This is a genomic window from Acidovorax sp. M14, assembly GCF_049331375.1.
Taxonomy (GTDB): Bacteria; Pseudomonadota; Gammaproteobacteria; order Burkholderiales; family Burkholderiaceae_C; genus Acidovorax.
The window spans coordinates 2,025,893-2,253,476 of record NZ_CP186263.1 but is presented as its reverse complement, the minus strand read 5'-3'; the positions used below and the strand labels follow the sequence as shown (position 1 = coordinate 2,253,476).

At 65.7% G+C, this 227,584-nt stretch carries 199 protein-coding genes, 2 pseudogenes and 3 riboswitches (2 of these 204 cut by a window edge); of the genes and pseudogenes, 103 read left to right on the top strand and 98 right to left on the bottom strand.

Translation table 11 applies throughout. From position 1 onward, the window contains the following. From ACOYR4_RS10300 to sbcB, 3 genes are all read right to left on the bottom strand, one after another. Positions 1-359: the start of a protein kinase domain-containing protein gene (locus ACOYR4_RS10300; RefSeq protein WP_422849456.1), read on the bottom strand. 961 nt of this gene lie to the left of the window's left edge; the window shows 359 of its 1,320 coding nt (coding positions 1-359); its start codon is at positions 357-359; its stop codon lies beyond the left edge, outside the window. Between the two features lie 39 nt (positions 360-398). Then, a complete protein-coding gene (locus tag ACOYR4_RS10295) occupies positions 399-1,646 on the bottom strand; it encodes a cystathionine gamma-synthase family protein (protein WP_422849455.1) in 1,248 nt (415 codons plus the stop codon). Between the two features lie 143 nt (positions 1,647-1,789). Continuing rightward, complete coding sequence (sbcB, locus tag ACOYR4_RS10290) at positions 1,790-3,238, bottom strand: exodeoxyribonuclease I (RefSeq protein ID WP_422849454.1); 1,449 nt, start codon at positions 3,236-3,238, stop codon at positions 1,790-1,792. Positions 3,239-3,459: 221 nt separating this feature from the next. Here sbcB and ACOYR4_RS10285 point away from each other — a divergent pair, with 221 nt between their 5' ends. Both ACOYR4_RS10285 and ACOYR4_RS10280 read left to right on the top strand, forming a co-directional pair. Next, positions 3,460-4,842, top strand: coding sequence for a lytic murein transglycosylase (locus ACOYR4_RS10285; RefSeq protein WP_422849453.1), 1,383 nt, complete (start codon positions 3,460-3,462; stop codon positions 4,840-4,842). Positions 4,843-4,998: 156 nt separating this feature from the next. Beyond that, positions 4,999-5,568, top strand: a complete 570-nt coding sequence (locus ACOYR4_RS10280; RefSeq protein ID WP_422849452.1) for a YdeI/OmpD-associated family protein — start codon at positions 4,999-5,001, stop codon at positions 5,566-5,568. 72 nt (positions 5,569-5,640) lie between these two features. Here the strand turns inward: ACOYR4_RS10280 and ACOYR4_RS10275 are convergent, their stop codons facing one another. The 4 genes from ACOYR4_RS10275 to ACOYR4_RS10260 form a co-directional block, all read right to left on the bottom strand. Continuing rightward, positions 5,641-8,904: an error-prone DNA polymerase gene (locus tag ACOYR4_RS10275; RefSeq protein ID WP_422849451.1), complete on the bottom strand. Its 3,264-nt coding sequence runs from the start codon at positions 8,902-8,904 to the stop codon at positions 5,641-5,643. A 20-nt stretch (positions 8,905-8,924) separates the two neighbouring features. Continuing rightward, on the bottom strand, positions 8,925-10,499 hold the full coding sequence (locus ACOYR4_RS10270; protein ID WP_422849450.1) for a DNA polymerase Y family protein: 1,575 nt from the start codon (positions 10,497-10,499) through the stop codon (positions 8,925-8,927). Further along, positions 10,462-11,400: a translesion DNA synthesis-associated protein ImuA gene (gene imuA, locus ACOYR4_RS10265; RefSeq protein ID WP_343735819.1), complete on the bottom strand. Its 939-nt coding sequence runs from the start codon at positions 11,398-11,400 to the stop codon at positions 10,462-10,464. The genes ACOYR4_RS10270 and imuA overlap by 38 nt, the downstream gene beginning before the upstream one ends. A 233-nt stretch (positions 11,401-11,633) precedes the next feature. Beyond that, positions 11,634-12,944, bottom strand: coding sequence for an HD-GYP domain-containing protein (locus ACOYR4_RS10260; RefSeq protein ID WP_343735820.1), 1,311 nt, complete (start codon positions 12,942-12,944; stop codon positions 11,634-11,636). Positions 12,945-13,475: 531 nt separating this feature from the next. Between ACOYR4_RS10260 and ACOYR4_RS10255 the strand changes: the two genes are divergently transcribed. Both ACOYR4_RS10255 and ACOYR4_RS10250 read left to right on the top strand, forming a co-directional pair. Then, complete coding sequence (locus tag ACOYR4_RS10255) at positions 13,476-13,763, top strand: hypothetical protein (protein ID WP_015012218.1); 288 nt, start codon at positions 13,476-13,478, stop codon at positions 13,761-13,763. Positions 13,764-13,853: 90 nt separating this feature from the next. Next, a complete protein-coding gene (locus ACOYR4_RS10250; RefSeq protein ID WP_110958833.1) occupies positions 13,854-14,150 on the top strand; it encodes a DUF4148 domain-containing protein in 297 nt (98 codons plus the stop codon). A gap of 124 nt (positions 14,151-14,274) precedes the next feature. Here ACOYR4_RS10250 and ACOYR4_RS10245 read toward each other — a convergent pair whose 3' ends face one another. Continuing rightward, positions 14,275-14,913 (bottom strand): 3-oxoacid CoA-transferase subunit B, encoded by a 639-nt coding sequence (locus ACOYR4_RS10245; protein WP_015014314.1) that lies wholly within the window; start codon positions 14,911-14,913, stop codon positions 14,275-14,277. 2 nt (positions 14,914-14,915) lie between these two features. Beyond that, a complete protein-coding gene (locus tag ACOYR4_RS10240; RefSeq protein ID WP_309823868.1) occupies positions 14,916-15,623 on the bottom strand; it encodes a CoA transferase subunit A in 708 nt (235 codons plus the stop codon). Between the two features lie 75 nt (positions 15,624-15,698). On the opposite strand from ACOYR4_RS10240, the gene ACOYR4_RS10235 reads away from it, so the two are divergent. Continuing rightward, positions 15,699-16,244: a LuxR C-terminal-related transcriptional regulator gene (locus tag ACOYR4_RS10235; RefSeq protein WP_015014316.1), complete on the top strand. Its 546-nt coding sequence runs from the start codon at positions 15,699-15,701 to the stop codon at positions 16,242-16,244. Positions 16,245-16,286: 42 nt separating this feature from the next. Here the strand turns inward: ACOYR4_RS10235 and pcaC are convergent, their stop codons facing one another. From pcaC to ACOYR4_RS10205, 6 genes are all read right to left on the bottom strand, one after another. Further along, positions 16,287-16,682 carry a 4-carboxymuconolactone decarboxylase gene (pcaC, locus tag ACOYR4_RS10230; protein ID WP_422849449.1) on the bottom strand — a complete coding sequence of 132 codons (396 nt, stop codon included), beginning with the start codon at positions 16,680-16,682 and terminating at the stop codon, positions 16,287-16,289. Positions 16,683-16,865: 183 nt separating this feature from the next. After that, on the bottom strand, positions 16,866-19,067 hold the full coding sequence (gene katG, locus ACOYR4_RS10225) for a catalase/peroxidase HPI (RefSeq protein WP_422849448.1): 2,202 nt from the start codon (positions 19,065-19,067) through the stop codon (positions 16,866-16,868). A 175-nt stretch (positions 19,068-19,242) separates the two neighbouring features. Then, positions 19,243-20,160, bottom strand: a complete 918-nt coding sequence (locus tag ACOYR4_RS10220) for an SMP-30/gluconolactonase/LRE family protein (RefSeq protein WP_422849447.1) — start codon at positions 20,158-20,160, stop codon at positions 19,243-19,245. 20 nt (positions 20,161-20,180) lie between these two features. Continuing rightward, a complete protein-coding gene (locus tag ACOYR4_RS10215) occupies positions 20,181-21,089 on the bottom strand; it encodes an amidohydrolase family protein (RefSeq protein WP_422849446.1) in 909 nt (302 codons plus the stop codon). A 3-nt stretch (positions 21,090-21,092) separates the two neighbouring features. After that, on the bottom strand, positions 21,093-22,046 hold the full coding sequence (locus ACOYR4_RS10210; protein WP_422849644.1) for a tripartite tricarboxylate transporter substrate binding protein: 954 nt from the start codon (positions 22,044-22,046) through the stop codon (positions 21,093-21,095). A gap of 40 nt (positions 22,047-22,086) precedes the next feature. Continuing rightward, entirely contained in the window at positions 22,087-23,028 is a 942-nt protein-coding gene (locus ACOYR4_RS10205; RefSeq protein WP_422849445.1) for a Bug family tripartite tricarboxylate transporter substrate binding protein, read from the bottom strand. Between the two features lie 124 nt (positions 23,029-23,152). Here ACOYR4_RS10205 and ACOYR4_RS10200 point away from each other — a divergent pair, with 124 nt between their 5' ends. Next, positions 23,153-24,400, top strand: coding sequence for an ISL3 family transposase (locus ACOYR4_RS10200; protein WP_422847186.1), 1,248 nt, complete (start codon positions 23,153-23,155; stop codon positions 24,398-24,400). Positions 24,401-24,538: 138 nt separating this feature from the next. Here ACOYR4_RS10200 and ACOYR4_RS10195 read toward each other — a convergent pair whose 3' ends face one another. The 5 genes from ACOYR4_RS10195 to ACOYR4_RS10175 form a co-directional block, all read right to left on the bottom strand. Next, on the bottom strand, positions 24,539-25,489 hold the full coding sequence (locus ACOYR4_RS10195; protein WP_422849444.1) for an NAD(P)-dependent oxidoreductase: 951 nt from the start codon (positions 25,487-25,489) through the stop codon (positions 24,539-24,541). Beyond that, positions 25,486-26,172 carry an RraA family protein gene (locus ACOYR4_RS10190; protein ID WP_422849443.1) on the bottom strand — a complete coding sequence of 229 codons (687 nt, stop codon included), beginning with the start codon at positions 26,170-26,172 and terminating at the stop codon, positions 25,486-25,488. Before ACOYR4_RS10190 ends, ACOYR4_RS10195 begins: the two co-directional genes overlap by 4 nt. 168 nt (positions 26,173-26,340) lie before the next feature. Next, positions 26,341-27,348, bottom strand: a complete 1,008-nt coding sequence (locus ACOYR4_RS10185) for a Bug family tripartite tricarboxylate transporter substrate binding protein (RefSeq protein WP_422849442.1) — start codon at positions 27,346-27,348, stop codon at positions 26,341-26,343. A gap of 11 nt (positions 27,349-27,359) precedes the next feature. Further along, positions 27,360-28,280, bottom strand: a complete 921-nt coding sequence (locus ACOYR4_RS10180) for an amidohydrolase family protein (protein ID WP_422849441.1) — start codon at positions 28,278-28,280, stop codon at positions 27,360-27,362. A gap of 40 nt (positions 28,281-28,320) precedes the next feature. Next, positions 28,321-29,328 (bottom strand): Bug family tripartite tricarboxylate transporter substrate binding protein, encoded by a 1,008-nt coding sequence (locus ACOYR4_RS10175; protein WP_422849440.1) that lies wholly within the window; start codon positions 29,326-29,328, stop codon positions 28,321-28,323. A gap of 200 nt (positions 29,329-29,528) precedes the next feature. On the opposite strand from ACOYR4_RS10175, the gene ACOYR4_RS10170 reads away from it, so the two are divergent. The 3 genes from ACOYR4_RS10170 to ACOYR4_RS10160 are packed head-to-tail and all read left to right on the top strand — an operon-like array spanning position 29,529 to position 31,658. Continuing rightward, on the top strand, positions 29,529-30,308 hold the full coding sequence (locus ACOYR4_RS10170; RefSeq protein WP_422849643.1) for an IclR family transcriptional regulator: 780 nt from the start codon (positions 29,529-29,531) through the stop codon (positions 30,306-30,308). 46 nt (positions 30,309-30,354) lie between these two features. Beyond that, on the top strand, positions 30,355-30,936 hold the full coding sequence (locus ACOYR4_RS10165; RefSeq protein ID WP_422849439.1) for a peroxidase-related enzyme: 582 nt from the start codon (positions 30,355-30,357) through the stop codon (positions 30,934-30,936). A gap of 8 nt (positions 30,937-30,944) precedes the next feature. Further along, entirely contained in the window at positions 30,945-31,658 is a 714-nt protein-coding gene (locus ACOYR4_RS10160; protein WP_422849438.1) for a hypothetical protein, read from the top strand. A gap of 63 nt (positions 31,659-31,721) precedes the next feature. Here ACOYR4_RS10160 and ACOYR4_RS10155 read toward each other — a convergent pair whose 3' ends face one another. From ACOYR4_RS10155 to ACOYR4_RS10145, 3 genes are all read right to left on the bottom strand, one after another. Then, entirely contained in the window at positions 31,722-34,883 is a 3,162-nt protein-coding gene (locus ACOYR4_RS10155; protein WP_291444566.1) for an EAL domain-containing protein, read from the bottom strand. Positions 34,884-35,208: 325 nt separating this feature from the next. Continuing rightward, positions 35,209-35,634, bottom strand: a complete 426-nt coding sequence (locus ACOYR4_RS10150; RefSeq protein WP_291436952.1) for an acyl-CoA thioesterase — start codon at positions 35,632-35,634, stop codon at positions 35,209-35,211. 20 nt (positions 35,635-35,654) lie between these two features. Next, a complete protein-coding gene (locus ACOYR4_RS10145) occupies positions 35,655-36,437 on the bottom strand; it encodes an SDR family oxidoreductase (protein ID WP_291444562.1) in 783 nt (260 codons plus the stop codon). A gap of 139 nt (positions 36,438-36,576) precedes the next feature. Here ACOYR4_RS10145 and ACOYR4_RS10140 point away from each other — a divergent pair, with 139 nt between their 5' ends. Further along, entirely contained in the window at positions 36,577-38,277 is a 1,701-nt protein-coding gene (locus ACOYR4_RS10140) for an electron transfer flavoprotein-ubiquinone oxidoreductase (protein WP_422849437.1), read from the top strand. A 96-nt stretch (positions 38,278-38,373) separates the two neighbouring features. Here the strand turns inward: ACOYR4_RS10140 and ACOYR4_RS10135 are convergent, their stop codons facing one another. The 10 genes from ACOYR4_RS10135 to ACOYR4_RS10090 form a co-directional block, all read right to left on the bottom strand. Then, positions 38,374-40,047, bottom strand: coding sequence for a methyl-accepting chemotaxis protein (locus ACOYR4_RS10135; RefSeq protein ID WP_422849436.1), 1,674 nt, complete (start codon positions 40,045-40,047; stop codon positions 38,374-38,376). A 134-nt stretch (positions 40,048-40,181) separates the two neighbouring features. Continuing rightward, a complete protein-coding gene (locus ACOYR4_RS10130) occupies positions 40,182-43,835 on the bottom strand; it encodes a hydantoinase B/oxoprolinase family protein (protein WP_422849435.1) in 3,654 nt (1,217 codons plus the stop codon). A gap of 49 nt (positions 43,836-43,884) precedes the next feature. Then, entirely contained in the window at positions 43,885-44,433 is a 549-nt protein-coding gene (locus ACOYR4_RS10125) for a hypothetical protein (protein ID WP_422849434.1), read from the bottom strand. Between the two features lie 31 nt (positions 44,434-44,464). Next, positions 44,465-45,430, bottom strand: coding sequence for a TRAP transporter substrate-binding protein (locus tag ACOYR4_RS10120; protein ID WP_015014340.1), 966 nt, complete (start codon positions 45,428-45,430; stop codon positions 44,465-44,467). A gap of 42 nt (positions 45,431-45,472) precedes the next feature. Then, positions 45,473-46,771 (bottom strand): TRAP transporter large permease, encoded by a 1,299-nt coding sequence (locus ACOYR4_RS10115; RefSeq protein ID WP_200947593.1) that lies wholly within the window; start codon positions 46,769-46,771, stop codon positions 45,473-45,475. Between the two features lie 21 nt (positions 46,772-46,792). After that, positions 46,793-47,302 carry a TRAP transporter small permease gene (locus ACOYR4_RS10110; RefSeq protein WP_056640579.1) on the bottom strand — a complete coding sequence of 170 codons (510 nt, stop codon included), beginning with the start codon at positions 47,300-47,302 and terminating at the stop codon, positions 46,793-46,795. 111 nt (positions 47,303-47,413) lie between these two features. Beyond that, positions 47,414-48,379 carry a TRAP transporter substrate-binding protein gene (locus ACOYR4_RS10105; protein WP_422849433.1) on the bottom strand — a complete coding sequence of 322 codons (966 nt, stop codon included), beginning with the start codon at positions 48,377-48,379 and terminating at the stop codon, positions 47,414-47,416. A gap of 24 nt (positions 48,380-48,403) precedes the next feature. Next, positions 48,404-49,198: a putative hydro-lyase gene (locus ACOYR4_RS10100; protein ID WP_291444768.1), complete on the bottom strand. Its 795-nt coding sequence runs from the start codon at positions 49,196-49,198 to the stop codon at positions 48,404-48,406. A gap of 306 nt (positions 49,199-49,504) precedes the next feature. Further along, positions 49,505-50,416: a LysR family transcriptional regulator gene (locus ACOYR4_RS10095; RefSeq protein WP_422849432.1), complete on the bottom strand. Its 912-nt coding sequence runs from the start codon at positions 50,414-50,416 to the stop codon at positions 49,505-49,507. A 253-nt stretch (positions 50,417-50,669) separates the two neighbouring features. After that, on the bottom strand, positions 50,670-51,128 hold the full coding sequence (locus ACOYR4_RS10090; RefSeq protein WP_056067700.1) for an Lrp/AsnC family transcriptional regulator: 459 nt from the start codon (positions 51,126-51,128) through the stop codon (positions 50,670-50,672). Between the two features lie 455 nt (positions 51,129-51,583). Between ACOYR4_RS10090 and ACOYR4_RS10085 the strand changes: the two genes are divergently transcribed. The 10 genes from ACOYR4_RS10085 to ACOYR4_RS10040 all read left to right on the top strand — a co-directional run bounded on the left by ACOYR4_RS10085 (position 51,584) and on the right by ACOYR4_RS10040 (position 63,781). Then, the gene (locus ACOYR4_RS10085) at positions 51,584-52,555 is read left to right on the top strand and encodes a TRAP transporter substrate-binding protein (protein WP_291444544.1); all 972 of its coding nucleotides are present in this window, start codon (positions 51,584-51,586) and stop codon (positions 52,553-52,555) included. 125 nt (positions 52,556-52,680) lie between these two features. Beyond that, positions 52,681-53,175: a TRAP transporter small permease gene (locus ACOYR4_RS10080; protein ID WP_060986835.1), complete on the top strand. Its 495-nt coding sequence runs from the start codon at positions 52,681-52,683 to the stop codon at positions 53,173-53,175. Positions 53,176-53,260: 85 nt separating this feature from the next. Continuing rightward, positions 53,261-54,538: a TRAP transporter large permease gene (locus ACOYR4_RS10075; protein WP_060986834.1), complete on the top strand. Its 1,278-nt coding sequence runs from the start codon at positions 53,261-53,263 to the stop codon at positions 54,536-54,538. 5 nt (positions 54,539-54,543) lie between these two features. Next, a riboswitch (glycine riboswitch) is annotated at positions 54,544-54,649 on the top strand. A 13-nt stretch (positions 54,650-54,662) separates the two neighbouring features. After that, a riboswitch (glycine riboswitch) is annotated at positions 54,663-54,794 on the top strand. Between the two features lie 48 nt (positions 54,795-54,842). Beyond that, on the top strand, positions 54,843-55,985 hold the full coding sequence (gene gcvT / locus ACOYR4_RS10070; RefSeq protein ID WP_422849431.1) for a glycine cleavage system aminomethyltransferase GcvT: 1,143 nt from the start codon (positions 54,843-54,845) through the stop codon (positions 55,983-55,985). Positions 55,986-56,065: 80 nt separating this feature from the next. After that, positions 56,066-56,440 carry a glycine cleavage system protein GcvH gene (gcvH, locus tag ACOYR4_RS10065; RefSeq protein WP_291444538.1) on the top strand — a complete coding sequence of 125 codons (375 nt, stop codon included), beginning with the start codon at positions 56,066-56,068 and terminating at the stop codon, positions 56,438-56,440. Between the two features lie 114 nt (positions 56,441-56,554). Next, the gene (gene gcvP / locus ACOYR4_RS10060; protein ID WP_422849430.1) at positions 56,555-59,443 is read left to right on the top strand and encodes an aminomethyl-transferring glycine dehydrogenase; all 2,889 of its coding nucleotides are present in this window, start codon (positions 56,555-56,557) and stop codon (positions 59,441-59,443) included. 208 nt (positions 59,444-59,651) lie between these two features. Further along, on the top strand, positions 59,652-60,020 hold the full coding sequence (locus tag ACOYR4_RS10055; RefSeq protein ID WP_291444767.1) for an FKBP-type peptidyl-prolyl cis-trans isomerase: 369 nt from the start codon (positions 59,652-59,654) through the stop codon (positions 60,018-60,020). A gap of 4 nt (positions 60,021-60,024) precedes the next feature. Further along, entirely contained in the window at positions 60,025-61,095 is a 1,071-nt protein-coding gene (locus tag ACOYR4_RS10050) for a MerR family transcriptional regulator (RefSeq protein WP_422849429.1), read from the top strand. 45 nt (positions 61,096-61,140) lie between these two features. Beyond that, entirely contained in the window at positions 61,141-62,421 is a 1,281-nt protein-coding gene (locus ACOYR4_RS10045) for an acyltransferase family protein (RefSeq protein ID WP_422849428.1), read from the top strand. 97 nt (positions 62,422-62,518) lie between these two features. Continuing rightward, complete coding sequence (locus ACOYR4_RS10040; protein ID WP_422849642.1) at positions 62,519-63,781, top strand: MFS transporter; 1,263 nt, start codon at positions 62,519-62,521, stop codon at positions 63,779-63,781. A 66-nt stretch (positions 63,782-63,847) separates the two neighbouring features. On the opposite strand, the gene ACOYR4_RS10035 is transcribed toward ACOYR4_RS10040, so the two are convergent. Then, positions 63,848-64,504 (bottom strand): NAD(P)H-dependent oxidoreductase, encoded by a 657-nt coding sequence (locus tag ACOYR4_RS10035; RefSeq protein ID WP_056067837.1) that lies wholly within the window; start codon positions 64,502-64,504, stop codon positions 63,848-63,850. A gap of 249 nt (positions 64,505-64,753) precedes the next feature. On the opposite strand from ACOYR4_RS10035, the gene ACOYR4_RS10030 reads away from it, so the two are divergent. Together ACOYR4_RS10030 and ACOYR4_RS10025 are read left to right on the top strand one after the other, a co-directional pair. Next, complete coding sequence (locus tag ACOYR4_RS10030; protein WP_422849427.1) at positions 64,754-67,006, top strand: PAS domain-containing hybrid sensor histidine kinase/response regulator; 2,253 nt, start codon at positions 64,754-64,756, stop codon at positions 67,004-67,006. Further along, complete coding sequence (locus ACOYR4_RS10025) at positions 66,993-67,655, top strand: RluA family pseudouridine synthase (protein WP_422849426.1); 663 nt, start codon at positions 66,993-66,995, stop codon at positions 67,653-67,655. The genes ACOYR4_RS10030 and ACOYR4_RS10025 overlap by 14 nt, the downstream gene beginning before the upstream one ends. Positions 67,656-67,726: 71 nt before the next feature. Here the strand turns inward: ACOYR4_RS10025 and ACOYR4_RS10020 are convergent, their stop codons facing one another. Continuing rightward, on the bottom strand, positions 67,727-68,632 hold the full coding sequence (locus ACOYR4_RS10020; protein ID WP_422849425.1) for an EamA family transporter: 906 nt from the start codon (positions 68,630-68,632) through the stop codon (positions 67,727-67,729). A gap of 75 nt (positions 68,633-68,707) precedes the next feature. On the opposite strand from ACOYR4_RS10020, the gene ACOYR4_RS10015 reads away from it, so the two are divergent. From ACOYR4_RS10015 to ACOYR4_RS10000, 4 genes are all read left to right on the top strand, one after another. Beyond that, positions 68,708-69,223 carry a MarR family winged helix-turn-helix transcriptional regulator gene (locus ACOYR4_RS10015; RefSeq protein WP_422849424.1) on the top strand — a complete coding sequence of 172 codons (516 nt, stop codon included), beginning with the start codon at positions 68,708-68,710 and terminating at the stop codon, positions 69,221-69,223. Positions 69,224-69,262: 39 nt separating this feature from the next. Next, positions 69,263-70,024, top strand: coding sequence for an SDR family NAD(P)-dependent oxidoreductase (locus ACOYR4_RS10010; RefSeq protein ID WP_056640525.1), 762 nt, complete (start codon positions 69,263-69,265; stop codon positions 70,022-70,024). A gap of 91 nt (positions 70,025-70,115) precedes the next feature. Further along, positions 70,116-71,300 (top strand): beta-ketothiolase BktB, encoded by a 1,185-nt coding sequence (bktB, locus tag ACOYR4_RS10005; RefSeq protein WP_422849423.1) that lies wholly within the window; start codon positions 70,116-70,118, stop codon positions 71,298-71,300. Positions 71,301-71,498: 198 nt separating this feature from the next. After that, positions 71,499-72,482, top strand: a complete 984-nt coding sequence (locus ACOYR4_RS10000) for a tripartite tricarboxylate transporter substrate binding protein (protein ID WP_291444516.1) — start codon at positions 71,499-71,501, stop codon at positions 72,480-72,482. A gap of 68 nt (positions 72,483-72,550) precedes the next feature. On the opposite strand, the gene ACOYR4_RS09995 is transcribed toward ACOYR4_RS10000, so the two are convergent. The 4 genes from ACOYR4_RS09995 to ACOYR4_RS09980 all read right to left on the bottom strand — a co-directional run bounded on the left by ACOYR4_RS09995 (position 72,551) and on the right by ACOYR4_RS09980 (position 77,632). Beyond that, on the bottom strand, positions 72,551-72,988 hold the full coding sequence (locus ACOYR4_RS09995) for a universal stress protein (protein WP_056067661.1): 438 nt from the start codon (positions 72,986-72,988) through the stop codon (positions 72,551-72,553). Between the two features lie 120 nt (positions 72,989-73,108). Next, a complete protein-coding gene (locus tag ACOYR4_RS09990; protein WP_422849422.1) occupies positions 73,109-73,888 on the bottom strand; it encodes a 2OG-Fe dioxygenase family protein in 780 nt (259 codons plus the stop codon). A 73-nt stretch (positions 73,889-73,961) separates the two neighbouring features. Further along, positions 73,962-74,447, bottom strand: a complete 486-nt coding sequence (locus ACOYR4_RS09985) for a hypothetical protein (RefSeq protein WP_422849421.1) — start codon at positions 74,445-74,447, stop codon at positions 73,962-73,964. A 224-nt stretch (positions 74,448-74,671) separates the two neighbouring features. Beyond that, positions 74,672-77,632, bottom strand: a complete 2,961-nt coding sequence (locus ACOYR4_RS09980; protein WP_422849420.1) for an EAL domain-containing protein — start codon at positions 77,630-77,632, stop codon at positions 74,672-74,674. 124 nt (positions 77,633-77,756) lie between these two features. Between ACOYR4_RS09980 and ACOYR4_RS09975 the strand changes: the two genes are divergently transcribed. After that, positions 77,757-78,131, top strand: coding sequence for a PilZ domain-containing protein (locus ACOYR4_RS09975; RefSeq protein WP_209819826.1), 375 nt, complete (start codon positions 77,757-77,759; stop codon positions 78,129-78,131). 85 nt (positions 78,132-78,216) lie between these two features. Here ACOYR4_RS09975 and ACOYR4_RS09970 read toward each other — a convergent pair whose 3' ends face one another. Next, on the bottom strand, positions 78,217-79,902 hold the full coding sequence (locus tag ACOYR4_RS09970; RefSeq protein WP_060985628.1) for a long-chain fatty acid--CoA ligase: 1,686 nt from the start codon (positions 79,900-79,902) through the stop codon (positions 78,217-78,219). Positions 79,903-80,171: 269 nt separating this feature from the next. On the opposite strand from ACOYR4_RS09970, the gene ACOYR4_RS09965 reads away from it, so the two are divergent. Continuing rightward, on the top strand, positions 80,172-80,528 hold the full coding sequence (locus ACOYR4_RS09965; protein WP_422849419.1) for a hypothetical protein: 357 nt from the start codon (positions 80,172-80,174) through the stop codon (positions 80,526-80,528). Between the two features lie 94 nt (positions 80,529-80,622). On the opposite strand, the gene hrpA is transcribed toward ACOYR4_RS09965, so the two are convergent. Further along, positions 80,623-84,729 (bottom strand): ATP-dependent RNA helicase HrpA, encoded by a 4,107-nt coding sequence (gene hrpA / locus ACOYR4_RS09960; protein WP_422849418.1) that lies wholly within the window; start codon positions 84,727-84,729, stop codon positions 80,623-80,625. 359 nt (positions 84,730-85,088) lie between these two features. Between hrpA and ACOYR4_RS09955 the strand changes: the two genes are divergently transcribed. The 3 genes from ACOYR4_RS09955 to argA all read left to right on the top strand — a co-directional run bounded on the left by ACOYR4_RS09955 (position 85,089) and on the right by argA (position 89,101). After that, positions 85,089-85,334 carry a hypothetical protein gene (locus tag ACOYR4_RS09955; RefSeq protein WP_422849417.1) on the top strand — a complete coding sequence of 82 codons (246 nt, stop codon included), beginning with the start codon at positions 85,089-85,091 and terminating at the stop codon, positions 85,332-85,334. A 1-nt stretch (position 85,335) separates the two neighbouring features. Then, the gene (locus tag ACOYR4_RS09950; protein WP_422849416.1) at positions 85,336-87,429 is read left to right on the top strand and encodes an AAA family ATPase; all 2,094 of its coding nucleotides are present in this window, start codon (positions 85,336-85,338) and stop codon (positions 87,427-87,429) included. Between the two features lie 325 nt (positions 87,430-87,754). Continuing rightward, positions 87,755-89,101, top strand: a complete 1,347-nt coding sequence (gene argA / locus ACOYR4_RS09945) for an amino-acid N-acetyltransferase (RefSeq protein WP_015014347.1) — start codon at positions 87,755-87,757, stop codon at positions 89,099-89,101. On the opposite strand, the gene blaACA is transcribed toward argA, so the two are convergent. Beyond that, positions 89,098-90,012: an ACA family class A beta-lactamase gene (gene blaACA, locus ACOYR4_RS09940; protein WP_422849415.1), complete on the bottom strand. Its 915-nt coding sequence runs from the start codon at positions 90,010-90,012 to the stop codon at positions 89,098-89,100. The genes argA and blaACA overlap by 4 nt on opposite strands. Before the next feature lie 113 nt (positions 90,013-90,125). On the opposite strand from blaACA, the gene ACOYR4_RS09935 reads away from it, so the two are divergent. Further along, positions 90,126-91,034 (top strand): LysR substrate-binding domain-containing protein, encoded by a 909-nt coding sequence (locus ACOYR4_RS09935; RefSeq protein ID WP_422849414.1) that lies wholly within the window; start codon positions 90,126-90,128, stop codon positions 91,032-91,034. A gap of 115 nt (positions 91,035-91,149) precedes the next feature. Here the strand turns inward: ACOYR4_RS09935 and ACOYR4_RS09930 are convergent, their stop codons facing one another. Next, a complete protein-coding gene (locus tag ACOYR4_RS09930; protein ID WP_015014350.1) occupies positions 91,150-92,778 on the bottom strand; it encodes a GAF and HD-GYP domain-containing protein in 1,629 nt (542 codons plus the stop codon). 91 nt (positions 92,779-92,869) lie between these two features. On the opposite strand from ACOYR4_RS09930, the gene ACOYR4_RS09925 reads away from it, so the two are divergent. The 3 genes from ACOYR4_RS09925 to ACOYR4_RS09915 all read left to right on the top strand — a co-directional run bounded on the left by ACOYR4_RS09925 (position 92,870) and on the right by ACOYR4_RS09915 (position 94,939). Next, on the top strand, positions 92,870-93,871 hold the full coding sequence (locus ACOYR4_RS09925; RefSeq protein WP_422849413.1) for a rhodanese-related sulfurtransferase: 1,002 nt from the start codon (positions 92,870-92,872) through the stop codon (positions 93,869-93,871). Then, positions 93,868-94,536 carry a glutathione S-transferase gene (locus ACOYR4_RS09920; RefSeq protein WP_422849412.1) on the top strand — a complete coding sequence of 223 codons (669 nt, stop codon included), beginning with the start codon at positions 93,868-93,870 and terminating at the stop codon, positions 94,534-94,536. Before ACOYR4_RS09925 ends, ACOYR4_RS09920 begins: the two co-directional genes overlap by 4 nt. A gap of 184 nt (positions 94,537-94,720) precedes the next feature. Beyond that, on the top strand, positions 94,721-94,939 hold the full coding sequence (locus ACOYR4_RS09915) for a hypothetical protein (protein ID WP_209819834.1): 219 nt from the start codon (positions 94,721-94,723) through the stop codon (positions 94,937-94,939). Positions 94,940-95,057: 118 nt separating this feature from the next. Here ACOYR4_RS09915 and ACOYR4_RS09910 read toward each other — a convergent pair whose 3' ends face one another. The 6 genes from ACOYR4_RS09910 to ACOYR4_RS09885 all read right to left on the bottom strand — a co-directional run bounded on the left by ACOYR4_RS09910 (position 95,058) and on the right by ACOYR4_RS09885 (position 100,413). Beyond that, positions 95,058-95,594 carry a disulfide bond formation protein B gene (locus tag ACOYR4_RS09910; RefSeq protein WP_209819835.1) on the bottom strand — a complete coding sequence of 179 codons (537 nt, stop codon included), beginning with the start codon at positions 95,592-95,594 and terminating at the stop codon, positions 95,058-95,060. A gap of 56 nt (positions 95,595-95,650) precedes the next feature. Next, positions 95,651-96,775, bottom strand: coding sequence for a sulfate/molybdate ABC transporter ATP-binding protein (locus tag ACOYR4_RS09905; RefSeq protein WP_422849411.1), 1,125 nt, complete (start codon positions 96,773-96,775; stop codon positions 95,651-95,653). Positions 96,776-96,787: 12 nt separating this feature from the next. After that, positions 96,788-97,690 (bottom strand): sulfate ABC transporter permease subunit CysW, encoded by a 903-nt coding sequence (cysW, locus tag ACOYR4_RS09900; RefSeq protein WP_422849410.1) that lies wholly within the window; start codon positions 97,688-97,690, stop codon positions 96,788-96,790. Continuing rightward, complete coding sequence (gene cysT / locus ACOYR4_RS09895) at positions 97,687-98,556, bottom strand: sulfate ABC transporter permease subunit CysT (RefSeq protein WP_291444483.1); 870 nt, start codon at positions 98,554-98,556, stop codon at positions 97,687-97,689. The genes cysW and cysT overlap by 4 nt, the downstream gene beginning before the upstream one ends. A 36-nt stretch (positions 98,557-98,592) precedes the next feature. After that, positions 98,593-99,597, bottom strand: a complete 1,005-nt coding sequence (locus ACOYR4_RS09890; protein ID WP_422849409.1) for a sulfate ABC transporter substrate-binding protein — start codon at positions 99,595-99,597, stop codon at positions 98,593-98,595. A 231-nt stretch (positions 99,598-99,828) separates the two neighbouring features. After that, positions 99,829-100,413 carry an RBBP9/YdeN family alpha/beta hydrolase gene (locus tag ACOYR4_RS09885; protein WP_422849408.1) on the bottom strand — a complete coding sequence of 195 codons (585 nt, stop codon included), beginning with the start codon at positions 100,411-100,413 and terminating at the stop codon, positions 99,829-99,831. Positions 100,414-100,606: 193 nt separating this feature from the next. Between ACOYR4_RS09885 and ACOYR4_RS09880 the strand changes: the two genes are divergently transcribed. The 3 genes from ACOYR4_RS09880 to ACOYR4_RS09870 are packed head-to-tail and all read left to right on the top strand — an operon-like array spanning position 100,607 to position 103,249. Next, on the top strand, positions 100,607-101,518 hold the full coding sequence (locus ACOYR4_RS09880; protein ID WP_422849407.1) for a hypothetical protein: 912 nt from the start codon (positions 100,607-100,609) through the stop codon (positions 101,516-101,518). Between the two features lie 37 nt (positions 101,519-101,555). Continuing rightward, positions 101,556-102,161 (top strand): sigma-70 family RNA polymerase sigma factor, encoded by a 606-nt coding sequence (locus ACOYR4_RS09875; RefSeq protein WP_422849406.1) that lies wholly within the window; start codon positions 101,556-101,558, stop codon positions 102,159-102,161. Then, positions 102,158-103,249, top strand: a complete 1,092-nt coding sequence (locus ACOYR4_RS09870; protein WP_422849405.1) for an ankyrin repeat domain-containing protein — start codon at positions 102,158-102,160, stop codon at positions 103,247-103,249. Before ACOYR4_RS09875 ends, ACOYR4_RS09870 begins: the two co-directional genes overlap by 4 nt. 100 nt (positions 103,250-103,349) lie before the next feature. On the opposite strand, the gene ACOYR4_RS09865 is transcribed toward ACOYR4_RS09870, so the two are convergent. Both ACOYR4_RS09865 and ACOYR4_RS09860 read right to left on the bottom strand, forming a co-directional pair. Continuing rightward, positions 103,350-104,219 (bottom strand): HDOD domain-containing protein, encoded by an 870-nt coding sequence (locus tag ACOYR4_RS09865; protein WP_422849404.1) that lies wholly within the window; start codon positions 104,217-104,219, stop codon positions 103,350-103,352. 229 nt (positions 104,220-104,448) lie between these two features. Continuing rightward, on the bottom strand, positions 104,449-105,396 hold the full coding sequence (locus ACOYR4_RS09860; RefSeq protein WP_015014364.1) for a LysR family transcriptional regulator: 948 nt from the start codon (positions 105,394-105,396) through the stop codon (positions 104,449-104,451). A gap of 146 nt (positions 105,397-105,542) precedes the next feature. Between ACOYR4_RS09860 and ACOYR4_RS09855 the strand changes: the two genes are divergently transcribed. Then, positions 105,543-106,187, top strand: a complete 645-nt coding sequence (locus tag ACOYR4_RS09855; protein ID WP_422849403.1) for an FMN-dependent NADH-azoreductase — start codon at positions 105,543-105,545, stop codon at positions 106,185-106,187. A gap of 186 nt (positions 106,188-106,373) precedes the next feature. On the opposite strand, the gene ACOYR4_RS09850 is transcribed toward ACOYR4_RS09855, so the two are convergent. From ACOYR4_RS09850 to ACOYR4_RS09835, 4 genes are all read right to left on the bottom strand, one after another. Continuing rightward, entirely contained in the window at positions 106,374-108,680 is a 2,307-nt protein-coding gene (locus ACOYR4_RS09850) for a putative bifunctional diguanylate cyclase/phosphodiesterase (protein WP_422849402.1), read from the bottom strand. Positions 108,681-109,059: 379 nt separating this feature from the next. Then, the gene (locus tag ACOYR4_RS09845; protein ID WP_422849401.1) at positions 109,060-109,896 is read right to left on the bottom strand and encodes a MetQ/NlpA family ABC transporter substrate-binding protein; all 837 of its coding nucleotides are present in this window, start codon (positions 109,894-109,896) and stop codon (positions 109,060-109,062) included. Positions 109,897-109,982: 86 nt separating this feature from the next. Then, the gene (locus ACOYR4_RS09840; RefSeq protein WP_116749659.1) at positions 109,983-111,071 is read right to left on the bottom strand and encodes a DUF6817 domain-containing protein; all 1,089 of its coding nucleotides are present in this window, start codon (positions 111,069-111,071) and stop codon (positions 109,983-109,985) included. Positions 111,072-111,394: 323 nt separating this feature from the next. Next, on the bottom strand, positions 111,395-111,703 hold the full coding sequence (locus tag ACOYR4_RS09835; RefSeq protein WP_060985737.1) for a hypothetical protein: 309 nt from the start codon (positions 111,701-111,703) through the stop codon (positions 111,395-111,397). Between the two features lie 281 nt (positions 111,704-111,984). On the opposite strand from ACOYR4_RS09835, the gene ACOYR4_RS09830 reads away from it, so the two are divergent. Further along, on the top strand, positions 111,985-112,278 hold the full coding sequence (locus tag ACOYR4_RS09830) for a DUF4148 domain-containing protein (protein WP_422849400.1): 294 nt from the start codon (positions 111,985-111,987) through the stop codon (positions 112,276-112,278). Between the two features lie 214 nt (positions 112,279-112,492). Here ACOYR4_RS09830 and ACOYR4_RS09825 read toward each other — a convergent pair whose 3' ends face one another. Then, positions 112,493-113,632, bottom strand: a complete 1,140-nt coding sequence (locus ACOYR4_RS09825) for a zinc-binding dehydrogenase (protein ID WP_422849399.1) — start codon at positions 113,630-113,632, stop codon at positions 112,493-112,495. Positions 113,633-114,029: 397 nt separating this feature from the next. Here ACOYR4_RS09825 and ACOYR4_RS09820 point away from each other — a divergent pair, with 397 nt between their 5' ends. Next, positions 114,030-114,683 (top strand): MerR family transcriptional regulator, encoded by a 654-nt coding sequence (locus ACOYR4_RS09820; RefSeq protein WP_422849398.1) that lies wholly within the window; start codon positions 114,030-114,032, stop codon positions 114,681-114,683. Continuing rightward, positions 114,610-115,011 carry a carboxymuconolactone decarboxylase family protein gene (locus ACOYR4_RS09815; RefSeq protein ID WP_422849397.1) on the top strand — a complete coding sequence of 134 codons (402 nt, stop codon included), beginning with the start codon at positions 114,610-114,612 and terminating at the stop codon, positions 115,009-115,011. Before ACOYR4_RS09820 ends, ACOYR4_RS09815 begins: the two co-directional genes overlap by 74 nt. A 55-nt stretch (positions 115,012-115,066) precedes the next feature. Here ACOYR4_RS09815 and ACOYR4_RS09810 read toward each other — a convergent pair whose 3' ends face one another. Next, positions 115,067-115,654 carry a DUF1566 domain-containing protein gene (locus ACOYR4_RS09810; RefSeq protein ID WP_422849396.1) on the bottom strand — a complete coding sequence of 196 codons (588 nt, stop codon included), beginning with the start codon at positions 115,652-115,654 and terminating at the stop codon, positions 115,067-115,069. 128 nt (positions 115,655-115,782) lie between these two features. Then, positions 115,783-116,757 (bottom strand): LysR substrate-binding domain-containing protein, encoded by a 975-nt coding sequence (locus ACOYR4_RS09805; RefSeq protein WP_422849395.1) that lies wholly within the window; start codon positions 116,755-116,757, stop codon positions 115,783-115,785. 168 nt (positions 116,758-116,925) lie between these two features. On the opposite strand from ACOYR4_RS09805, the gene ACOYR4_RS09800 reads away from it, so the two are divergent. The 4 genes from ACOYR4_RS09800 to ACOYR4_RS09785 all read left to right on the top strand — a co-directional run bounded on the left by ACOYR4_RS09800 (position 116,926) and on the right by ACOYR4_RS09785 (position 121,325). Then, positions 116,926-118,014, top strand: a complete 1,089-nt coding sequence (locus ACOYR4_RS09800) for a tartrate dehydrogenase (RefSeq protein WP_422849394.1) — start codon at positions 116,926-116,928, stop codon at positions 118,012-118,014. A gap of 41 nt (positions 118,015-118,055) precedes the next feature. Then, a complete protein-coding gene (locus tag ACOYR4_RS09795) occupies positions 118,056-119,360 on the top strand; it encodes a glycerate kinase type-2 family protein (protein WP_422849393.1) in 1,305 nt (434 codons plus the stop codon). A 64-nt stretch (positions 119,361-119,424) separates the two neighbouring features. Next, entirely contained in the window at positions 119,425-120,459 is a 1,035-nt protein-coding gene (locus ACOYR4_RS09790) for a Bug family tripartite tricarboxylate transporter substrate binding protein (protein ID WP_422849392.1), read from the top strand. Positions 120,460-120,545: 86 nt separating this feature from the next. Continuing rightward, a complete protein-coding gene (locus ACOYR4_RS09785; RefSeq protein WP_422849391.1) occupies positions 120,546-121,325 on the top strand; it encodes a GNAT family N-acetyltransferase in 780 nt (259 codons plus the stop codon). A 158-nt stretch (positions 121,326-121,483) separates the two neighbouring features. Here the strand turns inward: ACOYR4_RS09785 and ACOYR4_RS09780 are convergent, their stop codons facing one another. From ACOYR4_RS09780 to ACOYR4_RS09770, 3 genes are all read right to left on the bottom strand, one after another. Beyond that, positions 121,484-122,149: a methionine ABC transporter permease gene (locus ACOYR4_RS09780; protein WP_056067588.1), complete on the bottom strand. Its 666-nt coding sequence runs from the start codon at positions 122,147-122,149 to the stop codon at positions 121,484-121,486. A gap of 15 nt (positions 122,150-122,164) precedes the next feature. Then, positions 122,165-123,211: a methionine ABC transporter ATP-binding protein gene (locus tag ACOYR4_RS09775; RefSeq protein WP_422849390.1), complete on the bottom strand. Its 1,047-nt coding sequence runs from the start codon at positions 123,209-123,211 to the stop codon at positions 122,165-122,167. 155 nt (positions 123,212-123,366) lie between these two features. Beyond that, the gene (locus tag ACOYR4_RS09770) at positions 123,367-124,575 is read right to left on the bottom strand and encodes an MFS transporter (protein WP_309823729.1); all 1,209 of its coding nucleotides are present in this window, start codon (positions 124,573-124,575) and stop codon (positions 123,367-123,369) included. A 183-nt stretch (positions 124,576-124,758) separates the two neighbouring features. On the opposite strand from ACOYR4_RS09770, the gene ACOYR4_RS09765 reads away from it, so the two are divergent. Next, positions 124,759-125,355 carry a hypothetical protein gene (locus ACOYR4_RS09765; RefSeq protein WP_056642407.1) on the top strand — a complete coding sequence of 199 codons (597 nt, stop codon included), beginning with the start codon at positions 124,759-124,761 and terminating at the stop codon, positions 125,353-125,355. Between the two features lie 147 nt (positions 125,356-125,502). On the opposite strand, the gene ACOYR4_RS09760 is transcribed toward ACOYR4_RS09765, so the two are convergent. Continuing rightward, positions 125,503-126,738, bottom strand: a complete 1,236-nt coding sequence (locus ACOYR4_RS09760; RefSeq protein WP_422849389.1) for an MFS transporter — start codon at positions 126,736-126,738, stop codon at positions 125,503-125,505. Between the two features lie 97 nt (positions 126,739-126,835). On the opposite strand from ACOYR4_RS09760, the gene ACOYR4_RS09755 reads away from it, so the two are divergent. Both ACOYR4_RS09755 and ACOYR4_RS09750 read left to right on the top strand, forming a co-directional pair. Beyond that, positions 126,836-127,780: a LysR family transcriptional regulator gene (locus tag ACOYR4_RS09755; protein ID WP_422849388.1), complete on the top strand. Its 945-nt coding sequence runs from the start codon at positions 126,836-126,838 to the stop codon at positions 127,778-127,780. Positions 127,781-128,045: 265 nt separating this feature from the next. After that, positions 128,046-129,443, top strand: coding sequence for a hypothetical protein (locus ACOYR4_RS09750; protein ID WP_422849387.1), 1,398 nt, complete (start codon positions 128,046-128,048; stop codon positions 129,441-129,443). Between the two features lie 120 nt (positions 129,444-129,563). Here ACOYR4_RS09750 and ACOYR4_RS09745 read toward each other — a convergent pair whose 3' ends face one another. Next, complete coding sequence (locus ACOYR4_RS09745; protein WP_422848398.1) at positions 129,564-130,919, bottom strand: IS5 family transposase; 1,356 nt, start codon at positions 130,917-130,919, stop codon at positions 129,564-129,566. A 123-nt stretch (positions 130,920-131,042) separates the two neighbouring features. After that, the gene (gene yjjJ / locus ACOYR4_RS09740) at positions 131,043-132,401 is read right to left on the bottom strand and encodes a type II toxin-antitoxin system HipA family toxin YjjJ (RefSeq protein WP_422849386.1); all 1,359 of its coding nucleotides are present in this window, start codon (positions 132,399-132,401) and stop codon (positions 131,043-131,045) included. A gap of 172 nt (positions 132,402-132,573) precedes the next feature. Between yjjJ and ACOYR4_RS09735 the strand changes: the two genes are divergently transcribed. Further along, a complete protein-coding gene (locus ACOYR4_RS09735) occupies positions 132,574-133,155 on the top strand; it encodes a type IV toxin-antitoxin system AbiEi family antitoxin domain-containing protein (protein ID WP_422849385.1) in 582 nt (193 codons plus the stop codon). After that, on the top strand, positions 133,152-134,000 hold the full coding sequence (locus ACOYR4_RS09730) for a nucleotidyl transferase AbiEii/AbiGii toxin family protein (RefSeq protein WP_422849384.1): 849 nt from the start codon (positions 133,152-133,154) through the stop codon (positions 133,998-134,000). Before ACOYR4_RS09735 ends, ACOYR4_RS09730 begins: the two co-directional genes overlap by 4 nt. 174 nt (positions 134,001-134,174) lie before the next feature. Here the strand turns inward: ACOYR4_RS09730 and ACOYR4_RS09725 are convergent, their stop codons facing one another. Continuing rightward, the gene (locus ACOYR4_RS09725) at positions 134,175-135,104 is read right to left on the bottom strand and encodes a LysR family transcriptional regulator (RefSeq protein ID WP_422849383.1); all 930 of its coding nucleotides are present in this window, start codon (positions 135,102-135,104) and stop codon (positions 134,175-134,177) included. Positions 135,105-135,187: 83 nt separating this feature from the next. Here ACOYR4_RS09725 and ACOYR4_RS09720 point away from each other — a divergent pair, with 83 nt between their 5' ends. The 4 genes from ACOYR4_RS09720 to ACOYR4_RS09705 all read left to right on the top strand — a co-directional run bounded on the left by ACOYR4_RS09720 (position 135,188) and on the right by ACOYR4_RS09705 (position 139,113). Beyond that, positions 135,188-136,204, top strand: coding sequence for a Bug family tripartite tricarboxylate transporter substrate binding protein (locus tag ACOYR4_RS09720; RefSeq protein WP_422849382.1), 1,017 nt, complete (start codon positions 135,188-135,190; stop codon positions 136,202-136,204). Between the two features lie 102 nt (positions 136,205-136,306). Beyond that, positions 136,307-137,947: an FAD-dependent monooxygenase gene (locus ACOYR4_RS09715; RefSeq protein ID WP_422849381.1), complete on the top strand. Its 1,641-nt coding sequence runs from the start codon at positions 136,307-136,309 to the stop codon at positions 137,945-137,947. 271 nt (positions 137,948-138,218) lie between these two features. Next, a complete protein-coding gene (locus tag ACOYR4_RS09710) occupies positions 138,219-138,680 on the top strand; it encodes a DUF1801 domain-containing protein (RefSeq protein WP_422849641.1) in 462 nt (153 codons plus the stop codon). A gap of 37 nt (positions 138,681-138,717) precedes the next feature. Further along, positions 138,718-139,113 (top strand): VOC family protein, encoded by a 396-nt coding sequence (locus ACOYR4_RS09705; RefSeq protein WP_422849380.1) that lies wholly within the window; start codon positions 138,718-138,720, stop codon positions 139,111-139,113. A gap of 22 nt (positions 139,114-139,135) precedes the next feature. Here the strand turns inward: ACOYR4_RS09705 and ACOYR4_RS09700 are convergent, their stop codons facing one another. Beyond that, positions 139,136-140,071 (bottom strand): aldose 1-epimerase, encoded by a 936-nt coding sequence (locus ACOYR4_RS09700; protein WP_422849379.1) that lies wholly within the window; start codon positions 140,069-140,071, stop codon positions 139,136-139,138. A 78-nt stretch (positions 140,072-140,149) separates the two neighbouring features. Then, the gene (locus tag ACOYR4_RS09695; RefSeq protein ID WP_422849378.1) at positions 140,150-141,103 is read right to left on the bottom strand and encodes an SMP-30/gluconolactonase/LRE family protein; all 954 of its coding nucleotides are present in this window, start codon (positions 141,101-141,103) and stop codon (positions 140,150-140,152) included. Between the two features lie 124 nt (positions 141,104-141,227). Here ACOYR4_RS09695 and ACOYR4_RS09690 point away from each other — a divergent pair, with 124 nt between their 5' ends. Continuing rightward, on the top strand, positions 141,228-142,049 hold the full coding sequence (locus tag ACOYR4_RS09690) for an SDR family NAD(P)-dependent oxidoreductase (RefSeq protein ID WP_055401789.1): 822 nt from the start codon (positions 141,228-141,230) through the stop codon (positions 142,047-142,049). 915 nt (positions 142,050-142,964) lie between these two features. On the opposite strand, the gene ACOYR4_RS09685 is transcribed toward ACOYR4_RS09690, so the two are convergent. Beyond that, positions 142,965-143,927, bottom strand: a complete 963-nt coding sequence (locus ACOYR4_RS09685) for a LysR substrate-binding domain-containing protein (RefSeq protein WP_056067548.1) — start codon at positions 143,925-143,927, stop codon at positions 142,965-142,967. 156 nt (positions 143,928-144,083) lie between these two features. Here ACOYR4_RS09685 and ACOYR4_RS09680 point away from each other — a divergent pair, with 156 nt between their 5' ends. From ACOYR4_RS09680 to ACOYR4_RS09610, 15 genes are all read left to right on the top strand, one after another. After that, positions 144,084-145,535 carry an aldehyde dehydrogenase family protein gene (locus tag ACOYR4_RS09680; RefSeq protein WP_309823712.1) on the top strand — a complete coding sequence of 484 codons (1,452 nt, stop codon included), beginning with the start codon at positions 144,084-144,086 and terminating at the stop codon, positions 145,533-145,535. 238 nt (positions 145,536-145,773) lie between these two features. Beyond that, a complete protein-coding gene (locus ACOYR4_RS09675) occupies positions 145,774-146,739 on the top strand; it encodes an ABC transporter substrate-binding protein (RefSeq protein ID WP_015013818.1) in 966 nt (321 codons plus the stop codon). A 190-nt stretch (positions 146,740-146,929) separates the two neighbouring features. After that, positions 146,930-148,000, top strand: coding sequence for a multiple monosaccharide ABC transporter substrate-binding protein (chvE, locus tag ACOYR4_RS09670; protein WP_015013817.1), 1,071 nt, complete (start codon positions 146,930-146,932; stop codon positions 147,998-148,000). 109 nt (positions 148,001-148,109) lie between these two features. Further along, on the top strand, positions 148,110-149,627 hold the full coding sequence (gene mmsA / locus ACOYR4_RS09665; protein ID WP_422849377.1) for a multiple monosaccharide ABC transporter ATP-binding protein: 1,518 nt from the start codon (positions 148,110-148,112) through the stop codon (positions 149,625-149,627). A gap of 1 nt (position 149,628) precedes the next feature. Then, complete coding sequence (mmsB, locus tag ACOYR4_RS09660) at positions 149,629-150,858, top strand: multiple monosaccharide ABC transporter permease (RefSeq protein WP_422849376.1); 1,230 nt, start codon at positions 149,629-149,631, stop codon at positions 150,856-150,858. Then, the gene (locus ACOYR4_RS09655; protein ID WP_422849375.1) at positions 150,855-152,408 is read left to right on the top strand and encodes a sugar ABC transporter ATP-binding protein; all 1,554 of its coding nucleotides are present in this window, start codon (positions 150,855-150,857) and stop codon (positions 152,406-152,408) included. Before mmsB ends, ACOYR4_RS09655 begins: the two co-directional genes overlap by 4 nt. Next, complete coding sequence (locus ACOYR4_RS09650; RefSeq protein ID WP_422849374.1) at positions 152,401-153,447, top strand: ABC transporter permease; 1,047 nt, start codon at positions 152,401-152,403, stop codon at positions 153,445-153,447. The genes ACOYR4_RS09655 and ACOYR4_RS09650 overlap by 8 nt, the downstream gene beginning before the upstream one ends. Beyond that, a complete protein-coding gene (gene yjfF / locus ACOYR4_RS09645; RefSeq protein ID WP_422849373.1) occupies positions 153,444-154,481 on the top strand; it encodes a galactofuranose ABC transporter, permease protein YjfF in 1,038 nt (345 codons plus the stop codon). The genes ACOYR4_RS09650 and yjfF overlap by 4 nt, the downstream gene beginning before the upstream one ends. 34 nt (positions 154,482-154,515) lie before the next feature. Beyond that, a complete protein-coding gene (locus ACOYR4_RS09640) occupies positions 154,516-156,249 on the top strand; it encodes an IlvD/Edd family dehydratase (protein ID WP_094290549.1) in 1,734 nt (577 codons plus the stop codon). Between the two features lie 112 nt (positions 156,250-156,361). Then, entirely contained in the window at positions 156,362-157,300 is a 939-nt protein-coding gene (locus tag ACOYR4_RS09635) for a dihydrodipicolinate synthase family protein (protein WP_422849372.1), read from the top strand. 11 nt (positions 157,301-157,311) lie between these two features. After that, positions 157,312-158,361 carry a 2-dehydro-3-deoxygalactonokinase gene (locus tag ACOYR4_RS09630; RefSeq protein ID WP_422849371.1) on the top strand — a complete coding sequence of 350 codons (1,050 nt, stop codon included), beginning with the start codon at positions 157,312-157,314 and terminating at the stop codon, positions 158,359-158,361. Continuing rightward, positions 158,358-159,017, top strand: coding sequence for a 2-dehydro-3-deoxy-6-phosphogalactonate aldolase (locus ACOYR4_RS09625; RefSeq protein ID WP_422849370.1), 660 nt, complete (start codon positions 158,358-158,360; stop codon positions 159,015-159,017). The genes ACOYR4_RS09630 and ACOYR4_RS09625 overlap by 4 nt, the downstream gene beginning before the upstream one ends. Positions 159,018-159,075: 58 nt before the next feature. Next, on the top strand, positions 159,076-160,224 hold the full coding sequence (gene dgoD, locus ACOYR4_RS09620; protein WP_422849369.1) for a galactonate dehydratase: 1,149 nt from the start codon (positions 159,076-159,078) through the stop codon (positions 160,222-160,224). A gap of 2,380 nt (positions 160,225-162,604) precedes the next feature. Then, positions 162,605-163,498, top strand: a complete 894-nt coding sequence (locus ACOYR4_RS09615; protein WP_422849368.1) for a hypothetical protein — start codon at positions 162,605-162,607, stop codon at positions 163,496-163,498. After that, entirely contained in the window at positions 163,495-165,801 is a 2,307-nt protein-coding gene (locus ACOYR4_RS09610; protein ID WP_422849367.1) for an ATP-dependent DNA helicase, read from the top strand. Before ACOYR4_RS09615 ends, ACOYR4_RS09610 begins: the two co-directional genes overlap by 4 nt. Before the next feature lie 245 nt (positions 165,802-166,046). Here the strand turns inward: ACOYR4_RS09610 and ACOYR4_RS09605 are convergent, their stop codons facing one another. Continuing rightward, positions 166,047-167,561: a tripartite tricarboxylate transporter permease gene (locus tag ACOYR4_RS09605; RefSeq protein ID WP_015013800.1), complete on the bottom strand. Its 1,515-nt coding sequence runs from the start codon at positions 167,559-167,561 to the stop codon at positions 166,047-166,049. A 10-nt stretch (positions 167,562-167,571) separates the two neighbouring features. After that, positions 167,572-167,994, bottom strand: coding sequence for a tripartite tricarboxylate transporter TctB family protein (locus ACOYR4_RS09600; RefSeq protein WP_015013799.1), 423 nt, complete (start codon positions 167,992-167,994; stop codon positions 167,572-167,574). A 152-nt stretch (positions 167,995-168,146) separates the two neighbouring features. Between ACOYR4_RS09600 and ACOYR4_RS09595 the strand changes: the two genes are divergently transcribed. From ACOYR4_RS09595 to ACOYR4_RS09580, 4 genes are all read left to right on the top strand, one after another. Continuing rightward, positions 168,147-168,845, top strand: a complete 699-nt coding sequence (locus ACOYR4_RS09595; protein WP_110958940.1) for a response regulator transcription factor — start codon at positions 168,147-168,149, stop codon at positions 168,843-168,845. Continuing rightward, positions 168,826-170,316 (top strand): sensor histidine kinase, encoded by a 1,491-nt coding sequence (locus tag ACOYR4_RS09590; RefSeq protein WP_422849366.1) that lies wholly within the window; start codon positions 168,826-168,828, stop codon positions 170,314-170,316. The genes ACOYR4_RS09595 and ACOYR4_RS09590 overlap by 20 nt, the downstream gene beginning before the upstream one ends. Further along, entirely contained in the window at positions 170,313-171,086 is a 774-nt protein-coding gene (locus ACOYR4_RS09585) for a YkgJ family cysteine cluster protein (RefSeq protein ID WP_422849365.1), read from the top strand. The genes ACOYR4_RS09590 and ACOYR4_RS09585 overlap by 4 nt, the downstream gene beginning before the upstream one ends. A 119-nt stretch (positions 171,087-171,205) precedes the next feature. After that, entirely contained in the window at positions 171,206-171,742 is a 537-nt protein-coding gene (locus ACOYR4_RS09580) for a hypothetical protein (protein WP_295940773.1), read from the top strand. Positions 171,743-171,919: 177 nt separating this feature from the next. Here ACOYR4_RS09580 and ACOYR4_RS09575 read toward each other — a convergent pair whose 3' ends face one another. Beyond that, a complete protein-coding gene (locus tag ACOYR4_RS09575; protein WP_295940770.1) occupies positions 171,920-172,351 on the bottom strand; it encodes a nuclear transport factor 2 family protein in 432 nt (143 codons plus the stop codon). Next, positions 172,348-173,358, bottom strand: a complete 1,011-nt coding sequence (locus ACOYR4_RS09570; protein ID WP_422849364.1) for a zinc-dependent alcohol dehydrogenase family protein — start codon at positions 173,356-173,358, stop codon at positions 172,348-172,350. Before ACOYR4_RS09570 ends, ACOYR4_RS09575 begins: the two co-directional genes overlap by 4 nt. 109 nt (positions 173,359-173,467) lie before the next feature. Between ACOYR4_RS09570 and ACOYR4_RS09565 the strand changes: the two genes are divergently transcribed. Then, entirely contained in the window at positions 173,468-174,343 is an 876-nt protein-coding gene (locus ACOYR4_RS09565; protein ID WP_209819412.1) for a LysR family transcriptional regulator, read from the top strand. Between the two features lie 42 nt (positions 174,344-174,385). Here ACOYR4_RS09565 and ACOYR4_RS09560 read toward each other — a convergent pair whose 3' ends face one another. Beyond that, complete coding sequence (locus tag ACOYR4_RS09560; protein WP_295940766.1) at positions 174,386-175,342, bottom strand: LysR family transcriptional regulator; 957 nt, start codon at positions 175,340-175,342, stop codon at positions 174,386-174,388. A 175-nt stretch (positions 175,343-175,517) separates the two neighbouring features. On the opposite strand from ACOYR4_RS09560, the gene ACOYR4_RS09555 reads away from it, so the two are divergent. Beyond that, positions 175,518-177,158 (top strand): argininosuccinate lyase, encoded by a 1,641-nt coding sequence (locus ACOYR4_RS09555; RefSeq protein WP_295940764.1) that lies wholly within the window; start codon positions 175,518-175,520, stop codon positions 177,156-177,158. A gap of 30 nt (positions 177,159-177,188) precedes the next feature. Here the strand turns inward: ACOYR4_RS09555 and ACOYR4_RS09550 are convergent, their stop codons facing one another. Beyond that, positions 177,189-177,599, bottom strand: coding sequence for a hypothetical protein (locus ACOYR4_RS09550; protein WP_422849363.1), 411 nt, complete (start codon positions 177,597-177,599; stop codon positions 177,189-177,191). Positions 177,600-177,715: 116 nt separating this feature from the next. Here ACOYR4_RS09550 and ACOYR4_RS09545 point away from each other — a divergent pair, with 116 nt between their 5' ends. Further along, positions 177,716-178,597: a LysR substrate-binding domain-containing protein gene (locus ACOYR4_RS09545; protein ID WP_422849362.1), complete on the top strand. Its 882-nt coding sequence runs from the start codon at positions 177,716-177,718 to the stop codon at positions 178,595-178,597. 82 nt (positions 178,598-178,679) lie between these two features. Here the strand turns inward: ACOYR4_RS09545 and ACOYR4_RS09540 are convergent, their stop codons facing one another. After that, positions 178,680-179,018: a hypothetical protein gene (locus tag ACOYR4_RS09540; protein WP_422849361.1), complete on the bottom strand. Its 339-nt coding sequence runs from the start codon at positions 179,016-179,018 to the stop codon at positions 178,680-178,682. A 73-nt stretch (positions 179,019-179,091) separates the two neighbouring features. On the opposite strand from ACOYR4_RS09540, the gene ACOYR4_RS09535 reads away from it, so the two are divergent. After that, positions 179,092-179,463, top strand: coding sequence for an HPF/RaiA family ribosome-associated protein (locus ACOYR4_RS09535; protein WP_422849360.1), 372 nt, complete (start codon positions 179,092-179,094; stop codon positions 179,461-179,463). Between the two features lie 98 nt (positions 179,464-179,561). On the opposite strand, the gene ACOYR4_RS09530 is transcribed toward ACOYR4_RS09535, so the two are convergent. The 7 genes from ACOYR4_RS09530 to ACOYR4_RS09500 all read right to left on the bottom strand — a co-directional run bounded on the left by ACOYR4_RS09530 (position 179,562) and on the right by ACOYR4_RS09500 (position 187,274). Beyond that, entirely contained in the window at positions 179,562-180,515 is a 954-nt protein-coding gene (locus tag ACOYR4_RS09530; RefSeq protein ID WP_422849359.1) for a CysB family HTH-type transcriptional regulator, read from the bottom strand. Positions 180,516-180,709: 194 nt separating this feature from the next. Beyond that, positions 180,710-182,068, bottom strand: coding sequence for a sulfatase family protein (locus ACOYR4_RS09525; protein ID WP_422849358.1), 1,359 nt, complete (start codon positions 182,066-182,068; stop codon positions 180,710-180,712). After that, positions 182,065-183,159 carry an ABC transporter substrate-binding protein gene (locus ACOYR4_RS09520; protein WP_422849357.1) on the bottom strand — a complete coding sequence of 365 codons (1,095 nt, stop codon included), beginning with the start codon at positions 183,157-183,159 and terminating at the stop codon, positions 182,065-182,067. The genes ACOYR4_RS09525 and ACOYR4_RS09520 overlap by 4 nt, the downstream gene beginning before the upstream one ends. A gap of 36 nt (positions 183,160-183,195) precedes the next feature. Continuing rightward, positions 183,196-184,029 (bottom strand): ABC transporter ATP-binding protein, encoded by an 834-nt coding sequence (locus ACOYR4_RS09515; RefSeq protein ID WP_116749602.1) that lies wholly within the window; start codon positions 184,027-184,029, stop codon positions 183,196-183,198. A gap of 142 nt (positions 184,030-184,171) precedes the next feature. After that, complete coding sequence (locus ACOYR4_RS09510; RefSeq protein ID WP_422849356.1) at positions 184,172-184,987, bottom strand: ABC transporter permease; 816 nt, start codon at positions 184,985-184,987, stop codon at positions 184,172-184,174. A gap of 13 nt (positions 184,988-185,000) precedes the next feature. Further along, positions 185,001-185,873, bottom strand: a complete 873-nt coding sequence (locus ACOYR4_RS09505; RefSeq protein WP_422849355.1) for an ABC transporter permease — start codon at positions 185,871-185,873, stop codon at positions 185,001-185,003. A 294-nt stretch (positions 185,874-186,167) separates the two neighbouring features. Next, a complete protein-coding gene (locus ACOYR4_RS09500; RefSeq protein WP_422849354.1) occupies positions 186,168-187,274 on the bottom strand; it encodes an ABC transporter substrate-binding protein in 1,107 nt (368 codons plus the stop codon). 268 nt (positions 187,275-187,542) lie between these two features. Here ACOYR4_RS09500 and ACOYR4_RS09495 point away from each other — a divergent pair, with 268 nt between their 5' ends. Together ACOYR4_RS09495 and ACOYR4_RS09490 are read left to right on the top strand one after the other, a co-directional pair. Then, complete coding sequence (locus ACOYR4_RS09495) at positions 187,543-188,400, top strand: TauD/TfdA dioxygenase family protein (RefSeq protein WP_422849353.1); 858 nt, start codon at positions 187,543-187,545, stop codon at positions 188,398-188,400. Positions 188,401-188,704: 304 nt separating this feature from the next. Then, complete coding sequence (locus ACOYR4_RS09490; RefSeq protein ID WP_422849352.1) at positions 188,705-190,069, top strand: LLM class flavin-dependent oxidoreductase; 1,365 nt, start codon at positions 188,705-188,707, stop codon at positions 190,067-190,069. 18 nt (positions 190,070-190,087) lie between these two features. Here ACOYR4_RS09490 and ACOYR4_RS09485 read toward each other — a convergent pair whose 3' ends face one another. The 3 genes from ACOYR4_RS09485 to ACOYR4_RS09475 all read right to left on the bottom strand — a co-directional run bounded on the left by ACOYR4_RS09485 (position 190,088) and on the right by ACOYR4_RS09475 (position 192,225). Further along, complete coding sequence (locus ACOYR4_RS09485) at positions 190,088-191,044, bottom strand: universal stress protein (protein ID WP_422849351.1); 957 nt, start codon at positions 191,042-191,044, stop codon at positions 190,088-190,090. Between the two features lie 123 nt (positions 191,045-191,167). Further along, complete coding sequence (locus ACOYR4_RS09480) at positions 191,168-191,572, bottom strand: GreA/GreB family elongation factor (RefSeq protein WP_422849350.1); 405 nt, start codon at positions 191,570-191,572, stop codon at positions 191,168-191,170. A 437-nt stretch (positions 191,573-192,009) separates the two neighbouring features. Continuing rightward, positions 192,010-192,225 (bottom strand): TOBE domain-containing protein, encoded by a 216-nt coding sequence (locus ACOYR4_RS09475; RefSeq protein ID WP_015013774.1) that lies wholly within the window; start codon positions 192,223-192,225, stop codon positions 192,010-192,012. A gap of 86 nt (positions 192,226-192,311) precedes the next feature. Here ACOYR4_RS09475 and ACOYR4_RS09470 point away from each other — a divergent pair. Further along, positions 192,312-192,632, top strand: a pseudogene (locus ACOYR4_RS09470) (hypothetical protein); the annotation flags it as partial. Here ACOYR4_RS09470 and ACOYR4_RS09465 read toward each other — a convergent pair. From ACOYR4_RS09465 to ACOYR4_RS09430, 8 genes and pseudogenes are all read right to left on the bottom strand, one after another. Further along, a pseudogene (locus tag ACOYR4_RS09465) lies at positions 192,627-193,019 on the bottom strand (ABC transporter ATP-binding protein); the annotation flags it as partial. The pseudogenes ACOYR4_RS09470 and ACOYR4_RS09465 sit on opposite strands and share 6 nt — an antisense overlap. A gap of 149 nt (positions 193,020-193,168) precedes the next feature. Beyond that, on the bottom strand, positions 193,169-194,053 hold the full coding sequence (gene ssuC, locus ACOYR4_RS09460; RefSeq protein ID WP_422849349.1) for an aliphatic sulfonate ABC transporter permease SsuC: 885 nt from the start codon (positions 194,051-194,053) through the stop codon (positions 193,169-193,171). Next, positions 194,050-194,427, bottom strand: coding sequence for a VOC family protein (locus tag ACOYR4_RS09455; RefSeq protein ID WP_422849348.1), 378 nt, complete (start codon positions 194,425-194,427; stop codon positions 194,050-194,052). Before ACOYR4_RS09455 ends, ssuC begins: the two co-directional genes overlap by 4 nt. A 26-nt stretch (positions 194,428-194,453) precedes the next feature. Continuing rightward, a complete protein-coding gene (ssuD, locus tag ACOYR4_RS09450; RefSeq protein ID WP_422849347.1) occupies positions 194,454-195,617 on the bottom strand; it encodes an FMNH2-dependent alkanesulfonate monooxygenase in 1,164 nt (387 codons plus the stop codon). Between the two features lie 46 nt (positions 195,618-195,663). Beyond that, positions 195,664-195,804, bottom strand: coding sequence for a hypothetical protein (locus tag ACOYR4_RS09445; RefSeq protein WP_209819368.1), 141 nt, complete (start codon positions 195,802-195,804; stop codon positions 195,664-195,666). A gap of 41 nt (positions 195,805-195,845) precedes the next feature. After that, the gene (locus ACOYR4_RS09440; protein WP_422849346.1) at positions 195,846-196,823 is read right to left on the bottom strand and encodes a sulfonate ABC transporter substrate-binding protein; all 978 of its coding nucleotides are present in this window, start codon (positions 196,821-196,823) and stop codon (positions 195,846-195,848) included. 173 nt (positions 196,824-196,996) lie between these two features. Then, a complete protein-coding gene (ssuE, locus tag ACOYR4_RS09435; protein ID WP_060984826.1) occupies positions 196,997-197,587 on the bottom strand; it encodes an NADPH-dependent FMN reductase in 591 nt (196 codons plus the stop codon). Between the two features lie 184 nt (positions 197,588-197,771). Continuing rightward, complete coding sequence (locus ACOYR4_RS09430) at positions 197,772-198,794, bottom strand: sulfate ABC transporter substrate-binding protein (RefSeq protein WP_343734876.1); 1,023 nt, start codon at positions 198,792-198,794, stop codon at positions 197,772-197,774. A 161-nt stretch (positions 198,795-198,955) separates the two neighbouring features. Here ACOYR4_RS09430 and ACOYR4_RS09425 point away from each other — a divergent pair, with 161 nt between their 5' ends. From ACOYR4_RS09425 to ACOYR4_RS09375, 11 genes are all read left to right on the top strand, one after another. Beyond that, positions 198,956-199,228 carry an oxidative damage protection protein gene (locus ACOYR4_RS09425; protein ID WP_015013765.1) on the top strand — a complete coding sequence of 91 codons (273 nt, stop codon included), beginning with the start codon at positions 198,956-198,958 and terminating at the stop codon, positions 199,226-199,228. Between the two features lie 286 nt (positions 199,229-199,514). Further along, the gene (gene mnmC, locus ACOYR4_RS09420) at positions 199,515-201,476 is read left to right on the top strand and encodes an FAD-dependent 5-carboxymethylaminomethyl-2-thiouridine(34) oxidoreductase MnmC (protein WP_422849345.1); all 1,962 of its coding nucleotides are present in this window, start codon (positions 199,515-199,517) and stop codon (positions 201,474-201,476) included. Between the two features lie 130 nt (positions 201,477-201,606). Next, the gene (locus ACOYR4_RS09415; RefSeq protein WP_409794937.1) at positions 201,607-202,410 is read left to right on the top strand and encodes a sulfite exporter TauE/SafE family protein; all 804 of its coding nucleotides are present in this window, start codon (positions 201,607-201,609) and stop codon (positions 202,408-202,410) included. Between the two features lie 10 nt (positions 202,411-202,420). Further along, entirely contained in the window at positions 202,421-204,259 is a 1,839-nt protein-coding gene (locus ACOYR4_RS09410) for a nitrite/sulfite reductase (RefSeq protein ID WP_422849344.1), read from the top strand. A gap of 12 nt (positions 204,260-204,271) precedes the next feature. Further along, entirely contained in the window at positions 204,272-204,652 is a 381-nt protein-coding gene (locus ACOYR4_RS09405; RefSeq protein ID WP_066787154.1) for a DUF934 domain-containing protein, read from the top strand. Between the two features lie 2 nt (positions 204,653-204,654). Then, positions 204,655-205,278 carry a phosphoadenosine phosphosulfate reductase family protein gene (locus ACOYR4_RS09400; protein WP_422849640.1) on the top strand — a complete coding sequence of 208 codons (624 nt, stop codon included), beginning with the start codon at positions 204,655-204,657 and terminating at the stop codon, positions 205,276-205,278. 15 nt (positions 205,279-205,293) lie between these two features. Continuing rightward, positions 205,294-206,247 (top strand): sulfate adenylyltransferase subunit CysD, encoded by a 954-nt coding sequence (gene cysD, locus ACOYR4_RS09395; RefSeq protein WP_338819878.1) that lies wholly within the window; start codon positions 205,294-205,296, stop codon positions 206,245-206,247. Next, positions 206,247-207,620, top strand: a complete 1,374-nt coding sequence (locus ACOYR4_RS09390) for a sulfate adenylyltransferase subunit 1 (RefSeq protein ID WP_422849343.1) — start codon at positions 206,247-206,249, stop codon at positions 207,618-207,620. The genes cysD and ACOYR4_RS09390 overlap by 1 nt, the downstream gene beginning before the upstream one ends. 126 nt (positions 207,621-207,746) lie before the next feature. Continuing rightward, complete coding sequence (gene fdxA / locus ACOYR4_RS09385; RefSeq protein WP_008904181.1) at positions 207,747-208,076, top strand: ferredoxin FdxA; 330 nt, start codon at positions 207,747-207,749, stop codon at positions 208,074-208,076. Positions 208,077-208,122: 46 nt separating this feature from the next. Next, complete coding sequence (locus ACOYR4_RS09380; RefSeq protein ID WP_422849639.1) at positions 208,123-209,163, top strand: NAD(P)/FAD-dependent oxidoreductase; 1,041 nt, start codon at positions 208,123-208,125, stop codon at positions 209,161-209,163. A 55-nt stretch (positions 209,164-209,218) separates the two neighbouring features. Continuing rightward, a riboswitch (TPP riboswitch) is annotated at positions 209,219-209,323 on the top strand. Between the two features lie 69 nt (positions 209,324-209,392). Next, positions 209,393-210,673: a purine-cytosine permease family protein gene (locus ACOYR4_RS09375; protein ID WP_209819351.1), complete on the top strand. Its 1,281-nt coding sequence runs from the start codon at positions 209,393-209,395 to the stop codon at positions 210,671-210,673. 84 nt (positions 210,674-210,757) lie between these two features. Here the strand turns inward: ACOYR4_RS09375 and thiD are convergent, their stop codons facing one another. Next, positions 210,758-211,621: a bifunctional hydroxymethylpyrimidine kinase/phosphomethylpyrimidine kinase gene (gene thiD / locus ACOYR4_RS09370; protein WP_422849342.1), complete on the bottom strand. Its 864-nt coding sequence runs from the start codon at positions 211,619-211,621 to the stop codon at positions 210,758-210,760. A gap of 279 nt (positions 211,622-211,900) precedes the next feature. On the opposite strand from thiD, the gene thiO reads away from it, so the two are divergent. The 4 genes from thiO to ACOYR4_RS09350 all read left to right on the top strand — a co-directional run bounded on the left by thiO (position 211,901) and on the right by ACOYR4_RS09350 (position 215,005). Then, entirely contained in the window at positions 211,901-213,034 is a 1,134-nt protein-coding gene (gene thiO, locus ACOYR4_RS09365; RefSeq protein WP_422849341.1) for a glycine oxidase ThiO, read from the top strand. Continuing rightward, entirely contained in the window at positions 213,031-213,228 is a 198-nt protein-coding gene (gene thiS, locus ACOYR4_RS09360; RefSeq protein ID WP_060985190.1) for a sulfur carrier protein ThiS, read from the top strand. The genes thiO and thiS overlap by 4 nt, the downstream gene beginning before the upstream one ends. A 78-nt stretch (positions 213,229-213,306) precedes the next feature. After that, positions 213,307-214,116: a thiazole synthase gene (locus ACOYR4_RS09355; protein WP_422849340.1), complete on the top strand. Its 810-nt coding sequence runs from the start codon at positions 213,307-213,309 to the stop codon at positions 214,114-214,116. Continuing rightward, a complete protein-coding gene (locus tag ACOYR4_RS09350) occupies positions 214,109-215,005 on the top strand; it encodes a thiamine phosphate synthase (protein ID WP_422849339.1) in 897 nt (298 codons plus the stop codon). The genes ACOYR4_RS09355 and ACOYR4_RS09350 overlap by 8 nt, the downstream gene beginning before the upstream one ends. Positions 215,006-215,107: 102 nt before the next feature. Here ACOYR4_RS09350 and ACOYR4_RS09345 read toward each other — a convergent pair whose 3' ends face one another. Further along, positions 215,108-217,330, bottom strand: a complete 2,223-nt coding sequence (locus ACOYR4_RS09345; protein ID WP_422849338.1) for a hypothetical protein — start codon at positions 217,328-217,330, stop codon at positions 215,108-215,110. Positions 217,331-217,403: 73 nt separating this feature from the next. Between ACOYR4_RS09345 and ACOYR4_RS09340 the strand changes: the two genes are divergently transcribed. From ACOYR4_RS09340 to ACOYR4_RS09320, 5 genes are all read left to right on the top strand, one after another. Next, positions 217,404-218,927 carry a 3-hydroxyacyl-CoA dehydrogenase gene (locus ACOYR4_RS09340; protein ID WP_422849337.1) on the top strand — a complete coding sequence of 508 codons (1,524 nt, stop codon included), beginning with the start codon at positions 217,404-217,406 and terminating at the stop codon, positions 218,925-218,927. Positions 218,928-218,963: 36 nt separating this feature from the next. After that, entirely contained in the window at positions 218,964-219,743 is a 780-nt protein-coding gene (locus ACOYR4_RS09335) for an oxepin-CoA hydrolase, alternative type (protein ID WP_422849336.1), read from the top strand. Between the two features lie 226 nt (positions 219,744-219,969). After that, positions 219,970-220,689 (top strand): Crp/Fnr family transcriptional regulator, encoded by a 720-nt coding sequence (locus ACOYR4_RS09330; protein WP_015013747.1) that lies wholly within the window; start codon positions 219,970-219,972, stop codon positions 220,687-220,689. Positions 220,690-220,733: 44 nt separating this feature from the next. Continuing rightward, complete coding sequence (locus tag ACOYR4_RS09325; RefSeq protein ID WP_422849335.1) at positions 220,734-221,819, top strand: phosphotransferase; 1,086 nt, start codon at positions 220,734-220,736, stop codon at positions 221,817-221,819. A 53-nt stretch (positions 221,820-221,872) separates the two neighbouring features. After that, positions 221,873-223,147, top strand: coding sequence for an acyl-CoA dehydrogenase family protein (locus ACOYR4_RS09320; RefSeq protein WP_209819334.1), 1,275 nt, complete (start codon positions 221,873-221,875; stop codon positions 223,145-223,147). Between the two features lie 36 nt (positions 223,148-223,183). Here the strand turns inward: ACOYR4_RS09320 and ACOYR4_RS09315 are convergent, their stop codons facing one another. After that, positions 223,184-223,912, bottom strand: a complete 729-nt coding sequence (locus ACOYR4_RS09315; protein WP_015013744.1) for a hypothetical protein — start codon at positions 223,910-223,912, stop codon at positions 223,184-223,186. 202 nt (positions 223,913-224,114) lie between these two features. On the opposite strand from ACOYR4_RS09315, the gene ACOYR4_RS09310 reads away from it, so the two are divergent. After that, a complete protein-coding gene (locus tag ACOYR4_RS09310; protein ID WP_422849334.1) occupies positions 224,115-224,732 on the top strand; it encodes a hypothetical protein in 618 nt (205 codons plus the stop codon). Positions 224,733-224,829: 97 nt separating this feature from the next. On the opposite strand, the gene ACOYR4_RS09305 is transcribed toward ACOYR4_RS09310, so the two are convergent. Together ACOYR4_RS09305 and ACOYR4_RS09300 are read right to left on the bottom strand one after the other, a co-directional pair. Continuing rightward, entirely contained in the window at positions 224,830-225,843 is a 1,014-nt protein-coding gene (locus ACOYR4_RS09305; RefSeq protein ID WP_422849333.1) for an asparaginase, read from the bottom strand. Positions 225,844-225,860: 17 nt separating this feature from the next. After that, positions 225,861-227,584: the 3' portion of a penicillin acylase family protein gene (locus ACOYR4_RS09300; RefSeq protein WP_422849332.1), read on the bottom strand. Its footprint extends 829 nt past the window's final position; the window shows 1,724 of its 2,553 coding nt (coding positions 830-2,553); its start codon lies beyond the right edge, outside the window — the gene reads right to left on this strand; it ends in the stop codon at positions 225,861-225,863.

Below are 227,584 nucleotides of genomic sequence, written 5' to 3'. Positions count from 1 at the left end.
AGCACCTGGGGCACGGGCAGCAGGGTGTCCGGCGTCGCAAAGTCGGACAGCGGCTGGCCGTCCACGTATTCGAGCACCAGATACGGCGGCAGCGCTTCTTCGTCCGCATCCAGCAGGCGCACGATGTTGGGGTGGCGCAGGCGGCCCGACAGCGCGGCCTCGTTGCGCAGCAGCTTGCGGTAGCGCTCGGCTTGCTCTGGCACCTTCAGCAGGTGCGCGTGGGTCTGCTTGATCGCCACCTTGCGGCCCCGGAAGCCGTCCAGCCCCAGGTACACGATGCCACTGGCGCCCCGCCCCAGTTCACGCTCGATGCGGTACTTGCCGATGTTGGCGGGCGGTGCAGAGGTGGCAGTGGCCATGGCGGGGCTCCCGTGTCAGGGTGGGCAAGTCAGGTGGGGTCAGGCTCCGGCCAGCGCCTGCTCAAAGTCGGCCAGCAGGTCTTCCACCTCTTCCAGGCCCACCGACAGGCGGATCATGCTGTCGGCAATGCCCATGGTGGCCCGCACGGCGGGGCCGGCCTCCCAGAAGATGGTATGCGCCACCGGGATGATCAGCGTGCGCGTGTCGGCCAGCCCCGTGGCCTTGATGGGCAACTGCAGGCGGTTGCACACGGCGAGGCACTGGTCAGGGTTGCGCAGCTCGAACGACAGCAGCCACGAGCCCGCCTTGAGGTGCTTGCGCGCAAAGGCGTGCTGCGGGTGCGAGGGCAGCATGGGGTACAGCACACGCGAGACGGCCGGGTGCGCTTCCAGCCACTGGGCCAGCGCCAGGGCGGTGGCGCTGGTGCGGTCCATGCGCAGCGACAGGGTCTCCGCGCCCAGGGCCAGCTGGTGGGCTGCGTGGGACGACAGCGTGCCGCCCATGTCGCGCAGGCCCTTTTTGCGCAGTTGCTGCAGGCCCCAGCCCTTGGCGTCGCCCTTGCGGTAGGCCGCAAAGATGTTGGGATAGCCCGACCAGTCGTACAGGCCCGTGTCGGTGATGGCGCCGCCCAGTGCATCGCCCTGCCCGCCAATGCTCTTGGTGAGCGAGTTGACCACCAGGCCAGCACCCACCGTAGCAGCGCGGAACAGGTAGGGCGAGGCTACGGTGTTGTCCACCACGTACAGCACGCCGCGCTGCTGGCACAGCGCGCCAATACCTTCCAGGTCGGGGATCTGCGTGCCGGGGTTGGCAATGGTTTCGACAAACACCATGCGGGTGTTGGGGCGCAGCGCGGCAGCCACATTGGCCGCGTCGGTCACGTCCACCGTGGTCACTTCAATGCCCAGGTCGGCCAGCGTGCCGAACACGCTGTTGGTGTTGCCAAACACGAACTGGCTGGCCACCAGGTGGTCGCCCGCCTTGAGCAGCGTGAGGAACAGCGCGCAGATGCCCGCCATGCCGGTGGAGAACACGATGGAGCCGTGCCCGCGCTCCATCTGCGTGATCTTGGCCTCCAGCGCCGCCGTGGTGGGCGTGCCCTGGCGAGCGTAGTTGAAGCCGCCCTTGGCCGTGCCCTGGAAGACGGCGATCAGGTCCTCGACCTTCTCGTAGCCGTACTGCACCGAGGTGTGGATGGGCTTGTGGATGGCCCCGTGCTCGGCGCCGCCCAGGCGGTCGGCGTGCACGATCTGGGTGGTGAAACTGTGGTTCTGCGGTGTCGTCATAAAAATCTGCGGCAATTTCTTTTCGTCTGCACAAAAGGCCTGGCGTTACTGGGCACCAGAGGCCAACGCAGCCATGGAACTGGCTTTGCCTGGCCACCGGTGCGTCCCCCTCCAGGGGAAGGTGCGCACCGCCTCAGGGAGAGTCATCGCTCCGGTGCGATGTGTTCAGCGTAATCGTACAAGGCGCCCAAAATATCCTGCGTGCGCTCGTCGTCGGCGGTCTCTGAGAGTTCGTCGATTTCAGTGAACAGTTGCTCCACCGTGCGCGCACCGCCCTGCCCGTCAAACAGGCAGGCAGCGCGGTGGGCCTCCCATCGTTCCTGCTCCTCGGGTGACAGCGTCTGCGGAAAGTTGCGCGCCCGGTAGCGCCACAGCAGCTCGGCCAGGCGCGGGTCGTCAAAGTTCGCACGCGCCTTGGCCAGCTTGTCGCCGCTGAGGGTGCGCAGGTCGTTCAGGAGGCGCCGGTCGTTGTTGCCCACAAACCCGCCATACAAGTCCTGGTCCACATCGGGCGCGGGCTCTTGCGGGCGGGCAAACACCGCCGGCCAGATGCCGCTCATGTCGGGCAGCGCGCGCGCCACCTCGGCGTGCTGCGCGGCCTGGGCCAGATCGATGCCCCAGCGCTGGGCCAACGCGAGCGTGAGCGTGTTCACGTTGCCTACCACCATGGGCGACTTGTTCAGGTGGATGGTCTTGATGGGCAGGCGCGTGACGCCCTCGGGCAGTGCATCGGCCTTGCTGAACATGCGCAGGCGGATGTCCTCCACATTCAGCGTGGCCAGCTCGCGCGGGTCATGGGCCAGGTCCCAGGCGATCAGCTCGTTCTTGTTGGTGGGGTGGCTGGCCAGCGGCCACATCACCGCCAGGCAGCCGCGTTCGGTGGGGAACATGCCCGACACATGCAAAAACGCCCGCGCCGTGGCCGTGGTGGCGGGCAGCCGCAGCTCGGCGGCCACACGGTCTTTTTTGTGAAGGCTGAGGGCAAAGTCGAACAGCTTGGTGTTGTGCTGGCGAATCAGCCGCGCCAGCGCAATGGTGGCGCGCACGTCCGACAGCGCATCGTGCGCGGCATCGTGCTGCAGGCCGTTGGCCTTGGACAGGTGCTCCAGCTTGAAGCTGGGCGTCACGCCGTCCTCCTTCTTGGGCCATGTAATGCCATCGGGGCGCAGCGCATAGGTCATGCGCACCACATCCAGCAGGTCCCAGCGGCCGCACTGGTTTTGCCACTCGCGCGCATAGGGGTCGATGAGGTTGCGCCAGAACATGAAGCGCGTGATCTCGTCGTCAAACCGGATGGTGTTGTAGCCCACGCCAATCGTGCCGGGCTGCGCAAACTCGGACTCGATGCGCGCGGCAAACTGGTGCTCGGGCACGCCCTGCTCCAGGCACTGCTGGGGCGTGATGCCGGTGATGAGGCACGACACCGGGTCGGGCAGATAGTCGTTGGCGGGCTGGCAATACAGCATCAGCGGCTCGCCGATTTCGTTCAGCTCGGCATCGGTGCGGATGGCCGCGAACTGCGCGGGCCGGTCGCGGCGCGTGTTGGCGCCAAAGGTTTCGTAGTCGTGCCAGAGAAAGGTGTGGGGCGCCATGGTCGGTAGGCTAACAGGGGGCTGCAGGCGGCGGCTTGCGCACGGCGGGCGGGGCGCAAGGCGATCAAGCCGCCACTGTAACCGTATTTTTCAGTGTTTTTGGCCGCAAGCGCTAGTGGAACATGCGCAAGCAGCTATCAAAAACATAGTAAGCATATTCACCGTACGGACTGATGCACATTCGCCCCCGGCGGGCAGGTCGCTACGCGGGACAATGGCGCATGCCCAGTTTCATTGCTTCCCCTTGCCCCGTAGGGCACGCCTCTGCCCTGCCCCTCACCGCCCCACGCGCCCACGCCCCCGCAGGCGTTGCCGGAGTGGCTCTGGCAGCCGCCCTCGCCCTGGCGGGCTGCGCGTCAACCCCCCGCGCCACCCCCACACCCGCAGCCAAACCTGTGGCGGCGGCCCCTGCGGCCCCAGCTCAGACAGCTTCGCCCATACCAGCCGCCACACAGCCGCAAGCCAGCCCCGATGCTGACCACACCGCCGGCTTTGCCCAATGGCTCAGCACCTTTTCGGCCCAAGCGCTGGAGGCAGGCATTCGCCCCACCACCGTGCGCGACGTGCTCGGCAAGGCACAGTGGCTGCCCCGCGTGGTCGAGCTGGACCGCGCCCAGCCCGAGTTCACCCGCACCCCGTGGGCGTACCTGGACAGCGCCGTCTCCCCCCAGCGCATCGCCCAGGGACAGGCCCAGTTAGCGGCGCACAGCGCAGCACTGCAGGCCGCAGCCGCCCGCTACGGTGTGCCGGCCAGCATCGTCACCGCCATCTGGGGCATGGAGAGCAACTACGGCAGCAACTTTGGCACCTTCCGCACGGTGGACGCACTGGCCACCCTGGCGTACGAAGGGCGCCGCCGCGCCTGGGCGCAGACCGAGCTGCTGGCAGCGCTGCGCATCATTGACCAGGGCGACATCGCCGCCGACCGCATGATCGGATCGTGGGCCGGGGCCATGGGGCACACGCAGTTCCTGCCATCGGTGTTTCTGGCCTACGCGGTAGATGCCGACGGCGACGGGCATCGCGACATCTGGGGCAGCGTGCCCGATGTGACGGCGTCCACCGCGCATTTCCTCGCCCGGTCCGGCTGGAAGTCTGGCGAGCCCTGGGGGGCCGAAGTGCAGTTGCCCCCCACCTTCGACCACGCCCGCGCTGACCCCGCCGTGCGCCAGACCACGGCCCAGTGGGAGACCGAAGGGGTGCGGTCCATCGACGGGGCGCCGCTGCCCGACCTGGCCGGGGCCTCCATCGTCACCCCTGCGGGCGCACGGGGCCCGGCGTTTCTGGTGGGCAACAACTTCCGCACCATCCTGCGCTACAACAACTCGGTTAACTACGCGCTGGGCGTGGCGCTGCTGGCGCGGCAGATCGACGGCGGGGGCCCAGTGGCCGCCCCATGGCCCCGCGACATCGAGCCGCTGTCGCGCGCACAACTGAAAGCCCTGCAAGAGGCCCTGAACCGCCAAGGCTTTGCCGCCGGCACCCCCGATGGCGTGATGGGCCCCGCCACCCGCGCAGGCCTGCGCGGCTACCAGCGCAGCCTGGGCGTGGTGGCTGACGGGTATCCGACGCTGGAGCTGCTGCAAAAGCTGCAGGCGCCCTGAGCGGTGGTGGCACGGAATACAGATGCAACTCCCAGTTCACAAAGCCAGTGTGCTGGTGGGAATCGCCCTGACCAGCGTAGCCCCAGGGTGCCATGCGCTGCAGCCCCTGGGTATGGTGAAATGCTTTTCGTTCGTTAGGATTTTTGTCAGCGCACCATGACCGATCCCACGCTGACCTTCACGACACAATTGGAGTGGGAGGCCTGGCTTGAGGGCCATGGTAGTACCTCATCCGGCGTATGGCTGCGCGTGGCCAAGAAATCTGCCGAGCAGCGCACTGTCACCTATGGACAGGCCCTGGAGAGTGCTCTTTGCCACGGGTGGATTGATGGTCAGAAGCGGTCGGATGACCAGCACTATTGGCTGCAGCGCTTTACGCCCAGAACTGCCAAGAGCCTCTGGTCAAAGATCAACAGGGAAAAAGCCGAGGCGCTCATCAATGCCCACAAAATGCGACCAGCCGGCCTCGCCGCCATCGAACGAGCCAAGCAGGACGGACGATGGGATGCGGCCTACGCGTCAGCACGCACATCCACAGTCCCCGACGACTTGCAACAGGCCCTGGACGCCAACCCCCAAGCCCGGGCGTTTTTTGCCACGCTCAATAGCAAAAACAGGTTTGCTATTTTGTTTCGCATCCAAAACGTCAAAAAGGCCGAGACACGCGCAAGAAAAATCACTGAATTTATTCAGATGTTGAGCAATGGCGAAAAGCTACACCCCTAGGAGCCGTTAAGCATCTCGCAGGAATGGCAAAAAGACGCCCGGAGAAACGGGCAGGAGCTCATCTGCACGCACTCAATGAAAATCCCGGCTCCCCTGCAGCGCCTGCCCCATGCGCCCCAGTAGCGGTGTCAGGTCCTTGAAGCGCTGGGCCACCAGGTGGCGCACCACGGCCGTGCTGCCGGGTGCGCCAGCGCTGCATTGCCACACCCCCTCCACCGCCAGCAGCTGTGACCGCAGCAGCGCATTGCGCCACACATCGACCATGGCGGGCCAGACGATGACGTTAACGGGGCCGGTTTCGTCCTCCAGCGTGACGAACATGGTGCCCTTGGCGGTGCCGGGGCGCTGGCGCACGGTGACGATGCCGCAGGCGCGCACCTTGCGGCCGTGGGCGATGCTGTGCAGTTGCAGAGCGGTTTGCAGGCGCCAGCGGGCCAGGCGGGGGCGCAGCAGGGCCAGGGGGTGGCGGCGCAGCGTCAGGCCGGTGGCGGCGTAGTCGAACAGGATTTCTTCGCCCTCGGGCGCCTCGGGCAGTTGCAGCGGGGCCTCGTGCACGGGCACGTCGCGCCACAGGGGCGGCGCGGCGTGCTGGGCAGCGGCGTCCCACATCTGCTGGCGTCGATGGCCGGACAGACTGGCCAGGGCATCGGCGGCAGCCAGGGCCTGCAGGTCTTGCTGGCTCAGTTGGGCACGCAGGGCCAGGTCTTCAGTGCTGGCAAAGGCGGGGCCTGTGGCGCGGGCTTGCAGCAGGCGCTTGGCAGCGTCTGCGTGCAGGCTGCTGACCATCCGCAGGCCCAGGCGCACAGCGGGCTGAGGCAGCGGCGGCGCGCCCAGGCCGCGTGCGGGGCGCAGCGGCTCGGGGTTGCCCTCCAGCGTGCAGTCGATGTCGCTCACGGTCACATCGATGGGCAGCACGCGCACGCCGTGGCGGCGGGCGTCCTGCACCAGTTGCGAGGCGCTGTAAAAGCCCATGGGCAACGAGTTGAGCAGCGCCGCCAAAAAGCACGCGGGCTCGTGGCACTTGAGCCAGCTGCTGGCATAGGCCAGCAGCGCAAAGCTGTGGGCGTGGCTTTCAGGAAAGCCGTATTCGCCAAAGCCCAGCATCTGCTGGAAGATGCGGTCGGCAAATTCGGCGGGGTAGTCCCTGTCTTTCATGCCTTGTTTGAGAGGCTCTTCAAAGCGATGCACGCCCCCCTTGCGCTTCCAGGCGGCCATGGAGCGGCGCAGGTCGTCGGCCATGCCCGCAGAGAACCCGGCAGCCACCATGGCGATCTGCATGACCTGTTCCTGAAAGATGGGTACACCCAGCGTGCGCGCCAGGGCGGCCTCCAGCTCGGGCTTTTCCAGCTCCAGCGGCTCGCCCCTGCGCCGGCGCTCGCGCGCCTGCAGGTAGGGGTGCACCATCCCTCCCTGGATGGGGCCGGGCCGCACGATGGCGACCTCGACCACCAGATCGTAGAACTCGCGCGGCTGCAGGCGGGGCAGCATGCTCATCTGGGCGCGACTTTCGATCTGGAACACGCCCACGGTGTCGGCGGCGCAGATCATGTCGTAGGTGGCGGGGTCTTCGTGCGGGATGTCTTTGAGGCCCCAGTGCTCGCCGCGCAGGGCGGCGCGCAGGTTGAGGCAGCGGCGCAGCGCGCTGAGCATGCCCAGGGCCAGCACATCGACCTTGAGCAGGCCCATGTCATCGAGGTCGTCCTTGTCCCACTGGATGACGGAGCGGTCCTTCATGCTGGCTGGCTCCACCGGCACCAGCCGTGTGAGCTTGCCCTGGGTCAGCACAAAGCCGCCCACATGCTGGCTCAGGTGACGCGGAAAGTCCTTCAGGTCGGCAGCCAGCTCCAGCCACAGCCGGGCGGTGTGCGGGTGCAGCGACACGCCCACCGCCTGGGCCAGCTCCTGCAAGCGGTCGGTGGCAAAGGTCTCGTCAAACCAGTGGTGGTCTTTGGCGAACGCATCGACCAGCGCGGGAGCTACGCCCAGGGCCTTGCCCACATCCCGCAGGGCGCTGCGCGTGCGGTAGCAGGTGACCACGGCGGCAATGGCGGCGCGGTCGCGGCCGTATTTGTCGTAGATGTACTGGATGACTTCTTCGCGCCGGTCGTGCTCGAAGTCCACGTCGATGTCGGGCGGCTCGCTGCGCTCCTTGCTGATGAAGCGCTCGAACAGCAGGTGGGACTGCTCGGGGGCCACCGCCGTGATACCCAGCACGTAGCAGACCACCGAGTTCGCCGCCGAGCCCCGGCCCTGGCACAGGATGCCCACGCTGCGCGCAAACCGCACGATGTCGTGCACGGTCAGGAAATACATCTCATACCCGCAGTGCGCGATCAGGTCGAGCTCTTTGCGGATCTGCGCCTGCACGCCCTCGGGCGCGCCCAGCGGGTAATGGCTTCGCACCCCCAGCTCTACCAGCCAGGCCAGTGCCTGGGCAGGTGTCATGCCCTCGGGCACGGTCTCCAGCGGGTAGCGGTACTGGATCTCACTCAGGCTGAAAGTGCAGCGCCCGGCCACGACAAGTGTGGCCGCCAGCAACTCGGGCGGGTAGATGCCTGCCAGCCGCACGCGCTGGCGCAGGTGGCGCTCGGCGTTGGGCTGCAACGCAAAGCCGCACTCGGCCACGGTGCAGCCGCGCTTCACGGCGGTGATCACATCCTGCAGCGGCTTGCGCGAGCGGGCGTGCATGTGCACGTCGCCCGCCGCCACCAGCGGCAGCTGCAGTGCAGCGCCCACGCGCTGCAGCGTGGCCAGCCACAGGCTGTCGTCGGCGGCCTGGTGCAATTCGACCGCCAGCCACACATGCGGAGCCTTTTGAGAGCCCAATTGGCTGGTAGCGCTAGTGATACATGCGCTGATTGCTACAAAATCAGAAGCATCAAAGCGCTGGCGACAAGGTGCCAGCAGCAGCTCGCACCCCTGCAGCAAGTGCCAGGGGCTGCCTGCTGCCACACGGTATTGCCCCTTGGGCGCGGCGGCCCGGGCGGCGGTGATGAACTCGCACAGGTTGCCCCAGCCCTCGGCATCGCGTGCCAGTGCCACCAACCGCAGGTCACCCCACAAGAACTCGCTGCCCACGATGAGGTGCAGGCCACAGGCCTTGGCCGCACCCCAGGCGCGCACCACCCCGGCCACCGAGCATTCGTCGGTCAACGCCAGCGCCTGGTAGCCGAGTTGGGCTGCACGCGTGACCAGCTCTTGCGGGTGCGATGCGCCGCGCTGAAAGCTGAAGTTGGACAGGCAATGCAGCTCGGCATAGCCCGGCAGCTCGCCCGCGCCCGCTGCGGGGCCTGGCACCGCAGTGGCCTGTGAAGGATGTCGGTGCGTCAAACCCATGCACAACCCCCCCTGCCCGCTCACCCAAAGATTCCGTGCAAGAACCAGCGGTGTGGGCGAGCCACCGCTGGCGTGCCATCCAGCGCAGGAACCAGGCGCTCGCGAAACACCCACACCAGTCCCGCCACGTCGTTGTGGGCCACAAAGTAGTCGCGCAGGGCCAGGCCTGCGCTGGGGTGTGCTGGGTTCACACCGTCGTCCATGGCAGACCACCAGCCCGCCTCCAACCGGTGGGGCCCGGCCAGCAGGCGCAGCAGGCCGTGATGGCAAGGACGGTTGCCTTGCACGGCCAGCTGCCGGGGCGGGTTCAGCAGCCAGGTAGGCAGCAGGGGGGCATCCGGCGCAATGCCCTGCGAAGCCCCGCCAGCAGCATGAGGGCCTGCAGAACGGGCGGGGGTGCCCAGCCATTCCGCCGCCGGGCGCCACTGCTGCATGCGTTCGGGCCGGTGATCGGCCAGTAGCACCGGGGCCACCACGTGGTCGGCCCCCAGGCGGGCCGACAGGCGCTCCAGCAGCTGGTGCAGGGCCTCGCCGGGGGTACCGGCCGGGTCGGTGCTGCCATGGCTTGTGGGGTCACGCCCGCCCACCTCCCCCGGGGGCAGCAGGCTGGCACTGCGGTGCGGCAGCGGGGCCGATTCGAGCAGGCGCAGCGTGATCTGGTGGACCGGGGCGGCCAGCTTGGTGTGCGCCAGGTTTTCGGCCAGCAGGCGCCGCAGGTGCGCCAGGTCGTGGGTGGCCTGGGCGGTGCGCACCTGTAGCGCCTGGGTGGGGGGCAGCACCACACCATCGATGCGCCGCAGGTCGTGGCGCCAGGACAGCTCCAACGCCAGCACGCCCTGCTGGCGCACCTGCAGCCAGGCCTGGAGGACCGTGAGGCTGCGGCTGGCGCTCCAGAGCAGTGCGTCGGCCGACGCGGCCAGGGCGGGCAGCTCGGTGGTCAACACAAACTGCTCAGGCAGTTGCAGCCAGGCATGGGCCTCTGGGGCATCGCCCAGGGCCTGGTCCAGCACCTGCAGCACGCCCGCGCCCAGGCGCCGCGCAACGCCCGCACGCGGCAAGGCCCGCAGCGCGCCCCAGGTGCGGCAGCCCATACGCTCCAGGCTGGCCACATGGGGGCGCAGTGCTGTCAGCGTGTGCAAGGGCAGGCTCTCTACCCAGCTCTGCGGTGGGCAGGGGCGCCCTGCCAGTGCCATGCGCAGCCTGGCATGGGCCACCAGGGCGGTGGGGCCTGTGCCCCACACCGTCGGCGCATGAAGCGGCAAAGCCGGGGTCTGTCCACAGGAAGGGGCAAGCCCTTCCGCGCTGCGGACGCGTGGAGGCGCAGCGCCCTCCCCTTCGCACCGGGCAGCAGCCTCGGCCCAGGCTTGCAGCACCAGGGTCTGCAGCGCCTCGCGCCCGCCCCACAGGCGTTCGGTGGTGGACACCTCCAGCAACACCGCCTCGCCATCGGCCAGTGCCACACGTGGCGTGAAACGCAAGGCCCACCAGCCAGCGGCGGCCTGGAGTGCGCCAGCACTTTTGTCCGTGCCCATACCCGTACCTGGCAAGGCGGCAGGCTCATCGGACCAGGGCAATGGCAGAGCGATCCAGTGCATGCCTGCTCCCTTCTGGTCGGCCTCCGGGTCGGCCCCCTGGCTGCTCTCCGGGCTGGCCTGGGGGCTGGGCTGGGGGCGCGTGGCGCGCGAGCGCCCCCGCCAAGGCCCCGACTACACGGACGGACGCAGGCTGGCGCCCTGCCAGCAGAGCCCTGGCGGCTTCTTGCGCCGCACGGCGCCGCTCAGCCTGCGCCACCAGCACCTGCGCCAACTGCGGATGACAGCCCGGCAGGTGGAGTGCCTGCGCCAGCGGAGGCCCCCGGCGCTTGAGGATCTGCACCTGCATGCCAGGGGCAGCGGCGGCATCCCCTGGCAGGGCCAGCCCCTGCACTTGCAGCCGCAACGGGGCGGGCGACGCATGCGGCACTTGCTGCGCCTGCAACGAGGCGGCCACCGAACGAAACACCCACAACAATTGCTGCTGCTGGGCCGCCGCCAGTTGCAACCGCCGCAGTGCCGCAGGTTGCGCCTGGGGCAACCAGGCCATGACGGCCAGCACGCCCTGGCAGCGCAGCGCCTGCTCAGCCGCCCACAAGGCGGCCACGGGGGAGTCGGCGCGCACCACACACACCCGCTCTGCGCGCAAGCCCTGCGATTGCAAGGCCGGGCCAAAAGGCTCACAGGGCGGCGCCACCAGCACGATGGCCCCACTTTGTTTTGCCGTGGCCTGCACCAGCGCAGGCAGCACCAGTTGCCATTCATGCAAGCCCGCCAGGGGCTGCAGCACCTCGCTCAGGGCTCCCACAGGCCAGCCACCGCCCGGCAGCTCGGCATCCAGCGCGGCATACCCCGTGGGCAGCACACGCGGCGTGCCGGCCCCCAACGCGTCGGCATGCCACACCCCAGGAATGGAGGCGGGCAAAGGGGACGCAAGCCGCAAGGAAGGGCGTGGCGCAGGCATGGTCGTAGGGGGATTCAGGCAACAAGAATACTGTAAATATAACCAGTATTTTGCTGCTTGGGTGGGTCTAAAGGCGAAGACTCACCCAGGACGTTGGTATGCGAACGCCGACGCAGGCCGGCCCACCGCCCACGCGTTCAGGGCGGCGCTGAAGGGCGCTAGTAAGCGCCACCAAACAGTGATGCCCTTTTAAAGAAGAGCCCCGGTTTGGTGGTGTAGACCCAAGAGTCGGTTTACAGCGTACGCATCGCCCAGTCGCACCAGTCCGCCACTGCCGCATCGGCAGGTGTAGCCCGGTCCGAGAGCTGGGGCCAGCGGCGGTGGCTGGCGTTTAGGATGCTTTGCAGCTGCCACAAGGCCTCGCGCCCCACCAGAGCGACCTCGGCCATGCCAATGGCGTCACCTTGCAGCTGCGCCAGCAATTCGCCTTGATGTTGGGGATGTGATCCAGCTTCGATCAAGGCTTTTTGCAATGCCAGGAGACGAGAGTCGGCAAAACGGAAAGCACAACCCGCCGGTGCCTTGGCAGCCGCATCTGGGGGCAGCGCAGCCTTGAGTTCATCCCAGTAGGCAAAGGCTTCTGCCAGCAACTCGATCTGGCGCGGGGCGTCGTTACCCAGGGGCATTAAGGCCGATTCTCGGGCCACCTCCTCCTGCAGCAGTGGCAGGATGAACGCCACCAATGCCGAAGGAAACTTGCGGTGATTGAGCCGCAGCACCAGCGACAGCCGCTGTGCGGGCATGTCGTCGTATTTTTCGTAGAAGGCGGCCACCACCTCGGCCAGCAGCAGGATGCGGCCCATGGGCGTGATGTCGGCCCCCAGCAAGGCGCGCGGATAACCGCTGCCGTCCATACGCTCGTGGTGCTCCAGCACAGCGACCTCGGCGGCACGTGGGTAGGCTTGCGTGTCGCGGATCATGAGCATGGCCGAGATGGGATGGGCCACCAGGTGCTTGCGCCCTACCCCCACCACCTTGTGGTCCGGGTCGTCCCAGGCCGGGTCCATGTGCAGCACCCCCAGGTCATGCAGCAGCGCAGCGGCCGCCACCGTGCTGCAGTCGCGCTCACTCAGCCCGCTTTTGAGCGCCAGAAACACCGCCACGGTGGTCATCACCAGACTGTGCTGGAACAGCGTGGGCCGCTGGTCCCGCATCACCGTGAGCTTGCAGGCCATGGCAGAAGGCAATGGCAGGGAACGCAGGGGTGCCAGCAACCGGGCGCCTGAGCCCAATGCCTCGGCCAGCATGGCGGGCAGGGTTTCCTGCTCGATGAGCGTCTGGCCCAGGGCCAGCAGGGCCGGTACGTCCACCGGGTTTTCGATGGACAGATGGCGATCAATGGGTTCACGCAGCTTGTGCTGTACCAGGCGGTCGTACAGACGGCTGTCGATGCGTGCCCCCTTCTCTACCAGCTTGATGCCGTTGTCGGTGTAGATGGCAGCACCTGCGACCACCGTACGCCGGTCGGCCATGTCGGTCAGCGCACGCAAGTAATGGGGACTGTCAGCGTCCTCGGCATCCGCTGAAAGAAGAATATCGGTCATGCAAGCAACACAAATCGTTACTTCGCACTATATGGGGTTCTCTTGCAAGGCACTGACTCGCATGGCGCGATACAGACACGCAATCTTGATGCACATCAAGTGGCAGGCCCTGCTGCCTGCACTTGTTTTGGCCGCATAGAACGCATTGCACGCCCATATTCCCCTGTGCAAGACCCGATTCCGCCCGGGCTTTCAGGGGTAGAAAAGCCCCTTGTCACCCCAATGTCATTGTCCCAAATGGAAATCAGGGTTTCCATGAGGCAATGTCGCCGAAAGCCCATTTTTTGGCGCCCTCAGTCAGTCAGTCTTGGGTAAACCCTGAAAAGTTCCGCGCGGATTGTTCACAATACTGGAACAGTTAGTTCGCGACTCGGTGGTTTTTCTCTGCCCCCCACCGGCGTACAGTTCACCCCATCGATGAGCCGAACCCGCAAGGCGACTCACCGAACCCGGTCCCAGGCAGCTTTCTTTGTTTTTGGCGCTTTGTTCCGGTTTTTTTGAGCCGCTTCTTTAACTTCAAGGATTTCCATCATGAACAACACCGCACGTTTCCTCTCCATCGCCGCTGTCGCTGCTTTCGCTTCTTTTGGTGCCCAGGCTGACGAAGCCGATGCTTCGCAATTCGCCACCAAGTTCGAAACCAACCGCACCCGCGCTGAAGTGCAAGCCGAAGCCGCTACCGTGGCCCAGACCCGCAGCATCGAACCCGCTGGTTCGCGTGTGGTGACTTACAAGTCCACGGCTGACCGTGCTGCCGTGCGTGCCCAGGCTGCTGAAGCCGTGCGTACCGGCCAGATTTCTTCGGGTGAGCGCGGCTGATTGACCAGGGGCGGCTGAATCTGCCGCTCTGGTTGCGCCGTATCTCTCAGTACCCAAGTCCCTCTTTTTCAAATTTTCCGGAGTTTCACCATGAACAAGGCTGTCCGTTTCCTGTCCGTTGCTGCTGTTGCCGCTTTCGCCGCTTTTGGCGCCCACGCTGATGAAGCCGATGCTTCGCAGTTCGCCACCAAGTTCGAAACCAACCGCACCCGTGCTGAAGTGGCTGCTGAAGCCGCTACCGTGGCACAAACCCGCAGCCAAGAGCCTGCTGGTTCGCGTGTGGTGACTTACAAGTCCACCGCTGACCGCGCTGCTGTGCGTGCCCAGGCTGCTGAAGCCCTGCGCACCGGCCAGATCTCTTCGGGCGAAATCGGCAACGCGATGTAATTGCCGCAGGCCCCGTGCGTACGGCATGGGGGCTTTGTGAAAGAACCGTGCAAATGCAAAAGGCCGGGGCCCTGTGAGGGGCCCCGGCCTTTTTTGTGGCGCCACTACGATAGTGGCCCAACGCTCAGGGGATCAACGTGACGCCGGTCTTGGCCTGCAGAGCCTCAAAGGTCACGCCGGGAGCCAGCTCCACCACCTTCAGGCCCTGAGGCGTCACGTCCAGGACAGCCAGGTCGGTGATGATGCGGTCCACCACGCCCACGCCCGTGAGGGGCAAGGTGCACTGGGGCAGGATCTTCAGGTCCTCGGTGCCATCCTTCTTCTTGGCGACATGCTCCATGAGCACGATCACGCGCTTGACGCCCGCCACCAGGTCCATGGCGCCGCCCATGCCCTTGACCATCTTGCCGGGAATCATCCAGTTGGCCAGGTCACCCTTTTCGCTGACCTGCATGGCGCCCAGGATGGACAGGTTGATCTTGCCGCCACGGATCATGGCAAACGACTGGTCGCTGCCGAAGATGGACGAGCCCTTGATGGTCGTCACCGTCTGCTTGCCGGCGTTGATCAGGTCCGGGTTCACCTGGTCTTCGGTCGGGAAGGGACCGATGCCCAGCATGCCGTTCTCGGACTGCAGCCACACTTCCTTGTCACCGGTGAAGTTGGCCACCAGCGTGGGAATGCCGATGCCCAGGTTCACATAAAAGCCGTCTTCGAGTTCTTGGGCCGCACGGGCGGCCATCTGGTCTTGGGTCCACGGCATGGTCAGGCTCCTGCTTTCTCGGTGATCGTTCGTTTTTCGATGCGCTTTTCGGGGTTGGCATTGAGCACGATGCGGTGCACGTAGATGCCAGGCAGGTGGATGTCGTCGGGGGCCAGTTCGCCCACTTCCACGATCTTTTCCACTTCGACGATGCAGACCTTGCCTGCAGTGGCGGCGGCGGGGTTGAAGTTGCGCGCGGTAAGGTTGAAGCGCAGGTTGCCCGACTTGTCGGCCACGTCGGCCTTGACCAGCGAGACTTCGGGCACCAGGGAGCGCTCCATCACATAGGTTTCGCCATCGAACTCGCGCAGCTCCTTGCCGTCGGCCACGATGGTGCCCACGCCGGTCTTGGTGAAGAAGGCCGGAATGCCCGCGCCGCCTGCGCGCAGCTTTTCGGCCAGCGTGCCCTGGGGGGTGAATTCCAGCTCCAGTTCGCCCGCCAGGTACTGGCGCTCGAACTCCTTGTTCTCGCCCACGTACGACGAGATCATCTTCTTGATCTGGCGGGTTTCGAGCAGCTTGCCCAGACCAAAGCCGTCCACGCCCGCGTTGTTGGAGATCACGGTGAGGTTCTTGACGGCCGAATCGCGCAGCGCGTCGATCAAGGCTTCAGGAATGCCACACAGCCCGAAACCGCCTACAGCCATGAGTTGGCCGTCTGCAACCACGCCCTTCAGGGCTTCGGCTGCGGAGGGGAATATCTTGTTCACCACGATCTCCTTATGAATGGGATGCGCTACGATACTACGTACTTAAATAAGTAGTTTTCCGTAAAGATTAGCACTATGGAAGTGGATTACCGGCTCGCTTTTGACATGGCTCCCGTGGGGCTGGTGCTGTCGCGCAACCGCACCATGGTCGACTGCAACCGCCATGTGTGCGAGATGTTCGGTGCCTCACGCGAGGTGCTGATCGGCCAGTCGTTCCAGATACTTTATCCGAGCGCTGACGAGTACGAGCGCCTGGGCGCACACATGGAGCCCATCCTGAACGCCAAGGGCCACTATGCGGACAACCGCATCATGAAGCGCGCCAATGGCGAGGTCTTCTGGTGCCACGTGTCGGGCCGCGCACTCAACCGCAATGCCCCACATGAATCCGGCATCTGGAGCTTTGAAGACCTCAGTTCGCAGCGCACCGTGAAAGCAGAACTCACGGGCCGTGAGCGCGAAGTGGCAGCCCGCCTGCTGGAAGGCCTGACCTCCAAGGAGATTGGCCGGGCGCTGGAAATCAGCCACCGCACCGTAGAGATCTACCGCGCGCGCCTCATGCGCAAGTACAACGCATCCACCGCAGCCGACCTGGTGCAAAAACTGCTGGCAGGCGGCTGAAGCGGGGCGACCTGTGCGTCGCACCCACCAGTCGTGGGCCTGCTACTTGGCAGGTCCGACAGGTCCGTCAATGACTTCGGCGGCAGTGCGAAACGCTTCTACCGCCGTCGGCAGGCCGCAATAGACGCTGGCGTGCAGTAGCACCTCCTGCAGTTCCTCTGCGGTGGCGCCATTGTTCAGCGCGCCACGCACATGGCCTTTGAGTTCGTGCTGCTTGCCCAGCGCGATCAGCATGGAAACCGTGATCAGACTGCGAGTCTTGCGGTCCAGCCCAGGGCGCTGCCAGACATCGCCCCACGCATTGCGCGTGATGTATTCCTGAATGGGCTGCGTGAAGGATGTGGCGTTGCCCAGCGCACGGTCCACAAAATCATCACCCATGACCTCGCGGCGGGTGGCCAGGCCTTTTTCGTAGTCTTTGGACGGGTTTGCTGTCACGCGCGCTCTCCTTGAAAGGTTGAAACATCAAGGCCCGATGGTAGCGAGCACGCGCAACGCCCCCGTCATGAAAACCACAGAACAAAAAGCCCAGCGCGTGCACTGCACACACCGGGCTCGATCAAGGCATGCTCAGCCCACCCGATGCCGCCTTTCAACGGCATGGAGCAGAAGCCCTTAGGGTCAGGCGCTGGCGCCGCCTGCGACCAGGTCAAACCGGTCGAGGTTCATCACCTTGGTCCAAGCCTTGACGAAGTCCTGCACAAACACCGCCTGCGCATCGCTGCTGGCATAGACCTCGGCCAGCGCGCGCAGCACGGAGTTGGAGCCAAACACCAGGTCGGCCACCGTGCCGGTCCATTTTTTGGCACCGGTGCTGCGGTCCACACCGTCCAGCACACCTGCTGCGCCCGCCGACTTCTGCCATTGGGTGCGCATGTCGAGCAGGTTCACAAAGAAGTCATTGCTCAAAGTGCCGATGCGCTGTGTGAAGACACCATGGGCCGCCTGATCCACATTGGCACCCAGCACGCGCAAGCCGCCCACCAGCACCGTCATTTCGGGCGCTGTCAGCGTGAGCTGATTGGCGCGGTCCACCAGCAGCTCGGCCACGGCGCCTTCCAGGCCAGGACGCACATAGTTGCGGAAGCCATCGGCCACAGGCTCCATGACCTCGAAAGAAGGCACATCAGTCTGCTCCTGCGAGGCATCGGTGCGGCCGGGGGTGAAAGGCACGGTCACCTCCTGCCCGGCATTCTTCGCTGCAGCCTCGACGGCGGCGCCACCGGCCAGCACGATCAGGTCAGCGAGCGAGATCTTCTTGCCGCCCGTCTGCGCGGCATTGAAGTCGCGCTGGATGGCTTCGAGTTGACCCAGCACCTTGGCCAGCTGCGCAGGCTGGTTCACGGCCCAGTCCTTCTGCGGCGCCAAACGGATGCGCGCGCCGTTGGCACCGCCGCGCTTGTCGCCGCCCCGGAAGGTGGAGGCTGAGGCCCAGGCCGTAGACACCAATTCTGGAATGGACAGGCCCGATGACAGCACCTTGGCCTTGAGCGCGGCGATGTCCTGTGCGTTGACCAGAGCGTGATCCACGGCGGGAACCGGGTCTTGCCAGATCAGCACCTCGGCGGGGACTTCCGGGCCCAGGTAGCGGGCACGCGGCCCCATGTCGCGGTGCGTGAGCTTGAACCAGGCGCGCGCAAAAGCATCGGCAAACTGCTCAGGGTGGGCCAAAAAGCGGCGCGAGATCTTTTCGTAGGCCGGGTCAAAGCGCAGCGACAGGTCGGTGGTGAGCATGGTGGGCACCAGCTTTTTCGACGGATCGTGGGCGTGCGGGATCGTCGCTGCTGCCGCCTTGGCCGTCCACTGGTGGGCGCCTGCAGGGCTCTTGGTCAGCTCCCACTCGTAGCCAAACAGGTTCTCAAAATAGTTGTTGCTCCACTGCGTAGGCGTGGTGGTCCAGGTCACTTCCAGGCCGCTGGTGATCGTGTCGCCGCCCTTGCCCGTGCCGTGGCTGCTCTTCCAGCCCAGGCCCTGTTCTTCGATGCCTGCGCCTTCTGGCTCTTTGCCCACCAGCGCAGCATCGCCCGCGCCGTGGGTCTTGCCAAAGGTGTGGCCGCCAGCGATGAGCGCCACGGTTTCTTCATCGTCCATGGCCATGCGCGCAAAGGTGTCACGGATGTCGCGCGCGGCAGCGAGGGGGTCGGGGTTGCCGTTCGGGCCTTCGGGGTTCACATAAATCAGGCCCATCTGCACGGCGGCCAGCGGGTTGGCCAGATCGCGCTCGCCGCTGTAGCGCTTGTCGCTGCCCAGCCAGGTCGATTCAGCGCCCCAGTACACGTTCTCATCGGGTTCCCACACGTCGGGGCGGCCGCCCGCAAAACCGAAGGTCTTGAAGCCCATGGATTCGAGCGCCACGTTACCCGCCAGAATCATCAAATCGGCCCACGAAATCTTGCGGCCATATTTCTGCTTGACCGGCCAGAGCAGGCGGCGCGCCTTGTCCAGATTGGCGTTGTCGGGCCAGCTGTTGAGCGGCGCAAAGCGCTGCTGCCCTGCCCCGGCGCCACCCCGGCCGTCGGCCAGGCGGTAGGTGCCCGCGCTGTGCCAGGCCATGCGCACAAACAGCGGCCCATAGTGGCCAAAGTCTGCAGGCCACCAATCCTGTGAGTCGGTCATCAGCGCCCTCAGGTCGGCCTTCACGGCGGCCAGGTCCAGGCTCTTGAATTCCTCGGCGTAGTTGAAGCCGTCACCCATCGGGTCGGTGAGCGGCGAGTTCTGGTTCAGGGGGCGGAGATTGAGCTGGTTGGGCCACCAGTCGGCATTGCGGGGGCCCGTGGGCGCGGCCTTGGTGTGGTCAAAGGGGCACTTGGCTTCTGTCGTCATGGGTCATCTCCTGTGAAAGCGCGTCGGCAAAACGTATCGACAGGACAGATGGTAGGAAGCAAACCATGACAGGTAAATTGAATCGATTGAATCTCATCAATAGTCAATTTCAATAAAACACCTTCACTCCATTGATTTCACTGCGCCCCATGGAGCCACGAAACAGGAGGCCACTTCAACGCAAGCGAGCCAGCGGCAGCCCAGGAGCCCCCATGTCAGCCCGCAGGATGCGACCAAGGGTCGAGTCGGTGACATACACCGTAGTGCGCCCTGCCCCGCCAAACGCCAGATTGGTGGTGGAGCTGCCCGGCGCGCCGCGCAGCACCTGCACCGGCTCGGCCCCGTGGTTCAGCACCCACACATAGCCCAGGCCGGGGTTAGCCACCAGCAGTTGGCCTTCGGCATCCACAGCCAGACCATCCGGGCCGCTCGGGCCATACGAGGTAAAGAACTGGCTGACCTTGGCCACGCTGCCGTCGGGCAGCAGCGGCACGCGCCACACGCAGTTGCCGCGCGTCACGGCCAAGTACAGCACACGGCCATCGGGCGACAGGGCCACGCCGTTGGGGCTGGGCACGTTGTGCAGCAGCAAGTCGAGCTGGCCGTTGGGTCGCAGGCGGTACAGGCGGCCACTCGGGTCGTGCAGACCACTCTGGCCTTGGTCGGTGAAGTAGAGGTTGCCTTCGGCGTCAAAGATCAGGTCGTTCACGCCCTTGAAGCGCTCGCTGTTGCGGCGCTGCAGGTACGGTGTGACCGCACCCGTGGCCACGTCCAGCTGCATCAGGCCGTTTTTGTAGTCGGTGATGAGCAGCGTGCCGGGCTTCAAAAACTTCAGTCCGTTGGGCTCGCCGTCGTACTCGGCCACCAGCGCCCATTCGCCTTGCGGATTGATGCGAAAGACGCGACCCCAGGGGATGTCGCTGACGTAGAGGTTACCTGCATCATCGAAAACTGGGCCTTCCAGAAACGAATCGGTGATAGTGCCGCCCCGGTTGGCGTCGGCCCAGTCGCTGCGCTCGCGGCGGCGAAAGTGCTCGGGCATGGTGGTGAAGACATCGAGGTCTCGGACCTCAGGGGCTTGCAGTAAAAACATGGCGGGTCTTTCCAATTCGTTCAGGCGGGGGCGGCGGTATCGAAACCATACAGCCGTGCCGGGTTGTCGACCAGGATGCGGTCCATGGCGGCCTCGCTGCCAGCCCAGGCCTGCAGCAGGTCCACCAGATCGGCGTCGTTCACGGTGCCGGGCGTCTCGGTGGTGTGCGGCCAGTCGCTGCCCCACACCAGGCGGTCGGGCGCAGCCTGCACCAGGGCCTGGCCCAACGGCAGCATGTCGGCGTAGCTGGGGCCATACACGGTCGATCGCATGTAGGCACCCGAGAGCTTGACCCAGGTGTTGCCCCCATCGAGCAGGCCGCGCACCACGCCATAGGCCTGCGCAGCGGGGCCTTCAGCCGGGTCGATGCGGCCCAGATGGTCGATGACCAGAGGCACAGGCAGGGTGCGCAGTTGGGGCGCAAGCGCGATGAGTTGCTCTGGCTGCGCAAAGATCTGGACATGCCAGCCTGCGCAGGCCGGGTGCTCGGCCAGCTTGCGCGCCAGCGTGGTCAGCATGTCAGGGGTGGTGGTGCCCCACGATTGAGGCGAGACAAAGTTGACCCGCAGCCCGCGCACACGGCGTGCGGCCAGATGGGCCAGTTCATCGGTACTCACGCCCTCGCTCACCACGGCCACGCCGCGTGCATCGTTGCCCAACTGGTCCAGCGCATCCAGCGTGCAGGCGTTGTCGGTGCCGTAGGTAGATGGCGTAACCACCACCGTGCGCGTGGTGCCCAGGCGCGACTGCAGCTGCCGGTACGCCGCCACGGGCGCCACCAGCGGCGTGCGCGGCCAGTGGGCTGACGGCGCAAAGCGCGGGTCAAAGATGTGCATGTGGCTGTCGCACGCGCCGGGTGGCAACGGGCGGTGTGGGCGGTTCAGGCCCACCGAGTACGGCACGGGCGTGGTCAGCGCTGGCAGGGTCATGGGTCAGTCGAGCTTGATATTGCCCTTCTTCACCACCTCGCCCCACTTCGCGTCTTCCTTCTTGAGGAAGGCGGCAAATTCTGCAGGCGTGGAGCCCACGGGCTGTGCGCCCAGGTCGGCCAGGCGCTGCTTCACTTCGTCTTCCTTCAGCACGTCTTGCAGGGCCTGCTGCAGCTTGGTGGCGATGGGGGCGGGCACGCCTGCGGGCAGGAACACGCCGTTCCACTCATAGGCCTCGTAGCCGGGGATGGCAGCTTCGGCCACGGTGGGCACATCAGGCAAGCGCTTGGATCGTTCAGGCGCCGACACAGCCAGTGCGCGCAGTTTGCCGCCTGCCACATGCGGGTAGGTGGCGGCCACGGTGCCGAACATGAAGTCCACCTGGCCTGCCATCACATCGGTGATGGCGGGGCCGCCGCTCTTGTAGGGCACATGCACCATATCGAGGCCCAGCTTCTGCGCCATCAGCTCTGCCGCTAGGCGCTGCACCGTGCCGCTGCCGCCCGAGGCAAAGTTGATCTTGCCCGGCTGTGCCTTGGCCTTGGCAATCAGCTCGCCCACGTTCTTGTAGGGCGCATCGGCCTTCACGATGAGCACGTTGGGCGCCAGCAGCACCAGCGACAGCGGCTGCAGTGCGTTGGCGGCGTACGGCATCTTGGGGAACAGGTGCGGGTTGATGGAGTACGGCGTGGCGTCGTACAGCATGGTGTAGCCATCTGCCGGGGCCTTGGCCACAAAGCTGGCGCCAATGGTGCCGCTGGCACCGGCCTTGTTGTCCACGATCACACTGCCGCCCAGCTTGGCCCCCAGGCGGGTAGCCACCACACGGGCCACGGCATCGGCCGCACCGCCGGGGGCGTAGGGCACGACGATGGTGATGGGCCGGTCAGGAAAGGCGTGGGCCACGCCAGCAGCCAGGGCGCAGGCGGCGATCAGGGGTTTGAGGAAGCGAAGCAGCGGTGTCTCCAATCAGTTCTGGGTTCTACAACAGGGCCGCTCAATCTGCTTTGAGGTCGAGCGCTTTTGCAATCTGGCTATAGGTGGTCACTTCGCGGGCCACGCGGGTGGCAAAGGCGTTGCCGCAGACCGATTCAGCCTCCATGCCCATACCGCGCAGCTTCTCGGCAGCCGACGGACTCTTGGCAAAGTCGGCCGCCGTGCGCTCCAGCGCCTGAGCGATGGACTCGGGCAGTCCCGCCGGGGCCAGCACGCCGTACCACACGTCAGCCGCGTAGTTGCCACCGCCCGCCTCGGCAAACGTGGGCACATCGGGCACCAGGGCCGAGCGCTGGGGCGCGCCCACGGCCAAGGCGCGCAGCTTGCCACTCTGGATCTGCGGCAGCACCGAGCCCACGGTGGCGAACGAGCTGTCGAGCTGGCCGCCCATCAGGTCCGTCACCACCGGCGCGGCGCCCTTGTAGGGCACGTGGTTGAGCTGCAGGCCCTGAGCGCGTGCAAACACCTCGGTGGCGAAGTGGCCTGAGCTGCCCACCCCCGCCGTGCCTGCCGTCACGCGTCCGGGCTCTGCACGGGCCTTGGCCTGGTAGTCGGCCAGCGTCTTCACCGGCAGGCCGGGCGCCACCACTAGCACCGTGGGGCTGCCCGCCACAGTGCACAGCGGGCGGAAGGACTTCACTGCATCAAACTTGACGCGGCCCTGGTACAGCGCCGGAATCATGGTGTGGTTGGTGGCACCAAACAGCAGCGTATAGCCATCGGCCGGGGCGCTGGCCACGGCCTGCGCGGCAATGACGGTGCCCGCACCGGGCTTGTTGTCGATGATGAAGGGCTGGCCCAGCGCCTTGCTCGCGTGGTCGGCAAATGCGCGCGCCACCACATCGGTAGGGCCACCGGCGGCAAAGCCCACCACCAGCTTCACAGGCTTGGTCGGATAGGCTGCTGCGCCCGTTTGCGCGCTGGCGGAGCCAGACGCTACCAAAACAATAGCTGCCAGCGCATGATTGACTAGCGCAAGAGGCCTATTTTTCGGCTCTCTTCCATTTCGGGTGGAACACTACAGTTCAAATAAATCCATTGACACCCCCTGAACAGGAGCCCTCCCGATGCAAGAAGCGTTGTTCTGCCAAGCGTTGGGGCTGGCCGCGCCCTGGGCTGTGGAGCGTGTTGCACTGGACGTCGAGCGCAGCCGCATCGACCTGTACGTGGTCTGGCAATCCGGCAGTGCAGCCTGTCCCGTTTGCGCCGCAGCTGACCAGAGACTGCATGACCACCGCCAGCGTAGCTGGCGGCATCTGGATTTCTTTCAGTTTGAAGCCTACGTGCACTGCGCTCTGCCTCGGGTGTCGTGCAGCGCCTGCGGCTCTACGAGCCAGCTGAGTGTTCCCTGGGCGCGAGAGGGCAGCCGCTTCACGCTCATGTTCGAGGCGCTGGCTCTGACGCTGGCCCGTGAGATGCCGGTGGCCGCGTGTGCGCGCATCCTGCGCTGCGCGGACAACGCCTTGTGGCGCCAGATCGATGCCCATGTTGGCTTGGCGCGCGCCAAGGAGAGCTACGCGGGTGTGGCGGTCATTGGTATCGATGAGACCAGTTGCGCCAAAGGCCATAGCTATATCACCCTGGTGCACGATCTAGAGCGAGCGCGACTGATCTACGCCACATCCGGCAAGGATGCCAGCACGGTTCAGAGATTTACCGAGGACTTCAAGAGCCACCAAGGCAAGGCCGAAGCCATCCAAGTGGTGTGCATGGACATGTCCAAGGCCTTCATCGCAGGAGCTGGCCAGCACTTGCCCCAAGCGGCCATTGCCTTTGATGGATTCCATGTGGTGCAACTGGCCAACCGGGCCGTGGACGCAGTGCGGCGGGATGAGGCCCGGGGCGAGCGCTGGCTCAAGAAGACGCGTTGGTGCTGGCTCAAGGACAAAGCCAAGTGGACGGACAAAGAGCAGGCAAAGATGGATTGGCTGCCCCGCACCCGATTGAAGACCGCCAGGGCGTGGCGGATGAAGGAGGCGCTGCGGGACATCTACCGCAGTGCGCTCGCTCAGACTCAGGCTGCACAAAGCGAGCTGGCAATCAAAAAGTGGCTGCGATGGGCACAGCGCAGCCGCTTGCGGCCCTTCACTGATCTGGCCAAGACCATCCAGCAGCACTGGGCGGGAATACTCCAGGCGTTTGATGCCTCTCACCTGCACACCGGCTATGTGGAGGCGGTGAACTCACTGCTGCAAGCAGCCAAGGCCAAGGCGCGTGGTTATGGCACCACCGATCACTTCATCGCCATGGCGTTCCTGATCGCGGGAAAGCTCACTCACCTGCCGGGCTGTCCTTTGCAAAAAGCAAGGGCCTGACCATGGCTCTGGTGGGGAATGTGGCTTTCCACCCGAAATGGAAGAGAGCCTATTTTTCTTGAAATTGCGTGCCATGGTCTGTTGTCTCCTGTGGGGCCGGGCACCCTGCCCGGCCATGTTTTGGGGGCAAGCCTGCGCTCAGGCGACGGCTACTGCGTGCGGCGCACGGGCCAGCACAGCCAGCAGGTTCTTGGCTGCGCCCACACCCATGTTCACGTAGGCGTCGCTCGTCACGCCCCCGATGTGGGGGCTGAGGATGAAGTGCTTCTCGCCCTGGAAGGGATGGCCCGCCGTCATGGGCTCCACCGCAAAGCTGTCGAGCCCGGCAGCCATCACCTGGCCCGAGCGCACGGCGGCCAGCAGCGCGGCCTCGTCGATCAGGCCACCGCGTGCCGTGTTCACCACGATCACGCCGCGCTTGCATTGCGCCAGCGTGGCGGCGTTCAGCATGCCCCGGTTGTCGTCGGTCAGCGGGCAGTGCAGCGAAATGGCATCCGATTCGCGCCAAATGGTTTCCAGGTCGACCGCCTGCACATAGGCGGGCAGGTTTTTGGCAAATGGATCGAAGCCGATCACGCGCATGCCCAGGGCGTCGGCCATCTTGGCAAAGCGCAGGCCAATGGCACCCAGGCCCACCAGGCCCACGGTGCGGCCACCGAGTTCCAGGCTCTTGTGCGTGGCCTTGTCCCAGTGGCCAGCGTGCATGCGCGCATCCAGTGCCACCACCGATTTGGCGCAGGCCAGCAGCAGGGCCAGGGCCTGCTCGGCCACGGCAGCGGCATTGGCACCGGCAGCGGCCACCACTTCAATGCCACGGGCTTTGGCGGCCACCTTGTCGATGGTGTCGGTGCCACTGCCGTGCTTGGAGATGACCTTGAGCGCAGGGGCTGCGTCCATCACCGCAGCGCCCACCTTGCCGTAGCGCACGATGATGGCCACGGGGTTGTGCGCGCGGCACAGGGCCACCATGTCGTCCTCGGTAGGCGTCTTGCCTGCGTAGACGACTTCGTAGCCTGCGAGCAGATCGAGGGCTTGTTGCGCCAGGTCGGCGCCGGTCACGATGATGACGGGTTGGGTAGCGTTGCTCACAGCGATTCCCCATCTTTGAGCACGCCCGCAGCGCGCAGGGCGGCAGGCAGCCATTTCGACGCGGTGTCGCCACGGGCAATGGCTTCGATGCGGGCGGCTTCGTCGGCCACCTTCTTGTCGGCCAGGGCCAGCATGCCGGGGGCCTTCTCGCGCTCGATGACGACCACGCCATCGGCATCGCCCACCACCAGGTCACCGGGGTTCACAGTGGCGCCACCGGCGCTGATGGGGTGGTTGATGCGGCCAGGCACAAATTTGGTAGGGCCTGCGGGGTTGAAGCCCGCGCTGAACACGGGAAAGTCCAGCTCCAGAATTTCCAGCTTGTCGCGGATGGACGCATCCACGATCACACCTGCCAGGCCGCGCTTCTTGCAGGCGCTGAGCATCAGCGTGCCCATCAGCGCGGCCGTCTGGTCGCCCTTGCCGTCGATCACCAGCACGTCGCCTGGCTGGGCCAAGGCGATGGCGGCGTGGATCATGAGGTTGTCGCCGGGGCGCACTTCCACGGTGAAGGCGGGGCCCGCCACCTTCATGTTCTGGTGCACAGGCGCCACGCGGCCATGCATGGTGCCGCGGCGGCCCGCCACGTCGGCCAGGATGGCGGCTTGGTAGGTAGAGGCTTTGGCCACGACGTCGGCGCTGACGCGGTCGATGGCGCGGATGATTTCAGGGAGTTGGCTCATGGGATCGGTCCGGTTGAGGTAATGAAAACGAAGAAGCAGCGGTTTGTTTTTGGACAGGTGCTTGGGCGATTCACCCGGCGTCTCTGGCTAGGCGCCGCGTCGCAGGCAGTACCAGCGGTACGACAAGGCGCGGCAACAACGCCAGAGGCGGTGGGTGGATCGCGGGTATCAGTCGGCCTTGATGTTTCCGTCTTTGATGACCTTGGCCCACTTGGCGGAGTCGGCCTTTTGCAGGTCGCCCAGCTGCTGGGGCGTGCCGCCCACCAGCGTCACGCCCAGCTTGTCGGCAAGGGCGACGAGGGCGGGGTCTTTCAGCGCGGCGGCAATCTCGCGGTTCAGGCGCTGCACGATGGCGGCGGGTGTCTTGGCGGGGGCAAACACGGCCTGCCACTGCTCCACGACAAAGTCCTTGATCCCCGCCTCGCCCATGGTGGGCACGGCAGGCAGGGCCTTGAGACGCTGGGCCGATGTGACGGCCAGGGCGCGCAACTTGCCCGACTGCACATGCGGCAGGGCGGCGGCTGCGGGGGCAAACATGAACTGCACCTGCTCGGCCAGCGTGTCTTGCAACGCGGGGGTGTCGCCCTTGTAGGGCACATGGATGAAGCGCGCGCCGGTTTGCTGCTGCAGCAGCTCGCCCTGCATTTGCAAAATCGTGCCGTTGCCGCCGGAGGCAAACGCCAGCTTGCCGGGCTGGGCCTTGGCAGCGGCCAGCAGGTCGGCCACCGTCTTGAACGGCTGGTTCGCGCCCACCACCAGGATGTGCGGGATGGTGCCCACGGTGATCACGGGCTCAAACGCCGTGATGTGGTCGTAGGGCAGCTTGGCCATCAGGTGCGGCGCAATGGCCTGCGGGCCGATGGACGTGCCCAGCAGCGTGAGCCCGTCGGGCGCCGCCTTGGCCACATAGGCCGCGCCAATGGTGCCCGTGGCCCCGGCTTTGTTGTCCACGATGACGTTGGTGGACAGGGCCGCGCCCAGCTTGAGGGCGATGTTGCGGCCCAGCACGTCGGTGCTGCCCCCGGCAGGGTATGGCACGACCCAGGTGATGAGCTTGCCCGCAGGCCAGTCGCTCTGCGCCCACGCTGGCAGGCCAGTACCGGCCCAGGCCAAGGTGGCTAACAAGTGACGGCGCTGCACGCCGTGTGTGGAAAGATGGGATGCCAAAGAGGTCATGGTGCAAGCCCTCAGACAAGGTTGGAGGTTGAAGAAGTCGATACCGGCGCAAAGCCGTAGAGCGCGGCCGGGTTGGTGACCAGCACGCGTCGCAGAGCGCCCGCGTCCACCACAGCGCACCAGCGCGCCAGGGTGTCGATTTGCAATGCGTCGTCCGGCAAGGTGTGCATGCCCGCGCTGGCGGTGGCGTGGGGCCAGTCGCTGCCCCACAGCACGCGCTCTGGTGCGGCACGCAGGTAGCTGGCGGCCAGCGCGTCGAGTGCCGGGTCGTCCACCGCATGGGTGGCACTGACGATGTAGCCGCCCGAGAGCTTGACCCAGGCCCTGCCCTCGCCCATCAGCTGCAGCAGCAGCGCGTGGGCAGGGTGCTTTCCAGCTTGCTCGGGTGCGATGCGGCCCAGGTGGTCAAACACGAGGGGCACGGGCGCACTGCGCAGCACGTCGCCCAAGCTAGCCAGCACATCGGGCGCCATCAACAGCTGCAGGTGCCAGCCCCAGGGCGCAATGCGCCGGGCCAGCGGCAGGATGGAGTCCACCGAGCCGGTGACGCCCAGCGACAGGTTCAGCCGCACGCCGCGCACGCCCGCGTCGTGCAGGGCCTGCAGCTGGGCATCGCTCTCGCTGCCATCGATCACGGCCACGCCTCGGGCCTGCGTACCCAACGCGGCCAGGCCCTGCAGCATGCAGCGGTTGTCCGCACCGTAGGTAGATGGCGTGACCAGCACGGTGCGCTGGGTGCCGATGCGCCGCTGTAGCGCACGGTAGTCGCTGGCCGATGCATCGGGTGGCAACAGCTTCGCGCCGGGCGCTGCGGGATAGCGCTGGTCGTACACATGCACATGGCAGTCGCACGCCCCCGCAGGCAGCGCGGTACGGGGCGGCGCCGTTCCCAGCGAGAACGGTACGGGCGCGGCAAGGCAATCGCGGGTCATGGCGATGGACTGTCAGCGGGGGATGGATGTGGCGGCGCTATCAGTCCAGGCTGGCGCCCGAGTCCTTCACGATCTTGGCCCAGCGGGGCACTTCGGTACGCAGCAGCGCTGCAAACTGCTCGGACGTGCCCCCGAGGATGTCGCCGCCTTCAGAGCGCAGCTTGTCGGCCACGTCCGGCTGCTTGAGGGCCTGGTTGATGGCCTTGTTGAGCTGCGCCACGATGGCTGCAGGGGTGTTGGCCGGAGCCAGTACACCGAACCAGGTCACGGCCTCAAAGCCCTTGAACCCGGACTCTGCCAGGGTGGGCACATCGGGCAACTGCGCCGAGCGCTGGGCTGAGGTGATGGCAATGACCTTGAGCTTGCCATTGCGCACATGGCCCAGCAGCGTGGGAACGGACGACATGTACAGATCAATCTGCCCGCCCATCAGGTCCGTCATAGCCTGGGCCGCGCCCTTGTAGGGAATGTGGCGCAGCTGGATGCCTGCAGCGTTCTCGGCCAGTTCACCGGCCAGATGGGCGACGGTACCGTTGCCCGAGTAGCCCAGCGTCAGCGCCTCGGGCTTGCCCTTGGAGGCAGCCACCACATCGGCAAAGGTCTTGAAGCGCGAGTTGACGGGCACGGCCATCACGATGGGCGAGGACGACACCAGCGCCACCGGAGCCAAGTCCTTGAGCGGGTCGTAGGGCAGCTTCTTGTACAGCGTGGGGTTGATGGCGAGGTTGCTGGTCTGCCCCATCACCAGCGTGTAGCCGTCCGGGTCGGCCTTGGCCACAGCGTCCACCCCCAGGTTGCCACCGGCACCGGGGCGGTTGTCCACGATCACGCTCCACTTGTTCTGGTCGGCCATCTTTTGCGCCACGGCGCGGGCGATCATGTCGGTGCCACCGCCGGGGGGGAACGGAACAATCAGGCGGATGGGCTTGGCGGGATAGGCCGTCTGCGCCAACGCTCCGCCATGGGGCAAGGCCACGGCAGCAAGGCCCAGGAAAGCGGCACACAGGCGCGCACTCAAAGAACGTGAAAGCGAAAAAAAAGCGGTCATGGATTTGTCTCCGTTATGGTGGTTCGTCACACCGGACTGCTAAGGCCGGTTCGGGTTGGGCGCCGTGGTGTGCGAATGTACGCATGCGTTTCAACCCATACAATGCGGTTGCATACAATGAAACGAATTGCGCCATGAGCAACCAGTCTTCTTCGCCAGCGCGCCCTGCCCCGCGCAAGGCCGTCAAGCCGAATACCACCATGGCTGTGACCGATGAAAGCGCAGACGCGCCGACGGATGCCGCGCCCAAGGACACCGGTGGCGTGATCGCCGTGACGCGTGCCCTGCAGGTGCTGGAGGCCTTTGCGCTGGGCGAGTCCAGCCTGTCCCTGGCAGAGCTGAGCCGCCGCTGCAGCCTTCACAAGACCACCGTACTGCGCCTGGCCCGCACGCTGGGGCAGTCAGGGTTCATGGTGCAGCGCGAAGACGGCGACTGGCGCCTGGGCCCGGCCGCCGGCTGGCTGGGTGCGCGCTACCAGGCGGGCTTTGACGTGCAGAACGTGCTGGAGCCTGCGCTGCGTGAGCTGACCCTTGCCACGGGCGAAAGCGCTGCGTTCTACGTGCGTGAAGGCAATGTGCGCACCTGCCTCGTGCGCGTGGAAGGCCCGCAGGCGCTGCGCCACCACGCCCGCATGGGCGAAGGCCTGCCGCTGGACAAGGGCTCGCCGGGCCGCGTGATCCTGGCGTTTTCAGGCGAGCCGGGCAAGGCCTATGAAGAGATCCGCAAGAAGGGCTACCACTGGTCGATTGGCGAGCGCGAACAGGGCGTGGCCACCGTGTCGGCGCCGGTGTTTGGCATGCACTGGCGGCTCATGGGCTCGGTGTGCATCTCAGGCCCGGCCTCGCGTTTGCCCGCTGAAAAGCTCGAAGCGCTGGCGCACACCGTGATCGCTGCGGCAACGCAGTTGTCCTATGCGCTGGCCGGCAGCTCGGCCGCGCCGGCCCATGCCCCCGTGCGGGCGACCCAGTGGCATCCCTGATACTTGCGTTCGTTATCCACCCCCTACAAAAACCCAGGAGACCACCGTGAGCCGCTACCCCTTCCCCGACCTGAACACCCTGCCCGAGGACATCCGCGCGCGGATTCTTGAAGTGCAGGAGAAGGCAGGGTTCATCCCCAACGTGTTCCTCGCGTTTGCCCGCCGCCCGGCGGAATGGCGCGCCTTCTTTGCGTACCACGATGCGCTCATGCTCAAGGAAGAAGGCAGCCTGACCAAGGGCGAGCGCGAGATGATCGTCACCACCACCAGCGCCGCCAATCAGTGCCTGTATTGCGTGGTGGCGCATGGCGCAATCCTGCGCATCTACGAAAAAAAGCCGCTCATCGCCGACCAGGTGGCCGTGAACCACCGCAAGGCAGACATCAGCCCCCGGGAGCGGGCCATGCTCGACTTCGCCATGAAGGTGTGCCAGAACGCCCACGAGATCGACGACACCGATTTCGAGGCCCTGCACCCGCATGGGTTCGATGACGAGGACATTTGGGACATCGCGGCCATCACGGCGTTCTTTGGCCTGTCCAACCGCATGGCCAGCTTTGCCGGTATGCAGCCCAACCCCGAGTTCTATCTGATGGGCCGTGTGCCCAAGGCCAAGCCTGCGACCTGATACCCACCATGCGCGCCGCAGCAACGATCTGGCTCTGTGTGCTGGCCGCCCCCGCGGTGCAGGCTGCAGGGTTTGGGCCGCCGGAGGGCACGCTGCCCATTCACCCCTTGTCGGTGGCTGTGCCTGCGGGCGCCCTGTCGCCACTGCGGTCCTCCGCCCTCTTCCGCGAAGAGCCCAACACCGGGGCGGCGCCCACGTACTACCTGGGTGCCGGCGTGGTCGGCTCGCGCCTGCAAATCCCGGACTCGCCCGGCGCCACGGCGTGGCAGGTGGTGCCCACAGCGGCTTGCGCGCGCCTGGAGCCCGTGCCCCCTGCACTGCTGCGAACACCCGCAGTCCAGGCCGTCGTGGTGCAGCAAAACCCCCTACCCATGGAATGCGCTGCAGCCTTTGAAGGGAGCTGCACCAGCCGCGACGGAAAGCTGCGCATCACCACGGCCTTCGAGGGCCGTCGCCGCGCCGCGCGCGTGGGTGGCGGTTTTTTCGGCACTGAAGGCACCATCGACACCACCTTCTACACCGGCGTGCGCACGCTCAGCATCGAACACCTGCCCAGCCGTCTGGCGCTGCGCATGCAGGAGCGCCTGAACAACAGCAACGGCTACAGCGCCCCGCAGACGGCCATCCGCTATCTGCCAGAGCTGCAACGCGTGCTCTTGCTGGGTGTCTCCGAGGCGCAGGGCATGCCCATGGCGCACTGCGTAGCCCTGCCGCCCGGTTGATGGTGTCCATCGCCTTCTGGTCGCCACGGGGTGGCGCCCACCTCACTACCCGTCCTCTAAACATCAGGCAGGCAAGCCCACGTCTTCCTGGGGTACCCAGGGCTGCTGCGCCCGCCACTGGTCCAGCCAGCCCGGCACCTGCTGCGCAGGCATGGGCCGCGCAATGCCATACCCCTGGCCCAGCACGCAGCCCATGGCCAGCAGCTTGCGGCCGTGGGCCACGGTCTCTACGCCCTCGGCAATCACCTTGCGGTTGAAGGCCTTGGACAGGCCGACCACACCCTGGACGATGGCAAGGTCATCCCGGTCATCGAGCATGTCGCGCACAAAACTCTGGTCGATCTTGAGCAGCTCTGCGGGCAGCTTTTTCAGGTAGGTCAGCGACGAGTAGCCCGTCCCGAAATCGTCCAGCGCAAAACGCACGCCCAACTCGGCACATGCGTGCATCAGGCCTGACACCTGGGCCATGTCCTGCAGCGCGCTGGTCTCCACGATCTCCAGCTCCAGCGCCGACGAAGGCACCGTGGGGTGAGCGGCCAGTGCCTGGCGCAACTTGTGCACAAAGTCATCCTGCTGCAACTGCCGGGAGAACACATTGACGCTGACCGGCATGTGCAGCCCCGCCGCCAGCCACTGCGCCATCTGCGACAAGGCCAGGTCCAGCACCCGCTCGCCAATCGCAATGGCCAGGTCATGGTCTTCAATCACCGGCAGGAACTGGCCCGGCGCCAACAGGCCCCGTTCGGGATGCAACCAGCGGACCAGCGCCTCCATGCCCACCACCTCGCCCGTCTGCATGTTGACCTGGGGCTGGTAGTACAGCACCAGCTGGTGCTGCGCAATGGCAGCGGCAATCTGGTCCAGGCTTTCGCGCTTGATGCGGATGGCGGCATCGCTGGCCACATCGAACAGGTGGAACCGGTTTTTGCCCGCCTGCTTGGCCAGGTACATGGCCTGGTCCGCATGCCGGATGAGCTGCTCCGAGCTGGAGCCGTCTTGCGGGTAGATGGTGACGCCGATACTGGCGGAGACTTGCAAGGAGTTGCCGCCCACCTGCAACGGCTCTGCGGCCACCTGCAGCAGCCGCAGCAGCAGAGGTTCGCAGTCGTGCTCGGTCGACAGGTCGGACATGACGGCCACAAACTCGTCCCCGCCTATGCGCGCCAGCGTGTCGCCATCGCGCAGTGCCAACCGCAGGCGCTTGGCAATCGCCACCAGAAACTCGTCCCCCGCCGCGTGGCCATAGCGGTCGTTGATGTCCTTGAAGCCGTCCAGGTCCAGAAAGGCCACCGCCAGCGACTTTTGGCGCCGCACGCAGTGCGCCATGGCCTGCTGCAGCCGGTCGGCCAGCAGCACGCGGTTGGGCAGGTGCGTCAGCATGTCAAAGTGCGCCACCTCGGCCAGTTGTTCGTTGATGCGGCGCATCTGCGCGTTGGCGGCCTCCAGCTCGGCCTGGCTGCGCAGGCGCTCCGTCATGTCGCGAACGATCATGCTGCTGTATTGGCGGCCCTCGCTGTCTCCGTAGATGCTGGAGCTGATCTCGGCCGTGAACCGGCTGCCATCGCCCCGGACCATGGTCAGCAGGCCGGCCGCCTGCCCTATCTGCTCACGCCGCCCGAGCAGCTCGTGCAGCCGGGGGTCGGAGGGGTCGGCCAGCCCCGCGCGCCCCCGGGCAATGATTTGCGCCTCGCTCAAGCCAAACAGGCGGCACGCCGCCTGGTTCACGGCCAGCACAGTGCCATCGGGCGAGGTCAGCAGCACGGCGTCCATGCTGTTGTCAAACAGCGCCTGGAACTTGAGTTCGCGGTCCTGCAGCTGCGACGTCAGCTTGCGCCGCATGGTGATGTCGACAAAGGTCACCACGATCTTGTCGAGCTGTCCATCGGCGGTGAACCACGGGTCGGCCCGGCTGAGCACCCAGCAGATGTCTGCATCCTTGCCACTGACGATGCCTCCCACTATCCCGTTGACGGGTTCACGGGTCGCAAGCACCCGCGAGGCGGGGTAGTCGGAAACCGGCATGACGGTCCCCTGCTCGTTCACGAAGGACCAGGCCGGGTCAATCAGCTGCTTGCCGGTCATCTGCTCAAAACTCAGCCCCAGCAGGTTGCTGGCCTCGGCGTTGCACCGCACCACGGCGCCCGTCGCATCGTGGATGACCAGGCCCGTCATCAGGTTGTCGATGAGGGACCGCTGCTCGGTCTCGCTCTCACGCAGCACCCGCTCCACCGCCAGCCGCTGCTGCTCGGCTTCGTGCTCACGGCGGGCGAGGCGCCGCGACACGAGCTTGATGAACACCAGCAACAGGGCCGTCAACGCCAGCGGCGTGTCGATGCTGCGGGCCCAGACCTGAAAGAACCGGATCTCGGGCTGCCCGACAAAGACGGTCGCAGGGAGCTTGTCGAGCCGGTGGAACAGGTTGATGAAGTTCTGCCCGTTCAACAGCGCATTGCCCCCCTCGACCCGCCCTTGCACGGGGAACTGGTGCTGCGTGAGATACCGTATCAGCGCCCCGTCCCGGCGTGTGCCGTATACCTCGTCCTTGGTGACCGTGGCAGGCACGGGATAGCGGGACATCAGGTAACCGTCATCGCGCAGCACACCCACGGTGATTTGCTGCACCAGCGGCGCGTCCTGCCAGAGCGACTCCAGAAAATCGACCGGAAACACATCCGTCAGCACCGCCAGTGGCTGGCCTTGCGCGTCCCGCAGCACATGACGCAGCGTGAACACCCAATCCTGGCCCTGGACGTCACGCTGGGGTCGTCCCAGGTAGATGTCGTGCAGGTCCTTCGCGTCCCGCGCAAAGTCCTGAAAGCCGGATTGATCCGCCACGTCAAGCTGGACGGTCCTGTCCGCCGCGTGGGACGAGGCCAGTACCTTGCCGCTCATGTCGCTCAGGGAGATCTGGCGGACCTCGGGGCGGTGCTTGCGGTAGTCCGCCAGCAACTGCTGCGCCAGCGCCAGGTTGTCGATGCCACCGGGGGAGACGGCCATCGTTTCTGCCAGGCTGAACATGCCGGCGCGTTTGGAGAGAAAGAAGGTGTCCAGCGTTCGCGTCAGCAGCATCAGGTTGGACTGCATGTGCTGCTCTTCCCGCTCCTTGACCTGGCCCCATTCGTCAAAGGCGTACAGACCCACCATCAAAAGAACCGACGCGATGACCAGATTGGTCACCTTGTGGATGCTGCTGGCAGCTGCGCTTGCTTGGATGGATGGATTCATTCAGAAAGCACAAAACGGCACGTCGGTGCAGGGTGGGGAGTCTCCTTCCCCGGCTCTATTCGTTTTCTTCGGTCGTCCTTCAGGCCATCCTAACAGGTAACAAATTGAACGAGGTTACCCGGCAAGCGCCACTGCAGGCCGCCGGGCCTTAGCGTGCGCACGGTCCAGATGGCAAGGGTTGCACATCGACCGCACACGAAGCCCCGCCAGCGCGAATACTATGTTTTTAGTAGCGCCTCAGGCATGTGATACCTGCGCTACCGGCCAAAATGATCCCCAAACAGGCGCTGGGCACCTCCATCGAGGCAGGGGCCCGGCCAGCGGATCAACTCGCCGTCACCAGCGCCCGCATCCAGTCCGGCAGCGGTGCCGCCTTCTGCTGCGGAAAGTCCACCCAGATCGTTGTGGCGCCGCCCGCCGCACAAATCACGCCCGGCTGGTCCACGCGTTCCATCGTGCCCCAGGTCTCGAACGTGGTGCGGCCCGGGTCGCTCACGTAGAGCTTCAGCAGGACGTCCGCCGGGTATTCGAGCTGCTTGTAGAAGTTGCAGAACGCATTGACGATGACCGGCCCCTGCCCGCGCGGATCGGGGTTGCAGCCCACCGACACCATCCACTCGATGCGCGCGGTTTCGAGGTAGCGGAAGTACACGGTGTTGTTGACATGGCCCATTGCATCCATGTCGCCCCAGCGCACCGGGAACCGCATTTCAAAGACCAGCTTCTTGACCTCGGGGATTTCTATCTTCATGGTCGCCGACGTCCCGGGGATCAGACCGCGAAGCCGTCGTCGGCAGCGATCACCGCGCCGTTCACAAAATGGCTCTGGTCGCTGGCCAGCATCACCAGCAGCGCGTCCAGGTCCTGCGGCTGGCCCACGCGCTTGCGCGGCAGCATGTCCATGAGCTTCTTGCCCTGCTCGGTCTGCCAGTGGTGGTGGTTGATCTCGGTATCGATGTAGCCAGGGCAGATCGCATTCACGTTGATGCCGAACCGGCCCCACTCCAGGGCCATCGCCCGGGTCATCTGCACCACGGCGGCCTTGCTCATGCAATACGCGCCAATTTGCGGCAGCACCTTCAGGCCCGCCATCGACGCGATGTTGATGATGCGCCCGCCGGTAAAGCTGCCCGGCGCTGCGCCGCGCGAGCGGGCCAGCATGCGTTTGCCCACCTCCTGCGCCACAAAGAAGGCACCCTTCACGTTGGTGTCGAAAATGAAGTCGTAGTCCTCGGGCCTCACGTCCTGGATGCGCTGCGTAGTGCTCACGCCCGAGTTGTTGACCAGAATGTCAATCGACCCCATTTCGGTCTCGGCATGGGCCACGGCGGACTTGATGGAGTCGTGGTCGGTCACGTCCAACTCGATCACATGGGCGTCACCGCCCTCGCCTTCGATGCGCGCGCGCAGCTCCTTGAGTTTTTCCACCCGGCGGCTGGCCAACACGACGCCTGCGCCCGCGCGGGCCAGCGTGCGGGCAAACTGCGCGCCCAGGCCGCTGGATGCGCCCGTGATGAAGGCCACGCGGCCGGACAAGTCGATGCTGTATGCCATTTAGAGTCTCCCTACTGATCAAAATAGAACGGTCGTTCGATTGTCCATATTCCGTGAATACAATCAGTCGCCAGACAGACAGGGCGCGGTCGGCGCTCTGTAGAAAATAATCCATTATCAAACGCCCGACGAGAAGCCCATGACCAACGAAGAAATCCTCGCCCAATACGGCCCCCGCGAATCCATGGAATACGACGTGGTGGTCGTTGGCGGCGGCCCTGGCGGCCTTGCCACTGCGATCCGCCTGAAGCAACTGGCGGTCGAAAAAGGCCAGGACGTCTCGGTGGTGGTGCTGGAAAAAGGCTCCGAGCCCGGTGCGCACATCCTGTCGGGCGCCATCATGGACCCCAAGGCCCTGACCGAGCTGATCCCCGACTGGAAAAAACGCGGCGCTCCGCTGAACCAGCCCGTCACCGACGATGCCTATATCTTCCTGAGCGAAAAGTCGGGCTTCCGTGTGCCCAACATGTTTCTGCCGCCGTTTGCGCAGAACCATGGCAACTACATCATCAGCTTGGGCAACCTGACCAAGTGGCTGGGCGAACAGGCCGAAGCCCTGGGCGTGGAAATCTTCCCCGGCTTCACGGCCGCTGAAGTGCTCTACAACGACAACGGCTCCGTCAAGGGCGTGGCCACCGGCAACATGGGCATCGGCAAAGATGGCGAGCCCACCGAGAACTTCCAGCTGGGCATGGAACTGCTGGGCAAGTACACCGTGTTTGCCGAAGGCGCGCGCGGCCATCTGGGCAAGCAGCTGATCGCCAAGTTCCACCTCGACAAGGACCGCGACCCGCAGAGCTTCGGCATCGGCGTGAAGGAACTGTGGGAGATCGACCCCAAGAAGCACCAGCCCGGCTTTGTGATGCACACCGCCGGTTGGCCCATGGAGAACGACACCTACGGCGGCGCCTTCCTGTACCACCTGGAGGGCAACAAGGTGGCCCTGGGCTTCGTCACCGGCCTGGGTTATGCCAACCCCTACCTGAGCCCGTTCGAGGAATTCCAGCGCTGGAAGACACACCCTAACGTCCGCTACTACTTCGAAAACGAAAAGGGTGAGATCACGGCCAAGCGCCTGTCGTACGGCGCACGTGCCATCAACGCCAGCGGCATCAACGCCCTGCCCAAGACGGTGTTCCCGGGCGGCGCACTGGTGGGCTGCAACGCGGGCTACCTGAACGTGGGCCGCATCAAGGGCAGCCACGCCGCCATCAAGACCGGAATGCTGGCCGCCGAAGCCGCTTATGACGCCGTGGTGGCAGGCCGCCAGCACGACGAGCTGACCGCCTACCCCGAAGCCTTCGAAAAGAGCTGGCTGCACACCGAGCTGAACAAGGATCGCAACTTCAAGAACTGGTTCAAGTACGGCCTGACCACCGCCACGTTGATGAACGGCTTTGAGCAGTTCGTGCTGCGCGGCCACATCCCCTGGACACTGCACCGCGACAAGCCCGACCACGCGTACCTGAAGCCTGCCGCCGAGTGCAAGCCCATCGTCTACCCCAAGCCCGATGGCAAGCTCACGTTTGACCGACTCTCCAGTGTATTCATCAGCAACACCAACCACGAAGAGAACCAGCCCGCCCACCTCACGCTCAAGGACCCGAGCGTGCCGGTCAACATCAACCTGGCCAAGTACGCCGGCCCCGAGGCGCGCTACTGCCCGGCGGGTGTGTACGAGTTTGTGCCCGACACGACCAAGGGCGGCGATGCCCAGCGCCTGCAGATCAACGCGCAAAACTGCGTGCACTGTAAGACCTGCGACATCAAGGACCCTACGCAGAACATCGTGTGGGTCACACCGGAAGGCGGCGGTGGCCCGAACTACGCGGGCATGTAAGCACCGTCAAAATTCATAGCACCTTGCGCTTGAAGGGCCTGCACTGCAGGCCCTTTTTCATGAAAATCAATCCGATCTGCAGCGCAATACCCCTCCTCATGCGGCTGCGCGCGTGAGCTGAAACTGCCCCATCGCACCCGCCAGCCGGTTGGCTTGGTCCTTGAGGCTCTGGGCCGCTGCGGCGCCCTGCTCCACCAGCGCGGCGTTCTGTTGGGTCATGTGGTCGAGCTGGTCCACCGCCTGGCTCACCTGGCCGATCTGCGTGCTCTGCTCGCTGCTGGCCTCGTTGATCTCGGACATCAGCGTGGTCACACGCTCCACGCTTTGCACGATATCGCCCATCGTGGAACCTGCGGTGACCACCAGCCGGGCGCCGTCACTCACCTTGTCCACGCTGGTGGAGATCAGCGCCTTGATCTCGCGCGCCGCATTGGCGCTGCGCCCGGCCAGGCCCCGCACCTCGCTGGCCACCACGGCAAAGCCGCGCCCCTGCTCGCCCGCACGCGCCGCCTCCACGGCCGCGTTGAGCGCGAGGATGTTGGTCTGGAAAGCAATGCCGTCGATGATGCCCACGATGTCGGCAATCTTCTTGCTGCTGGCATTGATCTCCTCCATGGTCTTTACCACCTGGTTGACCACTTCGCCCCCCTTGCTGGCCACCTCGGTGGCATTGAGCGCCAGCGCATTGGCCTGGCGCGTGCTGTCGGCATTGGCGGCCACCATCTGCGCCAGCTGGGCAATGCTGGCCGCCGTCTGCTGCAGGTTGCTGGCGGCGTGTTCGGTGCGCATGCTCAGGTCGGTGTTGCCTGCGGCCACTTCGGAGCTGGCCACATGGATAGATTCGCCCGAGTCACGCACCTCGGTCACCACGTAGTGCAGTGATTCGACCATCTTGTCCAGCGCCGTGAGCAGCTGGCCGATCTCGTCGGTGCGCTGGGTTGGCATGCGCACCGTGAGGTCGCCCCGCGCCACCACAGCGGCCGCCTCGGACGCCTGGCGCAATGGCAACACGATGGAGCGCCGCAGCAGCCAGCCAAACAGCGCCGACAGCGCCACCACCACCAGCACCGCCACGGCGCTGATCCATTGCGCACGGGACGCGTCGGCAATCATGCTGTCGCCCGCGTTCAGGGAGGACTGCTCCGACGCTGCGAGCAACTGGTCGATGGACCGCAGGTATTGGGCCAACGCGGCGGCGTGCTCCTGCAGCTCCTTCTGGCTGATGATCTTGGCTTCCAGGGCGTTTTGCACCAGCGCGTCCCGCAGCACGGCGTATTTCTGGCGCTCGGCCTGGGCCTGTGCCCACAGGGGCCTCGCGCTCTCACTGGAAGACGCCTTGGTCAGCGCTTCATCAATGCGCTTGCGCATCGCGTCTTCGGCAGCGATTTGGTTGCGCATTTCGGCCACCAAGGGGAACACATCGGACGACAACGTGGCGCGCAACGCAATCTGGCCGATATAGACCGACTGGGTTTTCCAGTCACGCACGGTGCGCTCGATGGGCAGTTGCTCCGTGGTCAGCAACGTGGCCTGGCGGCTCGTGTCCTGCCCTGTGAGCCAGGTGGTGGCACCCAGCAGCGCCACCGCAAAGCCCAGGATGCCAAAGCTGGCCGCCAGCTTCTGGCCCACGCTCAGAGTCCGGCGGCGGCGGGCAGGTGCTGGGCTCTGGGCGGCAGCGTCTGGCACGGCACGGCTGAACTCCGCGCCTGCTGGTGCGGCGGAGAAGGCGGCGCCGCCAGGCGCCCCGGATGTGGCGGGCAAATAGTTCATGAGCGTTCTCCTGTTTCATATCCCGCACCGTGCAGGGGTGGAAGCCGGTGGTGGCCAGCGCCGTGCACCGTGGGTCCTCGCTGACTCGCAGCACACAGCACCGGCCCCACCGGGTGGGTCAGCAATCCATCACGTCAGGACGTGACACATTCGCCAAAGCCGCCACCGCCGGGGGTGGCGATCTCGAACACATCGCCCGGCTCCATCAGCGCCGCGCCAATGTGGCCCAGTTCCTCCACCTGGCCGTTGGCACGCAGCACGCGGTTGGCACCGGGCTTGCCGGGCTGGCCGCCCGCCATGCCAAAGGCGGGGTTCAGTCGCCCGTTGGACAGGATGCTGGCCGTCATCGCCTCCAGGAAACGCACGCGCCGCACGCCACCGTCCCCGCCCGCCCAGCGGCCTGCACCGCCCGAGCCGCGCTGGATCTCGTAGCTGTCGAGCACCACCGGGAAGCGGAACTCCAGCACCTCGGGGTCGGTCAGGCGCGAGTTCGTCATGTGGGTCTGGACCACGCTGGTGCCGTCAAAGCCACGCACCGCACGGCCCGAGGCGTCCAGCACCGCACCCGCACCGCTGCCACCGGCAATGGTTTCGTAGTACTGGTACTGCGCATTGCCGAAGGTGAAGTTGTTCATGGTGGGCTGGCTGCCCGCCATCACGCCCAGGGCGCCAAACAGCGCGTTGGTGATGCAGGTGGAGGTCTCCACGTTGCCCGCCACCACCGAGGCCGGCGGGTTGGGGTTGAGCATGGAGCCTTGGGGAATGATCACCTGCAGGGGCTTGAGGCAACCGGCGTTGAGCGGGATGTCGTCGTCCACCAACGTGCGGAACACATACAGCACGGCCGCCATGCACACGGCACGCGGGGCGTTGAAGTTGTTCATCTGCTGCGGGCTGGTGCCTGCAAAGTCGATGACCGCGCTACGCTCGGCCACATTGACCTTGACCGACACGCTGATCTGCGCGCCGTTGTCCAGCGGCAGGGTGAAACTGCCGTCCTTGAGCTGCGTGATCACACGGCGCACGGACTCTTCGGCGTTGTCCTGCACATGGCGCATGTAGGCCTGCACAACATCCAGACCAAACTGGTCCACCATCTTCGACAGCTCTTGCACGCCCTTTTCGTTCGCCGCGATCTGTGCACGCAGGTCGGCCAGGTTCTGCTGCGGGTTCCGGCTGGGGTATGGCGTGGTGCCGCCGCCCGTGGCCAGCAGGGTGCGCACTTCCTCTTCCAGAAAGATGCCCCGGTCCACCAGCTTCACGTTGTTGATCTGCACGCCTTCCTCGTCGATGCGCGTGGAGAACGGGGGCATGGAACCTGGCGTGGTGCCGCCAATGTCCGCGTGGTGGCCCCGGCTGCCCACATAAAACGTGGGCTCGTTGCCCTCGGCCACGTACACCGGGGTGATCACCGTCACATCCGGCAGGTGGGTGCCGCCGTGGTACGGGTCGTTGAGCATGTACACGTCGCCCGGGTGCATCTTGCCCGCGTTCTCGCGGATCACGGTCTTGATGCTCTCGCCCATGGACCCAAGGTGCACCGGCATGTGGGGCGCGTTGGCGATCAGGTTGCCGGCCGCGTCGAACAGCGCACAGCTGAAGTCCAGACGCTCCTTGATGTTGACCGAGTAGGCCGTGTTCTGCAGCTGTAGCCCCATCTGCTCGGCAATGTTCATGAACAGGTTGTTGAACACCTCCAGCAGCACCGGGTCCACCGTGGTGCCTGCGGCGTACTGCACCTTGCGGGCGGTCACGCGGTCCAGCACCAGGTGGTCCAGGTCGGTCAGGCGCGCAGACCAGCCGGGCTCCACCACGGTGGTGGTGTTCTTCTCGGCAATGATGGCCGGGCCGGGGATCACGTCGCCGGGGTGCAGGTCCTCGCGCACCACCAGGGCCGCATCGTGCCAGGCACCGCCCGAGTACATCTGGACCACCTCGCGCTGCGGGTGCTTGCGGTGCGGGTGCACGGGCAGGCGCGGCTCGGCGGGTGCGTCACCGGCAATCATGGCTTCGACCGACACCGCCTCCACCACCAGGCCCTTGCCCACCATGAGGAAGGCAAAACGCTGGCGGTAGGCGGCCTCAAAGGCTGCCTGGATGCTGGCCATGTCGCCAAACGGCACGACCAGGGCCGAATCCGTGCCCTCGTAGCGCACATGCACGTTGTGGCGCACCTGCACGGGGTTGGTGCTGACCTGCTGGCACTCCAGCTCGGCCTGCGCGGCAGCGCCCAGCGTATCCAGGCGCTCGGCGATCAAGGGCAGAGATTCAGCCGCCAGCGGCATCTCCACTGCCTGCTCGCGGATCACTGTTTGGTCAGCCAGGCCCATGCCGTAGGCGCTGAGCACACCAGCCAAGGGGTGCACGAACACGCGCGACATGCCCAGGGCATCGGCCACCAGGCAAGCGTGCTGGCCGCCTGCACCACCAAAGCACTGCAGGGTGTAGCGCGTCACGTCATAGCCGCGCGCCACGCTGATCTTCTTGATGGCGTTGGCCATCTGCTGCACGGCAATCTGGATGAAACCTTCGGCCACTTCTTCGGGCTTGCGCTGGGTCTGCGTCGCAATCTCTTCAAAGCGGGCGCGCACAGCGTCAGCGTCCAGCGTTTCGTTGGCTGCGGGGCCGAACACGCTGGGGAAATAACGGGGCTGCACCTTGCCCACCATCACGTTCGCATCGGTCACAGCCAGCGGGCCGCCCCGGCGGTAGCTCACGGGGCCGGGGTTGGCGCCCGCGCTCTCGGGGCCCACGCGAAAACGGGCGCCGTCATACGCCAGCACCGAGCCACCGCCCGCCGCCACCGTGTGGATGCTCATCATCGGGGCGCGCATGCGCACACCGGCCACGTGGGTCTCGAACTCGCGCTCGAAGGCCCCGGCGTAGTGGCTCACATCGGTGGACGTGCCGCCCATGTCAAAGCCGATGACCTTTTCGTGCCCGGCCAGGCCCGCTGTGCGCGCCATGCCGACGATGCCTCCTGCAGGGCCGGACAGGATCGCGTCCTTGCCCTGAAACGTGCCCGCATCGGTGAGGCCGCCGGACGACTGCATGAAGAACAGCTTGACGCCCGGCATCTCGCTGGCCACCTGCTCCACGTAGCGGCGCAGAATGGGCGACAGATACGCATCCACCACCGTGGTGTCGCCCCGACTCACAAACTTCATCATGGGGCTGGTTTCGTGCGAGGTGCTGATCTGCGTGAAGCCCACTTCCTGGGCGATGCGCTTGGCCGCCTGCTCGTGCTGGGTATAGCGGTAGCCGTGCATGAACACAATGGCCACGCTGCGCAGGCCGCGACCATAGGCGGCCAGCAAGTCACCGCGCAAGGTGGCTTCGTCCAGGTTCTGCAGCACGCCACCATGGGCGCCCATACGTTCGCGGGCCTCGATGACTTCGGTGTAGAGCAGCTCGGGCAGCTGGATGTGGCGGTCAAACAGGCGCGGGCGGTTCTGGTAAGCGATGCGCAGTGCATCGCGAAAGCCGCGTGTGGTGACCAGCAGCGTGGGCTCGCCCTTGCGCTCCAGCAGTGCGTTGGTGGCCACCGTGGTGCCCATCTTCACGCACTCCACCAGCTCAGGCGTGACAGGCTCGCCGGGCTTCAGGCCGAGCAGGTGGCGGATGCCCGCCACGGCGGCATCCTTGTACTGCTCGGGGTTCTCGGACAACAACTTGTGGGTGGTCAGGGAGCCATCGGGCCGCTTGGCCACGATGTCGGTGAAAGTGCCGCCCCGGTCGATCCAGAACTGCCAGCGTGGGGTGTGCGTTTGGGGTGTCATGGTGGTCATGTGTAGTGGCTCCGAGATAAAAAAATGGAAAGAGGTGGTGGCTGTGTGGCTAGGCGATGGCAAGGTGGGCGGGGGCCAGCCTTTGCATGACCTGCCACACGGCAGGAATGGGGGGTGCGATGGCCAGAGCCCGCTCCACAGGGCACCAGGGGCTTGCCAGCGAAGCGGCCCAGGCCATCACGGGCAGGATGTCGGCGGGCGGCAGGGTCTGCATGGTGTCGATCACGATGCGAAGCTCCTGCGCCAGGCGGTTTCCGGGGGCAAATCGCCAGTGGTATTGGCCACCCGCCACACACACGGCGCGGTTTTCCTTGGCCGTCATGGCCGACAGCCACAGGCAGTGAAAGTCGGCGCAGGCCGGGGCTGGAGGCTCGGTCAGGCAGAAGGTGTAGGCGTTTTCATATGCGCGGCCAAAGTTGCGCACCAGGGTCTCGGCAATGGCCTCGCGGCCCAGGGTGCATGCTGGGGCCTGCTCGTCGCCCTGGCGCATTTCCATCTGCAGCAGCGCACCACCGGCAAAGGCTTGCGCAATGAGGTGCGGGCGATTGAGATCCTTGGCGCGCAGGTACATCTCGATGGTGTCCGAGGGTGTGTGCATGGTGCTTCTCCTGAAAGACGTGCACGAAAGGTCAGCGCTGCGTGTAGTACGGGATGAAGATCTGGTTGGCCTCGCTGCCCACCGAGCGCACCCACTCGCGCGAGAACCGTTCGCCCAGGCGCTTGAGTTCGGCATCAAAATCTGCTGGCGCACGATCCACCTTGATGCCCTTGCGCTGCAGCTCGGCCACCGACTCTTCGGCCACCGCAGCGCTCATGGCCCAGCCGCGCGTCTCGGCCTCGGCGGCGGCTTTCGTCACCGCCTGGCGTGTGGGTGCAGGCAGTGCGTCAAAAGCCTGCTGGTTCACAAAAACGATGTTCTTGGGAAACCAGGCGTTGATGCCGTAGTACTGCTTGATCTGGCCCCAGACCTGGTTCTCGACCCCCGTGAGGGCCGAAGTGATCATGGAGTCGAGCTTGCCAGCCGACAGGGCCTGGTTCACCTCCACCATGGGCACATCCACGGGCGTGGCGCCCAGCAGCTCGGCAATGCGCACAGTGCCGGGGTTGTAGGTGCGCATGCGCGTGCCCTTGAAGTCGGCGGACGAGCGCACGGGGTTGATCGAGAACAGCCCCTGCGGCGGCCAGGGCACTGCGTACAGCGCCTTGAGCCCCTTGCTGGCCATGTGCGACTCGATCAGCGGCCGCTGCACGTCCCACATGCGCCGCGCGTCGGCATAGCTGCGCACCACAAAGGGCACGGCGTCCGCCCCGGCGATGGGGATGTCTCGCACCAGGTTGGTCATGATGGTCTCTCCCGCCTGGGCCTTGCCCTCCTGCACGGCCTGGGGAATCTCGTTCAGCTTGAACAAGGCGTTGTTGGCATGGACCTCGATGCGCAGCGCGCCTGCCGAGGCACGCTCCACGTCTTGCGCAAACTGCACGAGATTGCGGGTATGAAACGACTCCGCGCGGTAGCCCGTGGCCAGCTTCCACTGGGTCTGGGCGTGCAGCACCGGGGCCACAGCGAACGCGGCCAACAACACCAAGGTCTTCATGGGGAACTCCTGTGCGGACGTTTCAGGCGTGGGTGCGGGGGGTCAGCCCTGCATCTGGCGGGGCAGCCAGAGCACGACATCGGGCACGAAGTACGTCATCACGACGGCCACGATCATCAGAGCGAACAGAGGCAAGGCCGTGCGTGCAATCCAGGTTACTTCGCGCCGCGTCATGCCCTGCAACACGAAGAGGTTGAAGCCCACGGGCGGCGTGATCTGCGCCATCTCGACCACCAGCACGATGAAGATGCCGAACCACACCAGGTCAAAGCCTGCAGCCTCCACCGTGGGCAGCAGCACCGCGATGGTCAGCACCACCATGGAGATGCCGTCCAGGAAGCAGCCCAGCACAATGAAGAACACGATGAGCAGCAGCATCAGCGCAAAGGGCGACAGGTGCAGCGCCCCGATGAACTCGGCCAAGTGCCGTGGCAGGCCGATGAAACCCATGGCCAGCGTGAGGAACGCGGCACCGGCCAGGATGAGGCCGATCATGCAGTACACGCGGCAGGCGGCGACCAGCCCTTCCTTGAAGCGCTCCCAGTTCAGCGAGCCCTCGATCTTGGCCAGGATCAACGACCCGGCCACACCCAGCGCCGCAGCTTCGGTAGCGGTGGCAATGCCGCTGTAGATGGCGCCCAGCACCACGACGATGAGAGACACGACGGGAATCAGGTGGCGGGAGGCATACAGCTTTTGCACAAAGCTGAGGCGGGCGTCAGGCGCAGGCACCTTGTCCTTGTTGAACAAGGCCCACACCACGATGTAGCCCATGAACAGCGCAGCCAGCATCAACCCCGGAATCACTCCTGCAAGGAATAGCTTGGAGATCGACACGTTTGCTGCCACGCCGTAGACGATCATGATGATCGATGGCGGAATCAGCAGCCCGAGCGTGCCCGCACCGGCCAATGTGCCCACGGAGATGTCTTCGGGATAGCCGCGCTGCTTGAGTTCAGGCAGCGTGATCTTGCCGATGGTGGCGCAGGTGGCGGCCGATGAGCCCGAGATGGCCGCGAAGATGGTGCAGCCCACCACGTTGACGTGCAGCAGGCGGCCGGGCAAGCGCTCCAGCCAGGGCGCCAGGCCCTTGAACATGCTGCTCGACAGCTTGCTGCGGAACAGGATCTCGCCCATCCACAAAAACAGCGGCAAAGCCGTCAGCGTCCAGCTGGAGGTCGACCCCCAGATGGTCAGCATCATGCTGTCGCCCACGGGGCGGTTGGTAAAAAACTCCATGCCGACCAGAGCCACTGCCAGCAGTGAGAGGCCGATCCACAGGCCCGATCCGAGCACTGCGAACAGCACCACGATCAGACCCAAAGCGATGATGACGTCCATGATGAGGTCTCCTGGATCGGGTTATTCGGAACGTGCGGCTTCGGACACCGCCATGAAGGCCGTCCCCTGGAAGCGCAACACCAGCGCGTGGGCAAACGCCAGCGCAAAACCAATGCAGCCCATGGCCATGCTGATCTGGGGAATCCACAGCGGCGACGCGTCGGCCGCGGGCGATATGTCGTGGGTGATGTAGGAGATCCACACCGAACGCACGGCATAGCAGGCGATGTACACGGACAGCACCAGCGCACTGACCAGGCAGAACCACTCGAAGGCACTGCGCCAGCGGGCGGGCAGCCTGTCCAGGATGAGCGTCACGCGGATGTGATCGCCGTTTTGCAGCGTGCTGGGCAGCGCAAAGAACAAGGCGGCTGCAATGGCGTAACCCGCGTAGGCGTCGAGTCCGTCGATGTTGAGGTGGATGACTTCGCGGGCAAAAACGCCCAGCGTGACTGCGCCGAACGCGGCCAGCATCGACAGGCCGGACAGCAGCATCAGCAGCCTGTAGAAATTTCGGACGAGCTTGTCCATGGCGTACTCCTGTAACGCTTGAGAAAGAGGGGGAGCGGTAATGAAATTGCGGGGGTAGCGCGCGGTGCGCTACCCGGCCCCGTGGGGGCCTTCAGACATGTTCAGACGTGACTACTTCTTGCGGTAGGCGTCGATGATGGCCTGCCCCTCGGCACCGGCCGATTTCACCCAGTCAGCGGTCATGGATTCGCCGATGCTCGCCAGCTCCTTCTTGATGCTGTCGCTGGGCTCGGCCACTGTCATGCCCTTGGCCGACAGTTCCTTGATGAACTCCTTGTCCACACGCTCGCTGGTGGCCCAACCGCGTTCTTCGGCGGCGGCTGCGGCTTTGAGCACGGCATCCTGCAGGGGCTTGTCGAGGGCGTCAAAGGCCTTCTGGTTCACCACCGTGGCATTGCGCGGCAGCCACGCGCTGACGGGGTAGAAGTACTTGACCTGCTCATACAGCTTGGACTCCACGCCGCTGGCGCTCGACGTCAGAAAGTTCTGCACCGTGTTGGTCGCCAGGGCCTGGCCCAGCTCGGACAGCTGGATCGTCACGGGCTGTGCCTTGAGCAGCTGGGCAATGCGCGTGGTGGCAGGGTTGTAGGCGCGCATCTTGGTGCCCGCAAAGTCTGCGGGCGTGCTCACCGGCTTGAGCGAATACAGCGACTGGCCAGGCCATGGCACCGAGAACAGTACCTTCACGCCCTGGGCGGCGAGCAGCTTCTCTTGTGCGGGCTTGGCGGCCAGGTACAGGCGCTTGGACTCTGCATAGGTGGTCGCCAGGAAGGGGATGGAGTCCACGCCAAAGAGCGGGTTCTCGTTGGTGGCGCCCGACAGGATGAACTCGGCCGAAGGCACCTGCCCGGTCTGCACCGCGCGCTTGATTTCGTTGGCCTTGTACAGCGAACCACCCGGGTGCAGGGTGATCTTGAGCTTGCCGCCGGTGAGCTTGTCCACGTCATCGGCAAACTGCTGCACGTTCTGCGTCTGGAAGCTGTTGGCACCGTAGCCGGTGGGCAGGTCCCACTTGACCTGGGCCTGGGCCGCACACACGCTGAGGGCAGCCGTCATACACAGTGCAAATTTTTTCATGGGGAGACTCCTGGGGTAAGCCGCTTAGAAGCTGGCGAGTTGGTGGTTGAGAAGGTCGGTGATCAGCATGCAACCCGGGGCATGGGTGATGCAGAAGGCCGGTTGGGCGTTGAGGATGGCCGATTGCGGCGTCACGCCGCAGGCCCAGAAAACAGGGATCTCACCGGGCATCAGCGCTACGGCATCGCCATAGTCGGGCTGGGACAGATCGGTGATGCCGATGAGAGCCGGGTCACCAATGTGCACGGGTGCGCCGTGCACGTTGGGAAACCGCGAGGTGACCTGCACCGCCCGAATCACATCTGCTGCAGGCATGGGGCGCATGGTCACCACCATGGGGCCACCGAAGGGGCCCGCCGGCTCGGTTTGCACATTGGTGCGGAACATGGCGACGTTCTTGCCTTCCTCGACGTGGCGCAGGCGGATGCCTGCCTCGATCAATGCGGACTCGAACGAGAACGAGCAACCGAGAACGAAGGTGACCAAGTCAGAGCGCCAGAGGCTGGCGATGTCCACCACCTCTTCGGACATTTCTCCGTGACGCCAGATGCGGTAGAGCGGCACATCGCTGCGAATGTCGATACCCTTGCCGAGTGAAGGCAAGGTGAACTGTCCGGGCTCACTGACCGCCAGCACAGGGCAAGGCTTGGGGTTGCGTTGACAGAACCGCAGGAAGTCACTGGCAAGCACCTCGGGCAGGATGACGACGTTGCCCTGAACATGGCCATCTGCAAGGCCACTGGTGTGCGATGTCCACAGGCCCTTGCGGATCGTGTCACGGACATGGATCGGGTTGCTGGCACCTTCAGGACCAAACACCACGAGCGAATTTTCTTGAACGAAGTCCACCGTTTTTCCTTGCATTGAGAAATGTCAATTGCATGACGTTGGGCAGATTGTGTTGGGGTGTGAACGACCCTGGCAAATTCAAAAAATTTCTATCACGTCATCGATTTTTTCCATGCACTCCATTGGGGATAGGCGAACCATCTTGGCGCCAAGGGAAAACCCTTAGAGAAAATTTACGGGTAAACACTGACGCCAGCGAATCATTGGAATGCCGGAGAAAAAAGGCGTATGCCGAGCACACCCGGCAGGGTGCCTCAAGGTGTTTTGACAGAAGGCTCAGCCCTTGCGAGGGCGGCGGGCCGGCGCGGGCTGTTGCTGCTCGATGAAGTCCAGCGCCGAACGCACCACGGCCTCCATGGCGGGCGATGAAGGGTCTTCGCGGTAGCTCACGTGGATGGGCAGCGGCCGCAATGTCGTGTCGCACGCCAGGGCTCGCAAGTCAGGGAACGCCAGCAGGCGCTGCACTGCCAGACGCGGCAGCGTGGCCACGCCAAAGCCACCTTGCACCAACTGCACCATGGCAGAAATCGACGAGATGGTGTGCACGCAACGCGGCTCAACCTGGGCCTGGCGCAGCGTGTCGAGCAGGGACACGTGCGGCTGCGAGCCACGCTGGAAAGTCAGGATGTCAGCGCCTGCAAAATCTTCCAGCGCATAGCGGCGCTTGCGGTGCGTTTTGCTGTTGCCCACAAACACCATCTCCATGGGCGTCACCGCTTGACTGCGGATGCCGTCCGCGGCCGCAGGCAGGGCCGCGAAAACGGCATCCAGCGTGCCGCGGCGGATCTGGTCGAGCAACACCGGGGTGGTCTCCACCGTCAGCTCCAGCTCCAGCAAAGGGTTGTCCTTGCGCAGCTGTTCCACCCACGGAATGAGCCATGAGTGCAAGACCGATTCGATGGCCCCCAGGCGGATCGACACCTCCAGCGGACCACCCGATCCCATCTCGGATTTGAGCTGGCGCTGCAGCTCCAGCATGCGCTTGGCATACACCAGGAACCGGGCACCTGCCACCGTGAGTTTGAAATGCTTGTCGCGCCGGTCCAGCAATAGCACGCCCAGCTCTTCTTCGAGCGCGGAGATGCGGCTGGACATGGCGGACTGGGTCAGAAAGAGCTTCTCGGCAGCGCGTGTCACGCTCTTGAGAGAGGCCACCCAGTAGAAGGCTTCGACAAAACGCAGGTTCATGGTGTTCTTCGGAAGGGCTGGGTGTACTTTTACTCAAACGGCTCTGCGCACTGCCCAGACGGGCGCACTGCGATGGTGCGCGGTGTGGGAATCCACCCGCCTTTTTCCGGCAGACACTGCGCTGCAAAAGCCATTGTGCCGTCGCATTTCAAGGTCACAACGCAGAACTGCTCGCAGTTGGGGCGCTGACCAAAAGTGCGTTGCCAGTTTTCTGCAAGGAATCTGCGGCGCCTTGCCACGCCACACCACCGGCCTACCCGGTGAACAAGGGCAGGTCTGCCTTCTTCAAGGTCCGCAGCACAAAGCTGGAGCGGCTGTGCCGTATGCCTTTGATCTTGTAGAGCTTCTCGCGCAGCAGGCGCTCGTAATCGCGGGTGTCCTTGACGACGATGCGCAGCAGGTAGTCGTAGTCACCGGAGACCAAGTGCGCCTCGATCACTTCGGGAATGCTGGCCAGTGTCTCGCCAAACTTTTCGAGCGTGTTGTCCGAATGGCTGTCGAGGGTGACCTGCACCAGTACCGTGTCGGCCAGGTCAAGGGACTGAGGATTGATGCGCACCGTGTAGCCCTGGATGACACCCGCCTCTTCCATCTTTTTGATGCGCCCCCAGCAGGGTGACGGGCTCAGGCCCACGGCCTGCCCTATTTCTTGCAGGCTGGCGCGAGCGTTGGCCTGCAAGACAGCGAGAATTTTTCTATCCAGTCGATCCATCGGCCTGATTATTCAGCAAATCATTTGGATGCAGAAAATTATTCTGCATATCCAACAGAATGCGCCAAATTCAGCAAATTCATCTGCAGCACCCGGCGCATACTTCTTCCATCAAGGCGCTCTTACCGGAGCGCACAAATTGACAAGGCCCCGGCTGGTTACCGCCAGCACGGGGCCCTTGGCATTCCAGATGCCTCCACACACTGAATAGTGAAGAGCCGCTTGCATCCGTCGGTGGCGTGCGGACGACGTACAGGCCTCAACCGCTCCGCTCCAAGGAGGTGTCGCCAATGCAACTGCAAACACGGGGTTGACCAGTTGATAAGCACGCTTACCAGCACAAACCCGGATGCCTGCGGCCATGCTGCACCGCCATAATTTGACTAAGGCCAGGGGCGGCTCTGCCAGGAGCCCAAGTGCCCCAATCCCCTGCCCCAACATCAACAGGAGACACCATGCAATTGACCAAACTCGTCGTTGGACTGAGCCTCGCGCTCGGCTTTGTGGCCACCGCTGCTGCGCAGACCACCATGCGCATCAGCATCTCGACGGCCCAGAACTCCCACCAGGGTGTAGCCATCGACACGTTTGCCAAAGAGGTCGAAAAACGCACGGGGGGCCGCTACAAGATCCAGACGTTCTACAACGGCGCCTTGGGCGGCGAGCGCGAATCGATCGAAGCCGTGCAACTGGGCACCCAGGAACTGGCCTTCAGCTCCACAGGCCCTGTGCCCAACTTTGTGCCCGAGACCAAGATCCTGGATGTCCCCTTCCTGTTCCGCGACAAGGCCCATGCACGCGCGGTGCTGGACGGTCCTATCGGCCAGGACTTGCTGTCCAAATTCGACGCCAAGGGTTTCAAGGCACTGGCTTGGGCCGAGAACGGCTTCCGCCACATGACCAACAGCAAGCGCGACGTGAAGGAGCCCGGTGACCTGAAGGGCCTGAAGATGCGCACGATGGAGAACCCCGTGCACATTGCCGCGTACAAGGGCTTTGGCATCATCACCACGCCCATGGCCTTCCCTGAAGTGTTCACGGCGCTACAACAAGGCACTGTGGACGGCCAGGAGAACCCGCTGTCCGTCATCATCTCGGCCAAGTTCGACCAGGTGCAAAAGCACCTCTCCCTCACCGGCCATGTGTATTCGCCCTGCATCTTCGTGATGAACAAGGCAGCTTTCGACAAGCTCTCGGCAGCCGACAAGCAGGCCTTCATTGACGCAGCCAAGGAAGGCACCAAGGCCAACCGTGCACGTGTGGACGAAGACGACGCCAAGGGCGTTGCTGACCTGCGCGCCAAGGGCATGACCGTGATCGACAACGTGGACAAGGCCAAGTTTGTGGCGGCTCTGGCCCCTGTGAACGCCGAGTTTGAAAAGCAGTTCGGCAAGGCTGCTATCGACAAGATCCGCGACGTCAAGTAATTTGGGTCTTTGCTATCACCTTTGTAGCCAATAACGCCCGTAGCCATTGCGCTATCGGGCGTTTTTATTCTTGAACCATTGCTGGTTCTGATCACCTCCTACCTGCCCATGGTCGGCATCGCCCCATGAAAAACGCTTTTCTTACCTTTGAGCGATGGACCACCTTCATCGCCATGCTCGGCGCTTGCGCCATGTTGACCCTGGCCTCGGCCCTGGGCATGTTCCAGATCGTGACGCGCTTTGTGCTGGAGCAGCCCGCCGAATGGACCGAAGTGCTCATCCGCTTCAGCCTGATCTGGATGGTGTTCCTGGCCATCCCGGCCGCGTTTCGCCAGGGCGCGATGGTGAGCGTGGACGTGCTCTACCGCTGGAGCCCGCCACGCATCAAGCGGGTGCTGGACTGGGTGGTGGCACTGGCGGCCCTGGCCCTCATCGGCATCATCATCTGGTACGGCTGGGACTACGCGCAACGTGGGGGGGTGCAGAGCATGGCCGGGCTGGAGTCCGTCTCCATGTTCTGGGCCTACCTCGCCATGCCGGTGGGCGGACTTTTTTGCATCGTCGGCATCATTGGCAACCTCATTGATCCCCTGCGCATGGAACTGGAGACTGCCCAATGAACGCCGCGCCGAGCCGCCTCAAGCCAGTGAACGGCCTCCTCGGGGGGCAGCGAGGACCTGCAATGCCGAGCGTGGGAGTCCAACTATGAGTTTGGTCATGATTTCAACGATGGTGCTGTGCTTTGCACTCACCGTCTCGGTGGCCGTATCCATCGGTTTGGCGTCCATCCTGGGCATCCAGGCCTCCAACGCGAACATGCTCATCTCCGTCAAGGAGATGTTCGGGGCCATCAACAAGTTTCCGCTCGCAGCCATCCCCTTCTTCATCCTCGCGGGCAACCTGATGGAGACCGGAGGCATCTCGCGCCGTCTGGTGGAGTTTGCCAAGAGCATCGTCGGCGGCGTGCAGGGTGGCCTGCCCATGACCTGTGTGCTGACCTGCATGATCTTTGCCGCCGTATCGGGTTCGTCGGTCGCCACCACGTTTGCGATTGGCGCCATCCTGATTCCCGCACTCATCAAGCATGGCTACCCCACCAGCTACGCTGCCGCGCTGCAGGCTACCAGTGCCGAGCTGGGCGTGATCATCCCGCCCTCCATCCCGATGATCCTGTACGGCGTGAGCGCCGAGGTGTCGATTGGTGAGCTGTTCATCGCCGGCTTCGGCCCGGGGCTGCTGATCAGCGCCGCCCTGATGCTGTTTGTCTGGCTGTACTGCAAGTACAAGGGCTGGGGCAAAAACGACGGCGATGGGCGCATGCCCTTTGGCAAGGCCACGCTGCAGGCGGGCTGGGCGCTGCTGATGCCGGTGATCATCCTGGGCGGCATCTATGGCGGCGTGTTCACCCCCACCGAGGCATCGGCCGTCGCCGTGTTCTACGCGTTGGTGGTCGGCATCGTCATCTACCGCGAGATCAAGCTCAAGGACCTGTTCGCCATCCTGCGCAAATCGGCCATCTCGTCGGCGGTGATCATGTTCATCATTGCCAACGCCGGCTTGTTTGCATTCCTCATCACACGCGCGGGCGTGCCCGATGCCATCGGCCGCTGGCTGGAGGCGGTGCTGCAGTCTCCCGCCCTGTTCCTGCTGGGCGTGAACGCGGCACTGTTCGTGATCGGCATGTTCATCGAGACCAGTGCGGCGATCATCGTGCTGGCCCCCATCCTCGCGCCTGTGGCCATGCACTTCGGCATCGACCCTGTGCATTTCGGACTCATCATGGTGGTGAACCTGGCCCTGGGCATGATCACGCCCCCGTTCGGGGTGAACCTGTTTGCTGCCTGCACGGTGGCAAGAATCTCGCTGGACCGGATCATCAAGCACCTGCTTCCGTTTGTCGGCGTGATTCTGGTGTGCCTGATGATCATCACCTATGTGCCATCGATCTCGTTGGCACTTCGGGATCTGGTCTACGCAAAGTAGTTAGAATCGACCGGTCAGGAGAGAGTGCTCCGTCTTGTCCCCAGGACGCGCAGCACCGCCGAAGGCGCAGGCAGCAGCCGAACGCTCAGGCAAAAGGACTGGCAACCGCCCGCAGCGATGCGGGCGTTCCCTTGCTGGAGAGAGGTGGCCCCACAGAAAAGACACTGTGTGCAGGCCATCCACCGAAGGAGCAAACCGCACGGCCAGCCAGGGCGCTGCGGTGAATCTCTCAGGTAAAGCGGACAGCAGGGCAAATCCCGTAGCCACCCTGTGGCTGCGGCCCCCATTTGCCCCGGAGTCCGCCATGTCAGCCACCGCCCCACTGCTCACCACGCCTCTGAACGACCTGCACATCGAGCTGGGCGCCCGCATGGTGCCTTTTGCAGGCTATTCCATGCCCGTGCAATACCCCGCTGGCCTGATGGCCGAGCATGTGCACACCCGCACCGCCGCCGGCCTGTTTGACGTGTCACACATGGGCCAGCTCAAGCTGATCGGCGCCGATGCTGCCGCAGCGTTTGAAACCCTGATGCCCGTGGATGTGATCGACCTGCCCGTGGGCAAGCAGCGCTACGGTCTGCTGCTGACCGACGAAGGCACGATCATTGACGATCTGATGTTCTTCAACCAGGGCATCGTGGATGGCGAGCCCACCTTGTTCGTCATTGTCAACGGCGCCTGCAAGGTGGGCGACATTGCCCATATCCAGGCCCACATCGGCCAGCGCTGTAAGGTGGTGCCCATGCCCGACCACGCCCTGCTCGCTCTGCAGGGCCCACAGGCCGTCACCGCCCTCGCCCGCCTGGCGCCCGGTGTCGAAAAGCTGGTGTTCATGACCGGTGGCGCGTTCAGCATCGCGGGCTGCGACTGCTTTGTGACCCGCAGCGGCTACACCGGCGAAGACGGCTTTGAAATCTCCGTACCCGCCGCGCAGGCCGATACCCTGGCCCGCGCTCTGCTGGCCCAGCCTGAAGTCAAGCCCATCGGCCTGGGCGCGCGCAACTCGCTGCGCCTCGAAGCAGGCCTGTGCCTGTATGGCAACGACATCGACACCACCACCACGCCCCCCGAAGCCGCGCTCAACTGGGCCATCCAGAAGGTGCGCCGCACCGGTGGCGCGCGTGCAGGCGGCTTCCCAGGTGCCGACAAGGTGCTCGCACAGATCGACAACCCTGCCAGCCTGCCCCGCAAGCGTGTGGGTCTGGTCGCGCTGGAACGCGTGCCGGTGCGCGAGCACACCGAACTGCAGAGCACGGACGGCCAGAAGATCGGCGAAGTCACCAGTGGCCTGCTGGGCCCCACGGTGAATGAACCCGTGGCCATGGGCTACGTCACGCCCGCTTTTGCCGCCATCGGCACCCGTGTCAACGCCATCGTGCGCGGCAAGGTGGTGCCCATGGAAGTGCGCGCCATGCCGTTTGTGCCAGCCAATTACTACCGCGGCTGATTTCATCAGCGAAGCGCAGAAGCTTCGGCCGCTTACATTGCAGATTCCTTTACTTTTTTCCTTTGCTTGAGGAGCTTCCCATGACGATCAAATTCTCCAAAGACCACGAGTGGATCAACGCCGCTGATGCCAACGCTTCGGTGGTGGGCATCACCGTGCACGCGCAGGACGCGCTGGGCGACGTGGTGTTTGTAGACCTGCCCGAAGTGGGCAAAAGCTTTGCCCAGGGCGAAGTGGCAGGTGTGGTCGAGTCCGTGAAGGCCGCCGCCGATGTGTACATGCCCGTCTCTGGCGAAGTGGTCGAAGTGAACGAAGCCTTGCGTGCCGACCCGTCGCTGGCCAACAGCGACCCGCTGGGCGCTGGCTGGTTCTTCAAGGTCAAGCTGGCCGACGTGAGCCAGCTCGACGCCCTGCTGGACGAAGCCACGTACACCGAGTTCGCCAAGAACGCCTGATCCTCGCTGACTCAGAGGGCATGGCGCCGGGCCATGCCCGGCCCGCCGCCCTGTCGCGTGCGTGCTCTTTTCCCGGCACCGCCCCCAACCCGCTGCGACCTACGAGACTGCCCCATGCTGATGCAATCCGCCACCCCCCTTGGCGCGCTTGAAAACGCCACCGAATTCCTGCCCCGCCACATCGGCATCGACGCGGCCGACGAAGCGCACATGCTGTCGGTGATCGGCGAGGCCTCGCGCCGTGCGCTCATCGAATCCATCGTGCCGCGCTCCATCGCACGCAGCCGGGGCATGGACCTGCCAGCGCCGCTCACCGAAGCAGCGGCACTGGCAGAACTCAAGGCCATCGCGGGCAAGAATCAGCTGCTCAAGAGCTTCATCGGCCAGGGCTACTACGGCACGCACACGCCCGGCGTCATCCTGCGCAACATCCTGGAGAACCCCGCCTGGTACACCGCCTACACGCCCTACCAGGCTGAGATTTCGCAAGGCCGCATGGAAGCCCTGGTCAACTTCCAGACCATGGTGTGCGACCTCACCGGCATGCCGATTGCCAATGCGTCCATGCTGGACGAAGCCACCGCCGCCGCCGAGGCCATGACGCTGGCCAAGCGCTCGGTCAAGAACAAGAGCAACGTGTTTGTGGTGGCGGGCGATGCCCACCCACAGACCATCGAGGTCATCCAGACCCGCGCCAAGCCCCTGGGCCTGGAAGTGCGCCTGGCCAATTCGGCCGAAGAATGGAGCACCCTGCTGGACGGTGACTACTTTGCCGTGCTGGCCCAGTACCCCGCCACCAGCGGCCGCATTGACGACCTGCGCGCCGACGTGGAAAAGGCCCATGCCAAACAAGCGGCCTTCATCGTGGCGGCCGACCTGCTGGCGCTCACCCTCATCACGCCACCCGGCGAACAAGGTGCCGACATTGTGGTGGGCACCACCCAGCGTTTTGGCATGCCCATGGGCGCCGGGGGCCCCCACGCTGCCTACATGGCCTGCCGCGACGAATTCAAGCGTAGCATGCCTGGCCGCCTGGTGGGCGTGAGCGTGGACGTGCATGGCAAGCCCGCCTACCGCCTGGCCCTGCAAACGCGCGAACAGCACATCCGCCGCGAAAAGGCCACCTCCAACATCTGCACGGCCCAGGTACTGCCCGCCGTGATCGCCAGCATGTACGCCGTGTACCACGGCCCCGAAGGCCTCAAGCGCATTGCACAGCGCGTGGCTGCCTATACCGCCGTCCTGGCCCAGGGCCTGAAGCAGCTGGGCGCCCCAGTGCGTGAGCAGGCGACCTTCGACACGCTGAGTCTGCACACCGGCGCCGCTACCAAATCCATAGCTGCTCGCGCAGTGCAGATGGGCGCCAACCTGCGAATTTACTTTGAAGAGTACCTGTGCATCTCGCTGGACGAGACCACCACACGCGCCGACATCGAGCTGCTCTGGAAGATCTTCGCCAAGGACGGCCAGGCGCTGCCCACCTTCGATGCGTTTGAAAAGGGCGTGGAGCCGCTGATCCCCACCGAGCTGCGCCGCGCAAGCAGCTACCTGACGCACCCGGTGTTCAACACCCACCACAGCGAGACGGGCATGCTGCGCTACATCCGCCAGCTGTCCGACAAGGACCTTGCACTGGACCGCAGCATGATCCCGCTGGGCTCGTGCACCATGAAGCTCAACGCCACCAGCGAGATGATCCCCATCACCTGGCCCGGGTTCGCCAACGTGCACCCGTTCGCCCCCGCGGACCAGCTGGTGGGCTACAAGGAGCTGGACGAGCAGCTGCGCGCCTGGCTGTGCCAGGCCACGGGCTACGCGGGCATCAGCCTGCAGCCCAACGCTGGCTCGCAGGGCGAATACGCGGGCCTGCTGGCCATCAAGGGCTACCACGAGTCGCGTGGCGAAGGCCACCGCAACATCTGCCTGATCCCCAGCAGCGCACACGGCACCAACCCCGCCAGCGCCCAGATGGTGGGCATGCAGGTGGTGGTGACGGCCTGCGATGCCAATGGCAACGTGGACCTGGTGGACCTGAAAGCCAAGTGCGAACAACACAGCGCCAACCTGGCCGCCGTGATGATCACCTACCCCAGCACGCACGGCGTGTTCGAGACCAGCGTGAAAGAGCTGTGCGCCCTGGTGCACAGCCACGGCGGCCGCGTGTACGTGGACGGCGCCAACATGAACGCACTGGTCGGTGTGGCCGCCCCCGGCGAGTTTGGCGGCGACGTGAGCCACCTGAACCTGCACAAGACCTTCTGCATCCCCCACGGCGGTGGCGGCCCCGGCGTCGGCCCCGTCTGCGTGGTGGAAGACCTTGTGCCCTTCCTGCCCGGCCATGCCACAGCGGGCGTGGCAGGCGGCGTGGGCGCCGTCAGCGCTGCCCCGCTGGGCAACGCTGCCGTGCTGCCCATAAGCTGGATGTACATCCGCATGATGGGCGCCGAAGGCCTGCAGGCGGCCACCGAGACCGCCATCCTGAGCGCCAACTACATCAGCGCACGCCTCAAGGACCACTACCCCACGCTGTACGCGAGCGAAAACGGCCATGTGGCCCACGAGTGCATTCTGGACCTGCGCCAGCTCAAGGACACCAGCGGTGTGATGGCCGAAGACGTGGCCAAGCGCCTGATCGACTACGGCTTCCACGCGCCCACGCTGAGCTTCCCGGTGCCCAACACGTTGATGGTGGAGCCCACCGAGAGCGAAACCCTGTTTGAGCTGGACCGCTTCATCGACGCGATGATCGCCATCCGCGACGAGATCCGCCAGATCGAAGCAGGCAAGCTGCCGCAGGACAACAACCCGCTCAAGAACGCCCCGCACACCGCAGAAAGCCTGCTGAGCGGCGAGTGGAACCGCCCCTACACCCGCGAAGCGGCTGCCTACCCCGTGGCTGCACTGCGCAGCAACAAATACTGGTCGCCCGTGGGCCGCGTGGACAACGTGTGGGGCGACCGCAACCTGAGCTGCAGTTGCATCCCGGTGAGCGACTACGCCTGACCCTGCCATAGCGACCCCGGCGGCGCGTCCGCTGCCGTGGCTCTTGGCCTTCCAAGCCCTGGCGCTCGCGTGCCCAGGGCTTTTTTCGTGGTGCCGCTCCCACAGGCCGTGGCACGAACGCGCATAAGATCGCGGGCTGCGTTGTGATTCACTCTTTCAGGAGCCCCCTTTGCGAAACCTCTTGTGCCTCTTGCTCGCCACCGTTGTGATGGCCCCCGCCGCCATGGCCCAGACCTCCAAGCCCGTCACAACGGCCAGCGGCTTGATTTATGAATCACTCAAAGACGGCACGGGCGAATCGCCCAAGGCCACCGACACGGTCAAGGTGCACTACAAGGGCACGTTCCTCGACGGCAAGGAGTTCGACAGCTCCTACAAGCGCGGCGAACCCACCTCGTTCCCGCTCAATCGCGTGATCCCTTGCTGGACCGAAGGCGTGCAGCGCATGAAGCCCGGTGGCAAGGCCAAGCTGACCTGCCCACCTGCCATCGCCTATGGTGCAGCCGGTGCGGGCGGCGTGATTCCCCCCAACGCCACGCTGAACTTTGAGATCGAGCTGATCTCCGTCGGCCGCTGATCCCATGCTGCTGAAGGTCGGCGACCTCGCGCGGCGCACCGGGCTCACGGTGCGCACGCTGCACCACTATGACGAGGTCGGACTGCTCAAGCCCTCGGGCCGGTCGGACGCAGGGTACCGCCTGTACAGCCAGGCTGACGTGCAGCGGCTGCATGGCATCCAAACCATGCGCCAGATGGGCCTGGCGCTCAGCGACATTGCCGAGCTGCTGGCGGGCGACGGGGTAGCACCCGAGCGCATCATCGGCCAGCAGATCCGCGCGCTGGACCAGCAGATCACCCAGGCCACAGAGCTGCGCGGGCGCCTGACCATGCTGCGCGATGGTCTCATGGCGGGTGCCGAGCCTGACATGGGCAACTGGCTCGAAGCCCTGGCGCTGATGACGACCTATGGCAAGTACTTCAGCACCACAGAACTCAAGCAGATCTTCACCAACTGGAGCCTGATCGAGGCCGACTGGCTCGTGGTCAAAGACCTGGTGCGCAGCGCCATGGACCGCCAGCTGCCACCCGATTCGCCCGAAGTGCAGGCATTGGCTTACCGGTGGATGGCACTGATGCTGCACTGGATGGGGGGCGACCTCGATCTGCTGGACCGCTGGGGCCACATGTTTCGCACCGAGCCCAGTGCCCAGGGGCGCAACCATGCGCCGCCCGGTGACATGATTGCCTATGTGGAGGCCGCCATCGAGCTGCGCCTGGCGTTGCTGATGAAATACCTGACCCGCGACGACCTGCGCACGCTGGGCCATGTTCCGCACACCGCATGGGCGGCGTTGGAACGTGACGTGCAACAGTTGCTGGACCGCCAGATCCCCACCCACCACGCCGACGCAGCGGCTGCGGCTTTGCGCTGGAACACGCTGTTCAACCAACTGACCCGCAACGATGCGCAATTGCGCCACAAGCTGCTCACGGCGTCGGCCAACGAGCCGCTGTTGCAGGCTGGCTCGCCGCTGAGCGCGCCTGTGCGTGCCTACCTGCAGGCAGCGCTGGCACAGGCGATGCCAACGCCTACTTGGACCGCTGCAGCTGCCGCCCCTGAGGCGGCCACACCGTCGCCAAAAAGCCACTGAAAGTGCTTGACCCTCACGCAACGTGAGGCCTCACAGTCGGTCCCCATGAACGGATCGACACCTTCCTCCAGCCCCTCTGCCCCCACCCGGCGGTTGCACGCGCTGGACAACCTGCGCGCCACCATGATGTGGCTGGGCATCGTGCTGCATGTCTCGGTGCTCTACATGAGCCGGCCGTCGCCCCTGCCCTGGCACGACGACCGGTCCAGCCCCCTGGCAGACCTGCTGGTGGCGGTGATCCATGCCTTTCGCATGCCCTTGTTTTTCATCCTCTCCGGGTTCTTTGTAGCGGCGCTGGTCCAACGCCAGGGGCTGGCTGGCATGGTGCGCAACCGCCTGCGCCGTCTCGGTCTGCCTTTTGCGCTGTTCTGGCCGCCGCTGTTCGTGGCCTGTGCGCTGCTCGGGCTGATGTTTCTGCACCGCATGGCCTATGGCACCTGGGGTGTAGACCGCAGCCTGCTGCCCCGAGGCCCCAACGTGCCCCAGGGCCCAGCCACCATGCACCTGTGGTTCTTGTGGATGCTGCTGTGGCTGGCGCTGCTGATGCCCGTGGCATGGAGGGCGGTACGCGCATTGCCCGCAGGGCTGCAGCAGGCCCTGCGACGCGGTGCCCTCTGGCTCGGCGGCACACCTGCGGGCCTGCTGATGCTCACGCTGCCCCTGGCGTGGATTGGCGCGGGCTACGACCACGGCATCGTCACGCCCAGCGGGTCCTTCCTGCCACCGCTGGCGGAATGGATACACAACGGGCTGTTCTACGGCTTTGGCCTGAGCCTGCACGTGCACCGCAAGGCGCTCATGACGCGCTACGAACGGCACTGGCCTGCGCTGGCCGGCTTGGGGCTGGTGGGCTTTCTGGTCACTGCACTGCTTTCGGAAGTGCTGGCTCAGCCCGAAGCATCGGCCTTTGTGCTGGTGCTGGTCACCGGGGCGTTTACCGATCTGCTGGCCGCGCCCGTATCGGCCACGCGCCACCTGCAGTTCTGGATGGCCCTGGCCTACAACAGCGCGTCGTGGCTCTGGAGCTTTGCGCTGATCGGGCTGTTTCTGCGCCATGTCGGCCAGCCCCGCGCCTGGCTGGCCTACCTGGCCGACAGCTCGTACTGGGTGTACCTGGTGCACCTGCCACTCACGATCGGCCTGGGTGCGCTGCTGTACGGCCTGCCCGTTCCAGCCCTGGCCAAGATGCTGATCAACGTGCTGGCCACGACCGCCCTGTGCCTGGCCAGTTACCACCTTTGCGTGCGTTTTACTGCTGTGGGCCGCTTGCTCACGGGGCGCACGCACACCCGTCATTCTTTGGGAGACCTCGTTCATGCGACCTGACACCTCACCCCGTCCTGCCCACCCACCCGGCGCAGGCCCTGCAATCCCACCCGCAGACCCGCGCGCCGCACTGCTGCAGGACCCCAACTTCCGCTGGATGATTGGCGGCTCGGCCCTGTCCATGCTGGGCGACCAGTTCACGCTGATCGCACTGCCCTGGCTGGTGCTGCAGATGACCGGCGACACGCTGGTGCTGGGCACCGTGCTGGCCCTCATCAGCGTGCCGCGCGCCTTGTTCATCCTGATCGGCGGCGCGCTGGTAGACCGCCATTCGCCCAAGCAGGTGCTGATGATCACCAAATACGTCAACCTGGTGCTGCTGGCCGCGCTGGCGGGGCTGGTGTTTGCGGGCACGCTGTCGTTGTGGATGGTGTACGCGCTGTCGCTGGGCATTGGGCTCGCCACGGCCTTCAGCATTCCGGCGGGCACGGCCATGATGCCGTCGGTGGTGGCACGCCCCCAGCTGCAGGCCGCCAACGGCATCAGCCTGGGCCTGCGGCAGCTGACGATGTTCCTGGGGCCCTTGCTCGCGGGGCTGTTGATTGCACTGTTTGGCGCCGGTGGCGCGGCCCACACCGCTGCGGATGCGCCAGCACACGCCAACGCCACTGGCATCGGCATCGCCTTCGCGCTGGATGCGCTGAGCTTCGCCGTGTCGGCCTGGACGCTGTCCAAGGTGCAGACGCGTGCGGGCCTTGCGGACCTTTCCGCCCCCACGGCCGCGCCACAGGCGGTGCTCGCTTCGGTGGCGCAGGGCCTCGGTCACTTCTGGCGTGACAGCGAGCTGCGCACCTGCTTTTTGTACTGGAGCGCCATTGCCCTGTTCATCATGGGCCCCATCCACATCGCCATTCCGGTATTGGCCAGCAGCAGCCCGCAGCTGGGTGCTGCAGCCTTCGGCATCATCGTAGGCGCCCATGGTGCGGGCACGTTACTGGGCATGGTGGTATCGGGCACGGTGCCCCGGCTGCGGTTTGGCAGCCTGGGCATGACCATCCTGGCGTTCGACGCCATCATTGGCGCGCTGTTCATGCCGATGGGCCTGATCACCGCCGTGTGGCAAGGCGCGGTGCTGATGCTGGTCATCGGCCTGCTCGGCGGATTCATGCAGGTGAGCGTGTTCACCTGGATCCAGCACCGGGTCCCCCCCGCCCTGCTGGGCCGCGCGATGAGCCTGTTCATGTTCATCTTCATGGGCCTGGCACCCATCTCCGCCGCCGTCACCGGCTGGGTGATGAAGAGCATCACGCTCACACAGCTGTTTGCCGCCAGCGGAGGGACGCTGGTGGTGCTGGCCGCACTGGCCTTTGGGCTGACACCCATGCGCCGCGTGACGGATGCAGCGCCCGCCACACGCTGAGGCTACCCACGCAAAAAAAAAGGCTGGACCACTGTCCAGCCTTTTTTGTGCCTGAGGAGGAGATCCTCAGACTTCGGTCACGAACTGCTCGCGGGGGCGGCGCACCTTCTTCAGGTTCACCAGCCAGTCGCCTTCGTCGGCGCGGTAGCCCAGCGGCAAGATGGCGACGCTGCGCAGGCCGCGCGCACGCAGGCCCAGGATTTCATCCAGCGCGTTGGGGTCGAAGCCTTCCATGGGTGTCGAGTCCACTTCTTCAAAGGCCGCAGCGATCAGGGCTGCGCTCATGCCGATGTAGGCCTGGCGGGCTGCGTGCTGGAAGTTCACTTCGGCGTCGCGCTGGGGGTAGCTGCTAAGCAGCATCTGGCGGTAGTTTTCCCAGCCTTCGTTCTTGAAGCCACGCTGGTCATTGGTCAGGTCGAACATCATGTTGATGCGGTCGGCCGTGTAGTTGTCCCATGCCGCAAACACCAGCAGGTGCGAGCCGTCGGTGATCTGGGCCTGGTTCCAGGCGATGGGCTGGATCTTGGCGCGCACAGCGGGGTCGGTCACCACGATGATCTCGAACGGCTGCAGGCCGCTGGAGGTGGGCGCCAGGCGGGCGGCTTCCAAAATGCGCTCCACCTTCTCTTGCGGCACCTTCTTGGCGGGGTTCATCTTCTTGGCGGCGTAGCGCCATTGCAGCTTGTTCAGCAGGGGTTGGGCGAGAGTGGTGTCTGTGGTCATGGCAGCGTCCTGAAAGAAGTTGTGGATCAAGGGATGTATCGATGGTGGAACTGTAGGCACCCCACGGTGGTTCGGTAAGCCCTGCCAAAGAAACGGATTGTTCGCAATTCATCAACAATCGACCCACAAGCGCTTTGCAACCGCGCTCTGTTGGTGCATCCGCCATCGCGTGATGCCGGATGGGCGGGCGTACACTTGAGAAAGCCTGGGCGAGCGCCCGGGCACGCACCCGGCTGACCGCGCCCCTTCATGAGTGAACCCGACCTGTCTTTTCTGGACCCTGCAGGCCGCCAGCCCGCAGCCGCAGAGCACATGCCTCGCCCGCCTGTCCCCCACTCCCGCACGCCCGGCGCTTCGGCGGAGGGCCTGGTGGCCGAGCTGCGCGCCTACCAGGCCGAACTGGAAAACCAGAACAAGGTGCTGCGCTACAGCCAGGCCGTGGCCGAGAGCGCGTACGAACGCTTCGAAACCCTGTTTGCCAGCGTGCCGCTGGCCCTCATGGTGGTGGACGACCACGACATGGTGGTGCAGGCCAACTCCATGGCGCACCGCTCTTTCCAGCCCACCGAGCGCGACCGGCCACTGACCGCGCTGATGCCTTTTGTGTGCCCGCAAGACGCCGCCCGCGTGCGCGAGGCCTTTACCCAGGCGCAAGACCTGGGGCACAGCGAGGTCAAGGAGGTCGTGTTCCTCATCAGCGACGCAGCGCGCATCACCGGCGACCTGCACATCGCCCACATCGAGGCACCGCAAACCAGCGGCCCGCCGCTGTCGCAGTTTTTGTGCGCCGTGATCGACCAGGGCCCGCTGCTGGCCGAGCGCCAGGCGCTGCAGCACAGCGCCGAGACCCTGCAGCAGCGCAACGAGCAGATCCGCGCCAGCGAAAAGCGGCTGGAGGCTGTCATCAACTCCGCGCTGGACGCCATCATCTGCGTGGACCAGCACCAGCGCATCACCGTGTTCAACCCCACCGCCGCCGCGCTGTTCCAGTGCAGCGCCAGCGATGCGCTGGGCAGCACGCTCGACCGCTTTCTGCCCGATGCAGCGCAGGCCCTGGCGTTTGCGCAGCTCACCACACAGGCCCTGCTGGGCGAAATGACGGCCCTGACCGCCAGCGGCAAGGAGCTGGCGGTGGAGGTGAGCGTGTCGTTCGAGCGCCATGCGGAAAGCGTGGGCGGCGGCGAGACCACGACCGTGTTCGCGCGCGACCTGACCGGGCGCAAGAAGGCCGAGGCGCACCGCAACGAACTGGAAGCCCAGTTGCGCGAGTCGCACAAGATGCAGGCCGTGGGCACCATGGCCGGGGGCATCGCGCACGACTTCAACAACATCCTGGGCGCCATTCTGGGCAATGTGGAGCTGGCCAAGGCCGACTGCGCCACCCACGCGCCCGGCTCGCCCGTGCTGGAGAGCCTGCTGGAGATCGACAAGGCCGGCCGCCGCGCGCGCGACCTGGTGCGCCAGATCCTCACCTTCAGCCGCAACGAGCCCCCGCAGCGCTCGGCCGTGTCGCTGGCCGAGGTGGTGCACGACACCGAACGCCTGCTGCGTGTGACCCTGCCCCCGGCCATAGAGCTGCACATGCAGCTGCAAGCGGGCCTGCCGCCCGTACTGGCCGACGCCACGCAGGTCGAACAGGCCCTGCTCAACCTGTGCACCAACGCTGTCCATGCGATTGGTACCGAGCGCGGCAGCATCCATGTGGAGGCCGCCACGGTGCAACCCGACCAGCGCCTGACCGAGCGCCTGGGCCTCGCGCCCATCGACTACGTGGCCCTGACGGTGCGCGACACCGGCCCCGGCATGGACGCCGCCACGCTGGAGCGCATCTTTGAGCCCTTCTTCACCACCAAGCCCGTGGGCCAGGGCACAGGCCTGGGCCTGGCGGTGGTGCATGGCGTGATGCGCACACACGAAGGCGGTGTGGACGTGCAAAGCACACCCGGCCAGGGCAGCCGGTTCACGCTGTACTTTCCGGTAGCGACTGACGCCACGGCCGGCACCCCAAGCAGCGCGGCGGCCGATGTGCCCACCGACCCGGCCCCGCAGGCACTCCCCTCAGCTACAGAGGTCACAGCGTCTGCGCCAGTCCCCTCAGCACCGCCCAGCCCCGCACCTGCCAAGAAGCACCATGTGATGTACGTGGACGACGACCAGGCCCTGGTCTTTTTGGTCCAGCGCCTGCTGCGCCGCCGGGGCTACGAGGTGAGCGGCTATACCGACCCCCACGAGGCCACGGCCGCGTTGCGGGCCGCCCCACAGGCCTATGACCTGCTGGTCACCGACTACAACATGCCCGGCTTTTGTGGTGTGGATCTGGTGCGCGAGGCCCGCCTCATCCGCCCCGACCTGCCCGTGGCCCTGGCCTCGGGCTACGTCACGGCCGAGATCGAACAGGCCGCGCTGGCCGAAGGCGCGCAGGCCCTGATCCACAAACCCAACGACGTGGAGGAACTCTGCGCCACCGTGCAGCGGCTGATCGTGGGCCATGACCCTGCCTGAGCCCGTGGCAGATGGCGTACAGGCGCTGTACAAAGACGATGACCTGCTGGTGCTGTGCAAGCCCTCCGGCCTGCTGTGTGTGCCCGGCCGGGGCCCCGACAAGCAAGACTGCCTGAGCGCCCGCGCACAGCTGCGCTGGCCCGGTGCGCTCGTCGTGCACCGGCTGGACCAGGCCACCTCGGGCCTGGTTCTCATGGCACGCCACATCGACGCGCAGCGCCGCCTGGGCCACGCGTTTGCCGAGCGCCTGGTGCACAAACGCTACCAGGCGGTGGTGCAAGGCCTGCTGGGCACCGTGGGTGGCGACTGGAGCGAAATCGACCTGCCCATTGCCGCCGACTGGGAGCGGCGCCCGCTGCGCGTCATCGACCACGCTGTGGGCAAACCCAGCCTGACCCGATGGCGCGCGCTGGCGCACGACGCGGCGGCACAGACCGCCCGCGTTGAGCTGGAGCCCCTCACCGGCCGCACCCACCAATTGCGCGTGCACCTGGCCGCCCTCGGCCACCCCATCCTGGGCGACGCGCTGTATGCCGATGCCGCCACCCAGGCACAGGCGCCACGCCTGCTGCTGCACGCCAGCCACCTGGCCTTTGCGCACCCCGGCACGGGGGAGCCGGTAGCACTGGAGTGGGCGGCCGATTTCTAGCCAAATTACCCGCTAGCGCTAGTGAAACATGCGCAGACCGCTATCCATTCGATAGCAAAAGTATGTGCTGGTCACCGACCTCCCGGCGGCACGGGGCGCGACATGGCCCACTGCACGGCCAGGATGCTTGCCAGCACCACCAGCATGCCCACCAGCGACACCCCCGTCATGGCCTGCCCCAGCAGCCCCCAGCCCAGCAGCACCGCCGTGACGGGGCTCAGCAGCCCCAGTGACGACACTGCCACTGACGGCAGCCGCGCAATGCCACGGAACCACAGCGCATAGGCCACCAGCGCGCCTGCCAGGCTGAGGTACAGATAACCTGCGATATTGGTGAGGGTGAGTGCAGGCAAAGGCGGGTCCACCGCCCACGCAACCGGCGCCAGCATGAGGCCGCCCGCCAGCAACTGCCAGCCGGTAAACGCCAGCACCGGCAAGTCAGACCGCCAGCGCCGCGACCAGAACGTGCCCGCCGCCATGCACAGCGTGCCCACCAGCGCGGCCGCCACGCCCACCATGTCCCAGCGCGCACCGGGCGACAACAGCAGCGCCGCCATGCCCAGCACACCGAAAGCCCCCGCAGCCAGCGCCAGTGCGGGCGGGCGCCGGTGGTCCAGCGCCCAGGTCAGGCCCATCACCACCAGCGGCCCCACAGCGCCCACCACGGCCGCCACGCCGCCGGGCAACCGGTAGGCCGCCACAAACAGCAGCGCCTGAAACACGCCAATGTTCAGCGCCGCCAGCACCAGCAGGCGCCGCCACCCCACCCAGTCGCCCCAGGCCGGCCAGCGGCGGCACCACAGCACCAGCAGCAAGCCTGCGGGCAAGGTGCGCAGCAGCGCGGCGGTAAAGGGCCGGTCGGGCGGCAGCAGCTCGGTGGTGACGATGTAGGTCGAGCCCCAGATGACGGGCCCGAGCGCCGTGGCAAGCGCATCCAGCCATACCGAAGAGCTTGCTGTGGGTTGTGCAGAGGTCATGTATTTATCTTCAATTCAAGACAAAAACTCTACCATACAATCTCGAATTCAAGACAATTTAACCACCACCAACCCATGGCCACCCCACGCCCACCCGACGCCGTCGATGCCATCCTGGCCCAGTGGAAGCGCGAGCGCCCCGACCTGGACGCCAGCCCCATGGGCCCCATCGGGCGCATCAAGCGCTGCGCCGTGCTGCTGGAGCGGCGGCTGGATGAAACCTTTGTCGAGTTCGGCCTGAGCCGCTGGGAGTTCGACATGCTGGCCGCGCTGCGCCGCAGCGGCGCGCCCTACTGCCTGGCGCCGACCACGCTGTTCTCCACGCTCATGGTCACCTCCGGCACCATGACGCACCGCATGGCCAAGCTCGAAGCCCAAGGCTGGATCGAGCGCCTGCCCAACCCGGCCGACGCCCGCAGCTCGCTGGTGCAGCTCACGCCACAGGGGCTGGAACTGATCGACCGCGCAGTGGAGGCCCACGTGGCCAACGAACACCGCATCCTTTCGGCCCTCAAGGCGGCTGATATAGCGGCGCTGGACGCGCGGCTGGCCTTGCTGCTGGCCTCGCTGGAGTCACGCAGAGGGCAGTGACGGCTCCCGCCCCTGTGTACTGCGCAGTAACATGGCGGGATGCCTCAAAACCACCTCTACATCCTCACCGGCGCATCGCGCGGCATGGGCCTGGCCATGGCCCAGCAGCTTTTGCGCAGCGGCAACACCCTGATCTGCATTGCCCGCAGTGCCAACGACGACCTGGCCGCCGAGGCCCGGGCCGCAGGCGTCACCATTGAACAGTGGCAGCAAGACCTGTCGCAGGGCGAGCAGGCGGCCCATAAGCTGCAAGCCTGGCTGCAGGCCCAGGGCCCGCAGGCGTTTGCCAGCGCCACCCTCATCAACAACGCGGGCATGATCCCGCGCATTGCGCCGCTATCGGCCAGTGACGTGGACGACCTGGCCACCGCCCTGCGTGTGGGGCTGGAAGCGCCCATGCAGCTCACCGCCGCCTTCCTGGGCGCGACGGACACCTGGACGGTGCCGCGCAAGGTGCTCAACATCTCCTCGGGCCTGGGCCGCCGGGCCATGGCCTCGCAGGCCGCGTACTGCGCCGCCAAGGCGGGCATGGACCATTTCACGCGCTGTGTGGCGCTGGATGAGGCCCTCAAGCCCCATGGGGCCAAGGTATGCTCGCTGGCTCCCGGTGTGATCGACACCGACATGCAGGTCCAGCTGCGCGGCGCCGACCCGGCCGCCTTCCCGGACCGCCAGAATTTCGCCAACCTCAAGACGGGTGGCCAGCTCACATCGCCTGCCGACGCCGCCACCCGCGTGCTCGCCTGGCTGGAGCGCGCAGACTTCGGCACCAACCCGGTGGCCGACGTGCGCGAGGCGTGAGCCCGATTACTCCTATTTTGATAGCTGCTACCGCGTGATTCACTAGCGCTTGCAGCCGTTTTGACCTGAATTTCTCTGAAAGGACCTCCCCATGACCCGTGAAGTCGTCGTCGTCAGCGCAGTGCGCACCGCCATTGGCACCTTTGGCGGCAGCCTCAAGGACGTGACCCCCACAGAACTGGGTGCAATCGTCGTGCGCGAATCGCTCGCCCGCGCCAACGTGGAAGGCAAGGACGTGGGCCACGTGGTGTTCGGCCACGTGGTGAACACTGAGCCCAAGGACATGTACCTGTCGCGCGTGGCGGCCATCAACGGCGGCTGCGCCGAGGGCACGCCCGCGTTCAACGTCAACCGCCTGTGCGGCTCGGGCCTGCAAGCTATCGTCAGCGCCAGCCAGTCCATCCTGCTGGGCGACACCGACGTGGCCATTGGCGCCGGTGCCGAGAACATGAGCCGCGTGCCTTTTGCCAGCCTGAACATGCGCTGGGGCGCCCGCATGGGCGACACCAAGATGGTGGACATGATGATCGGCGCGCTGCACGACCCCTTCCACAACATCCACATGGGTGTGACGGCCGAGAACATCGCCGCCAAGTGGGGCATCAGCCGTGAAGACCAGGACAAGCTGGCGGTCGAGAGCCACAACCGCGCCGAACGCGCCACGCAAAACGGGCTGTTCAAGGACCAGATCGTGCCCGTCACCCTGAAGAGCAAGAAGGGCGACGTGCAGTACGCCACCGACGAGCACTTCCGCCCCGGCGCCACGATGGACGACCTGGCCAAGCTCAAGCCCGTGTTCCTCAAGGAGAACGGCACAGTGACCGCTGGCAATGCCTCGGGCATCAACGACGCCGCTGCCGCCGTGGTGCTGATGGAAGCTGGTGCCGCCAAGGCCCGTGGCGCCAAGCCCCTGGCCCGCCTGGTGGCCTACGCCCACGCGGGCGTGGACCCGAAGTACATGGGCATCGGCCCTGTGCCCGCCACGCAGCTTGCGCTGAAGAAGGCGGGCCTTACCGTCAACGACCTGGACGTGATCGAAGCCAACGAGGCCTTCGCCGCCCAGGCCTGCGCCGTGACCAAAGACCTGGGCCTGGACCCCGCCAAGGTCAACCCCAACGGCTCGGGCATCTCGCTGGGCCACCCCATTGGCGCCACCGGTGCGCTCATCACCGTCAAGGCCATTCACGAGCTGCAACGTATCCAGGGCCGCTACGCGCTGGTGACGATGTGCATTGGCGGCGGCCAGGGCATTGCGGCGATTTTTGAACGCCTCTGACCCGCACTGACCTGCACGCGGGTGCGCACACTGCCATCGCCACCCGCGATGCTGCCACCCGCTATTGGCAATGCGAGCGCCACGGTCGATAAGCGATCATTGGCGCCCGCTGCCCCAGATCAGCCGGGCCACCGCAGCCGCACCCAGCGGCCTAGCGGCCGCCCGCACACCACTGAACCGATGGAGACACCCCTCACCATGATGCGCACCCTGCTTTCATTCACCGCCCTCGCCTTCGCGCTGGGCACCACAGCCCACGCCCAGGCGCCAGCCCCTGCGGCGGCCTACCCGGCCAAGCCCATCCGCCTGATCGTGCCCTTCCCGCCCGGCGGCGGCACCGACATCCTGTCGCGCCTGGTGGCCACCAAGCTCACCGAGAGCGCCAAGTGGACCGTGGTCGCCGACAACCGCGCCGGCGCGGGCGGCACCATCGGCATTGGCGAGGCCGTCAAGGCCGCGCCCACGGGCTATGACCTGGTCATGGGCCAGAAGGACAACCTGGTGATCGGCCCCTGGCTGTACAAGAACCTGCCCTGGGACCCCACCAAGGACCTGACCGCCGTGGCCCATGTGGCCTACACGCCCGTGGTCATTGCCACCAGTGCCAACTCCAAGTTCAAGACGCTGGCCGACGTGGTAGCTGCCGCCAAGGCTGCTCCCGGCACCATCACCTACGGGTCGCCCGGCAACGGCACCTCCATCCACCTGGCGGGTGACCTGTTCGAGAAGGCTGCGGGCATCAAGCTCAGCCACATCCCGTACAAGGGCTCCAACCCTGCGCTGATGGATGCGCTGTCGGGCAACGTGGACTTGCTCATGTCCTCGGTGCCGTCGGCCATGGCCCAGATCAAGTCGGGCAAGCTGCGCCCGCTGGCTGTGACCTCGGCCAAGCGCAGTTCGTCCATGCCCGAGGTGCCCACCGTGTCCGAGTCGGGCTTCAAGGACTTTGATGTGAGCACCTGGTACGGCGTGTTTGCGCCCGCCGGTACACCAGCCACCGTGGTGAACGTCGTCAACGCAGAAATCAACAAGCTGCTGGCCACCCCTGAAATGAAGGCCGCCATCCACGCCCAGGGCGCCGAGCCAGAGGCCATGTCGGCCGCTCAGTTCAACACCCTGCTCAAGACCGACTACGCCAAGTGGAAGGGCATTGTGGAAGCCTCGGGCGCAAAGATCGAGTGACCGCCTGCAGCGCTTGCTGCAATAAAAAACGGCTCCGAAAGGAGCCGTTTTGCATGGGGCAAAAACAATCAGTCCCGCACCACCAGCACAGGGATGTGCACCACACCCAGCACACGCTGCGTGACGCTGCCCAGCACCAGCTTTTCCAGGCCACGCCGGCCATGCGAGCCCATCACGATGAGGTCGGCGCCCGTGCTCTCCAGCGCGCGCAGGATGCCATCGTGCACCGCGTGGCCCTCGCCCACCACGGTGGTGACCTGCACACCCGCATCGGCCATGGCCTGCTTGGTGGCATCCAACGCTGCGTTGGCCTCGGCCGTGGCGGCACTGATGTATTGGGCCTGTCCGTAGGCAAAGTCGGCACCCACGCCGGTGAAGGGATACGGGTCGATCACATACACCGCAGTGACGGCGCTGCCAAAGGTCTTGGCCAGGCCTGCGGCCTTGGAGACGGCCAGCATGGAGGTCTTGGAACCGTCGACAGGAACCAGAATGTGCTTGAACATGGTGCTACTCCTTGGGTTGAATGGTGTGACGGGCTTGTGGCCTCACAGTGACCAGTGTGAACCGCCACCATACCCCGCATCTTGATTCGCATCAAATCGGATGCACTTCTACCGCAGTGTTCAAGCCCCTGACGGCGCCTGCCCCACCACGTCCGCACCCTGGAAGTTGCCCCGCCGGCAGGTCACCACCAGGGTGTCGCGGTAGCCCCCGTCCTTCAGCGGCTGAATGGGCGTGGACTCGTGGATCATGCGCGCATCGTCCAGCAACAGCAGGGACCAGGGCTCGGTCAGCGTAAAGCGTTGTCCGGCAGGGCCATTGGCCTCGAACACCCGCGTCTCACCGCCCTTGACGCCCTCGCGCCCCACCAGAAATACCGCAACCAGATCCACGCCATCGCGGTGAGCACCTTCGGGTGTGGGGCGGCCGATGCCGTCTGTGGTGTCGATGCGGAACTGGTGCGCCTCGACAAACCAGGGCACCGGCGCCTGCGGCCCGGCAAACACAGCGTCTGACATGCCCGCCAGAGCGGCGAGCAACTGCTGCCACACGGGCTGCGCCACGGTCGCGGGCTCCATGGGAGCAAACCAGCGCTCCATGCCGCCGTGCAGGGCGTTGTATTCCACTGGCTGCCAGTGGGCACGGTGCGGCACCTGCTGCATCTGGCCCTGTTGCAGCACAAAACAGGCATGGCGTCGGCGACGGTAGCGGCCACCATCCTTCAGAAATTCATCGGGGGGAAGAGCTGCCCAATCGGTATTGAGCGCCATGAGCGCCGACAGATCACAGCCGACCCACTCGGCCACCGCGGCCGGGCTGAGCACCGCAAAACCGCTGTGGCGCAACTGGCTGGCAACATCAGCCGGTTGGGTGAAGGGGGGAGAAAAGGAGACTTGGGCCATAGGGGCCCGAGCTTAACCGCTGGTGCGGCCCCCTCCTCTGCGCTGGCGCAAACCCTGCGAAATGCAGGGGGGCTCAGTCCCGATGTCCATGGCCCTTGCCACGGCCTTCTCCGCGCCCGGGTCCGCGATCGTGGTCATGGCGGTCATCGTGGCGATGGTCATGGTCCCAGCGGCGGTCGTCCCGGCCATGGGGCCCGCGGTGCGGGTTGCCGCGGCGGGGAGGTGGCTCCTGCACAAAATACACCGGCTGGCTGCAGGCGTTATAGCGTGCGCAGTGCTTGCTCCAGTTCTTGGCATGGCCGGGCGGCACGTACATGTAGATGGGCGCACGGGGCACCACCACCGCAGGGCGCTGGATGATGACGGGCTCTGCGTAAAGCAGCGGTGGTGGTGGCGCGTTGCCAATATTGATGCGGCCATACACACCGGGAGCCAGTTCGCCCCCCACGGTGGCGTTGACATAGGCCTGCGCATGGGCGCCGCCGCCCAGGCCCAGCAGCGCCGCGGCAGCCGCGCCAGAAACAAGAAGGCGGATCGTGGGAAATAGATTGTTTTTCATGGAAAGCTCCTGAGGGCTACCCCACCCTGCATACGAACACAGATGCGGGGTGAAGGAGGCCGTGTGTCAGTCATACGGTTGGCCGTACGGCGGGTCACACGGCGTGCCGTACCTTACACCGTTCACAGGCTACCCAATGTCAGCCAATGGCGACAATTGTGGGCAACCCATGGGCAGCCCATGGGTAACGCCCAGCGGAGGGTACCCTGCCGACAAAAAAGGCGTCACCAAGTCGTCGCGCTGGCCACCGACTGCACCAGCGCATCGGCAGGCCCGGGGCGCCCGAACAGGTAGCCCTGCCATGTGTGGCACCCCAGACTGGCCAGCATGTCGCGTTGCTCCTGGGTTTCAACCCCCTCGGCAATCACCCCCAGGTCCAGGCTGTGGGCCAGGGTGACGATGGTGCGGGCGATGCTGGCATCGTTGGCATCGGTGAGCAAATCGCGCACAAAGCTCTGGTCAATCTTGAGCTGGTCCAGGGGCAGGCGTTTGAGATAGCTCAGGCTCGAGTAGCCCGTACCAAAGTCATCCAGCGAAAAGCCCAGGCCCGACGCGCGCAACGTGTCCATGCGCAGGATGGTGTCCTCCACATCGTCCAGCAGCAGGGTCTCGGTCAACTCCAGCTTCAGCCGGTGCGGGTTCGCGCCGGTTTCTTCCAGCACGCCCAGCACTTCATCCACAAAGTGGCTGTGGCGGAACTGCCGGGCGCTCACGTTCACGGCCAGGGTCCAGTGGGCTGTCTGCGGGTCGCGGGCCCACTCCACCAGTTGCAGGCAGGCCGTGCGCAGAATCCACACGCCCAGCGGCACGATGAGGCCCGAAGCCTCGGCCACCGGGATGAACTCGGCCGGCGACACCAGCCCGCGCTGCGGGTGCTGCCAGCGCACCAGGGCCTCGGCGCCCACAATGCCGCGCTGCTGGTGAATCTGCGCTTGGTAATGCAGCAAGAACTGCCCTTCGCGCAGGCCGTCGCGCAAGCCCGCCTCCAGCAGCGTGCGCGCGGTCACGTTGGCCTGGGTGCGCGGATCAAAGAACCGCAAGGTGTTGCGGCCAGCGCCCTTGGCCTGGTACATGGCCATGTCGCCGTGCTTGAGCAATTCGTCCACCGAACCACGTGCATCCGCATACAGCGCGATGCCGATGCTGCAGGAGCTGTGGTGCGCGTGGCCGTCGAGCTGGTAGCTCTGGCTGAGCGCCTGCAACACCGTGCGGCCCACCGTTTCGGCCTGGGCAGCGGCCTCGTGCACCTGGGGACTGAGCCCCTCCAGCAGCACCACAAATTCGTCACCTCCCAGGCGTGCCACGGTGTCCCCCATTCGCACACAGCCCCCCAGGCGCGCAGCCACCTGGCGCAGCAGCTGGTCGCCCAGCTCGTGCCCTTGGGTGTCGTTCAGGTCCTTGAAGTTGTCCAGATCCACAAACAGCAGCGCGCCACCCGCCCCCGAGCGCGCGCATGCAGCCAGGCTGTGCTGCAGGCGGTCGTTCATCAGCCGGCGGTTGGGCAGGCCGGTGAGCGGGTCGTAGAAGGCCAGCAGGCGGATTTCCTCCTCGGCCGCCTTGCGGCTGGAGATGTCTGTCTGCGTGCCCACGTAATGGGTGATCTCGCCGCGCGGCGAACGCACAGTGGTGATGGTGATCCAGGCCGGGTATTCGGTGCCGTCCTTGCGCCGGTTCCACACCTCGCCCTGCCACATGCCGCTGGAGTGCAACGTGTTCTGCATGGCCGCGTAAAAAGAAGCGTCCTGCCGGCCCGAGTGCAACAGGCGCGGCGTCTGGCCCACCAGTTCCTCCACCGAGTAGCCGGTCAGCCGTGCGTACGCCTGGTTAGCCTTGAGGATGCGCTGGTCTGGCCCTGTCACAATCATGCCCTCGAACGACTCGAACACCGTTGCAGCAATCTGCAGCGACTCTTCGGCCTTGCGGCGCTCGGTGATGTCGGTGGAGATGCCGCACAGCGCATAAATGCTGCCGTCCGCATGGCGCAGCGGTATCTTGATGGACAGGAACGCGCGTGTCTCCCCCGTGGCGGCGGGGGTGTTGACTTCTTCAGCCTCCAGCGTCTCGCCGTCCTCCAGCACCCGCCGGTCGTTGGCCCTCAGCCGTTGCGCCGTGGCTGCGTCGAAAAACGCCGCATCGTCATGGCCCAAGACCTCGTGCGCGGGTCTGCCAAAGTAATGCAGCGTCTGGTGGTTAACGTACTGGTAGCGGAAGTCCTTGCCCTTGATGTAGATAAGCGCGCCCACGCTGTCCAGAATGGTGGCGAGCTTTTGCTCGCTCTCCCGCAGGTGGCGCGTACGCTCTTGCACCTGCCGGCGCAAGATGGCGACCATCAACGCAGCCAGTAAGCTGAACGCCACCAAGCCCGCCAATCCTCGCCATACCCAGGGCGAAATCTGCACCCCGGGGTCTTGCCCGCCCCAGTGGCGCATCACCTGGGCATACGCGGGGTCCGCGCCACTGCGCCATGCCTCGACCGACCGGTCGATGGCCGCCAGCACCTCAGCGTTGCGCCCGGGGCCGGTTGCAAAGAAGAGCGCAGCGGGCTGGAACACGATGCCCGTATCAACCACTCCATAGCGGGCCGAATGAAAGTTGCCGAACAGGTGGTTGGAGATGACCGCATCGGCCTCGCCCCGCTGCACCATCGCAAACGCTTCGATCAGACCGGGGGCGTCCACCAGAGACACCTGGATGCCAAAGCTGTCCACCATGTTCAGGAAGGTGGACCGCTGCACGGAGCCCTTGAGCACCGCCACCCGCTTGCCCTGCAGGTCAAAGAGTGAATAGATGGGCGCGCCCGAGGTCCGGTAGATCTGCGACCAGCTGTGCAGCACCGGCAGGCGGTGAAAGTCGTACAGGATCTCGCGCTCAGGCGACCGGGCCACATCGGGCATAAGGTCCAGTTGCCCCTCTCGCAGCGCATCCAGGCAGTCCTGCCAGCTGCAAGGCACATATTTCAGGGTCCACTGCTCACGGGCCGCCACCAGTTGCAGCAGGTCCACAAAAATGCCTGCAGCCTTGCCATCGGCATCCACAAACACCTTGGGCTCGTTGGAATACACCCCCACACGCAGCTCGCGCGGGGCGGCGGCAATGCTGGCGCTGGCCGTCAATACGGCCACCCACACAATGCCTTTGAGCCACGCGGCGCAGCGCCGCACCAGCCAGTTCACGCCAGGTTTCACACCGGCCCCCTTGGTGATGGAGAACCCATAGTAACGAATGCTTGCAAAAACCTCCAAAAATTAACTGCCGTGCGCCGGTTGGGTTAGCATCTGCTCCACCCCCCGCCCCGCCCAGGAGACAGCGATGCCCCATGAACGCCGCCACTTCGTCCGCGTTGGTTTTGATGCGCCGGCCCTGCTGACCACGGCCACCGCTGCGTTCAGCGTGCATGTGCTGGACCTGTCCCTCAAGGGCGCGCTGATCATGGTGCCGGCACAGGCGGCATTGGGGCAAGGCACGTTGTGCCAACTGACCATTCCCCTGGCCGACACGGGCAACCACATCGCCATGTCCACCGAGGTGGCCCACGTGCAGGGCCTGCACACCGGGCTGCTGTGCAAGGGCATCGATCTGGACAGCGTCACCCACCTGCGCCGCCTGATCGAGCTGCAACTGGGCGACCCCGCCCTGCTGGAGCGGGACCTGGGCGAGCTGACGATGGCGGGCGCGGCGCACTGACGGCTGCCGCAGGCGCGAGCGCCGCTGCTGCAGCGGCGCCTCTTGTTCTCTTTGCGCGCTGGTCAGACCAGCCGGTACCGCCCGATCACTGCGCTTCCTGCTCCTGCAGTGCGCGCCACATCACCTTGCCGCTGCCGCTCTTGGGTAACGCAGGCACAAACTGCACGATGCGCGGCACCTTGTATACCGCCATGTTCTCGCGGCACCAGTCGATGATCTGCTGCTCGGTGGTGTCCTTGTGCGTGGCGCGCAGCACCACCACCGCCTTCACCGTCTCGCCCCGGTAGCTGTCCTTGGCGGCGATGATGCAGGCCTCCTGGATGGCAGGGTGGCGGAACATCAGCGCTTCGACCTCGGCAGGCCACACCTTGAAGCCGCTGGCATTGATCATGCGCTTGAGCCGGTCGGTCAGGAAGAAGTACCCGTCCTCGTCCATGCGCCCCAGGTCGCCCGATCGGAAGAACCGCTTGCCCTCGAACTCGATGAAGGCCGATGCCGTGGCATCGGGCCGCTTCCAGTAACCCTCGAACACCTCGGGGCCATGGATGATGATCTCGCCCTGCTCGCCCACGGGCAGTTCCTGCAACGTGTCGGGGTCGATCACCCGCGCATCGGTGCTCATGAACGGAATGCCCAGGCACTGCTGCTTGGGATGGTCGGGCGGGTTGGCGTGCGACGGAGCAGCCGTTTCGGTCAGGCCATAGCCTTCCGCGTAGCGCAGGCCATATTGCTCCAGCAGGCGCTGCGCCACGGCCTGCGGCATGGCCGCGCCGCCACCGCCGATATAGGCCAGGCTGGACAGGTCATAGCTGGCAAAGTTCGGGCTGCCCAGCAGGTCGATGACCATGGTGGGAATGTTGGTCCAGGTGGTGACCTGGTAACGCGATATCAGGCGCCCTGCCAGGTCGCGGTCCCAGCGGGGCATGATGACCAGCGTGGCGCCGCAGTAAATGGACGTGTGCATCACGCTCACCATGCCGGTGATGTGGAACATGGGCACCACCGCCAGCGTCACATTGTCGGCAGACCCATTGCCCCACAGGCTGCTGGCCACCGCGTTGTGCATGACGCTTTTGTGCAGGTGCATGCAGCCCTTGGGCAGCCCCGTGGTACCACTGGTGTAGGGCAACAACGCCAGGTCGGCCGGGCCCACCAACAAGACGGGGGGCGCGTCGGTGCAAGCCAGAGCGTCCACCCACGCGTGGGCCTGCCCGCCCTCCAGCGCAGGCAAAGGGTGGCGTGTGCCCAGCCAGTCCATCCAGGCCTCGGGCGGCGCATCCATGCCGGTCACGCCCACGTCAAACGCATCCGAGAACTGCGTGACCACCAGATGCGCCAGCCGCTCGCCAGCGGCCAACGCGTTACTTGCCTTGGCCATCTCCGGGGCCAGATCGCCGGTGGTGATTGCCACCTTGGTGTCGGGGTCGGTGATGTAGTGCTTGAGCTCCTCGGCCCGGTTCATGGGGTTGACCGGCACCACCACCGCATTGGCGCGCAGGATGGCAAAGTGCGCCATCACCAGCTGCGGGCAGTTTTGCATGCACAGCACCACCCGGTCGCCACGTTGCACCCCCAGTTGCGCCAGCCGCGCAGCCAGGCGCTCAGCGCCTTCCATCAGTTGCCGGTAGCTGACCGTGGTGCCGAAAAACACCAATGCCGCCTTGTCGGGGTAGCGACGTGCATTGGTCGCCAGGTTGTCCCACAGCGAGGTGGCAGGCAGCGTGATGGCATGGGGAAGACGGCGGGGCCAGAACTTGTAGTGAGGTCGCATGGGGCTGGATTTCCTTAGAAGCCACCAGCCTAGGTCGCATGGAGCCCGAGGACATTGGGGATGCCACTGATGCATGGTCGCGCAGGTGACCGTTGCCCCATGGCGCGCAGACGAAACACGCTGTCGGTGCAAACAAGTGGTTACCAAATGCCTTGCCGCTAAGATCGCCGGATAGCAGCAGTGCTGAGTCCAAGCGTTCATTCAGCCAGTTGCCGCACGAAGGCCGACGCCGTCCCGCCCTCAACCTACCGAGTCACACTCTGCAAAGCATGCTCACAGCCCTGTACTACGCATTGATGCTGCTCGTCGGATACGTCTGGTACCGCTATGGGCAAAAGCTGCTGCGCCAGGGCCCACGGGACGACAGCGGCAATTACACCAAAGCACCACTGGGACCTTTCAGCTTTCTGGTCGTGGCGGGGATCGGGTGCTATCTGCTCTATGAAGCGTTGCGCGCGATGGTTCTGCGCCAGATTCCGTGCGTTGGCAAGGGCTGCGCAGGGCAGATCTACACGCTGGCCGAGCATGCCGACAAATATTGGGCGAACCTGTTTTTCGTGGTGTGGATGGTGGTCGCGCTGGCGTATGCCATGTACGTGACCTTCAAGCTCTGGACACGACCCTGACGTCCGCAGGCCCCTGTCGGATTCGTGCTGCCCGGGGGGCCAACTCACATCGCATATCGCTGCCGGGCGCGGTACCCGCGGACCGGCAGCGCGTTCAACTTTGAATCTGCGCCCACAGCTTGTCCAGCCGCTTGACGCTCACCGGCTGCGGCGTGCGCAGCTCTTGCGCGAAGAAGCTCACACGCAGTTCCTCCAGCAGCCAGCGCAGCTCTTGCATGCGGGCATCCACCGCGCCCTTGCGCTCGGCGACCAGGCGCCAGTAGCGCTGCTCTTGCGGGCGCAGTTCGGCCAGTTTGGCAGCGTCGCGGGCAGGGTCGGCGCGGTATTTGTCCAGCCGCAGGGTGATCGCCTTGAGGTAGCGGGCGTAGTGGGCCAGTTGCGCCCAGGGGGCCACGGCGATGAAGTTCTTGGGCACCAGGCGTTGCAGCTGTTGCTGCGCGTCGGCCGTCGCATCCGGGGCGTTCTTGGTGTCCTTGATCTTGCGGGCAGCGGCGGCGTATTCGGTGAGGATGGTGGCGGCCAGGCGGGCCACCTCGTTGGCGATCAGCGTGAGGCGGCCCCGGCCCTCTTCCACGCGGCGCTTGAAGGCATGTTCGTCGGTGGGCAGCGGGTCGAGCAGGAAGGCGCGGTCCAGCGCCACGTCGATGATCTGGGTGCGCAGCTCTTCCTGCGTGCCCAAGGGCATGTAGGCCACGGCCATTTTCTGCAGGTCGGGGATGTTCTTTTCCAGGTACTTGAGCGCGTCCTTGATCTGCAGCGCAAACAGGCGGCGCAGGCCGGCGCGGTGCTTGGCAGCGGCCACCTCGGGCTCGTCGAAGACCTCGATAGTCACAGCGTCGCCGCCATCGATGAGGGCCGGAAAGCCGATCAGCGTCTGGCCAGCCTTCTTGATCTCCATGAGTTCGGGCAGCTCGCCAAACGTCCAGGTGGTGTAGCGCTGGCCAGCGGGTGCCGATGGGGGCGCGCTGGCAGGCTTGACGGCGGCAGGGGGCGCACCCTTTACTCCTGATTTGATAGCGCCTTGTGCATGATTCTCTAGCACTTGCGGCGATTTTTGCTTCAAATCCGCTGTATCGGCGGCTGTACTGCCCAATTTGAGCCCCGCCAGCGCCTGGAAGGCCCCCCGCGCCTTAGCACCCCACTCCGCCTTGAGCGCGCCCAGGTTGCGGCCATGGTCCAGCTGACGGCCGTGTTCGTCCACCACGCGGAAGTTCATGAACAGGTGCGGGCTGAGCATGTCGAGCTTGAAGTCGGCGCGCTTCACGTCGAGAGAGGTTTCGTCGCGCACCTGCTTGAGCAGCGCGTCTGTCAGGCTGCCTGTGCCAAAACGCTCAGGCGCGGTGAACAGCTCAGCCAGCCGCGTGGCCGACTCGGGCAGCGGCACAAAGCGGCTGCGCGGGCGCTGCGGAAGGCTTTTGAGCAGGGCCTGGATCTTGTCCTTGAGCATGCCGGGCACCAGCCATTCGCAGCGCTCTTCGCTCACCTGGTTGAGCACAAAGAGCGGGATGGTCACCGTGATGCCGTCGCGCGCATCGCCGGGTTCGTGCAGGTAGCTGGCGGTGCAGTCCACACCGCCCAGCCGCACCGTCTTGGGAAACGCGTTGGTGGTGATGCCTGCGGCCTCGTGGCGCATCAGCTCCTCGCGGGTGAGCTTGAGCAGGTCGGGTTGCTTTTTGCTTTCCTCGCGGTACCAGGCCTCAAAACTATGGCCGCTGCACACCTCGGGCGGCAGCTGCTGGTCGTAGAAGGCGTAGATGAGTTCGTCGTCCACCAGCACGTCCTGCCGGCGGGACTTGTGCTCCAGCTCTTCGACCTTGGCGATCATCTTCTGGTTGGCAGCCAAAAACGGCAGGCGCGTCTCCCAGTTACCGCCCACCAGGGCTTCGCGGATGAACACCTCGCGCGCGGCGTGCGGGTCTACCTTGCCGAAGTTCACGCGGCGATTGTTGTAGACCACGATGCCGTAGAGCGTGGCGCGCTCCAGCGCCACCACCTCGGCAGATTTTTTCTCCCAGTGCGGGTCCAGCAGTTGCTTCTTCAGCAAGTGGCCGCCGATCTGCTCCAGCCACTGCGGCTCAATCGCAGCGATGCCCCGGCCGAACAGGCGCGTGGTCTCGACCAGTTCCGACGCGATGATCCAGCGGCCGGGCTTCTTGTTGAGGTGCGCGCCCGGGTGCTTGTAGAACTTGATGCCACGCGCGCCCAGGTACCAGTCCTCCTCGTCGCTTTTGCAGCCGACGTTACCCAGCAGCCCGGCCAGCATGGACAGGTGCAGTTGCTCGTAGCTGGCGGGCTGGGTGTTGATCTGCCACTTGTGCTCGGTCACCACTGTGAGCAGCTGGGTGTGGATGTCGCGCCACTCGCGCAGGCGGCGGATGCTGATGAAGTTCTGGCGCAGCAACTGCTCGTACTGGCGGTTGCTGAGTTTGTGGGTGGCGGCTGGGGCGGCGGGTATTGCTGCTGCAGCAGCCGCTGCAGGCGCGCCGCCGCGCCGCTCCACGGGCAGGTACGCCTGCGACGGCGCCTTCTGCGCGGCCATGGCTTTTTGGGCACGGGCCGACGGCAAGCTGGGCGCCCCGCCCCGGGCCTCGTTGATCCACTTCCACAGCTTCAGATACCCGCTGAACTCGCTCTTGTCGTCGTCGAACTTGGCGTGCGCCTGGTCGGCCTGCTGCTGCGCTTCCATAGGACGGTCGCGCACGTCCTGCACGCTCAGGGCGCTGGCAATGATGAGCACCTCGTCCAGCGCCTTGCGGTCGCGCGCCTCGATGATCATGCGGCCCACGCGCGGGTCCAGCGGCAAGCGCGACAGCTCCACGCCCACGGACGTGAGTTCGTTGGCGTCGTCCACCGCGCCCAGCTCGGCCAGCAGCTGGTAGCCGTCGGCAATCGCGCGGCCCGAGGGGGCCTCGATGAACGGAAACTGAGTGACGTCGCCCAGGTGCAGCGACTTCATGCGCAGGATGACGCCGGCCAGCGAGCTACGCAAAATTTCGGGGTCGGTAAAGCGCGGGCGGCTGTTGAAGTCTGCCTCGTCATACAGGCGGATGCAGATGCCGTTGGCCACCCGGCCGCACCGGCCCGCGCGCTGGTTGGCGGCGGCCTGGCTGATGGGCTCGACCAGCAGCTGCTCCACCTTGCTACGGAAAGAATAGCGCTTGACGCGCGCTGTGCCTGCGTCAATGACGTATCGGATGCCCGGCACCGTGAGCGAGGTCTCGGCCACGTTAGTCGCCAGCACGATGCGGCGGCCCGTGTGGCCGTCAAAGATGCGATCCTGCTCGGCTTGCGACAGGCGCGCGAACAGCGGCAACACCTCGGCATTGCGCATCACTGGCTGGTGCGACAGGTGCTTGCGCAAATGGTCTGCCGCCTCGCGGATCTCGCGCTCGCCGGGCAAAAAGACCAGGATGTCGCCCGCCGCGTTGCCCTGCCACAGCTCATCCACGCCATCGGCAATGGCCTCGTTCAGACCGTAGTCGCGGCTTTCTTCAAACGGGCGGTAGCGTTGCTCGACCGGGAAGGTGCGGCCCGACACCATGATGACCGGCGCTGGACCTTTAGCGGATTCGAAGTGCTTGGCAAACCGGTCGGCATCAATGGTGGCCGAGGTGACGATGACCTTCAGATCCGGCCTGCGGGGCAGAATCTGGCGGATGTAGCCCAGCAAGAAGTCGATGTTGAGGCTGCGTTCGTGCGCCTCGTCGATGATGATGGTGTCGTAGGCCTTGAGCAGCGGGTCGGTCTGCGTCTCGGCCAGCAAGATGCCGTCGGTCATCAGCTTGACGGACGCATCGCGGCTCAAGCGGTCCTGGAACCGCACCTTGAAGCCCACCACGTCGCCCAGCGGCGTGTTCAGCTCTTCGGCAATGCGCTTGGCCACGCTGCTGGCCGCAATGCGGCGTGGCTGGGTGTGGCCAATCAGCTGCCCTTTCTGTCCCGGCTTGGCATTGCACTTGCCACGGCCCAGCGCCAGCGCAATCTTGGGCAGCTGGGTGGTCTTGCCCGACCCCGTTTCACCGCAGACGATGATCACCTGGTGCTTGGTGATGGCCTCCATGATCTCGTCGCGCTTGCCCGACACCGGCAACGACTCGGGGAACGTGATGCGCAGCGGCGCTGGCGGCGCGGCGGGTGCAGATACGGGTGCTGGAGCAGGAACGCGGGACAACGCAGGCAAACGCGGATCAGAAGAGGACATAGGCCCGCATTATCGATAGCAGCACCCTGCCCCCTGCGCTGCATCTGTGCTTTTGGCACGACATTTCGCCGCGTTTTCAGCGCTTTTCGTTGCCAAAGCCCGCCAGCGCCGCCAAAATCGCGCCCATTCTTCGCAAGCCCCTGTTCAGCGCCACCCTCGGCGCACGGCCCGAACGAACTCCTGGAGGTCCCCGACATGTCTGCCCTTTACGCCGCACCCGTCTGACCACAGTCCACCGCCCCGGCTGGACTGTGCACACACAGTTCAGCCATGGCAAATGCACCCGCGCACTCTTTCACGCGCTCCGCAAGCCCTGGCTCCATCGCCGGGGTTTTTTGTTTGTGGAGTACGTGCACACCATGAGTGCCAAAAAACTGTCTCGGGCCTTCGCCCAGGGTGAAATCAAGAAGCTGCGTCGCATGAAGCAGCCCCTGTTGCTGAAGCTCGAAGCCTCGGGCCCGCCCCGAAACCCTGTGGCCGCAGCGCTGGCCCAACGCAGCCTGTCCAGCGCGGCAGGCAAGCACATCCGAACCCGTGGGGCCCAGCGCCGTGCGGACAACGTCGCCCTGCGCAAGGCGATCCAGAACCCTTTCTTGAACGATTGACATGAATCCCTTCAACAACCCACTGCCGCCACACCAGCGGCATCCCACGCCGCATCCGGCGCTGGCCGGTGTGCCAACGCACGTGGTGCACCCCGCACCCGTGCGTGCCCAAGCGGTCGGGCCTTCCAGGGTGCTTGCCAGCAGCGCAGAACTGGCCCAGCGCCAGCAGGCCTTGGCCCACGCGGCGTTGCAACTGAAAGCCGAGCTGTTCGGCATCGACGACGTGATCGACCGTGTGATCAATGCCATCCGCGCCTGGTATGTGCTGCCACAGCTCATCACCCGGCCGGTCATCGTCTGCCTGTGGGGCCTGACCGGCACGGGCAAGACGCAGCTCACGCGGCGGCTGGCCCAGCTGCTGGGCTTTTACGACCGGTTTGTGGAAGTGCAGATGGACGGCTTCAGCCACGGCGCGAGCTACCGCAGCTCGTCCATCTCGGGCATGCTGGGCGACTCGGGCATCCACGAGGGCATGCCGGGCATCCTGGTACTGGACGAGTTCCAGCGGTTTCGCACAGTGGACACCAAGGGCGCCGACGTGAAGGTGGAGCGCTACCAGGACGTGTGGACGCTGCTGTCCGATGGGCGCCTGCCACCCGCGTTGAGCGCGCTGTCCAACATCGAGCGCAAGCTGGCCGATGCGCACTACGAGGCTGAGCGCGCCGAAGATGGCGATGACGACCGCGCAGGCAAGAAGCCCTACCGCTTTCAGCTGGACGCCTGGGATGCGCAAGAACTCAAGCGCATGCTGAAGCTGCAGGAGCCGCTGTCCGCCATCATGCAGTGGCCGCCCGCCAAGGTGCAGGCGCTGTTTGCCAGCTTTCAGCAGTCCAGCCATGCGTGGGAGACCGACTACAGCAAGCTGCTGGTGTTTGTATGTGGCAACCTCGACGAGATGTACCACGAGACCGCACAGCGTGTAGAAGACTGCGACACCGATGCCGACATCTTTCACCGCCTAACCCGCAAGCTCTCGCTCATCGATGTGAAGAAGGCGCTGGGCGAGCGCTTCAAGCCCGAGCAGATCGCACGGCTGGGCAATGAACATGTGGTCTACCCGTCGTTCAGCAAGGCGACGTATGAGCGCCTCATCCATAACCTGTGCACACGCTATGTGGACGATATTGCCGCGCAGTGTGGCGTGCGGTTTGCCATTGGGCAGGATGTGCTGAGCGAGCTGTGTGCCAATGCGGTGTTCCCTGCGCAGGGCACGCGGCCATTGTTCTCCTCAGTGCACGCGATCCTGAGCGCCAACCTGGTCAACGCCGCGTTGTGGGTGGTGCAAGAGCAGCTTTCGCTGGAGCAAGAGTTCGCCATTCACCTGGCGCCCGACAAGCGCCACCTGCTGGTGTCGGGCCAGGGGCCTTCGGGCCCAGTGCAGGCCGCGTTTGCGGTGACGCTGGAGCTGAACCGGCTCAAACAGCGGGCCAACGCAGACTTTCGGGCCTTGCTGGCCGTGCATGAGGCGGGCCACGGGTTGGCCTATTGCGTGTTGTTCGGGCACGCTCCGCAAGAGGTGAAGATCAACATCGCCTCGTTCGAGGGCGGGTACAACAGCTTCTCTAGCCTCAAGGCCACCACGCGCCAGAACGCGCTCGACATGATGTGCGTAGGCCTGGCAGGCCGCGTGGCGGAGGAACTGGTGTTTGGCGAAATGGCCTGCACCACCGGGGCCGAGCAGGATTTCAAGCAGGTGACGGCCGAAGCGGCGCGCTACATCCGCCACCATGGCTTTGGCGCGCGGCTGGCCCGCACCGATGTCACCGTGGAGATGGACAACCACATCAACACCGACATCGACCCCAGCAACGAAGCCATCGAGGCGCTGATGCAGCAGCAATACCAGCGCGCCCAGGCCCTGCTGACCACGCACCATGAGGCGCTGGGGCGCACGGTGGACGCGTTGCTGGCACACGGCACCATCGCCCCCGCGGAGATGGTGGCGCTGCTGCAAGGCTGCGGCATTGCACTGGCGCCCCCGTCGGACGCTGCAGGCACCTTGCCCGAAGAAGGTCTGGTGCTGGAGCCGTTTGGTGCCAAACTCAGCGCGTTTCGCGCACGCGGGGCGGCGTCCGCTGCACCCCAGCTGGCGTGACACCCAGCACGAGAGACGAAAGATCGACATGGCCAGCGGGTTTTCCGAGTCCGGCGACGGGCTGCACTACGCCGAGCACATCTCGGTGCCGATGCGCCTCGGAAGACGCTCCCCACCATGTGCTGCGCCTGACAGTGCGTGGCGAGCCCCCCATGCAGCTGGGTGGGTTTGACCGGCCGGAAGATGCCGAACGCTGGCGCCGCCGCGTCGCGGCGCTGTTCTAGGCTCACCCTGGCTGCGCGTGCAAATCCCGGCACCCGGTCCCTAAGGACACTTATCATTCGCACCTCGCGCATTACCACCACCGTCCCAACCGCCCTCCTCCATGTCCGCCGTCTTCAATTTCACCTTCGTCCCCTGGTTCCGCTCGGTGGCGCCGTACATCCACAAGTTCCGCAACCAGACGTTTGTGATCGGGCTGACGGGTGAGGCGATTGCGGCCGGCAAGCTGCACAGCATTGCGCAAGACCTGGCACTGATCCAGGCCATGGGCGTAAAGATCGTGCTGGTGCACGGCTTTCGCCCGCAAGTGAACGAGCAGCTGGCGGCCAAGGGGCATGCGGCCAAGTATTCACATGGCATCCGCATCACTGACTCTGTGGCGCTGGACTGCGCGCAGGAGGCCGCCGGACAGCTGCGCTATGAAATCGAGGCCGCCTTCAGCCAGGGCCTGCCCAACACCCCCATGGCGGGCGCCACGGTGCGGGTGATTTCGGGCAACTTCCTCACGGCGCGGCCCGTGGGCATTGTGGATGGCGTGGACTTCCAGCACTCAGGCCTGGTGCGCAAGGTGGATGTGGCCGGCATCCAGCGCACGCTGGACATGGGCGCGCTGGTGCTGCTGTCGCCGTTTGGCTTCTCGCCCACGGGTGAGGCCTTCAACCTGAGCATGGAAGAAGTGGCCACCAGCGTCGCCATTGAGTTGCGGGCCGACAAGCTGATCTTTTTGACCGAGGTGCAGGGCATCCGCATGTCGCCCACCGAGCCCGAGAGCGACGACAACCCCATCGACACCGAGCTGCCGCTGGCCGCCGCGCAGGCCCTGCTGGCACAGTTGCCGCCCGCCCAGCAGCCCACCGACACGGGCTTTTACCTGCAGCACTGCGTGAAGGCCTGCAAGGCCGGTGTGGAGCGCAGCCACATCCTGCCGTTTGCGGTGGATGGCTCGCTGCTGCTGGAGGTGTATGTGCACGACGGCATCGGCACCATGGTCATCGACGAAAAGCTCGAAGAGCTGCGCGAGGCCACGATCGACGATGTGGGCGGCATCCTGCAGCTGATCGAACCCTTCGAGAAGGATGGCACGCTGGTCAAGCGCGACCGCACCGAGATCGAGCGGGACATCGCCACCTACACCATCATCGAACACGACGGCGTGATCTTTGGCTGCGCCGCGCTCTACCCCTACCCCGAGGCCAAGACGGCGGAGATGGCCGCCGTGACGGTATCGCCACAAAGCCAGGGCACGGGCGACGGCGAAAAGCTGCTCAAGCGCATCGAGCAGCGTGCACGCTTGCTGGGGCTGGACAGCATTTTTGTGCTGACCACCCGCACCATGCACTGGTTCATCAAGCGCGGCTTCTCGCCCGTAGACCCGGACTGGCTGCCCGACGCCCGCAAGCGCAAGTACAACTGGGACCGCAAGAGCCAGGTACTGGTCAAGAAGCTCTAAGCACGGGTGAAAGTCTCGCGTGCGGTCGCCACGGCGCGCGCCACCTGGGCAATCGCCGCATCCCGCTGCTCGCCGGACGCTGTGGAGCGCGTGAGGTAACAGGTCACCAGCACCGGCGCGCCGCCGCCCTGCGGCCACAGCACGCCGATGTCGTTGGCCGTGCCGCTGTCGCCCGCCGTGCCCGTCTTGTCGCCCACCTTCCAGCCAGGCACACCGGCGCGCAGCCGTTTGTCGCCCGTGCTGGTCTCCACCAGCCAGCGCTGCAGCCAGGCCCGGGACGTGGGGCTGAGCGCGTTGCCCAGCACCAGTTTCTGCAGGGTCTGCAGCATGGCAAGCGGCGTGGTGGTGTCACGCGGGTCGCCCACGGCAGCCTCATTCAGCGTGGGCTCGGTGCGGTCCAGCCGCGTGATCGGGTCACCCAGCGAACGTACGAATCCGCTGAATCCGGCCGGGCCGCCATGGCGGGCCAGCAGCACATTGGCGGCGGTGTTGTCGCTCAGGCTCACGGTGGCAGCGCACAGCTCGCCCACCGTCAGGCCACCACCGTCGCCCGCACGCGCGCCGCTGACGGGCGAGTACGCCACCACGTCGGCCGCTGCGTAGTGCACACGCGCATCCAGCCGCTCCTTGCCCTGGTCCACCAAGGCCAACATCCAGCCGGCGAGCACCAGCTTGAAGGTGCTGGCCATGGCAAAACGCTCGTCTTGCCGCCAGCCCAGCGCCAGGCCCGACCCGGTATCGAGCATGGCCACACCCAGGCGGCCCTGCGCAGTGCGTTCGATGCTGGCGAGGGCTTCGCTCCACGCGCGGGTGGTCTGGTCGCGCCGGTCGGGGTTGCGGACGGCTGCGCAACCCCACAAAGGCAGGGCCGTGGCGGCCATCAAACCCAAGGAAAACTGTCTTCTTTGCATATCGATTGGAAGCGTAGTGGGGAACAAGGCCCGAACGATACGGAGGTTCAGCCCCCAGCACCATCGACAATAATTGCCAAAAGCCCCAAGAAAAACTTTGATCTTTTGGCGCCATGCACTTGCCGCTCAACGCCCTGCGTGCCTTCGAGGCCTCGGCCCGCCACCTGAACCTCACGCGCGCCGCCCAGGAGCTGCACGTGACCCAGACCGCCGTGAGCCAGCACATCCGCAAGCTGGAAGACCGGCTGGGCAAACCGCTGTTCCGGCGCCTGCCGCGCGGACTGGCGCTGACGGACGAAGGCCAGGCACTGCTGCCCGTGGTGGTGGAGTCGTTCGGCAACCTGCAGCGCGCCCTGGAGAAGCTGGGCGACACCCGCCCGCGCGAGGTGCTGACCGTGGGGGCCGTGGGCACCTTTGCCGTGGGTTGGCTGCTGCCCCGGCTGCGCGACTTTCAGCAGGCCTGCCCCTTTGTGGACCTGCGCCTGCTCACGCACAACAACCGGGTGGACATGGCGGGCGAAGGGCTGGACTACGCCATCCGCTTTGGCGACGGCGCCTGGCACGGTACGCAGGCCGACCGCATCATGGATGCGCCCATGTCCGTGATGTGCTCGCCCGCCCTGGCCCACGGCCTGCGCACGGCGGCCGACCTGGCGCGCCAGCCTTTGCTGCGCAGCTACCGCACCGACGAATGGACGGCCTGGTTTGAAGCCGCGGGGGCGCCCTGCCCCGTGGTGCGCGGCGCGGTGTTCGACTCGTCCCTCACCCTGGCCGAAGCAGCGGCGCAGGGAGCGGGCATGGCGTTGTTGCCGGTGAAGATGTTCGCGCGCGAACTGCAGCAGGGCCGTCTGGCGCAGCCCTTTGCACAAGAGCTGCACCGGGGCGCCTACTGGCTGACAAGGCTGCAGTCCCGCCCTGCCACGGGGGCCATGACGGCGTTTCGGGACTGGCTGCTGGCGCAGGCCAGCGCCGGCACGGGGGGCAGCACTGGTACCAGCACCAGCGCAGAGAAATTGGAGTGATTTTGGCCGGTAGAGCTAGCGCATCATGCGCCAATAGCTATCAATAAAATAGCAAATTGTCCGAAGGTATCGGCACCCACTGGGGGACGATGCGCCACCCGGGCGCCCGGCGGAATCAAAAACCCATCGCCGTCACATCCACCGCGTCCACCTGCCCCGCCTCCAGAAACTGTTCGCCATACCGCAGGTACACCCGCTCCCGCACAAACACCTCGAACAGGTCGGGGTCGATGTGCCCGTTGTCGCGCATCTTGCACATGATGGCGATCGCCTGCGACAAGGTCATGCCGCTCTTGTAGGGCCTGTCTGCGGCCGTCAGCGCCTCGAAGATGTCGGCAATGCCCATCATGCGGGCCTGCAGCGACATCTGCTCGCGCGTGAGGCCGCGCGGGTAGCCCTTGCCATCCATGCGCTCGTGGTGGCCGCCCGCGTATTCGGGCACGTTTTGGAGGTGGCGCGGCCAGGGCAGCGTCTCCAGCATCTTGATGGTGGCGACGATGTGATAGTTGATGGTGTCGCGCTCGGCCTGGTTCAGCGTGCCGGAGCGGATGGTGAGGTTCTCCACCTCTTCGGCCGTCAGAAAGCTCGTCTGCACCCCTTGCGGGTTGCGCCAGTGGCGCATGGCGGCGATGTCGCGCACGCGCTGCTGGTCCTCGGGGCGCATGGCCTCGGTGCCGGTGTTGCAGCGGCGCAGAAACTCGCGGTCTTCCTCCAGCGCATGGATGTCGTGCTGCAGGGCCTGCAGCTCCTGCCCCTCGGCGCGCGCGTCCACCACCGGGCGCAGCGCCAGCTGGCGGCGCAGCGCAGCCAGCTCGGCGTCGCGCTTGAGCACTTCAAACCGCGTGTCCACCAGGCCGATGCGGTCGTAGATGGTCTGCAGCTTGGTGGCCTTGTCCACCACATGCACGGGGGTGGTGATCTTGCCGCAGTCATGCAGCAGGCCTGCCATCTTGAGCTCGTAGCGGTCGCGGTCGCTCATCTTGAACGCGGCCAGCGGCCCCTCGCGGGTGGCATCCACGGCTTCGGCCAGCATCATGGTGAGAGCGGGTACGCGCTGGCAGTGGCCGCCGGTGTAGGGCGATTTTTCGTCGATGGCCAGGTTGATCAGGTTCACGAACGACTCGAACAGGCGCTCCAACTGCGTGATGAGCAGCCGGTTGGTGAGCGCAATGGCCGCCTGCGAGGCCAGCGACTCGGCCAGGCTCTGGTCGGCCTGCGAGAAGGTGATGACCTCGCCCGTGTCCGGGTCGCGCGCATTGATGAGCTGCAGCACGCCGATGAGTTCAAGGTCATGGTTCTTCATCGGCACCGTGAGGAACGACTGCGACCGGTAGCCCGTGCGCTGGTCAAACGCGCGTGTGCCCGAAAAATCAAACCCTGCGGCGCTGTAGGCGTCGGCAATGTTCACCGTGCGGTCGTGGATGGCCGCGTGCGCCGCCACCAGCGAATCATTGGGCCCGCCGTCGGCCGTACGCAGGGGCAGCAGCGGCAGGTCGATGGGCTTGCCGGTGGTGCCTCCCAGGCTGATGCCGAGGGAGTCGGTGCGCAGGATCTCGAACTTGAGCGCCGACTGGTCATCCGTCACGCTGTAGAGCGTGCCGCCGTCGGCACCCGTGATGGTCTTGGCGGCCTCCAGGATGTTCTCCAGCAGCCGGTCGATGTCCCGCTCGCGCGAAAGTGCGGCGCCGATGCCGTTGAGCTGCTCCAGCCGACGGAACAGATTGAGAGTGGATTCCTTGCTCATGCGACCACCTTGCAAGCAGCGTTGGTAACCCCGCATCGTAACGAAAGGTGACAGCTATCATCACCCTTCCTGTTTCAAAAACGCCTTTTTCGTGGACTCGGTCACACCCCGCTTTCTCACCGCCGCGCTTTACCAGTTTGTGGACCTGCCAGACTTTGCGGCGCTGCGCGAGCCTCTGCAGACCCTGTGCGACGCCCATGGCGTGCGCGGCATGCTGCTGCTGGCGCCCGAGGGCATCAACGGCACCATTGCGGGCGAACCGCAGGGTGTGCACGCCGTGCTGGCGTGGCTGCGCAGCGACGCGCGCTTTGCCGCCCTACAGCACAAGGAGGCGCTGGCCGAGCGCATGCCCTTCTACCGCATGCGCGTGCGCCTCAAGCGCGAGATCGTCACCCTGGGCGTGCCGGGCCTGAACCCTGCGCGCAACGCAGGCACCTATGTGAAGCCCGAACACTGGAACGCCCTCATCGACGACCCTGGCGTGGTGGTGGTAGACACACGCAACGACTACGAGGTGGGCATCGGCACGTTTGAGCGCGCCATCAACCCCCACACGCAGACCTTTGCAGAGTTTCCAGCCTGGGTCGAAAAAGAGAAACGACCCGGCGGCGTGCTGGCAGGCAAGCCCAAAGTCGCCATGTTCTGCACCGGCGGCATCCGCTGCGAAAAGTCCACCGCCTTCCTCAAATCGCAAGGCTTTGACGAGGTCTACCACCTGGAAGGCGGCATCCTCAAATACCTGGAAACCGTGCCTGAAGAAGATAGCCGCTGGCACGGCGACTGTTTTGTGTTTGACGAACGCGTGTCCGTGGGCCATGGCCTGGCGCCGGGCCACCACCAGCTGTGCCGCTCCTGCCGCATGCCGCTGGGCAAGGCCGAACTGCAGTCGCCGCACTATGTGCCCGGCGTAAGCTGCCCCTATTGCCGCGGCACCCGCACGCCCGAGCAGGAACGTGCTCTGGCCGAGCGCGAGCGGCAGATGCAGCTGGCCCGGGAGCGCGGGCAAGAACACATCGGCGCGCAGCAACCCGGCCGCCCCACGCGCACTGCGGCCAAGGACGCCGGTGACGACGGCATGAATGGCACAACGTGAACGCCCTGCCCGTCCTGTACTCCTTTCGCCGCTGCCCCTACGCCATGCGTGCGCGTCTGGCCTTGGCCGTGAGTGGCCAAGTGTGCGAACTGCGCGAGGTGGTGCTGAGGAACAAGCCCCACGGCCTGCTGCAAGCATCCCCCAAGGGCACGGTACCCGTGCTGGTGCTCCCTGGCGGCCAGGTGCTGGAGCAGAGCCTGGACATCATGCTGTGGGCGCTGGCGCAGCACGACCCGGAAGGCTGGCTCACCCCCAGCGACGGCACTATGGTGGACATGCTGGCGCTGATTGCCGAATGCGACGGCCCGTTCAAGCAGGCGCTGGACAGGTGCAAATACCCCAGCCGCTACCCCGACGCCGACCGCGCCCTGGCCCGCACCCAGGCGGTGGATTGGCTGCAAACGCTGGAAACAAGACTGACCCACCATACCTGTCTGTATGGCAACCGGGCAGCCCTTGCCGACATGGCCATTGCGCCCTTTGTGCGACAGTTTGCCGGCATTGATGACGGCTGGTGGAGTGCCCAACCGTGGCCGCAGTTGCAGGCCTGGCTGGCCCACTGGCAGGCAAGACCGCTGTTTGAGCAGGTGATGGCCAAACTGCCCGCCTGGGTGGACGGAACGCAAGGCGTACCATTCCCGCACAGCAACGGGATGCCCGGCTGACGCCACCGTCCCGAACCTGCTTGAGATCGGTGCCTTGGGCACCACCTGTTCCACAGCACATCACGCTCCGTGGCGCCAAGGTCACCACGTAGCAACCCTTCTCCACCTCATGCACCGCGCAGCCTCCCCAGGGCTTCACTGCGCAGAGCCCTCCCCAAGCCCCCACTCGACCCATTACCCCTGCATGAAAATCATTGACGAAATGTTGAACCTGGACCTGCTCACCCACGAGCAGCACCTGCAAATCAGCGCCTGGATCGCGCGCTCCACCTCGCCGGAAGAGATACTGCAAATGCCAGCGCCACTGTGGCAGGCCGTGGAACGCGCCAGCCAGACCATGGGCATCAACGAGGACCTGCTGCGCCCGCCGTCGCTGGATGCTGGGGGAGTGGTGCTGGGCTAGTTGCAAGCGAATGCCGGCAAGGGCGTCTCTCACCGCAAAGGACCCGGTGTTTGAAAAAATTCCAGCATGAAAAAAGCGCTCCGTAGAGCGCTTTTTGGGGGCAGAGCCAGGGCTGCCGTCAAGCCACTGAGTAGCCAGAGCCCCGCTGGGTGCCGCCCTTCAAGGCACGCACCAGCAGTGCCAGCAGCACCAGGCCGAAGCCCACAAAGCAGATGAACGACCAGTTGGCAATCGAGCCCCCCAGGAAGGTCCAATCGATCGCAGTGCAATCACCCGAGCCCCGGAAGATCATTGGGATCGCGCGGCTGATGGGGTAGTTTTCGATCATGCCGTAGAAGTCGCGGCCACAGGTTGCGATCTCGGGCGGGTACCACTGCAGCCAGCTCTGGCGGGCTGCTACAAAGGCACCAAACCCGGCGGTGACCAGGGCCAGCACCCCAAAAGTCATCCACCAGCCCCGATTGCCTCGCGCGCTCGCCAGGGCCGTGAATACCGCCACACCTATGAGCGCATAGCGCTGCACGATGCACATGGGGCAAGGCTCCAGGCCCACCACATGCTGCAAATACATGCCAAAGGCCAGCATCGCCACGCAGGCCACGCTGATCAGTGCCAGCACACGGCGCGGGGCCTGATCGATCCAGTTCAACAACATCTTTGTTATCCCTCTAAGCCGCGCAGTGCCTGGCGCGGCATCCCCAGGGAAGCTGCTCAGATACCAGCGGCGTGATCCAAGAACACTCGGGCGCGGCGTGGTGTGACCACCAGCGTTTCGCCCTCTTTGAAACCCATTTCCTTGAACTGCTGCGCGGGAATCTGCGCTTCGATCAGGGACTCTGGGGACGCATTGTCCGCTGGTTTGTGGTCGTCGGTCGGAATAAGTTCCAGGCGCGCAATCGGCCCCACCACAATGGCACGGCTCAGCTGGGCCACGATGCCACGGGGACGGCCTTCGGCGTCCAGGCCTGCGCCGGGGGAGTAGCGCTCCACGTCCAGGTCGTGCGGACGCACATAGGCAAAGGCCTTGGCGTTCTGCGCCGCCTGGTGCTCGGGGGAGTCGATCTGCATGCCCTCTAGGTGCACCAGGCCTTCATGGGCGCGGCCGTGGAACAGGTTCACATCGCCCAGAAAGCCGTACACGAAGGGGCTGGCGGGCTGGTCCCACACCTGCTGGGGCGAGCCGCTTTGCTCGATCTTGCCCTGGTTGATCACCACCACGCGGTCGGCCACTTCCAACGCCTCTTCCTGGTCGTGGGTCACGAAGATGCTGGTGACATGCAGTTCGTCGTGCAGGCGGCGCAGCCAGCGGCGCAGTTCCTTGCGCACTTTGGCATCCAGCGCGCCGAAGGGTTCGTCCAGCAGCAGCACCTTGGGCTCCACTGCCAGGGCGCGGGCCAGCGCAATGCGCTGGCGCTGGCCGCCCGACAGCTGCGAAGGGTAGCGCTCGGCCAGCCAGTCGAGCTGCACCAGTTGGAGCAGGTCCATGACCTTCTTCTTGATCTGCGCCTCACTCGGACGCTCGCTGCGGGGCTTGACGCGCAGGCCAAAGGCGACGTTCTCAAACACCGTCATGTGGCGGAACAGCGCGTAGTGCTGGAACACGAAGCCCACGTTCCGCTCGCGCACATGCACGTCGGTGGTGTCTTCACCGCTGAAGTGGATGGTGCCCACATCGGCAGTCTCCAGGCCCGCGATGATGCGCAGCAATGTGGTCTTGCCGCAGCCCGAGGGGCCCAGCAGCGCAATGAGTTCGCCCGAGGCAATGTCCAGGCTCACATCGCGCAGGGCCTGAAAGTCGCCAAACTGCTTGCTGACGTTACGGATTTCGATGCTCATGTTCTGTTTCCTTCACACGCCAGCGGGCGCGGGGCGCTCGGGCGGCAATTCGGCGGCGGCCTTCAGGGCCTGCTCGTTGCGGTGTTCGGCAATCGTCTTGATGACCAGCGTGACCAAGGCCAGCAAGGCCAGCAGCGAGGCAGCGGCAAACGCGGCCACCGACTGGTATTCGTTGTAGAGAATCTCGACGTGCAGCGGGATGGTGTTGGTCTGGCCCCGGATGTGGCCCGACACCACAGACACCGCGCCAAACTCGCCCATGGCCCGCGCGTTGCACAGAATCACGCCATACAGCAGGCCCCACTTGATGTTGGGCAAGGTCACATACCAGAAGGTCTGCCAGCCGCTGGCGCCCAGCACGATGGCCGCCTGCTCCTCGTCGTTGCCCTGGGCCTGCATCAGCGGGATCAATTCGCGGGCGATGAACGGGAAGGTCACGAACACGGTTGCCAGCACGATGCCGGGCACGGCAAAGATGATCTTGATGTCATGCGCCGCCAGCCACGGGCCAAACCAGCCCTGCGCGCCAAACATCAGCACATAGATCAAACCCGCCACCACGGGCGACACCGAAAACGGCAGGTCCACCAGCGTGGTCAAGAACGCCTTGCCCTTGAACTCGTACTTGGCAATGCACCAGGCCGCCGCTACGCCAAACACCAGGTTCAGCGGCACCGCGATCAGCGCGGTGATCAGCGTGAGCTTGATCGCCGACCACGCATCGGGCTCGCGCAAGCCTTCCAGATACGCACCAAAGCCCTTGCGCAGTGCCTCGGCAAACACGGCGGCCAGCGGCAACACCAGGAACAGCAGCATGAAGGCCAGTGTCAGCGCGATGAGCGTGTAGCGCACCCAGGGCGCCTCGGTGGTGCCGGCCTGGGCGCGGCGAACAGTTCGAGAGTTGGCACCGCTCATGCTGGAGCCCCCGCGTGGCGGCGCTGCCAGGCTTGCAGCGCGTTGATGATGAGCAGCAGGATGAAGGAGATGACCAGCATCACCACGGCCACGGCGGTGGCGCCTGCGTAGTCGTACTGCTCCAGCTTGCCGATGATGATCAGCGGTGTGATCTCCGACACCATGGGCATGTTGCCCGCGATAAAGATCACCGAGCCGTATTCACCCACCGCCCGCGCAAACGCCATGGCAAAGCCGGTGAGCAGTGCGGGCGTGATGGAGGGCAGGATGACCTTGGTGAAGGTCTGCAGGCGTGTGGCGCCCAGGCAGGTAGCGGCCTCTTCCAGTTCCTTCTCGGCGTCCTCCAGCACCGGTTGCACCGTACGCACCACAAACGGCAGGCCGATGAAGATGAGCGCAATCACAATGCCTGCGGGCTTGAACGCAAGCTGGATGCCCATGGGCTCCAGAATGCTGCCCACCCAGCCATTGCCCGCTAGCAGGGCTGTGAGCGAGATGCCCGCCACGGCGGTGGGCAACGCAAACGGCAGGTCCACCAGAGCGTCCACGATTTTTTTGCCCGGAAACTTGTAGCGCACCAGCACCCACGCGATCAGCAGGCCAAACACCAGGTTGACCAGCGCTGCGATGAACGATGCGCCAAACGTCAGCCGGTAAGAAGCCAGCACCCGCGGCGCGCTGATGGCCGCCCAGAACTGGTCCCAGGTGAGGGTGAAGGTTTTGAAGATCAGTGCCGACAGCGGGATCAGCACGATGATGCTCAAGTAGAAAAGGGTGTAGCCCAGTGACAGCCCAAAGCCGGGCAGCACGCGCTTGGGCGCGCGCCGTCCGGCCGGGGCGGCGGCCACGGCAGTCGCAGCGGTCATAGATGCAGTAGAGAGTCGGGAAAAGCGCCGGCCTACTTACTTGGCACCGGGCGTGTACAGCTTGTCGAACTGGCCGCCGTCATTGAAGTGCACCTTTTGCGCCTCGGTCAGCGAGCCGAAATACTTGGCCACGGTGAACTGCTTGAGCGGCTTGAACGTGGCTTCGTACTTCTTGAGCACCTTTTCCGAGCGTGGGCGGATGGCGTGCTTGGCGGCGATCTCCTGCGCTTCGTCCGAATACAGATAGTCCAGGTAGGCCTTGGCCAACTGGGCCGTACCCTTTTTGGCCACAGTGCGCTCGACCACAGCCACGGGGTTCTCGGCCACCACGCTCACCGAGGGGTAGATCGCATCGACCTTGCCCGCGCCAAATTCGCGGTCGATGGAGACCACTTCGGATTCAAAGGTGATCAGCACATCGCCCTGGTTGCGCTGCAGGAAGGTGGCGGTGGCATCGCGCCCACCCTTGGCCAGCACGGGCACGTTCTTGTAGAGCTTGCTCACGAACTCGGCGGCCTGTGCGTCGGTGCCGCCCTTTTCACGCACGGCGCCCCAGGCGGCCAGGTAGGCATACCGACCGTTGCCGCCGGTCTTGGGATTGACCACGATCACCTGCACGCCGGGCTTGATGAGGTCGTCCCAATCCTTGATGTTCTTGGGATTGCCATTGCGCACCAGGAACAGCATGGTGGACGTGGTGGGCGATGCGTCGTTGGGAAATTTCTTGGCCCAATCCTTCGCGACCACGCCGTTGTCAGCCAGGAACTGCACGTCGGTGGTCGTATTCATGGTCACCACGTCGGCAGCCAAGCCGTCGTTCACGGCGCGCGCCTGGGCGCTAGAGCCAGCATGCGACTGGTCGATCTTCACTTCCTGGCCGGTGGTCTTCTTGTAGTGGGCGGCAAAGGCCGTGTTGTAGTCCTTGTAGAACTCGCGAGCCACGTCGTACGACACGTTGAGCAGCGAATTTTGAGCGGCAGCCATGCCGCTCGCGGCCAGGGCCAGGGAGGCCAAGAGGGTCTTGAGTTTCAGAGAAGTCATGGTGAGGTCGCCCAAAAAATGCTGGAGATTCCGCATTGTGCGGATCCCCTCTTAAAACTCAAAAGAATATATTTTTGTTAATTAATCGAAAATCGGCATATAAGCGTTATCAGGGGTGCACTGACGTCAAGCCATCCAGGCCCGCTACTGCTGCCCAGGCGAGAGTTTTTTGGTCCCATAGATCCCAAGCGCCAGTGCAACATGCCCAGCAAGCTATCAATAAGATAGCAATCAGGCAGCAGCAGAGGACACCTGTGCGTAGCCACCCATGGGTCGGTTACTAGTGTTGTCGCCCTCCAGCGACTGCAACAACGCCCAGCCCAGCGGCCATTCGCCATGGCCCGAGTCAATGTTGATGTGCCCTGCGTTCTGCATGCGCACAAACTCGCTGCCCCAGGCCCGCGCATAGGCCCCCGCCAAGCGGATGGGACAAAACGGGTCATTGCTGCTGGCCACCACGATGCTGCGGTACGGCAGTGCGGCATAGGGCACGGGGGCAAAGTCGCTCAGGATGGCCCGGCGCTCAGGGTCGGCAGGAGCCACCAGCAGCGCGCCGCAGACCTTGGCGGCGGCCTCCGGCCCCATGTGGGTGGTGGCAATACAGCCCAGGCTGTGTGCAACGATCACTACAGGGTGCGTTGCGGCCAGTACGGTCTTTTCCAGCTGACTCACCCAGGCTGAACGCGTGGGCGTGATCCAGTCGTCCTGCACCACGCGGCGCGCGTGGGGCAGGCGCTCGGCCCACAGGCTCTGCCAGTGGCCGGGGCCCGAATCGCGCCAGCCGGGGACGATGATGATGGAGGTCGTGGTAGTCACAGGCTGGGATTCTGCGAGCCAGCCTTTAAAACCCAAACGAATTAATTCTTGTTATTTAATCGCCAAATCATCTAAAAACACCACCCTTTCTGCGGCGTCAGCGCCCAGGGATCTTTTTTGCGCCGCGTTTAACCCCATTCGCCCGCCCCGTTCGTTTCACCCAGCACCACCACTTTTATTTGATGGAGCTGCCATGAAACCCCGCCTTCTCACCCTGCCCGCCCTCGCAACACTGGCCGCGTTGCTGGGCCTGAGCCACCTGCCTGTCCATGCCATTGGCCGCCTGGCCGATGTCACCATCGTGGACCGCGACACTGGGGCCACGTTGCCGGTGCACTACGCCCAAGGCGAGTACTGGGTGGCCGGCCGCCCGGGCGCGCGGTATGCCATCACCGTGCGCAACCGGCTGGACGAGCGGGTACTGGCCGTGCCTTCGGTGGACGGGGTCAACGTGCTCAGCGGCGAAACCGCTGCGTGGGACCAGGGCGGGTATGTGTTCTCGCCCTATGAGCGTTACCAGATCACCGGCTGGCGCAAGAGCAACAGCGAAGTCGCTGCGTTCGAGTTCTCGCACATTGCCAACTCGTATGCCGCCCGCACGGGCCGCCCCGCTCACGTGGGCGTGATTGGCGTGGCGCTGTTCCGCGAACAGCCACCGGTGCCCTCGCCCGCCGTCGTCCCCGAGCCATACAGCCAGCGCCGTGATGGCAGCCACGGGAGTGCCAACAGCCTGGGGCGCTTGCGCGAAGAGCCTGCCCCTGCGCTGCCCTCGGCACAGTCGGCACCCGCACCAGCCGCCGCACCGTCGCCAGCATCAGAGGCCGAGTCCTCGGCGCGCTCGATGTCTGCCGACAGTGCGGCCAAGGCGGCGCCGATGCCGTCGGCCAAGCTGGGAACGGCGCACGGCCAGCGCGAGACATCCGTTGTGTCGCACACCACTTTCACCCGGTTGCAACTCCGCCCCAACGAAATCATCAGCATCCGCTACGACAGCCGCGAAAACCTGATAGCTGCGGGCGTGATCCGCGAGCCCATCGCGCGGCCCCCTGTGCCCAGCGCGTTTCCACAGTCCGACAACCTGTCGTACGTTCCCGACCCGAGGTAGGCCTTGCGAGCATCTACCGGTACGCTCCCGCTGGTGCATGCGGGCCTCGCATAATCCGCGGGTGCCATCCGCCCCGCCCCACGACGATGCCGACGAGACGCTGATGCTGCGTTACGCCAGCGGCGACCTGGGTGCGTTCGACCGGCTCTACGCCCGGCACGAGCTGGCCGTGTGGCGGTTTGTGTTTCGCAGCGTGAAGGTGCAGGCGGTGGCCGACGACCTGCTGCAGGACGTGTGGTTTGCGGTGGCGCGCAATGCCACCCGTTACGAGGTGAAGGCCAGGTTCCGCACCTGGCTGTTCACCCTGGCGCATAACCGCCTGGTGGACCACCTGCGCACCGCCAAACACCACACCAGCCTGGATGCGAGCGACGACGATGCGCGCACGCTGGCCGACACGCTGGTGGCCGACTCGGGCTTTGGGCCCGTGCGGCAACTGCAGTCGCGCGAGCAGGCGGCTGCGCTGATTGCGGCGGTGGAGCAGCTGCCACTGGAGCAGCGCGAGGCCTTTTTGCTGCAAGCCGAAGGCGACCTGAGCGTGCAGGAGATTGCCGAGGCCACCGGCGTGAACTTTGAAACCGCCAAAAGCCGCCTGCGCTACGCGCGGGCCAGCCTGCGCCAGCACCTCAAGGAGTTTGTATGACCCGGCAGGATGACGAACTGGTCCGGCGTTACCACGAGGCCAGCGAACAGGAAGGCGCCCGCCCCGGCGTGCATGTGCGCGATGCCGTGCGTGCGCATGCACAGATGGTGGCAGCGGCTGCGGCATCAGCCACCCCGGTAGCAGCCCCTGCCGCCAACCAGGCCCGCTGGAAGATTTCGGCCCTGGCCACCTTGGCCGTGGTGGGGCTGACTGGCTTGCTGATGCTGCAGTTTGAGCGCGGCACGCCCGAAGAGCGGGACACCGCTTTCAGCCAACGCCGAACCGAGTCGCCTGCGCAGGCTCCTACGGCCCCTGCGCCTGCCCCTGCGGCCACACCGACGCTCCCGTCACCGGCAGAGCCCCCATCGGTCACTCCGCCTGCACCGGAAAGCGCGCAGAAAAGTACGCGGAACAGCGCCGGCCCGTCGGCCGACGCCATGCTCCCCAAGCCTGCCACGGTAGCCCCCCCCGCGCCTGCGCAGACACCAGCACCCGCCCAGCCCGTAGCCAAGCCGGCTCCTTTGTCGCCTTCCACTGAGCAGGAAGCCCTGTCAGCACCTCGCTCAGCCGGGGCCCTCTCCGGTTTCCCAGCGTCGCCCCCCGCGCCCTCGACCGCAGCCTCCCCTGCCGAATCTGGTGGTGAAAGGCGCGAGCGCACAGCAGCCCCCGCGGCACCGGCGCTTCAGGAGACCACCCCGGCTGCCCCCGCTCCGGCCGCCGCACCAGCCGCCCGCGCCCCGCTGGCGGACTCTGCAGCGCGCGACCACCAGACGGCTGCTGCAGCCCCTGCCATGTCAAAAAATCTGGGCGCGGCCTTGCCCGTCACCATCTGGGAGGCCGCGCGCACAGGCCAGACCCAACAGGTCGAAGCCCTCGTGCAACAGGGCTTACCGGTGGATGCCCGCGACCCCGAAGGAAAAACCGCCCTGATGCTGGCCGCGATGAACGGCGACACCGCCACCGTGCAGCGGCTGCTGGCCCTGCGCGCCAACCCGACGCTGGTGGACCGCGATGGTCTGAACGCGGCGCAGCTGGCGGCACAGCGGGGGCACACGCGCCTGGCAGAGCTGCTGGAAGCGGCGCGCTGAAAATCGCACAGCCAGGCCACGCTGGGCTGTGTCACGACCGCATGGGGCGAGCGTGACGGCCCCGTCGTGGCAGCGGCGAATCAGCCGCTCGTCGGGATCATCAGAACCGCACCGCCTCAAACGCCGGATGCAGTGCGTCGATCCAGTGATCCAGCTCATCCTGCGTCACGTGCAGATGATCCATGCAGGCCTGGCCGTGCTGGGTCCACTCGCGCGTGGGGGCCAGGCTGTCGTGCTGGTTGACCAGAAACTCGGCCAGCAGGCCCAACGCCACCAGGTGGCGCACCGTGGGGTCAAACCGCTCGTCGTTCAGGCACGCAAAGTCGTGGTGCAGCCAGATGGCCTGGGCCACGTCGCCCGGCAGGTGCCAGGTGCGGGCCACGATGGCGCCCATCACCGCGTGGTCGGTGCGGTGGCTGGCGTTCTCGGTCTGGGTGAAAGTGCGGTCCTTGCGCGCCAGCGCCTCGGTCACGGTGCCTGCATAGCCCCGCACGGCCTTCACCAGCACCGGCATGCCCACATGGCAGAACAGCCCAAAGCTGTAGCCCAGCCCTGGGTCCAGGCTGTAGAGTTGGTGGCCGATGTGCTCGCACGCGATGGCGCGGCGCTGCGAGCTTTCCCAAAAGTGGTCGAGCAGCGGCGAGCGCACCTGCAGCGCATTGCGTGTGATGAACGCGGACAGCAGCTCCACCGCCGGCTGCAACCCCAGCACCGTCAGCGCCATGCCCACGGTCTGCACCGGCTGGGCCAGGCCGTACAGCGGGCTGTTGGCCAGCCGCATCACGGCAGCGGCCAGGGCCACGTCGGAAGAAGCCAGTTGCTCCAGCGCGGTCGAGTCCAGCTCGGGCGCCGCCACGATCTGCTGCAGGCGCAGCAGCGATTCGGGGCACGGCGGGATCACGATGGCACGCACGGCAGGGTGTACGCGGGCCTGCCGGATGTCTTGGTCGATGGGGTGTGGAGCGGTCACAAAAAGTCCCCGGGCCGCCGCGTGTGCCGACCACACGGACGGGCGTAGCCCGCACAGTTGCAATTCGTTGCATTGTGGCGCCAAAAAGCGTTCTGCCCACCGAACCCGTGCACAGGCGCAGGCTTTGCGCCCAGTGCGTCAAGACCTGGCCTTAGAACCTGGCCTTAGAACCTGGCCTTAGAACCTGGCCTTAGAACCTGGCCTTAGAACCTGGCCTTAGAACCTGGCCTCAGATATTGGCGCCGTCGAGCCCTTGCAGGGCCTGCCGTGTGCTCAGGCTGCTGCGGCCGGGCATGGCCTCGCCCAGGTAGTCCAGAAAGCGCCGCACGGCGGGCGACAGCCCCCGGCGCGACGGAAACACGGCGTGCACGATGGCGGGCGCGGGCGCCCAGTCGGGCAGCACCCGCACCAGCTTGCGCTCGCGCATTTCTTCCTGGCACATGTAGTCAGGCATCCAGCACACCCCCGTGCCGGCCACCGCCGCGTATTTGAGCGTGAGCAGGTCGTCGGCCACATAGCGCGGCGTGTGCTGCACCTGCTGGTGCACGCCGCCGGGGCCGATCAGGTTCCAGGTGGAGCGCCCGTCGGGCGCCGACATGGCGATGCTGTCGAGCTTGGCCAGGTCGTCCAGCGTTTGGGGGGTGCCCTGGCGAATCAGCAGCTCGGGGCTGGCCACCAGGATCTGTGTGGTGTGGTCCAGTCGCTTGACGACCATGCTGCCGCTGTCGTCCACCGAGGGGCGCACGCGCAGCGCCACGTCAATGCCCTCCTCCACCAGGTTCACCGCACGGTTGCTCACCAGCATGTCGATGCGCACCTCGGGGTACTGGGCCAGAAACCGGGGCATCAGCTCGGCCACCACGGTCTGCGCCAGTGTCACCGGGCAGCTCACGCGGATGGTGCCGCGCGGCGTGGTCTGCACCTGGGCCACCGTGTCGGCCGCCGCCTGGGCCGACTCGCGCATGGCCTGGCAGTGGCGCAAATAGGCTTCGCCCACTTCGGTCAGCGAGAGCTTGCGGGTGGTGCGTTGCAGCAGGCGCACGCCCAACTGCGTCTCCAGGTCCGACACCCGGCGCGACAGGCGCGACTTGGGGATGCCAAGCGCGCGGCCCGCAGCGGCAAAGCCACCGCGCTCCACCACTTCGGCGAAATACAGCATGTCGTTGAGGTCTTGCATGGACAGGTCCGTAACACTTCAATCGTTCTATGGATAGAACAATCTATCGCAAGTTCACTACCTTATCAACAAATCGATCCATCTCCACAATTCATTCCATGGCCACACGCTGTGGCTCCGATCCACAGAACCCAAGGAGTTCCCCCATGCAACTGCTTCACGTTGACTCTGCCATCACCGGTGATCAATCCGTGTCCCGCCAATTGACCGCCCGCACCGTGGCTGCCTGGCAAGCCGCCCACCCTGGCACCACCGTGCAATACCTGGACCTGGCACAGCAAGCGCCTTCGCACCTGTCGGCCCAGTCGCTGGGTTTCCGCACTGGCCAGGCCGCTGCGACCGAGGTGGAACGCAATGAAAACGCCCTGTCCGAGGCGCTGGTGAGCCAGTTCCTGGCCTCCGACGTGATCGTGATTGGCGCGCCGCTGTACAACTTCTCCATCCCCAGCCAGCTCAAGGCCTGGATCGACCGCCTGGCGCAAGCCGGCCGCACCTTCAAGTACACCGAGAAGGGCCCAGTGGGCCTGGCCGGTGGCAAGACGGTGATCGTGGCGTCCACCCGTGGCGGCGTGTACTCCACAAGCGAAGGTGGCCAGGCCATGGAGCACCAGGAGAGCTACCTGAAGGTGGTGTTCGGCTTCTTCGGCATCACCGACGTGCGTTTTGTACGTGCCGAAGGCGTGGCCATGGGCCCAGACGCCAAGGCGGCCGCACTGGCATCGGCCAACGTGGAAATTTCCACGCACACCAGCGTGGCCGCCAACCAAGGCCGCGTGTCGCAGGCCGCCTAAGCGCATCAGCGACCACGGAGTGCAGGGCGCAAGCCCTACAACCCCCTAGAACCCGGCCGCGTGCCGGGTTTTGGCTTTTATCCAGCCAAAACGGCTGGATGCGCTAGTGCCACATGCCTGACCAGCTATCATTTTTGATATGCCGCGCACGGGCAATGCGGCGCCCAGCCCCGGCCGTGCCTGCAGTCACTGCGCCGCGTGTGGCGCCTGCCGCTGCAACCATTGCTCAGCCAGCTGCTGGGGCGGCAGGGCCGGGGCAAACAGCCAGCCCTGAAAGCGCTCGCAGCCCATGCGGATCAACAGCTGCAGCTGCTCCTCGGTTTCCACACCTTCGGCCACCACCTCCAGCCCCAGCGTGCGGGCCAGCGCGTTGACGGTGGCACAGATCTCGCGGTCGTTCACGTCCACCACGATGTCGCGCACAAACACCTTGTCGATCTTCAGCTCGCTCACCGGCAGGCGCTTGAGCTTGATGAGCGACGAGTGGCCGGTGCCAAAGTCGTCAATCGACAGCGCAAACCCCGCGTTCTTGAGCTCCAGCGCGATGGCGTACAGCGACTCGTCCAGCAGCTGCGACTCCGTGATCTCCAGCACCAGGCTGGCGGGCGTGACCCCGGCACGCTGAGTCACACCCAGCAGGGTCTGGGTGAAGCCCGGCTCGCGCAGCTGGATGGTGGAGACGTTGACCGACACCACGGGCACCTGCCAGCCCTCGGCACGCCACTGCGCCATCTGGTGGCAGGCGGTCTCGAACACCCACAGCCCGATGGGCACGATGAGCCCGCTCTCCTCGGCCAGCGGGATGAACTCGTCGGGCGGCACCGCCTTGTCGTCCACCGACCAGCGCAGCAGCGCCTCGGCGCCCACGGTCTGGCGCTGCTGGTTAAGCTGGGGCTGGTAGACCAGCGCGAACTCGCCCGCCTGCAGCGCGTTGTGCAGGCGCCGGCGCAGCTCCAGCCGTCCGCGCGTGATCTGCGTGAACTCCTCGATGTAGAAGCGGTACGAGCCGCGCCCCGCACTTTTGGTGGCATGCAGCGCCGAATGCGCGTGGCGCACCAGCTCCACGCTGTTGGCGGAGTCGTCCGGGTACAGGCTGATGCCCAGGCTGGCGCCCATGTACTGCGCGCCCACCTCCGACAGCTCCCACGGCTGCGCCAGGCCTTCCACCAGCGAGGCCGCCAGCTGCGCCAGCTCGGTGCGCGACGCGGGGCGCAGCAGCATCACCGTGAACTGGTCATTGGCCAGCCGCGACACCAGGCCCTGCCCCGCCAGCAGCTGGGTGATGCGCTGAGCCACCTCGCTGAGCAACGCATCGCCCACGCGGTGGCCGTAGGTTTCGTTCACGCTCTTGAAGTGGTCCAGGTCGATCAGCAGCAGCGCCACGCGGCGGTTGGTGCTGTGCGTGTCGCGTGCCGCCTCGGCCACGGCGCGCTCCAGCGCGTCTTCAAAGTAGCGGCGGTTGGGCAGGCCGGTGAGCGCGTCAAAGTGCGCCACGCGGTACAGCTGCTCCTCGTTGCGCAGCACGGCGGCCTCGGCCGTGCGCAAGCGGTTGAGCAGGCTCACCACAATGGTCTGCCGCAGCGCGGCCAGCAGCAGCACCAGCAGGCAGCACACCAGGATCAGTGCCTGCATGCCCGCCCGTCCATCGGGCGCCACAAACAGCAGCACCAGGGTGATGGCCGCCAGCGTCATGGACAGCAGCGGAACGTAGTTCATGGCCTGGTCGCACTGGCGGCGGTAGGCCGCATCTGCCGACATGGCAAACCGCAGCCAGCGCGCGCCCCAACCCAGCACCAGCGCCGACACGCTGAAGCTGGCGTTGAACCAGATGCCCGGCTGCACCGTGCCGCTGATGACCATGAGGTTCCACTGCATCCAGCTCAGGCCATAGCCCAACAGGCCAAGCAGCACCAGCATGTGAGAACGCTCGATGCGCACCCCCACCGTAGGAATGGCCAGCGCCGTGACGCCCGCTGCTGCCAGAAACCCGGCCGGATACAGCACCAGCACGGTGCCCACGGCCAGCGAGTCCACCCCGCCCGAGGGTAAATAGATCACCAGCGTGAACGCCAGCAGCGCCAGCACCGTGCCGCCAAAGTCCAGCGCCGCCGGGTAGGCCCGGTCGCGCGACAGGCGTGCAAACGTGGCGCGGATGACAGTGGCCGCCCACAGCGGCCCACCCGCCAGAAACAGCAGGTCGGCGGGCGCAGGGAAAGGGTTCCAGTCCAGCGCCACCTGCACGTTCCACACCATCTGCCCCAACGCCACCAGCACAGCAAAGCTCAGCAGGCCGGTGTGCAGCGCGCGGTCGGTGGGCGGCGCCTGCCGCCAGCCGCGCCAGGCCCAGAAGGCAGACAGCCAGAACGCCAGCGTCCAGGAGGTGTTGTCCAGAAACAGCCGCGCGCCCGGAGAAGGCACCCACAACGAAGCCAGGAACGACAGCGTGGTTGCACTCAACCAGACCGCTGTGAGGATTCGTTCCGCGAAGGACATGGGTCAGTGCTGTGGTGGAGAGGGAGTGCTGGGCGCAGTTGCTACAGAACGTTACCCCTCCCATTGTGGCCGCAAGTGCGGCCCACCTTTTCCCCCTGCGATTTGCCGGGGCACTGACACAAAATGAAGCTACCAAAGAAATAGCACCCAGCGCCCATGGGATGGGCGCTGGGTGCCAAACGGCTTGAATTTTTTTGTTGAGCCCCCGACGCTGCGGCGCCACAACACCGCCGCCTGATCGAGAGCGTCGGAGGGCTGCTGCCCATGGTCGGGGCGCACCTGCTCGTCCCGCTACTGCCCCGCTCGCCCAAGGAGAGAGAACCGCCACCGCTCCGGGCCGCTGCCGGCCCGTCGCCATGGAGCGCGTTCCCTCGGGGTTTTAGAACCCTGGCAGCACCGAACCCTTGAACTCGGTCTGGATGAACTTCTTGATTTCTTCCGAGTGGTAGGCCTTCACCAGCTTGGCCACCCAGGGCTTGTCCTTATCGGCTTCGCGCACGGCTATCAGGTTGACGTAGGGGCTCTTGGCGTTTTCTTGCGCAATCGCGTCCTTGCCGGGGTTCAGGCCTGCCGACAGCGCAAAGTTGGTGTTGATGGCCGAGGCGTCCAGGTCGTCCAGCGAACGGGGCAACTGGGCCGCGTCGAGTTCGACGAACTTGAGCTTCTTGGGGTTGCTCACCACGTCCAGCGGCGTGGCCTTGAGGCCCGCGCCATCACGCAGCTTGATCAGACCCTTGTCCTGCAGCACCAGCAGCACGCGGCCGCCGTTGGTGGGGTCGTTGGGGATGCCGAACTTGGCGCCTTCCTTCAGGTCTTCGAGCTTCTTGACCTTCTTGGAATACAGGCCGATGGGGAAGTTGACGGTGTAGCCCACCGACACCAGCTTGTAGCCACGGTCGGCCACTTGCGCATCGAGGTAGGGCTTGTGCTGGTAGCTGTTGGCGTCCAGGTCGCCAGCGGCCAGCGCAGCGTTGGGCTGAACGTAGTCGCTGAACTCGACGATCTGGATCTTGAGGCCGTCCTTCTCGGCAACCTTTTTCACCTGCTCAAAAATCTGCGCGTGGGGGCCGCCGGTCACGCCCACCTTGATGGGCTTGTCCTGGGCCATGGCGCCTGACGAGAAAGTGGCTGCGGCAGCCAAGGCCAGGACGGATTGCAGGAGAAGGCGCTTGTTGTTGTTCACAGGAAAAACCTTTCGTTGAGAGATGACTCGCATCCTAGGGTTTCCCCGATAAAACTGGAACAACTAAGTTTTTATTTCGTTACAACCCAACTGCATAACAAGCGCTCGACGCCGTTTCCTCACCCGCGCAGCGCCACGTTGTTCAGCTTGTCCAGCCGCTCGGGCCAGGTGCCTTCCACCGTCGCGCCCTGCAGCAGGATGCGCGTCCAGGCCACCCAGGCGTCCCACTGCACGCGCTTGTCCCACGCATTGCCCCAGGCGCTGAACAGGTGCAGCGCGCTCTCGGCGGCGGCCTTGGCGTCGTCTTTGCGGCCCGCGGACAGATACAGCTGCGCCAACACCATCTGCGGCTCACCCACCCAGGGGTTGTGGCGCACCGCGCTTTCCAGCACGCCGGTGGCCACGTCCAGGTCCACCAGCGGCTGGTCTTGCTGGATGACCGACCAGTACAGCGACGTGGCCGCCGCCTCGTTGGCGGCCGACAGGTGCTGCGAGCAATGTGCAAACACGGGCGGCATGGGCAGCACGTCCTTCAGCCCCGGGTGCTGCAGCGCTTTGGCCAGCCCGTTGATCTGGTGCACCATGCGCCCCGACGGCCGCATGGGCCCGGGCCAGAGCGATGCGGCCCAATGCGCCTTCTGGTTGCGGTGTTGCACGTCCGGAAAGCGCGAAAAGATGTCGTCTTGCCAGCTGAACCACTGCTCGATGGTGTCGGCCATGCTCACGATGATGAAGGCCGCCACCTCGTAGGGCGTCAGCACGTGGTCCTGCCCGTCCTTTTGCAGCACCAGGCTGCCGTCAGCCTCCAATGCATGGGCCAGCACCTTCTGCACGAACTGCGTGCGCGACTGGGTGCAGAACAGGTAGACCAGGTGCTCGGCCGACTCGCCCGCAATCTCGCGCACCCGGGCGCGTTCTTTGGCGGGGTCAAACTTCACCAGATCCACAAACGCATTGCCGTACACGCTGTGCAGCAGGCCCAGCAGGCGCACATCGCGCGGCTGCTGCCACACCGTCAGCGTGCGCGTCACGCCCACCAGGTGATGGCGAAACGTACCTGCTTTGTGCCAGTCCTGCCCCACATTGCGCGCCAGCACCGTGGGCAGCACAGGCGCCAGCTCGGGGTCGCGGGTCAGCCACTCGTCGTCCAGCAGCGGCAGCGCGCGGGCAAATAGGTCAGGGTCCAGGGGGTGAAGCGGCAGGGTCATGGGGTAGTGTCTCCGGCGTTGAGGGTGCAGGGAATGCAATGCACACACAGTATCTGCCCCCACGGCGGTTGCGCAAGCACGGGGGCGACCCGGCACTCACACCCCGCACGCGCCTGCACGGCGGTTCGGTCAGCGCCATGGCCTGCTGCGGGCCTTCAGGCTCAGAGGCTGAGAGTTTTTTAGCCGGGCCCGAAAGGCGCGCCCACACGCCTCGGATCTAGGCGCAAAGCACAGCCATAGCTCAGGCTATGGCGAGCATTGGTAACGACGAACCGGGGCGTATGGGCGTGCCAAGCGGGCGTGGACAAAGGACTCTCAGCCTCTCAGACCAGCCGCACCTCAAAGTAAGCACCCTCACCCTCCCCCAAGTCCCGGAACCCGGCCTGCCGGGCCGCCACGCTGGCCTTGCCCCATGCCTTGAGCAGGGTGAGATCGCCCGGGGACACCACCTCGGGCGGCGACTCCTCCAGGCTCTGCATGGTGTCCAGCGCGGCCGCCACCTGTTCGGGGCCGCCCAACTGCTTTTCCAGGGCCCTGGCGTACCGGGTTTCGGCGGCTATGCGCTCCTTGGCCGGAAGCTCCTCGGGGTAGTCGCGGAGGTTGACGACGTAAGTGGATTCGATGACTTGCATGGCGCTGCTTTTCCTGTGGTTTGATACTGTATGAATATACAGTTTTCTCCAACAAAAATCGAGCGCTGAAAGATTCCCCCCGGATCACGGGAGCGTGGAAAGATTGTTCTCAATACTGGAACAGTTAGTTTGCGACTGGGTGGTTTTTCTCTGAACACCATCGGCGTACAGTTCATCCCATCGATGAGCCGAACCCGCAAGGCGACTCACCGAACCCGGTTCAGGAATGGTTTTTGACCCGGTTTTTTTGAGACGCTTTTTAACTTTCAAGGATTTTCATCATGAACAAGACCGCTCGTTTCCTCTCCGTCGCTGCTGTTGCCGCTTTCGCCGCCTTTGGCGCCCATGCTGACGAAGCCGATGGCTCGCAATTTGCCCTGAAGTTCGATACGAACCGCACCCGCGCTGAAGTGGCTGCTGAAGCCATCACCGAAGCCCGCACACACAGCATGGAACCCGCAGGTTCGCGCGTGGTGACCTACAAGAGCACCGCTGACCGCGCTGCCGTGCGTGCCCAGGCTGCCGAAGCTGTGCGCACCGGCCAGATCCCTTCGGGTGAATTCAGCGCCATGTAATTTGGCAGACCAACTGCTGAGATTGGTTGAAAGCAGTTGCGGGACTTCCCATGGTGGTGGCACTTCGCGCGGTGCGGGTGCTGCTGCCATGGGGAGTGTTAACTGAACCGCAGGGGCGGGCAGGCAAAAAGGGCTCCTTTTGGGAGCCCTTTTTGTTGGTGCCTGCGGTGTAGGCCCGCCCCCCAGGGCGTCAGGGGCGCCCCTGCAACGTAGCTTACAGCGAAGGGTCGATCAACACCTTGGCTCCTGTGTTGCGCGGGCCGTAGAAGGCGATGGACTCTGCACTCAGTGCGCCCGCCAGCGACACGGTGCGCGCGTAGTGGCTGGCGAACGTGGTCTTCAGCTCGGCCGCCACACGCTGGCGCAGCGCCTGGGTCGCCTCGTCGCCAATCTTCTGCAGAAACGGAAACAGCAACCACCCGCCCATGCCCCAGGCCATGCCAAAGGTGCGGTGCACCTCGGTCGGGCGCGTGTCCAGGTGGCCGTACAGGTACACCTGCTTGTGCACTGCCGAGCCGTAACGGCTGTATTCCTTGGCCTTGCGGTTGATGGCGGCCTCCATGCACTGCAGGATCTGCCCGGCCAGCGTGCCGCCGCCCGTGGCATCAAACGCGATGGTGGCGCCCGTGGCGGCCAGCGCATCGGTCAGCTCGGCCATGAAGGTGGGCGCGCTGCTGTCGCACACATACTGGGCGCCCAGCCCGCGCAGCAGCGCCGCCTGCTCGGGCTTGCGCACGATGTTGACAAGACCAATGCCGTCCTTCTGGCAAATCTTGAGCAGCATCTGGCCCAGGTTGCTGGCTGCTGCGGTGTGCACCAGCGCGGTGTGGCCTTCGCGCTTCATGGTCTCCACCATGCTCAGCGCCGTCAGCGGGTTGACGAAGCACGATGCGCCTTCGGCCGCCGTGGTTCCGGGCGGCAGCGGCAGGCACTGCGCCGCCGGCATAGCGCGGTATTGCGAATACATGGCGCCACCAATCACCGCCACCGTGCGGCCCAGCAGCGCCTGCGCGGCGGGTGATGCACCTGCAGCCACCACCAGGCCCGCGCCTTCGTTGCCCACCGGCATGCTCTGACCCAGGCGTGCCGCCATGCCGGGCATGGCGCGCTCCGGGATGCGCGCCGTGGCCACTGACCGCTCGGCCGTGCCCGTGACCTGCACGGTCGACAAATCGGCCGGGCCCAGCAGCAGGCCGATGTCCGACGGGTTGATGGGCGTGGCCTGCACCTGGATCAGCACTTCGTCCGGCCCCGGCGTGGGCACGGGTGTCGGCTCCAGGCTGATCTGCAAGGTGCCATCGGCTTGCACAAGCGAGCGCAACTGCAGCGCGGTGGTGGGGATGGAGGGGTTCATGGAGGACTCGCAGGTAGAAGATGGGACAAAGGGCCTGCACGCTGGACCGCGCAGTGTGGTGAAAGGGTGCCGCTTTTTTGACGGCGCCGCACCACCACCAGCCCGCATTCTTGACCAAGCTGCGCCACCGCGCTGTCCCCTCGGTGAATGGCTGCCCACCCATGCGCAGCCCCCATGCACCGGGACGAACGATGCACGCAGGGCGCTGCAGCTACGGGCCAGAAACGCTTGCACACACTCAGTCCAAAGTCGTGCACGTGCCGCTTGACTTAGAGTGCGCTCCAACTTTCAGAATCGTTCCCATGGCATCCCTCCTCACCATTGCCGAAGTCGCCCAACGCACAGGCCGTAGAGCCTGTTTACGATCTCGCAGGGGTCGCGCAGCGGTCTTTGCGGGATGGGATGCAAGGCGCGGTGCGCAGTGGATAGCCCCGCTATCCACAAGCGCCGCAACGCCGCAGACCGCCCGCAAAGACCACTGCCCGAAGGGTTGGAGCGAAATCAGGTGATTGGACGCCCCAGCCGCTTGCATGGGCATGAGCCCATGCGGCGCATCCGAAGCATCCACTCATCCCGATTGCGCTCCAACGCGATACCCTGCGAGATCGTAAACAGGCTCTTGGCACACACCCTGCGCTACTACGAGCGCGCCGGGCTGATTGCGCCAGTGGCGCGTGCATCCGGCGGCCAGCGCCGTTATGCGGCGTCGGACATGGAGTGGATCGGATTCCTGCTGCGCCTCCGCGAGACCCAGATGCCCATCGGGCAGATGCAGGCCTTTGCGCGGCTGCGCAGCGAAGGGAACGCCACCGCCCCTGAGCGGCGCCGGTTGCTGGAGCAGCATCTGGCGCAAGTGCTGGCAACGATCACCGCCATGCAGCAAGCCGCACAGGCGCTGCAAGCCAAGATCGCGCATTACCAGGGCCTGGAAGCTTCCCTTCGACCCACCCCGTCGTCCACCCACCAAGGAAGCTCTCATGTCCCTCGAAACCCAACCCCGCTATCTCCAGGGCCTCGCCAAGCTGCGCGAAATCGACGGCCACGCGGGTGAGCGTGTCGTCGCCAGCCTGGCCGACATTGCCCCCGACTTTGCGCGCTACCTCATCGAGTTTCCGTTTGGCGACATCTACTCGCGCCCCGGGCTGGACCTGCGCAGCCGCGAGATTGCCGTCGTCGCTGCGCTGACCGCGCTGGGCAATGCCACACCCCAACTCAAGGTGCATTTGCAGGCCGCGCTGAACGTGGGCGTCACCCGCGAAGAGATCGTGGAGGTGCTGATGCAGATGGCGGTGTACGCGGGCTTTCCCGCTGCACTCAACGGGCTGACTGCCGCGCGCGAGGTGTTCGCAGCGGCCGACGAGCAGCCCATGACTGCATAAAACGCCCAACCCTGCGTGGCCCACCTGCCCAATACGCCGGTCTGCAGGCGAAAGGCTATTTGCCCGAGCCCACCGGCATCGGCCGCACTAACCGCACGGGCAGCTTGCTGGCCCGCGCCGCATCGCCGCGCGCCTCGCCGGTGGACAGGTTCACCGCCCAGCCATTGATCATGGCGGCCTGTCGTGCGCCATCGCCCGCGCGGCCCTGGGCGATGTTGCCGTAGGTGTACTGGTTGACGCTGGGCGCGCTCACGTTAGCGGTGGACGACCAGTGCCACTGTCCCGGCGCCGCTGGGAACAGGATGGGGTTGAGGCCCGGGGGCGACAGCGACTTGTCCACCAGCCGCTGCAACTCGGCCGCGCGCGGAATGCGCCAGCCCACGCCCTCGGCCTTCCAGCGTTCAGAAGCCAGGGCCGTGGCCTCGGCGCGGTCCAGCAGCAGGGGCTGGCCGGTGCAAGTCTTGCCGTTCCACTGCATGCCCTCCACACAGCGCGGCCAGGCCAGGCCGGCGCGCTGGTCCAGCACATACGCGCCATCGGCGGACAGGGACCAGTCGGCTACCACCTGCGAATCGGCGGCCTGCGCGGGCCCGGCCAACAGGGCAACCAACAGCGGGGGGATGAGCGGCAACAAGGTTTTCATGGACAAAACAGGGACGATCAAAGCAAGGGAAAATCCGGCGGGCTGAAGAGCACCAGAGAGACCACAGGAATCAAAACCCGCCTCGCCAACACCCTAACCCGGCAACGGCACCTGCGCCACCCACCAGATCAAGAAACACGCACGGCGCGCCGCTTGTCCGTGCGGCCACCCACGCCCACACCTGCCAGCGTGCCTGACGCGGCCAACGCCTCGGCCAGGAACCCCACAAACGCCTGCACCCGCGTCGAAAACTGGTGCCGCTGCGGGTACACCGCATAGATGTCGGCCGCAGGCGTGTGGTACTGCGGTAGCACGGGCTCCAGCAGGCCCTGGGCCAGGTGGCGGTTCACGTCCCACTCGGCGCGCATCACGATGCCGTGGCCCTGCAGCGCCCACAACACGGCAATCTCGCCGTCGTTGGTGGTGAGGTTGCCGGTGATCTTGATCGACTCGGTATGCGCCTTGCTGCCACGCCCAGTAGTCAGGCGCCACAGGCCGTAGGCCTCATCGCCCTGGCGGATGCCGATGCACTGGTGCTCCATCAGGTCGCGCGGCACGCGGGGCCTGCCGTGCTGCGCCAGGTAGGCGGGTGCGGCGCACAACACGCGCCGGTTGGGGGCCATGCGGCGGGCAATCACGCGGCCGTCCGGCGGCTCGCCAAAACGCACGCACACGTCGTAAGCATCGTCGGTGATCGGCGGCGGGTGCACCGACAGCTGCAGTTGCACATCCACTTCGGGGTACTGGCGCACAAAGTCCGAGATCACGGGGGCAATGTGCATGCGGCCAAAGCCCAGCGTGGCATTCACGCGCAGCAGGCCCTTGGGGCTGGCCTTGGACTGCACGATGAGTTCGTCCAGCGCGTCGATCTCGCGCAGGATGCGACGCGCGTGCTCCAGCAGCAACTCCCCCTCGGGCGTGAGACTCATGCGCCGGGTGGTGCGGTTGATGAGCACCACACCCAGGCGCTTTTCCATCTGCGCCAGGTGTTTGCTCACGGCGGCGGTGGTGACGCCCATTTCACGCCCAGCGGCGCTCAGGCTGGGGCTGGCAGCCAGAGCCGAAAAGAAGCCCAGTTCTGCGGGCTGGATGGTGGAGCTCATCGCCGCATTATCAACTGCAGGTTAACGGTGGATTCACTTGGCCGCCGTTTTTACAACGAGCGGATGCCTACAGTCGCTCTCATCGTTTTTGTTCCACCCGCTTTTTCGCGGCACGACATCCCCACAGGCCTTCCCCGACGCTTTCAAACACCAAGACCAGAGACCTTCATGAAAACCTACCAAATCGCCACCATCCCCGGAGACGGCATCGGCAAGGAAGTGATTCCCGCCGGCCAGCGAGTGCTCGAAGCCCTGGCCGCCCGCCACACGGGCCTGCAGTTCCAGTTTGAGAACTTCGGCTGGGGCGGAGACTGGTACCGCGCCCATGGCGTGATGATGCCGGCCGATGGGCTCAATGCCCTGCGCGGCAAGGATGCCATCCTATTCGGCTCGGCGGGCGACCCAGACATCCCCGACCACATCACGCTGTGGGGGCTGCGCCTCAAGATCTGCCAAGGCTTCGATCAGTACGCCAACGTACGGCCCACACGCATCCTGCCGGGCATTGACGCGCCCCTGAAGCGCTGCACCCCCAAGGACCTGGACTGGGTCATCGTGCGCGAAAACTCTGAGGGCGAATACTCCGGCGTGGGCGGCCGCGTGCACCAGGGCCACCCCATCGAGGCAGCGACCGATGTGTCCATCATGACCCGCGTGGGGGTGGAACGCATCCTACGTTTTGCCTTCCGCCTGGCGCAGTCGCGCCCCCGCAAGCTGCTCACCGTCATCACCAAGAGCAACGCGCAGCGCCACGCCATGGTGATGTGGGATGAGATTGCCGCACAGGTGGCCACCGAGTTCCCCGACGTGAAGTGGGACAAGGAGCTGGTGGACGCCGCCACGGCCCGCATGGTCAACCGCCCCGCCACCCTCGACACCATCGTCGCCACCAACCTGCATGCCGACATCCTCAGCGACCTAGCCGCCGCGTTGGCGGGCAGCCTGGGCATTGCGCCCACCGGCAACATCGACCCCGAGCGCCGCTACCCCAGCATGTTCGAGCCCATCCACGGCTCGGCGTTCGACATCATGGGCAAGGGCCTGGCCAACCCCATCGGCACCTTCTGGTCAGTGGTGATGCTGCTGGAGCACCTGGGCGAGGTGGATGCTGCCCGCGCTGTGATGCAGGCCATCGAACAGGTCACCGCCAACCCCGCCCTGCACACCCGCGACCTGGGCGGCACGGCCACCACGGCGCAGGTAACCGACGCCGTGTGCGCGCTGATCAGCGGTACGCCGCTGCAAAAGGCCGCCTGAGCCACGTGGCTCCCACGCACTGCGCCCTGCCCCGCCACCCGATGACCCCACACATCGACACCCAGGCCCGCCACTGGCTGCGCAGCATGTTCGATGCCGCCGTCGCCTCGGCCCAGCCCGCCGTATGCCTGCCGCCGCATCTGCCTGCCCCGCCCCGGGGCCGCACGGTGGTGATCGGCGCGGGCAAGGCATCGGCGCAGATGGCGCAGGTGCTGGAAACCCACTGGCCCACGCCGCTGTCTGGCGTGGTGGTCACTCGCTACGGGCATGCTGCCGCCTGCCAGCACATCCGCGTGCTGGAGGCGGCCCACCCCGTGCCGGATGCGGCAGGCCTGGCCGCCGCCAAGCACATGCTGGCTGCAGTGGACGGGCTCAGTGCGCACGACCTGGTGATTGGCCTGTGGTCGGGCGGAGGCTCGGCACTGCTGCCCTTGCCTCTGCCAAGCATCACGCTGGCCGACAAGCAGGCGCTCAACCAGGCCCTGCTGCGCAGTGGCGCCAGTATTGGCGAGATGAACTGCGTGCGGCGCCACCTCTCGGCCATCAAGGGCGGGCGGCTGGCCCTGGCCTGCAGCCCCGCCCGCGTGGTCAACCTGGTGATGTCCGACGTGCCGGGCGACGACCCGCTGGACGTGGCGTCCGGCCCCACCGTGGCCGACCCGACCACCCGCGCACAGGCGCTGGCCATCTTGCAGCGCTACCGCATTGCGCTGCCACCCGCCGTGCTGGCCGCACTGGACACGGCCGTCAGCGAAAGCATCAAGCCCGGCGACACCCGGCTGGGCCCCATCACCACCCACGTCATTGCGACACCCGACCTGGCCCTGCTGGCAGCCGCCCAGGTGGCGCGCCAGGCGGGCATCGAGCCCACGCTGCTCGGCGACGCGCTGGAGGGCGAAGCCCGCGACATGGGCACCTTGCTGGCCGGTGTCGCCTGCTACGCCGCCAAGACCCCGTCACCACGGCACCGGGTGCTGCTGAGTGGCGGCGAAAGCACTGTCACCCTGCGCGCACCCGCCCCCCGGCAACCCATGCCAACCCCAGGGCGCGGCGGGCGCAATGTGGAATGCCTGCTGTCTATGGCCCTGTCGCTCAAGGGCTTGCCCGGCGTGTACGCCTTGGCTGGCGACACCGACGGCATCGACGGCCTGGAGCCCGTGGCTGGCGCCATTGCCACGCCCGACACGCTGGAGCGCGCCGCTGCACTGGGCCAACATGCCACCGCCGCGCTGGACGCGCACGACGCCCACACCTTTTTTTGCGCGCTGGGCGATGCCGTGATCACTGGGCCCACGGGCACCAACGTCAACGACTTCCGCGCGATCCTGATCGCAGCCACGGGCTGACGCCACGCACCCGCGTCCCCACCGGCCCTGCCCCCACAAGAACCACAACCCAACGGAGACAACCATGACACGCATTGCAACCCCGCACCACCCACCGTCAACGCCGCCCACAACGCCCTCCACCCGCCGGCACCACCTGCTGGCGCTGGCCGCCCTGGCTGGCGCTGCCTGTGCCCTGCCCAGCGCACCGGCGCACGCGCAGGCCTGGCCGGCCAAGCCCGTCACCATCGTTGTGCCCTTTGCAGCCGGCGGCACTACCGATGTGCTGGCACGCGCGCTGGGCGAAAAACTGGGCACAGCCCTGGGCCAGCCTGTGATCGTGGAAAACCGGGGCGGCGCGGGCGCCACCATCGGGGCCGACTACGTGGCCAAAGCCCCCGCCGACGGCTACACGCTGCTGATGGGCGCGGTGCACCACACCATTGCCACCAGCGTGTACAAAAAGCTCAACTACGACTTTCAAAAGAGTTTTGCACCCATCACCACAGTGGCGCTGGTGCCCAACGTGCTGGCCGTGAGCGCGGCCACGCCCGCCAAGGATGTAAAGGAGTTGGTGGCGCTGATCAAGGCCACGCCCAACAAGTTCTCGTACGGCTCCAACGGCGCGGGCACGGCGCAGCACCTGATCGGCACGCAGTTCGCCACCTCCATCGGCCAACCCCTGCTGCATGTGCCCTACAAGGGCAGCGGCCCGCTCACCACCGACCTGCTGGGCGGGCAGGTGTCGATGTCATTCGACACCGTCACCCCCGTGCTGCCGCACATCAAGGCGGGCAAGCTGCGCGCCCTGGCGGTGACCACGGCCAAACGCTCGTCCACCCTGCCCGATGTGCCCACGCTGCAAGAAAGCGGCTTTGCGGGCTTTGACATCGGCACCTGGTTTGGCGTGCTGGCCCCCGCCCGCACGCCCGCCGATGTGGTGGCGCGGCTGAACACCGAAATGGTCAAGGTCATCCAGTCGCCCGACTTTCAAAAGCGCATGCACGACATTGGCGCCGAACCCATCGGCAACACCCCGGCGCAGATGGCCGAGCAGATTGCGGCCGACACCGCACGTTTTGCCAAGCTGGTGGCCGACAACAAGATCACCACCGACTGACCGAGTGGCCAAGAGCAGTTGCACAGCGTTGTCGCACAGGGTGGCTGGCGAGGTGAATGGTCAAGGTGGGTTGGTATAAACCAACGATGACCGACACCGCCGCCCCCATTGCCAACACCGCACCCGCTGCCCTCGTCCGCGCGCTGGAGGAGCGCGCCTTCAACGCCTGGCCTGCGCACCAGACGGTGTTGCACCGGGGCTGGGTGTTCCGGCTGTCGGGCGGCTACACCAAGCGCGCCAACTCGGTCAACGCGCTGGTGCCCGGCGCGCCGTTTGACGGCGTGCGCGAGGCGGCGGCGGCGCTGTATGCGCGGCATGGTTTGCCCGCCGTGTTCCGCATCTCCCCCCTGGCCCCGGCCGAGGCCGACCAGGAGCTGGCAGACACGGGCTACCAGCATTTCGACCCCTCGCTGGTCCTGCACCGGCCGCTGGCGCCGGGCTCGGTGCCCCGGCCCGACGGCAGCACCGTGGTCAGCAACTCGCCATCGCCCGCGTGGCTGGAAGGTTTTGCGGCGGCCAACGGCGTGGCGCCGCACCACCGCAACCTGCACCGCAGCATCCTCGACGCCATCGCCCACCCGGTGGGCTATGCGCAGCAACACGACGCCCAAGGCCACGCCGTGGGCTTTGGCCTGGCGGTGCTGGAGCGCGGCGCCGTGGGCCTGTACGACCTGGCCGTGGCGCCTGAACACCGGGGCGGCGGGCGCGGGCGCGCGCTGGTGCAGGCGCTGCTGCACTGGGGCATGGAGGCCGGTGCAACCAGCGCCTATCTGCAGGTGCGGGCGCAGAACACGCCTGCCCTGCGGCTGTATGAATCGATGGGCTTCAAGACGGCCTACGGCTACCACTACCGGGTGCCGGGCTGAGATTGGCTTCTGCACCTCTCCCAGAGGGTGCGAGAGAGCCAGGACCAGCGCAGAGGCCCGCGCAGTGCCTCCACGCGTGGGTTTGAAGCCAAAAAGGCCACAAGCGCTAGTGAATCATGCGCCAGCAGCTATTGATTCAATAGCAAACCATTCACCGCTCAACGGTGGCTCAGCTTGCGCACCGCCCAGTCGCCCAGGCTTTGCACGGCCTGCACAAAGAAGATCAGCACCAGCACCACGGCCAGCATGATCTCGGGCAGAAAGCGCTGGTAGCCGTAGCGGATGCCCAGGTCGCCCAGGCCGCCGCCGCCAATGGCACCGGCCATGGCCGAGTAGCCGGTCAGGCTCACAAACGTGATGGTCAGGCCCGCCACGATGCCGGGCAGCGCCTCGGGCAGCAGCACCTTCCACACGATCTGGCTGGTGGTGGCGCCCATGGCCTGCGCGGCTTCGACCAGGCCGTGGTCCACCTCGCGCAGCGCGGCCTCGACCAGGCGGGCCACAAACGGGGCAGCGGCAATGGTCAGTGGCACCACGGCTGCGGCTGTGCCGATGGACGAGCCGGTGATGAGCCGCGTGAACGGGATGATGGCCACCAGCAGGATGATGAAGGGCGTGGACCGCACGGCGTTGACCAGCCAGCCCACCAGCTTGTTGACGGGGCCGTTCTCCAGCACACCGCCGTCATCGGTCAGGCGCAGGAACACGCCCAGCGGCACCCCCAGCAAGCCGCCCACCAGGCCGGAGATGCCGACCATGATGAGCGTCTCCCACAGCGACGAAGCAAACAGATCCAGCATGGCTGGCGTGAAGTTGTTGAACATGATGTGTGCTCCCTCTTAACCGGCCACGGCCACTTCTTCCACCTCGACCCCGCCCGCGCGCAGGTGCGCCACGGCGCCGCGCACGCTCTCGGCCTCGCCACTGGCGTACACGGCCAGCGAGCCAAAGGTCTCGTCCTGGATCTCATCCACCTGGCCGTGCAGGATGCTCATGTCCACGCCAAACTGGCGGATCAGCTGCGACAGGATGGGCTGGTAGGCGCTGTCCCCGGCGTACGACAGGCGCAGCAGCTGGCCGGTTCGTCCTGCGCCCAGCTGGCCTGCCAGCTTGCGCACATGGTCCAGCACGCTGGCGGGCAGCTCTTGCGGCAGGATCTCGTCGATCAGGCTCTTGGTGATGGCCTGCTGCGGGCGGGTGAACACGTCCAGCACACGGCCCTGCTCCACGATGCGGCCGGCCTCAATCACAGCCACACGGTCGGCCACCTGCTTGATGACCTGCATCTGGTGCGTGATGAGTACCACCGTCAGGCCCAACTCGCGGTTGACCTGGCGCAGCAGGTCGAGGATGGAGCGCGTGGTCTCCGGGTCTAGCGCCGAGGTGGCCTCATCCGATAGCAGCACCTTGGGGCGGCTGGCCAGCGCACGCGCAATGCCCACGCGCTGCTTTTGCCCGCCGCTGATCTGCGCGGGGTAGCGGTCGGCCAGGTGGGCCAGGCCCACCAGCTCCAGCAGCGGGTTCACACGCGCACGGATGGCGGCCTTGTCCATGCCTGCCAGCTCCAGCGGCAGAGCGGCGTTGTCAAACACGGTGCGCGACGACAGCAGGTTGAAGTGCTGGAAGACCATGCCGATCTCGCGGCGCGCCTCGCGCAGCTGCGCGTCGTTCAGCTGGGTCAGGTCCTGCCCGCCCACGATGACCTGGCCGGTGGTGGGCCGGTTGAGCAGGTTGATCACCCGCACCAGCGAGCTTTTGCCCGCGCCGCTCTTGCCGATGATGCCGAACACTTCGCCCGGCTGGATGGTGAGGTCGATGCCCTTGAGCGCCTCGACCGGGCCTTGTGAGCCCTGGTAGGTTTGGGTGATACCCCGTAGTTCGATCATGAAACACAAAGGGCCGCCACACGCCGGGCGGCGCGGGTTCGGCCCCAAAAGACACAAAGATCAGGGAATGTACTATTGCGCCATAAAGAATCAAACTATCAAAAAATAAAGTAATAAGACATCAAAGTTATTTGCACGGTGCGGCCGACTCCAGACTACGCTCCCGCGGGCACCGCCACCCGACCATTCACCTTGCGCGACACCAGCGCGCCCAGCACCAGCACCCCCAGTGCGGCCACCGAGAACACGGGCGCGATCCAGCCCCGGTCCACACTGGCCGCCACCAGCAGCACCCCCAGCGATTGCCCCAGGAACAGCAGGCACGCAAACAGCGTGACCGCCGTGCCCCGGGCCTCGGGCGCCATCTGCGTGGCCTGCACCTGCAGCGTGTTATGCAGCATGTAAAACCCCACCCCGGCAAAGAAGCAGCCCAGCACACCCCAGGCCGCCACCGGCCCCCAGGCCAGCAGCAACAGCCCGGCGGCGATCAGCGACGCACCCACCAGCGCCAGGCCCCGCTCACCCAGCAGCGCCAGCCAGCGGCGCGCCAGCAGGCTGTAGATGAGCCCACCCACGCCATACAGCACCATCACCCCACCAGCGGCCGAGGCCGACAGCCCAAACCCATCGACCATGCGTGCGGGCACAAAGGCCAGCGTGCCAAAGGCCAGCGCGCCCTCCACCGCCACCACCGTCAACACCCAGCGCACGCGGGGCATGCGCAGCAGCGCGGCCGTGTTGGCCAGGTAAGCCGACAGCGAAAACGCGGGTGGCACCGCACTGCCAGCCGCAGGCGCTGGCGTGCTGGCCGCCATGGCGCGGGACTGCCGCCACAGCAGGCTGGCAGCGGTCAAAAACAGCAGCGACAGCACCACAAACGCCGCCCGCCAGCCCAGCGCCTCCACCGCAAAGCCGCCAAACCACTGCCCGGCCATCATCCCCGACACCGTGGCCACCATCAGCTGCGCCAGGGTCTCCTGCCGCTGCTCGTACGGCACGTTGTCACCAATCCATGCCATCGACAGCGGAATGATGCCCGCCGCCGATGCCCCCATGGCCGCACGCGCCGCCACCAGCACCGGCAGCGTGGGCGCCAGCGCCGTCACGCCGCTGAAGAGCGCACAGGCAAACGTGGCGCCAATCACCACACGCACCTTGCCCAGCCGGTCGCCCAGCGGGCCATAAAACAACTGCAGCACGCCATAAGACACGGCAAACGCCGCAATGACGGCCGACGCATCGCCCGTGGTGACAGAAAACTCGCGAGCCAGAGACACCAGCATCGGGTCGCACACGCGCATGGAGGCCATGCTGCAAAAGGCTGCCAGGCTGATCACCCGCAGCATCGTCGAAGAAGAGGTCATATGACCCGATTGTGGTGCGGCTGGCGTCGGGCCGCTGTCACCACAAGGCAAGCACCCTGGCGGCTGAAGGTTGGGCGCGCTGCCCGCCGCCTGTTGCGAGCCTGTTGCGATTTAGTGCGTGGCGAGCGCGGCTCCAGCACTTACCATCCGCCCCTGATTTGCACCAAGGAGCACCCCATGAGCATGAACAAGCGCAACTTCGTCGCCGCCGGCATGGGCCTGGCAGGCCTGTGGACGGCCACCGGCAGCAGCCACGCCGCCACGCAAGCCAAGGCCCCCAGCGGCCCCACGCTGCTGACCATCAGCGGCGCCATCACCCAGTCCAACCGTGGCGCGCTGGATGCCACCATCGACCAGATGATGGGCAAACACGGCATCCAGTTTGACAAGGCCTACGCGCTGGACGCCGCCGCCCTGGCGCGCATGCCCGCCGTCACCATCAAGCCCACGCTTGAATACGACAGCAAGCCCCACACGCTCAAGGGCCCCCTGCTCACCACCGTGCTGGCCGCCGCCGGTGTGGCCGCGGGCAGCCCCGTGCAACTGGGCCTGCGCGCGGTGGACGGCTACAACGTCAACATCAGCATGGCCGACGCCCAGGCCTACCGCATGATCGTCGCCACCCACATCGACGGCCAACCCATGGCCCTGGGTGGCCTGGGCCCGCAGTGGGCGGTGTACGACGCCGACGTGTTGCCCGCCTTCAAAGACAAGCCCGTGAAGGAACGCTTTGGCCTGTGCCCCTGGGGGCTGTACCACATTGAGGTGAAAAAGGCCTGAGCCCACCCAGGCCCAACGCCGAAGGGCGGTTGAGCGCAAGCACGGCACAAACCGTCACCCAACAAAAAGAGCGACCCCAGGGTCGCTCTTTTTTTGATAGCTGCCAGCGCATGATTCACTAGCGCTACCACCCTATTTCGTTCTAAATCAGCCCCGGCGCCGCCCCATGCGCACCGCCAGCGCCGCCAGCGAGCCCGCCGTGGCCAAGCCCACCACCCCCAGCCAGCCCCACTGCGCCAGCGCCAGGCTGCCCAGCGCCGCCCCGGCCGACATGCCGATGAACATGCCGGTGAACAGCAGCGCATTGAGCCGGCTGCGCGCCGCAGGGTCGATGCCGTAGACGATGGTCTGGTGCGCCACCAGCGTGGCCTGCACGCCAAAGTCAAAGCCAATGGCACTGGCCACGATCAAACCCAGTTGGGCCTGCGCAGGCAGCAGCGGTGCCAGCGCCATCACCGCAAACGACGCAGCGGCAAGGCCTGCGCCATAGCGCGTCACCACCTCAGGCCCGCGCTTGTCAGCCAGGCGCCCGGCCAGCGGCGCCGCCAGTGCACCCGCCGCCCCGGCCAGGCCAAACGCGCCCGCCGCCGCCGTGCCCAGGTTGAACTGGCTGTGCAGCATCACCGCCAGCGTGGACCAGAACGCGCTGAAGCCCACGGCCAGCAGCCCCTGCGCCCAGGCCGCGCGGCGCAGCGCCGCGTGCTGGCGCCACAGCGCCACCATCGATCCGATCAGCGCGCCGTAGCCCATCTGCGTGGTGGGCGCAAAGCGCGGCAGCCCCCGCCACACGGCCACCGTCAGCAGCGCAATGGCCACCGCCGCCGCCACATACACCGTGCGCCAGCCCCACTGCTGCGCCACAAAGCCGCTGACCACGCGCGACAGCAAAATGCCCAGCAGCAGCCCCGTCATCACCGTGCCCACCATGCGCCCGCGCTGCGCGGCCGGGGCCAGCGTGGCGGCTGCAGGCACCACGTCTTGCGCCACCGTGGCCGCCAGGCCCACGGCCAGGCTGGCTGCCAGCAGCGCGCCCATGCCCGGGGCCAGGCCGCTCAGCAGCAGCGCCAGCATCAGCGCGATGGACTTGATGACGATGATGCGGCGCCGGTCAAACCGGTCGCCCAGGGGCGCCAGCAGCAAGATGCCCAGCGCATACCCCAGCTGCGTGAGCGTGGGCACCAGCCCCACCACGCGGCTGTCGGCCTGCATGTCGGGCCCCAGCACGCCCAGCATGGGCTGGCTGTAATACAGCGACGCCACGCTCAGCCCCGCCGTGGTCGCCAGCAGTAACAAGAGCGGCGCACTCACCGCCCCCTCTGCAGGCGGTGCCACCGGGGCCCGCCCCGCTGCACCACTTGCATGCACGTTTTGAATGGAAGACATCACAACACCATTGGTTAAAAAGGAATGGTGCGATTGTTCTAGCCCGTCGCTGCACTGGGTAGTGGGCTGAATTGCAGATTCGTTATACGCTTTGCGTATGACCAGCACCCAGCCAGCCTTGCAACCCGGTGCCGACCGCATCGAGCTGATGCAGACCTTTGTCCGCATCGTCGAGGCCGGCAGCCTGTCTGCCGCCGCCCAGCAGCTGGGCACCAGCCAGCCCACTGTCAGCCGCCGCCTGCAGGCGCTGGAGCGCAGCCTGGGCATCAAGCTGCTGCAGCGCTCCACCCATGTAATGAAGCTCACCGAAGACGGCGACCGCTGCTTTGCCCACGCCAAGGCCCTGCTGGAAGACTGGCGCGCCATGGAAGACGACCTGCGCGGCACCGCCGACACCCCGCGCGGCACCCTGCGCGTGCTGGCGCCGCACGCCTTTGGGCAAGACCAGTTCATCGCCCCGCTGATGGCCTACCTGCGCCGCTACCCCGAGGTGGATGTGGAATGGATGCTGCACGACCGCCGCCCCAACTTCATCGCCGAAGGCATCGACTGCGCCATCCAGGTCGGCGCGGTGGACGACCCCAGCGTGGTCGCGGTGCGCCTGGCCGAAGTGCCCCGCATCGTGCTAGCCGCGCCCGCCCTGATGGCCGGGCGCCCCACGCCCCAGCACGCCCAAGACCTGCAACCCCTGCCCTGGCTGGCCCTGAGCACCTTCTACCGCCGCGAGGTCATGCTGACCCAGGAGCCCGGCGGCGAGGCTCACACCTTCGGCATCACCCCGCGTTTGGCCACCGACAGCCTGTACGCCCTGCGCAGCGCCGCCCTGGCCGGGCTGGGCGCGTGCATTGCATCGGCGTGGATCGTGGACAACGATGTGCGGCAGGGACACTTGCTGCACCTGGTGCCCAACTGGCATGCAGCGCCGCTGCCGGTGTACTTGGTGTACCCGTATGCGCGGTTTTATCCGGCCAGGTTACGGTTGTTTTTGGAGGCGATGCGGGGGGCGATGCCGGGGTTGGTGGGGATGCGGGCGGTGGGGTGAGATCGGAGACCAGTGACGAGAATCGGCGATTTGCTGGTCTTGGCAAGCGTCTGCATTGGCGTGCGCGATTCTCTATTGACTCAAACTCGCAATCGCAACCAATATGGAGATGTGCAAACCAACTTTGGATGATCAATGTTGCGGCGGAGGCGGAATTTCATAGGTGAATCTGCGACATTCCTGTCGACCGATAAATTCAAAAAATTGGCACGTTTTTTGATGATAAGTCCACATTAATACAAAGATTTATAACAGAAAGCAGAAAATGTTCCAACCAATATCCAAAGAAGCTTTTGAAGCAAGGTTTTATGGACGCACCCCTTTTGTTCGCATCTTTTCAACAGAATTGGAATGGTTTATTCAGGAAAGGGGGGAAATAACTCTTCTGGCTGTTATGCTGCGATGCGAGATCGATAAAGATTTCAACGCCATTATTCTTGGTCGCGATCTTGGTCGAAAATATCGCGCCATTCATGTCATCGTCTCGCAAAGCACCCGTGATGAACTGGTAGAACTATTAAACGGAAGTGCAGATGATCTGTTCGCTGCACACATTAATGGTCTCTTTCCTCAAGGTGATGAATCTGCTCCGTTTGCGATCTTCGATCCGAAGATTCCCGAAGCACGTCGAAATCGCTATTACCAGTTGCTAACAGAAGATCCGGTGCACTTCCCCTCGCGAGTAATGATGGAGGAATTGGCACTTTGGTTCAAGGATCCCGATGGGGTATTTATTCGTGCCTTGCAGGGCAACGAGTTCAATTCGCGCTTATTTGAATTATATTTACACGCGGTTTTCTATGAATTGGATTTCGAAATAGAGCGATCTCATTCGCAACCAGATTTTTGCCTTAGCAAGGGGGCATCAAAGTTGTTTGTTGAGGCAACTACAGTAGCAGAGAGCGAGAACAGTCAGCCGCAGCGCTTCGACCCTGAAGCATTTCAGGACTTACAACGTCACGCTACCGAAGAGATGCCGTTTAAATTCTCCCGTGCACTCTTGAATAAAGTGAAGCACCGTCCAGAGCCTGAACGCCTTCACTACTGGGAACTCAAGCATGTAAATGGCAATCCGTTTGTCATCGCTTTACATGATTACTCTCGACCCATGTCAATGGTTTTTTCAAGTTTAGCGCTCCAGGAGTATCTATATGGACTACGCGCTCACGAAAATGGAAGCATTGAAACAATTGAGAGGCATATTTTTGGTGAGCGAAGTATTCCGTCGAACTTCTTTGCCCATGATCGGCACAAACATATTTCAGCAGTGATGCTTGCAACGCAAGCAACGATTCCCAAGTTCAATCGGATGGGGCGTTTGGCTGGACTGCGAAGTCCGAATTCGATAGCAATCATTAACGGATTGCGTACAGATCACGAAGGCATCCCAAGACCATTTCGGTCAGTCGTAGAGCGACGTGACTACATTGAGCTATGGCACGAAGGTATCTACATCTTTCACAACCCACGCGCTGTTAAGCCGCTCGACCCGGATATCTTTCCTCACGTAATCCATGTTTTCCAGAACGACAATGGCATTGAGCAGTGGGTGCCCAGTGAGTTCATAGTGTCATGTGCTACTCAGATGGTCATATCTGAACCTTCTGCAATCGACCAAGCACTCAGGACTTTTGAGGAAGACGGCGACAAAGACCCATCGTAGACACAGGCCCTAAGTTCTCATTCGGCCCAATAGTGGGAACTCTCTGGGTGCATACGGGAGGTGCTCCTATGTCGGCTATCCAGTAGCCACCTACAGAGTCCGTCCTGAACAATTCCGTTCTCAGCAACAGACGGGGCGGTGGTTACCGGGAGCGACGAGCAGTGCTGCGATGACCGCCTGCAACGACAGCCCGAATCGGGCGCATAGAAGCCGCAGCGCGGCCAGGATCAAGCGCAGGTTGTGCCCGGCACCGCACATCACCGCGTGCAGCGCATCGCCCAGCGCACCCTTGAGCGGGTTGCGCCCCAGCCGCCCGTCCATCTTCATGTGCCCGATAGCAGGCTCAATGGCGCTTCTTCGCTTGATCATGGCATTTAGGGTCTTGGTGATGCCACGCTTTTGCCCTGACATCAGAATGCTCACGCCCTCAACCTTCACGCCACGGTAGCCCTTGTCCACGATAGCCGTGGCCGGCGGCTTGTCCGTGCCGGTGAGGATGCCCACCTGCTCCAGTGTCTCGGCCAGCGTGTGGCCGTCATACGGATTGCCCGGCATGCTCCTCATGCCCACCACCAGGCCTTCCTTCAATGTGGTGGCGATGCTGACCTTCACGCCGAACTCGTAAGGGGTGCGGACTTTGCCTTTGCTGATGCACTCGACCTCAGGCGCGTGCAGGGCGTACAGCTTGTTCTTGTCTTTCGTCCGTTGGGTCAGGATGCGGCCCGTGCGCTGCAATAGGTCCTGAACTTTGGCCTTGGCTACCTCAGGCAGCAGGTGCAGTTGGCGGGTAACTTCACGATGCACCCGTCCCACACGGGTGCGCAGTGTGCGCACGGCCTTCTTCATGCGCTTGAACTGCTTGGCGTGCGCATAGCGTCCAATCTGCGCGGCCAGCCGCGGTGCCACGCGGTTGTAGTTCTGGCGCAGCTTGAGCCCGTTGTCCTCGGCCGCCTTGACCAAGTGCTGGCGACTCTTGTCCAGCAGTCGGCTATCGGTGGGGTGGGCAATGGCCTTGGGCATGACGGTGGTGTCTACGATCACCCGCTGTGTGCTGGACTTCTGGATGACACCACCGCGCCGGGCGGCGTCGATGCTGGCGGCCAGCAGTGTCTCCACGCCTTCTTCGCCAATGCGCTTTCTCCATCGCGTGAGGCTGCTCGGATCGATGGGCAACTCTGTCTGCAGGTAGGTCTCGCCGCAGAAGAATTGCCAGTACGGGTTCTCCACCCAGGTGTTGACCACCGCTTCGTCGGAGGCGTCGAAGGTGTGCTGCAGATACAGCAGCCCGGCGATCAGGCGCGCAGGCAAGGCAGGACGGCCCCGCCCGGAAGTGAACGACACCGCGAACGTGCGCTCAATCTCGGCCCAGTCGATCAGCGCGGCCAGCCTGAGCAGTGGGTGCTGCATGTTGAGCTGCTCGTCCAGCCTTGGGCGAAACAACTCACCGGAGTGCGGCTGCGAAGGCTTTGGACCCATGGACTACCCCAGAGGAATTTGCAAGAAAACAGATACGGGCAAAACCATACCTTGCAAATCCTGTGCCCATCAATGAGCAGAACTACGTGTCGGATCAACGGCTTGCGGATTGATCAGCGCGGACTACAGAACGAGTCGCCCCACACGCTCCACAGCCACCGTCACATGGCGGATCAACTCAGCCTTGCACGCATCAAAACCCGCGCTGAATCCCCCCTCGTCCTGCACCCGCCGAACAAACACCTGCGCCATCCCAAGCGCCTCCTTCCAAGCCGCCGCGCTGACCTGCTCCCCCACTGTCAGTTCCAGCGTCCGATCCGGCAAGCCGCCCCCCGCCGTGGGTGCAAACGCCATGGGCGTCATGTCATACGCAGGCGCCAACTCGTAAGGCCTGCGTCCCTCTGACAAGCACGACAGATTGCCACTGTGCATGTCGGTATTGCCGACCAGGGTGCCAAACGCCCACAGCAGGCAGGCCGTGTCCAAGGCCTGGGGGGTGATGACGCCCGCCTTCCACAACGCCCTGGCAATCACCGGCCAGTTGCCGCCGCTGCCGACAAACTCGGCGTCCAGCGCGGCGAAGGAATGCAGTGCCCTTCGCCCGCGCGCCCCCAGCCGGTCAAACCGCTGCACCTCCAGAAACCGTTGGGTGCCGTGCATCCAGGTCATTGACTGCGCGGCAGGCACGCCGTGGTCCCGAAGCACCTGCAGGGCGATGTGTTCGGCCAGCAGCAGGTCGCGCCAGCGGGCGCTCACGGGGGTGTCGAGTTCTGCGGTGAACTTGACCATCACATGCGCGGCGGTGCCGTCGGCCTGCTCTGCGTAGGCGGTGAACTTGGGCTGCTCGCCAGCGGCTGACGAGCCCGCGACTTCGCCGCGCGCGGCCAGGTCAGCCAGCTGGGCGTAGGTGTGCAGCTTTCGCGCGGCTGCAATGGGCACGGGGTCGGACGCGTTGACGAACTGGTCGCGCGCCGTGGGGCCGATGAGCAGGTTGCCGGGCATGTCGTCGCCCTGGTCCAGGATGGCGCGCAGCGCGTGGGTGTCGCTCCAGTCGCCCAGCCGCTCGGGCAAGCCCAGGCGTTGGCCGTGCCGCTGGCAGTAGGCGCGCCCCAGGTAGCCCTGCGGGCGCATGTCATACATCCACCACGGCAGGCCGTCGCTGTGTTGCCGGGCCCCGCCCGCTTCTACCATCACAAAGCCCTGCGGGCATACCGGGACGAGGGTGCCCAGGGTTTCCAGTGCGCCCTGGGGGGTGACGCGGTACACGGCGGCCTCCAGATCGGCGCACTGGGGATCGCGGAGCGTGTATTGAATAGATCTTGCAGCGCCAAAAGGCACCACCTCATCACCTAGCGCGCTAAGGGCCCGCGAGATGGTGGGCTGGCTGACCTGCAGCGCCTGAGCCAGCACTTGCGCCTTGGCGGGGCCAGGGCGCAGCAGGGGGCGGATGGCGTTGGCGTAGGTCTGGGCGGCGGAGGGCATGGCTCCAGCATACGCCGGTTGAATGGAAAATTGAATAGATAAAAGAATAGATTAATCAACCTGGATCAAAGCCTATTTCGTTGCGTTTTTTAGTTATTTATTGACAACCAACTATTAAATACAACAAACTTGCGGCGTGCCATCAGCCCCCCTCACCTCCCAAGAAAACACGGTGCTTGAGCTTGCCCAACACCAGCCCCTGCTACGCGCGCGCGACCTGGGTGCGCGTGGGCTGCCCACGGTGCTGCTGACCCGTTTGGTTGCCGCAGGCAAGCTGGACCGCGTGGCGCGTGGCATCTACAGCCTGCCCGGCCGCGCGGTCAGCGAGCACCGCTCGCTGGCCGAGGTGGCGCTGCGCGTGCCCAAGGGCGTGGTGTGTTTGCTCTCTGCCCTGCGCGTGCATGGCATTGGCACGCAGGCACCGTTTGAGGTGTGGATGGCAATACCACCCAACACGCCCACCCCGCGCCTGGAGCAACCGGCGCTGCGTGTAGTGCGCATGTCTGGCGCGGCGCTGACGGAAGGCATCGAACTGGTGGACATTGACGGCGTGCAGGTGCCCGTGTTCAACGCGGCCAAGACGGTGGCGGACTGCTTCAAATACCGGAACAAGATCGGGCTGGACGTGGCGCTGGAGGCGCTGCGCGATGGCTGGCAGCAAGGCAAGCTGCCGATGGATGCGCTGTGGCACTACGCCACGATCAACCGCGTGGCCAATGTGATGCGGCCGTATCTGGAGAGCGTGACGGCATGAGCCAGCGCAATGTGGCGGCCTCCATCCGCGCACGGCTCAAGCTGTATGCCGATGCGCACCAGCAGGACTTCAACCTGACGCTGACTCGCTATGGGCTGGAGCGGCTGCTGTACCGGTTGTCGATCTCGCCACACGCCAACCGCTATCTGCTCAAAGGCGCCCTGCTGTTCTCGCTGTGGTTTGACCAGCCCCACCGGCCCACGCGCGATGCGGACCTGCTGGGTTTTGGCCCGGACGACGTTGAATCTGCCGTGCTGGCGTTCCGCGAGATATGCCAGATCGAGGTGGATGATGGTTTGGCGTTTGACCCGGCCTCAGTCAAGGGCACCACCATTCGCAAAGAGGCGGGATACGGTGGTGTGCGGGTGGACCTTCTGGCCGCGCTGGATGGCGCACGCATTGCGCTGCAGGTGGACATTGGTTTTGGCGACGCCGTGACCCCGGCGCCCGAGGCGGTGCACTACCCGGTGCTGCTGCCAGACTTGCCTGCGCCCCAGTTGCGCGCTTATCCCAAGTACACGGTGGTGGCTGAGAAGTTTCATGCGGTGTGCCTGCTGGGCATGGCCAACACGCGCATGAAGGACTACTTTGACCTGTGGGTGCTGCTGACCGAAGGCGTGTTGGACCCGCAGGAACTGCGCCGCGCAGTGGCTGCCACGTTCCATCGGCGCCGGTTGGCTCTGCCCAATGCCATTCCCTCTGGTCTGAGCGATGGGTTTGCACAGGATGCGGCCAAGCAGAAACAGTGGGCCGCCTTTCTGAAAAAGAACCGTCTGCAAGCCTTGGAGCTGGCAGAGGTGGTGGAGGTGCTGCGCAGCGAGTTGCAGAAGCTGTTGGGGCTATGAAGCGACAGACCGATGGGATGAAGGGGGCGAATGGTGCGCAACAACTGCGTGCAATGTCATATCCGCTCCTAACTTGATAGCTGCCCCGGTATGTTTTTCTGGCGCTTGGTGCACATTTCGCACTGAATCTCAGCCCCGCACCTTCCCAGCATCATCCCAAGACGTTTCGGGCTTTCAAGCCGGCAACCGCACCGCCGCCTCCCGCAACGCCTCTGCAAACGCCATCGCCGCTGGTTTTTGCTGCGTGCCCCGGCGGTAGGCGAGGTACAGGTCCAGATGCACCACGGGCTCGCGCAGCATGGCGACGCCCAGGCCCTGGCGTAGGCATTCTTCCAGCGCAAACGAGGGCACGATGGCGCTGCCACGGCCTGCGCGCACCATGCCGATGAGGGTGCCGATCAGGTTCATGCGGGGGCGCTCCTGGTGGGCCAGGCCCAGGCGCGAGAGCTGCTTTTCGATGACCACCTGGATGGGGTTGCCCGACGGCAGGCTGACCAGGGGCACGTCTTTGAGGCGGCTCCAGGGCTGGCTGTCGGACAGCTGGCCGCTGGTGTGCGCCGCATCGGGCGGGCTGATGCGCATGAGACGGAACTTGCACAACGGCTGGCGCGACAGCCCCACGGCGGGTTTGACGAAGAAGCCAAAGCCGATGTCGGCCTCGCCGTCGAGCACGCGCTGGCGCACGGTGCCCACCTCGACATCGCTGAGCTGCACATGTACGCCGGGGTGGCTGTGCGCAAAGCCGCGAATCACCTCAGGCAGCAGGCTGGCCGAGATCATGGGCGTGGCCGCCACCAGCAGGCGCGAGCGCACGGCGGCCTCGTTGCCGTCCAGCACGGCGCCCAGGGCGCGCAGCTCGCCCACCACGCGCTCGGCCACGGGCTGCAGGCGGCGCCCGGCGTCGGTCAGGGTGATGGACCGCGTGGTGCGGTCAAACAGGCGGGCGCCCACCTGGTCCTCCAGCTCCTTGACCAGCATGCTCATGCCCGAGGGCGACAGGTGCACCTGCTCGGCCGCCTTGGCAAAGCTTTGCAGGCGCGTCACCTCCAGAAAAGCGTGGAGCTGACGGGTGCTGACATTCATCAGCTTTGATGAAGAATTCATCAGAATTTTCCGTTTGATCAATATCAAGAGTGTCGTTGTAATTGTCCTGTAAAGCCCTTCTAACGACTAGAGAGACAAGCCCCATGCCCCAGCTGCCCACCCTGCGTGCCAACGTGCACCCGCCCTCCCCCCAACGCCGCAGCCTGGTGCTGGGCGCGCTGGCCGCTACGGCAGCCGTCGCCACGCCCAGGGCCTGGGCGCAGACGGGTGCCGATGCACCGGTGCGGCTGGTGGTGCCGTTCACGCCCGGCACGGGCATTGACCTGATTGCGCGGCAGATTGCGCAGCCGCTATCTGACCGGCTCAAGCGCCCGTTTTTTGTGGAGAACAAGTCGGGGGCGTCCGGCATCATCGGCACCCAAGAGGTGGTGCGCGCTGCGCCCGACGGCACCACGCTGCTGGTCAGCGTGAACACGCTGGTGATGAACATGGCGCTGTACCCCAAGCAGGGCTTTAACCCGCTGACGGACCTGGTGCCCGTGAGCCAGACGAGCTGGGGGCAACTGCTGCTGGTGGCGTCTGCCGGGTCGAAGATCGAATCGCTCAAGGACCTGATGGACCGCGCCCGGGCCAAGCCCGGCTCGCTCAACTACGGCTCGCCCGGTGCGGGCACGCCGCATCACCTGGCGATGGAGCTGCTGAAAAACCGGGCCAAGATCTCGCTCACCCACATCAGCTACCGGGGCACCGCCCCGGCCGTGACGGACCTGCTGGGTGGGCAAATCGACGCCATGTTCTTGCCCATCCACGTGGCCCTGCAGCATGTGAAGGCGGGCAAGCTGAAGGCGCTGGCCATCAGCTCGGACACGCCCCACCCGCTGCTGCCCGAGGTGCCGTCGCTCGGCACGCTAAAGCTGGGCGACCTGAACGTGGACATGTGGTACGGCGTGTTTGCCCCCGCAGGCACACCCCGCGCCATGGTGGACCGGCTGAACACCGAGCTGCGCGATGTGCTGGCATCACCCGCAGTGGCCAAGTCGTTCGAGACCCAGGGCATGACGCCCGCCCACAGTTCACCCGACGCCTTCCAGAAGCTGGTGACTGCCGACGCCAAGCGCTGGGCCGACCTGATCAAGGCCCAGGGCATCACCGCCGAGTAACCACGACCACCCGCACCCAGCGGTGGCCAGTAGCGCGCCGCACTGCACAACACTGCATCGCGGCCAGTGTCGAACCGACCCGTACCGAACAACACCAACAACATGAACCAGCAAGCAACCGTGGCGCCGCAGCAAGACGCCGAAGTGATCATCGTGGGCGGCGGCCCCGTCGGCATGGGCCTGGCCATAGAGCTGGGCCAGCGCGGCGTGAGCGTGATCGTGGTGGAGCGCTATGTGCAGCCCCAGCCCATCCCCAAGGGGCAGAACCTTACGCAGCGCACCATGGAGCACTTTCACTTCTGGGGTGCCGAAAAGCAGCTGCGCGCGGCGCGCACCATCCCGGTCGAATACGGCATTGGCGGCCTGACCGCACACGGCACGCTGTTGGGGCCCTACAGCTACGACTGGCTGCAGCGCGACCTGGTCAAGCCCTATTACTTCACGGCCAACGAGCGGCTGCCGCAGTACGCCACCGAGGCCGTGCTGCGCCAGCGTGTGGCGCAGCTGCCATCGGTGCAGACCCTCTACGGCTGGGAGACGAGCACCGTGGCACAGGACGATGCGGGCGTTTCCGTCAGCATCCAGCAACGTGGCGACGGCAAGGCCCAGCGCGTGCTGCGCGGCGCCTATGTGGTGGGGTCGGACGGCGCGCGGTCGGTGGTGCGCGAGCAGGCGGGCATCACCCACACCCGCACCGACCACGACCGCATGATGGTGCTGCTGGTGTTCAAGTCACAAGGCCTGCACCAGCTGCTGGAGCGCTACCCCGGCAAGTCTTACTACAACGTGCTGCAACCCGAACTGAAGGGCTACTGGAAGTTTCTGGGCCGCGTGGACCTGGGCAGCACCTGGTTCTTTCATGCACCGGTGCCGCCGGGCACCACCAAGGACAACTTTGACTTTGCGGCCTACCTGCACGAGGCGGTGGGCGCGGAGTTTGAGGTGGAGTTTGAGCACATCGGCTTTTGGGACCTGCGCTTCATGCTGGCCGACAGCTACCGCAAGGGCCGCGTCTTCATCGCGGGTGATGCCGCCCACAGCCACCCGCCCTACGGCGGCTATGGCGTGAACTCGGGCCTGGAAGACGCGCGCAACCTGGGCTGGAAGCTGGCCGCCACGCTGCAAGGCTGGGGCGGCGAGCGCCTGCTGGACTCGTACGACGCCGAGCGGCGCCCGGTGTTTGCGTCCACCATCAACGACTTCATTGCGCGGTCCATCGAGACAGACAAGGAGTTCCTGGACACCCACGACCCGGCGCGCGACCAGGCCGCGTTTGAAGCCGCTTGGCAGGCGCGCGCGCAGGGTGCCGTGGGCGAGGTGCATGCGTTTGAGCCGCACTATGAGGGCTCGGGCATCGTGTGGGGCAGCGAGGGCCGCGCCAGCAGCGCCCAGGGATCGCACCGGTTTGAGGCGCGTCCTGGCCACCACCTGGCGCCCGCCACGCTGCCCACCGGACGCAATGTGTTTGAGGAACTGGGCCCGGGCTTTTCACTGCTGGTGGTGGGCGGCGACGGCGCCCACGCGCCATCGGTGCAGGCCTTTCGCGAGGCGGCGGCGGGCCTGGGCCTTCCGCTGCGGCTAGTGGACTGTGGCGACGGAGGCGAAGGCACCGAGCCAGCACGCTATGGCGCACCGCTGGTGCTGGTGCGGCCCGACCAGTTTGTGGCCTGGACGGGGCAGGCTGGCGGCCCGGCAGTGACTGCGGAGCAGGCGCGCGAAGTGCTGGCGCGGGTAGCTAGGTAGGCAACAGCGCACGGCTGAAGCGAATCGGGCGGAGGCGCGGTGCAACGCCGCGCAAGGGCGCGCGGAGGGGCGCAAAGGGGGCGCAGGTCCTGCAGCCACCGACGCGCTTGCCTGAATGAACAGAGGCAGGCCAGAAGGTAACAACCCGTTGTAGCGGGGTTGCCAAGGTGCGCGGAGTGGCAACAATGGCGGGGCGTCACCCCTCGCCTTTTGCGCCCAATCCACCAAGGACCACCCCGTGGCTGCTGCCAAAAAACCCCCACCCACTGCCATAGGCCGTGCGCCCAACACCACCGCCCCAGACGCGGCAACCACCGGGCCCGCCGCATCGGCACTGATCGACCAGCGCATTGCCGACCTGGGCGACTGGCGTGGGCAGGTGCTGGCGCAGGTGCGCCAGCTGATCCATGAAGCCGCGCCCGGTGTGGTGGAAGAGTGGAAGTGGCGTGGCACACCAGTGTGGTCGCTGGGCGGGATCTTGTGCACGGGCGAGAGCTACAAGGCAGCGGTAAAGCTCACCTTTCTGAAAGGCGCCGCCCTGCCCGACCCGGCGCGCCTTTTCAATGCCAGCCTGGACGGCAATACACGCCGTGCCATTGATATCCACGAGGGCGACACGCTGCCTGCCGATGCGTTCCGCGCGCTCATCCGTGCGGCGGTAGATCTCAATGCGCTGGGCAGCAGCAAGGCCCGCAAGGGCCGGGCACCGGGGCACACAGGGTCGGCCGCATAGGCCCCAGCAATCAGACCAACAGAAGGATCACCCCATCATGCTGTCGCACGTGTTTGTGGGCATTTCAGACTTTGAGCGCGCGCTGGCGTTTTACCGGCCCGTGTTGAGCGTACTGGGCGTGAAGGAGCGGTTTTGCGAGCCCAGCCGGCCCTGGGCAGGTTGGGAATCCAACCCCGGCCCCCGCCCGCTGTTTGTGATTGCCCACCCCTTCAATGGCGAGGTGCCGCAACCCGGCAACGGCACCATGGTGGCCTTTGCGGCCGCCACGCGCGACCAGGTGGATGCTGCACACGCCCTGGCGCTGAGCCTGGGCGCCGTGTGCGAGGGCAGCCCGGGCCTGAGGCCCGAGTACCACGCCCATTACTACGGCGCGTATTTTCGGGACCCTGATGGCAACAAGCTGTGCGTGGCGTGCCACGCGGCGCTGCTGTAAGAACCTGTTCTAAAGCCCACCCTCAATCAGTCAGCGGCTGGTAGCGCCACTGCACGTTCATCACCATCACCTCGCCCTGCGCCAGCGTGCGCAGGCCGGGCTGGCCCGGCTGGTGAAAGGCGTCGATGGGCTGGGTGATGGGCTCAAAGCAGAACGCCGGGCCCTGCGGCGGGCGGTAGACCAGGCAGTAGTGCTGGGCCGTGCCGCCGTCCTTTTCGAAATCGGGCATGTGGGCCGTGAGGCGCAGGCCGCGCTCGGGCCAATCGATCTGCGCCGTGCCGCCCCAGCCGGTGTAGGCGTTGTCGATGAGGCCGCCGTTGGCGGGCGCGCCGCTGTTCAAGTCCCAGCCGGGTGGAAACTGCTGCGTGTGCTCCGTGGGCAACGGGTCGTCGCCACACAGCCACACGCCCTGCACCGGCGCCGTGATGCGCGTGGCGGGCGTGCGCGGAAACCAGGGGTGCAGGCCCAGGCCATAGGGCAGCGGCTGCGCGCCCAGGTGCCGCACCTGCACCGACTGGTCCAGGCCACCTTCCACCAGGCGGAAGGTCTGCACGCATTCGTACTCGTAGGGGTTGCCGTCAAAGCGCTCGGAGCGCAGCTGCATCTGCAGCGTGTCGGGCGCGGGCTGGCTCAGCTGCCAGGGCTGCAGCCACCCATCGCCGTGGATGGGATACGGCTCGCCCACGCGGTTGGGACGCATGGGGTGGAACTGCCCCGCATGTTCAAACCCGCCTCCGCTGATGCGGTTGGACCAGGGCACCATGGCAAAGGATGCAAGCTGGTACAGGTCGGGCGTGACGCCGTCCCACGGCCGCCACAGGTCGATGCGTGCGCCCGCGGCTTGCGGGTCGTCGATCTGCCAGGCCGCCACGCTGCCGCCGAGCGTGGGCACCAGGCCCAGGTGCTGCCCCGCGTGGTGCAGCCAGACGATGGGGTGGGATGAAGAGGCCTCGGTCATGGGCGGTGTGCTTTCTGCGGGATGGAGGAAAAAGGAGGTGGCGGAGCCACGGCCCCGCCGCTGCGCGTGGGGTCGGCGTCAGCCGCCAAACAGGTGTGCGGGCAGGCCGGGCGTGCTGACGTCCACGGCAAACAGTGCACCGGCCAGTGGCTCGGCCGCGAGCTGTTCGGGCGTGAGGCCGGTGCGTGCCGAGGTGATGTACAGCGTGCGCAGGTCCGCACCCCCAAAGGCGCAGTTGGTGACCTGGCTCACGGGCAGCGGGATGCGGGCCAGCTCTTCGGCCGTGTCGGCGTCGTGGCAGGTGACGCAGCCACCGCCCCAGTGCGCAATCCACAGGCGGCCCTGTGCGTCGGTGGTCATGCCGTCGGGCACGCCGTCCGCGGCGGGCCAGCGTTTCCACGGCGTTTTGTCGCTCACGGTGCCGCTGGCCGGGTCGCAGCGGTAGCGGTAGGTCGTGCCCTGCACCGTGTCGTTGAAAAACATGGCCGGGCCTTGCGCGGTGGGGGCCCACGTGGGGCCGTTGGTCACGGCAAAACCATCGTCGTGCCGCACGCAGTGGCCACCGGCGGTGTAGGTGTAGAGCGCACCCGTGGGGGCCTCGCACGCAAAGTCCATGCTGCCGCCCCAGAAGCGGCCCTGGGCATCGCACTTACCGTCGTTGAATCGGTTGCCGGTGCGCTCTGGCTCGGGCTGGTGCAGGTAGCGCGGGGCAATGTCAGCAGCGGGGTCGAACAGTGCAAAGCCACGGCGCAGGGTGACGATGAAGCCGGGGGCGTTGGCGCGCTCGGCGATGGCGGAGATTTCTTCATCAAACGTCCAGCGCTGGTGGGCGCCGGTGGCAGGGTCCCAGCGGTGCAGCTCGCGCTGGAGGATGTCCACCCAGTACACCGCCTGCTCGCGCACCGACCACAGCACGCCTTCACCCAGCGCGTTGCCCAGTGCGACCACGCAGCGCACGGCGCCGGTGGTTGTTGGCGCAGAGGCGGACGCGCCGCTGGACGGTGGGATGGGGGTATCCAGCGAAGGGCGCACGTTGGTTGTCTCCGGTCGTTTTTTTGCATCGGCCTGCCGCCAGGCACTTGACGAGCGGCATCTTATCAACGCCAATTGATGCTTGAAATGAATTTTTTCGCCATTGATTGATTGCAATATTGATATGACACAGCTTTTTACCCCCTCCTCTTCCTCGACCGACGCCACGGGTGCCCCCCAGGGCCTGGCGAAATTCCCCAGCCTGCAAGGCCGCGCCGTGTTTGTGACTGGCGGCGGCAGCGGCATTGGCGCGGCCATCGTGGCGGCGTTTGCCGAACAAGGCGCCCGCGTGGCGTTTGTGGACGTGGCGCGCAACGCGAGCGAAGCCCTGGCCCAGCACATTGCCGACGCAGGCCTGCCCCGCCCCTGGTGGCGTGTGTGCGACGTGCGCGATGTGAACGCCCTGCAGGCCTGCGTGGCCGAAGCGGCGGCAGAGCTGGGCAGCGACTTTGCGGTGCTGGTGAACAACGTGGCCAGCGACGACCGGCACACGCTGGAGTCCGTGACGCCGGAGTACTACGACGAGCGCATGGCCATCAACGAACGCCCCGCCTTCTTCGCTATCCAGGCCGTGGTGCCTGGCATGCGCAGGCTGGGCGCGGGCTCGGTGATCAACCTGGGCTCCACCGGCTGGCAGGGCAAAGGCACGGGCTACCCCTGCTATGCGATTGCCAAGTCGTCGGTGAACGGCCTCACGCGCGGGCTGGCCAAGACGCTGGGGCAGGACCGGATCCGCATCAACACGGTGTCGCCCGGCTGGGTGATGACGGAGCGGCAGATCAAGCTGTGGCTGGACGCCGAAGGCGAGAAGGAGCTGGCGCGCAACCAGTGCCTGCCGGACAAGCTGCGGCCGCATGACATTGCGCGGATGGTGTTGTTTTTGGCGTCGGACGATGCGGCGATGTGTACGGCGCAGGAGTTCAAGGTGGATGCGGGATGGGTTTGAGGCTTTGAGGTCTTTTTGGGCTCTGGCGCTTATCTAGTAAGCGCTTGAAGCTATTGTTTTTGTAGTTTTTGAGTTTGGGCGCTTGTCTGGCGGCGTGCTCAGGTTAAGGGCGGACGCCGGGAGTCGCCCGGCATGCGAGTAACTTTCTTTCGCGTCGCCGAAAGAAAGTCACCAAAGAAAGGGCGACCCTACTGCGCGCGTCCCTTCGCTGCGCTACGGGCAACCTGCGATGCTCGGACAGGGGGTGCGCCGCAGAACTCACTGCGCGCTACGCGCTCCGTTCAAACAACTGCGGCAAGTCAGTGCACGAAGTGCGTGTGTCCTTCGGCACACGCACGCACCCCCTGCCCTGCGCTTCTCGGCACGCGCAGAAGGGAACCCGGGGAGCGGACATCCACACGGGCCATTGCTTCGCTGCGCTGCGCTCGGCCCCGTCTCGCGGGCGCAAGCGCCACGCGCTGCGCAGGCGGGGCCGAGCGCAGCGATGGCCCGTGTGGCTGTTTGGATGTTCGGCTCCCCACCCCTGCTGGCTGCGCCTGCGGCGGGGCGGTTGCGGGGTGAGCATGGGCGTCGAAGCGCCCATGCTTCGTGAACTGACTCGCCGTGGCTGTCTGAACGAAGCTGCAACGCAGCGCAGTGAGTTCCACGGCGCACCCCGCAACCGCCCCGACGCAGGTTTGCCCCGTAGCGAAGCGCAGGGGTCGCAGACTGGGGGTCGCCTTTCTTTTGGGTACTTTTCTTTGGCGAAGCAAAGAAAAGTACCTCGCCCGCCGGGGCGACTCCCGGCCTCCGCCCTCCATCAAGGCATACCGTTAACCAGGCACACAGCCCTTGGCACGGAAGGAGCGCACTTCAAAAAGCATAGCTACCAGCACATATCCCACTATCGCATCCAGCCAATAACACCCAAAACCATCAATCCCCCACCTCCAACCGCCGCCCATACTGCACCAGACTCGTCTGCTTCAACGCCTTCATCATCACCTTCGCCGCCGGCGACAACAGCCGGTCCGACCGCGTGATGATCCCGAACGCATCCATATGGCACGGCATCGCCAGCGGCAACACCGTCACGATCCCATGCGCCGCGTAATAGCGCGCCACATCCTCCGCCACCACCGCAATCATGTCGCTCTGCTGCAGCATGCGCGTGATGAACAACAAGGCCGATGTCTCCACCGTGTGCAGCGGCGGCGCCAGACCGTCCTGCTGGAACATCAGGTCAAACCGGTGCCGCAGCACACTGCCCGCAGGCGGCACGATCCAGCTGGCCGAGACCACGTCGCGCAGCGTCAGCCCGGTCATGCTCGACAGCGGGTGGCCCGGGCGCGTCATGGCGCAGACCAGCTCCTCCGTCAGCGACTCGTAACGCAGGTTCTCCTTGTCGTGCTCCTCGTACAAGCGGCCCACCACGATGTCGAGCTTGCCCTGCTCCAGCCGCTCCAACAGCACCGGGCTGGTTTCGATGTCGAGCGAGATGCGCAGGCTGGGGTGCTCCTGCTTGACCTGCGCCACGGCGGCGGGCAACAGGCTCAGGCCCGGTGAGGTGATGGCGCCGATGCCCACCTGGCCGTAGTGCCCGCGCTTGAGCGCACCGATCTCGTCGTGCGCCTGGTTCAGGTTGGCCAGGGCCATGCGGGCGTGGCGGATCATCGTTTCGCCGTACCAGGTGGGGCGCATGCCACGCGGCAGGCGGTCGAACAGCGACACCTCCAGCACGTCCTCCAGGTCCTTGAGCAGCTTGGACGCGGCGGGCTGGGTCATGCTGAGCACCTGGGCGGCACGGTGGATGTTGCCCTCCTCTGCCAAGGCCACCAGCAGCAGCAGTTGGCGCGTCTTGAGGCGGGCGCGGATGAACCAGTGGTTGTAGGTGCTCATGAATGAATGGAAGGAAGGAAGGCAGAGAGAGAGGGCGAGAAAAGGGAGGGGTTTTCCAGAATGCAAAGAACGATATGTATTTTGTCTAAAAAACGATTGGATTGATATCAAAACCTTCCATAGACTTCGCCGCAACTGCAACAAAGGCCCCTCTCCATGAAGCTCGGCGATCTCCAGCTCAGCCCCCGGCACCTGATCAATGGCCGGTGGGAAATCGGCACCACCACCGGCATCAGCACCAACCCGTCGGACACTCGCGAGGTGGTTGCCGAATACGCCCGCGCCGACCGCAACCAGACCGAGCTGGCCGTGCGCGCTGCGGCCGACGCCCTGCCCACCTGGAGCCAGAGCACGCCCCAACGCCGCGCCGACGTGCTGGACATGATCGGCAGCGAGCTGCTGGCGCGCAAGGACGAGCTGGGCGCGCTGCTGGCCCGTGAAGAAGGCAAGACCCTGCCCGAGGGCGTGGCCGAGGTGGCGCGCAGCGGGCAGATCTTCAAGTTTTTTGCGGGCGAGGCGCTACGCATTCAGGGCGAGCTGCTGGCCTCCGTGCGCCAGGGCGTGCAGGTGGACGTGACCCGCGAGCCCGTGGGCGTGGTGGGCATCATCGCGCCGTGGAACTTCCCGTTTGCCATCCCGGCCTGGAAGATCGCTCCGGCACTGGCCTACGGCAACACCGTGGTGTTCAAGCCCGCCGAACTGGTGCCCGCCTGTGGCTGGGCGCTGGCCGAGATCATCAGCCGCAGCGGCCTGCCCGCCGGTGCGTTCAACCTCATCATGGGCAGCGGCCGCGAGGTGGGCCAGACGCTGGTGGACCACCCGCTGGTCAATGCGCTGAGCTTTACCGGATCGGTGGCCACCGGCGATCGCATCTTGCGCGCGGCCTCAGCACGGCGCGCCAAGGTGCAGTTGGAGATGGGCGGCAAGAACCCGCTCATCGTGCTGGCCGACGCCGACCTGGACCAGGCGGTGGACTGCGCGCTGCAGGGCTCGTACTTCTCCACCGGCCAGCGCTGCACCGCATCGAGCCGTCTCATCGTCGAGGCCGAGGTGCACGACGCCTTTGTGGCGCGCCTGCGCAACCGGCTGGTCAGCCTGAAGGTGGGCCATGCGCTGGAGCGCGGCACCGAGATGGGCCCGGTGGTGGACGACAACCAGCTGGCGCAAAACCTGGGCTACATCGACATTGCGCGCAACGAGGGAGCGGAGCATGTCTGGGGTGGCGAGCGCCTGGAGCGCCCCACCCCAGGCCATTACATGAGCCCCACCCTCTTCCTGGCCCGCCCCGAACACCGCGTGGCGCGCGAGGAAATCTTTGGCCCCGTGGCCTGCGTGCTGCGGGCTGACGACTACGAGCACGCACTGGCCTTGGCCAACGACACGCCCTTTGGCCTGTGCGCGGGCATCTGCACCACGTCGCTCAAGCGCGCCATGCACTTCAAGCGCCACGCCGCCGTGGGCATGACCATGGTGAACCTGCCCACGGCGGGTGTGGACTTTCATGTGCCTTTTGGGGGCCGCAAGGAATCGAGCTACGGCGCCCGCGAGCAGGGGCGCTACGCGGCCGAGTTCTACACCACCGTCAAGACGGGCTACATGCTGGCCTAAGAAGGTGGGAAGGAACCCAACATGCCCGCTCATGTCGCCAGAACACTCCCGCTCGTCGTTGCAAATGCTCGCCATAGCCCGAGCTATGACTGCGCTTTGCGCCTAGAGCGGAAGCGTTTTGGCAACCTGCTCTGGCACGCTGGATCCCTTCCCACCTTCTGAACCATCCTTTATCGCATCGCTGCTTTTCCATCCCGCAACCGTCGTCAACCAACCATTACAGACAGGAGACAAGATGATGAAAATGAACCGCCGCACCGTTGCTGCCGCCTTGGCCAGCGTGCCCGTGGCCGCCTTGCTGCCCGGCGCCGCCTGGGCGCAAAAGCCCCTGGTGCTGGGCTTCAGCCAGGTGGGGGCCGAGAGCGAATGGCGCACCGCCAATACCGAGTCGATCAAGTCCGCCGCCAAAGAGGCGGGCATTGAGCTGAAGTTCTCGGACGCGCAGCAAAAGCAGGAGAACCAGATCAAGGCCATCCGCTCGTTCATCGCGCAAAAGGTGGACGTGATTGCGTTCTCGCCCGTGGTGGAGTCGGGCTGGGAGCCCGTGCTGCGCGAGGCCAAGGCCGCCAAGATCCCTGTGGTGCTGACCGACCGCGCGGTGAACACCAAGGACACGTCGCTGTACGTGACCTTCATGGGCTCGGACTTTGTGGAAGAAGGCCGCAAGGCCGGCCGTTGGCTGGTGGAGAAGATGAAGGACCAGAAGGGTGAGGTCAACATCGTCGAGCTGCAGGGCACCGTGGGCTCGGCCCCCGCCATCGACCGCAAGAAGGGCTTTGAGGAAGTCATCAAGGCCGACCCCAAGTTCAAGATCATCCGCAGCCAGACCGGCGACTTCACCCGCGCCAAGGGCAAGGAAGTGATGGAAGCCTTCCTGAAGGCCGAGGGCAAGAAGATCAATGTGCTGTACGCGCACAACGACGACATGGCGATTGGCGCTATCCAGGCCATCGAAGAGGCCGGCATGAAGCCCGCCAAGGACATCGTGATCATCTCCATCGACGCGGTGAAGGGCGCCTTCGAAGCCATGATCGCCGGCAAGCTCAACGTGAGCGTGGAGTGCAGCCCCCTGCTGGGCCCGCAACTCATGGCCGCAGTCAAAGACATCAAGGCTGGCAAAGCGGTGCCCAAGCGCATCGTGACCGAGGAAGGCATCTTCCCAATGGAAGTGGCGGCCAAGGAAATGCCGAACCGGAAGTATTAACCCCCTGAGGCGCTGCGCGCCTTCCCCCTTTCTCTCGCGTCGCTGCGCGACGCGGGAAGGGGGACGCCACCAGCGCGGCGGGGCGGCCCTTGCGCGGTGGCACTCGTATTGGCCAGCGATAGTTTCGTAGAGCGTTGGCGAAACCAAGCGTCTATCAAAAAAACAAATTCACACCAGGAGACAGACTCAAATGAAGCGTGCAATTTTCAAGGCCGTGTTGGCCACCGTGGCCTTGGCTGCCATCGGCGCCACATCCGTGGCATCAGCCCAGGACAAGGGCACCATCGGCATCTCGATGCCCACCAAGTCCTCGGCGCGCTGGATAGCCGATGGCGACAACATGGTCAAGGTGCTCAAGGACCGGGGCTACAAGACCGACCTGCAGTACGCCGAAGACGACATCCCCAACCAGCTCGCGCAGATCGAGAACATGATCACCAAGGGCGCCAAGGTGCTGGTGATCGCGTCGATTGACGGCACCACGCTGTCCAAGGCGCTGCAAAACGCGGCCGACAAGGGCGTGAAGGTCATTGCGTACGACCGTCTCATCAAGGGCTCGAAGAACGTGGACTACTACGCCACGTTCGACAACTTCCAGGTCGGCGTGCTGCAGGCCACCTCCATCGTGGACAAGCTGGGCCTCAAGCAAGGCAAGGGCCCGTTCAACATCGAGCTGTTCGGCGGCTCGCCGGACGACAACAACGCCTTCTTCTTCTACGACGGCGCCATGAGCGTGCTGCAGCCCTACATCGACAGCGGCAAGCTGGTGGTGCGCAGCAAGCAGACCGGCATGAACAAGGTGGGCACGCTGCGCTGGGACGGCTCGGTGGCCCAGGCGCGCATGGACAACCTGCTGTCGGCCTACTACGGCAAGGACAAGGTGCATGCGGTGCTGTCGCCCTATGACGGCATCTCCATCGGCATCCTGTCCTCCCTCAAGGGCGTGGGCTACTGCACCGCCCAGCAGCCCTGCCCCGTGGTCAGCGGCCAGGACGCTGAGGTGCCCTCCATCAAGTCCATCCTCAAGGGCGAACAATCTTCCACCGTGTTCAAGGACACCCGCGAGCTGGCCAAGGTAGCCGCCAACATGGTGGACGCCGTGCTGACAGGCAAGCAGCCTGAAATCAACGACACCAAGACCTACAACAACGGCGTGAAGGTGGTGCCCTCGTACCTGCTCAAGCCGGTGGCGGTGGACTCCTCCAACTGGAACGCGGTGCTGGTAGGCAGTGGGTACTACAAGGAATCGCAAATCAAGTGAGCGCGAGCGGCTTCTGCATCTAAAGCCGCCGCCTGCGAATGCCACCGGGCAGCGCAGGCGGCCTGCAACCGGGATGGGGCCAAAGGCCCCGCCAACAGACTGAGAGACCATGCTTCTTGAAATGCGGAACATCCGCAAAACCTTCCCCGGCGTGGTGGCGCTGAACCAGGTCAACCTGCAGGTGCAGGCCGGGGAGATCCATGCCATCGTCGGCGAAAACGGGGCGGGCAAATCCACGCTGATGAAGGTGCTGTCGGGTGTGTATCCCCATGGCAGCTACAGCGGCCAGATCCTGTTCGACGGGCAAGAGCGCGAGTTTGCAGGCATCCGCGACAGCGAGCACCTGGGCATCATCATCATTCACCAGGAGCTGGCGCTGGTGCCGCTGCTGTCGATTGCCGAGAACATCTTCCTGGGCAACGAAACCGCACGGCACGGCGTCATCGACTGGATGGCCGCCCACAGCCGCGCCCAGGCGCTGCTGCACAAGGTGGGCCTGCGCGAATCGCCCGATACACCGGTGGGCCAACTGGGCGTGGGCAAGCAGCAGCTGGTGGAGATTGCCAAGGCTTTGTCGCGCAAGGTGCGCCTGCTGATCCTGGACGAGCCCACCGCCAGCCTCAACGAGAACGACAGCCAGGCCCTGCTGGACCTGCTGCTGGAGTTGAAAGCCCAGGGCATCACCTGCATCCTGATCTCGCACAAGCTCAACGAAATCTCGCGCGTGGCCGATGCCATCACCGTGCTGCGCGACGGCAGCACCGTACAAATGCTGGACTGCCGCGGAGGCCCGGTGAGCGAGGACCGCGTGATCCAGGCCATGGTGGGCCGCGAGATGAGCGACCGCTACCCCCAGCGCCAGCCGCAAGTGGGCGACATTGTTTTTGAGGTGCGCAACTGGCGCGCCCACCACCCGCAGCGCAGCGACCGCGAGCACCTCAAAGGCATCGACCTGAATGTGCGGCGCGGCGAGATTGTGGGCATTGCGGGCCTGATGGGCGCAGGCCGCACCGAGCTGGCCATGAGCATTTTCGGCCGCTCCTGGGGCCAGCGCATCAGTGGCGAAGTGCGGCTGCACGGGCAGCCCATCGACGTGAGCACGGTGGAAAAGGCCGTGCGCCACGGCCTGGCCTATGTGACCGAAGACCGCAAGGGCAATGGCCTGGTGCTGAACGAAGACATCCAGTTCAACACCTCGCTGGCCAACCTGCCAGGCGTGTCGTTCGCCAGCGTGATCGACAGCGGCCAGGAACACCGCGTGGCACAGGACTACCGCGAAAAGCTGCGCATCCGCTGCTCGGGCGTGGACCAGAAGACGCTGAACCTCTCGGGCGGCAACCAGCAAAAAGTGGTGCTGAGCAAATGGCTGTTCACCAGCCCCGAAGTGCTCATCCTCGACGAGCCCACGCGCGGCATCGACGTGGGCGCCAAGTACGAGATCTACACCCTCATCGCCCAGCTGGCGGCCGAGGGCAAATGCGTGATCGTGATCTCGTCCGAAATGCCCGAGCTGCTGGGCATCACGGACCGCATCTATGTGATGAACGAAGGCCGCTTTGTGGCCGAGATGCCCACGGCCGAGGCATCCCAAGAACGAATCATGCGAGCGATTGTGAAAGCCAGTTGATATGAGCCAGACTACCCATCCCCCCGCCAGCACGCTGGCCGACGGCAGCCCGACAGCAGCGGCGCGGCACGACAAATCGCTGTTGCAGCACCTGCAGCACAACCTGCGCGAATACGGCATGTTGATCACGCTGGTGGCCATCATGGGCTTCTTCCAGTACATGACCGAGGGCACGCTGATGCAGCCCTTGAACCTGACCAACCTGGTGCTGCAGAACAGCTACATCGTCATCATGGCGCTGGGCATGCTGCTGGTCATCGTGGCCGGGCACATCGACCTGTCGGTGGGCTCGGTGTGTGGCTTCATCGGCGCACTGGCAGCGGTGCTGATGGTCGAATACAACTGGCACTTTGTACCGGCCACGCTGGTGTGCCTGCTGTGCGGCGGGCTCATCGGCGCCCTTCAAGGCGGGTTTGTGGCCTTCTCACGCATTCCGTCGTTCATCGTCACGTTGGCGGGCATGCTGGTGTTCAAGGGCCTGGCGCTGGCGCTGCTGGCGGGTCAGTCGGTGGGGCCGTTCCCTTCGGCGTTCCAGATGCTCAGCTCGGGCTTCATCCCCGACCTGTTCAACGTGGAAGGGCTGCGCATGACCTCGCTGCTGTTGGGCGCCGCAGTGGCTGCGGCGCTGGCCGTGGGTGGCCTGCGCCAGCGCGCCAACCGCCTGCGCCATGGCGTGCAGACAGAACCTGCGGGCCTGTTCGTTGCACGCACCGTGGTGTTTGGCGGGCTGCTGGTGTACTTCAGCTACCTGCTGGCCTCGTACAAGGGCCTGCCCAATGTGCTCATCGTGATGGCGCTGCTGATCGTGCTGTTCGACTTTGTCACCAGCCGCACCACCATCGGCCGCCGCATCTACGCCATGGGCGGCAACGAGAAGGCGGCCAAGCTCTCGGGCATCAAGACGGAGCGGCTTACGCTCTACGCCTTCATCAACATGGGCGTGCTGGCGGCCCTGGCCGGGCTGGTGTTTGCGGCGCGGCTCAATACCGCCACGCCCAAGGCGGGCCTGGGTTTTGAGCTGGACGTGATTGCAGCCTGCTTCATCGGCGGCGCATCGGCCTCGGGTGGCGTGGGCAAGGTGATGGGCGCGGTCATCGGCGCCTTTGTGATGGGCGTGATGAACAACGGCATGTCCATCCTCGGCATCGGCATCGACTACCAGCAGGTCATCAAGGGTGTGGTGCTGCTGGCCGCCGTGCTCGTAGACGTTTACAACAAGAACAAGGCATGACGGCTGCCATGGACGCATCCACCGCTCACGCCCCTGCTGCCGCGCCTGTGCTGCAGCTCTCGGGCATCCACAAGCAGTTTGCGGGCATCCCTGTACTGCGCGATGTGCAGCTCAACCTCTACCCCGGCGAGATCCATGCGCTGATGGGGCAAAACGGTGCGGGCAAGTCCACGCTGATCAAGGTGCTGACGGGGGTGCTGGAAGCCAGCGGCGGCCAGATGCGGCTGGGCAATGAGGCCGTGTGGCCCGATTCGCCGCTGGCGGCTCAGCGCCTGGGCATCAGCACGGTGTACCAGGAGGTCAACCTCTGCCCCAACCTCTCGGTGGCCGAGAACATCTTTGCGGGCCGCTACCCGCGCTGCGGCATTGCGCAGGGTTTTCGCATCGACTGGGCCACGCTGCACCAGCGCGCCCGCGATCTGGTGGCGCGCATCGGGCTTCAGATTGACGTGACGCGCCTGCTGTCGGACTACCCGGTGGCCGTGCAGCAGCTGGTGGCGATTGCGCGCGCACTCAGCATCGAATCACGCGTGCTGATTCTGGACGAGCCCACCTCCAGCCTGGACGACGACGAGGTACAAAAGCTCTTTGAGGTGCTGCGCCGCTTGCGCAGCGAGGGGCTTTCCATCGTCTTTGTGACGCACTTTTTGAACCAGGTGTATGCCGTGTCGGACCGCATCACCGTGCTGCGCAATGGCAGCTGGGTGGGTGAGTGGCTGGCCAAGGACCTGAGCCCGCAGGCGTTGATTGCTGCCATGCTGGGCCGGGACCTGGCCGCTGCGTCGGAGCAACCTGCACCAGCACCCGCCGTGGACGACCGCCAGGCCACGCTGCTGCAAGCCGAGGGCCTGGGGCAGGACACGCAATTGCAGCCGCTGGACCTGCAGATCCGCGCGGGCGAGGTAGTGGGTCTGGCCGGGCTGCTGGGCTCGGGCCGCACCGAGCTGGCGCGTCTGCTGTTTGGTCTGGAGCAGCCCGACCGGGGCGCGCTGCGCATCGACGGGCAGGTGGTCAAGTTTGCGAACCCCATGGACGCGATCCGCCATGGCCTGGCCCTCTGCCCCGAGGAGCGCAAGACCGACGGCATCGTGGCCGAGCTGTCGGTGCGCGAGAACATTGCGCTGGCGCTGCAGGCGCGCATGGGCGTGGGCCAATTCCTTTCGCGCGCCGAGCAGACGGCGCTGGCCGAACGCTACGTGAAGCTGCTGGGCATCAAGACCGAGACGGTGGACAAGCCCATCGGCCTGCTCTCGGGCGGCAACCAGCAAAAGGCCATCCTCGCGCGGTGGATGGCCATCGAGCCGCGCCTGCTCATCCTGGACGAACCCACGCGCGGCATTGACGTGGCCGCCAAGCAAGAAATCATGGACCAGATCCTGCGCCTGGCGCAGGCGGGCATGGCCGTGCTGTTCATCTCTTCCGAAATGAGCGAGGTGGTGCGCGTGGCGCACCGCATCGTGGTGCTCCGCGACCGCCACAAGGTGGGTGAGCTGCCTGCGGGCAGCAGCGAAGACGCCGTCTACGACCTGATTGCTGCAGAACATGTCTGAACGTTCCCCTTCCCTCTTGGTGGCGCTGCTGCGCCACCGCCTGGCTTGGCCGCTGATCACGCTGGCGCTGCTGCTGATCGTGAACACCGTTTTCAACAGCAGCTTTCTGCACATTGAATGGCGCGACGGCCACCTGTACGGCAGCCTCATCGATATCCTGAACCGCGCTGCACCGCTGGTGCTGGTATCGCTGGGCATGACGCTTGTGATTGCCACGCGCGGCATCGACATCTCGGTGGGCGCGACGGTGGCCATTGCAGCGGCCGTGGCCGCGTGGCTGATCGGCGGTTCGGTGTCGGGCACCGAGAGCCGGTTCCCACTCCCAGTCGCCATCCTGGGTGCCATCGGCATCGCACTGCTGTGCGGGCTGTGGAACGGCGTGCTGGTGGCCAAGGTGGGCATGCAGCCCATCATTGCCACGCTGATCCTCATGGTGGCAGGCCGGGGCATTGCCCAGCTTATCACCGACGGGCAGATCATCACCATCTACTACACGCCCTACTTCTTCATGGGCGGCGGGTACCTGGCGGGGCTGCCGTTCTCGCTATTTGTGGTGGCTGTGGTCTTTGCCGTGCTGTACCTGGCCATCACGCGCACGGCGCTGGGCCTGTTCATCCAGGCGGTGGGTATCAACCCCACGGCAGCGCGCGTGGCGGGCGTTCAGGCGGGGCGACTCATCGTGGCGGCCTATGTGTTCTGCGGCGTGTGCGCGGGCATTGCGGGGCTGCTCATCAGCTCCAACGTGAAGAGTGCCGACGGCAACAACGCCGGGCAGCTGCTGGAGCTGGACGCCATCCTGGCCGTCACGCTGGGCGGCACCGCCCTCACCGGTGGCCGGTTCAGCCTGGTGGGCAGCGTGATCGGTGCGCTCATCATCCAGACGCTGACCTACGCCATCTACTCGCTGGGCGTGCCGCCCGAGATCAACCTGGTGGTGAAAGCCGTGGTGGTGTTCATCGTGATGCTGCTGCAGTCGCCCGAGTTCCGGGCGCAAGTGGGCGCCTTGGCACGCCGCCCCGGCGCGGGAGCCTTGCAATGAGCGCCGTGCCCAAGACTGCAGGCTTCAGCAGCGTGAGCCACCCTGCCCCACCGACCGCCAATGCGCGCGCGCGGTTCAACACCAAGTACCTGCCGCTGGCCGCCACCATCTCGCTGTTCGTGGCCATGGCCACGCTGGGCTCGATGCTGTACACCGGGTTCTTCTCGGCCCAGGTGTTTCTCAACCTGCTGATCGACAACGCCTTCCTCATCATCGTTGCGGTGGGCATGACCTTCGTGATCCTGTCGGGAGGCATCGACCTCTCGGTGGGGTCTGTGGTGGCGCTCACCACCATGGTGCTGGCCGCGCTGGTGGAGCACCGGGGCTGGAACCCGATGGTCGCCATCCCGTTGGTGCTGCTCATGGGCACCGCGTTTGGCGCGTTCATGGGTTTCCTTATCGAGCGCTTTCGGCTGCAGCCCTTCATCGTCACGCTGGCGGGTATGTTCCTGGCGCGCGGGCTGTGCTACCTGATCAGCATCGACTCCATCAGCATCACGCACGAGGGCTACTCCGAGCTGGCCCAGTGGCGCTTGCCGCTGTGGGAAGGCGCATCGCTCTCGCTGGGCGCGCTCATCGCCATCGCCGTGCTGCTGGTGGCCCTGTTTGTGGCGCATTGCACGCCGTTTGGCCGCAGCGTGTATGCGGTGGGCGGCAGCGAGCACTCAGCCGTGCTCATGGGCCTGCCGGTGCGCCGCACGCTCATTGGCGTCTACACGCTCTCGGGTTTTTGCTCGGCGCTGGCGGGCGTGGTGTTCACGTTCTACATGCTGTCGGGCTACGGCCTGCATGCCGTGGGCATGGAGCTGGACGCGATTGCCGCCGTGGTCATTGGCGGCACGCTGCTCACGGGTGGCGTGGGCTATGTGGCGGGCACGCTGTTTGGCGTGCTCATGCTCGGAATCATCCAGACCCTGATTTCCTTCGACGGTACGCTCAGCTCCTGGTGGACGCGCATCGTCGTTGGTGTGCTGCTGTTCGCTTTCTGTCTGCTGCAGCGGCTGCTCTCGCGCCGCTCGGGCAAGGCCCGTTGAACCTTCATTTCTCCCCTTTCTCTCGCACCCCACCATGACCACCCCCAAGCGCAAACTTCGCTCCGCCGAATGGTTCGGCACCGCCGACAAAAACGGCTTCATGTACCGCAGCTGGATGAAGAACCAGGGCATCCCCGACCATGCTTTTGACGGCCGCCCCGTGATCGGCATCTGCAACACCTGGTCCGAGCTGACCCCGTGCAACGCCCACTTTCGCAAGATCGCCGAGCATGTGAAACGCGGCATTTACGAGGCAGGCGGCTTCCCCGTCGAATTCCCGGTGTTCTCCAACGGCGAGTCCAACCTGCGCCCCACGGCCATGCTCACCCGCAACCTGGCCAGCATGGATGTGGAAGAGGCCATTCGGGGCAACCCCATCGACGCCGTGGTGCTGCTGGTGGGCTGCGACAAGACCACACCCGCGCTTCTGATGGGCGCAGCCAGCTGCGACGTGCCTGCCATCGTGGTCACGGGCGGGCCCATGCTCAACGGCAAGCTTGACGGCAAGGACATCGGCTCGGGCACCGCCGTATGGCGCCTGCACGAATCGCTGAAGGCGGGCGAGATCAACGAGCACCAGTTCTTTGCGGCCGAGGCGGGCATGTCCCGCTCCGCCGGCACCTGCAACACCATGGGCACGGCCAGCACCATGGCCTGCATGGCCGAGTCGCTGGGCACCTCGCTGCCGCACAACGCGGCCATACCGGCCGTAGACTCGCGCCGGTATGTGCTGGCCCATATGTCTGGCAAGCGCATTGTGGAGATGGCGCACGAAGGGCTCACGCTCTCCAAGATACTGACCCGCGAAGCGTTCGAGAACGCGATCCGCACCAACGCCGCCATCGGCGGATCGACCAATGCGGTCATCCACCTGAAGGCCATCGCAGGCCGCATCGGCGTGCAGCTGGACCTGGAGGACTGGACGCGCATTGGCCGTGGCACGCCCACGCTGGTGGACCTGCAGCCCTCGGGCCGCTTCCTGATGGAAGAGTTCTACTACGCGGGCGGCCTGCCCGCCGTGCTGCGCCGCCTGGGCGAGAACGGCCTGCTGCCCCACCCCAACGCGCTCACCGTCAACGGCAAGAGCCTGTGGGACAACGTGCGCGAAGCACCGCAGTACAACGACGAGGTCATCCGCCCCATCAACAACCCGCTGATTGCCGACGGCGGCATCTGCATTCTGCGCGGCAACCTGGCGCCGCGTGGCGCGGTGCTTAAGCCCTCGGCCGCATCGCCCGAGCTGCTCAAGCACCGGGGCCGTGCGGTGGTGTTCGAGAACCTGGAGCACTACAAGGAGCGCATCGTCGATGAAAACCTGGACATCGACGCAAGCTGCGTGATGGTGCTTAAGAACTGCGGCCCCAAGGGCTACCCCGGCATGGCCGAGGTGGGCAACATGGGTCTGCCACCCAAGCTGCTGCGTCAGGGCGTGAAGGACATGGTGCGCATCTCCGACGCGCGCATGAGCGGCACGGCCTACGGCACGGTGGTGCTGCACGTAGCGCCCGAGGCTGCTGCACTCGGCCCCCTGGCTGCGGTGCGCGATGGCGACTTCATCGAGCTGGACTGCGAGAACGGCCGGTTGCACCTGGATATCAGCGACGAGGAACTGGCCGCGCGCCTGGCTGCCTTGGCGGGCACCGACAACGGCGGACGCGGCGGCTACCAGCGCCTGTACGTGGACCACGTACTGCAGGCGGACGATGGCTGCGACTTTGACTTCCTGGTCGGCTGCCGGGGGGCTGCTGTGCCCCGCCACTCGCATTGATGTGCCCTTTGAGACGCTCGTCGCAGTCAATCGCTACAAATTCAATAGCTGCCAGTGCATATTCGACTAGCGCTATAGGCACATTTCACTCAAATTCTTACCCGCTCCCGTCATGCAAGCCACCCATTCCCTCCAGAACCCTCGCTACCGAGGCATCTTCCCCGTCGTGCCCACCACGTTCCATGAGGACGGCACACTCGACCTCGACAGCCAGAAGCGCTGCCTCGACTTCATGATCGACGCTGGGGTGGACGGCGTCTGCATCCTGGCCAACTTCTCCGAGCAGTTCTCGCTGTCCGATGCCGAGCGCGAAGTCCTCACCCGCACATCGCTGGAGCACGTGGCGGGCCGCGTGCCGGTCATCGTCACCACCACCCACTACGGCACCCGCGTGTGCGCCGAGCGCAGCCGCGCCGCGCAGGACATGGGCGCGGCCATGGTGATGGTCATGCCGCCGTATCACGGTGCCACCTTCCGCGTGCCCGAGGCGCAGATCTACGAGTTCTATGCCCGTGTGTCCGACGCGATCCGCATTCCGATCATGGTGCAGGACGCACCCGCCAGCGGCACCGTGCTGTCCGCCCCCTTTCTCGCGCGCATGGCGCAGGAGATTGAAAACCTGGCCTACTTCAAGATCGAAGTGCCCGGCGCCGCCAGCAAGCTGCGCGAGCTGATCCGCCTGGGTGGAGACGCCATCGAAGGCCCGTGGGACGGCGAAGAGGCCATCACCCTGCTGGCCGACCTGGATGCGGGCGCCACGGGCGCGATGACGGGCGGTGCGTTCCCCGACGGCATTCGCCCCATCATCGAAGCCCACCGCCAGGGTGACATGGACCAGGCGTTTGCGCTCTACCAGCGCTGGTTGCCCCTCATCAACCACGAAAACCGCCAGGGCGGCATCCTCACGGCCAAGGCACTGATGAAGGAAGGCGGCGTGATCGCCTGCGAGGCAGGCCGCCACCCCTTCCCGGCCATGCACCCCGAAGTGCGGCGCGGCCTGATCGACATCGCACGGCGGCTGGACCCGCTGGTGCTGCGCTGGGCGCGTTAAGCAGGACACCCATGGTGCCTGCACGTTATCTGGTGCCCGCCGAGGCGGGCCTGATTGCCCTGGACTGGGGCACGAGCGCATTGCGCGCCTTCCGCATGGGCGCGCATGGCGAGGTGCTGGAGACGCGGCACCGCCCCTGGGGCATCATGAACCTGCCCCCCGCCACCGCGAACGTGGCAGACGGCGAGCCCGGCGCCGCGTTTGAACGCGCACTGCAAGACACCTGCGGCGACTGGCTGGCCGCCGCACCCGGCCTGCCCCTGCTGGCCTGCGGCATGGTGGGCAGCGCCCAGGGCTGGCGCGAGGCCAAGTACCTGCCGACGCCCACCTCGCTCGATGCACTGGCGCGGGGCCTGACGCTGGTGGAGCGGCGCGACGGCGCGCCGCTGCACATCGTGCCGGGCCTGTTGCAGCAGGGCGCGCTGCCCAACGTGATGCGCGGCGAAGAAACCCAGGTGCTGGGGGTGCTGGCAGGCCTTGAGCAACCTGCGGATGCGCCCGTGCTCATCGGCCTGCCCGGCACCCACAGCAAATGGGTGCTGGCACGCCGGGGCCGCATCGAACAGTTCCACACCTTCATGACCGGCGAGGTGTTTGCCGCACTGCGCGGCCACACGATTTTGGGCAAGACCATGCAGGCTGCAGCGGCACCGGACGACGATGCCTTTGCGCGCGGGCTGGAGGTTGCGCGGGGCAGCGATGCCGCGCTGGGACTGCTCTCGCACATCTTCAGCACACGCACGCTGGGGCTGACCGGCGCACTGGCGCCTACCGCGCAAGCGGACTACCTCTCGGGCCTGCTGATCGGGCACGAGGTGGTCAGCCTGGCACGCGCACAGGATCAAACCCCAACAACACCACAAACGCTGGTGCTCTGCGGTGAGCCCGACCTGTGCCGCCGCTACGCCGTCGCGCTGCAGACCTACGGCTTTGCCGCCCCCACCATCTCCACGCAAGCAACGGCCACCGGGCTGTGGCAGATCGCACTGGCGGCAGGGCTGGTCGTTGCGCCCGCACCCTCCTCCTCACACCCCTTCACCGCCGGGAGTCTGGCTGCATGAACCCCATCGACAAAGCCCTGTTCCACATCCTGCAGCGCTGCGGGCTCATCGCCATCCTGCGCGGCGTGCAGCCGCACGAGGTGGTGGCCATCGGCCACGCGCTGTACGACGCGGGGTTTCGCATCATTGAAGTGCCACTCAACTCGCCCGAGCCGCTGGCCAGCATCCGCGCGCTGCGCGATGCACTGCCAGCCGACTGCCTCGTGGGCGCAGGCACCGTGCTCTCCATCGATGCCGTGGCCGATGTGGCGGCAGCCGGCGGGCAGATCATCGTCATGCCCCACAGCGACCCCGATGTGATCCGCGCCGCCCGCGCTGCCGGCATGGCCTGCGCGCCCGGCGTGGCCACGCTGACCGAGGCCTATGCCGCGCTGGCAGCGGGCGCCAACATGCTCAAGCTGTTCCCCGCCGAGGCGCTACCGCCCCATGTGCTCAAGGCCTGGCGCGCCGTCATCACGCCGCCCATGGCGCTGGTGCCCGTGGGCGGCATCGCGCCTGAGAGCATCGCGCCCTACGCGGCAGCAGGCGCCAGCGGCTTTGGCCTGGGCTCGGCCCTGTACCGGCCCGGTGACCAGGCCCCCGAGGTGGCGCACAAAGCTGCAGCGTTTGCGCGGGCGTGGCAGGCGTCCTTTGGCACAGCGCCCGCCACGGCCTGAACCGCCCCCCTACTCGTTCCAGACAACCCAGCACTTCTGAACCGACTGCCCATCCCCCATGAAGATCACCCGACTCACCACGTTCATCGTCCCGCCGCGCTGGTGCTTCCTCAAAATCGAAACCGACGAAGGCATCACTGGCTGGGGCGAGCCCGTGCTGGAAGGCCGCGCGCACACCGTGGCCGCTGCGGTCGATGAACTGGCCGACTACCTCATTGGCAAAGACCCACGCCACATCGAAGACCACTGGACCGTGCTGTACCGGGGCGGCTTTTACCGGGGCGGCGGCGTACACATGAGCGCACTGGCCGGGATCGACCAGGCCCTGTGGGACATCAAGGGCAAGGCGTTGGGCGTGCCCGTGTCCGAGCTGCTGGGTGGCAATGTGCGCAGCCACATCAAGGTCTACAGCTGGATTGGCGGAGACCGCCCCAGCGAGACGGCCGCCGCTGCCCAGGCCGCCGTGGCGCGCGGCTTCACGGCCGTGAAGATGAACGGCACCGAAGAGGTGCAGTACGTGGACAGCTACGACAAGGTGGAGCGCTGCATTCAAAACGTGGCCGCCGTGCGCGAGGCCGTGGGGCCGAATGTGGGGATTGGCGTGGACTTTCACGGCCGCGTGCACCGGCCCATGGCCAAGGTGTTGGTCAAGGAGCTGGAGCCCTACAAGCTCATGTTCATCGAAGAGCCTGTGCTGAGCGAACACGAAGAGGCGTTGAAGGAGATCGCCCGCATCTCATCCACCCCCATCGCCCTGGGCGAGCGCCTGTACTCGCGCTGGGATTTCAAGCGCGTGCTGCAAGGCGGCTACGCCGACATCATCCAGCCCGACCCCTCGCACGCAGGCGGGATCACCGAGACCCGCAAGATCGCCAGCATGGCAGAGGCCTACGACGTGGCCCTGGCGCTGCACTGCCCGCTGGGCCCCATTGCCCTGGCGGCCAACCTGCAGCTGGATGCGGTTTGCTACAACGCCTTCATCCAGGAGCAAAGCCTTGGCATCCACTACAACCAAGCCAACGACCTGATGGACTATGTGTCCAACCCCGAGGTGTTTGCGTACCAGGACGGCATGGTCGCCATCCCGAACGGACCGGGCTTGGGGATTGAAGTGAACGAAGAGTATGTGCGCGAGCGCGCGGCAGAAGGGCACCGGTGGAGGAATCCGGTGTGGCGACATCGGGATGGGAGTTTTGCGGAGTGGTGAGGGGGGGAGCCTTGCTAGCTGCTTCAGCGGTAGTGAGCTGCTTTAGGCGGGTTGCTGTCGTACACCAACCGCAAATGAATGAGTGCTATTTTCCAGGAGCAGTCGGTAGAAGCAGTTGAACGCAGGTACTCAACGTTTGACTCAAGCGGGTTACAGAAGGCAGGTCTGCTTGACGGAAAGTCTATGCTGCATGCTTCCGCTCCTGACGCCACATGAAAATGGTGTAGCAGCTCGAGATAATGCTGATGAGTGGAGCCCAACTATTCATCGGCAGGCGAAGAACGGGTATCGCAATGAGAATTGCTATATAGCCTGCAGCGAGCATGAAATTGGCCAGAGCGAAGGTTCGCACGAGTGCGTTTGAATTACGCAGCGGCTTGCCTGAAAGTGACTTTACAAGGCGCTCGTCTCGTCGGACTCCAAGTCGATAGCTTCTCCACAACAGCCACATCGCGACACCCCAGAGTAGAAGATAGAGGAACACGGGCAGCATCCGAATTACGCCCGGTGGCGCCAGTAAGAGGAGATACGTCCCGGCCAGAACGAATGGGAGAGAAATCAGAGACCACCGGAACGTTTTGCGAGCGCGCTCTTGATCTGCAGGCGGTTGTTGCTTGAATTCCTTCGAGGACTGGGCCAGTCTTGTCACTAGAAATACAAATGCATAGACGCCAAGCGCGATTAGTACAAATGATGAGAGGGTTGGCATGACAGTTCCGATGCGCCTAAGGAATGAAAGCGCCCCCTCCGTCCCAAGTGAACCATGCACTTGCGGGATAAGGCATCCAGGGACCGCGATGGGAACGCCGATCTCTCATCAACTCACCTGTTTGTAGGAAGGGGAAGACCATGGATTTCATTGTCACCATTGCAATCGATCACACAAAGAACTTCTTTGCTGTGCACGGTGTTGCATCCCAGAGGAACCGCGGCACCTTTCTTTGTCGGCGTGCCCCGTACCGAGCATTGTCTTGATGGGGTGAGCCGATGGGATTAATTTGGATTGGCCTCGGTGCCGTATTGCTCTGGATGGGGTGGGATGCCATCGGTACGCTTAGGACAAAGCGCCTTTCGAGCCGTGAGGTCGCGGAGCGGGTTTATGGTGCTGGAGCTCCCGAACTGCCTGAGCACGTTGAGCTTCGCGTAAGAACGAGTTGGCTCATTCAAGGCTCTTCGCTCGCTTCACTCATGGGGTTAGCCTTCTGTGTCTGCGGACTGGCATGTGTCATCGGCGGCGTCGCGCTCATATTGGAGTAGCGACCCGGGCACAGATGTCCACCTTCCGCCCAGAGCAGTCGGTCAGTGCACTGCCAAAAAGCCGTCGTCTGACGATAGACAGCGCCATGGCGTGGCGCTGCCCCATGCTCAGGCTATAGTGTTTGTAAAGAAATCGCTCACAGAATTGATCTAGCAACCTTGTGGCGCGCAACACAGCAGGGGCAGCGGGTTTCATGGCCAAATTTAGTACTGTATCTATATGCAGCGGACGTGCCGTACAGCTAGCCTGCAGGACCCTTGTTGCGCTTTTCGCGTACCAATTTACACCGCAAGCGCCAAATATGGCCTGCGGGTTGGTGCGGTCTACATTGCGTTAGCCCTCCCAGCCAATGGATACAGATAGCCCACTGCCGATTTGGATCGCCCACGAGCTTAGTTATCTGGATGACCAGGGACTAATTGAGTGGGCTGTGCGTGAAGTTCCGAAGTTTGATTGGCACGCAGACAATGAGATCCTGCTTGAACTGATATCTCTCAATCCGGGGCGCCGTGAATCTCGCGAGCAAGCAGGGCCTATTCTGAAACGCTTCATCGATTCAATGTGGCCTGAGTTTGATATCCGTTCTCCCAAGGCCACTCGGTATGCACAGATGTGGTTCGGTAAGCGCCTGCGTGAATACATCGATGGCGAATGTGATCCATGGTATTTATGCAGAATGGTCTCACCAATTGAGCAGATATACGATTACCCAGACTGGCTTGGTGGGCTATACGATGCATGCGATTGGCTAGACCCAGATTCTCAATCCCGGGACTGTCCGCATTTGGCAGACGAGGCGAGAATAGTGCTATATGGGCTAACAAGCCGATCCAGCGGACGGCTTGGCGGTCGCCACTGATCTTTGACGTTGAGCGCCCGCTTTCACCTTTTGCATCCCGCAGGGCGGGAGCATCCTCATCCAAGCCCCGGAAGACTCATTCCTTCTCTCGCGGAATGTCATGGCGAGAATGCTCCTATTTCAATAGCTGTTAGCGCTTATGTATAGAGCGGCAGAGGCCAATTCAACTCAAATGCTTCGGCCGTCCCCCTCCGACTACAAAAAGCAGCATCCGCCAAACACTGTGATTAAAATCAGTGCCACGCCAGCCCTCCCATCCTGCCATGACGGCGCTGCCCTCCCCCACTTCGAACTCCCCATCCGCCATCCCCATCACCCGCTTTCACCGCACCCGCCTCATGCAGATCTGGCGCTCGGCGGGGTGGCCGTGCAAGGATGGGTTGGAGATTGACCTGCTGGCAGCGGGCCTCATCAGTCTGCACATTGCGCCGGATGGTTGTGAAACCTTGCGCCTCACCGACGAAGGCATCCGCACGATGGCTCAGGCCCGCCAGCGCAGCGTGCGGGCGCTGAGCCTGCACGACCGGCTGGGACAAAAATTTGCGACACAGTTGCTGGCTTCGGGGCGGATCGTGTGGACAGAGCTTTCATTGCGTGCGGTGATCGACAGCGTGCCGGTGGGGGATGGGGTGCCGCCTGCGGCCACCGCTGATGCGCCCGCCAACACTACACCCGCGATGGCTCCGCTGTGGGCCGAGGATGACCAAACCCCCGCAGCCCGCGCCGCCGCCAATGTGTGGCGCATGGCGCGGCCCGATCTTTTTTCGGTGCGCAACACCTCCGTGCCCGCCTACCTGCAACCCATGGTGCATGAGGTGAAGGCGAGCCGGGCCGATCTGCTGTCGGACCTGCGGCACGACGCAAAGCGGCAGGCCTACCAGTGGCTGTGCGAGGAGTGCTACTACGTCTTCCCGGCCGGCATTGCCGAGCCTGATGAGATCCCCGAACACTTCGGCATCTGGGTGCTGCACGGCAGTGTGGAGGACGGACGCTTTGAGCTGCTGCGCCCTGCGAGGCACAACCGCTGCACCCTGCCCTTTTCTGTGTGGATGGCGTTGTGCAAGGCCACGCCGCTGCGCAGTGAGGAAGACCCGGCCCAGGCGCATTTGGGTGAAGCGTCCGCTCCCGCCATCGACAGCCCCCACTCCGCGCCATGACCTACACCGTGGCGGTGCGCGAGCTGTGCGAGTTCACCGCCAAGCAGGGTGACCTGGACCTGCGCTTTACGCCTGCGCCCACCGCGCTGGAGGGCATCGCAGGGCATGCGGTGGCTGCATCGCGCCGAGGCGCGGGCTACCGCGCTGAAGTTTCGCTGAGTGGCAGCTACCAGAGCCTGCGTGTGCGGGGCCGGGCCGATGGCTATGACCCGGCCCAGCGGCGCATCGACGAGGTCAAGACCTTCAAAGGGCGGCTGGACCGCCAGCCCGCATCACACCGCCACCTGCACTGGGCGCAGGCCAAGGTGTATGGCTGGCTGCTGTGCGAGCAGGAGCAGCTGGCGCACATCGACGTGGCGCTGGTGTATCTGGACGTGGGCACGCAACAAGAGACGGTGTTCACCGAGCGCTGCAGCGCGGCTGACCTGCGCCAGCACTTCGAGGCCCAGTGCCAGCGCTTCATTGCCTGGGCCGAACAGCAGATGGCCCACCGCGCGGCACGCGATGCGGCGCTGACCACCTTGGCATTTCCGTTTGGCGACTTTCGCACCGGCCAACGCCCGCTGGCCGAGGCCGTGTACAAGACGGCAGTCGCGGGCCGCTGCCTGCTGGCCCAAGCACCCACGGGCATTGGCAAGACCATGGGTACGCTGTTCCCGCTGCTCAAGGCCGCGCCTGCGCAGCGCATCGACAAGGTGTTCTTTCTGGCCGCCAAAACCTCGGGAAGGCAGATGGCGCTGGATGCGCTGGCGCGCCTGTCCAACAGCGCTCCCGCGCTGCCGCTGCGCGTGCTGGAGCTGGTGGCGCGCGACAAGGCCTGTGAGCACCCCGACAAGGCCTGCCACGGCGAATCCTGCCCGCTCGCCCGGGGCTTTTACGACCGGCTGCCTGCCGCACGCGCCGCTGCGGTGGCCACCAATATCGAAGGAAAAACCGCCCCCGCTTTGCAACAAGCCCGCGTGCGTGAGGTGGCCCTGCAGCACGATGTCTGCCCCTACTACCTGAGCCAGGAGCTGGCCCGCTGGGCCGATGTGGTGGTGGGCGACTACAACTACTACTTTGACCTGGGCGGGCTGCTGCACGGCCTGGCCCAGGCCAACCAGTGGCGCACGGCGCTGCTGGTGGACGAAGCCCACAACCTGGTGGAGCGCGGACGCAAGATGTTCACCGCCGAGCTGCACCCCGCCGCCCTGGCCCAGGCCCGCAGCAGCCCCACCGCTGCGCAGCACGCGCCGGTGAAGAAGGCATTGGACAAGATGCGCCGCGCCTGGGTGGCGCTGGACAAGGCACACCCGGCCCCGTACACGGTGCTCGAAGCCTTCCCCGACAAGCTGCTGGCCGCGCTGCAACAGTGCACCACCACCCTGACAGAGCACTTCACAGACCATCCCAGCGAGCCGGACGGTGCGCTGCAAACCTTCTACTTCGACGCCCTGCACCTGCAGCGCATGGCCGACCTGCTGGATGCGCATTCGATGGTGGACGTCACCCAGGCTTCTGCCACCCACACCCACCACCGTACCTTCAAGCCCGGCGATTCCGTGGTCTGCATCCGCAACGTGGTGCCCGCACCCTTTCTGCAACCGCGCCTCGCAGCTGCACACACCAGCACCTTGTTTTCGGCCACGCTGCAGCCCGCGCGCTACTACGCCGACCTGCTGGGCCTGCCCGACGATCATGTGTGGGTGGACGTGGAATCGCCCTTTGCCGCGCAACAGCTGCAGGTGCAGGTGGCGCGCCACATCTCCACGCGCTACCCGCACCGCGCGGCATCGCTAGCACAGATTGCGGCGCTGATGGCACAGCAGTTCCGTGCGCTGCCCGGCAACTACCTGGCGTTTTTCAGCAGCTATGACTATCTGCAGCAGGCGGCCACGCTGTTTGCGCAGCAGCACCCCGATGTGCCGTACTGGTGCCAGTCGCGCCGCATGCTGGAAGGCGAGCAGCGCGAATTTCTGGGCCGCTTCACCGACAGCAGCCAGGGCATTGCCTTTGCCGTGCTGGGCGGTGCGTTTGCCGAGGGCATCGACCTGCCGGGCAAGCGCCTCATTGGCGCCTTTCTGGCCACGCTGGGCCTGCCGCAGCTCAACCCCGTCAACGAGCAGATCCGCGAGCGCATGCAGGCGCTGTTTGGCGCGGGCTACGACTACACCTACCTGTACCCCGGCCTGCAAAAGGTAGTGCAGGCCGCGGGCCGCGTGATCCGCACGCCCAGCGATGAAGGCGTAGTGCACCTGATGGATGACCGGTTTGCACAGGCACAAGTGCGTGCGCTGCTGCCCACATGGTGGCGGGTGGACTGAAAGCCTGAGAGGCTGAGAGTCTTTTGCCTATGCCCGCCTTGCACGCCATAACACCGCTGCTCGTCGTTGCAAATGCGCGCCATAGCCCGAGCTATGGCTATGCTTTGCGCCTCGATCAGCGGTGTTATGGCGCACCTTTCGGGCACTGGCAAAAAACTCTCAGCCTTTGAGACAAAAAAAGGCCGGTCACCCATTGGGGACCGGCCTTGCAAAGGCCGCCATGGCGGCACACAGAGAGTCAATCGTCAGGAGGCAACGGGCTCCGCCACTGCCAGTTCCTTGGCCTTGCCACGCTGGCGGAAGAACGACACCGTCTGCCACAGGATGAACGCAGCGATCAGGCTGATCAGCGTGCCGCTGATGGGGCGGTTGATGAACACTTCAAAGCTACCGCGCGACAGCAGCATGGAGCGGCGGAAGTTCTCTTCGAGCATGGGGCCCAGGATGAAGCCCAGCATCAGCGGTGAAGGGTCCATCTCCAGCCGCATGAACAGGTAGCCCAGCGCGCCGAAGGCCACGGTGATGAACACGTCGTCCAGATTGTTGTTGATGCTGTAGGTGCCGATGCAGCAGAAGAACAGGATGGCCGGGAACAACACGTTGTACGGAATCTTGAACACCGACAGCCAGTAGCGCACCAGCGGCACATTCAGCACCAGCAGGAAGCAGTTGCCGATCCACATGCTGGCCACCAAGCCCCAGAAGAGTTCGGGGTGGCCGGCAATCATGTTGGGGCCGGGCTGGATGCCCTTGATGATGAACGCGGCCATCATCAGCGCCATCACGGCGTTCTCGGGGATACCGATGCTCATCAGCGGGATGAAGCTGGTGCGTGCAGCCGCTTCGTCCGCAGCAGCCTGGCCAGCCACGCCTTCGATGCAGCCGGTGCCGATTTCATCGCGGTACTTGCTGACCTTCTTGTCCAGCGCATAGGCGGCAAACTGGGCAATCACGGGGCCGCCACCGGGCAGGATCCCCAGGATGGAGCCCACCACGCTACCACGCAGCGCGCTGGGGATGATGCGCTTGAACTCAGGCCAGGTGGGCATGAGCTTGATCTTGCCGTTGAAGGGCGAGCGCTCTTCGCGCGAGTCGAGGTTCTTGGCGATTTCGGCAATGCCGAAGCAGCCCAGCGCAATGCTCACAATACCCACGCCGTCGGCCAGGAACGGAGCATCCCAGGTGAAGCGGGCCAGGCCGCTGTTCACGTCGGTACCGATGGAGCCCAGCAGCACACCCACCATGCACATGGCCAGGCCATTGAGCAGGCTGCCCGTGGTCACAAAGCTCACGCACACAAAACCCACCAGCATCAGTGCACAGTAGTCGGCGGGGCCAAACAAGAAGGCCACCTCGCCCAGGCTGGGCGCGAGGAAAGCCAGCACCACGATGGCTACCGTGCCCCCGATGAAGCTGGAGAACCCGGCGGTAAACAGGGCCAGCCCCGTTTTCCCTTTCAGCGTCATCGCATACCCGTCGATACACGCCACGATACTGCTGGCATGCGGGATCTTCATGGTGATGGCGCTCACGCTGTCACCGTATTGGGCACCGTAGTAGATACCGGCCAGCATGATGAGTGCGCCGGTGGTGTCGATAGAGTAAGTCAGTGGCAGCAGCAGGCTGATGGTGGCCAGCGGGCCCAGGCCCGGCAGCAAGCCCACCAGGGTGCCCACGGTGCAGCCCAGGGCGCAGAACATCAGGTTCTGCAGCGTCAGTGCGTGGCTGAAGCCAAACGCGAGGTTGTTCAAGACTTCCATGGCGGTGACCTCAGTACAGCGGCAGGCTCACGCCCAGCAGCTTTTGGAATGCGAACGCGATGGCGACCAGCACCGCAGCGATCTTCAGGTTGCGCTTCCACGAGTACGACGTACCCGCAAAGCCCGAGCAGAACACCAGAAACACGATGCCCGCGATCATGTTCACAAAGTGCGACAGTGCCGCAAAGCCGCACAGGCTGCCCAGAATGATGGCGATGTTGCGCACCTGAAAGTCCATGGGTACCGGCGCCACCAGGCGCGCGCGCACCACGGTGATGACCCCGATCACAAACAGCATGCAGCTGACGATGAACGGGAACATGCCCGGCCCGGCGCGGCCGAGCGTCCCCAGCGAATAGCTCAGGGACGGCAGGCCGAAGCCCAGCGCCAGAGCCATGAGGGCGAAGCCTCTGAGTAGATTGCGGTTGATCATGAAAAGGTTGTCTCCTGATAGGCTTGACGACCCCATCCGGCGGTGCAAATGGCGCGCAGGGCTGGGGTATGCTGACGGGCAGACTATCCCCATCGAACCTGATCGCAGGCTGATCTTGGCCATGCGTAATTTCACGTAGAACCCCGACCTCCATGCGCCTCCTCCTGGTGGAAGACGACCCGGTGCTCAGCCGCACCATGGCCCAAGGCCTCGAAAACGCGGGCCACCGCGTCGAGCTGGCTCATACCGTCGAAGAAGCCCAGCACTGGTGGGCCGTACAGGCTTTCGACGCCGTGCTGCTGGACCTGAACCTTCCCCACGCTGCGCACGCACGCAGCGGCCTGGGCAGCGGCCTGACGGCCCTGCGCGCCGCCCGCGCGCGCGGCGACCGCACCCCGGTGCTGGTGCTTAGCGCGCGCGACAGCACCGAGGAGCGCATCGCCGGGCTGGACGCTGGCGCCGACGACTACCTGGGCAAACCCTACGAACTCAAAGAGGTGGAAGCCCGCCTGCGCGCCCTGCTGCGGCGCGCCAGCGGCACCGCCGACATCGTCACCGTGGGCCAGTTGGTGCTGGACCGCCAGGCGCGCCGCGTCAGCGTGGCCGGGCAACCGCTGGAGCTGCCCGCGCGCGAATTCGATTTGCTGTGGGAGCTGATGACCCCTCCCGGCCGCGTGTTGAGCAAGGGCGACCTGTCCTCGCGCCTGTCGGACGGGAGCGAGGTAGTGGGCGAGAACGCGCTGGAGGCGTCGTTCTCCCGCCTGCGGCGCAAGATTGCCGGCAGCGGTGCGGCCATCCGCACGCTGCGCGGGCTGGGCTACGTGCTAGAGGATGACGTTGGCCAGCCCTGAACCCGGCACCGCACCGCTGCACCCGCAGCCGCCAGACCTGCGCCAGCGCATAGGCCGGCGCGTGCTGCTGTCGCTGGTGCTGATCTGGGGGCTGGGCAGCACCGTGGTGCTGGGCGTGGGCAACCACTTTGTGGCCGAGGCGTTTGACCGCGCCTTGCTGGACGACGCCCACGCGCTGGCGGCCCATGTGCGCGGCGGCCAGGCGGCTGACCCACCAGGCACCCCACTGCAGCTCGACCTTACTCCGCGCGAGGTGGGCCTGCTGCGTTTTGACCAGAGCGAAACCGTGTGGTTTGCGGTGTATGCCGCCGACGGCAGTTTCATTGCTGGCGACTCGCACCTGGCGCCGGGCGTGGTGGCGGCGGGCAGCAGCCACGCGTTTTCGCACCTCTCGCAAGACGGGCGCGAGATGCGGCGCGCCACCTTGCAGATTGCGGGGCCACCGTCGTTCACCGTCGTCATCGCGCAGACCACGGCCGAACGTACGCAGCTGCTGCGCAGGCTGCTGGTGTACTCGGGCCTTGCCCAGCTGTGGCTGCTGGTGGTGCTGGGGTCATGGCTGCTGCGCGGCATAGAGCGCGACCTGCACCCGCTGGGGGCGCTGCAAGACGCCATGGACCAGCGCGACGCTGCCGACCTGCAACCCCTGCCGCCAACGCTGACGCAGCAGGCCAGCACCAGCGACGTGCAACGCCTGGGCGTGGCCCTGGACGGCTTGCTGGCACGCGTGCAGCAAAGCCTGCATGCGCAGCGCGAGTTTGCGGGCAATGTGGCACATGAGCTGCGCACCCCGCTCGCTGGCATCCGCGCCCAGGCCGCCCACGCGCTGGCGCACAACGACCCTGCCATCTGGCGCAGCGAAATCGAGGGCATCGCCCAGGCAGAACAGCGCGCCAGCCGCACCGTGGACCAGCTGCTGGCCCTGGCCCGCGCTGCCGAGGGCGGCATTGCACTGACCTTGCAGCCCTTGGCCTTGCACACCCTGGTGCGCGACGTGCTGCTGCGCTACCTGCCCCGCGCCGATGCGCTGGGGGTGGACCTGGGCGCCGAGGGCCTGGACCAGGCCGTGGTGGTGCGGGGCAACATCGCGCTGGTGGAAGGCATCCTGAACAACCTGCTAGACAACGCACTGCGCTACGGGCGCGGCACGCCGCCCCGCATCACCGTGGCGCTGCACAACGAGCCCGGCTTTGGCGTGCTGCGCGTGACCGACAACGGCCCCGGCGTGGACGCCACGCTGGCGCAGCAGCTGCAACAGCGCTGGGCGCAGGGCGACCAAGGCCAGCGCCTGGGCCAGGGCGCGGGGCTGGGCCTGGCCATCGTGGCGCGGTATGTGCAGTTGATGGAAGGACGGCTGGAGCTGGCGTCCGCCAGCGACACGGCGGACGGGTCAGGCCTGGCGGCCAGTGTGTGGCTGCCGCTGGCGCCCAGCGCGTCGGCCCCATCCAGCACGCCCCCCACATTCCCATGACGAGCCCGCCCGACCCAGCACTGACCGAGGCAGAGCAAGCGGCCTTCCTGCAGTCCATCGCCCGCGTGCGCAGCGCGGCCGGGCAGGCCTTGCGGGCGGTTCAGGCCCACGCCATGCAGGGCGCAGCAGCCCATGGCACCGACACCAACGCCGCCACCCAGGCCGCCGAAGCCACCGAGCCCGCAGCCCAGGCCGCCGTCGATTTCATCGCACAACTGCACAAGGGCCTGGATACCGTGGCAGAACAAGCCCGCGCCACCGGCCCCCAGCCAGCGTGCCAGGCTGGCTGCGCCCACTGCTGCCACCTGCGCGTGGAGGCGACCGACCCCGAGGTGCTGCACATTGCCCAGCACCTGCAGACGCTGCCCAGCGCAGACCAGGCGACAACCCTGCGGCGTCTGCGACAGCATGCGGCGGCGGTAAGCGTGGGCACCACGCGCCAGCCCTGCAGCTTTCTCGTCCATGACCGGTGCGCCATTTACAGCGTGCGCCCCGCCTCCTGCCGCAAGGCGCATTCCTTGTCGGCTGCGCACTGTGCAGAGCAGTCGCCCACCATCCCGCAGAACCTGCGCCTGCTGGTGGACGCCGAAGCACTGATGACGGGCACCGCCCTGGCCTACCGCGACCAGCCCCTGCCCGCCAGCGCCCACGAACTCAACGCCGCCGTGCTAGCAGCGCTGGATGGCACAGCGTCGCCCCCAGCTGGCGCCCTGCTGCGCTGGTACCGGGGTGATGACGGCGCGCTGGCCCGGCGCAGCACGCCGCCGTAAAAGGCTGTGCGCCTTGATATCCGTCAAGACCCGCCGCAGCCAGCCGCCCACAATGCAGCCAGCCCGCAGCAGACTGGTCGTGCGGCCAAACTGCGCAACGAACCACTGCCTCACGCCCGATGACCCAGCCCCCAATCCGCTCCTGCGCCCTCCTCCACCTGGCAGCCGCTGCCGCCGTGGTGGCGGGCCTCGCAGGCTGCAGCAAGCCCGAAGCCACCGGCCCCGCCACCACCAGCTTCGATGCCATCACCACCGCCTGCACCCAGTTCCTGGCCGCACGGCAACCCCATGTGCTGCCCGGCGCAGCGGGCGACTGGACCCTGACCGGATACAGCCCCGCCCTGGTCCAGCCCGAAGTCACACGCACCGAATCCACCGTGACGCCTTATGTGGGCAAGCTCGTCATCAAGGACAACGAGGCCCAGGCCCACGCACCGACGCAAGCCGCTGCCCAGGCCATCACCCTCACCCCGGCACACCTGCTGTCCAACCGCACGCACACCTTCATCTACAGCTTTGACGGCCAGCAGTGGCGCTGGCAGAACGGGCAGCGGCTGACGAAGATACCGGGGCAGAACGACCGGCTGGAGGCCGTGACGTTGGCGGATGTGTCAGCAGCAGGGCCCAGGGGGTTTGCGGGGTGCTTGCCGCGCTAAGCCGGATCAAAATGCTCTCTTTTCGATAGCTGCCACGGCATGATTCACTAGCGCCTCAGGCTGTTTTCGCTCAAATTCCGCTTCAACACAGCCCAACGCTGCCTCGTGCAGCCCGGTGCAGCCTGGCGTCGTACGCCAGCCCGGAGGGTGGTCGCGCCACCAAGCCATTCACACCGCTCATTCCAGGTCGGCATCTAGCCGGGCGATCAAGCCCAGCGCATCCACGGTGATGTCCAGGTTGCCGATCTCATGACCAAAATCCCCCGTGAAGTCCACCCGCACCCTCGCGCGCTGCGGCCCCAGGCGTTGCATCGACAGGAACCGGGTCACCGTCTGGTAGCCAACGAAGTACTGCTCGACATAGCGGCGTATTCCGGCATGGCCATCAAATCGGTGGCCCGTGGAGGGGTCGTCGATCACGGCGTCATGCGCAAAAAGGCCGAGCACCTGCTCCACCGCAAACGCATTGGTGGCGGCGATCAAAGCATCGGCCACGCGCCGCAGGTGTTCGTGCGTGGGGTCCATCGCGCCAAACCGCAGGCCTGCTGGATCGCCCCTGCTGGCTGGCGCGCTGTCGCGTTCTGCCAAAGTCTGACGCGGCTTGCTCATGGCAGCACGCTCACCACCACCTTGCCGCGGGCACGGCCCTCGGCGACCAGAGCGTGTGCCGCTTCGGCCGTATCCAGCGTGAAGCTGGTCGGGTCCAGCAACGGCACCAGTTGCCCCGCTTCCGCAAGCGTGGTGGCCTGCTCCATGATCTCGCCATGGTGTTCGCGAAACTCCCCGGTGAGGATGGGAAGCAGCGTGAACACGCCCGAGAAGGTCGCGCCCCGGAACGACAGGGGCGCCAGCTTGTGGGTGCCCCAGCCCAGCGACGTCACCACATGGCCCGAGTAGCGGCGGACGGCCACAAACGACGCATCCAGCACCGGCCCCCCGACGGTGTCGTAAACGATATCGAAACCCTGGCGGTCGGTGAACGCGTTGACATAGGCCTCGACCGAGGTTGCTTCATGGTCGATGGGCGTCGCGCCCAGAGACCGGATGTAACCGGCCTGCGCCGCCGTGCCCGTGGCGAACACTTCGGCACCCCGCGCGCGGGCCAGCTGCACGGCCACATGGCCCACGCCACCGGCGCCGCCGTGCACCAGCACCTTGTGCCCGCTGCGCACGTTGGCGCGGTCCACCAGGCCCTCCCAGGCAGTGATGAAGACCAGCGGCAAGGCCGCTGCCTGGCGCATCGTCAGCCGGCCTGGCTTGTGGGCCAGCAGCCGGGCATCCACCGCAGCGTATTGCGCCAGGCTGCCTTGCAGCCCGCCGATGCCGCCGGTAAAGCCATACACCGCATCCCCTACCTTGAAGCGAGAGACGCCCTGCCCTACCTCCGCCACCACGCCCGCGAGGTCCATGCCCAGAACGGCGGGCAGTGGCTGCTGGGCGTGCTCGGCAGCGCCGGCGCGGATCTTGGTGTCCAGCGGGTTCACGCCGCTGGCGTGGATGCGGACAAGCACCTGGCCCGCAGCGGCCTGCGGCCGGGGCAGCCAGGTAGGGGTCAATGCGCCGTGGGGGGCGGCGAGCACCAGGGCCTGCATGGTGGGGGCGGTAGAGGTGGACATGGCGTTTTCCTTCGTGGGGTTGAACAGTGCCGCCAGTTTTCACCTTTCGCTTTTGAATGAAAAGCCACAATATTGAAACCTTTCCATTCACTTTTGTATGATGCAGCCGATGAACTGGGATGACGTACAGGTGTTCTTGGCCATTGCCCGGCACGGCACGCTGGGTGCCGCAGGCCGTGCCCTCCAACAAAGCCAGCCCACCATGGGCCGCAGGCTGAAGGCGCTGGAGCATTCTTTGGGTCACACCCTGTTTCAGCGGACCTCCGAGGGCTTTGTCTTGACCGACGAGGGCGCCGCCGTGCTGCGCCACGCCGAGGGCATGGAGGCTCAGGCGCTGTCGTTCTCCCGCCAGCTGGACGGCGCGGACCAGCAGCTGGAAGGCGCGCTGCGGGTATCAACCTCTGACTGGTTTGGCCTGCACGTGCTGGCGCCGCTGTGCGCAGCTTTCACTCACCACCACCCCCGCGTCAGCATCGAACTCCTGACCGATGCACGCCTCTTCAGCCTGGCGCGCCGCGAGGCGGATCTGGTGGCACGCATCGTTCCCTTTGACGAGCCCGATGTCATACAGCGCAGGCTGATGCATGTGCCCTACGCGCTGTACATGCAGCGTGGTGCGGACATGCCCACAGACGGCGCGGACGTTCGCCTCATCACCATGGACCTGGGCTTCAGCGAGATGCCGGACGCGGCCTGGCTGCGCGAGGCCTTTCCATCGGCGCGCATCGCTTTCCGCAGCAACAACCGGCACGTGCAGGCCGTGGCCTGCGCATCCGGAGCGGGCCTGGCCGTGCTGCCCTGCCCCTTGGGGGATTCGCACCCCGGCCTGCAAAGGCTGGAAAGTACCCCGGCCCCACCAGGGCGCGACGTGTGGCTGGGCTATCACCGGGACCTGCGCAGGGTGCCTCGGCTGCGCGCTCTGGTGGAGATGCTGATGCAAGCGCTGAGCCCTGCCCAGAGCGATGCCGGCGACCAGGGCGGCTGACACAGCGCTGGTCGCGCCGCCGCAGCGTTTGGCTGACTGTCGTTAGTGACGCAGCCCGCCCCCAACGGCCAGCACATGCGTGATGAAGCTTTGACTCGGGTGGGTCTGGTGCGCCAGCACCTCCGCCTTGGCGAGGACGCCCAGGGGCCCCACCGCCTGCGAGTTACACGGTAACACCGCCAGCTCCCCACGCTGAACCAGCGGCCGGACCAGGCTGGCGGGCGCACAAGCCAGCATGTCGCTGTCGGCCAGCATGGCGTGCATGATCTCTGTGGATCGGCTCGACACGCGGCACAGCTCGGGCACGCCACCCAGTTCATCGAAGAGGCTCTCCACCTGCTGGGGGCCTAGCCCGGTCAGGGGTGGGGCCAGCCAACGCTGCGCCAGCAGCTCTGCGGCCGTGACGGTGGCCTGCCGGGTCAGAGGGTGCTGGGGGCGGCACACCACCACAAACCCGTCCTGCAGCGCCGCACGAAAACCGAACCCCTGCGGCAACGGGCTCGGCTCCCGGCAGATGGCCAGGTCCAGCGTGCCTTCCTGAATGCTCTCCAGCAAATTGTCGATCGTGACCTCATGGACATCGATGGCTGCATCGGGATGCGCGGCGACGTAGGTCGGAATGGCCACCGTGAGCAGGCCGTTGATGCCCGCCGCGATGCTGCCAATGCGGATCAGCGCGGACGCAGCGCCCTGCTGCATCAGCGCCGCATTGCCTGCAGCCGCCTGCAGAGGGACCAGCGATGCGCGCAACAGCGGTAGCACCGCCTCTCCCAGGCGGGTCAAGCGCATGCCCTTGGAATGCCGCTCGAACAGGGGGCCGCCCAGGGAGCTTTCCAGTTCGACCAGCGCATGGGTCGCGGCGGGCTGGCTCAGGCCGATGGAGGAAGCCGCCCGGTGCAGGCTTTGCAGGTCGGCAATCGCAATGGCCAGTTGCAGGTGCTTGAGGCGCACCCGCCCCAGGATGCGGTTGAACAGGACGGAAGGCGTCAAATCTGGCATGGGCTATTCAGAAATTGAATTCACTTGAAAAACAAGCATTGGCCTTGCAGAGCCTGCTGTGGAAATATTCTGAGGCTGGCACGAGCAATGCCCGCGCCAAGCACATTCAATTAACGAATCTTATTCCCGCACCAGCCCGCCGCCGGCTGCGCGGGACGTCAGGAGACAAACCACCATGCCATCACCCCAGCACCAGCCCCTGCGCACCAGCACCTTGCGCCCCACCCGCTTCCTGCTCGCCCCGGTCGTGAGCGCCATCCTGGCCATGGGCCACGCACAGGCAGCAGACACCCTGGACACCGCCTGCAAGACCACGGCCGAATGCCAGGCGCAGGTCGCCAAGATCCAGGGCACGGTCAAGGGCGATGCCACCAGCGCCTTGTCCAAGTCGCAGGACACCTTCTACTGGTTCGGCCGCATCAACATGGCATCGACCGTGGTCAACGTGGAGCAAGGCATCATCCCCAAAGCCCAGGCAGGCCGCATTGCGCGTGGCGTGGAGCTGTCGATCACGCAGGCGACAGCCCCGGGTGGTAAGCGCCCCACCGATGTGCTGCAGGTCGAAAAGATCATCACCGACGCCGTGGGCCCCGAGGCCACACTGATCCACACCGGGCGCAGCCGCCAGGACATCCACTCCACCCTCAACGCCGCTCAGTTGCGCCTGGAGATGCTGGACTTTGCCGATGCCCTGGACCAGGTGCGCGCACGGCTCATCACCATCGCCCAGGCACACACTGCCACCTATGTGCCCGCCTACACCAACGGCGTGCAGGCCATGCCCATTAGCTACGGGCACTACCTGATGGCGTTTGCCGATTCGTTTGCGCGCGACTCTGCACGCATCCGCGAGGCCTACGCGCGCATCAACCTCAGCCCCATGGGCACGGCCGTGCTGGCCAATTCCAGCTGGAGCATCAACCGCGAGCGCCTGGCGCAGCTGCTGGGGTTTGACGGGCTCATCGTCAACTCGCTGGATGCGGGGCAGATCAGCACCTACGACATTCCCATCGAGGCCACGTCCATCGCTAGCTCCACGGCCATCCGTGTGGGCGCGTTGATGCAGGATGTGCACACCCAGTACCACCAGACGCGGCCATGGCTGCTGCTGGCCAGCGGCAAGACCTACACCAGCAGCGCCATGCCGCAAAAGGCCAACCCCGGCATCATCCAGAACACCCGCGCCAAGGCCAGCGATGTGGTGGCGTCGGCCCAGGCATCGCTGTGGCGCGCCCATAACGTGACGCCCGGCATGATCGACTACAAGAACACGTGGAGCCCCGGCAGCGCCAAGACCTTTGTCCAGGGCGTGGAAATGCTGCAGCAGCTGGCCGATGTGCTGGACTCGCTGCGCATCGATCCGGCCCGCGCACTGGACGAACTGGAATCCGAATGGACCACGTCGATGGAGCTGGCCGAAACCCTGCAGCGCACCCATGCCATTCCGTTCCGGGTGGGCCACCACTTTGCATCGGACGTGGTGGTGTACGCCAAGGAACGCAACATCCGTCCCAAGGACTTTCCGTACGCCGAAGCCGTGCGCATCTATCGCGAAGCGGGCAAAAAGTACGACATCAAGGACCAGCGCCTGCCGCTCACTGAAAAGGAATTCCGCCGCGCCCTGTCCCCCGCCGAGATGGTGCTGACGCGCACCGGCACAGGCGGCCCCCAGCCCCAGGAGGTCGCGCGCATGGTGGCCTCCGCCAAGGACACGCTGGCCAAGGACCGCGCCTGGTCAGCCGAAGCCCGGCAGCGCCTGCTGACCGCAGAGGCCGCGCTGAACGCGGCGTTTGAGGGCGTGAAGTCGCTGCCCTGACGCTCTCGCCGGGCGCCCGGGTGCCCCCACTCAGCGGGCCAATGCGGCCTGCGGGGTGCCGGGGCCACCGCCACGGCGTTGGGCCAGTGCGATGAGGATGTGAATGCCGGCCGCCAGTGCCACCAGCACCACGGCACCCAGCCCCCACAGCGCCCAGGCCAGGAAGGTCACCGCGCCTGCGAGAGCAGGCACCGCCTCCAACACGGCCTGCACGATGGGGCCTGCGGAGGAGACCAGGGCCTCCCACTGGCCCATCAGTTCCGGGGGCATCCAGGCCTTGAGCCAGGCGGGCATCAAGATCACGTCGGCCACCGCGCTGCCCCCCGCCAGGGCGCCCGCGCTGGACACCACCCACACGGTGACTGCATGCAGGGCCCAGCACGCCAGCGACCACAGGGCCAGCAAGGCCAATGAGAGAAACCAGTTGATTGCGTAGAACATGCAAAACCTCCTTGAGTTGCGCAATGGGCAAGCGGTCAGTATGGGCAAACCAGCATGACATAGACACCAGCCCGGGCCGCACCTAGCATTCGGTTTTCTCGAACCTGAGGCCGTGCATGCTGAACTACCGCCACCTGTACTACTTCTGGATGGTTGCCAAGGAAGGCGGCTTTGCCCGGGCTGCAGACCGGCTGGAGATGGCCGTGCAGACCATCAGCGCACAGGTGCGGGACCTGGAGAAGTCGCTGGGCCACCAGCTCCTCAAGCCCTCGGGGCGCGGTGTGGCGCTGACCGAAGCCGGGCAGGCCGCGTTCACCCGGGCCGAAGAGATTTTTCAACTGGGTCAGTACATTGAAGAAGAAGTGCGTGAGGCCGCCACAGCCCGTGTGGCGCGGTTGTCGGTGGGGCTGTCGGACGGCATCTCCAAGCTGGCAGCCCATGCGCTGCTGGAGCCGGTGCTGGCAACGCCCTATCTGCGGCTGGTGTGCCACGAGGGAGAGTCGGACGAACTGCTGTCCGAGCTGGCCCTGCACCAGTTAGACGTGGTGCTGGCCGGGCAGGCAGCGCCGCGCATCCCACAGCAACGCCTGACCAGCGAACGCATCGCGCGCTCGCCGCTGCAGTGGTACGGACCAGCATCGCTGGTCAAGAAGGCAGCGCGCGACCGCTTTCCCCAGTCACTCCAAGATTTGCCAGTGCTACTGCCCACGCACCACGCGCCGTTGCGGGCCACGCTGGATGCGTGGTTTCAAGACCTGGGTCTGCAGCCGCGCGTGGTGGGCGAGTTTGAGGACAGCGCCTTGCTGGCCGTCTTTGCAGCGCGGGGGCTGGGGGTGTTTCCGGTCAGCCGCCTGGGGGCGCAAGACGTGGGGCTGGTGCGAGGCCTGCGCCTGCTGGGCGATTGCCCCGCGCTTTTTGAGGAGGTGCACGCCATCTGGTCGCGCAGAGGTCAGCACCACCCGCTGGTGCGGCAGATGGTGGAGGCGTCTGCGCGGTAAGGCGGCAGCATCAAAGCAGCCCTGCTTGTATCGCCTGGGCGCAAGCTGCAGGAGCAGCCGCGGCCGCCCTGCCCAGCCCCGCCTAACGGCGATAGCGCGAACGCGGCTGCCAGCCGTCCCGGTACTGCGTCTGGACCCGCAGCGGCACCGGAACGCGCCGCAGCGCAGGCGCCGGCCCAACGGCAACACGAGACAGCCAGCGCGCGAGACGCTGGCCCAGAGTAGCAATGAGCGAAGGGATGGCAGACCAGAGATTCATGAATGGCTCCTTGTAGCGGTCGTTAGCAAGTGAACAGGAGCCTTGAATCTGCGGCCCCGCATCGCCATCAAAAAGCAGGTTTTTTCTGGGCCTGGCATCCAAAAATACGAAGCTTCGCGCCAGGAGTCGGGCGCCCCGAATGCACAGGATTTTCAAGCGCATCACGCAGATAAAGCCTGCTGGCTGGCCGCGCCCCTGCGGGCTACGGTGTCACCTTCAACCCAGGAGATTGCCCATGCAGATTCTTGTCAGAACCCATCACCCCGAAGCAGCGCAACTGCGTGAGACAGTGGAGCGCCGCGTGCGATTTGCCTTCCGGCGGCTGAATGCCCTGGTGCCCCGTGCAGACATCAAGCTGGATGACATCAACGGCCCTCGGGGCGGTGCGGACAAGCGCTGTCAGATTGCCCTGCACACCGATGGCGCAGGCCCGGTGGTGGTGTCCTCTGTGGCCAGGGACTGGCGCTGTGCGCTGGACGAAGCCCTGGCCAGTGCGGCACGCCATCTGCTGCGTGCCTGGCGCCGCCAGGCCACGCCCCGCCGGCAGCGCCGCCGCGACCGCATGGCGGGTGCTGAACACTCTGGCGCCACAGAGCAACCGACCTGAAAGGTCACTGCCGCTCCATGGAGCGGAAGGCCTGTGCAATACGCGGAAGCGGGCCACCCTGCCGCCCACCGGCAGGTGCGGCGCCCATCACTCAGCCATCACTCCCCCAGAAGGCTCCCGGGCTCAGCGCCCTGCGCCACGGCCTTTTGCACCACATCGCGGGTAAGCGTGGGTACAAAGCTTTCAATGAACTGGTAGGCATACCCGCGCAGCCAGGCGCCACGCCGCAGGCCCAGGCGGGTGAGATTGACCTCGAACAGATGGCCCGCGTCGATGAGCCGCAGGTGGCGGTCGCGCTCTTCATCGACCGCGATGGACGCGACGATGCCCACGCCCATGTCCAGCTCCACGTAGGTCTTGATCACGTCGGCGTCCATGGCGGTGAGCACGATGTCGGGCGCAATGCCTTCGCGCGCAAAGGCCTCGTCGATGTGCGCGCGGCCGGTGTAGCCCAGTTCGTAAGTAATGATGGGGTACTGTGCCAGTTGCTCCAGCGTCACCGGGCCGGGCAGGTCCAGCAGGCGATGGCCCGGCGGTACCACGATGCTGTGCGTCCAGCGGTAGCACGGCAGGGTGACCAGGGCGTCATAGCCAGCCAGGGCCTCGGTGGCCACGCCGATGTCGGCTTCGCCAGACAGCAGCATCTCCGCCACTTGGCGCGGCGAGCCCTGGTGCAGGTGCAGCGACACCTGCGGGAACAACGCGCGAAAGTCGCGCACCACCTGCGGCAGGGCATACCGCGCCTGCGAATGTGTGGCCGCCACCGACAGGCGCCCCTGCGCGCTGTCGCTGAAGTCCTGGCCGGCGCGCCGGAGGTTGTCGGCCTCCAGCAGCAGGCGCTCTACCGTAGGCAGCAGCAACTCCCCAGGCGGCGTCAGGCCCGTGAGGCGCTTGCCCGCCCGCACAAAAATCTCCACGCCCAGCTCTTCCTCCAGCTCACGGATCTGGCGGCTCACCCCGGGCTGCGAGGTGTGCAGGATGTGGGCCACTTCGGTCAGGTTGAAGCCCCGCCGCACGGTTTCGCGCACGGAGCGCAGTTGCTGAAAGTTCATGGATGAAAAACCGGTCCCACAATGTCCAGGTAATTGCCGCCGCTCCCTGCCCGTGATGGCGACGGCCCATGCGGCCCAAAGCCATAGGGCCCACCGAGCAGAGGGCTCTAAAATACTATCCTTTTGATAGCATCAAGCACATATTCCACTGGCGCATCAACCACTTTTCTTTGGTTTTCTGCCAAACAGAGGCCTCACATACCCCGTTGAGACAGGTCGGGCACATAGCGGTCGGCCTGGATGTCGGGCGACAGCCCGTGGGTGATGACCTCGTCGGTGATGGGCAGGAACTGCGCATTCCACTGCTCCCACGCCGCGCGCAGGCGTTCAAACACTTCGGGGTGTTTGTCGCGCAGGTTGGCGCGCTCCAGCGTGTCGGCTTCCACGTCGAACAGAAACTCGTTGTCGTTGATGCGCAGGTACTTGAAGCGCCCCTCGCGCACCGCCCGCTGGCGCTGTGACTTGTAGCGCCAGAACAGTGTGCGCGGGTGCGCGGGCGCGTCGCCCAGCAGCACGGGCAGGATGTTTTCGCCGTCAGGCGGGTAGTTGCCATCGGGCGCCACGCCCGCAGCGGCCAGCAGCGTGGGCAGCCAGTCCATGGTGGCGGTGACCTGGTCGCTCACCTGCGGCGCGATGCGCGCGGGCCAGCGCAGCAGCGTGGGCACGCGGATGCCGCCTTCGAGCAGCTCGGTCTTCTGGCCGGTGAAGGGCCAGGTCTTGGAAAAGCGCTCGCCGCCGTTGTCGCTGGTGAACACCACGATGGTGTTGTCGGCCAGGCCTTGTGCCTTGAGGGCATCCAGCACCTGGCCCACCGCCTTGTCGAGCGAGCGCACCATGCGCGCGTAGGTGGCCAGGTTGCCGCCGTCGTAGTGAAAGAGGTCTTTCAGGCCCAGCGATATTTCTTCGTCCTCCGGCCCCACCCAAGGCCAGTGCGGCGCGGTGAAGTGCAGCGACAGAAAGAACGGCTTGGCCGCACTGCGCTCGCCAATCCATTGCGTCGCCTCATCGGCCAGCAGCTGGGTGTAGTAGCCCACGCGCTCCACAGGCACTTCGCCTTCGTACAGGTCGCGCGCCACGGCATCGCCCACGCCAGGCTTGTGCGTGAAGTAGTCGATGGCGCCGCCGTAGTTGCCAAAGAAGCGGTCATAGCCGCTTTTCAGCGGGCCGAACGTGGGCAGGCTGCCCAGGTGCCATTTGCCGATGAGCGCCGTGTCATAGCCCGCATCGCGCAGCAGCGATGGCAGCGTGGGGTGCTCGGGCGGCAGGCCGTGCACATGGGCCTTGCGCACCAGGGGTTCCTCCAGCCCGCCGCGCAGGCGGTACTGGTAGCGCCCGGTGATGAGCGCAAACCGTGTGGCCGAGCACACGGCCGAGTTGGCATAGGCCTGCGTGAAGCGCACGCCCTCGCCCGCCAGCGCATCGAGGTGTGGCGTGGTGAAGTCGGCCTGACCGTACACGCTCAGGTCGGCCCAGCCCAGGTCGTCGGCCAGGATGAAGACGATGTTGGGCGCTTGTGTGGATGCGGAGGCGGCCACATTGGTGGTGATGCTCATGCCGCCCCCTTGACCTTGCCAGCGGCGTCGGTCTCGCGCCACTGCTTGTCGAGCTTGAGGTCCTTCACAGCCTGCAGCACGAAACTGGGCTGGAACCAGGCCTTCACGTCAAACGTCTGGCGGATCAGCCCCAGCTTGACGCCGTCCTCCAGCACGCCCTGGTAACCGGCGATGAAGCCCTCGTCGAGCAGCGGCGAATATCGGGCGTTCAGGTTGTCGCCCGCCAGTTCCTCGCGGAACGACAGCTCCGGGTTGCCGCTGTTGTCGGCATACAGTTTGATGAGTGCCTCGCGGTTGCCTTCTTGCGATGACCAGTGGGCCGCGCGCACCAGCTGGTGCACGAGGCGCTGCGTGAGCTGCGGGTTCTGCGTGGCGAAATCCTCGGTAGCCAGGATGCCCGAGTTGATGGTGTAGTCCGGCCCCTGGCCCTTGGTGCTCAGCGCAATCTGCGCGCCCTGCGCCTTGAGCAGGAACAGGTCCGAGCCGCCGAACGTGGCGTCGATCTGACCGGCCACCACGGCGGCCTTGGACGTGGGCCAGTCCATGTTGATGAGCTTCACGTCCTTTTCGGTCAGGCCCGCTGTGGCCAGCAGGTTGTCGAAGGTGCGCTGGTAGGCGGTGCCCTTGAGCACCGTGACCTTCTTGCCCTTGAGGTCGGCCACCGTCTTGATGCGCACGCCCGGCGCCGTGGCCAGGTAGCTGTTGCTGCCCCGGCCTGTGGCAGCGATGAAGCGGGTGGGCAGGCCGCGCGCCCGGCCGATCACAGCGGCCAGATCGCCCAGCGAGACGATGTCGAGCTGCTTGGCCGACAGCGCCTCGTGCACGGCCGGGCCTGCGCCGCGAAAGAAGTTCCACTCGATCTTGATGCCGTCCTTGGCAAATTCATCTTCGAGCCACTTGTTGGCCTGCAGCACCGCAAATACGCTGCCGCCGGGCGAAGGCTTGCCGGCCGTGCCCAGGTCGGGCGAGCCGATGCGGATGACCTTGGCGGGCGACTGTGCGCGCAGCACCAGAGGGGCGGCCAATGTGGCAGCGCCAGCCACCAGCAGCGAGCGGCGTGTGGAGAAAACAGAGGAGTTTTTTGGTGTCATGGGAATCTCGGGAATCAGAAAAGGGAGAACAAAAAATCAAACGGCAAACTGCCACTGCGCAGCGGGTGCCAGCTGCTCGCCGCGCTTGAGCGGCGGCTCGGCCAGGTCGGCCGCGGGGTGGCCGGAGAACTCGCGCAGCACGCTGTCCTTGATGGCGGTGAACGCATGCGATGTGCGCTCGCGCGGATGGGGCAGCCCCACCGGCACAGTGCGGCGGATGCGGCCGGGGCGCGGCTCCATCACCACCACGCGGTCGCCCAGGTACACGGCCTCTTCCACGTCGTGCGTCACCAAAATCATGGTGATGCCCTCTTGCTGCCAGATGCGGTGCAGCTCCTGCTGCAGGTGGGCGCGGGTCATCGCGTCGAGCGCGCCAAAGGGCTCGTCCAGCAGCAGGATGTCGGGCCGGTTGACCAGCGCCCGCGCAATCGCCACGCGCTGCGACATGCCGCCCGAGAGCTGGTGCGGGTAGGCGGTCTCGAACCCCTGCAGCCCCACCAGCGCAATGTGCTCGCGCACGGTGGCGCGCTGCTGGCCCTCGGTCAGGCTGGAATTGAGCAGGCCTAGCGCCACGTTCTTCTCGACCGTAAGCCAGGGAAACAGGCGGTGCTCCTGGAACACGATGCCCCGGTTGAGGCTGGTGCCCACAATGCGCTGGCCGTTGAGCAATATCTCGCCCTGGTAGTCGCCCTCCAGGCCAATCACCAGCCGCAGCAGCGTGGACTTGCCGCAGCCACTCGACCCCACGATGCTCACAAACTCGCCGGGCTCGATGGTGAGATGGATGTCCTGCAGCACAGGCAGGGCTTCGCCCTTGACTTCGTACTGCTTGTTCAGGCCGCGAATGGCCAGGGTACCGGCGTGTGCCATGGTGTGTTCCTTTTCAAATGACGTTGTTCTCGGCCATGGCCCGCAACTGGCGCGGCCCAGGCCAGCGCCCCCGGGGAGCTGGCTTTGCCAGGCCCCTGGGGGCGTCCCCCTGAGGGGGATGGCGCGCAGCGCCTCAGGGAGCTCAATACCGCGCTACGGTGCGGTCGCGCCAGGCCAGCAGGCGCCTTTCCAGTGCGGCCAGCAATGCATTCAGTGCAAAACCCACCAGGCCCACCACCACCACGCCAAACAGCACCAGGTCCATCCAGAAGTGCTCGCGCCCGTCGATGAGCGTGTTGCCAATGCCCTTGCCCGAGGCCAACAGGTATTCGGCCCCCAGCGTAGCCAGCCAGCTGTAGATCAGCGAGAGCTGGATGCCGGTGAACAGCGAGGGCGCGGCCGCAGGCGCAACCACGCGGCGCAGCGTTTGCCACACGCTGAACTCGTACACACGGCCCACCTCCAGGTATTCGCGCGGCACGCTGCGCAGTCCCTCCAGCGTGTTGAGAACCACCGGAAAGAACGCGGCCATGGCAATGAAGGCCACCTTGGCGGCATCGCCCAGGCCAAACCACATCGACAGCATCGGAATCCACGCAAACAGCGAGATCTGCTTGAGCGTGTGGAAGGTGGGCCCCACCAGCCGCTCGGCCCAGCGCGACCAGCCCAGCAGCGCACCTACCGCCAGCCCGACGCTGGAGCCAATGCCAAAGCCCCAGGCCATGCGCCACAGGCTGGCCGACAAGGCCACCCACAGTTCACCGCTCGTGACCTGGCCCACGCCCCGCTGCCACACGGCCAGCGGCGATACCAGCAAGGGCGAATCAGACGCACCCGAGGCCACCACCGCCCACCACACCGCCCACCACACCGCCAGGATCAGCACGGGCAGCACCCAGCCCCGCAGGCGTGGGGGCACTTTGTGGAACACGTTGCGTTGCACGTTCACCGAAGACATTCGCGTACCCCTTTCACAGCCCCGGCTTGCGCCAGCGCAGCAGCCACGCCTCGGACACAGCCAGCAGCTTGTCGATCACGAAACCCACGATGCCCACGGCCAGCACGGCGGCCAGCACCACGTCCAGCTGAAAGAGCTGGCGGCCATAGACGATGAGGAAGCCGATGCCGTCGGACGACGCCAGCAGCTCCACCACCACCAGCGCCAGCCAGGCATGGGTGAGCCCATAGCGCACGCCGTTCCAGATGGGCGCAGTGGCCGCCGGAAACACCACCTTGCGCAGCATTTGCCAGCGGGTAAAGCCATACACACGCGCCACCTCCACCAGCCGGTTGGGCACGTTCTGGATGCCCTGGCAGGTGTTGATGGCCACGGGCACCAGCGCAGCCTTGGCAATCAGCAGAAACTTCAATGCCTCATCGATGCCCACCACCAGAATCAGCAGCGGCAGCCAGCCGATCACCGGCACCTGGCTGAACGCCTTGAACAGCGGGAACAAATAGTCGCGGAAGGTGGGCGACAGGCCCATGGCACCGCCCAGCAGCAGACCGAGCGACAGGCCAATGCCAAAGCCCGCAAACACGCGGACCATGCTGATGCGCAGGTGGTCCCACAGCTCGCCACTGGCCAGCAGCTCGCCAAACACCTTGAAAACGGCAGCGGGCGGCGGCAGCACCTGCTCGGGCACCCAGCCCCACACGGCGGACAGCTGCCACAGTGCCAGCACGGCCAGTGGAAAAGGCCAGGCCCAGAGCGAGCGACCTGCCCAAGCCCACAAGGCCTTGTTTCTCAAGATCGCAACGCGGCGCGCAGGCACCTTCGGCAGCGGCTCCAACGGGTGCGTGGGGCTGGAAAGCCCGGCCGCGTTCAGTGCGGGTATCGCCATCTTTTGCATGTCCTTTCGGGTGGAAAAAGTGCTACTGCCCAGGGCTGAGCGGGCAACTTCAATAACAACCAAAAGAAATGTAAAAGACGTTTGTTATAAAAATAAATGGTTAATACTCATATGCAATGACAAAGATGTTTGCGGCATGAGCAGCGGTGCAGACGTTATGAGCGGGGCCAGACGCAGGCACAAAAAAACCCGCCGGGCACTGGGTGCCGGCGGGTTGCAAAGGGCGGTTTTCACCGGCCCGGTCCCCCTACCTAGGATTCAATCCTTCTGGCGCAGAGTCCACTACTAGAGTGCGGCTGCCAAGTCCCCGTTGGCGCCATACACGGGCCAGTAGGCCTCCAGCTTCAGTTCCTTGAGCGCAGCGTTCAGGTAGCGGCGGTCAAACCAGCTGTCGATCTCGGGCTTCTTGCGGATCAGCTTGAGCTTGTACGCCTCGTCGGCCGCGTCTTTGTAGCGCGCCACCAAAAATGGGTCGAGCAGCGGCGACAGGCGCACACGCAGCGGCTGGCCGATGAAGTCTTCACGCCACACCTTCTCGGGGTACTCGGCCTTGCCCCACTGCGCAAACAGCTCGACACGGCGGTTTTCATCGGAGTATTTGTGGGCGTACTGCACCACGGTCTTGACCACACGCTCCACGGCCTTGGGGTGGCGGGCAGCGAACTCGTCGGTCACCAGCAGCGCTGTCTGGCGTGTGTACTTGTACGAGTCTTCGGCGGCCGACCACACCACTTTGGCCAGCCCCTGGTCGCGCAGTTTGAAGAAGCCCACGTAGCCAAAAGCGGCGTCAATGTCTTTGCTCACCAACGCGGCCTCGGCACTGGGCAGGTCCAGGTTGACCAGCTTCACATCGCGCTCGCTCAGGCCCTTGTCGGCCAGTGCGCGCACGGCGGCCAGGTGCAGGTTGGTGCCCTTGAACACCGCCACCTTGCGGCCTTTGAGGTCTTCCAGACGGCGGATGTTGGAGTCGGGCGGCACCGCTAGGTACAGGCCGGTGCGCACGCCGCTGCCGAGGATGATCTTGGTTCTCACATCGCTGGCGCGGTGCACGATGGACGGCAGGTCGCCTTGCCATGCAAAGTCCAGTTGTTTATTGACCAGCGCCTCGTTCACGGCGGGGCCTGCGCCCTTGAAGAAAGTCCACTGCACCTTCACGCCGTCTTTCTTGAACTCTTCCTCCAGCGCGCCATCGGTGTAGGCCAGCGCGGCCGACGTGCCGCCGTGGCGCACGGGGTCGCTGCCCACGCCACCGGTGGCTACGCCAATGCGGACCACCTTCAGCGGCTCTGCCGTCTGTGCAGCGGCGCTGCCCGCCCACAGGCCCAGCGCCAAGGCAGCGCCTGCTGCGGTCAAGGCCTTGCGGCGGGTTGCATTCCAGGGTGTTTTTGTCATGGGTGTCGCTCTTTCGTAGGGGTTGCGTTGGGACGGTGCGCGGGCCACGCCCTGCACCTGTCGAGCCCCACTCTAGGCACGCCCGGCAATGCGGCCAACGACCAAAAACAGATATCCAAATGCGCAAGCACCCTACCCGCTCGCCAAACTGCAGCGCTTGTTTTTCCAACTATCGATATGCGAACAGCTTCGTTGGTGTGCAGCGCTTGCAGTGTCCCAATGGCATGGCCGTTCTCTTTCCACCACCCTCGTTTCAGAAAGCAGCACCATGTCCAAGATCAACGATTTGCACCCTACCTTCACCCGCTTTGCGGTGGAGCCCTACACCCCCACCATCGGCGCCGTCATCCACGACCTGGACCTGCGCCAGCCGCTGGATGCCACCACGCAGGCCGAGCTGCGCCAGGCCCTGGCCGTGCACGAGGTGCTGTTCTTCCGCGACCAGCACATCACGCCGCAGCAGCAAGTGGACTTCACCCGCAGCTTTGGCAACGTGGCCGAGGTCAAGGCGTTCTTCCCCCGGCTGGAAAACCACCCCGAGATCGAGATCGTGGAGAGCACGGCCGAGCGCCCCAAGGCATCGAGCAACTGGCACGCCGATATCACCTGGCGCGAGCAGCCGCCCCTGGGCACCAGCCTGTATGCGCAGGTGATTCCGGCCAGCGGCGGCGACACGCTGTGGGCCAGCCTCACCGCCGCCTACGCCAGCCTGTCACCTGCCTTCCAGGCCTACCTGGAGACGCTGACGGCCGTGCACACCTGGGAGATCAGCGGCTGGACGGAATACTTGCTGCGCAAGGACGCAAGCGGTGACGAGCTAAAGGCCGCCCGCGCCAAGTACCCGCCGGTGGAGCACCCGGTGGTGCGTGTGCACCCGGTCACGGGCAAGAAGGTGCTGTATGTGAACTCCACCTTCACCAGCCACATCAAGGGCCTGTCGCGCGTGGAGAGCGACACCCTGCTGACCCAGCTGTTTGCCCTGCCCCAGGTGCCCGAGTTCCAGGCCCGCTTGCGCTGGGCGCCAGGCACGCTGGCGGTGTGGGACAACCGCTCCACCCAGCACTACGCGGTGGGCGACTTCTTCCCGCAGCACCGCAAGCTGCATCGCATCACTATCACTGAGTAGCCCCCTGAGTCGCCTTCGGCGCCTTCCCAGGGATGTCCTGCATCACCCTCGCGAGTCGGTGGTAGTGCGGATCGGGACAGTCCGCAAGGCGTCTTTTTGCAGCCAATAGCCGAGCTATTGGCAAAAAAAGCAACGCAGCGGATGGCCCGAGGCCGCGCTATCACCGACCGCAGGGAGTGATGCAGGACATCCCCGAAGGGAGACGCACCCAGTGGCCCGGCAAAGCCGGTTCCACGGGTGCACTCGCCTGGGCCGCGCCGGTTTCGCAAGCTACGAGCCATTCCCACAAGTTTTGGAAAATCACATGACCCAACCCGACACATCCAGAAAACTGCGCCTCGGCGCCTTCATCATGGCCACGGGCCACCACATTGCCGCGTGGCGCCACCCCGGTTCGCAGACCGATGCGGGCGTCAACATCGACCACTACATCGAACTGGCACAGACCGCAGAGCGCGGCCTGTTTGACCAGGTGTTTGTGGCCGACAGCCCGGGCGTGTGGCACCGGGGAGACCGCGAGTCCTTCAGCCGCCAGGGGCGCATCTCGCACTTCGAGCCCGTCACGCTGTGGGCAGCGCTCTCGGCCGTCACCAAGCACATTGGCTTTGTGGCCACGGCATCGACCACCTACGAAGACCCCTACCTGCTGGCACGCAAGTTCGCCTCGCTGGACCACATCAGCAAAGGCCGCGCGGCGTGGAACGTGGTGACCACCAGTGCCGAGAACGTGCACGGCAACTTTGGCCTGGATGCCCACCCCGACCCCGCGTTGCGGTACGAGCGTGCCCACGAGTTTGTGGACGTGGTCAAGGGCCTGTGGGACAGCTTTGACGACGACGCCTTTAGCCGCGACAAGGCCAGCGGCGTGTACTTTGACCCCGACAAGCTGCACACCCTGAACCACATCGGCAAGCACCTCAAGGTGCAGGGCCCGCTCAACATCGAGCGCTCGCCCCAGGGCCACCCGGTCATCGTGCAGGCGGGTTCGTCCGAAGACGGCAAGGAACTGGCCGCCGCCACGGCCGAGGCCATCTTCACCGCCTGGACCAGCCTGGCCGAGGCCCAGGCGTTCTACAAGGACGTGAAAGGCCGCATGGCCAAGTACGGCCGCCGGCCCGACGAGCTGCTGGTGCTGCCCGGCATCTCTACGGTCATCGGCCGCACGGAGGAAGAAGCCCAGGCCCAATGGGCCGAGCTGCAGGCACTGATCCACCCCAGCGTGGGCCTGGCCACGCTGGCCCCGTTCTGGCCCGGCGAAGACCTCACGCAGTGGAACCTGGACGCACCGCCACCCTACATCCCCGAGCCACCCAAGGGCATCAACAGCCGCGCCCATGTGGTGCTGCAGCTGGCCCGCCGCGAGAACTACACCGTGCGCCAGCTGTACGAATACTTGGCCGGCGCGCGCGGCCACTGGGTGGTGGTGGGCACGCCGCAGACCATTGCCGACCGCATGCAGGAATGGTTTGAAAACGGCGCGGCCGATGGCTTCAACGTGATGCCACCCGTACTGCCCCAGTCGCTCAACGAGTTTGTGGACCTGGTGGTGCCAGAGCTGCAACGCCGTGGCCTGTTCCGCACCGCATACGAAGGCACCACGCTGCGCGAGAACCTGGGCCTGGCGCGGCCTGCCAGCCGCTACGCCACACCGCTGGCCAAGGCAGCCTGACACCAGAGGCCCACCGCGTCATGCCCCGCCCCACAGCGCGGCGGGGTTGGGATGGCTTGGCGGGCGTGGCGCACCCGCCTTGACGCGGCGCACGGGCAGGTCGGTGGCAAGGCGCTTGACGGCAGTGCCCCGGGACGCGGCCTGAAAGCCGTGCGGTGCCACCAGCACGTCCGTACGCGCTTCGCGCAAGATGCGTTGCGCCACGCTCTCGAACAGCCAGTCCACCCACGGGGACGCGGGATGCTTGCCCACCAAGATCAGGTCGGCCCCAGCGTTTTGCTGTGCCACCAGCACCTGCCGCGCCGGATCGCCGCGCCCGATGGACGACGACAGCCGATTGCGCCGCGCGTCGTACGAGTCGGTCAGCGTGAACATGCGGTCTTGCGCATGGCGCCTGCACTGCTCGCGGTAGATCTGGATGGCTCGCTCCGACACCTCGGCATACCGCAGCTTGCCCTCATTGGCGGTGCTGATGGCATGGAACAGTTCCACGCGTGCGCGGGGGAGGAGAGCCAGGCCCAGCTCCACAAGGCGGTGCGATGCCTGCGAAAAGTCCACCGCCACCAACAGGCTCTGGTAGGTCTGGTCCGCCGCGTTGCGCACCACGACCACGGGGCGCTGGCAAGCACGCAGCAGTTGCAGGGCGGGGTGCGTGCCCCACCAGGCCCGCAGCCCCCGCTGCGGTGCCGTGCCCCACACCACCAGGTCGTGCGTGGCTGCCGCACGGGCCATGTCTGCCACTGTGCAATCCACGCGCGATACTGCCTGCACGGCGATCTGGTGGCGCTGTCGCAGCTGCAGCGCATGGTGCGACAGGCGCACCGCCACATCGGGGGGTGGCACCTCGCCGGGTGCAGAGAGATACACCAGCTGCAACGCAGCCCGATGCTCTGCGCCCAGCAACGCCGCGCGTGCCAGCGCGTGCCCTCCCAGTTCAGAAAAATCGGTGACGACGAGGATGGAGCGAGGGGTCATGGTGGTACGTCCTTCTGTGGTGAACAACGCGCACTCCTCCAACGGCTGCCAATGCCATTGGCGCCGGTCTGGTGGGAAGTGATCTGGTGGTACGGCCCGCAGCGGGCCGGAATGCGGAGGCGACTAGGTGAGGTAGTCGCCCGTGGCTTCGGGCTGGTACTGGATGTTCTCGATGGTGGCCGCGCACTCTTCGCCATGCGGCGTTTGCCACTTGGCCATATCTCCCACCCGCAGGCCCAGCAGGCTGATGCCCACCGGCGACAGCACCGAGATAAAGCCCGCCGCAGGCTCGGCGTCCTGCGGGTAGCACAGGGTCAACACCTGGTGCCGGTGGGTGTGCGGGTCCACCAGCTCCACGCGCGAGTTCATGGTGACCACATCCGCACGCACGGTGCGCGGGCTGGTGATGTCGGCGTTGGCCAGCAGGTCATCCAGCAAGGGCGCTGGCCGGTTGCCGACCAGCTTGGTCAGGCGCGAATAGTCCAGGTCGGTGAGCGTGCGCTCGCCAGGGGTCACAACTGCATGCATACAAAGCACTCCATCGAATGCGGCAGTGCCCCGTGGGGACAAGACGGCCGCTACCGCGCTTGGCTGGTGCCCGGCGGTGGATGGTTGCGCTACAAGGGGATGAGGAGAGAGGGTGCCGCCGGGCTCAGGAATGTGCTGGCGTCAGCTGACGACGCGCGTTCTTCTTGGCCACCGCTCGCGCGCAGGCCGCTGCGCGGGGCAGCGCAGCCAGGGCGGCAAAGGGGCAAACCAGAAGGGTCGTCATGGGCCCGAGTGTAGGCAACCCGAGCGGCTTTGGGGGCAATAGCCCCAGGGTTCTTGCCAGATAGCGGCTGGGCAAGACCTGGGCACAGCGAGCCGCGCTGCCTGTCAACGCGACACGCAGGCCTGTTCCACAGCGTGAAGGCGGCGCAGTGCCGCACGGCATGGTGCCGTCGGCCCTGCGCCCTGCTCCCGACTCACAGCTTGGCGATCGACACCTCTGTGGACTTGACCAACGCGACCACATCGGAGCCCACGACGAGGCCCAGGTCGTCCACCGAGCGGGTGGTGATGACGGAGGTCACGATGCCCCAGGGGGTTTCGACATCGACCTCGGAGACGACGTCGCCGCGAATGATCTCGCGCACTTTGCCCTTGAACTGGTTGCGAACGTTGATGGCTTGAATGGACATGGGGTTCTCCTAAAAAGTCCGTTGAAAGAAAAAGAAAAAGGGGGAAAGAGAAAAGAGGTGAAAGCTCACACGGCCCAGCGCAACCCGTGCGCGGGCACACCCGGCCAGGGGGCTTCGTGCGCCGGGTCGCCATCGGGCTTTTGCAGCACGCGGTCCAGGATGCGTTTTTCGATGGCGGCAAAGGCGGCATCGCCGTGCGAGCGGGGACGTGGCAGGTCGATGCGCTGGTCCAGCGCAATCTGGCCGTCCTCGATCAGGATCACGCGGTCGGCCAGGGCCACGGCCTCCTGCACGTCGTGGGTCACCAGCAGCGCGGTAAAGCCGCTGGTGCGCCACAGGCCTTCGATCAGGCGGTGCATCTCGATGCGCGTCAGCGCATCCAGCGCGCCCAGCGGCTCGTCGAGCAACAGCAGGCGCGGGTTGTGCACCAGGGCACGTGCCAGGGCCACGCGCTGGCGCTGGCCGCCCGACAGGCGTGCTGGCCACTCGTTCAACCGGTCGCCCAGCCCCACGCGCGCCAGCACGTCGGCCGCAGCGCCGCGCCGCTCGGGCGGCAGGCCCAGGGCCACGTTGTCGGCCACACGCTTCCAGGGCAGCAGGCGCGAGTCCTGGAACATGATGCGGGTGTCACCGCTCAGGCCGTCGATGTCTTTGCCATCGATGCGGATCGCGCCGCCCGAGACGGACTCCAGGCCCGCCACCAGGCGCAGCAACGTACTCTTGCCGCAGCCGCTGCGGCCCACGATGGCGACGAACTGGCCGGGTTCGATGACCAGGTCGGCCTTCTGGAGCACATTGCGCGCGCCGTAGCGTTTCTCCACGCCGCACACTTCCAGGCGCACGCCCTGGGGTTGTAAAGATGAACTTGTGGTCAAAAAGGTCTCCTGCGCTAGTGGCTATTGCGCCAGCAGCTATAAAAATGTGAGTATTCAAGCGTGAAGCATCAAGCCTGGTAACCGGGATGCCAGCGCAGCCAGTAGCGTTCGAGCCCCTTGGCAAACACATCGGCCAGCTTGCCCAGCAGCGCGTACAGCAAGATGCCCACGAGCACGATGTCGGTCTGCAGAAACTCGCGTGCATTCATCGTGAGGTAGCCGATGCCCGCCTGCGCCGAGATGGTTTCGGCCACGATCAGGATCACCCACATCAGGCCCAGCGAGAAGCGCAGGCCCACCAGGATGCTGGAGAGCGCGCCGGGCAGGATGATTTGCTGGTACAGCTGCCAGCGCCCCAGGCCGTAGGTGCGGCCCATCTCGATCAGGCCCGGGTCCACATTGCGGATGCCGTGGAAGGTGTTGAGGTAGATCGGAAAGAACACCGACACACTGATGAGGAACAGCTTGGCCGATTCGTCGATGCCGAACCACAAAATTACCAGCGGGATGAGCGCCAGTGCGGGAATGTTGCGCACCATCTGGATGGTGGAGTCGAGCAGCGTTTCGAACAGCTTGACCGAGCCGGTCAGCAGGCCCAGCAGCAGGCCCAGGCCGCCGCCAATCGCCAGCCCGGCCAGCGCCCGGCCCGCGCTGACCTTGACGTGCGTCCACAGCTCGCCCGACAGGGTCAAGGTCCAGGCGGCCTTCACCACCTCCAGCGGCGCGGGCAGCACGCGGGTGGAGAGCCATCCTTGCGACGAGGCGATCTGCCACAGCACGATGAGGCCCACGGGCACGGCCCAGGGCAGCAGGCGCCGCGCCACATTGGCAAAAAATCGGGTCACGGGTGCGGGCAGAAGAGGGCCATCGAGCGGATGGTCGATGGTGTCGGCAATGGGTGGCGAGACCTGCAGCTCGCGCACGGGCACCGTGTTTGTCTGGGCCTGTGTCATGGCGATATTTCCTGGGGATCGTTGTCGGGCTCCAAGAACTCCAGCTGGTTGCCCGCCGGGTCCTTGACGTAAAAGCGCAGGTAGCCAGGCAGCGCACGGTTTTCCACCAGCGGCAGTTCGGCCTGCAGCAGGCGATGGCGCAGTGCGGGCAGGTCCTGCACCTCAAAGGCCAGGTGCGACACGGCGGGGGCGGGCTGCCAGTGCTCGGTAGGCACCAGGTCGATGCGCTGCGCGCCGGCCACAAAACGCAGGGTATTGCCCGCGTTCAGCCGCACCTCGGGCAGGCCCAGCAGGCTGCTGTAAAAGCGCCGGATGGGCGCCTCGGCACCGGCCGGGAACGGCAGCTGCACATGGTTGATGGACTGGATGGACATGGGCGGTCTCCTGGGCAGCGCTGCGCTCAGCTTTGCGATGCGCGCGGCACAAAGTCATTGGCCACGGTTTCGCCAAACGGGCCCAGCGGGTTGCCGCCCGCAAGCTTCTCGCGCACGCCCACGGGCAGCAACGGGAACACCAGCTCGGCAAAGCGGTACGCCTCTTCCAGGTGCGGGTAGCCCGAGAGCACAAAGGTGTCGAGCCCCAGCGCGGCGTATTCCTCGATGCGCGCGGCCACGGTCTGCGGGTCACCCACCAGCGCCGTGCCTGCACCGCCACGCACCAGGCCCACACCCGCCCAGAGGTTGGGGCTGATTTCCAGGTCGGCCCGACTGCGCTTCACGCCACCGGCATGCAGCCGCGCCATGCGGCGCTGGCCTTCGGAGTCCATGCGCGCAAACACGGCCTGGGCACGCGCCACGGTCACGTCATCCACATGGCTGATGAGTTCTTCGGCCGCCTGCCAGGCCTGGTCTTCGGTCTCGCGCACGATGACGTGCAGGCGGATGCCGAACTTGACGGTGCGACCATGTTTTGCAGCACGGGCGCGCACGTCGGCCACCTTCTTGGCCACTTCGGCAGGCGGCTCGCCCCAGGTCAGGTAGGTCTCGACCTGCTCGGCGGCGAGGTCGTGGGCGGCGCCGGAAGAGCCCCCAAAGTACACCGGCGGGTGCGGCTGCTGCAGGGGCGGAAACAACAGCTTGGCGCCCTTCACGCTGAGGTGCTGGCCGTCGTAGTCGAGTGATTCACCGCTGTGGCTGCGCGCGAGGATCTCGCGCCAGATGCGGATGAACTCGGCCGACTGTTCGTAGCGCGTGGCGTGGTCCAGAAACACGCCGTCGCCCTCCAGCTCGGCCTGGTCGCCCCCTGTCACCAGGTTGATGAGCAGTCGCCCGCCCGAGAGCCGGTCGAACGTGGCGGCCATGCGCGCCGCGAGTGCGGGCTGGTGCAGGCCGGGGCGCACGGCCACCAGGAACTTGAGCTTCTTGGTCACAGCAATCAGGCTGGACGCGACCACCCAGGGGTCTTCACAAGAGCGCCCGGTGGGGATCAAAACGCCCTCGTAGCCCAGGCTGTCGGCGGCCATCGCCACCTGCTGGAGGTAGTCATGGCTGAGCTGGCGCGCCCCTTTCGCGGTGCCAAGGTAGCGGCTGTCGCCGTGGGTGGGAATGAACCAGAAAATTTGCATGGCACAGGTCTTTTCAAAGCGGGATCTCAACGAGGTCCGTACGGGGTCAGTAGGAGATGGCAAAGCCGAACTGGGGCGCGCGCAGGGCCCCGCGTCGCTGCTGCATGTTCAGCCCCCAGGCGGCGGCCGTGACGCACAGCACGCGCCGCAGTTGGGCGTGCAACGGGAAAGGCATGGGGGCAGGCATGGGCAACTCCTTGGAACGTGTTGACGGTCTTGGCCGTGGGGTTACAGCAGATCGACCGGCGCGGCGTGCAGCAGGTTGAGCTTTTTGGGGATGAGCTTCAGGTCGAAGAAGGTGTCGGCTATCGCCTGCTGCTCGGCCAGGATCTCGCGCGTGACCGGCGCCGTGCCGAAACGGGCGCGGTTCAGGTACAGCTCGGTGATGGATTTGTCGAGGCCCAGCACGGCCGACAGCTCGGCGGCGGCGGCTTCCTTGTTCTTGGACGCCCAGGTGTCGATGGCGTTGACCTCTTCGATCGCGATGCGCAGCACATCGGTGTTCCGGGTCGCAAAGTCGCGCGAGGTGAAGTAGTAAGCGCGGTTGTTGACCACGCCCGTGGCGTCGGCCAGCAGGCGGGCGTCGAGCGTCTTTTGCGCAGCGGCCAGGAACGGGTCCCAGATGATCCAGGCATCGACCGCGCCCTTTTCAAAGGCGGCGCGCGCATCGGCCGGGGCCAGGAAGACGGATTGCACGTCGCCGTACTTCAGGCCGTTTTTCTCCAGCAGCTTGACCAGGAAGTACTGCACGTTGGAGCCCTTGTTGTAGGCCACGCGCTTGCCCTTCAAATCTGCCACGCTGCGGATGGACGAGTCCTTGGGCACGATCACGGCCTCCAGCGCGGGGCGCGGCACGGTGGCACCGGCGTACACCAGTGGCGCACCGGCGGCCTGGGCAAAGATGGGCGGGGCTTCGCCCACGTCGCCAAAGTCGATGGAGCCGACGTTCAGCGCTTCAAGCTGCACGGGGCCGGCGTTGAATTCGGTCCAGGTGACCTTGACGCCCAGCGGGGCGAGACGTTTTTCGAGCGTGCCGCGGCCCTTCAGGATGGAGAGCCAGCCCTTTTGGTGGCCCACGCGCAGCACGCGGGGCGCGCCGGAGGGCTGGGCCCAAGAGGTGGCGGGGAGCGCTGCCGCAGCGGCGATGGCAGCACTGGCGGCCAGCAGGTGGCGGCGTTGCAGGGAGAAGCGGTTCAGTTCATTCATGGTGCGGGTTCCAGCAGCAAATCGAGTGGGTGGAGCACCGGGCGGGCTGGCAGCAGGCGGCACACCGCCCTGCCCGCGCACCCGGCGCAGCAAAAATCAAAAATGGAAATGAAGGGGGAAGGAAGGTGGCACTGCGGGCCTGCCGCAGTGCCATCGCTACATCAGACGCTACATCAGACGCTACATCGCACGTCAGCGAAGTTGACCGGCGCAAAACGCGTGGCCTGGGCGGGCGATGGGCGCAGGGTTTCGGTCACCAGCACGTTGACCGCATCGTCCAGCCGGGCGGCAATGTCGGCCTGCACGTGGTAGGTGCCCTCGGGCGTCAGCGTGACCTGGGCATCGGTGGCGTAGATGCCGGGCAGGATGCTTTTGGCGCCCAGCGACTGCAGCACGGGGCGCAGCGCGTAGTCCAGCGCCAGCATGTGGTGCGGGCTGCCACCCGTGGCCAAGGGCAGCACGGTCTTGCCCTTGAGAGCGGTTTGCGGCAGCAGGTCCAGAAACACCTTGAGCACGCCGCTGTATGCCGCCTTGTAGACGGGGGTGGCCACCACCAGCACGCTGGCATCGGCCACCTGGTCGATGGCGCTGACCACCGTGGGGTGCCCAAAGTCGGCCAGCAGCAGCGCCTGGGGCGAGAGGTCGCGGATGTGGATGCGGTCCACCAGCGCACCGCGCACTGAGAGGCGCTGGGCCACGGCGTCGAGCAAGGCGGCGGACCGGGAGCGCTCCGAGGGGCTGCCGGCGATGAGCAAGGCGGACATGGTGTGGATTCCTTGAACACTATGGTTTTGATAGCTGTCAGCGCATGTTTGACTAGCGCTTGGGCCTGTTTTCATTCAAAAAGGGCGAGCAACGCCCCGCCCGGCCCGCTGGGGCCTGGCTTGTTGCACGGAGACGGGGCGCCATCCCCCCGCACACGAAAGGCGGGTGGACTGACGGGCTTACTTACTTGCGGGTGTAGATCTGGTCAAAACTGGCGTTGTCCGCAAAGTGGTCCTTGGCCGCCTTGTCCCAGCCACCGAATGCGTCGTTGATGGTGAACAGGTTCAGCTTGGGGAACTGCTTGGCGTACTTGGCCTTTGCCTTTTCAGACACGGCGGGGCGGTAGAAATGTTTGCCCGCAATGTCCTGGCCCTCTTCGGTGTAGAGGTACTGCAGATAGGCCTCGGCCACGGCACGGGTGCCCTTCTTGTCCACGTTCTTGTCCACCACCGAGACAGCAGGCTCGGCCAGGATGGAGATGGACGGGGCGATCACGTCGAACTTGGTGCCGAACTCTTTTTCGAGCAGGTAGGCCTCGTTCTCCCAGGCGATCAGCACGTCGCCCTGGTTGCGTTGCGCAAAGGTGATGGTGGAGCCGCGCGCGCCGGTGTCCAGCACGGGCACGTTGCCATACAGCTTGGCCACGAAGTCCTTGGCCTTGGCGTCACCGCCGTACTTGCGCTTGGCAAATTCCCAGGCGGCCAGGTAGTTCCAGCGCGCGCCGCCCGAGGTCTTGGGGTTGGGCGTGATCACCTTCACATCGGGGCGCACCAGGTCATCCCAGTCCTTGATGCCCTTGGGATTGCCCTGGCGCACCACCAGCACGATGGTGGAGGTGTAGGGCGAGCTGTTGTGCGGCAGGCGCTTTTGCCAGTCTTTGGGAATCCAGCCACCGTTGGTGTGCAGCGCATCGGTGTCGCCCGCCAGGGCCAGCGTGGCCACATCGGCGTCCAGCCCGTCGATGATGGAGCGGGCCTGCTTGCCCGATCCGCCGTGGCTTTGCTTGATGGTCACGTCCTGCCCGGTCTTGGCCTTCCAGTGCTTGGCAAAGGCCTGGTTGAAGTCCACATACAGCTCGCGCGTCGGGTCGTACGACACATTGAGCAGCGTCACCGACTGCGCAAACGACGGCAATGCCGTCAGGGCCAAACTGCCCACCAGGGCGGCAGCGAAGGGAAACTTGATAAAGTCGCGGCGAAAGTTCATGGAAGGGCCTCTTTTTAAGAATGTGTTGCGGTGCAAAACACCGATGGAACGCATTCTGGAAGGCCCTCTTCAAAACTGGAACTACTGAGATTTCAGTTCTTAATATCCAAATCATCTGAGCGAAGCCTTTTTTTCGCTCGCCCTCACTGCAAGGAATTCCCATGGCACGCACCGTTCAATGCATCAAGCTCGGCAAGGAAGCCGAAGGCCTCGACTTTCCGCCCTACCCCGGCGAACTGGGCAAACGAATCTGGGAAAGCGTGAGCAAGGAAGCCTGGGCGGGCTGGCTCAAGCACCAGACGATGCTGGTCAATGAAAACCGGCTGAACCTGGCCGATGCCCGTGCCCGCCAGTATTTGGCACGCCAGATGGAAAACCACTTTTTTGGCAGCGGCGCAGACGCCGCGGCGGGCTACGTCCCGCCCAGCGCGTAACGGAGCGACGCGAAGTGCAGCGCTGCAAAAAGTGGTTTCGCCAAAACCATTTCTTCGGCGGCGGCACAGACGCTGCGGCGGGATACGTCCCGCCCAGCGCGTAAATAAAGAGCACCCCCCTGAGCGGCTACGCCGCTTCCCCCCGCTCTCGTAGCGTTGCACGCTACGGGCAGGGAGACGCAGCCCTCGCTGCGGGGCGGCCCTTGCTTGGCTGCCCTGGCCTGGGCCGCGCCAGTGACGCAGGTCAAGGGCGATGCAAGCGCCGCAAACCTCCAGTCCCCACCCCATGTCTGAGCCCATCGACTGGTTGCCCGACGGCACCCCTTATAGCCCCCGCTTCGGCGACCGCTACCACAGTGAAAACGGTGGCCTGGACCAGGCCCGCCGTGTGTTTTTGCACGGCTGCGGCCTGCCCGAGGCCTGGGCCGGGCAGTCGCAATGGCGCATTCTGGAGACCGGTTTTGGCTTTGGCCTGAACTTCCTGGTGACCTGGGCGGCCTGGCGGGCCGACCCGCAGCGCCCCACGCTGCTGCACTTCGTATCGACCGAGGCCTGGCCCGTGAGTGCGGCCGACCTGCTGCGCGCCACCTCGGTCCACCCCGAGCTGGCGCCGCTGGCCGAAGCACTGCACCAGCAATGGTGGGGCCTGCTGCCAGGCGTGCACCGGCTGCGTTTTGACGAAGGCCGCGTGCTGCTCACCCTGTACGTGGGCGACACCCAGGCCATGCTGCGCCAGCAGAACCTGACGGTGGACTCCGTCTACCTCGACGGCTTCAGTCCCCAGCGCAACCCAGAAAGCTGGGACCTGCACACTCTGAAGGCTGTGGCACGCTCTTGCCGTCGCGGTACACAGCTCGCCACCTGGACCATCGCACGCGCCGTGCGCGATGCCCTGGCGCAATGCGGCTTTGAAGTGACCCGCGTGCCCGGCGTGCCGCCCAAACGCGACAACCTGCATGCCACCTTCAACCCGCGCTGGGAGCCCCGCACCCCGCGCCAGCCCGGGGCAACGCCGGAACCCTCTCTGCCCGGCCCCTGCATCGTGATCGGTGGCGGCATTGCAGGTGCCGCCGCCGCCGCCAGCCTGGCCCGGCGCGGCTGGCAGGTCACTGTACTGGACCAGGCCGCCGAGCCCGCTGCAGGCGCGTCCGCCCTGCCCGCCGGGGTCTTCGCGCCCCATGTGTCGCCCGACGACAGTGTGCTGTCGCGCCTGTCGCGCAGCGGCATCCGCTCCACGCTGGAGCAGGCCCGCTGGTTGCTGAACGAGGGGGTGGACTGGGCGCATTGCGGCGTGCTGGAGCACCGAACCGACGGCAGCCCCGGTCTGTCGCCCGATTGGCCGCAAGGGCCGGGCGCCGCCTGGAGCGAGCCTGCGCCCCCCGCCGCCCTGGCCGCCGCCCAGTTGCCGCCTGACGCGACGGCCTGCTGGCACCACCAGGCGGGCTGGGTGCGCCCGGCGCGCCTGGCCAAGGCCTTACTGGGTCAGCCCGGCATTCGATGGCGGGGGAGTTGGGCAGTGGCCCAGCTGCAGCGTGTGGAGATACCCGCCAATGCCCACAGCCCCGCCACCACCACCTGGCAGGCACTCGATGCCCAGGGCCAGGTGCTGAGCGAGGCCCCCACGGTGGTCATTGCTGCAGGCGCAGGCAGCCTGGCCCTGCTGAACCACCGCTGGCCCCTGCAGCCGGTGCGCGGGCAGGTGTCGTGGGGCCAACATGCCGACCCGGCAGCGCTCCTGCGGCCGTGGATTCCGTTCCCGGCCAACGGCAATGGCAACCTGGTGCCCCGGTTCCCGCTGGGCGATCAAGCCGATGGCGACCAAGGCTGGGTGATGGGCTCCACCTTTGAGCGCGATGTGCAGGCCCTGCCGCCCAGCGCCACCGACATCCACGCCGCCCACGCCACCAACTGGGCCAAGCTGCAGCGCCTGCTGCCCGGCATCGCCCCCCAGCTAAAACCCTTGTTCGCCCAGGCACTGAACGCCCCGGCTCTACAGCCCGCCGCAGGGGAGCCCCCCGCCCTGCGCACCTGGGCCGCCGTGCGCTGCACCGCGCCCGACCGCCTGCCCATCGTGGGCCCGGTGGATGCAGCCGAGCTGCCGGGCCTGTGGACCAGCACGGCCATGGGCGCGCGCGGGCTGACGCTGGCGCTCCTGTGCGGCGAACTGCTCGCGGCCCGGCTGCAGGGCGAGCCGCTGCCGCTGGATGCGCGGCTGGCCAAGGCGCTGGGCGCCGAGCGGCTGCAGTAGCTACAGCGCGGCGGGTGGCTCCAGCATCCCCCTGCCAGCCCGCGCCAATCCTCACTTATAAACAAATCGACATATTGGCAGAGCAAAACAATAGTTTGCATCCATAAGAAGCCCCTCTACATTCGCCGCCATGCATGAATTGGCGTTTGTTTTTGCGGGCTTTGCCGTTGGGCTCATCGTGGGCCTGACCGGTGTGGGCGGCGGCTCGCTGATGACGCCCATCCTCATCTTCTTTTTCGGCATCAAGCCCCACATGGCCGTGGGCACCGATTTGCTGTTTGCGGCCTTCACCAAGATGGGCGGCACCGTCAGCCTGGCCCGCCAGCGCCTGGTGCCATGGAAAGTGGTGGGCCAGCTGTGCGCAGGCAGCATTCCGGCCGCCCTGCTGGCGCTGTGGGCGCTGCACACCCTGGGCCCCGCCAGTGCCACCGCGCAGCGCATCATGACCACCACGCTGGGTTTTGCCCTGCTGCTCACGGCGGCCGCCACGCTCTACAAGGCGGTTGTTTTCTCTGCCCAACGCCAGGCGGCACAAAACGCCTTGCGTAAAGCTCATACGGGAGATGCCACCCGCCCTCGCCACTGGAGCTTGCCCGTGCTGCTGGGCGCGGTGATCGGCACGCTGGTCACCTTCACCTCAGTAGGTGCAGGCGCCATCGGCGTCACCGTGCTGCTGCTGGTCTACCCCCTGCTGCCGCTGCCGCGCATCATTGGCGCCGACATTGCCTACGCCGTACCCCTGACCCTGGTGGCGGGCCTGGGCCATGCCTCGCTCGGCTCGGTGGACTGGCCTTTGCTTGCACAATTGCTGGCTGGCTCGCTGCCCGGCATCTGGCTGGGCTCACGCCTGGTCACCCGCACCCCTGAGCGCCTCATCCGCTCTGCCCTTTCTCTATTGCTCGCCTGGGCGGGCTTCAAACTGATTCTGATCTGAGTGCCCCACGATGTACCAATACACCGACTTTGACCGCCAATTCATCCGCCTGCGCGCCGAGCAGTTCCGCGACCAGCTCGAACGCTGGCAAGCGGGCAAGCTGACCGAAGAGCAGTTCCGCCCCCTGCGCCTGCAAAACGGCTGGTACGTGCAGCGCTACGCACCCATGCTGCGCGTGGCTGTGCCGTATGGCGAACTCTCCAGCACCCAGCTGCGCGTGCTGGCCCGCGTGGCCCGCGAGTACGACCAGCCCGAGCCTGCCCTGCTGGCCGAGGCCCAGGCCACACAAGAAAAGCTGGGCGACATTCCACTGGCCGACGGCCGCCGCATTGGCACCAAGCTGAAGTACGGCTACGGCCACTTCACTACGCGCACCAACGTGCAGTACAACTGGATTCCGCTGTCCAAGGCGGCCGATGTGATGGACCTGCTGGCCACCGTGAACCTGCACGGCATCCAGACCAGCGGCAACTGCATCCGCAACATCAACAGCGACGCGCTGGCCGGCATTGCCGCCGACGAGATTGCCGACCCCCGGCCGTTTTGCGAAATCCTGCGCCAGTGGAGCACGCTGCACCCCGAGTTCTCGTTCCTGCCCCGCAAGTTCAAGATCTCGATCAACGGCGCGCGCGAAGACCGCGCCGCTTTGGGCTGGTACGACGTGGGCCTGCAGCTGGTGAAGAACGACGCGGGCGAGCTAGGCTTCAAGGTGCGCGTGGGTGGCGGCATGGGCCGCACGCCCACCATCAGCCCGGTGCTGCGCGAGTTCCTGCCCTGGAACCAGCTCATGAACTACCTGGAAGCTGTGATCCGCGTCTACAACCGCTACGGCCGCCGCGACAACAGCTGGAAGGCACGCATCAAGATTCTGGTGAAGGCCGAAGGCCAGGCCTACATCAACCAGGTGAATGAAGAGTTCCGCCAGATCGTCGAAGACGAAGGCGGCCCGCACACCATCACCCAGGCCGAATACGACCGCGTGGCCGCGAACTTCCGCGAGCCCGAGCTGGACCTGTCACCCGCCAACGCCGAAGCCGAAACGCTGGAGCTGCTGCGCACCGCCGCCAGCGACGACCGCGACTTTGGCCGCTGGCTCACCAGCAATGTGCTGCCGCACCGCCACCCGCAGCTGCGCGCCGTGATGCTGTCGTTCAAGCGCCTGGGCTATGCGCCGGGCGATGCCACGGCCGAGCAGATGGAAGCCGCTGCCGAGCTGGCCGACCGTTTCTCGGGCGGCGAAGCCCGCGTGACGCACGAGCAAAACCTGCTGCTGCCCTGGGTGCGCCGCGACCAATTGCCCGCGCTGTACCAGGCCGCCAAGGCGCTGGGCCTGGCCAAGCCCAACATCGGCCTGCTGACCGACATGATCGCCTGCCCCGGCGGCGACTTCTGCTCGCTGGCCAACGCGCGCAGTCTGCCGATTGCCGAAGCCATCACCGAGCGCTACCAGGACCTGGACGAGCTGTGGGACCTGGGCGAGATCGACCTGCACATCAGCGGCTGCATCAACAGCTGCGGCCACCACCACAGCGGCCACATCGGCATCCTGGGCGTGGATAAAGATGGCAAGGAGTGGTACCAGATCACGCTGGGCGGTGCCGATGGCTCCAACCTGTCGGGCCCTGCCACGCCGGGCAAGATCATCGGCCCCTCGTTCAGCGCCGCCGAAGTGCCGGGCGTGATCGAAGCCCTGCTCAACACCTACCGCACCGAGCGGCAGCTACTGTCCGATGACGCGCAAGGCCCACGCTACGAAAACTTCATCGACACCGTGCGCCGCGTGGGCCTGGAGCCCTTCAAAGCCGCCGCCAACGCCGCCCGCCGCCCCGCTGAAACCGAAACCGCCTGAGGGTTTATCACTATGAAAATAATAGCTGCTCACGAGCACCAGCCAAGCCCTGAAGGCCTGAAAGTCATTGAACTGCCCAACGACGCCAACCCGTTCGAGCTGGACCTGGCAGGCGTGGACCGCATTGACCTGCAGTTCCCCAAGTTCACCGACGGCCGGGCCTTCAGCCAGGCCCGCCTGCTGCGCGGCCGCCTGAAGTTTGCGGGCGAGCTGCGCGCCACCGGCGACGTGCTGATCGACCAGCTGGTGCAGATGGCCCGCTGCGGCTTTGACGTGGCCGTGCTGCGCGAAGGCCTGGACATGGCCGACGCCCAGCGCCAGTTCGACCGCTTCAAGGGCTTCTACCAGGGCGACGTGACCGAGCCGCTGCCTCACTTCCGAAAGGCAGCATGACCATGGGCCACATCGACCTCACCGCCGTCAACGCCGACCTGGGCCGCAACGCGCCCGCCCTGGTGCAATGGGCCCTGGGCCTGGGCAAGACCAGCATCGTCACCACCAACTTCCGGCCTTTTGAGGCCGTGATCCTGCACATGGTCACGCAGGTGAACCCCAAGGTGCCCGTGGTGTGGATGGACAACGGTTACAACACCGAAGCCACCTACCGCTTTGCCGACGAGGTGACCAAGCAGCTGGGGCTGAACCTGAAGATCTACCTGCCGCTGCGCTCGCGCGCCCACCGCGAAGCCGTGGAAGGCCCCACGCCCGCATTGGACGACCCGCGCCACGCCGCGTTCACCGCCGAAGTGAAGCTGGAACCCTTCGCCCGCGCCCTGCGCGAGACCGCGCCCGAGGTCTGGTTCACCGCCCTGCGCGCCACCGACACCGCCGTGCGCGCACAGATGGACCCGGTGAGCATCAACCCCGACGGTCTCATCAAAGTGGCGCCGCTACTGCACTGGTCGTCCAAAGACCTGCACGAATACTGCGTGAAGCACGGCCTGCCCAACAACTTCGACTACGTGGACCCGACCAAGGGCGAAGACAACCGCGAATGCGGCTTGCACCTCGCCCACTGACCCCCAGGCCTGACCATGAACGCCCGCACCGACTCAGCGCTGCTTGAGAAAACCAACGATATGAGCTACCACCTCAACAACTCGCACCTCGACGCCCTGGAAGAAGAAACCATCTTCATCCTGCGCGAAGTCGCCGCCGCTTTCGAGCGCCCCGCCCTGCTGTTTTCGGGCGGCAAGGATTCGCTGGTCATGCTCAAGTGCGCCGAAAAGGCGTTTGGCGCGGGCCGCATCCCCTACCCGCTGCTCATGATCGATACGGGCCACAACTTCCCGGAAGTGACGGACTTCCGCGACTTCCGCGCGAAGGAGCTGGGTGCGGAGCTGATCGTGCGCAGCGTGGAAGATTCCATGGCGCGCGGCACCGTGCGCCTGGCGCACCCTGGCGAATCGCGCAACGTGCACCAGTCCGTCACGCTGCTCGAAGCGATTGAAGAGTTCCGCTTTGACGCGCTGATCGGCGGCGCCCGCCGCGACGAGGAAAAGGCGCGCGCCAAGGAGCGCATCTTCAGCCACCGCGACAGCTTCGGCCAATGGCAGCCCAAGGCCCAGCGCCCCGAGCTGTGGACCCTGTTCAACACCCGCCTGCAGCCCGGCGAACACTTCCGCGTGTTCCCCATCAGCAACTGGACCGAGCTGGACGTGTGGCAGTACATCGACCGCGAGCAGATCGGCCTGCCCAGCATCTACTACACGCACAAGCGCCAGGTGGTGGACAAGAAGGGCCTGCTGATGCCCGTGACCGAACTCACCCCGCCGCGTGAAGGCGATGTGGTGGAAACGCGCGACGTGCGCTTTCGCACCGTGGGCGACATCACCTGCACCGCACCGGTGGAGAGCACCGCCGCCACCCCGGCCGAGATCGTCATCGAGACCCTGGCCGCCGACGTGAGCGAGCGCGGCGCCACGCGCATGGACGACAAGACATCGGATGCTTCGATGGAGAAGCGCAAGAAGGACGGGTATTTCTGATGACCGCTATCAATTCAATAGCTGCTGGCGCAAATAACACTAGCGCTACCAGCCAAAACGACCATATTTCCGCCCTCAAGTTCATCACTTGTGGTTCCGTCGATGACGGCAAGAGCACACTGATCGGCCGCCTGCTGGTGGACAGCAAGGCCGTGCTGCAAGACCACCTGGCTGGCGTGCAACGCCAGGGCGAGACCGACCTGGCCCTGCTGACCGACGGCCTCTCCGCCGAGCGCGAGCAAGGCATCACCATCGACGTGGCCTACCGCTACTTCGCCACCGAAGAGCGCAAGTTCATCATCGGCGACGCGCCCGGCCACGAGCAGTACACCCGCAACATGGTGACGGCCGCCAGCAGCGCCGACGCCGCCGTGGTGCTGGTCGATGCCACCAAGCTCGACTGGAAGAACCCCAGCCTGGCCCTGCTGCCGCAGACCCGCCGCCACAGCCTGCTGGTGCACCTGCTGCGCGTGCATTCGCTGGTGTTTGCGGTGAACAAGCTCGACGCCGTGGAAGACCCCGCGCTGGCCTGGAAGCACATCCAGGGCGCGCTGCAAGCCTTTGCCCAGGCGGCCGGCATTGCCGTGCGCGCTACGGTGCCAGTGTCTGCATTGAAGGGCTGGAACGTGGTCGATGCCCATGCAGGCTGGTGCGGCTACAACGGCCCCACCCTGCTGCAAGTGCTGGAAGAGTTGCCCAACACCCCTGCCGACACGGCGCTGGCACCGGCCTTCCCCGTGCAGTGGGTCGAGAAGTTTTCGTCCTCGTCCGACACCAGCCAGGGCCGCCGCGTGTTCTGGGGCCGTGTGGCCGCTGGCACCTTCGCGCCCGGCACGGCCGTGCAGATCTTCCCCAGCGGCCAGCTGGCCACCGTGGCCCAGGTGCTGGACCACGCCCGCCACCCCAAAGACGTACCCGCAGGCACCAGCGCGGGCATCATCCTGGACCGCGAGGTGGACGTATCGCGCGGCGACTGGATCCTGGCCGCGCCCACGGCTGCTGCAGCGCCGGCTGCCGACGACGACTTTGGCGACACACCCGCTGCCACCCCGGCCTGGCCCGCCAGCCGCGAGCTGCGCACCACCATCGCCTGGATGGACGACGAGCCCCTGGTCGCGGGCCGCGTGTACTGGGCGCTGCACGGCCACCGCTGGGTCAAGGCCAAGGTCAAGGCCGTGGTGCACAAGCTCAACATCAACACGCTGGCCGAAGAAGCCGCCACGCAGCTCGACCCCAACGCCATCGGCCATGTGGAACTGCTGCTGCAAGAGGCGATTCCCGCTGCGCCGTTCACCCAGGCCCGCGTGCTCGGATCGCTGATCCTGGTGGACACCGCCAGCCACAAAACTGCGGGCGCCGTGCTGGTCAACTGATGGACCACTGACCCAGATCAGACTCCGCACGCCCGAGACACCCCTTCGCAGCAAGGGGCCCTGTAACCAAAGGTCGGTGAAAGCTTCTAAAATCGAGGGTTTTCACCGACCCACACAACTCCTGTCATGACCCACGTCGTTTCCGAAAACTGCATCAAGTGCAAGTACACCGATTGTGTGGACGTGTGCCCCGTGGACTGCTTCCGCGAAGGCCCGAACATGCTCGTCATCGACCCTGACGAATGCATCGACTGCGCCGTCTGCATCCCCGAGTGCCCGGCCAACGCCATCTTTGCCGAAGAAGACCTGCCGGCCGACCAGATCGCCTTCATCAAGCTCAACGCCGACCTGGCCTTTGCCGACGGCTGGAAGAGCATCACCAAGCGCAAGCCCGCACTGCCCGACGCCGACGAGTGGAACGGCAAGCCGGGCAAGGTCAACGAACTGATCAAGTAACCCGCCGCACGCCCCACTGGTGACCGAGACTTTGCAAGCGCCCACCGTGGTCGAGACCGACGCCGTTGTCATCGGCGCAGGTCCCGTGGGCCTGTTCCAGGTCTTCCAGCTGGGCCTGCAAGGCATCACCGCCCACTTGATCGACGCCCTGCCCCATGCGGGCGGCCAGTGCGTCGAGCTGTACGGCGACAAACCCATCTACGACATCCCGGGCATCCCGGTATGCACCGGGCGCGAGCTAGCCGGCCTGCTGCTTCAGCAGATCGCGCCGTTCAAGACCCAGTGGCACCTGAACACGCTGGTGTCTGCCGTCACCGTACAAGCGGACGGGCGCCTGCTGGTCGAAACCTCGCAAGGCGCAAAACTGCTGGCCCGCAGCGTGTTCATTGCCGCAGGCGTGGGCGCCTTTGTGCCGCGCACACTCAAGGTGGACGGCATCGAGCGGTTTGTAGGCACCCAGGTCCACTACCAGAGCCTGCCCGCCACAGTGGATGTGACCGGGCGCCACGTGGTCGTGCACGGCGGCGACGAGCCCGCGGTGGCCCGCGCGGTGGAACTGGCCGAACAAGGCCAGGCCGCCCGCGTGAGCCTGCTGCACCGCCGCGACGTTTTCCAGGCGCCAGACGCCTTGCTGCAACGCCTGCAGCAATTGCGCGACGCAGGTCGCATCCATGTCGAGGCCGCGCAGATCACCGGCATCGACACTGCGGGTGACCGCCTCACTGCATTGCAAGTCGTAGATGCGGACGGCAGCACCCGCGCCCTGGCGCTGGACCTGCTGGTGGCCGTGCTGGGTATCTCCCCCCGCCTCGGCCCCATCGCCGACTGGGGCATCGCCATGGACCGCAAACAATTGGTGGTTGACACCGAAGCCTTCTGCACCAGCGTGCCCGGCATCTACGCCGTGGGCGACATCAACACCTACCCCGGCAAACGCAAGCTCATTCTGTGTGGCTTCCACGAGGCCACGCTGGCCGCCTTTGGCGCGGCCGAAGCGCTCAAGGGCGACAAGGTGGCACTGCAATACACCACCACCAGCCCGCGCCTGCACCAGTTGCTGGGTGTGGCCCCGGCCACCGCTGCCTGACTGGGCGCGCGACGGCCGCACACCACTACAATCCGCAGCGCGCTGCTTTAGCAAGCGCTACCGCTAGGGGTGTCGATGTGGGCCCGCCCGCCTCGACTGAGAGAGTCCCTTTGAACCTGATTGAGATCATCCTCGCGCAGGGAAGCAAGTCCGCCACGGCGTGGCTCTGAAGACGTCAGGGCGCACCGGCGGGCCGCCCCTGCTCTGTATCTGCTTACGGAGCCATTCCATGTCCTCATCGCCCGCCACGCACGCCACCAACGAAGCGCTGGCCCCTGTCTCCCCCGACCGACGCGTCTTTCAGTGGCATGACCATGCCTCGCTCTGGTTCAGCCTGGGCGTGGGCCTGCTGGTGATGCAGGTGGGTGCTTATCTGATGCCTGCACTGGGTACCAAAGAGGCCCTGATCGCCATCGTGGCCGGTTCCATCGTGGGTGCGGGCCTGCTGGGCTGGGTGGCCAAGCTGGGCTGCGACAGCGGCCTGGCCAGTGCCGGGCTGATGCACGCGGTGTATGGCCGCACGTTTGCCAGCCTGCCCATCATTCTGAACATCGTGCAGCTGGTGGGCTGGGGCACGTTCGAGCTGGTGGTGATGCGTGACGCCACCGTGGCGATTGGCCAGCAGTCGGGCGCCATGGCGGGAGCCCACTGGCCCGTGCTGGCCACGCTGCTGTGGGGCGGCGTGGTCATGCTGCTGATCAGCGGATCGATGGTGCAGCTGGTGCGCAAGCTGATTGCGCGCATCGCGCTGCCGCTGGTGGTGTTGTCGCTGCTGTGGCTGTCGTGGCAGTTCCTGTCGCTGGCGCAAACGCAAGGCTTTGAGGCGCTGTGGACGCGCAAGGGCGACGGCGGCATGGGCGTGCTGCCCGCGCTGGACCTGGTGATTGCGATGCCCATCTCGTGGCTGCCACTGGTGGCCGACTACGCCCGCCATGGCAAGAACGGTGGCTCAGCGCTGCGCGGCACGTGGCTGGGCTATGCGCTGGCCAACATCTGGTGCTACAGCCTGGGTGTGCTGGTGGCACTGACCTTGCCCAGCCAGGACCTGGTGCAGGCGCTGCTGCTGGCCCAGGGCGGGCTGATTGCGCTGTCGCTGATCCTGATCGACGAGGTGGACAACGCCTATGGCGATGCGTATTCAGGCGCCGTGTCGGCCCATAGCCTGCTGCCGCGCTGGAGTGTGCGCGCCTGGGGCCTGCTGGTGGCCGCGCTGTGCACCGGGCTGGCGCTGGTGCTGCCCATGCACAGCCTGGAACCGTTCCTGCTGCTGCTCAGCTCGGTGTTTGTGCCGCTGTTTGGCGTGATCCTCGGACGCCTGGCCTTTGGCACCGATGCGCCCGCCCTGCTGGCGGCGGCGCGCAAGGTGAATGCAGCGCCCGTAGCCATTTGGCTGGCCGGCATCGCGGTGTACCACCTGGCGCCCAAGGTGCTGCCTGATGCGGGATCTGCGCTGCCCGCGCTGGCCTTCAGCTTCGTGCTGGCCTGGGCGACACGGCCCAAGGCACACTGAGACGCCGCCAAAACACTATCAAAAGAGGAGCACTCAGCGCATGGTTGACTAGCGCTTGCGCCTCAAAACACCTAAAAAGACGCTCTATGGCGCCTGAAACACCCGCTGTGCCACCGGCGCGTAGCCGTGGTTGAGGGGGCCGTGGCCCCGGCCGGTGGTGACATTCGCTCCGGCAGCAATGGCCCCCAAGATGTAGGCCCGTGCCCGCTCCACGGCCTGCTCCAGCGGTAGGCCCAGCGCTAGGTGGGCCGCGATCGCAGACGACAGGGTGCAGCCCGTGCCATGCCCGTTGTGGGTGGTTATGCGTTGTGACTGCAACCGGTGACCCTGAGCACCACCCTGCACGGCCAGCACATCCACCACCCAGTCGCCCGGCAAGTGCCCGCCTTTGAGCAATGCGGCGCGGGCGCCCAGCCGCAGCAGGTCTTGCGCGGCCAGCTCCAGCGCCTCCACGCCTTCGATACGGCGCCCCAGCAGCCAACCGGCCTCGTCCAGGTTGGGCGTGACCACCTCGGCCAGCGGAAACAGCTCCTTGACCAGCACGGCCACCGTCTCCTGGGCAATCAGCCGGTCGCCACTGGTGGCCACCATCACCGGGTCCAGCACCACGTGCGGCAGTTGGTAGGTCCGAATGGCGTCTGCCACCACATGCACCACGTCGGGCGAGTGCAGCATGCCGATCTTGACGGCGTCCACGCCAATGTCCTGCACCACTGCATCGATCTGGGCCTTGAGCATCTCGGGCGGAATGCCGTGGATGCCCGTCACCCCGCAGGTGTTCTGGGCCGTGATGGCGGTAATGGCCGTCATGCCGTAGCAGCCCAGCGCACTGAAGGTCTTGAGGTCGGCCTGGATACCCGCGCCGCCGCCGCTGTCAGACCCTGCGATGGAGAGCACGCGTGCGTAGCGGTGGCCCGTCGAGGGCAAGGAGGTCGTCGGTGAAATCATGGCAAAAATTATGGCCTATGCGCCACGTCAAAACGGGGCACACGGGGGATGTGCTGTAATTCATTTTCCGGACGAAACAGGGGTGTCCTGCCATCAAGATGCTGTTCTTGGGCGTGCGACTGAGAAATACCCTGGGGCCTGTACAGAACCCTGTGCACTGCGACCGAAGCAGGAGCCCCGCTACCCGATCCAGGTCATGCTGGCGTGGGGAGTTTCCATCAACGGTGACCCCGTTTTGTCCATGGCCGCTTGCCACACCACGGACACACTGACGGATCTATGTCACTTCAACCTTCTTCCTTTGCCATCCTGGGCGCAGGCCTGATGGGCCGTCTGCTGGCCGTGGAGCTGGCGCGCCAGGGGCACCGCGTGGACATCTATGACGCGGGCGGCCCCGCCGCCGAGAACTCGGCCGCTACGGTGGCTGCGGCCATGCTGGCCCCGTTGGCAGAGTCCGCGATCACCGAACCCGGCGTGGTGCGCATGGGCCATCACGCGCTGACCCGCTGGCCCGAGCTGCTGGCACCCCTGTCAGAACCCGTGTTTTTTCAGCAGGCCGGCACGCTGATCGTGTGGCACCGCCAGGATGTGGCCGAAGCCCAGCGCTTCACCCGCCAGCTTGAAAACAACCAGCGCAGCCTGCCCGAGCTGCCCGCCTTGCAAAAGCTCGACAGCGGCGCCCTGGAACAGGTGGAGCCCGCGCTTGCGCACCGCTTCAACCAGGGCCTGTACCTGCCCGGCGAGGGCCAGCTGGACAACCGCCAGTTGCTGGCCGCCCTGGTGGTGGAAATGGAGCGCCTGGGAGTGCGGGCGCACTGGCACGCGCCCCAGTCGCCCGACGCCTTCACGCCCGGCGCACTCGGCCAGCCCGACCGGGTACTGGACTGCCGGGGCCTGGGCGCCAGGGGCCAGTGGGGCGCGCTGCGCGGCGTGCGCGGTGAAGTGGCGCGCATCCACGCGCCCGACGTGACGCTGCAGCGCCCCACCCGGCTGGTGCACCCCCGCTACCCCATCTACATCGCGCCCAAAGAAGACCATCTGTTCGTCATCGGCGCGACCGAGATCGAGTCCGACGACCGCTCTCCGGCGAGCGTGCGCTCCACCCTGGAGCTGCTGAGCGCCGCCTACGCCGTGCACCCCGGCTTTGCCGAAGGGCGGATTCTGGAGCTGGCCACGCAGTGCCGCCCCACGCTGCCCGACAACCTGCCCGCCATCCGCCAGACCCGCCCGGGCGTGCTGGAGATCAACGGCCTGTACCGCCACGGCTTCATGATCTCGCCCGCCATGCTGGACGTGACCCTGGAGTTGCTGAACACGGGACAATCGCCCCTGTCCGAACGTTTTGACCTCCGGCTGGAACTGGAGCCAACCGCACCCGCCCCGACCGGCGTTGCCGCCCCCGCATTTGCATGAACATTTCGATCAACCAAGTCCCGCACGAACTGCCCGAAGGCGCCACCGTGGCCGATGCTGTGGCCGCCGTCGAAGCGCGCCCCCCGTTTGCCGTAGCCGTGAACACCACCTTTGTGCCCAACACCCGCTACGCCGCCCATGCGTTGCAGCCTGGCGACCGCGTGGAGATCATCTCGCCGGTCACTGGCGGCTGAGGTAGTAAAAACTCAATCAAAATGGCTGCTAGCGCATACAAAACATGCACCAGAAGCTATCAAAATCATAGTAATCCAATGACCATTCCGACGCCCCAAGACCCGCTGGTGCTGTACGGCCAGACCTTCGCCAGTCGCCTGCTGCTGGGCACCTCGCGCTACCCCTCGCCCGCCGTGCTCGAAGCCGCCGTGCTGCGCGCCCGGCCCGCCATGGTCACCGCCTCGCTGCGCCGCCAGGGCAGCAACCCGGCCGAGAGCGGCAGCAGCTTCTGGGAGCTGCTGCGCAAGCTCAACGTGCCCGTGCTGCCCAACACCGCCGGCTGCCACAGCGCGCAAGAGGCCATCACCACCGCGCAGATGGCGCGCGAGGTGTTCAACACCCCGTGGATCAAGCTGGAGCTGATCGGCGACGACTACACCCTGCAGCCCGACACGCTGAACCTGGTGGGCGTGGCCGAGCATCTCATCAAGGAAGGTTTTCAGGTGCTGCCCTACTGCACCGAAGACCTGGTGCTGTGTCAGCGTCTGGTGGACGTGGGCTGCCAGGCCGTAATGCCCTGGGCCGCCCCCATCGGCACCGGGCGCGGCCCGGTCAACCCCTACGCGCTACAGACATTGCGCGAGCGCCTGAATGTGCCCATGCTGGTCGACGCCGGGCTGGGCCTGCCCTCGCACGCCTGCCAGGTCATGGAATGGGGCTATGACGGCGTGCTGCTGAACACCGCCGTGGCCCTGGCCCAAGACCCGGTGGCCATGGCCGGCGCCTTTGCCGATGCCGTGAGCGCCGGGCGCGCAGCCCGCCTGGCGGGTGCCATGACCGCACAAGACGCCGCCCAGCCTAGCACCCCCGTGCTGGGCACCCCTTTCTGGCACCACGCCCATGCATGACACCACCACCCTGGCGCACGCCATCCTGAGCCACCACGCGGCCACCTTTGCAGGGTTTGCGCCCGAGCCCGTGCCCACACCCACGTCGCAGGACCCTGTGTACCTGGCCGCGCTGCAGGCCTGCAGCCAGCTGGGTTTCATTGCCCACGACGCCGAATGCCTGGCCCGCGCCTGGCAGGCGCGCGCGCTGCGCACCGGCAGCGCACAGCCCGAGCAGTGGCCCGACGAACCCCAGGACTTTGGCCTGCAGCGCCTTCCACGCGCCCAGCAGTTTGCCGCGTGCCCCGAGCGCCTGGGCCTGTATGCCGTACTGCCTGACGCCCAGTGGGTGGGCCGCATGGCACGCGCCGGAGTGCCCACGGTGCAGTTGCGCTTCAAATCGGACGACGCCCGCGCCATCCGGGCCGAAGTCCAAGCCGCCGTCGAGACCGTTCAAGGCACGGGCGCACTGTTGTTCATCAACGACCACTGGCGGGATGCGATCGATGCAGGCGCCTACGGCATCCACCTGGGCCAGGAAGACCTGGACGCGCTCACCGCCGAAGAGCTGCAGACGCTCCACCGCTCCGGCCTGCGCCTGGGCGTGAGCACCCATGGGTATGCCGAAATGGTGCGCGCCGACGCTGTGGGGCCCAGCTATATCGCGATGGGTGCCGTGTTCCCCACAACCCTGAAAAAGATGGCCACCGCACCCCAGGGCGTGGGCAGGCTGGGGGTGTATGCGCGGCTGATGCGGCACTACCCGCAAGTGGCGATTGGCGGGATCAGCGCCGAGCAGTTCCCCACGGTGCTGGCCACAGGCGTGGGTTCCGTGGCGGTGGTCCGGGCTTTGGTCAATGCACCGGACCCTGAAGCGTCGGCTGCAGCGCTGATGGCTCTGATGCGGTGATGGTCGGGCAGCGATAGCGGCCGGAGCGGCTATCGCGGGTCTTCTGGGGCAGCTACCGCACCGCGTGGCCGTGGCTGGGGCGGTCGATAGGCCAGCGACTGGTTACTTGCGGTCAGGCTTTTTCATCTGCTCCAGCTCAAGGCGGAGCTCCATGAGATCGTTCTCCATGCCAAAGCCAACCGGCTGGCCTGCGGGTGGCGGCGCCGTCACGGGCACCGGGGGCAGATCGCTCAGCGTGAGGTGGGGAGGGTCCGACAGATCCAGATCCAGTGGAATGCCCCGCGAGTCCTCGCCCACAGACGCTGAGGGCCTGGAGGGCGCAACCGGAGCGGGCGCAGGTGCCGGCTCCTGCTGGGCCTTCATCGCAAATTCGAACTCCAGACTGGCGGCCAGCGAATCGAGCGGCAAGTCGTCGTGCAGCGCCGCCGCAGCGGGGGCAGGACCCGAGGGAGCGACCAGCGTTTCAGACCGGGGAGGTGCGAGCGGGGTCGTCCGCTTGCGAGGCGGCGGCGCACCCCGTGCACTGGCAGGCGTGGTCTGCGCCACCGCCAAGAGCAGCAGCAGATCGTCATAAGCTGCCAGATCAAACGGCTCCACCGCTTCGGCGCCCGAACGACGGAACAGGAATTTCTCCAGCAAGCCCAGCACCGCAGGCGTCGTCCACTCGGCCTCGATCTCGGCCAGCGCGTCGGTGTAGTGGTACAGCATGCGGCCTGTGCGGTGAAAGCCCGCAAACTCCGGCACCTGTGCGTTGAAGAACTGCATGAACTGGGTGCGCAACTGCGCAAACTCGTCCACACGGCTGAGGGTGTGATACAGCCTCAATAGCTCCAGGTAAGCCAGCGGCGAGGTCTCGCGGTGCTCGGCGATGTGGTGCTTCAGCACCTCGATGGCCTGTTGGTGCTCGCCCACCGAGACAAAGAATTCGGCCTGCTGCTGAATGTCAAACAGCTCTTCAGGGTTGACGATGTGGGCTGCCACGGAGGGCGCCGGGGACGGGGCAGCAGCCTTGGCCTGCAACGGGGCGGGCGCACTGGCCGCAGGGCTGGTTGCCACGAAGCGTGGCTCCACCGCCACCGGGGCGGCTTTGCCCAAGGGGCTTGCACCGGACTCAAGGCCGGCTGCGACAGCGTGGGGCTGGGTTTCCGACGGCAGCCAGGTGTCGCCAGGATGGGGCGTAAGGCCCAGCGCCTCGTCATGGGCCGATGTGGCCTCGGCGCGCGCGCCCAGGGCCACGGAATCGCGCCACGACCGCACCGCCTTGTCGGACGCGCTGCGCATCCGCGACCACATCCATGCCACACCCAGCAGCGCCAGGGCCAAGAGGCCTCCCAGGGCATACACCACTGTTGCAGGGAACCGCTCCTGCTCCATCAGCTCCAGCTGCTGCTGCAACTGACCGGCCGTGGCGCGGTCCTTGGCGGCCTGTGCACGCAGCGCGGCTGTGTCTGTTTCCAGGGCCTTGAGCCGTTCGCTGTCCTTTTGCAGATCTTCGGGCGCGGTGTTCAGCGACTTCCACAAAGCAGCGGCCTGGGCCCGCAGGGCCGACATCTCCTCGGACGGCGCGGTGGGCAGTTGCCCGGTGGAGCGCAGTGCCACCGGGCTGTCCAGCCAGGTGTCCAGTGGCTCCACCACCAGACGGGAACGCGTGGCCGGTGCAGCACCTACCGCTGATTTGCCGGGAGCCGCCGCGCCTACGCGCGCTGAAGGCCGTGGGGCGGTTGCAGCCCCTGGCGCGCTGCGGTCGGCAGACTGCGGACGCACAGCCTTTGCCGGTGCCGCCGCCTTGTCGCTGGGCCGGGTGGCCTGGGCCATGCCGGTGGCTGCTGAAGATGCAGCGGAACTGCCACCACCCACGGCAGGAGAGCTCTGTGACTCCGCACCTGTGCGGGTGGCGGCGGAGGGAAGACGCGTCACATCCACGGGCGACGCGGAGGCAGATCGGGTCACGGTGGTCGGCAAGTCCGAAAGGAAGGTGTAGCTGCGCGTGGTCTTGCCATTGCACCCTGCAGACAGGGTGACGGTCAGCACAGGCTCATCCAGCGATACCGAGGCCAACACGCGAACGCCCGACGGACGCCCACGCACCTCGGGCAATGGGATCACGCGCACCTTGCTGTCGCTGATGGCGTTGTCGCCTGCCACCAGCTTGGCCGTGACGCAGGACGACGCGACATCGGTGCCAGGGTCGGGCTGCAACTCGAACGAGAGATCGACCGGGGAGCCCAACACCACCGTACCACTACCATTGCCCAGGGACAGCGCCGAAGCACCGGCTGCAAGCGCCCACAATCCCGGCCCAAAAATGGTGTTACGGATTTTCACAATCAATTCTGTTTTTCGGTCCGAAGGATTCTTGCACATAAGTCCCAGATAAGGCCAGAGCCATAATGCCGCTATGAAAATTCAGTTTCCCAACATCGCCATCGTGGGCACCGGCGCCATGGGCCGGGGCATTGCGCAAATTGCTGCCCAGGCCGGTAGCCAGGTTTTTCTGCTGGACGCCAACCCCGGGGCCGCCGACGCCGCCCGGGCCGCCTTGCAGGAACAATGGAACAAGCTGGTCGCCAAGGGCCGGATCGAGGCTGACCAAGCCACCGCGCTGACTGCACGGCTGCACCCCGTCACAACGGTGGCCGAGCTGGCGGCCTGCGACCTGGTGTTGGAGGCCATCGTGGAGCGGCTGGATGCCAAACAGGCCCTCTTCGTTGAACTGGAGGGGGTGGTGCGCGCCGATGCGGTGCTGGCGACCAACACATCCTCCCTGTCCGTGACGGCGATTGGCGCATCCCTCAAGCACCCGGAACGCCTGGCGGGGTTCCACTTCTTCAACCCCGTTCCGCTGATGAAGGTGGTGGAGGTCATTGCGGGCCTCAAGACCGATCCATCCATCTGCACTGCGCTGGCCGCCTATGCCAAGGCCATGGGCCACACCCCGGTGCAGGCACAGGACACCCCGGGCTTTATCGTGAACCACGCCGGGCGCGGCTTTGGCACGGAGGCCCTGCGCATCGTGGGCGAAGGTGTGGCCGACTTCGCCACCATCGACCGCATCCTGCGCGACCAGGTCGGCTTCAAGCTCGGGCCCTTCGAGTTGATGGACCTGACGGCGCTGGACGTGTCGCATCCGGTCATGGAATCGATCTACCGCCAGTATTACGACGAACCCCGTTTCCGCCCCAGCGTGATCACGGCCCAGCGCCTGGCAGGGGGCGTGGTAGGCAAGAAGGTGGGCGAAGGCTTCTACCGCTACGTGGAGGGTGTGGCCCAGGTGCCCGCCGAGGCACCCGTCCCCGTCGTCAACGACATTCCCCCGGTGTGGGTGTCCCCGCGCGCTGCGCGCCGGGCCGAGCTGTACCAATTGCTCAAGGACCTGGGGGCCACCATCGAAACCGGTCAATCGCCCTCCCCCCAGGCCATCACGCTGGTGGCCCCGCTGGGCTTTGACGTGACCACCGTGGCGGTGGTGGAGCGGCTGGACCCGGCCCGCACCATCGGCATCGACATGCTGATCGATGACGCCGCCACCAAGCGCCGCGTGCTGGCCACCAACCCCGCCACGCGCGTCGACATCCGCAACGCGGCGCATGCGCTGTTTGCGCGCGATGGCAAAGCCGTCAGCGTGATCCGTGACAGCGGCGGTTTTGTCACGCAGCGCGTGGTGGCCACCATCGTCAACATCGCCAGCGACATCTGCCAGCAAGGCATCTGCACCCCCAAGGACCTGGAGACCGCCGTGACCCTGGGCCTGGGCTACCCGCTGGGCCCGCTGGCCATGGGCGACCGCTGGGGCCCCACCAACATCCTGGAGGTGCTGTTCAACATGCAGACCGTGTACGGTGACACGCGCTACCGCCCCAGCCCCTGGCTGCGCCGGCGCGGGGCCATCGGCCTGAGCTTGAGCCACGTCGAAGAAGCCTGATCGCCCAGCACCACGGCCACCTCACCCAAGACCGCCATGCCCGCAGAACTCCAGAGCACCAGCCAGGGACAGACCCTGATCCTGACCCTCCGCAACCCCGAGCGGCGCAACGCCATCGACCCGGTGATGTACGCCGCCGGCGTGGAAGCGCTAGGTGTGGCCGAAAGCAGCCCTGACATCCGCAGCGTGGTCATCACCGGCTCGGACGGCATGTTCTGCTCGGGCGGCAACCTGCAGCGGCTGCTGGCCAACCGGCAACAGCCGCCCGAGGTTCAGGCGCAGAGCATCGAAGGCCTGCACAACTGGATCGAGACCATCCGCACCTATCCCAAGCCGGTAATTGCGGCCGTGGAGGGTGCTGCGGCCGGGGCCGGGTTTTCTCTGGCGCTGGCCTGCGACTTCATCGTGGCGGCCCGCAATGCCGTGTTTGTGATGGCCTACAGCAATGTGGCCCTGTCGCCCGATGGCGGCGCCAGCTGGAGCTTGGCCCAGGCGCTGCCGCGCCAGCTGGCCACCGAAATCCTCATGTGCGGCGACCGCATCGGCGCCGAGCGCCTGCATGCAATGGGCCTGGTCAACCGCGTTGCCGAAGCAGGCAGCGCACTCGACGCGGCCCTCGCGCTGGCAGAGCAGCTCAACGCCCGTGCGCCGAACGCATTGGCCAGCATCAAGGAACTGCTGAACGAAGCCCCGCAGGTCCAGCTCACGCACCACCTGGGCCAGGAGCGCGACCACTTCGTGAAGAACCTGCACCACGCCAACGGCGGCACAGGCATCTCCGCGTTCCTGGAAAAGCGCGTGCCGCGCTACGAATAGCGCTGCGCCTCAAACGCCTCGGCATATCCACCGTCACAGGCACATCAACCCCCGGCACGCTGCCACCCAGCACCGGGGGTTTTTTATTGCCCCATCACGTGTTTGCGACCTCGCAGTGACCCGCCAACGCGCGCTTACGCGCAGACACGCAGGTGACAACCCTGACGCATTGCGCAGGTCCCTGACGCGACAATGGGCCTGTTTCTAGTCACCCAAAAGACAGGCCATGGACGACCCGATTCTTACTATCGAAGAACGTGAAGCGATCAACTCCGGTCGCTGGTTTTCATCACTCTCACCTTCGCTACGCCACGACATCCTCCGATGTGCATACGTCAAACGCTTCAAGGACGGCGGCCTGATTGCCGCACGCGGGGATCCACCCGAGGAGTGGATTGCTTGCGCACGGGGTGCGGTGCGGGTGAGCTCCACCTCCATCTCGGGCAAGCAGATCACGCTGACGTATGTGGAGCCGGGCATCTGGTTTGGCGACGTGGCGATCTTCGACGGGGACCGGCGCACACACGACGCCTACGCGCATGGCGACACCACGATCCTGTGCGTGGCCAAGGCCGACTTCCGCAAGATTCTGGCCGTACACACCGAGCTGTACGAGGCCATGCTGCGCTTGCATGCGCGTCGCATTCGCCAGCTGTTCGGGCTGGTGGAAGACCTCAACACTTTGCCCCTGCGCTCACGCCTGGCCAAACAGCTGGTGCACCTGGTGCGCAGCTATGGGGTACCCAGCCTATCGGACGGCAGCGAGATGCGCATCAGCCTGCAACTGGCGCAGGAAGAACTGGCCCAACTGCTGGGCGCATCACGCCAACGCGTGAACCAGGAGCTCAAGGCCATGGAACGCGAAGACGCGATCCGCATCGAGCCGGGCGGCCTGGTGGTGCGTGACCGCGAAGCCCTCATGCGCATCGCAGAAGCCGACAACTGAGCCACCAACCCCATCACTGACTGCACGACCTTTCATCCGCCTCCATGAGCAACTTTGACCATTTCGTCGGCACCCGCCCTGTTTCCGATCAGCATGCTTTTGACATCGAAGCGCTGACCGCATGGCTCTCCAAGAACATGGAGGGCTTTGCTGGCCCGCTGACGGTGGAGATGTTCAAGGGCGGGCAGTCCAACCCCACCTACAAGCTCATCACGCCCAGCGCCAGCTATGTCATGCGCGCCAAGCCCGGGCCCGTGGCCAAGCTGCTGCCGTCGGCCCATGCCATCGAGCGCGAGTTTGCGGTGATGAGCGGCCTGTACGGCACCGACGTACCCGTGCCGCGCATGTTCGTGCTGTGCGAGGACGAGTCGGTGATCGGGCGTGCCTTCTACGTGATGGAGTGCATGCAGGGCCGCGTGCTGTGGGACCAATCCCTGCCGGGCATGACGCCTGCTGAACGCGGTGACATCTACAACGAGATGAACCGGGTGATCGCAGCGCTGCACACCGTGAAGTTTGCGGACCGTGGCTTGGCCAACTACGGCAAGCCAGGCAACTACTTTGACCGCCAGATCGGCCGCTGGAGCAAGCAGTACGTGGCGTCCATCACGCAACCCATCGAAGAGATGGACCGCCTGATGGAATGGCTGCCCGCCAACATGCCCGCCAGCGCGCGGGACGAGGGCCATGTGTCCATCGTGCACGGCGACTTTCGCCTGGACAACCTGATGTTCCACCCCACCGAGCCCCGCGTGATTGCCGTGCTCGACTGGGAACTGTCCACGCTGGGCCACCCCCTGGCGGACTTCAGCTACCACTGCATGAGCTGGCACATTCCCGCATCGCTCGGGCGTGGCATTGCGGGGCTGGACCTGGGCGCCCTGGGCATCCCCGACGAAGACACCTACATCCGCCGCTACTGCGAGCGCACCGGCATCGCCACGCCCCAAGCCTTGCGCGCGGACTGGAACTTCTACCTCGCCTACAACATGTTCCGCATCGCCGCGATTCTGCAGGGCATTGCCAAGCGGGTAGAGGCCGGCACAGCCTCCAGCGCCCAGGCCAAGGCCTCGGGCGACACCGCACGGCCCATGGCCCAGCTGGCCTGGTCGTTTGCACAGCGCGGCTGAACACACGACGCGACCCCAGCGCCGTCCCACGATTACCAACGGAGAAGAAACCCATGGACTTTGACTACTCGCCCAAAACCAAGGAACTGCAGGCCAAGCTGCTCCAGTTCATGGATGACCACATCTATCCGAACGAGTCCGCCTACAAGGATGAACTGGCCGCCAACACCGCCGCTGGCAAACGCTGGAGCGCGCTGAACACCATCGAAAACCTCAAGCCCAAGGCGCAGGCCGCCGGGTTGTGGAACCTGTTTCTGCCGGTCGATAGCGCTGCAGCCTCGGGCTATTCGGGTGCGGGTCTCACCAACCAGGAATACGCACCGCTGGCTGAAATCATGGGCCGCGTGCCATGGGCCAGCGAGGTGTTCAACTGCTCCGCCCCCGACACCGGCAACATGGAAACCATTGCCCGCTACGGTGACGAAGCCAACAAGGCCCGCTGGCTCAAGCCACTGCTCGAAGGCAAGATCCGCTCGGCCTTTGCCATGACCGAGCCCGATGTGGCATCGAGCGACGCCACCAACATCGAAACGCGCATCGAGCGCCAGGGCGACGAGTACGTGATCAACGGCCGCAAGTGGTGGATCTCCGGCGCTGCCGACCCGCGCTGCGCCGTGTTCATCACCATGGGCAAGACCGATCCCGAAGCCCCCCGCCACTCGCAGCAAAGCATGGTGCTGGTACCCGCTGACACCCCCGGCATCAAGATCATCCGCCCGTTGAACGTGCTGGGCTACGACGATGCGCCGCACGGCCACGTAGAGATGACGTTCGAGAACGTGCGTGTGCCCGTCTCCAACATCCTGCTGGGCGAAGGCCGTGGCTTCGAGATCGCCCAAGGCCGCCTGGGCCCCGGACGCATCCACCACTGCATGCGCCTGATCGGCCTGGCCGAGCGTGCTTTGGAGCTGATGTGCAAGCGCGCGTCCTCGCGCGTGGCCTTCGGCAAGACCGTGGCGCAGCAGACGGTGACGCAAGAGCGCATTGCCGAGGCCCGCTGCAAGATCGACATGGCCCGCCTGCTCACCCTGAAGGCTGCCTGGCTGATGGACGTGGCCGGCAACAAGGTCGCCAAGACAGAGATCGCCATGATCAAGGTGGTGGCCCCTAGCATGGCCTGCCAGGTCATCGACTGGGCCATGCAGGTGCACGGCGGTGGCGGCATGTCTGACGACTTCCCGCTCGCCTATGCCTACGCCGGTGCGCGCACCCTGCGCTTTGCCGACGGCCCGGACGAAGTGCACCGCAACGCGATTGCCAAGTGGGAACTGGGCAAGTACGGCACCTACGGCCGCGACGCCGCCGTGCCGGTCACACGCGGTAGCTGACGCTCCACGGCACAGGACACGGGACCCGCAGAAGCCCTACTGCGGGTCTTCAGCGTCTTCCGTCGGCCCGCCTGCGGCCGCAGGCGGCGGCAGGTTGTTCAATGCCCCCTGGGCAGCCGCCAGCAGCAATTGCGTGGCCTGTGCGATCTCCGTCAGGCTGCGCTGCGTGTGCTCCATGCGCAGGTACACCTTGCCGCGCACCAGCATCAACAGCAGCGGCGGCTGCGCCCGTACCGCCCCACCCTCGCCTTCCACGATATTGAGCAACTGGGACACCACCGGCGCATGGATCCAGCGCTGCGCGGTCTCCATGCGCTCGGCCACCACCGCAAAGTGCTGGCGAAACGAAGCCGGCAGCCCCGGCCAAGTCACCTCTTCAAACATGGCCAGCCAGCGCATTTCCTCGGGCAGGCTGGCATTGACTGTGGTCTGCAGGGTGTCGGTGATGGCGTTGTAGGCATTGCCCTCCAGGGACTCCTGCAAGGGGCGGTTGAGCACCATCACCGCCGCGTCCGGGTCCACCCCCAGGTCGGCGCGCCCCCGCAACTCCAGGCCGCGCACGTAGTCGCGCGTGGGGTTGCCACATTCCAGCCGCCACGGGTGGCCGTTCAGGTCGCCTCCCAGGTCAAAATGTCCGTCCACCGCCTGCGGCACCACCGCCAGGCGCTGGGTGGCCGCCCAACGCACCACCTCCTGGTTGGACACGGGCCGCGCGGCATTCGGGCCGCCGGGCAGATGCAGTGCTTTGCGAAGACGGTCAAACATGGCAATTCGAAGCCCCAGGCTTCGCGGGAGTCACGAATGCAGGCATTATTGGGGGCATTGGCCGCTGCAGCAAACTGGACCTGACGCCTTCTGTGAGCTTGTTCACCCTGACCGCAATAAACTGCGGCGAGCGGCAAGTGCGGCCACTGCCTGGGGGCGGTCAATGGCTGCGAAGTAAACAGCCCACACACCACTCTTCTTCATGGACCGCAGACTTGCCCTGATCACCCTGTCTGGTGCGCTAGCCGCACCGGGGACTGCCCTGGCGCTGCCCGACGACGCATCGGCCCGGGTGCGCCAACTGGTGCGCTGGTCCACTGCAACGGCCGACCACCAGGGCTTGCCATTTGCCGTGATCGACAAGCCTGCCGCGCGCATCCACGTGTTTTCCGCACAGGCCCAATGGCTGGGCAGCGCACCCGTGCTGCTGGGGGCCGCTGCGGGTGACCGCTCAGCCCCGGGCATCGGGGCCAAGCCCCTGGCCCACATCCGCCCGCACGAACGCACCACCCCTGCAGGCCGCTTTGTGACCGAGCCCGGCCGCAACCTGCAGGGTGAAGACATTGTGTGGATCGACTACGACGCTGCCGTCTCGCTGCACCGGGTGCGCAGCGTGAGCGCCACAGAGCGCCGCCTGCAGCGTCTTGCAAGCCCCGGCGCGCGGGACAAACGCATAAGCTACGGCTGCGTTAACGCACCTGCCGCGTTCTACGACCAGTTCATCGCACCTTGGTTCGGGCGGGCACCGGGGGTGATCTACGTGCTGCCGGACATCGAGCCTTTTGCTACATTTTTTGAAGCAGCCAGCGCATATGAATAGTGCGCTACCGGCCGATTTCAATCAAATTCTCTGCCCAACACGCCGTGGGACCAGGAACCGGCACTTCCGGCGGTAGCCACCCAGACGTCGCCCGGACTCAAGCCGCTGCGCGTTGCAAGCGAAAGACCGGCCGCCGGCCGCCCACCACCAACCCCTTGGCATTGCGGATGACCGCGTTTCTGCGCGGCGCCAGGGCCTCTTGCTGGGTGGCGTCCAGCCATCCCAGCTGGTCCATCACCTCCACCGCAGCCGCCACCTGCGCCGTCATGTTGCCGTCCATGATCTTGAGGGCAAAGGCCTCGCCACGGCTGCGGCTGCCCACCACCTGCACCCCGTCGGCCCCGGTCTTCGAGACCCAGTCGCCCTGCCCCACCTGCATGAAATCCAGGTCGTGCCGCCCGGTGCCTGAGCCCAGCTCGGGCCGCGCCACCATGGCGTCGGCCAGTGCGGTCAGGCTTTCATGCAGGTCGGTGTCGGGCGCCCCACCCGCCAGGCGCGCATAGCCCCGGGCCAGGTGCGCGAGCGGCATGGCGTAGTTGGGGGCGGAGCATCCATCGATGCCCATGACCAGTTGCTCAGGCCCCAGCCCCACTGCCTGCGCCACCCGCTCACGAATCGCCCGCTGCAACGGGTGCGCAGGGTCCAGATGGTTGTCGAGTGGCCAGCCCTGCTGCACACAATGGGCGACAAAACCTGCGTGTTTGCCGCTGCAGTTGTTGTGGCGTTCGTCCGGCACAAAGCCGTCTGGCAGCGAACCCAGCCCCAGCTCGGCAAACAGCGGCCGGTGGCAGCCGCAGCGCAGGGCGCGGTAGTTCTGCCCCACACTACCCAGCATGCGCTCGACCTGCTCGACATGCATGGCCTCGCCGTTGTGGCTGGCGCACAGCAGCGCCAGTTCATCCGCGCCCCAGCCCAGCGCCTGGGCGCCGCCAGACTGCATGAATGGCAGGGCCTGAAATGCCTTGATGGTGGAGCGCGTGAACGTGACCGTGTAAGGGTCGCCCGCCTGCGCCAGCACGCGGCCGTTGCGGTCGGCCACCGCCACGGCGCCCCAGTGCTGGCATTCGGCAAGATTACCCCGGGTCACCTCTATCAACGGAACAAAACCCATGGTGATCTCCAGCGTGGTTATTGCGCCGCCGGTGCGGGGGCCAGCGTCAACTCATGGGCCCAGCGTGCTGGCTGGCGCTGCAACGCGCGGTAGCCCGTCTGCGCCCAGGTGCTGCTCATGTCTCGGTAACGCGGCGAAAACACCAGGCCGCTTTGCCCGGTCTGGTAGATGAAGCGCGACTGTTCCAAGTCGGCCAGGTCGTACACCGCGCGCAGCGATGCGGCATGGCGGTTCACAAACGGGCCCTTGGCTTCGCCCGCGTTGTACTGCCCCACATTGACCGTGTAGGAATCGCCATGCGATGGTTCGCTTACGTCAAAAAAGCGGGCCAGCGCGGGCACATTGCCAAACGGCCGGTGCACGCTGAGCGCCGGGTGCGCCGCGCCCCAGCGCCATTGCGCAGGGTCGGCGCCGTAGGCCGCCTGCAGCCGGTCGAGCGCACGGCCCAGGGCTGCGGCCGATTGCTCTGCGCACGAGGAAGGCTGGCACCACCAGGAGTCGTTGCGCTCCAGAATGCCCTCCAGAGCCGCCCGGTAGTCGCGTTTGCCATAGGTGGCTGTGAATCGCGCCTCGCCAATGCGAGGCACGATCAGGCCACGCGCCAGCTCGTCGGTCCACGCGGCAAACACCAGGGGCGCTGCCTTGCCCGCATCCATCACGCCGTCAAAGCCCTTGAGCTGCTCTTGCGCAGCCGCTGCCAGCGGGTGCGATGACTTGGCCTGCTGGAGGTAGGGCAGCAGCTTGCGCGTGGCCAGTGAGGTCACATCGCGATGAATGGCCTGCATGCTTGCGGCATCGTGCTTGTCGGTCGCCTCGATCAGCTGCGCAATGCGTTCGTAGCGGTAAGGCAAGGCCCAGTCTTGGGTCAGGTAGTGGGGATAGTCGGGCGCCGTCACCCGTTGGTTGGCGGTGGCTATCCAGCCCCGGGCGCCGTTGTCCTCCGGCGTCTGGTCGTACGGCAGCCAGCCCTTCCAGTCGTACCGGGCGTCCCAGCCCGGCGAAGGCGCCACGCCCCGGATGTCGTTGGCAGCGTCTCGCACGGGCGCGCGGCCTGCGGCCTTAAAGCGGATGTTGCCCTGGTCATCGGCCGCCACCACGTTCTGCATCGGCGAGTGGTAGTGCGACAGGGCCGCGAACAACGCGTCCACCGATTTCGCCTGGTTGGTCTGCAGGCCCGCCAGCACCGTCTGGTTGTCGGCATCAAGCGCGCTCCAGCGCAGCGCCAGCACGTATTTGCCAAGGTCCAGCACATCGGCATGCGACTTCTGCGCATCGCTCAACACGGGGCCGTGCCGCGTGCTGCGCACCTTCAGGGCGACATCGGCCTGCCCTTTCACACGGATGGTTTCGTCACGCACAGTGAAGGGCGCCCAGCCCTCGGGCGTGCGGTACTGCGAGGCGTCGGCGGGGTTGATCTGCTCCAGGTACAGGTCCTGAACATCGGGGCCGGTGTTGGTGAAGCCCCAGGCCACTTTGTCCGTGCGGCCCAGCACCACAAAGGGCATGCCGGGCAAGGTGGCGCCCACCGCGTCGATGGCGCCGATGGGGGTACCGTCAGACGCCTGGCCCGCAGGTGCCTGCAAGCCTGCAAAGTACCAGATGGCAGGTGCCGACAGGCCCAGGTGCGGGTCGTTGGCCAGCAGCGGTTTGCCACTGACGGTGCGGGTGCCCGCGAGCACCCAGTTGTTGCTGCCCTTGCCCTCGTTGGTACCTGCGTTGCGGGTCAGTTCGTCAGCCCAGG

Coding starts and splice junctions, on each gene's coding strand:
- ACOYR4_RS10295 (WP_422849455.1), bottom strand. CDS start 1,646: ATGACGACACCGCAGAACCACAGTTTCACCACCCAGATCGTGCACGCC.
- sbcB (WP_422849454.1), bottom strand. CDS start 3,238: ATGGCGCCCCACACCTTTCTCTGGCACGACTACGAAACCTTTGGCGCC.
- ACOYR4_RS10285 (WP_422849453.1), top strand. CDS start 3,460: ATGCCCAGTTTCATTGCTTCCCCTTGCCCCGTAGGGCACGCCTCTGCC.
- ACOYR4_RS10280 (WP_422849452.1), top strand. CDS start 4,999: ATGACCGATCCCACGCTGACCTTCACGACACAATTGGAGTGGGAGGCC.
- ACOYR4_RS10275 (WP_422849451.1), bottom strand. CDS start 8,904: ATGGGTTTGACGCACCGACATCCTTCACAGGCCACTGCGGTGCCAGGC.
- ACOYR4_RS10270 (WP_422849450.1), bottom strand. CDS start 10,499: ATGCACTGGATCGCTCTGCCATTGCCCTGGTCCGATGAGCCTGCCGCC.
- imuA (WP_343735819.1), bottom strand. CDS start 11,400: ATGCCTGCGCCACGCCCTTCCTTGCGGCTTGCGTCCCCTTTGCCCGCC.
- ACOYR4_RS10260 (WP_343735820.1), bottom strand. CDS start 12,944: ATGACCGATATTCTTCTTTCAGCGGATGCCGAGGACGCTGACAGTCCC.
- ACOYR4_RS10255 (WP_015012218.1), top strand. CDS start 13,476: ATGAACAACACCGCACGTTTCCTCTCCATCGCCGCTGTCGCTGCTTTC.
- ACOYR4_RS10250 (WP_110958833.1), top strand. CDS start 13,854: ATGAACAAGGCTGTCCGTTTCCTGTCCGTTGCTGCTGTTGCCGCTTTC.
- ACOYR4_RS10245 (WP_015014314.1), bottom strand. CDS start 14,913: ATGCCGTGGACCCAAGACCAGATGGCCGCCCGTGCGGCCCAAGAACTC.
- ACOYR4_RS10235 (WP_015014316.1), top strand. CDS start 15,699: ATGGAAGTGGATTACCGGCTCGCTTTTGACATGGCTCCCGTGGGGCTG.
- katG (WP_422849448.1), bottom strand. CDS start 19,067: ATGACGACAGAAGCCAAGTGCCCCTTTGACCACACCAAGGCCGCGCCC.
- ACOYR4_RS10220 (WP_422849447.1), bottom strand. CDS start 20,160: ATGTTTTTACTGCAAGCCCCTGAGGTCCGAGACCTCGATGTCTTCACC.
- ACOYR4_RS10215 (WP_422849446.1), bottom strand. CDS start 21,089: ATGACCCTGCCAGCGCTGACCACGCCCGTGCCGTACTCGGTGGGCCTG.
- ACOYR4_RS10200 (WP_422847186.1), top strand. CDS start 23,153: ATGCAAGAAGCGTTGTTCTGCCAAGCGTTGGGGCTGGCCGCGCCCTGG.
- ACOYR4_RS10190 (WP_422849443.1), bottom strand. CDS start 26,172: ATGAGCCAACTCCCTGAAATCATCCGCGCCATCGACCGCGTCAGCGCC.
- ACOYR4_RS10185 (WP_422849442.1), bottom strand. CDS start 27,348: ATGACCTCTTTGGCATCCCATCTTTCCACACACGGCGTGCAGCGCCGT.
- ACOYR4_RS10180 (WP_422849441.1), bottom strand. CDS start 28,280: ATGACCCGCGATTGCCTTGCCGCGCCCGTACCGTTCTCGCTGGGAACG.
- ACOYR4_RS10175 (WP_422849440.1), bottom strand. CDS start 29,328: ATGACCGCTTTTTTTTCGCTTTCACGTTCTTTGAGTGCGCGCCTGTGT.
- ACOYR4_RS10170 (WP_422849643.1), top strand. CDS start 29,529: ATGGCTGTGACCGATGAAAGCGCAGACGCGCCGACGGATGCCGCGCCC.
- ACOYR4_RS10160 (WP_422849438.1), top strand. CDS start 30,945: ATGCGCGCCGCAGCAACGATCTGGCTCTGTGTGCTGGCCGCCCCCGCG.
- ACOYR4_RS10155 (WP_291444566.1), bottom strand. CDS start 34,883: ATGAATCCATCCATCCAAGCAAGCGCAGCTGCCAGCAGCATCCACAAG.
- ACOYR4_RS10150 (WP_291436952.1), bottom strand. CDS start 35,634: ATGAAGATAGAAATCCCCGAGGTCAAGAAGCTGGTCTTTGAAATGCGG.
- ACOYR4_RS10145 (WP_291444562.1), bottom strand. CDS start 36,437: ATGGCATACAGCATCGACTTGTCCGGCCGCGTGGCCTTCATCACGGGC.
- ACOYR4_RS10140 (WP_422849437.1), top strand. CDS start 36,577: ATGACCAACGAAGAAATCCTCGCCCAATACGGCCCCCGCGAATCCATG.
- ACOYR4_RS10135 (WP_422849436.1), bottom strand. CDS start 40,047: ATGAACTATTTGCCCGCCACATCCGGGGCGCCTGGCGGCGCCGCCTTC.
- ACOYR4_RS10130 (WP_422849435.1), bottom strand. CDS start 43,835: ATGACCACCATGACACCCCAAACGCACACCCCACGCTGGCAGTTCTGG.
- ACOYR4_RS10125 (WP_422849434.1), bottom strand. CDS start 44,433: ATGCACACACCCTCGGACACCATCGAGATGTACCTGCGCGCCAAGGAT.
- ACOYR4_RS10120 (WP_015014340.1), bottom strand. CDS start 45,430: ATGAAGACCTTGGTGTTGTTGGCCGCGTTCGCTGTGGCCCCGGTGCTG.
- ACOYR4_RS10115 (WP_200947593.1), bottom strand. CDS start 46,771: ATGGACGTCATCATCGCTTTGGGTCTGATCGTGGTGCTGTTCGCAGTG.
- ACOYR4_RS10110 (WP_056640579.1), bottom strand. CDS start 47,302: ATGGACAAGCTCGTCCGAAATTTCTACAGGCTGCTGATGCTGCTGTCC.
- ACOYR4_RS10105 (WP_422849433.1), bottom strand. CDS start 48,379: ATGAAAAAATTTGCACTGTGTATGACGGCTGCCCTCAGCGTGTGTGCG.
- ACOYR4_RS10095 (WP_422849432.1), bottom strand. CDS start 50,416: ATGAACCTGCGTTTTGTCGAAGCCTTCTACTGGGTGGCCTCTCTCAAG.
- ACOYR4_RS10090 (WP_056067700.1), bottom strand. CDS start 51,128: ATGGATCGACTGGATAGAAAAATTCTCGCTGTCTTGCAGGCCAACGCT.
- ACOYR4_RS10085 (WP_291444544.1), top strand. CDS start 51,584: ATGCAATTGACCAAACTCGTCGTTGGACTGAGCCTCGCGCTCGGCTTT.
- ACOYR4_RS10080 (WP_060986835.1), top strand. CDS start 52,681: ATGAAAAACGCTTTTCTTACCTTTGAGCGATGGACCACCTTCATCGCC.
- ACOYR4_RS10075 (WP_060986834.1), top strand. CDS start 53,261: ATGAGTTTGGTCATGATTTCAACGATGGTGCTGTGCTTTGCACTCACC.
- gcvT (WP_422849431.1), top strand. CDS start 54,843: ATGTCAGCCACCGCCCCACTGCTCACCACGCCTCTGAACGACCTGCAC.
- gcvH (WP_291444538.1), top strand. CDS start 56,066: ATGACGATCAAATTCTCCAAAGACCACGAGTGGATCAACGCCGCTGAT.
- gcvP (WP_422849430.1), top strand. CDS start 56,555: ATGCTGATGCAATCCGCCACCCCCCTTGGCGCGCTTGAAAACGCCACC.
- ACOYR4_RS10055 (WP_291444767.1), top strand. CDS start 59,652: ATGGCCCCCGCCGCCATGGCCCAGACCTCCAAGCCCGTCACAACGGCC.
- ACOYR4_RS10050 (WP_422849429.1), top strand. CDS start 60,025: ATGCTGCTGAAGGTCGGCGACCTCGCGCGGCGCACCGGGCTCACGGTG.
- ACOYR4_RS10045 (WP_422849428.1), top strand. CDS start 61,141: ATGAACGGATCGACACCTTCCTCCAGCCCCTCTGCCCCCACCCGGCGG.
- ACOYR4_RS10040 (WP_422849642.1), top strand. CDS start 62,519: ATGATTGGCGGCTCGGCCCTGTCCATGCTGGGCGACCAGTTCACGCTG.
- ACOYR4_RS10035 (WP_056067837.1), bottom strand. CDS start 64,504: ATGACCACAGACACCACTCTCGCCCAACCCCTGCTGAACAAGCTGCAA.
- ACOYR4_RS10030 (WP_422849427.1), top strand. CDS start 64,754: ATGAGTGAACCCGACCTGTCTTTTCTGGACCCTGCAGGCCGCCAGCCC.
- ACOYR4_RS10025 (WP_422849426.1), top strand. CDS start 66,993: ATGACCCTGCCTGAGCCCGTGGCAGATGGCGTACAGGCGCTGTACAAA.
- ACOYR4_RS10020 (WP_422849425.1), bottom strand. CDS start 68,632: ATGACCTCTGCACAACCCACAGCAAGCTCTTCGGTATGGCTGGATGCG.
- ACOYR4_RS10015 (WP_422849424.1), top strand. CDS start 68,708: ATGGCCACCCCACGCCCACCCGACGCCGTCGATGCCATCCTGGCCCAG.
- ACOYR4_RS10010 (WP_056640525.1), top strand. CDS start 69,263: ATGCCTCAAAACCACCTCTACATCCTCACCGGCGCATCGCGCGGCATG.
- bktB (WP_422849423.1), top strand. CDS start 70,116: ATGACCCGTGAAGTCGTCGTCGTCAGCGCAGTGCGCACCGCCATTGGC.
- ACOYR4_RS10000 (WP_291444516.1), top strand. CDS start 71,499: ATGATGCGCACCCTGCTTTCATTCACCGCCCTCGCCTTCGCGCTGGGC.
- ACOYR4_RS09995 (WP_056067661.1), bottom strand. CDS start 72,988: ATGTTCAAGCACATTCTGGTTCCTGTCGACGGTTCCAAGACCTCCATG.
- ACOYR4_RS09990 (WP_422849422.1), bottom strand. CDS start 73,888: ATGGCCCAAGTCTCCTTTTCTCCCCCCTTCACCCAACCGGCTGATGTT.
- ACOYR4_RS09985 (WP_422849421.1), bottom strand. CDS start 74,447: ATGAAAAACAATCTATTTCCCACGATCCGCCTTCTTGTTTCTGGCGCG.
- ACOYR4_RS09975 (WP_209819826.1), top strand. CDS start 77,757: ATGCCCCATGAACGCCGCCACTTCGTCCGCGTTGGTTTTGATGCGCCG.
- ACOYR4_RS09970 (WP_060985628.1), bottom strand. CDS start 79,902: ATGCGACCTCACTACAAGTTCTGGCCCCGCCGTCTTCCCCATGCCATC.
- ACOYR4_RS09965 (WP_422849419.1), top strand. CDS start 80,172: ATGCTCACAGCCCTGTACTACGCATTGATGCTGCTCGTCGGATACGTC.
- hrpA (WP_422849418.1), bottom strand. CDS start 84,729: ATGTCCTCTTCTGATCCGCGTTTGCCTGCGTTGTCCCGCGTTCCTGCT.
- ACOYR4_RS09955 (WP_422849417.1), top strand. CDS start 85,089: ATGAGTGCCAAAAAACTGTCTCGGGCCTTCGCCCAGGGTGAAATCAAG.
- ACOYR4_RS09950 (WP_422849416.1), top strand. CDS start 85,336: ATGAATCCCTTCAACAACCCACTGCCGCCACACCAGCGGCATCCCACG.
- argA (WP_015014347.1), top strand. CDS start 87,755: ATGTCCGCCGTCTTCAATTTCACCTTCGTCCCCTGGTTCCGCTCGGTG.
- blaACA (WP_422849415.1), bottom strand. CDS start 90,012: ATGCAAAGAAGACAGTTTTCCTTGGGTTTGATGGCCGCCACGGCCCTG.
- ACOYR4_RS09935 (WP_422849414.1), top strand. CDS start 90,126: ATGCACTTGCCGCTCAACGCCCTGCGTGCCTTCGAGGCCTCGGCCCGC.
- ACOYR4_RS09930 (WP_015014350.1), bottom strand. CDS start 92,778: ATGAGCAAGGAATCCACTCTCAATCTGTTCCGTCGGCTGGAGCAGCTC.
- ACOYR4_RS09915 (WP_209819834.1), top strand. CDS start 94,721: ATGAAAATCATTGACGAAATGTTGAACCTGGACCTGCTCACCCACGAG.
- ACOYR4_RS09910 (WP_209819835.1), bottom strand. CDS start 95,594: ATGTTGTTGAACTGGATCGATCAGGCCCCGCGCCGTGTGCTGGCACTG.
- ACOYR4_RS09905 (WP_422849411.1), bottom strand. CDS start 96,775: ATGAGCATCGAAATCCGTAACGTCAGCAAGCAGTTTGGCGACTTTCAG.
- cysW (WP_422849410.1), bottom strand. CDS start 97,690: ATGAGCGGTGCCAACTCTCGAACTGTTCGCCGCGCCCAGGCCGGCACC.
- cysT (WP_291444483.1), bottom strand. CDS start 98,556: ATGACCGCTGCGACTGCCGTGGCCGCCGCCCCGGCCGGACGGCGCGCG.
- ACOYR4_RS09890 (WP_422849409.1), bottom strand. CDS start 99,597: ATGACTTCTCTGAAACTCAAGACCCTCTTGGCCTCCCTGGCCCTGGCC.
- ACOYR4_RS09880 (WP_422849407.1), top strand. CDS start 100,607: ATGAAACCCCGCCTTCTCACCCTGCCCGCCCTCGCAACACTGGCCGCG.
- ACOYR4_RS09875 (WP_422849406.1), top strand. CDS start 101,556: ATGCGGGCCTCGCATAATCCGCGGGTGCCATCCGCCCCGCCCCACGAC.
- ACOYR4_RS09870 (WP_422849405.1), top strand. CDS start 102,158: ATGACCCGGCAGGATGACGAACTGGTCCGGCGTTACCACGAGGCCAGC.
- ACOYR4_RS09860 (WP_015014364.1), bottom strand. CDS start 105,396: ATGCAAGACCTCAACGACATGCTGTATTTCGCCGAAGTGGTGGAGCGC.
- ACOYR4_RS09855 (WP_422849403.1), top strand. CDS start 105,543: ATGCAACTGCTTCACGTTGACTCTGCCATCACCGGTGATCAATCCGTG.
- ACOYR4_RS09850 (WP_422849402.1), bottom strand. CDS start 108,680: ATGTCCTTCGCGGAACGAATCCTCACAGCGGTCTGGTTGAGTGCAACC.
- ACOYR4_RS09845 (WP_422849401.1), bottom strand. CDS start 109,896: ATGCGAGTCATCTCTCAACGAAAGGTTTTTCCTGTGAACAACAACAAG.
- ACOYR4_RS09840 (WP_116749659.1), bottom strand. CDS start 111,071: ATGACCCTGCCGCTTCACCCCCTGGACCCTGACCTATTTGCCCGCGCG.
- ACOYR4_RS09835 (WP_060985737.1), bottom strand. CDS start 111,703: ATGCAAGTCATCGAATCCACTTACGTCGTCAACCTCCGCGACTACCCC.
- ACOYR4_RS09830 (WP_422849400.1), top strand. CDS start 111,985: ATGAACAAGACCGCTCGTTTCCTCTCCGTCGCTGCTGTTGCCGCTTTC.
- ACOYR4_RS09825 (WP_422849399.1), bottom strand. CDS start 113,632: ATGAACCCCTCCATCCCCACCACCGCGCTGCAGTTGCGCTCGCTTGTG.
- ACOYR4_RS09820 (WP_422849398.1), top strand. CDS start 114,030: ATGGGATGCAAGGCGCGGTGCGCAGTGGATAGCCCCGCTATCCACAAG.
- ACOYR4_RS09815 (WP_422849397.1), top strand. CDS start 114,610: ATGTCCCTCGAAACCCAACCCCGCTATCTCCAGGGCCTCGCCAAGCTG.
- ACOYR4_RS09810 (WP_422849396.1), bottom strand. CDS start 115,654: ATGAAAACCTTGTTGCCGCTCATCCCCCCGCTGTTGGTTGCCCTGTTG.
- ACOYR4_RS09805 (WP_422849395.1), bottom strand. CDS start 116,757: ATGAGCTCCACCATCCAGCCCGCAGAACTGGGCTTCTTTTCGGCTCTG.
- ACOYR4_RS09800 (WP_422849394.1), top strand. CDS start 116,926: ATGAAAACCTACCAAATCGCCACCATCCCCGGAGACGGCATCGGCAAG.
- ACOYR4_RS09795 (WP_422849393.1), top strand. CDS start 118,056: ATGACCCCACACATCGACACCCAGGCCCGCCACTGGCTGCGCAGCATG.
- ACOYR4_RS09790 (WP_422849392.1), top strand. CDS start 119,425: ATGACACGCATTGCAACCCCGCACCACCCACCGTCAACGCCGCCCACA.
- ACOYR4_RS09785 (WP_422849391.1), top strand. CDS start 120,546: ATGACCGACACCGCCGCCCCCATTGCCAACACCGCACCCGCTGCCCTC.
- ACOYR4_RS09780 (WP_056067588.1), bottom strand. CDS start 122,149: ATGTTCAACAACTTCACGCCAGCCATGCTGGATCTGTTTGCTTCGTCG.
- ACOYR4_RS09775 (WP_422849390.1), bottom strand. CDS start 123,211: ATGATCGAACTACGGGGTATCACCCAAACCTACCAGGGCTCACAAGGC.
- ACOYR4_RS09770 (WP_309823729.1), bottom strand. CDS start 124,575: ATGACCTCTTCTTCGACGATGCTGCGGGTGATCAGCCTGGCAGCCTTT.
- ACOYR4_RS09765 (WP_056642407.1), top strand. CDS start 124,759: ATGAACAAGCGCAACTTCGTCGCCGCCGGCATGGGCCTGGCAGGCCTG.
- ACOYR4_RS09760 (WP_422849389.1), bottom strand. CDS start 126,738: ATGTCTTCCATTCAAAACGTGCATGCAAGTGGTGCAGCGGGGCGGGCC.
- ACOYR4_RS09755 (WP_422849388.1), top strand. CDS start 126,836: ATGACCAGCACCCAGCCAGCCTTGCAACCCGGTGCCGACCGCATCGAG.
- ACOYR4_RS09750 (WP_422849387.1), top strand. CDS start 128,046: ATGTTCCAACCAATATCCAAAGAAGCTTTTGAAGCAAGGTTTTATGGA.
- ACOYR4_RS09745 (WP_422848398.1), bottom strand. CDS start 130,919: ATGGGTCCAAAGCCTTCGCAGCCGCACTCCGGTGAGTTGTTTCGCCCA.
- yjjJ (WP_422849386.1), bottom strand. CDS start 132,401: ATGCCCTCCGCCGCCCAGACCTACGCCAACGCCATCCGCCCCCTGCTG.
- ACOYR4_RS09730 (WP_422849384.1), top strand. CDS start 133,152: ATGAGCCAGCGCAATGTGGCGGCCTCCATCCGCGCACGGCTCAAGCTG.
- ACOYR4_RS09725 (WP_422849383.1), bottom strand. CDS start 135,104: ATGAATTCTTCATCAAAGCTGATGAATGTCAGCACCCGTCAGCTCCAC.
- ACOYR4_RS09720 (WP_422849382.1), top strand. CDS start 135,188: ATGCCCCAGCTGCCCACCCTGCGTGCCAACGTGCACCCGCCCTCCCCC.
- ACOYR4_RS09715 (WP_422849381.1), top strand. CDS start 136,307: ATGAACCAGCAAGCAACCGTGGCGCCGCAGCAAGACGCCGAAGTGATC.
- ACOYR4_RS09705 (WP_422849380.1), top strand. CDS start 138,718: ATGCTGTCGCACGTGTTTGTGGGCATTTCAGACTTTGAGCGCGCGCTG.
- ACOYR4_RS09700 (WP_422849379.1), bottom strand. CDS start 140,071: ATGACCGAGGCCTCTTCATCCCACCCCATCGTCTGGCTGCACCACGCG.
- ACOYR4_RS09690 (WP_055401789.1), top strand. CDS start 141,228: ATGACACAGCTTTTTACCCCCTCCTCTTCCTCGACCGACGCCACGGGT.
- ACOYR4_RS09685 (WP_056067548.1), bottom strand. CDS start 143,927: ATGAGCACCTACAACCACTGGTTCATCCGCGCCCGCCTCAAGACGCGC.
- ACOYR4_RS09680 (WP_309823712.1), top strand. CDS start 144,084: ATGAAGCTCGGCGATCTCCAGCTCAGCCCCCGGCACCTGATCAATGGC.
- ACOYR4_RS09675 (WP_015013818.1), top strand. CDS start 145,774: ATGAAAATGAACCGCCGCACCGTTGCTGCCGCCTTGGCCAGCGTGCCC.
- chvE (WP_015013817.1), top strand. CDS start 146,930: ATGAAGCGTGCAATTTTCAAGGCCGTGTTGGCCACCGTGGCCTTGGCT.
- mmsA (WP_422849377.1), top strand. CDS start 148,110: ATGCTTCTTGAAATGCGGAACATCCGCAAAACCTTCCCCGGCGTGGTG.
- mmsB (WP_422849376.1), top strand. CDS start 149,629: ATGAGCCAGACTACCCATCCCCCCGCCAGCACGCTGGCCGACGGCAGC.
- ACOYR4_RS09655 (WP_422849375.1), top strand. CDS start 150,855: ATGACGGCTGCCATGGACGCATCCACCGCTCACGCCCCTGCTGCCGCG.
- ACOYR4_RS09650 (WP_422849374.1), top strand. CDS start 152,401: ATGTCTGAACGTTCCCCTTCCCTCTTGGTGGCGCTGCTGCGCCACCGC.
- yjfF (WP_422849373.1), top strand. CDS start 153,444: ATGAGCGCCGTGCCCAAGACTGCAGGCTTCAGCAGCGTGAGCCACCCT.
- ACOYR4_RS09640 (WP_094290549.1), top strand. CDS start 154,516: ATGACCACCCCCAAGCGCAAACTTCGCTCCGCCGAATGGTTCGGCACC.
- ACOYR4_RS09635 (WP_422849372.1), top strand. CDS start 156,362: ATGCAAGCCACCCATTCCCTCCAGAACCCTCGCTACCGAGGCATCTTC.
- ACOYR4_RS09630 (WP_422849371.1), top strand. CDS start 157,312: ATGGTGCCTGCACGTTATCTGGTGCCCGCCGAGGCGGGCCTGATTGCC.
- ACOYR4_RS09625 (WP_422849370.1), top strand. CDS start 158,358: ATGAACCCCATCGACAAAGCCCTGTTCCACATCCTGCAGCGCTGCGGG.
- dgoD (WP_422849369.1), top strand. CDS start 159,076: ATGAAGATCACCCGACTCACCACGTTCATCGTCCCGCCGCGCTGGTGC.
- ACOYR4_RS09615 (WP_422849368.1), top strand. CDS start 162,605: ATGACGGCGCTGCCCTCCCCCACTTCGAACTCCCCATCCGCCATCCCC.
- ACOYR4_RS09610 (WP_422849367.1), top strand. CDS start 163,495: ATGACCTACACCGTGGCGGTGCGCGAGCTGTGCGAGTTCACCGCCAAG.
- ACOYR4_RS09605 (WP_015013800.1), bottom strand. CDS start 167,561: ATGGAAGTCTTGAACAACCTCGCGTTTGGCTTCAGCCACGCACTGACG.
- ACOYR4_RS09600 (WP_015013799.1), bottom strand. CDS start 167,994: ATGATCAACCGCAATCTACTCAGAGGCTTCGCCCTCATGGCTCTGGCG.
- ACOYR4_RS09595 (WP_110958940.1), top strand. CDS start 168,147: ATGCGCCTCCTCCTGGTGGAAGACGACCCGGTGCTCAGCCGCACCATG.
- ACOYR4_RS09590 (WP_422849366.1), top strand. CDS start 168,826: ATGACGTTGGCCAGCCCTGAACCCGGCACCGCACCGCTGCACCCGCAG.
- ACOYR4_RS09585 (WP_422849365.1), top strand. CDS start 170,313: ATGACGAGCCCGCCCGACCCAGCACTGACCGAGGCAGAGCAAGCGGCC.
- ACOYR4_RS09580 (WP_295940773.1), top strand. CDS start 171,206: ATGACCCAGCCCCCAATCCGCTCCTGCGCCCTCCTCCACCTGGCAGCC.
- ACOYR4_RS09575 (WP_295940770.1), bottom strand. CDS start 172,351: ATGAGCAAGCCGCGTCAGACTTTGGCAGAACGCGACAGCGCGCCAGCC.
- ACOYR4_RS09570 (WP_422849364.1), bottom strand. CDS start 173,358: ATGTCCACCTCTACCGCCCCCACCATGCAGGCCCTGGTGCTCGCCGCC.
- ACOYR4_RS09565 (WP_209819412.1), top strand. CDS start 173,468: ATGAACTGGGATGACGTACAGGTGTTCTTGGCCATTGCCCGGCACGGC.
- ACOYR4_RS09560 (WP_295940766.1), bottom strand. CDS start 175,342: ATGCCAGATTTGACGCCTTCCGTCCTGTTCAACCGCATCCTGGGGCGG.
- ACOYR4_RS09555 (WP_295940764.1), top strand. CDS start 175,518: ATGCCATCACCCCAGCACCAGCCCCTGCGCACCAGCACCTTGCGCCCC.
- ACOYR4_RS09550 (WP_422849363.1), bottom strand. CDS start 177,599: ATGTTCTACGCAATCAACTGGTTTCTCTCATTGGCCTTGCTGGCCCTG.
- ACOYR4_RS09545 (WP_422849362.1), top strand. CDS start 177,716: ATGCTGAACTACCGCCACCTGTACTACTTCTGGATGGTTGCCAAGGAA.
- ACOYR4_RS09540 (WP_422849361.1), bottom strand. CDS start 179,018: ATGCGCTTGAAAATCCTGTGCATTCGGGGCGCCCGACTCCTGGCGCGA.
- ACOYR4_RS09535 (WP_422849360.1), top strand. CDS start 179,092: ATGCAGATTCTTGTCAGAACCCATCACCCCGAAGCAGCGCAACTGCGT.
- ACOYR4_RS09530 (WP_422849359.1), bottom strand. CDS start 180,515: ATGAACTTTCAGCAACTGCGCTCCGTGCGCGAAACCGTGCGGCGGGGC.
- ACOYR4_RS09525 (WP_422849358.1), bottom strand. CDS start 182,068: ATGAGCATCACCACCAATGTGGCCGCCTCCGCATCCACACAAGCGCCC.
- ACOYR4_RS09520 (WP_422849357.1), bottom strand. CDS start 183,159: ATGACACCAAAAAACTCCTCTGTTTTCTCCACACGCCGCTCGCTGCTG.
- ACOYR4_RS09515 (WP_116749602.1), bottom strand. CDS start 184,029: ATGGCACACGCCGGTACCCTGGCCATTCGCGGCCTGAACAAGCAGTAC.
- ACOYR4_RS09510 (WP_422849356.1), bottom strand. CDS start 184,987: ATGTCTTCGGTGAACGTGCAACGCAACGTGTTCCACAAAGTGCCCCCA.
- ACOYR4_RS09505 (WP_422849355.1), bottom strand. CDS start 185,873: ATGGCGATACCCGCACTGAACGCGGCCGGGCTTTCCAGCCCCACGCAC.
- ACOYR4_RS09500 (WP_422849354.1), bottom strand. CDS start 187,274: ATGACAAAAACACCCTGGAATGCAACCCGCCGCAAGGCCTTGACCGCA.
- ACOYR4_RS09495 (WP_422849353.1), top strand. CDS start 187,543: ATGTCCAAGATCAACGATTTGCACCCTACCTTCACCCGCTTTGCGGTG.
- ACOYR4_RS09490 (WP_422849352.1), top strand. CDS start 188,705: ATGACCCAACCCGACACATCCAGAAAACTGCGCCTCGGCGCCTTCATC.
- ACOYR4_RS09485 (WP_422849351.1), bottom strand. CDS start 191,044: ATGACCCCTCGCTCCATCCTCGTCGTCACCGATTTTTCTGAACTGGGA.
- ACOYR4_RS09480 (WP_422849350.1), bottom strand. CDS start 191,572: ATGCATGCAGTTGTGACCCCTGGCGAGCGCACGCTCACCGACCTGGAC.
- ACOYR4_RS09475 (WP_015013774.1), bottom strand. CDS start 192,225: ATGTCCATTCAAGCCATCAACGTTCGCAACCAGTTCAAGGGCAAAGTG.
- ssuC (WP_422849349.1), bottom strand. CDS start 194,053: ATGACACAGGCCCAGACAAACACGGTGCCCGTGCGCGAGCTGCAGGTC.
- ACOYR4_RS09455 (WP_422849348.1), bottom strand. CDS start 194,427: ATGTCCATCCAGTCCATCAACCATGTGCAGCTGCCGTTCCCGGCCGGT.
- ssuD (WP_422849347.1), bottom strand. CDS start 195,617: ATGCAAATTTTCTGGTTCATTCCCACCCACGGCGACAGCCGCTACCTT.
- ACOYR4_RS09445 (WP_209819368.1), bottom strand. CDS start 195,804: ATGCCTGCCCCCATGCCTTTCCCGTTGCACGCCCAACTGCGGCGCGTG.
- ACOYR4_RS09440 (WP_422849346.1), bottom strand. CDS start 196,823: ATGAATGAACTGAACCGCTTCTCCCTGCAACGCCGCCACCTGCTGGCC.
- ssuE (WP_060984826.1), bottom strand. CDS start 197,587: ATGTCCGCCTTGCTCATCGCCGGCAGCCCCTCGGAGCGCTCCCGGTCC.
- ACOYR4_RS09430 (WP_343734876.1), bottom strand. CDS start 198,794: ATGAACTTTCGCCGCGACTTTATCAAGTTTCCCTTCGCTGCCGCCCTG.
- ACOYR4_RS09425 (WP_015013765.1), top strand. CDS start 198,956: ATGGCACGCACCGTTCAATGCATCAAGCTCGGCAAGGAAGCCGAAGGC.
- mnmC (WP_422849345.1), top strand. CDS start 199,515: ATGTCTGAGCCCATCGACTGGTTGCCCGACGGCACCCCTTATAGCCCC.
- ACOYR4_RS09415 (WP_409794937.1), top strand. CDS start 201,607: ATGCATGAATTGGCGTTTGTTTTTGCGGGCTTTGCCGTTGGGCTCATC.
- ACOYR4_RS09410 (WP_422849344.1), top strand. CDS start 202,421: ATGTACCAATACACCGACTTTGACCGCCAATTCATCCGCCTGCGCGCC.
- ACOYR4_RS09405 (WP_066787154.1), top strand. CDS start 204,272: ATGAAAATAATAGCTGCTCACGAGCACCAGCCAAGCCCTGAAGGCCTG.
- ACOYR4_RS09400 (WP_422849640.1), top strand. CDS start 204,655: ATGGGCCACATCGACCTCACCGCCGTCAACGCCGACCTGGGCCGCAAC.
- cysD (WP_338819878.1), top strand. CDS start 205,294: ATGAACGCCCGCACCGACTCAGCGCTGCTTGAGAAAACCAACGATATG.
- ACOYR4_RS09390 (WP_422849343.1), top strand. CDS start 206,247: ATGACCGCTATCAATTCAATAGCTGCTGGCGCAAATAACACTAGCGCT.
- fdxA (WP_008904181.1), top strand. CDS start 207,747: ATGACCCACGTCGTTTCCGAAAACTGCATCAAGTGCAAGTACACCGAT.
- ACOYR4_RS09375 (WP_209819351.1), top strand. CDS start 209,393: ATGTCCTCATCGCCCGCCACGCACGCCACCAACGAAGCGCTGGCCCCT.
- thiD (WP_422849342.1), bottom strand. CDS start 211,621: ATGATTTCACCGACGACCTCCTTGCCCTCGACGGGCCACCGCTACGCA.
- thiO (WP_422849341.1), top strand. CDS start 211,901: ATGTCACTTCAACCTTCTTCCTTTGCCATCCTGGGCGCAGGCCTGATG.
- thiS (WP_060985190.1), top strand. CDS start 213,031: ATGAACATTTCGATCAACCAAGTCCCGCACGAACTGCCCGAAGGCGCC.
- ACOYR4_RS09355 (WP_422849340.1), top strand. CDS start 213,307: ATGACCATTCCGACGCCCCAAGACCCGCTGGTGCTGTACGGCCAGACC.
- ACOYR4_RS09350 (WP_422849339.1), top strand. CDS start 214,109: ATGCATGACACCACCACCCTGGCGCACGCCATCCTGAGCCACCACGCG.
- ACOYR4_RS09340 (WP_422849337.1), top strand. CDS start 217,404: ATGAAAATTCAGTTTCCCAACATCGCCATCGTGGGCACCGGCGCCATG.
- ACOYR4_RS09335 (WP_422849336.1), top strand. CDS start 218,964: ATGCCCGCAGAACTCCAGAGCACCAGCCAGGGACAGACCCTGATCCTG.
- ACOYR4_RS09330 (WP_015013747.1), top strand. CDS start 219,970: ATGGACGACCCGATTCTTACTATCGAAGAACGTGAAGCGATCAACTCC.
- ACOYR4_RS09325 (WP_422849335.1), top strand. CDS start 220,734: ATGAGCAACTTTGACCATTTCGTCGGCACCCGCCCTGTTTCCGATCAG.
- ACOYR4_RS09320 (WP_209819334.1), top strand. CDS start 221,873: ATGGACTTTGACTACTCGCCCAAAACCAAGGAACTGCAGGCCAAGCTG.
- ACOYR4_RS09315 (WP_015013744.1), bottom strand. CDS start 223,912: ATGTTTGACCGTCTTCGCAAAGCACTGCATCTGCCCGGCGGCCCGAAT.
- ACOYR4_RS09310 (WP_422849334.1), top strand. CDS start 224,115: ATGGACCGCAGACTTGCCCTGATCACCCTGTCTGGTGCGCTAGCCGCA.
- ACOYR4_RS09305 (WP_422849333.1), bottom strand. CDS start 225,843: ATGGGTTTTGTTCCGTTGATAGAGGTGACCCGGGGTAATCTTGCCGAA.